At 39.8% G+C, this 230,686-nt stretch carries 212 protein-coding genes, 1 riboswitch and 1 other annotated feature (1 of these 214 cut by a window edge); of the genes, 68 read left to right on the top strand and 144 right to left on the bottom strand.

Annotated features, from left to right (window positions below; all coding sequences use genetic code 11):
- From AC1Z3S_RS01060 to AC1Z3S_RS01040, 5 genes are all read right to left on the bottom strand, one after another.
- Positions 1-943, bottom strand: the 5' end (the start) of a protein-coding gene (locus AC1Z3S_RS01060) for a pectate lyase-like adhesive domain-containing protein (RefSeq protein WP_461738796.1). Its footprint begins 2,984 nt before the window's first position; the window shows 943 of its 3,927 coding nt (coding positions 1-943); the start codon lies at positions 941-943; its stop codon lies beyond the left edge, outside the window.
- A 401-nt stretch (positions 944-1,344) separates the two neighbouring features.
- Complete coding sequence (locus AC1Z3S_RS01055; protein ID WP_461738795.1) at positions 1,345-2,073, bottom strand: winged helix-turn-helix domain-containing protein; 729 nt, start codon at positions 2,071-2,073, stop codon at positions 1,345-1,347.
- Between the two features lie 1,339 nt (positions 2,074-3,412).
- Positions 3,413-5,563, bottom strand: a complete 2,151-nt coding sequence (locus tag AC1Z3S_RS01050) for a hypothetical protein (protein WP_461738794.1) — start codon at positions 5,561-5,563, stop codon at positions 3,413-3,415.
- A complete protein-coding gene (locus AC1Z3S_RS01045; RefSeq protein WP_461738793.1) occupies positions 5,556-6,266 on the bottom strand; it encodes a hypothetical protein in 711 nt (236 codons plus the stop codon). The genes AC1Z3S_RS01050 and AC1Z3S_RS01045 overlap by 8 nt, the downstream gene beginning before the upstream one ends.
- 70 nt (positions 6,267-6,336) lie before the next feature.
- Positions 6,337-9,066, bottom strand: a complete 2,730-nt coding sequence (locus AC1Z3S_RS01040) for a hypothetical protein (protein WP_461738792.1) — start codon at positions 9,064-9,066, stop codon at positions 6,337-6,339.
- 745 nt (positions 9,067-9,811) lie between these two features.
- Between AC1Z3S_RS01040 and AC1Z3S_RS01035 the strand changes: the two genes are divergently transcribed.
- Positions 9,812-10,663: a MurR/RpiR family transcriptional regulator gene (locus AC1Z3S_RS01035; RefSeq protein WP_461738791.1), complete on the top strand. Its 852-nt coding sequence runs from the start codon at positions 9,812-9,814 to the stop codon at positions 10,661-10,663.
- Between the two features lie 44 nt (positions 10,664-10,707).
- Here the strand turns inward: AC1Z3S_RS01035 and AC1Z3S_RS01030 are convergent, their stop codons facing one another.
- From AC1Z3S_RS01030 to AC1Z3S_RS01010, 5 genes are all read right to left on the bottom strand, one after another.
- Positions 10,708-11,571: an ROK family protein gene (locus tag AC1Z3S_RS01030; protein WP_461738790.1), complete on the bottom strand. Its 864-nt coding sequence runs from the start codon at positions 11,569-11,571 to the stop codon at positions 10,708-10,710.
- A gap of 95 nt (positions 11,572-11,666) precedes the next feature.
- Entirely contained in the window at positions 11,667-12,314 is a 648-nt protein-coding gene (locus tag AC1Z3S_RS01025) for a hypothetical protein (protein ID WP_461738789.1), read from the bottom strand.
- A 14-nt stretch (positions 12,315-12,328) separates the two neighbouring features.
- Complete coding sequence (locus AC1Z3S_RS01020) at positions 12,329-14,461, bottom strand: hydantoinase/oxoprolinase family protein (protein WP_461738788.1); 2,133 nt, start codon at positions 14,459-14,461, stop codon at positions 12,329-12,331.
- A 23-nt stretch (positions 14,462-14,484) separates the two neighbouring features.
- Positions 14,485-15,765 (bottom strand): citrate transporter, encoded by a 1,281-nt coding sequence (locus tag AC1Z3S_RS01015; RefSeq protein WP_461738787.1) that lies wholly within the window; start codon positions 15,763-15,765, stop codon positions 14,485-14,487.
- Positions 15,766-15,778: 13 nt separating this feature from the next.
- A complete protein-coding gene (locus AC1Z3S_RS01010; protein ID WP_461738786.1) occupies positions 15,779-17,182 on the bottom strand; it encodes an FAD-dependent oxidoreductase in 1,404 nt (467 codons plus the stop codon).
- Positions 17,183-17,300: 118 nt separating this feature from the next.
- On the opposite strand from AC1Z3S_RS01010, the gene AC1Z3S_RS01005 reads away from it, so the two are divergent.
- The gene (locus tag AC1Z3S_RS01005; RefSeq protein WP_461738785.1) at positions 17,301-18,260 is read left to right on the top strand and encodes an aldose epimerase family protein; all 960 of its coding nucleotides are present in this window, start codon (positions 17,301-17,303) and stop codon (positions 18,258-18,260) included.
- Between the two features lie 445 nt (positions 18,261-18,705).
- Here AC1Z3S_RS01005 and AC1Z3S_RS01000 read toward each other — a convergent pair whose 3' ends face one another.
- Both AC1Z3S_RS01000 and rlmH read right to left on the bottom strand, forming a co-directional pair.
- Entirely contained in the window at positions 18,706-19,320 is a 615-nt protein-coding gene (locus AC1Z3S_RS01000) for a hypothetical protein (RefSeq protein WP_461738784.1), read from the bottom strand.
- Positions 19,321-19,534: 214 nt separating this feature from the next.
- Positions 19,535-20,014: a 23S rRNA (pseudouridine(1915)-N(3))-methyltransferase RlmH gene (gene rlmH / locus AC1Z3S_RS00995; protein WP_461738783.1), complete on the bottom strand. Its 480-nt coding sequence runs from the start codon at positions 20,012-20,014 to the stop codon at positions 19,535-19,537.
- 448 nt (positions 20,015-20,462) lie between these two features.
- Here rlmH and AC1Z3S_RS00990 point away from each other — a divergent pair, with 448 nt between their 5' ends.
- Entirely contained in the window at positions 20,463-21,770 is a 1,308-nt protein-coding gene (locus AC1Z3S_RS00990; RefSeq protein WP_461738782.1) for a S1C family serine protease, read from the top strand.
- A 142-nt stretch (positions 21,771-21,912) separates the two neighbouring features.
- Here the strand turns inward: AC1Z3S_RS00990 and AC1Z3S_RS00985 are convergent, their stop codons facing one another.
- The gene (locus tag AC1Z3S_RS00985; protein ID WP_461735847.1) at positions 21,913-22,569 is read right to left on the bottom strand and encodes a Crp/Fnr family transcriptional regulator; all 657 of its coding nucleotides are present in this window, start codon (positions 22,567-22,569) and stop codon (positions 21,913-21,915) included.
- Positions 22,570-22,791: 222 nt separating this feature from the next.
- Here AC1Z3S_RS00985 and AC1Z3S_RS00980 point away from each other — a divergent pair, with 222 nt between their 5' ends.
- Both AC1Z3S_RS00980 and AC1Z3S_RS00975 read left to right on the top strand, forming a co-directional pair.
- Positions 22,792-24,018, top strand: a complete 1,227-nt coding sequence (locus tag AC1Z3S_RS00980; protein WP_461738781.1) for an MFS transporter — start codon at positions 22,792-22,794, stop codon at positions 24,016-24,018.
- A 15-nt stretch (positions 24,019-24,033) separates the two neighbouring features.
- Positions 24,034-24,210 carry a hypothetical protein gene (locus AC1Z3S_RS00975; RefSeq protein ID WP_461738780.1) on the top strand — a complete coding sequence of 59 codons (177 nt, stop codon included), beginning with the start codon at positions 24,034-24,036 and terminating at the stop codon, positions 24,208-24,210.
- A gap of 35 nt (positions 24,211-24,245) precedes the next feature.
- Here the strand turns inward: AC1Z3S_RS00975 and AC1Z3S_RS00970 are convergent, their stop codons facing one another.
- From AC1Z3S_RS00970 to pepA, 5 genes are all read right to left on the bottom strand, one after another.
- The gene (locus tag AC1Z3S_RS00970; protein WP_461738779.1) at positions 24,246-24,755 is read right to left on the bottom strand and encodes a helix-turn-helix transcriptional regulator; all 510 of its coding nucleotides are present in this window, start codon (positions 24,753-24,755) and stop codon (positions 24,246-24,248) included.
- A gap of 205 nt (positions 24,756-24,960) precedes the next feature.
- On the bottom strand, positions 24,961-25,572 hold the full coding sequence (gene ytpR, locus AC1Z3S_RS00965) for a YtpR family tRNA-binding protein (RefSeq protein ID WP_461738778.1): 612 nt from the start codon (positions 25,570-25,572) through the stop codon (positions 24,961-24,963).
- Positions 25,573-25,665: 93 nt separating this feature from the next.
- Positions 25,666-26,133 carry a universal stress protein gene (locus AC1Z3S_RS00960; RefSeq protein WP_461738777.1) on the bottom strand — a complete coding sequence of 156 codons (468 nt, stop codon included), beginning with the start codon at positions 26,131-26,133 and terminating at the stop codon, positions 25,666-25,668.
- A gap of 29 nt (positions 26,134-26,162) precedes the next feature.
- A complete protein-coding gene (locus tag AC1Z3S_RS00955) occupies positions 26,163-26,480 on the bottom strand; it encodes a thioredoxin family protein (RefSeq protein WP_461735853.1) in 318 nt (105 codons plus the stop codon).
- Positions 26,481-26,588: 108 nt separating this feature from the next.
- Positions 26,589-27,665 carry a glutamyl aminopeptidase gene (pepA, locus tag AC1Z3S_RS00950; RefSeq protein WP_461738776.1) on the bottom strand — a complete coding sequence of 359 codons (1,077 nt, stop codon included), beginning with the start codon at positions 27,663-27,665 and terminating at the stop codon, positions 26,589-26,591.
- 414 nt (positions 27,666-28,079) lie between these two features.
- Here pepA and AC1Z3S_RS00945 point away from each other — a divergent pair, with 414 nt between their 5' ends.
- The gene (locus tag AC1Z3S_RS00945) at positions 28,080-28,421 is read left to right on the top strand and encodes a PepSY domain-containing protein (protein ID WP_461738775.1); all 342 of its coding nucleotides are present in this window, start codon (positions 28,080-28,082) and stop codon (positions 28,419-28,421) included.
- 315 nt (positions 28,422-28,736) lie between these two features.
- Here the strand turns inward: AC1Z3S_RS00945 and AC1Z3S_RS00940 are convergent, their stop codons facing one another.
- Both AC1Z3S_RS00940 and pepV read right to left on the bottom strand, forming a co-directional pair.
- Positions 28,737-29,954, bottom strand: a complete 1,218-nt coding sequence (locus AC1Z3S_RS00940) for a polysaccharide deacetylase family protein (protein WP_461738774.1) — start codon at positions 29,952-29,954, stop codon at positions 28,737-28,739.
- Positions 29,955-30,250: 296 nt separating this feature from the next.
- Positions 30,251-31,660: a dipeptidase PepV gene (pepV, locus tag AC1Z3S_RS00935; protein ID WP_461738773.1), complete on the bottom strand. Its 1,410-nt coding sequence runs from the start codon at positions 31,658-31,660 to the stop codon at positions 30,251-30,253.
- A 193-nt stretch (positions 31,661-31,853) separates the two neighbouring features.
- Here pepV and AC1Z3S_RS00930 point away from each other — a divergent pair, with 193 nt between their 5' ends.
- Positions 31,854-32,678 carry an NAD(P)H-hydrate dehydratase gene (locus tag AC1Z3S_RS00930; RefSeq protein WP_461738772.1) on the top strand — a complete coding sequence of 275 codons (825 nt, stop codon included), beginning with the start codon at positions 31,854-31,856 and terminating at the stop codon, positions 32,676-32,678.
- 51 nt (positions 32,679-32,729) lie between these two features.
- Here AC1Z3S_RS00930 and AC1Z3S_RS00925 read toward each other — a convergent pair whose 3' ends face one another.
- The 3 genes from AC1Z3S_RS00925 to mreC form a co-directional block, all read right to left on the bottom strand.
- Positions 32,730-33,986 (bottom strand): C40 family peptidase, encoded by a 1,257-nt coding sequence (locus AC1Z3S_RS00925; RefSeq protein WP_461738771.1) that lies wholly within the window; start codon positions 33,984-33,986, stop codon positions 32,730-32,732.
- Between the two features lie 162 nt (positions 33,987-34,148).
- A complete protein-coding gene (gene mreD, locus AC1Z3S_RS00920) occupies positions 34,149-34,649 on the bottom strand; it encodes a rod shape-determining protein MreD (RefSeq protein ID WP_461735869.1) in 501 nt (166 codons plus the stop codon).
- Positions 34,650-34,652: 3 nt separating this feature from the next.
- Positions 34,653-35,519 (bottom strand): rod shape-determining protein MreC, encoded by an 867-nt coding sequence (mreC, locus tag AC1Z3S_RS00915; protein WP_461735870.1) that lies wholly within the window; start codon positions 35,517-35,519, stop codon positions 34,653-34,655.
- A 171-nt stretch (positions 35,520-35,690) separates the two neighbouring features.
- On the opposite strand from mreC, the gene AC1Z3S_RS00910 reads away from it, so the two are divergent.
- Complete coding sequence (locus tag AC1Z3S_RS00910) at positions 35,691-36,341, top strand: DUF3885 domain-containing protein (RefSeq protein ID WP_461738770.1); 651 nt, start codon at positions 35,691-35,693, stop codon at positions 36,339-36,341.
- A gap of 177 nt (positions 36,342-36,518) precedes the next feature.
- Here the strand turns inward: AC1Z3S_RS00910 and AC1Z3S_RS00905 are convergent, their stop codons facing one another.
- The 16 genes from AC1Z3S_RS00905 to AC1Z3S_RS00830 form a co-directional block, all read right to left on the bottom strand.
- Positions 36,519-37,154: a thiamine diphosphokinase gene (locus AC1Z3S_RS00905; protein ID WP_461738769.1), complete on the bottom strand. Its 636-nt coding sequence runs from the start codon at positions 37,152-37,154 to the stop codon at positions 36,519-36,521.
- Positions 37,155-37,805: a ribulose-phosphate 3-epimerase gene (gene rpe / locus AC1Z3S_RS00900; protein WP_461739409.1), complete on the bottom strand. Its 651-nt coding sequence runs from the start codon at positions 37,803-37,805 to the stop codon at positions 37,155-37,157.
- Positions 37,806-37,821: 16 nt separating this feature from the next.
- The gene (rsgA, locus tag AC1Z3S_RS00895) at positions 37,822-38,715 is read right to left on the bottom strand and encodes a ribosome small subunit-dependent GTPase A (protein WP_461738768.1); all 894 of its coding nucleotides are present in this window, start codon (positions 38,713-38,715) and stop codon (positions 37,822-37,824) included.
- Positions 38,716-38,879: 164 nt separating this feature from the next.
- On the bottom strand, positions 38,880-41,042 hold the full coding sequence (pknB, locus tag AC1Z3S_RS00890; protein ID WP_461738767.1) for a Stk1 family PASTA domain-containing Ser/Thr kinase: 2,163 nt from the start codon (positions 41,040-41,042) through the stop codon (positions 38,880-38,882).
- Complete coding sequence (locus AC1Z3S_RS00885) at positions 41,039-41,779, bottom strand: Stp1/IreP family PP2C-type Ser/Thr phosphatase (RefSeq protein ID WP_461738766.1); 741 nt, start codon at positions 41,777-41,779, stop codon at positions 41,039-41,041. Before AC1Z3S_RS00885 ends, pknB begins: the two co-directional genes overlap by 4 nt.
- A 36-nt stretch (positions 41,780-41,815) precedes the next feature.
- The gene (gene rsmB, locus AC1Z3S_RS00880; RefSeq protein ID WP_461738765.1) at positions 41,816-43,177 is read right to left on the bottom strand and encodes a 16S rRNA (cytosine(967)-C(5))-methyltransferase RsmB; all 1,362 of its coding nucleotides are present in this window, start codon (positions 43,175-43,177) and stop codon (positions 41,816-41,818) included.
- Entirely contained in the window at positions 43,177-44,121 is a 945-nt protein-coding gene (gene fmt, locus AC1Z3S_RS00875) for a methionyl-tRNA formyltransferase (RefSeq protein WP_461738764.1), read from the bottom strand. The genes rsmB and fmt overlap by 1 nt, the downstream gene beginning before the upstream one ends.
- Entirely contained in the window at positions 44,114-44,605 is a 492-nt protein-coding gene (gene def / locus AC1Z3S_RS00870; RefSeq protein ID WP_461738763.1) for a peptide deformylase, read from the bottom strand. Before def ends, fmt begins: the two co-directional genes overlap by 8 nt.
- 17 nt (positions 44,606-44,622) lie before the next feature.
- Positions 44,623-47,031, bottom strand: coding sequence for a primosomal protein N' (gene priA / locus AC1Z3S_RS00865; RefSeq protein ID WP_461738762.1), 2,409 nt, complete (start codon positions 47,029-47,031; stop codon positions 44,623-44,625).
- Between the two features lie 316 nt (positions 47,032-47,347).
- Positions 47,348-47,650 (bottom strand): DNA-directed RNA polymerase subunit omega, encoded by a 303-nt coding sequence (gene rpoZ / locus AC1Z3S_RS00860; protein WP_265459977.1) that lies wholly within the window; start codon positions 47,648-47,650, stop codon positions 47,348-47,350.
- 5 nt (positions 47,651-47,655) lie between these two features.
- Positions 47,656-48,270 carry a guanylate kinase gene (gmk, locus tag AC1Z3S_RS00855; protein WP_265459978.1) on the bottom strand — a complete coding sequence of 205 codons (615 nt, stop codon included), beginning with the start codon at positions 48,268-48,270 and terminating at the stop codon, positions 47,656-47,658.
- Positions 48,271-48,378: 108 nt separating this feature from the next.
- Positions 48,379-48,663 carry a hypothetical protein gene (locus tag AC1Z3S_RS00850; RefSeq protein ID WP_265459979.1) on the bottom strand — a complete coding sequence of 95 codons (285 nt, stop codon included), beginning with the start codon at positions 48,661-48,663 and terminating at the stop codon, positions 48,379-48,381.
- 26 nt (positions 48,664-48,689) lie between these two features.
- Entirely contained in the window at positions 48,690-49,571 is an 882-nt protein-coding gene (locus AC1Z3S_RS00845) for a YicC/YloC family endoribonuclease (protein ID WP_461738761.1), read from the bottom strand.
- An 18-nt stretch (positions 49,572-49,589) separates the two neighbouring features.
- Entirely contained in the window at positions 49,590-49,811 is a 222-nt protein-coding gene (locus AC1Z3S_RS00840; protein ID WP_265459981.1) for a YdbC family protein, read from the bottom strand.
- Positions 49,781-51,475 (bottom strand): patatin-like phospholipase family protein, encoded by a 1,695-nt coding sequence (locus AC1Z3S_RS00835; protein ID WP_461738760.1) that lies wholly within the window; start codon positions 51,473-51,475, stop codon positions 49,781-49,783. Before AC1Z3S_RS00835 ends, AC1Z3S_RS00840 begins: the two co-directional genes overlap by 31 nt.
- 45 nt (positions 51,476-51,520) lie before the next feature.
- Positions 51,521-52,285, bottom strand: a complete 765-nt coding sequence (locus AC1Z3S_RS00830) for a class A sortase (protein WP_461738759.1) — start codon at positions 52,283-52,285, stop codon at positions 51,521-51,523.
- A 339-nt stretch (positions 52,286-52,624) separates the two neighbouring features.
- Here AC1Z3S_RS00830 and AC1Z3S_RS00825 point away from each other — a divergent pair, with 339 nt between their 5' ends.
- Positions 52,625-53,407, top strand: a complete 783-nt coding sequence (locus AC1Z3S_RS00825) for a hypothetical protein (protein WP_461738758.1) — start codon at positions 52,625-52,627, stop codon at positions 53,405-53,407.
- Between the two features lie 51 nt (positions 53,408-53,458).
- A riboswitch (TPP riboswitch) is annotated at positions 53,459-53,559 on the top strand.
- Between the two features lie 44 nt (positions 53,560-53,603).
- Positions 53,604-54,206, top strand: coding sequence for an energy-coupled thiamine transporter ThiT (thiT, locus tag AC1Z3S_RS00820; RefSeq protein WP_461735884.1), 603 nt, complete (start codon positions 53,604-53,606; stop codon positions 54,204-54,206).
- 386 nt (positions 54,207-54,592) lie between these two features.
- Here thiT and AC1Z3S_RS00815 read toward each other — a convergent pair whose 3' ends face one another.
- Together AC1Z3S_RS00815 and AC1Z3S_RS00810 are read right to left on the bottom strand one after the other, a co-directional pair.
- Positions 54,593-55,270, bottom strand: coding sequence for a helix-turn-helix domain-containing protein (locus tag AC1Z3S_RS00815; protein ID WP_461738757.1), 678 nt, complete (start codon positions 55,268-55,270; stop codon positions 54,593-54,595).
- A 585-nt stretch (positions 55,271-55,855) separates the two neighbouring features.
- Positions 55,856-56,647: a helix-turn-helix transcriptional regulator gene (locus tag AC1Z3S_RS00810; RefSeq protein WP_461738756.1), complete on the bottom strand. Its 792-nt coding sequence runs from the start codon at positions 56,645-56,647 to the stop codon at positions 55,856-55,858.
- Positions 56,648-57,010: 363 nt separating this feature from the next.
- Here AC1Z3S_RS00810 and AC1Z3S_RS00805 point away from each other — a divergent pair, with 363 nt between their 5' ends.
- The 6 genes from AC1Z3S_RS00805 to AC1Z3S_RS00780 all read left to right on the top strand — a co-directional run bounded on the left by AC1Z3S_RS00805 (position 57,011) and on the right by AC1Z3S_RS00780 (position 62,566).
- Positions 57,011-57,328: a PTS cellobiose transporter subunit IIB gene (locus AC1Z3S_RS00805; protein ID WP_461735888.1), complete on the top strand. Its 318-nt coding sequence runs from the start codon at positions 57,011-57,013 to the stop codon at positions 57,326-57,328.
- A gap of 12 nt (positions 57,329-57,340) precedes the next feature.
- Positions 57,341-59,350, top strand: a complete 2,010-nt coding sequence (locus AC1Z3S_RS00800) for a BglG family transcription antiterminator (RefSeq protein ID WP_461738755.1) — start codon at positions 57,341-57,343, stop codon at positions 59,348-59,350.
- Positions 59,351-59,366: 16 nt separating this feature from the next.
- The gene (locus AC1Z3S_RS00795; protein ID WP_461735890.1) at positions 59,367-59,693 is read left to right on the top strand and encodes a PTS cellobiose transporter subunit IIA; all 327 of its coding nucleotides are present in this window, start codon (positions 59,367-59,369) and stop codon (positions 59,691-59,693) included.
- Complete coding sequence (locus tag AC1Z3S_RS00790; RefSeq protein ID WP_461738754.1) at positions 59,686-60,189, top strand: hypothetical protein; 504 nt, start codon at positions 59,686-59,688, stop codon at positions 60,187-60,189. The genes AC1Z3S_RS00795 and AC1Z3S_RS00790 overlap by 8 nt, the downstream gene beginning before the upstream one ends.
- An 18-nt stretch (positions 60,190-60,207) precedes the next feature.
- Entirely contained in the window at positions 60,208-61,575 is a 1,368-nt protein-coding gene (celB, locus tag AC1Z3S_RS00785; RefSeq protein WP_461735892.1) for a PTS cellobiose transporter subunit IIC, read from the top strand.
- Positions 61,576-61,747: 172 nt separating this feature from the next.
- A complete protein-coding gene (locus AC1Z3S_RS00780; RefSeq protein WP_461738753.1) occupies positions 61,748-62,566 on the top strand; it encodes a helix-turn-helix domain-containing protein in 819 nt (272 codons plus the stop codon).
- 134 nt (positions 62,567-62,700) lie between these two features.
- Here AC1Z3S_RS00780 and AC1Z3S_RS00775 read toward each other — a convergent pair whose 3' ends face one another.
- The 5 genes from AC1Z3S_RS00775 to purR all read right to left on the bottom strand — a co-directional run bounded on the left by AC1Z3S_RS00775 (position 62,701) and on the right by purR (position 69,692).
- On the bottom strand, positions 62,701-63,489 hold the full coding sequence (locus tag AC1Z3S_RS00775; protein WP_461738752.1) for a helix-turn-helix transcriptional regulator: 789 nt from the start codon (positions 63,487-63,489) through the stop codon (positions 62,701-62,703).
- A gap of 214 nt (positions 63,490-63,703) precedes the next feature.
- Entirely contained in the window at positions 63,704-64,672 is a 969-nt protein-coding gene (locus AC1Z3S_RS00770; protein WP_461735894.1) for a ribose-phosphate diphosphokinase, read from the bottom strand.
- A gap of 85 nt (positions 64,673-64,757) precedes the next feature.
- On the bottom strand, positions 64,758-66,146 hold the full coding sequence (gene glmU / locus AC1Z3S_RS00765) for a bifunctional UDP-N-acetylglucosamine diphosphorylase/glucosamine-1-phosphate N-acetyltransferase GlmU (protein ID WP_461738751.1): 1,389 nt from the start codon (positions 66,144-66,146) through the stop codon (positions 64,758-64,760).
- A 278-nt stretch (positions 66,147-66,424) separates the two neighbouring features.
- On the bottom strand, positions 66,425-68,488 hold the full coding sequence (locus AC1Z3S_RS00760; RefSeq protein ID WP_461738750.1) for an LPXTG cell wall anchor domain-containing protein: 2,064 nt from the start codon (positions 68,486-68,488) through the stop codon (positions 66,425-66,427).
- 385 nt (positions 68,489-68,873) lie between these two features.
- Positions 68,874-69,692 (bottom strand): pur operon repressor, encoded by an 819-nt coding sequence (gene purR / locus AC1Z3S_RS00755; protein WP_461738749.1) that lies wholly within the window; start codon positions 69,690-69,692, stop codon positions 68,874-68,876.
- A 237-nt stretch (positions 69,693-69,929) separates the two neighbouring features.
- On the opposite strand from purR, the gene AC1Z3S_RS00750 reads away from it, so the two are divergent.
- On the top strand, positions 69,930-70,451 hold the full coding sequence (locus AC1Z3S_RS00750; protein WP_461738748.1) for a methyltransferase family protein: 522 nt from the start codon (positions 69,930-69,932) through the stop codon (positions 70,449-70,451).
- 110 nt (positions 70,452-70,561) lie between these two features.
- Here AC1Z3S_RS00750 and AC1Z3S_RS00745 read toward each other — a convergent pair whose 3' ends face one another.
- Positions 70,562-70,969: a hypothetical protein gene (locus AC1Z3S_RS00745; RefSeq protein ID WP_461738747.1), complete on the bottom strand. Its 408-nt coding sequence runs from the start codon at positions 70,967-70,969 to the stop codon at positions 70,562-70,564.
- A gap of 25 nt (positions 70,970-70,994) precedes the next feature.
- A complete protein-coding gene (locus AC1Z3S_RS00740) occupies positions 70,995-71,450 on the bottom strand; it encodes a LytTR family DNA-binding domain-containing protein (RefSeq protein WP_461735899.1) in 456 nt (151 codons plus the stop codon).
- Positions 71,451-71,705: 255 nt separating this feature from the next.
- Here AC1Z3S_RS00740 and AC1Z3S_RS00735 point away from each other — a divergent pair, with 255 nt between their 5' ends.
- From AC1Z3S_RS00735 to AC1Z3S_RS00725, 3 genes are all read left to right on the top strand, one after another.
- Positions 71,706-72,344: a GntR family transcriptional regulator gene (locus AC1Z3S_RS00735; RefSeq protein ID WP_461738746.1), complete on the top strand. Its 639-nt coding sequence runs from the start codon at positions 71,706-71,708 to the stop codon at positions 72,342-72,344.
- A 140-nt stretch (positions 72,345-72,484) separates the two neighbouring features.
- Positions 72,485-73,741, top strand: coding sequence for a quaternary amine ABC transporter ATP-binding protein (locus tag AC1Z3S_RS00730; protein WP_461738745.1), 1,257 nt, complete (start codon positions 72,485-72,487; stop codon positions 73,739-73,741).
- Positions 73,734-75,461 carry an ABC transporter permease/substrate binding protein gene (locus AC1Z3S_RS00725; protein ID WP_461738744.1) on the top strand — a complete coding sequence of 576 codons (1,728 nt, stop codon included), beginning with the start codon at positions 73,734-73,736 and terminating at the stop codon, positions 75,459-75,461. Before AC1Z3S_RS00730 ends, AC1Z3S_RS00725 begins: the two co-directional genes overlap by 8 nt.
- 131 nt (positions 75,462-75,592) lie before the next feature.
- Here AC1Z3S_RS00725 and AC1Z3S_RS00720 read toward each other — a convergent pair whose 3' ends face one another.
- The 5 genes from AC1Z3S_RS00720 to mprF form a co-directional block, all read right to left on the bottom strand.
- On the bottom strand, positions 75,593-76,426 hold the full coding sequence (locus AC1Z3S_RS00720) for a metal ABC transporter permease (protein WP_461738743.1): 834 nt from the start codon (positions 76,424-76,426) through the stop codon (positions 75,593-75,595).
- Positions 76,399-77,079, bottom strand: a complete 681-nt coding sequence (locus AC1Z3S_RS00715) for a metal ABC transporter ATP-binding protein (RefSeq protein WP_461735904.1) — start codon at positions 77,077-77,079, stop codon at positions 76,399-76,401. Before AC1Z3S_RS00715 ends, AC1Z3S_RS00720 begins: the two co-directional genes overlap by 28 nt.
- Before the next feature lie 93 nt (positions 77,080-77,172).
- A complete protein-coding gene (locus AC1Z3S_RS00710) occupies positions 77,173-78,150 on the bottom strand; it encodes a metal ABC transporter substrate-binding protein (RefSeq protein ID WP_461738742.1) in 978 nt (325 codons plus the stop codon).
- Between the two features lie 176 nt (positions 78,151-78,326).
- Positions 78,327-79,184 carry a 4-(cytidine 5'-diphospho)-2-C-methyl-D-erythritol kinase gene (ispE, locus tag AC1Z3S_RS00705; RefSeq protein ID WP_461738741.1) on the bottom strand — a complete coding sequence of 286 codons (858 nt, stop codon included), beginning with the start codon at positions 79,182-79,184 and terminating at the stop codon, positions 78,327-78,329.
- A gap of 254 nt (positions 79,185-79,438) precedes the next feature.
- Positions 79,439-82,015: a bifunctional lysylphosphatidylglycerol flippase/synthetase MprF gene (gene mprF / locus AC1Z3S_RS00700; protein ID WP_461738740.1), complete on the bottom strand. Its 2,577-nt coding sequence runs from the start codon at positions 82,013-82,015 to the stop codon at positions 79,439-79,441.
- 187 nt (positions 82,016-82,202) lie between these two features.
- Between mprF and proC the strand changes: the two genes are divergently transcribed.
- Positions 82,203-83,003 carry a pyrroline-5-carboxylate reductase gene (gene proC / locus AC1Z3S_RS00695; RefSeq protein ID WP_461738739.1) on the top strand — a complete coding sequence of 267 codons (801 nt, stop codon included), beginning with the start codon at positions 82,203-82,205 and terminating at the stop codon, positions 83,001-83,003.
- A gap of 70 nt (positions 83,004-83,073) precedes the next feature.
- On the opposite strand, the gene AC1Z3S_RS00690 is transcribed toward proC, so the two are convergent.
- From AC1Z3S_RS00690 to AC1Z3S_RS00680, 3 genes are all read right to left on the bottom strand, one after another.
- Positions 83,074-83,712: a YczE/YyaS/YitT family protein gene (locus AC1Z3S_RS00690; protein WP_461738738.1), complete on the bottom strand. Its 639-nt coding sequence runs from the start codon at positions 83,710-83,712 to the stop codon at positions 83,074-83,076.
- Between the two features lie 241 nt (positions 83,713-83,953).
- A complete protein-coding gene (locus AC1Z3S_RS00685; protein WP_461738737.1) occupies positions 83,954-84,571 on the bottom strand; it encodes a helix-turn-helix domain-containing protein in 618 nt (205 codons plus the stop codon).
- A gap of 294 nt (positions 84,572-84,865) precedes the next feature.
- Positions 84,866-85,807 (bottom strand): 2-dehydropantoate 2-reductase, encoded by a 942-nt coding sequence (locus AC1Z3S_RS00680; protein WP_461738736.1) that lies wholly within the window; start codon positions 85,805-85,807, stop codon positions 84,866-84,868.
- Between the two features lie 146 nt (positions 85,808-85,953).
- Here AC1Z3S_RS00680 and AC1Z3S_RS00675 point away from each other — a divergent pair, with 146 nt between their 5' ends.
- Positions 85,954-86,850: a LysR family transcriptional regulator gene (locus tag AC1Z3S_RS00675; RefSeq protein WP_461738735.1), complete on the top strand. Its 897-nt coding sequence runs from the start codon at positions 85,954-85,956 to the stop codon at positions 86,848-86,850.
- A gap of 50 nt (positions 86,851-86,900) precedes the next feature.
- Here AC1Z3S_RS00675 and AC1Z3S_RS00670 read toward each other — a convergent pair whose 3' ends face one another.
- The 7 genes from AC1Z3S_RS00670 to AC1Z3S_RS00640 form a co-directional block, all read right to left on the bottom strand.
- The gene (locus AC1Z3S_RS00670; protein WP_461738734.1) at positions 86,901-87,953 is read right to left on the bottom strand and encodes a PTS sugar transporter subunit IIC; all 1,053 of its coding nucleotides are present in this window, start codon (positions 87,951-87,953) and stop codon (positions 86,901-86,903) included.
- A 155-nt stretch (positions 87,954-88,108) separates the two neighbouring features.
- Positions 88,109-89,386: a dihydrolipoamide acetyltransferase family protein gene (locus tag AC1Z3S_RS00665; RefSeq protein WP_461738733.1), complete on the bottom strand. Its 1,278-nt coding sequence runs from the start codon at positions 89,384-89,386 to the stop codon at positions 88,109-88,111.
- Between the two features lie 25 nt (positions 89,387-89,411).
- On the bottom strand, positions 89,412-90,398 hold the full coding sequence (locus AC1Z3S_RS00660; RefSeq protein ID WP_461738732.1) for an alpha-ketoacid dehydrogenase subunit beta: 987 nt from the start codon (positions 90,396-90,398) through the stop codon (positions 89,412-89,414).
- A 28-nt stretch (positions 90,399-90,426) separates the two neighbouring features.
- Entirely contained in the window at positions 90,427-91,413 is a 987-nt protein-coding gene (locus AC1Z3S_RS00655) for a thiamine pyrophosphate-dependent dehydrogenase E1 component subunit alpha (RefSeq protein WP_461738731.1), read from the bottom strand.
- Positions 91,414-91,430: 17 nt separating this feature from the next.
- Positions 91,431-92,843, bottom strand: a complete 1,413-nt coding sequence (gene lpdA / locus AC1Z3S_RS00650; RefSeq protein WP_461738730.1) for a dihydrolipoyl dehydrogenase — start codon at positions 92,841-92,843, stop codon at positions 91,431-91,433.
- Positions 92,844-92,866: 23 nt separating this feature from the next.
- Complete coding sequence (gene buk, locus AC1Z3S_RS00645; protein ID WP_461738729.1) at positions 92,867-93,937, bottom strand: butyrate kinase; 1,071 nt, start codon at positions 93,935-93,937, stop codon at positions 92,867-92,869.
- 125 nt (positions 93,938-94,062) lie between these two features.
- Complete coding sequence (locus AC1Z3S_RS00640) at positions 94,063-94,893, bottom strand: phosphate acyltransferase (protein WP_461738728.1); 831 nt, start codon at positions 94,891-94,893, stop codon at positions 94,063-94,065.
- Between the two features lie 488 nt (positions 94,894-95,381).
- Between AC1Z3S_RS00640 and AC1Z3S_RS00635 the strand changes: the two genes are divergently transcribed.
- Positions 95,382-95,753, top strand: a complete 372-nt coding sequence (locus tag AC1Z3S_RS00635) for a hypothetical protein (protein ID WP_461735917.1) — start codon at positions 95,382-95,384, stop codon at positions 95,751-95,753.
- Between the two features lie 263 nt (positions 95,754-96,016).
- On the opposite strand, the gene AC1Z3S_RS00630 is transcribed toward AC1Z3S_RS00635, so the two are convergent.
- The 10 genes from AC1Z3S_RS00630 to AC1Z3S_RS00585 form a co-directional block, all read right to left on the bottom strand.
- On the bottom strand, positions 96,017-96,910 hold the full coding sequence (locus tag AC1Z3S_RS00630) for a LysR family transcriptional regulator (RefSeq protein ID WP_461738727.1): 894 nt from the start codon (positions 96,908-96,910) through the stop codon (positions 96,017-96,019).
- A gap of 108 nt (positions 96,911-97,018) precedes the next feature.
- Entirely contained in the window at positions 97,019-98,128 is a 1,110-nt protein-coding gene (locus AC1Z3S_RS00625) for an alpha/beta fold hydrolase (protein ID WP_461738726.1), read from the bottom strand.
- A 16-nt stretch (positions 98,129-98,144) separates the two neighbouring features.
- Positions 98,145-99,341 carry an MFS transporter gene (locus tag AC1Z3S_RS00620; protein ID WP_461738725.1) on the bottom strand — a complete coding sequence of 399 codons (1,197 nt, stop codon included), beginning with the start codon at positions 99,339-99,341 and terminating at the stop codon, positions 98,145-98,147.
- A 1-nt stretch (position 99,342) separates the two neighbouring features.
- Complete coding sequence (locus tag AC1Z3S_RS00615; protein WP_461739408.1) at positions 99,343-100,941, bottom strand: acyl CoA:acetate/3-ketoacid CoA transferase; 1,599 nt, start codon at positions 100,939-100,941, stop codon at positions 99,343-99,345.
- Between the two features lie 87 nt (positions 100,942-101,028).
- Positions 101,029-101,754, bottom strand: coding sequence for an SDR family oxidoreductase (locus tag AC1Z3S_RS00610; protein WP_461738724.1), 726 nt, complete (start codon positions 101,752-101,754; stop codon positions 101,029-101,031).
- Between the two features lie 168 nt (positions 101,755-101,922).
- Positions 101,923-103,482: a ribonuclease Y gene (rny, locus tag AC1Z3S_RS00605; protein WP_461735923.1), complete on the bottom strand. Its 1,560-nt coding sequence runs from the start codon at positions 103,480-103,482 to the stop codon at positions 101,923-101,925.
- 322 nt (positions 103,483-103,804) lie between these two features.
- Entirely contained in the window at positions 103,805-105,238 is a 1,434-nt protein-coding gene (locus AC1Z3S_RS00600) for a hypothetical protein (protein WP_461738723.1), read from the bottom strand.
- Between the two features lie 3 nt (positions 105,239-105,241).
- Positions 105,242-105,796 carry a sigma-70 family RNA polymerase sigma factor gene (locus tag AC1Z3S_RS00595; RefSeq protein ID WP_461738722.1) on the bottom strand — a complete coding sequence of 185 codons (555 nt, stop codon included), beginning with the start codon at positions 105,794-105,796 and terminating at the stop codon, positions 105,242-105,244.
- A 260-nt stretch (positions 105,797-106,056) separates the two neighbouring features.
- Complete coding sequence (gene recA, locus AC1Z3S_RS00590) at positions 106,057-107,103, bottom strand: recombinase RecA (RefSeq protein ID WP_461735926.1); 1,047 nt, start codon at positions 107,101-107,103, stop codon at positions 106,057-106,059.
- A gap of 126 nt (positions 107,104-107,229) precedes the next feature.
- Positions 107,230-108,468 (bottom strand): competence/damage-inducible protein A, encoded by a 1,239-nt coding sequence (locus tag AC1Z3S_RS00585; protein ID WP_461738721.1) that lies wholly within the window; start codon positions 108,466-108,468, stop codon positions 107,230-107,232.
- A gap of 174 nt (positions 108,469-108,642) precedes the next feature.
- Here AC1Z3S_RS00585 and AC1Z3S_RS00580 point away from each other — a divergent pair, with 174 nt between their 5' ends.
- Positions 108,643-109,188 (top strand): DUF2179 domain-containing protein, encoded by a 546-nt coding sequence (locus tag AC1Z3S_RS00580; RefSeq protein ID WP_265459295.1) that lies wholly within the window; start codon positions 108,643-108,645, stop codon positions 109,186-109,188.
- Positions 109,189-109,648: 460 nt separating this feature from the next.
- Complete coding sequence (locus AC1Z3S_RS00575) at positions 109,649-111,106, top strand: NAD-dependent succinate-semialdehyde dehydrogenase (protein ID WP_461738720.1); 1,458 nt, start codon at positions 109,649-109,651, stop codon at positions 111,104-111,106.
- 194 nt (positions 111,107-111,300) lie between these two features.
- Here AC1Z3S_RS00575 and lacD read toward each other — a convergent pair whose 3' ends face one another.
- Genes lacD through pfkB form a run of 4 tightly spaced genes read right to left on the bottom strand, consistent with a single transcriptional unit; the run spans position 111,301 to position 115,112 of the window.
- Positions 111,301-112,263 (bottom strand): tagatose-bisphosphate aldolase, encoded by a 963-nt coding sequence (lacD, locus tag AC1Z3S_RS00570; RefSeq protein WP_461738719.1) that lies wholly within the window; start codon positions 112,261-112,263, stop codon positions 111,301-111,303.
- Positions 112,264-112,265: 2 nt separating this feature from the next.
- Positions 112,266-112,724, bottom strand: coding sequence for a PTS sugar transporter subunit IIA (locus AC1Z3S_RS00565; protein ID WP_461738718.1), 459 nt, complete (start codon positions 112,722-112,724; stop codon positions 112,266-112,268).
- 22 nt (positions 112,725-112,746) lie between these two features.
- A complete protein-coding gene (locus AC1Z3S_RS00560; protein ID WP_461738717.1) occupies positions 112,747-114,177 on the bottom strand; it encodes a PTS fructose transporter subunit IIC in 1,431 nt (476 codons plus the stop codon).
- Complete coding sequence (gene pfkB, locus AC1Z3S_RS00555; protein WP_461738716.1) at positions 114,156-115,112, bottom strand: 1-phosphofructokinase; 957 nt, start codon at positions 115,110-115,112, stop codon at positions 114,156-114,158. Before pfkB ends, AC1Z3S_RS00560 begins: the two co-directional genes overlap by 22 nt.
- A 147-nt stretch (positions 115,113-115,259) precedes the next feature.
- Between pfkB and AC1Z3S_RS00550 the strand changes: the two genes are divergently transcribed.
- Positions 115,260-116,003 carry a MurR/RpiR family transcriptional regulator gene (locus AC1Z3S_RS00550; RefSeq protein ID WP_265459300.1) on the top strand — a complete coding sequence of 248 codons (744 nt, stop codon included), beginning with the start codon at positions 115,260-115,262 and terminating at the stop codon, positions 116,001-116,003.
- A gap of 84 nt (positions 116,004-116,087) precedes the next feature.
- Here AC1Z3S_RS00550 and pgsA read toward each other — a convergent pair whose 3' ends face one another.
- The 4 genes from pgsA to yfmF form a co-directional block, all read right to left on the bottom strand.
- Complete coding sequence (gene pgsA / locus AC1Z3S_RS00545; protein ID WP_461738715.1) at positions 116,088-116,666, bottom strand: CDP-diacylglycerol--glycerol-3-phosphate 3-phosphatidyltransferase; 579 nt, start codon at positions 116,664-116,666, stop codon at positions 116,088-116,090.
- 69 nt (positions 116,667-116,735) lie between these two features.
- Complete coding sequence (locus AC1Z3S_RS00540) at positions 116,736-117,629, bottom strand: helix-turn-helix domain-containing protein (RefSeq protein WP_461738714.1); 894 nt, start codon at positions 117,627-117,629, stop codon at positions 116,736-116,738.
- A gap of 357 nt (positions 117,630-117,986) precedes the next feature.
- Positions 117,987-119,276, bottom strand: a complete 1,290-nt coding sequence (gene yfmH, locus AC1Z3S_RS00535; RefSeq protein WP_461738713.1) for an EF-P 5-aminopentanol modification-associated protein YfmH — start codon at positions 119,274-119,276, stop codon at positions 117,987-117,989.
- Positions 119,269-120,537 carry an EF-P 5-aminopentanol modification-associated protein YfmF gene (gene yfmF / locus AC1Z3S_RS00530; RefSeq protein WP_461735936.1) on the bottom strand — a complete coding sequence of 423 codons (1,269 nt, stop codon included), beginning with the start codon at positions 120,535-120,537 and terminating at the stop codon, positions 119,269-119,271. Before yfmF ends, yfmH begins: the two co-directional genes overlap by 8 nt.
- Positions 120,538-121,040: 503 nt before the next feature.
- Between yfmF and mscL the strand changes: the two genes are divergently transcribed.
- The gene (gene mscL / locus AC1Z3S_RS00525) at positions 121,041-121,478 is read left to right on the top strand and encodes a large conductance mechanosensitive channel protein MscL (protein WP_461738712.1); all 438 of its coding nucleotides are present in this window, start codon (positions 121,041-121,043) and stop codon (positions 121,476-121,478) included.
- A 163-nt stretch (positions 121,479-121,641) separates the two neighbouring features.
- Here mscL and AC1Z3S_RS00520 read toward each other — a convergent pair whose 3' ends face one another.
- From AC1Z3S_RS00520 to AC1Z3S_RS00500, 5 genes are all read right to left on the bottom strand, one after another.
- Positions 121,642-122,070 (bottom strand): GNAT family N-acetyltransferase, encoded by a 429-nt coding sequence (locus tag AC1Z3S_RS00520; protein ID WP_461738711.1) that lies wholly within the window; start codon positions 122,068-122,070, stop codon positions 121,642-121,644.
- Between the two features lie 156 nt (positions 122,071-122,226).
- Positions 122,227-124,323, bottom strand: coding sequence for a glycoside hydrolase family 36 protein (locus tag AC1Z3S_RS00515; protein WP_461738710.1), 2,097 nt, complete (start codon positions 124,321-124,323; stop codon positions 122,227-122,229).
- 3 nt (positions 124,324-124,326) lie between these two features.
- Positions 124,327-125,172 (bottom strand): carbohydrate ABC transporter permease, encoded by an 846-nt coding sequence (locus AC1Z3S_RS00510; RefSeq protein WP_461738709.1) that lies wholly within the window; start codon positions 125,170-125,172, stop codon positions 124,327-124,329.
- Positions 125,165-126,097: a carbohydrate ABC transporter permease gene (locus AC1Z3S_RS00505; protein ID WP_461738708.1), complete on the bottom strand. Its 933-nt coding sequence runs from the start codon at positions 126,095-126,097 to the stop codon at positions 125,165-125,167. The genes AC1Z3S_RS00510 and AC1Z3S_RS00505 overlap by 8 nt, the downstream gene beginning before the upstream one ends.
- A gap of 100 nt (positions 126,098-126,197) precedes the next feature.
- Positions 126,198-127,499 (bottom strand): ABC transporter substrate-binding protein, encoded by a 1,302-nt coding sequence (locus AC1Z3S_RS00500; RefSeq protein ID WP_461738707.1) that lies wholly within the window; start codon positions 127,497-127,499, stop codon positions 126,198-126,200.
- A 172-nt stretch (positions 127,500-127,671) separates the two neighbouring features.
- On the opposite strand from AC1Z3S_RS00500, the gene AC1Z3S_RS00495 reads away from it, so the two are divergent.
- Positions 127,672-128,511: an AraC family transcriptional regulator gene (locus AC1Z3S_RS00495; protein WP_461738706.1), complete on the top strand. Its 840-nt coding sequence runs from the start codon at positions 127,672-127,674 to the stop codon at positions 128,509-128,511.
- A gap of 867 nt (positions 128,512-129,378) precedes the next feature.
- Here the strand turns inward: AC1Z3S_RS00495 and AC1Z3S_RS00490 are convergent.
- From AC1Z3S_RS00490 to AC1Z3S_RS00475, 4 genes are all read right to left on the bottom strand, one after another.
- The gene (locus tag AC1Z3S_RS00490) at positions 129,379-129,624 is read right to left on the bottom strand and encodes a Veg family protein (protein WP_265459308.1); all 246 of its coding nucleotides are present in this window, start codon (positions 129,622-129,624) and stop codon (positions 129,379-129,381) included.
- A gap of 107 nt (positions 129,625-129,731) precedes the next feature.
- Positions 129,732-130,316 (bottom strand): sigma-70 family RNA polymerase sigma factor, encoded by a 585-nt coding sequence (locus tag AC1Z3S_RS00485; protein ID WP_461738705.1) that lies wholly within the window; start codon positions 130,314-130,316, stop codon positions 129,732-129,734.
- Positions 130,317-130,703: 387 nt separating this feature from the next.
- Positions 130,704-131,555, bottom strand: a complete 852-nt coding sequence (locus AC1Z3S_RS00480) for a DNA/RNA non-specific endonuclease (RefSeq protein WP_461738704.1) — start codon at positions 131,553-131,555, stop codon at positions 130,704-130,706.
- 109 nt (positions 131,556-131,664) lie between these two features.
- Complete coding sequence (locus tag AC1Z3S_RS00475) at positions 131,665-133,605, bottom strand: BglG family transcription antiterminator (protein WP_461738703.1); 1,941 nt, start codon at positions 133,603-133,605, stop codon at positions 131,665-131,667.
- 300 nt (positions 133,606-133,905) lie between these two features.
- On the opposite strand from AC1Z3S_RS00475, the gene AC1Z3S_RS00470 reads away from it, so the two are divergent.
- The 4 genes from AC1Z3S_RS00470 to AC1Z3S_RS00455 are packed head-to-tail and all read left to right on the top strand — an operon-like array spanning position 133,906 to position 136,782.
- Positions 133,906-134,373, top strand: a complete 468-nt coding sequence (locus tag AC1Z3S_RS00470) for a PTS sugar transporter subunit IIA (protein ID WP_461738702.1) — start codon at positions 133,906-133,908, stop codon at positions 134,371-134,373.
- A complete protein-coding gene (locus AC1Z3S_RS00465) occupies positions 134,367-134,657 on the top strand; it encodes a PTS sugar transporter subunit IIB (protein WP_461738701.1) in 291 nt (96 codons plus the stop codon). The genes AC1Z3S_RS00470 and AC1Z3S_RS00465 overlap by 7 nt, the downstream gene beginning before the upstream one ends.
- Positions 134,658-134,695: 38 nt before the next feature.
- Positions 134,696-136,066, top strand: a complete 1,371-nt coding sequence (locus AC1Z3S_RS00460) for a PTS ascorbate transporter subunit IIC (RefSeq protein ID WP_461738700.1) — start codon at positions 134,696-134,698, stop codon at positions 136,064-136,066.
- The gene (locus AC1Z3S_RS00455) at positions 136,066-136,782 is read left to right on the top strand and encodes a transaldolase (protein ID WP_461738699.1); all 717 of its coding nucleotides are present in this window, start codon (positions 136,066-136,068) and stop codon (positions 136,780-136,782) included. The genes AC1Z3S_RS00460 and AC1Z3S_RS00455 overlap by 1 nt, the downstream gene beginning before the upstream one ends.
- Before the next feature lie 86 nt (positions 136,783-136,868).
- Here the strand turns inward: AC1Z3S_RS00455 and AC1Z3S_RS00450 are convergent, their stop codons facing one another.
- The 7 genes from AC1Z3S_RS00450 to AC1Z3S_RS00420 form a co-directional block, all read right to left on the bottom strand.
- Positions 136,869-137,807 carry an NADP-dependent oxidoreductase gene (locus AC1Z3S_RS00450; protein WP_461738698.1) on the bottom strand — a complete coding sequence of 313 codons (939 nt, stop codon included), beginning with the start codon at positions 137,805-137,807 and terminating at the stop codon, positions 136,869-136,871.
- A gap of 706 nt (positions 137,808-138,513) precedes the next feature.
- The gene (locus AC1Z3S_RS00445; protein ID WP_461738697.1) at positions 138,514-139,950 is read right to left on the bottom strand and encodes a 6-phospho-beta-glucosidase; all 1,437 of its coding nucleotides are present in this window, start codon (positions 139,948-139,950) and stop codon (positions 138,514-138,516) included.
- 15 nt (positions 139,951-139,965) lie between these two features.
- Positions 139,966-141,282, bottom strand: coding sequence for a PTS sugar transporter subunit IIC (locus AC1Z3S_RS00440; protein ID WP_461735946.1), 1,317 nt, complete (start codon positions 141,280-141,282; stop codon positions 139,966-139,968).
- A 242-nt stretch (positions 141,283-141,524) separates the two neighbouring features.
- Positions 141,525-142,262 (bottom strand): MurR/RpiR family transcriptional regulator, encoded by a 738-nt coding sequence (locus tag AC1Z3S_RS00435; RefSeq protein WP_461738696.1) that lies wholly within the window; start codon positions 142,260-142,262, stop codon positions 141,525-141,527.
- 152 nt (positions 142,263-142,414) lie between these two features.
- A complete protein-coding gene (locus tag AC1Z3S_RS00430; protein ID WP_461738695.1) occupies positions 142,415-142,804 on the bottom strand; it encodes a hypothetical protein in 390 nt (129 codons plus the stop codon).
- Between the two features lie 213 nt (positions 142,805-143,017).
- Entirely contained in the window at positions 143,018-144,238 is a 1,221-nt protein-coding gene (gene pepT, locus AC1Z3S_RS00425; RefSeq protein ID WP_461738694.1) for a peptidase T, read from the bottom strand.
- 9 nt (positions 144,239-144,247) lie between these two features.
- Positions 144,248-145,912 (bottom strand): peptide ABC transporter substrate-binding protein, encoded by a 1,665-nt coding sequence (locus AC1Z3S_RS00420; protein ID WP_461738693.1) that lies wholly within the window; start codon positions 145,910-145,912, stop codon positions 144,248-144,250.
- Positions 145,913-146,600: 688 nt separating this feature from the next.
- Between AC1Z3S_RS00420 and AC1Z3S_RS00415 the strand changes: the two genes are divergently transcribed.
- Entirely contained in the window at positions 146,601-146,786 is a 186-nt protein-coding gene (locus AC1Z3S_RS00415; protein WP_461738692.1) for a hypothetical protein, read from the top strand.
- 100 nt (positions 146,787-146,886) lie between these two features.
- On the opposite strand, the gene AC1Z3S_RS00410 is transcribed toward AC1Z3S_RS00415, so the two are convergent.
- The 6 genes from AC1Z3S_RS00410 to acpS all read right to left on the bottom strand — a co-directional run bounded on the left by AC1Z3S_RS00410 (position 146,887) and on the right by acpS (position 153,227).
- Positions 146,887-148,770 (bottom strand): ABC transporter ATP-binding protein, encoded by a 1,884-nt coding sequence (locus tag AC1Z3S_RS00410; protein ID WP_461735952.1) that lies wholly within the window; start codon positions 148,768-148,770, stop codon positions 146,887-146,889.
- Entirely contained in the window at positions 148,760-150,499 is a 1,740-nt protein-coding gene (locus tag AC1Z3S_RS00405; protein ID WP_461738691.1) for an ABC transporter ATP-binding protein, read from the bottom strand. The genes AC1Z3S_RS00410 and AC1Z3S_RS00405 overlap by 11 nt, the downstream gene beginning before the upstream one ends.
- A 378-nt stretch (positions 150,500-150,877) precedes the next feature.
- Positions 150,878-151,162, bottom strand: a complete 285-nt coding sequence (locus AC1Z3S_RS00400) for a hypothetical protein (RefSeq protein WP_461738690.1) — start codon at positions 151,160-151,162, stop codon at positions 150,878-150,880.
- A gap of 210 nt (positions 151,163-151,372) precedes the next feature.
- On the bottom strand, positions 151,373-151,732 hold the full coding sequence (locus AC1Z3S_RS00395; protein WP_265459322.1) for a type II toxin-antitoxin system PemK/MazF family toxin: 360 nt from the start codon (positions 151,730-151,732) through the stop codon (positions 151,373-151,375).
- A 12-nt stretch (positions 151,733-151,744) separates the two neighbouring features.
- Positions 151,745-152,866, bottom strand: a complete 1,122-nt coding sequence (alr, locus tag AC1Z3S_RS00390) for an alanine racemase (protein WP_461738689.1) — start codon at positions 152,864-152,866, stop codon at positions 151,745-151,747.
- Between the two features lies 1 nt (position 152,867).
- Positions 152,868-153,227, bottom strand: a complete 360-nt coding sequence (gene acpS, locus AC1Z3S_RS00385) for a holo-ACP synthase (RefSeq protein ID WP_461738688.1) — start codon at positions 153,225-153,227, stop codon at positions 152,868-152,870.
- A gap of 259 nt (positions 153,228-153,486) precedes the next feature.
- On the opposite strand from acpS, the gene AC1Z3S_RS00380 reads away from it, so the two are divergent.
- The 5 genes from AC1Z3S_RS00380 (at position 153,487) to AC1Z3S_RS00360 (ending at position 159,083) form a co-directional block, all read left to right on the top strand.
- Complete coding sequence (locus AC1Z3S_RS00380; protein WP_461738687.1) at positions 153,487-154,284, top strand: DUF2785 domain-containing protein; 798 nt, start codon at positions 153,487-153,489, stop codon at positions 154,282-154,284.
- 260 nt (positions 154,285-154,544) lie between these two features.
- Positions 154,545-155,510: a S66 family peptidase gene (locus AC1Z3S_RS00375; protein ID WP_461738686.1), complete on the top strand. Its 966-nt coding sequence runs from the start codon at positions 154,545-154,547 to the stop codon at positions 155,508-155,510.
- A gap of 165 nt (positions 155,511-155,675) precedes the next feature.
- Entirely contained in the window at positions 155,676-157,025 is a 1,350-nt protein-coding gene (locus AC1Z3S_RS00370; RefSeq protein WP_461738685.1) for a dihydrolipoyl dehydrogenase family protein, read from the top strand.
- A gap of 41 nt (positions 157,026-157,066) precedes the next feature.
- A complete protein-coding gene (locus AC1Z3S_RS00365; RefSeq protein ID WP_265459329.1) occupies positions 157,067-158,320 on the top strand; it encodes a cupin domain-containing protein in 1,254 nt (417 codons plus the stop codon).
- A gap of 82 nt (positions 158,321-158,402) precedes the next feature.
- Positions 158,403-159,083, top strand: a complete 681-nt coding sequence (locus AC1Z3S_RS00360) for a YoaK family protein (RefSeq protein WP_461738684.1) — start codon at positions 158,403-158,405, stop codon at positions 159,081-159,083.
- Positions 159,084-159,213: 130 nt separating this feature from the next.
- Here AC1Z3S_RS00360 and AC1Z3S_RS00355 read toward each other — a convergent pair whose 3' ends face one another.
- Entirely contained in the window at positions 159,214-159,756 is a 543-nt protein-coding gene (locus AC1Z3S_RS00355) for a hypothetical protein (protein ID WP_461738683.1), read from the bottom strand.
- A 357-nt stretch (positions 159,757-160,113) separates the two neighbouring features.
- Here AC1Z3S_RS00355 and AC1Z3S_RS00350 point away from each other — a divergent pair, with 357 nt between their 5' ends.
- Positions 160,114-161,214 (top strand): threonine aldolase family protein, encoded by a 1,101-nt coding sequence (locus tag AC1Z3S_RS00350; RefSeq protein WP_461738682.1) that lies wholly within the window; start codon positions 160,114-160,116, stop codon positions 161,212-161,214.
- Positions 161,201-161,998 carry an alpha/beta fold hydrolase gene (locus AC1Z3S_RS00345; RefSeq protein ID WP_461738681.1) on the top strand — a complete coding sequence of 266 codons (798 nt, stop codon included), beginning with the start codon at positions 161,201-161,203 and terminating at the stop codon, positions 161,996-161,998. The genes AC1Z3S_RS00350 and AC1Z3S_RS00345 overlap by 14 nt, the downstream gene beginning before the upstream one ends.
- A 74-nt stretch (positions 161,999-162,072) precedes the next feature.
- Here AC1Z3S_RS00345 and cshA read toward each other — a convergent pair whose 3' ends face one another.
- The 9 genes from cshA to AC1Z3S_RS00300 all read right to left on the bottom strand — a co-directional run bounded on the left by cshA (position 162,073) and on the right by AC1Z3S_RS00300 (position 171,552).
- A complete protein-coding gene (cshA, locus tag AC1Z3S_RS00340) occupies positions 162,073-163,635 on the bottom strand; it encodes a degradosome RNA helicase CshA (protein WP_461738680.1) in 1,563 nt (520 codons plus the stop codon).
- Between the two features lie 394 nt (positions 163,636-164,029).
- A complete protein-coding gene (locus AC1Z3S_RS00335) occupies positions 164,030-165,406 on the bottom strand; it encodes a UDP-N-acetylmuramoyl-tripeptide--D-alanyl-D-alanine ligase (protein ID WP_461738679.1) in 1,377 nt (458 codons plus the stop codon).
- 408 nt (positions 165,407-165,814) lie between these two features.
- On the bottom strand, positions 165,815-166,858 hold the full coding sequence (locus AC1Z3S_RS00330; protein WP_461738678.1) for a D-alanine--D-alanine ligase: 1,044 nt from the start codon (positions 166,856-166,858) through the stop codon (positions 165,815-165,817).
- 95 nt (positions 166,859-166,953) lie between these two features.
- Positions 166,954-167,400, bottom strand: a complete 447-nt coding sequence (locus tag AC1Z3S_RS00325; RefSeq protein WP_461738677.1) for a YaiI/YqxD family protein — start codon at positions 167,398-167,400, stop codon at positions 166,954-166,956.
- Between the two features lie 529 nt (positions 167,401-167,929).
- Positions 167,930-168,424, bottom strand: coding sequence for a GNAT family N-acetyltransferase (locus AC1Z3S_RS00320; protein WP_461738676.1), 495 nt, complete (start codon positions 168,422-168,424; stop codon positions 167,930-167,932).
- 11 nt (positions 168,425-168,435) lie between these two features.
- A complete protein-coding gene (locus AC1Z3S_RS00315) occupies positions 168,436-169,392 on the bottom strand; it encodes a Gfo/Idh/MocA family protein (RefSeq protein ID WP_461738675.1) in 957 nt (318 codons plus the stop codon).
- The gene (udk, locus tag AC1Z3S_RS00310) at positions 169,393-170,040 is read right to left on the bottom strand and encodes a uridine kinase (RefSeq protein ID WP_461735972.1); all 648 of its coding nucleotides are present in this window, start codon (positions 170,038-170,040) and stop codon (positions 169,393-169,395) included.
- Between the two features lie 80 nt (positions 170,041-170,120).
- Positions 170,121-170,807 carry a YjjG family noncanonical pyrimidine nucleotidase gene (locus tag AC1Z3S_RS00305; RefSeq protein WP_461735973.1) on the bottom strand — a complete coding sequence of 229 codons (687 nt, stop codon included), beginning with the start codon at positions 170,805-170,807 and terminating at the stop codon, positions 170,121-170,123.
- 31 nt (positions 170,808-170,838) lie between these two features.
- A complete protein-coding gene (locus AC1Z3S_RS00300) occupies positions 170,839-171,552 on the bottom strand; it encodes a 16S rRNA pseudouridine(516) synthase (protein WP_461735974.1) in 714 nt (237 codons plus the stop codon).
- 296 nt (positions 171,553-171,848) lie between these two features.
- On the opposite strand from AC1Z3S_RS00300, the gene AC1Z3S_RS00295 reads away from it, so the two are divergent.
- From AC1Z3S_RS00295 to AC1Z3S_RS00285, 3 genes are all read left to right on the top strand, one after another.
- Entirely contained in the window at positions 171,849-172,463 is a 615-nt protein-coding gene (locus tag AC1Z3S_RS00295) for a 50S ribosomal protein L25/general stress protein Ctc (RefSeq protein WP_461738674.1), read from the top strand.
- A 176-nt stretch (positions 172,464-172,639) separates the two neighbouring features.
- Entirely contained in the window at positions 172,640-172,963 is a 324-nt protein-coding gene (locus tag AC1Z3S_RS00290) for a DUF960 domain-containing protein (RefSeq protein WP_265459344.1), read from the top strand.
- A 230-nt stretch (positions 172,964-173,193) separates the two neighbouring features.
- Positions 173,194-174,561 (top strand): MATE family efflux transporter, encoded by a 1,368-nt coding sequence (locus AC1Z3S_RS00285; protein ID WP_461738673.1) that lies wholly within the window; start codon positions 173,194-173,196, stop codon positions 174,559-174,561.
- Positions 174,562-174,644: 83 nt separating this feature from the next.
- On the opposite strand, the gene AC1Z3S_RS00280 is transcribed toward AC1Z3S_RS00285, so the two are convergent.
- From AC1Z3S_RS00280 to AC1Z3S_RS00270, 3 genes are all read right to left on the bottom strand, one after another.
- Positions 174,645-176,603, bottom strand: a complete 1,959-nt coding sequence (locus AC1Z3S_RS00280) for a KUP/HAK/KT family potassium transporter (protein ID WP_461736166.1) — start codon at positions 176,601-176,603, stop codon at positions 174,645-174,647.
- A 341-nt stretch (positions 176,604-176,944) separates the two neighbouring features.
- Positions 176,945-178,186: a hypothetical protein gene (locus AC1Z3S_RS00275; RefSeq protein ID WP_461738672.1), complete on the bottom strand. Its 1,242-nt coding sequence runs from the start codon at positions 178,184-178,186 to the stop codon at positions 176,945-176,947.
- Positions 178,187-178,423: 237 nt separating this feature from the next.
- The gene (locus AC1Z3S_RS00270) at positions 178,424-179,152 is read right to left on the bottom strand and encodes a pseudouridine synthase (RefSeq protein ID WP_461738671.1); all 729 of its coding nucleotides are present in this window, start codon (positions 179,150-179,152) and stop codon (positions 178,424-178,426) included.
- A gap of 215 nt (positions 179,153-179,367) precedes the next feature.
- On the opposite strand from AC1Z3S_RS00270, the gene AC1Z3S_RS00265 reads away from it, so the two are divergent.
- Entirely contained in the window at positions 179,368-179,949 is a 582-nt protein-coding gene (locus AC1Z3S_RS00265) for a GNAT family N-acetyltransferase (RefSeq protein WP_461738670.1), read from the top strand.
- Positions 179,950-180,059: 110 nt separating this feature from the next.
- On the opposite strand, the gene AC1Z3S_RS00260 is transcribed toward AC1Z3S_RS00265, so the two are convergent.
- On the bottom strand, positions 180,060-180,278 hold the full coding sequence (locus AC1Z3S_RS00260; RefSeq protein WP_461738669.1) for a hypothetical protein: 219 nt from the start codon (positions 180,276-180,278) through the stop codon (positions 180,060-180,062).
- 167 nt (positions 180,279-180,445) lie between these two features.
- Entirely contained in the window at positions 180,446-182,083 is a 1,638-nt protein-coding gene (locus tag AC1Z3S_RS00255; RefSeq protein ID WP_461735982.1) for a putative polysaccharide biosynthesis protein, read from the bottom strand.
- Between the two features lie 375 nt (positions 182,084-182,458).
- Between AC1Z3S_RS00255 and AC1Z3S_RS00250 the strand changes: the two genes are divergently transcribed.
- Positions 182,459-183,412, top strand: a complete 954-nt coding sequence (locus AC1Z3S_RS00250) for a hypothetical protein (protein WP_461738668.1) — start codon at positions 182,459-182,461, stop codon at positions 183,410-183,412.
- A 111-nt stretch (positions 183,413-183,523) separates the two neighbouring features.
- On the opposite strand, the gene leuS is transcribed toward AC1Z3S_RS00250, so the two are convergent.
- Both leuS and AC1Z3S_RS00240 read right to left on the bottom strand, forming a co-directional pair.
- A complete protein-coding gene (gene leuS, locus AC1Z3S_RS00245; protein ID WP_461738667.1) occupies positions 183,524-186,037 on the bottom strand; it encodes a leucine--tRNA ligase in 2,514 nt (837 codons plus the stop codon).
- Between the two features lie 444 nt (positions 186,038-186,481).
- Positions 186,482-186,697: a binding site (T-box leader), on the bottom strand.
- Positions 186,698-186,751: 54 nt separating this feature from the next.
- Complete coding sequence (locus tag AC1Z3S_RS00240; protein WP_461738666.1) at positions 186,752-188,743, bottom strand: LysM peptidoglycan-binding domain-containing protein; 1,992 nt, start codon at positions 188,741-188,743, stop codon at positions 186,752-186,754.
- Positions 188,744-188,948: 205 nt separating this feature from the next.
- Between AC1Z3S_RS00240 and AC1Z3S_RS00235 the strand changes: the two genes are divergently transcribed.
- The 4 genes from AC1Z3S_RS00235 (at position 188,949) to AC1Z3S_RS00220 (ending at position 192,756) form a co-directional block, all read left to right on the top strand.
- Positions 188,949-189,599: a phosphatase PAP2 family protein gene (locus AC1Z3S_RS00235; protein ID WP_461738665.1), complete on the top strand. Its 651-nt coding sequence runs from the start codon at positions 188,949-188,951 to the stop codon at positions 189,597-189,599.
- Positions 189,600-189,611: 12 nt separating this feature from the next.
- Positions 189,612-190,553, top strand: a complete 942-nt coding sequence (gene mnmL / locus AC1Z3S_RS00230; protein ID WP_461738664.1) for a tRNA modification radical SAM protein MnmL/YtqA — start codon at positions 189,612-189,614, stop codon at positions 190,551-190,553.
- Between the two features lie 13 nt (positions 190,554-190,566).
- On the top strand, positions 190,567-191,130 hold the full coding sequence (gene mnmM, locus AC1Z3S_RS00225; RefSeq protein ID WP_461738663.1) for a tRNA 5-(aminomethyl)-2-thiouridylate-methyltransferase MnmM: 564 nt from the start codon (positions 190,567-190,569) through the stop codon (positions 191,128-191,130).
- Positions 191,131-191,439: 309 nt separating this feature from the next.
- Positions 191,440-192,756 carry a CitMHS family transporter gene (locus AC1Z3S_RS00220; protein WP_461738662.1) on the top strand — a complete coding sequence of 439 codons (1,317 nt, stop codon included), beginning with the start codon at positions 191,440-191,442 and terminating at the stop codon, positions 192,754-192,756.
- An 86-nt stretch (positions 192,757-192,842) separates the two neighbouring features.
- Here AC1Z3S_RS00220 and icd read toward each other — a convergent pair whose 3' ends face one another.
- Positions 192,843-194,111 (bottom strand): NADP-dependent isocitrate dehydrogenase, encoded by a 1,269-nt coding sequence (gene icd, locus AC1Z3S_RS00215; RefSeq protein WP_461738661.1) that lies wholly within the window; start codon positions 194,109-194,111, stop codon positions 192,843-192,845.
- Between the two features lie 224 nt (positions 194,112-194,335).
- Positions 194,336-195,331, bottom strand: coding sequence for a zinc-dependent alcohol dehydrogenase family protein (locus AC1Z3S_RS00210; protein WP_461738660.1), 996 nt, complete (start codon positions 195,329-195,331; stop codon positions 194,336-194,338).
- A 260-nt stretch (positions 195,332-195,591) separates the two neighbouring features.
- On the opposite strand from AC1Z3S_RS00210, the gene AC1Z3S_RS00205 reads away from it, so the two are divergent.
- A complete protein-coding gene (locus AC1Z3S_RS00205) occupies positions 195,592-196,032 on the top strand; it encodes a hypothetical protein (RefSeq protein WP_461738659.1) in 441 nt (146 codons plus the stop codon).
- 100 nt (positions 196,033-196,132) lie between these two features.
- Here the strand turns inward: AC1Z3S_RS00205 and AC1Z3S_RS00200 are convergent, their stop codons facing one another.
- Positions 196,133-197,020 carry a hypothetical protein gene (locus tag AC1Z3S_RS00200; RefSeq protein WP_461738658.1) on the bottom strand — a complete coding sequence of 296 codons (888 nt, stop codon included), beginning with the start codon at positions 197,018-197,020 and terminating at the stop codon, positions 196,133-196,135.
- Positions 197,021-197,281: 261 nt separating this feature from the next.
- Here AC1Z3S_RS00200 and AC1Z3S_RS00195 point away from each other — a divergent pair, with 261 nt between their 5' ends.
- Entirely contained in the window at positions 197,282-197,854 is a 573-nt protein-coding gene (locus AC1Z3S_RS00195) for a dTDP-4-dehydrorhamnose 3,5-epimerase family protein (protein WP_461738657.1), read from the top strand.
- A gap of 354 nt (positions 197,855-198,208) precedes the next feature.
- On the opposite strand, the gene AC1Z3S_RS00190 is transcribed toward AC1Z3S_RS00195, so the two are convergent.
- Complete coding sequence (locus AC1Z3S_RS00190) at positions 198,209-198,628, bottom strand: GNAT family N-acetyltransferase (protein ID WP_461738656.1); 420 nt, start codon at positions 198,626-198,628, stop codon at positions 198,209-198,211.
- Between the two features lie 358 nt (positions 198,629-198,986).
- On the opposite strand from AC1Z3S_RS00190, the gene AC1Z3S_RS00185 reads away from it, so the two are divergent.
- Positions 198,987-200,303 carry an MATE family efflux transporter gene (locus AC1Z3S_RS00185; RefSeq protein WP_461738655.1) on the top strand — a complete coding sequence of 439 codons (1,317 nt, stop codon included), beginning with the start codon at positions 198,987-198,989 and terminating at the stop codon, positions 200,301-200,303.
- A gap of 209 nt (positions 200,304-200,512) precedes the next feature.
- On the opposite strand, the gene AC1Z3S_RS00180 is transcribed toward AC1Z3S_RS00185, so the two are convergent.
- Both AC1Z3S_RS00180 and AC1Z3S_RS00175 read right to left on the bottom strand, forming a co-directional pair.
- On the bottom strand, positions 200,513-201,031 hold the full coding sequence (locus AC1Z3S_RS00180) for a 2'-5' RNA ligase family protein (RefSeq protein WP_461738654.1): 519 nt from the start codon (positions 201,029-201,031) through the stop codon (positions 200,513-200,515).
- Between the two features lie 130 nt (positions 201,032-201,161).
- Complete coding sequence (locus AC1Z3S_RS00175; RefSeq protein ID WP_461738653.1) at positions 201,162-201,788, bottom strand: TetR/AcrR family transcriptional regulator; 627 nt, start codon at positions 201,786-201,788, stop codon at positions 201,162-201,164.
- Positions 201,789-201,990: 202 nt separating this feature from the next.
- Here AC1Z3S_RS00175 and AC1Z3S_RS00170 point away from each other — a divergent pair, with 202 nt between their 5' ends.
- A complete protein-coding gene (locus AC1Z3S_RS00170; protein ID WP_461738652.1) occupies positions 201,991-203,379 on the top strand; it encodes an MFS transporter in 1,389 nt (462 codons plus the stop codon).
- Between the two features lie 78 nt (positions 203,380-203,457).
- Here AC1Z3S_RS00170 and AC1Z3S_RS00165 read toward each other — a convergent pair whose 3' ends face one another.
- A complete protein-coding gene (locus AC1Z3S_RS00165; protein ID WP_461738651.1) occupies positions 203,458-204,300 on the bottom strand; it encodes an aldo/keto reductase in 843 nt (280 codons plus the stop codon).
- An 87-nt stretch (positions 204,301-204,387) separates the two neighbouring features.
- Here AC1Z3S_RS00165 and AC1Z3S_RS00160 point away from each other — a divergent pair, with 87 nt between their 5' ends.
- Positions 204,388-204,789: a MerR family transcriptional regulator gene (locus tag AC1Z3S_RS00160; RefSeq protein ID WP_461738650.1), complete on the top strand. Its 402-nt coding sequence runs from the start codon at positions 204,388-204,390 to the stop codon at positions 204,787-204,789.
- Positions 204,790-204,863: 74 nt separating this feature from the next.
- Here the strand turns inward: AC1Z3S_RS00160 and AC1Z3S_RS00155 are convergent, their stop codons facing one another.
- Positions 204,864-205,712, bottom strand: a complete 849-nt coding sequence (locus AC1Z3S_RS00155) for an aldo/keto reductase (RefSeq protein ID WP_461738649.1) — start codon at positions 205,710-205,712, stop codon at positions 204,864-204,866.
- A gap of 229 nt (positions 205,713-205,941) precedes the next feature.
- Between AC1Z3S_RS00155 and AC1Z3S_RS00150 the strand changes: the two genes are divergently transcribed.
- The 3 genes from AC1Z3S_RS00150 (at position 205,942) to AC1Z3S_RS00140 (ending at position 206,876) form a co-directional block, all read left to right on the top strand.
- The gene (locus tag AC1Z3S_RS00150; protein ID WP_265459368.1) at positions 205,942-206,202 is read left to right on the top strand and encodes a heavy metal-binding domain-containing protein; all 261 of its coding nucleotides are present in this window, start codon (positions 205,942-205,944) and stop codon (positions 206,200-206,202) included.
- Between the two features lie 135 nt (positions 206,203-206,337).
- On the top strand, positions 206,338-206,670 hold the full coding sequence (locus AC1Z3S_RS00145; protein ID WP_461738648.1) for a DUF6442 family protein: 333 nt from the start codon (positions 206,338-206,340) through the stop codon (positions 206,668-206,670).
- A complete protein-coding gene (locus tag AC1Z3S_RS00140) occupies positions 206,667-206,876 on the top strand; it encodes a helix-turn-helix transcriptional regulator (protein ID WP_265459370.1) in 210 nt (69 codons plus the stop codon). Before AC1Z3S_RS00145 ends, AC1Z3S_RS00140 begins: the two co-directional genes overlap by 4 nt.
- A gap of 82 nt (positions 206,877-206,958) precedes the next feature.
- On the opposite strand, the gene AC1Z3S_RS00135 is transcribed toward AC1Z3S_RS00140, so the two are convergent.
- The gene (locus tag AC1Z3S_RS00135; protein ID WP_461738647.1) at positions 206,959-207,324 is read right to left on the bottom strand and encodes a rhodanese-like domain-containing protein; all 366 of its coding nucleotides are present in this window, start codon (positions 207,322-207,324) and stop codon (positions 206,959-206,961) included.
- The gene (locus AC1Z3S_RS00130; protein WP_461738646.1) at positions 207,305-207,853 is read right to left on the bottom strand and encodes a MarR family winged helix-turn-helix transcriptional regulator; all 549 of its coding nucleotides are present in this window, start codon (positions 207,851-207,853) and stop codon (positions 207,305-207,307) included. Before AC1Z3S_RS00130 ends, AC1Z3S_RS00135 begins: the two co-directional genes overlap by 20 nt.
- Positions 207,854-208,079: 226 nt before the next feature.
- On the opposite strand from AC1Z3S_RS00130, the gene AC1Z3S_RS00125 reads away from it, so the two are divergent.
- Both AC1Z3S_RS00125 and AC1Z3S_RS00120 read left to right on the top strand, forming a co-directional pair.
- Positions 208,080-209,099: a saccharopine dehydrogenase NADP-binding domain-containing protein gene (locus tag AC1Z3S_RS00125; protein ID WP_461738645.1), complete on the top strand. Its 1,020-nt coding sequence runs from the start codon at positions 208,080-208,082 to the stop codon at positions 209,097-209,099.
- 163 nt (positions 209,100-209,262) lie between these two features.
- Entirely contained in the window at positions 209,263-209,658 is a 396-nt protein-coding gene (locus tag AC1Z3S_RS00120; RefSeq protein WP_461738644.1) for a GNAT family N-acetyltransferase, read from the top strand.
- A 202-nt stretch (positions 209,659-209,860) separates the two neighbouring features.
- Here AC1Z3S_RS00120 and fosX read toward each other — a convergent pair whose 3' ends face one another.
- From fosX to AC1Z3S_RS00105, 3 genes are all read right to left on the bottom strand, one after another.
- A complete protein-coding gene (fosX, locus tag AC1Z3S_RS00115; protein ID WP_461738643.1) occupies positions 209,861-210,280 on the bottom strand; it encodes a FosX/FosE/FosI family fosfomycin resistance hydrolase in 420 nt (139 codons plus the stop codon).
- A gap of 69 nt (positions 210,281-210,349) precedes the next feature.
- Positions 210,350-210,886 carry a hypothetical protein gene (locus AC1Z3S_RS00110; protein WP_461738642.1) on the bottom strand — a complete coding sequence of 179 codons (537 nt, stop codon included), beginning with the start codon at positions 210,884-210,886 and terminating at the stop codon, positions 210,350-210,352.
- 55 nt (positions 210,887-210,941) lie between these two features.
- A complete protein-coding gene (locus AC1Z3S_RS00105; RefSeq protein ID WP_461738641.1) occupies positions 210,942-211,352 on the bottom strand; it encodes a hypothetical protein in 411 nt (136 codons plus the stop codon).
- Between the two features lie 215 nt (positions 211,353-211,567).
- Between AC1Z3S_RS00105 and AC1Z3S_RS00100 the strand changes: the two genes are divergently transcribed.
- The 3 genes from AC1Z3S_RS00100 (at position 211,568) to AC1Z3S_RS00090 (ending at position 213,213) form a co-directional block, all read left to right on the top strand.
- Positions 211,568-211,717, top strand: coding sequence for a hypothetical protein (locus AC1Z3S_RS00100; protein WP_461736005.1), 150 nt, complete (start codon positions 211,568-211,570; stop codon positions 211,715-211,717).
- A 346-nt stretch (positions 211,718-212,063) separates the two neighbouring features.
- Positions 212,064-212,291 carry a DUF3784 domain-containing protein gene (locus AC1Z3S_RS00095; RefSeq protein ID WP_461738640.1) on the top strand — a complete coding sequence of 76 codons (228 nt, stop codon included), beginning with the start codon at positions 212,064-212,066 and terminating at the stop codon, positions 212,289-212,291.
- Between the two features lie 175 nt (positions 212,292-212,466).
- Positions 212,467-213,213, top strand: a complete 747-nt coding sequence (locus AC1Z3S_RS00090) for a helix-turn-helix domain-containing protein (RefSeq protein ID WP_461738639.1) — start codon at positions 212,467-212,469, stop codon at positions 213,211-213,213.
- Positions 213,214-213,398: 185 nt separating this feature from the next.
- Here AC1Z3S_RS00090 and tkt read toward each other — a convergent pair whose 3' ends face one another.
- The 4 genes from tkt to AC1Z3S_RS00070 are packed head-to-tail and all read right to left on the bottom strand — an operon-like array spanning position 213,399 to position 219,057.
- Positions 213,399-215,378 carry a transketolase gene (gene tkt, locus AC1Z3S_RS00085; protein WP_461738638.1) on the bottom strand — a complete coding sequence of 660 codons (1,980 nt, stop codon included), beginning with the start codon at positions 215,376-215,378 and terminating at the stop codon, positions 213,399-213,401.
- 32 nt (positions 215,379-215,410) lie between these two features.
- A complete protein-coding gene (locus AC1Z3S_RS00080; protein WP_461738637.1) occupies positions 215,411-216,685 on the bottom strand; it encodes a PTS ascorbate transporter subunit IIC in 1,275 nt (424 codons plus the stop codon).
- Positions 216,686-216,702: 17 nt separating this feature from the next.
- Positions 216,703-216,981, bottom strand: a complete 279-nt coding sequence (locus tag AC1Z3S_RS00075; protein ID WP_461739407.1) for a PTS sugar transporter subunit IIB — start codon at positions 216,979-216,981, stop codon at positions 216,703-216,705.
- 12 nt (positions 216,982-216,993) lie between these two features.
- Entirely contained in the window at positions 216,994-219,057 is a 2,064-nt protein-coding gene (locus AC1Z3S_RS00070; RefSeq protein ID WP_461738636.1) for a BglG family transcription antiterminator, read from the bottom strand.
- 828 nt (positions 219,058-219,885) lie between these two features.
- Here AC1Z3S_RS00070 and AC1Z3S_RS00065 point away from each other — a divergent pair.
- Positions 219,886-220,245, top strand: a complete 360-nt coding sequence (locus AC1Z3S_RS00065) for a hypothetical protein (protein ID WP_461738635.1) — start codon at positions 219,886-219,888, stop codon at positions 220,243-220,245.
- 445 nt (positions 220,246-220,690) lie between these two features.
- Here AC1Z3S_RS00065 and AC1Z3S_RS00060 read toward each other — a convergent pair whose 3' ends face one another.
- Positions 220,691-221,473 carry a helix-turn-helix domain-containing protein gene (locus AC1Z3S_RS00060; RefSeq protein WP_461738634.1) on the bottom strand — a complete coding sequence of 261 codons (783 nt, stop codon included), beginning with the start codon at positions 221,471-221,473 and terminating at the stop codon, positions 220,691-220,693.
- A gap of 289 nt (positions 221,474-221,762) precedes the next feature.
- On the opposite strand from AC1Z3S_RS00060, the gene AC1Z3S_RS00055 reads away from it, so the two are divergent.
- Positions 221,763-221,981, top strand: coding sequence for a hypothetical protein (locus tag AC1Z3S_RS00055; RefSeq protein WP_461738633.1), 219 nt, complete (start codon positions 221,763-221,765; stop codon positions 221,979-221,981).
- A gap of 101 nt (positions 221,982-222,082) precedes the next feature.
- Here AC1Z3S_RS00055 and AC1Z3S_RS00050 read toward each other — a convergent pair whose 3' ends face one another.
- Entirely contained in the window at positions 222,083-222,553 is a 471-nt protein-coding gene (locus tag AC1Z3S_RS00050) for a GNAT family N-acetyltransferase (protein WP_461738632.1), read from the bottom strand.
- Positions 222,554-223,146: 593 nt separating this feature from the next.
- Between AC1Z3S_RS00050 and AC1Z3S_RS00045 the strand changes: the two genes are divergently transcribed.
- The gene (locus tag AC1Z3S_RS00045; protein ID WP_461738631.1) at positions 223,147-223,371 is read left to right on the top strand and encodes a hypothetical protein; all 225 of its coding nucleotides are present in this window, start codon (positions 223,147-223,149) and stop codon (positions 223,369-223,371) included.
- A gap of 77 nt (positions 223,372-223,448) precedes the next feature.
- Here AC1Z3S_RS00045 and AC1Z3S_RS00040 read toward each other — a convergent pair whose 3' ends face one another.
- Positions 223,449-224,351 (bottom strand): hypothetical protein, encoded by a 903-nt coding sequence (locus tag AC1Z3S_RS00040; RefSeq protein WP_461738630.1) that lies wholly within the window; start codon positions 224,349-224,351, stop codon positions 223,449-223,451.
- Between the two features lie 290 nt (positions 224,352-224,641).
- Here AC1Z3S_RS00040 and AC1Z3S_RS00035 point away from each other — a divergent pair, with 290 nt between their 5' ends.
- Both AC1Z3S_RS00035 and AC1Z3S_RS00030 read left to right on the top strand, forming a co-directional pair.
- Complete coding sequence (locus AC1Z3S_RS00035; RefSeq protein ID WP_461738629.1) at positions 224,642-225,265, top strand: alpha/beta fold hydrolase; 624 nt, start codon at positions 224,642-224,644, stop codon at positions 225,263-225,265.
- Complete coding sequence (locus AC1Z3S_RS00030; protein ID WP_461738628.1) at positions 225,266-225,652, top strand: CPBP family intramembrane glutamic endopeptidase; 387 nt, start codon at positions 225,266-225,268, stop codon at positions 225,650-225,652. It begins immediately after the preceding gene.
- Positions 225,653-225,747: 95 nt separating this feature from the next.
- Here the strand turns inward: AC1Z3S_RS00030 and AC1Z3S_RS00025 are convergent, their stop codons facing one another.
- Entirely contained in the window at positions 225,748-226,164 is a 417-nt protein-coding gene (locus AC1Z3S_RS00025; RefSeq protein ID WP_461736013.1) for a MarR family winged helix-turn-helix transcriptional regulator, read from the bottom strand.
- A gap of 69 nt (positions 226,165-226,233) precedes the next feature.
- Between AC1Z3S_RS00025 and AC1Z3S_RS00020 the strand changes: the two genes are divergently transcribed.
- Complete coding sequence (locus AC1Z3S_RS00020; protein WP_461738627.1) at positions 226,234-226,686, top strand: GNAT family N-acetyltransferase; 453 nt, start codon at positions 226,234-226,236, stop codon at positions 226,684-226,686.
- A 110-nt stretch (positions 226,687-226,796) separates the two neighbouring features.
- On the opposite strand, the gene AC1Z3S_RS00015 is transcribed toward AC1Z3S_RS00020, so the two are convergent.
- From AC1Z3S_RS00015 to AC1Z3S_RS00005, 3 genes are all read right to left on the bottom strand, one after another.
- On the bottom strand, positions 226,797-228,065 hold the full coding sequence (locus tag AC1Z3S_RS00015) for an ABC transporter permease (RefSeq protein WP_461738626.1): 1,269 nt from the start codon (positions 228,063-228,065) through the stop codon (positions 226,797-226,799).
- A 1-nt stretch (position 228,066) separates the two neighbouring features.
- Positions 228,067-228,744 (bottom strand): ABC transporter ATP-binding protein, encoded by a 678-nt coding sequence (locus AC1Z3S_RS00010; protein ID WP_265459392.1) that lies wholly within the window; start codon positions 228,742-228,744, stop codon positions 228,067-228,069.
- 406 nt (positions 228,745-229,150) lie between these two features.
- Complete coding sequence (locus tag AC1Z3S_RS00005; RefSeq protein WP_461738625.1) at positions 229,151-229,639, bottom strand: DUF4362 domain-containing protein; 489 nt, start codon at positions 229,637-229,639, stop codon at positions 229,151-229,153.
- Positions 229,640-230,686 lie beyond the last annotated feature (1,047 nt).

Here is a 230,686-nt window from a genome sequence, read left to right as displayed (position 1 = left end):
AAACAAAATCCTCAAAATTAACCGACCAAAGTCCGTTAGTTTCAGCTGAGTAAATCAAAGCATTGCCTGTTCTATTGTCGGTATCACGATTTCCAATTCCTCTAAACTCGACATTTTTAAAACTAAGAGAAGTAGCCGTTGTGATACTACTGCTCAAAACAATACCAGCTCCAGCTGTTCTGTATGAATCACCAAAATTAATTACCCGATTAGCTGGTTGGCCTGTATCGTCCACTCCAACAATTTCTAAGTTTTTGGATAGCGTTGCCACGTATGGATTGGCCGTTGGCGTAGGATTCGCAATATCTGCGGTTAATTGAATTACCGTTGTTGTTGCATCAGAAATAGCTGCTGTAAACTCTGCCCAAGTTGCTACCGGTGTAATAATCTGTGTCCCAATAGCTCGTGCATTTCTTGTAGTAGTAGTTTGAGTTGTTGGAATTTCTAAGTCTGCGTAAGTTGAGGCTTCTGCTTGCTGATACAATTGGAAATTTTTTTCTGTAATAAGATTTCCCGCAACACTCAGAGAAACTTGTCCTTGAGTATCCCTGTCGGTCACCTTCTCTTTTTTAAAGTTGCCTAGAATTTTCAATGGCTCACCTGACGGTTGTGTCTTAATAGTGAGCTGTTGCGTTTCAATATCAATTGACACATCAATATCTTGATTACTTCCCGCTACCAACTCGCTAGCATCTTCTTCTCCGATAACCAATCCACTTGTATCCAAAGTTATCGTTTCTTCACTTGGATTGGCAACTGTGAGTTCAAATGATAAGCCTCCTGCAGACTCTGATATCTCCGATAACTCCAATTGATAATTAGAAGACTCAGCTCTAGTTACCTCAGTATTTGCAAGTTCTTTCCCTAAAACCGAAATTAGCATGGTCATCAGTACGGCTAGCAGCAACACACTAAATCTGTATTGCTTTTTCCCAAATTTCATTTTTTTATCAACCCCTTTCTTGTCCCTTTTTGTGTACTAGGTAGGAATAGACACATTGACAAATTAGTCACTCCCTGTAGTCTAAGGCAGGAAGGCAAAGAACCTTTTTTAAGGTTCTTTTCACCAACAAAACACCACCTCCTTTAAATTTCAACTCCTAAAAATTGTCAATCCAATGCTAGTTAGGTAACCGACCTACTACTCAAAAGAAATTTTTCCTTTTCCGTTGATAATTAACTCAAGCCTTATATCCCTTCAGGCTTTTTAAGAATATAGGCAGCAAGTAATGCCTTTGAAAGATTGACAACATACTGCAGGTATAATGCTGGTATCTTCACAAAGCTACTTAAACTTATTTCTTGTTCTAATGTTTAACTTCCTGACACAATAGAATAAATTAATTACGTTACTTTCTCCGCTAAATATGTAGGAATACTGGCACACATTTTTTCTTGCAGCGCATATCCTTTGTTCCAATGAGTCTCAATTAGATTTTCATCTAAACCTGCCTTAACCATTTTTTTCTTTAAACGACCAATAATTTGTGATAACTGTGCTAAAGAAGAATTTGAGACCCCTTGCCCCCAAATTGCATCACTTAACTCCACACGACTGACAAACTCTCCGTTGTTCTCTAACAAGATATTAAAAAGTTCCTTTTCTTTTTTGGACATCGTTGACATAAACGAAGCTACTAAATGAATTGGAATTTCAGCCATGTTAGCCTCTTCACTACCTTTAGGAAACACCGTCGCAAAAATTTTAACTGCACGAGCATCCATCAAAGTTTCTCGTAATTCTGTCAGTGTCATACTCGAATGCAAAAGTTTAATCTCATCCAATTGATCAGCTTCATCATGGTTCGTTTCAAAATCCACTTGTTCATCAATCCGAAACAAACGAACTTTGTTGGGTTTGGCCAGTTCACTAATTTTTTCTGCCTCATCATTAGCAATGCTTTCACTTAGAACAACTGTTTTGAACAATCTGAACATGCTTGTGTCACGATTACAAAGTATTCGCTCCAACAATTGATTTGAACAAAAAACCTCATAACCTAATTGTTGAATTCTAGATTGCCATTCTCTATCCATATAGATGTTTTTTGTTAAAAACAGAACCTGTTTCATAATAATCACCTCTATTTATTTAATTCACAGCTAGGTTTTAAAATGAGTGAATACAAAAAATCCAACTAAGTTTCTGTGCTTGGTTTAAAGCCAATTTGAGAAATTTAACAAGCTTAGTTGTTAATCTTTCCAAAAATTAAGAAGGTACATTAACTTCCTATAACTATATATTGTACGAAGCTATTAACTATTAGCTTTATTATCAAGGTAAGACTTCTTTTTGACGGTCAAATCGACGGTCAATAGATATTAATTAAAATTAGTAGTTTTCGAAATAAAAATTTACGTTCTCTATTTTTCAAATAGCTATCTAAAATAATAGCTTCCAAATGAATATTATTTCGTGACGAAGTTCTCTTTATAATGTTGAGAAAACAAATATTACTCCAAAATTTTTTCTGTCAGTATCTTGGCTGTCAATTCATAAAAAGAGGTTTACATATATTTCTTGCTGTGTATTCTCTTGAATACCTTTCCTTTTGCACCAAAAAGTTAACCTGCTTCACAGCTGTATCATTCCGAAAGACACTAAAGAGCGCCTCCTCTCATTTCTAGCTTATTATTTTAGTCGCTGTGATTTTATTTGTGCTAAATAACGGTAGAACTACATCTGAGCTATTTACTTCCCTCAAAGAAATAATTCTTGATAAAAAATTTAAATATCAAATCATTGACTGTTTTAATGACGGCGTAAAAAAAAACAATACAAATCTTAAAAAAGAACACTGTCAACTTGGCGTTTTTCGATTATCCATCCGTTTATCCTCTGTATCAAAAAAATCAGAAACCTATTCGATAAAAAAACTAAATTACGAAAAAACCTCATTTTTTTATCACATTTCCTATTTTTTTATTTAAAATAGGATTGACATTGAAATTAATTACATTTAAAATTTAATTATCACGAAATATATGACGAATAATATCAATTATTTCGCATAATATATAGTTATAAGAAGCCATCTCAACACACAATCGTTTTTTTACTCAAAAAAAATAAAAAAGGAATTCTAAAATCAGTTTTTATGCTGATTTTTAGAATTCCTTTTCTTTCTATATTTAATTAATAATTTGAAAAATAAGCCAGTTTTTTTTCAACAAGGAACAACAAGTAGCTTAAGTTACATAAAAATCAGTTACATCAACAAGTTAATAGTTTTCCTTATTTTCTATCAAGCTATAGGGATAAGATATTGTGATAGATTAAATATTATATTGACGGCTAAAGAAATAAGTCTGAGCTTTTTGTTTACTTGTAATACTCATATATAAAACAAATTTTTCAATAGCTAGACTTAGTAATTATAATTATCTTCTAGTCCCATCAATACCACACCACCTACTTCCCCTTCCCAACTCTTAGTTTATGACTTTCATTGCTGATATATTCCCGCAACAACTTGAATGGAAAAGGGTAGACCGTTAGTGAACCATTTTTGACAATATCAATATCAAAAAGGTCCCGAATCTCATTAAAGCTTATCGCAGACTCTTTATTTGAAACAAGTTCCCTTATTTTAGTTGTCCTAACAATTGGTGCATTTTTAATCCCTTTTTTTGGGATACCTACAAAATAGTAGCTTTTCCCTCGTTCCTCGAAGTAATTAATATCCAGAAAGTTAGCATAGCTGTCTTGATATTCCTTTGTTCTGAGTGGTGACCATAGGAAATAGCCTAATTGCTTGTAAACTTCATCATTTATTTCTTTCATGATGGACGGCTTTCCTCTTAGATCAAATCCTTGTTTGATGACTTGCACGTTCTCCGTATATCCATAGTTACTTAATGAGGCATAAAAATTTTGACCAGTTTCAAAATTAGGATGATTTTTGTTTTCCGACAAAAACGCTGCTACTACGCGTTGTAAATTTCCAACAATAACATCGGCGTTATCTTCCTTGATGTTGCTTAATATTTCTTGGATTCTTTCAAAATCAGAAATAGTAAACCGGTTTGTCTCGTAAATCATACCAATGGCGTCTGGATTCTTGATTACAAATCCTGAAACTTTACTGTGGTTTGTATACTTTGATGAAGTTTGACTTTCTCTAGACAAACGCATCTCTTCCAATGTAGTTAGTAAAGGGTCCGTTCTTTGAGCAATATTCTCCGGTGAAAAATACTTATAAGCTAGCTTCCCATCGGATGAGATTTCTAGAAGATACAATCCATAGCATCCTTCACTTTCTTCATAGTATTTTGCAAAACTTAACGGACCATATTTTTGAAAATAGTCCTGCATCGTCAATTTGTTTAGCTGCAACTTACAATTGACCTCTTTTAAAATCAACTCTTGTAAAATCTTGATGATTGGCTCCTTTATAATCTCACCAGTTTTAGTAGAATAAATAAAGTCTTCAATAGTGATATGCTGAATGATTTGGTCCTTCTCCGAAGCTAAATGAGGATCTTTTTCACCCGCTTCAATCGCTTCCTCTGATTCATAGTAATCAAAATTATGGAGCACCGCCAAATTAAAGCCAGCCATAGGTTTGTCTGAAACTTGAAAATTGATTTCATTATAGTCTGATTCGCTTTCGACAAAAGTTTGAAAATCAGCGAGAAACTCCTGAGACTCCTCTGACTTAATTAAATCAATTAAGTGAATTGTCTGATTCGCAAAATGGCCAATATACTCCTCGCGATGATCTTTATGGGCATATTGGGCCGATTTGTAGTCGATATTATCCATCGAATTTACTCTTAATGTAATATATGCCCCTAGATATTGTTGAACATCCTTCATAAAATTGTAAAATATTCCGGTCTTAGTCTTTTCAAATCCTTTAATTGAAGAGAGGTCAAGCTGGGGTATTGACGCCTTAGACTTGGGTACAGCCTTGTTTGAATAATAACTACCTACATTGTCTCTAGGTACTATTGGAATTTGTTTTAAAGTACCTTGCTGCTCATCCCGAACAAAAAATTGTCTGGTTTTTTCACGATTAAACTCGTTTAGCTTAGCGAAGGTGCGAGCCTTGATTTTAAATCGCTGATTTTGAAACTCGGGTTCAATTCCAACTCCATAGATGCGATCTTTTTTATGCCACGAGGATTCCGTAGTAGGCATAAAAAAGTACGTATGTCCATCAATTTGGGCCCAGCCATCCCGGATAGAATACACAGGTAATAAGCCCAAAATCAGACACGTCAAAAAAAAGTAATTTTCTCCGTTTATATAACGGACAGCCTGGCTGGGGATTTTATCAATTTTGACTTCAACTGAACTATAATAAGCCGCTAAACGTTTGAGGTCCTCCTCATTAACCTGTGATTTTTCAGTGACAACAATATAAGTAGTACCCTTTTTTAATTGCTTAGCATTCAGCACTTGAGGAAAGCTAAATTGAATAGCGGCACTGAGTGTTGAAAAAGCCTCAAAATTATCAGAAAGATTTTCGATTCGGTAAAAATCGAAATCCTCATTTAGCTTATCGAAATGGTGGTCGATTTCCCATTGATTTTGATAAAGTGTAATTGGTTTACTCATTCATTTCCCTCCAAATTTCCCTTGCCCACTCACCTAATTTGCTATTGCCCTTGGAATCAATCAACCATGGGACTTCAACAATTTTTCTATCCTGGCTTATTCCGAAACTTAGGTCTTCCCGTCGTGGTTTAATTAAATTGATAATCCAAGCTCTTTTTCCTCCAACAATAGTTAACTTATTGTGATTTTTTGCTCTGGCCTCCTCGACTGGCAGCCGAGAAGTTTCCTGCCAGTTTTTAAAATCATAATAATTTCCTTGATCATCGCGGTAGTCAAATAACTCAAATGCTCTGTCCGTTCTAATTTCTTTCAACTGATTACCCAATTCAGTCTCAATAATATATTTTCCAGCGTATTCGCCATAGGCTCCCTTCAAAATCTGCTGATAATAAATGGGGTTTACCATGTAGCGCTTTTCTGCAAACTTTGTGGCAAATTCCATTTCTGAAAAATAATCTTTCATCCCCAGATAGAGCAGCAACTGTGGTAATCTGGCCCCTTCTTCAGAAATCTCATAAATTGTTTTTGTGTCCGCTGCAACTGCAATCTGCGCCTGCACTTCAGCCTTTGTTTTACCAAAATAATAATCATTCGTTGTAGTAGCTATCCCATAGAAATATTGGCTACCTTGACCACCGGGAACTTCAATATAGGCATCTGCCAACTCGCCTTCAGGCAGTTGGTCGACTGTGGGATTTCTCAACAGTTGAATTCTCAGACTCCGCCAATCCTCCCGAGCTTTTTCACTTTTTCCGATACTACTCAGCAAGCGGTCAAGGTATTTTTTTGCTAGCGTTTAAAGCCAAATTATTCCTTCTGTTTCGTAACACTTCCGTCTCTTTTTCCCCATGATCTGTGATTTTTTTCTGTTGCTTATACTCTAAAAGGGCAATCATTTCTGAAGTTAAGGTGTTGAAATTTAATCCAGCATCAGTAATTTTCTCTAATAATTTTAGAGACACTAACATCATTATATTTTTATTTTTGTTTTGCGTCCGTGTTATACGACCGACTGCTTGAATAACGAGTTTGGTTGCTTTTAATCTAGCACTTAAAGTATCATCTAGTTTGATATCACCCAAACTTTGCGGTTGCTTAGTCACATAAATCTTAAGAAGATTATGAATAATTTCATCTTTTTTGTGCTTTTCTATCTCTCCATTTGCAAAGAGATATTCAATTTCCACTAAAAAATTGATGATTTGCTTATTCAAGACCTCTTCTTCTACATTAAAGTTCAGGTAAGATAACAAATAGGTGATATTCCCCAGGTACACACCGTCAATATCTTTCATCATTGCATTGAAATTTTTTTCACTTAGCGCTGAGGTAATATTGACGGTATCAGTGGCTTCGTTGATCTCATACTGAAGATTTTGGCCAGCCCCAGTAGTCGCATAGGAAGTCAGAATATAGATTTTTTCCCCCTTCGCTAAACGCCTCAGCAGCCTTTTTTTGTTGTTATCAAATTCTTCACCCCTTAAAATAAAAATATCAGCTTCGATTCCGTAATAATTTGTTAATTCGTTGAAGGTCGTACAAATAAATTTTTCTTCAAACTCCCACTTATTTAGTTTTGGTAAGGCTTTCGTCAAAGCTAAAATCGAATGGTGTTCAGAAGTGATAAAAATACAAAAGGACTCGAGCAATTCCACATAGCGATTGCAATAATAGCTAACATCGTATTTCTCGATGTTTTTCAACGCGTTGTTTATTGCGACCGTAACATCGTTCGCTATTGTCTCCAATGATTCTTGATTATTACTCTTAGCATAATGAGCTATTATCTTTTGGATTTTCCCCTCTGAAAAAGTCAGATCAAAAAATTTTTCAAAGCTTGCTATTGTAAATCCGATACCTTTTTCCTGATACATTTTATTCAAGCCCTGATATTCTTTTTTAGTCGCCTCGCTAAACAGCTGCTTTTCTTCAAACGCAATATGGTAATTACTCCCAAGCTGACTTTGAATTCTTCTCAAATCGTAATTTCCTAAAACGGTCGGCGTTAACGCTGTTGCTGATAGACCAACTACTCTTGACCGTTTGGCTAGAGAAATAATTGCTGTTTCAGGTAAATCATCGATTCGTAACAGCTGAATGATTGTTTTAAAGTAATTACTATCTGAATCAACATACTCATACCATTGCATAGTGATAGCCGTCTCATCCAACACTCTTTTCCTTAGGCGCCGATCAACTTTCCGATTGATCAAGCTTTTGATCACCTCATCTGTAAAATCGATTAAATTAAACATCGACTCAATCGATTGTTGCCTAGTCATCCGATTATCATTCATTTCTCGATGATCATTGGTCTCCGTCCGCAGCTGATAAGCCCATTGTTCCACCGCATATTGAAATTTTTCAATGAACCTATAAACCTCAGAAATCATATCCAGAGGTTTCATTTGTGTCCCGCTGTCGATAGTTTTTTTATACTCTAGCTTTGAGATAAAAAAGAGCTCAACTCGGTTTTCTTCTACATTGACAATACCGGAGGTGCGATTATCCTTAGTATCGTAAGAAAAATGATAAGCACCATCGAAAAAAACGACTTTAGAAGACTGTGAGATTGTACCAACTGTCTTATAAAATAAATCTAAACGAAATTTTGAATAAAGCTGTTCCGCCTCTTCAATCAGACTAGGAAATTTTTCACCGCGATTTTCTAGAAAGCCACGCTCTAACCTCTTATCATATTTACGCAAAATTTTGGTATATCTCTCCTCAGTCAATGCGCTATAAATCCGCTGAAACGTACTCAAAAGATCTATTTTTGATTTAAGCGCTGAATCAATAATATCTTCCAAGAGCACTTGTTTCGTTTCATCAAATTCATCAATCACAACCGTGGCATCCTCTGTGAAGTCAGAATTTAGAAAAATGAAATTTTTATCAATAAGCGGATCTACAACTTGGATAAATTTTTTCACTGTCATGATAAATATCTTATAATTCCAGACTTTAACTGTTGGGTATAATTGAGCCAACCACTCCCATTTCTTATCTTCATTGATCACTTGTTGACGCTCTTCTAATTTTTTCGGCAGCGCAATGCGAATAAGCTTTTTCAACTCCATACGAAATTCCGGCTCTAATTCGTTCCTTAAATATTCTTTCAACTCTATTTTTATTTGTCCTTCTTCATTGCGGTATTCCTCAATCTTTGATCGTATTTTTTTGTATAATTCTGTTTGATAGTCTTCAAGATAATCAATTATTTCCGGTAAACTATCGATGACAAAGTCGACGTTTGCTTTAATATGCAATACGTCTTGATTGAACATCTCACCTCTGCCGTCATCTTGAAAAAGCTCCTGCCACTCTTTAACTGACAAATTTTTAATATTGTTTGTTATAAATATTTGCTTGCCAAGTCCCTGCTTGCTATTTTGATATAACAGCTGACGAGCCACATGACTTTTCCCCCGACCAGTTGCTGGATCATACAAAAAAAGTCCGGAACCATACTTCATCACACCTCTAATATCTCTATATTTCATGTTGCCCCCTCTTTTTTGTAATCGTTTTCACTTTATAAGTTATTTTAGCAGAATATTAAATCCTTTTAAATACTTTTTTATTTTCTAAATGTTCTGAATATTTTATCGTTATTTTTAAACTTTCTCTTAAATTGCAGTCTATTAATGTTGGGTTTATTTATCTTTCTTTTCAATTGATCATTTTTGCTTGAGTAGGCTATTAAATTGATAGATATTTACTGTGAAATAAGATTTTCAGTTAGATAGTTTCTACAGTTTATTTGACAACTCCAACTACCGACAAATGACTAATGACTAATTACAAATACAATTTCCTTGTGCCTTTTACTGAATTGTCAAGCGCATACAAATATTGTATACATTTTTTTATCTAATTTATGAGAGTGCTCCTCGTATCGCAATTCACTGATATTCACAGCCCCCATGGTATTAATGAATACGCCTCAATTACTTATAACTTAAAAATCTAAGCCGTTTATTCCTTCAAATTCTTCACTTTAAATAATCATTGCTTAAATGTTTATTAATCATCATGGCTTCAAGTTATTCACTAAACCTACCAAACAGGAATGTAGCCTACACTCTATATTTTAATGTAGCCTACACTCTATATTTTATTGATTATTATATATACGGATTTAGTCTAGCTTGAAGATATACTCTTAAAACAAAGGAGTTTATCGCCTTAAAAGCTACTCATAACACTACTTTCTTGCTATAATGTCCCTAGAAGCGAGGAGATACTATGCAATCTGCAGTATTATTAAAAATTAAATCCCTAGAAAATACTTTCACTTCTAGCGAACATGACATAAGTAAATTTGTCGTGGAAAATCCTGACTATGTTATATCTAACTCAATAACAAATCTAGCTAAAAAAACTAATACCTCTGAAGCAAGTATTAATCGGTTTAGTAAAAAAATTGGCTATAAAGGATTTAATAAATTTAAAATTGCTTTAGCCCAAAGCATAACCCAAATTGAAGACAAAAATAAAGTAGTCGACGATACCAATCTAATTGAATACGTGACATTCGATTATCAAAAACTAATTACAAATACATGCGCAATGGTAGAAAATCGAGATATTGAAGAAATTTCCTCTTTAATTACTCTTGCTCGTAAAATTTACATTCTATCAATTTATAATACCTCTTTTGTAAGTAAGGAATTTGCCTTCAAATTACGACAATTAGGCATGGAAGTAACTTCTTTAAATGAAAATCTAGAAACACAACTAGCTATTGAAAATATGAGTAGTGACTCTGTCTTAATTGCAGTTGTCCCTTCTGTGGTAACAAAAGATATAATTCCCTTTCTTTCAAAAATTAAAAGAAAAGATGTCAAGGTTGTATTGATCTCTAGTAACGATAATCCCAAGGTAAACGATATGGTTGATATTAAAGTCATCATACCGGATCATATGTCAGCTGGAAACTCTCTAGTTTTAACAAACTCCCCAATGATCTCATTAGTGTTTGACATTATTTTTGCGACAATACTACGAGATAACAAGGGTCTACGGCAAAGAAAATTAAGTAGTGATACAATTATCAACTCCTTCCAATCAGCCGATTCTGCAATTTATGAATGGTAAAAAGCAGTTACGATGAAATATTCGTAACTGCTTTTTTCATGTTTTCAATTCAATTTATCAAGCATCATTTTCGCCAGATTAAAATTATCTATTGTTGCACTATCATTTTCCGTAAATTTACTTTTCACAATAGATGGTTGTTCAATATAGCCTTGATTAATTTCGGAAAACTCTTTATTGATACTCATAACTAATTCATCATCAATAACACCGCCGCCAAAAATAATTTTTTCCGGTGCAAAGCTTACGCTTAAGTTATATGCCAATTGAGCCAAGTAATAAGCCTCAATCTTCCATACACTGTTGGCTCTTGATAATTCTTCTCCTCGGATACCTGTTCGTCGTTCTATACTTGGCCCTGAAGCAACTCCCTCAAAACAAGAGGCACCATGATAGGGGCACACACCTTCAAAGTTTTCATCTTCTAAATGTGTTTTTGCGAAGCTGTGACCAACTTCCAGATGTCCCGTCCCTCCCGCAAAAAATCCATTTTGTATAACACCTGCTCCAATCCCTGTACCTACAGTAACATAGACACAAGATTGACACCCTTTAGCGCCACCACTACTGTATTCCCCATATGCACTGGAGTTAACATCCGTTGTCAAAAAGATTGGCTGCTTATACCAGCTCTTTATTTCATCAACTAAATTTACATTCTGCCATTCTCTTTTGGGAGTAGCTAAAATTTTGCCATAATCAGGTGAATTTTTGTTTAGATTTATGGGACCAAAACTCCCTACACTTAAAGCATCTGGTTGATTATGTTCGAAATAACTTTTAACTTTATCTAGAGTAGTGGTAGGATTACTAGTCTCGAAAATCTTTTTATCTAATATAGTAAAATTTTCATCACCAATCGCACAAACAAACTTTGTCCCACCTGCTTCGATACTCCCTAAACGCATCCATAATCCCTCCAAAATAGACTTTCTGATAAAAAATGAACTACATCCATTACCTTCAATCCAAGTTTGCTAAAATGTTTCAAATTGATTGTTTGCTAATTCTCTTTTTTATTCAAAGTGTCTTTTGTGTCACTCAATATGTTTTGAAATCTCTGGAAATCTTCTTCTAAATCAGAATCAGATATCTCTTGTTTTTTTAGAAGGTGTTGGTAATCAAAATAATTAGGTAAATATCTTAGTTTTAAAAAAGATTTTGTAAAAGCATTCGCAGCAATTTCACTAGTACGCCGGATTTTTGCTTTGCGTGAGATTCCTAATAATCGGGCAGTCTCAACAGATGGTAGCTCCTCAAAGACCTCTCCATTTTTGGATTCAATAAAGTGGAAAAATTCATGAGTTAAAATGATTTTTTTCATCTGATTGTAGGTGAGATTATTACTTTGAGCTAATTCTTGGATTGAAGCTTTATACAGATACACTACATTGTTGCCCTTTTTATCAGTTTCAAATTGTGCTCTCATCTGCACCTTGAAAAACACCCCATCATGTTGTTCTTCCTTTAAAGTAATTTTGTTCTCTTTATACAATTCCACAATGTCTTTTGACTGTTGCTGTGCGTATGAATTCCCAGTTTCCAAAGATTTTTTGATATAGGGCATGATTCTATCCTTTGGAATTTTTTGAAATAACATATCCTGTTCTAACTCCAAAAAGGCTAAGAACTCATCAGAAAACATGTCCATTATCTTTCTCCCCTTTACTTATAAGCTACAGCAATGATTTTTTCATTCAAATCTAAATTTTCGGTCTCTACGTCCATAATAGACGTTAATTGTTCAAGGGTTTGCATACCAGTTAAATCTAACATTTTTTCTCTGAAAAATAAAAACACTTTTGGGATAGTTGCATTTGCGTCAGAATAGATTGTGTGATCATCAATAAAACTAAGGAATTCTTTACTTGATTGATTTTTCTCAAACAAGAAGTAATCAGCATTGCTATGTTTAAAACGAACGACTCCTTCTCTATCAACAATAGAAATGCTCACTTGTTTAGTTTTAAAGAAGAATTTCTTCTTGACTACTTCAGCATTCAACAAATTCCATCTGCCAACATTGCCAATAAATTTTACATTTGCAGAATCCACACCTAAAGCTTCAGAAGAAATCTTTTTTAAACCTTCTTCTGTTACTTCTGTTGCACCAAGGCTCTTTTGCCTTAGTTCCGTTGCTCCAGTTGCAACAGCTCTTAGTATGTTTCTTTGTGAATCAATCTCAATGTTTACTTCCACTGTTTCTTCATTGGCTCCTGATTGAACAATTTTTTCAATAACATCTGCGCGAATTTTCTTAATATCATTTTCGCTTGGATTAGATATGGAACGTTCTATTTGTTCCCTAACCATGGCTAATGCAACGCCAATTGTTGAAATATATGGGGCATTCTTTGCTAGTTTCCATTTATACTCAAAGAACTTAGCTAATGCTGGCACTACGATTGCTCCAGAGCCACCGCCGCCAACTAAAGTTATAAAATTTCTATCCATTTCATATTCTTCAATTAGTTCATTTATAACAGGCTCAAGCTTTTTAACTGCTAACTCCATGACTTCTTCTGCGGCTTCTTGAGCAGTAATTCCCAGGTAGGAACCTAAAGCAGTCCATGCAGCAAGATTGGCTTCCATGTTTCCTTCAGCATAATCACCTTTTGGAACATAGCCCAACAGATTTGCAGCACCTGCAAGAGTATATGAAAATCTATGATTACTGGCGCTTTTAGCCACTACATATTCACTTGGATCTCCTTCCCTTGGGGATACAAACTCAATTGCTATATCTTCTAAATTTTTCGGATCTGTAAAACATTCGTATTCTAAACCAGCTATGTGAGCACTTCTTGGCCCAACATCAACTATTTTATTTCCTTGAACACGTATCATACTTCCGCCTGCTACAGCAAGAGTTCTAACGTCCAATGATCTTAAATAGGTCTTATGCCCACCAACTTGCGCATATTTAATCATTACTTTACCATTTTTTATTACAGAAATATCTACACTAGTTCCACCAACTTCAAAGAAAATACCATCACTGACTTTTTCATACATAAGCGCACCCGCTACGCCAGCTGCCAGTCCGGATAGCATCGTAAGTATGGGACGTTGCCGAACCTCGTTGATACTCATAACCCCACCATCACAACGCATTATCATCAAATTGGATTGGATTTTTGTATCTAACACAGCTGACTCTGTCATATTAGCCGTCTGCATCATTTTAGGAATTAGTGACGCATTCACAACTGCTGTTCTAGTACGCATTTTTAACCCATATAGCTGGGATATTTCGTGTCCACCTGTCGCAAAAAGATTTTCATCACGAGCAGTATTAATAACCCTCAACTCATTTTCTGGATTATCTACCGAATAGGCCTCACTGGCTACTACTACCTGACAGTTTTTACCGACCAAGTCATGAATATTTTGTTCTATAATCTCATCTGTTAACTTGGCCGAGTCAATAAACTCATGTTCGGATTGTAAAAATTTATTTGGGGCTAACTCAATATGTTCTATAGATGTTTCTCTTTTAGCAGTTCTCGCATCTATCCCGGTTCCCATACCGATAATCCCAACTTTTGCCACATCACCTTCAAGCAATGCATTCGTTGCCTGCGTGGTTCCATGAGCAGTAAAAACTACATCTTCCGGAGAAATACTATTTTCAGTTAGTAGTTTTTGAATAATGATAACAATCCCTTTTGCAACACCTTCTTCATGTGTGGTAGGAATTTTAAGTTTTGCAATTACTTCGTAGCTTTCATTATCAATTGCTACAGCGTCTGTAAAGGTACCGCCAACATCTATGCCTATTCTTACTTTTTTTCCCATCTGTTTTACCTTCTCATTCTAAATTAATATAGGAAGAAAGAAGCTACAATCAATCCAACAAACGTCGAAATTGCTACCCATCCAATAGTTTTTTGTAGTACTTCGTTAACATCCGTTTTTGTAAAATCAGAAACCCATACATTATGCGAATTAGTTGGGTCACATACGGCCTGCACATTACTGTCTAAGCGTAAAGCAACCATCGCAGCTACAGGATTCATACCACCTGCAACTAGTAAAGAAATAATCCCACTTCCTAGACCCCATACATTTAATGGACCTCTGTAAATAGCTAATGGAGATAACAAACCGAATACTAGGATAAACATAATTTGGTTTTTCGGAATTAGCATTGAAATTGCTGGTTGCAAAATTGTAGAAACTTCTGCAGACATTACAGCATTTAATAGCATTCCTATCCCAATCATCAGCCCGGCAGCCCCTGCAACGTCTTGGATGCCTTCTACAAATGCACTACTAACAACATGAATAGGGTTCTTAGGTGTGCTTAAAATTAAAGTGATAATAATCCCTGCGATAATCGCTGCAACCAAAGGTACCTGAAATGCAAAAACTAAAATTACAGGAATAATCGGAGATATCAAAGCGATAGTTCTAACTTGGCCATTCCTACCATTTTTATTTGGCATAGCCCAAGCTTGTCTTTTTTTACCACTAAATTTAACATAGTAAACTATCATTAACACCGCAACAATAATTAATGGTAGTCCTACCATCCAAGAATAAGAAGTTACTTCATTAAGTGGTAATCCTAAAACATCGATATAAACTGCTAAAGTTGACACTGAGAAAGTTACACCAATACCGTTTGCTAAAAGCAAGATGATACCACTAATCATTGGTGAAAGTCCCGCAGAAATCATAATCGGAATAATAATCGTTCCTACTAAAATTACCATTCCCAATCCGTTGCTTGCTGCAAAGATAATTGAACAGACTGCTAAAAAAGAAAGTGAGATGGGCAGCGCTTTGTCCCCCGCCATTTCAGCTGCTTTTTTTATAATTGCTTCTGTTATGCCAACCTTGGATAGAACTTTCCCAAAAAGAGACCCGAAAATCAATCCTGATATGGCAGTCGACATCCTCATTGATCCTGCTTCTAAAACATCCTTAACTATAGTAAATTGCTCGGCATCCTTCGAAATGATGGTAATTCCAGCAATGAGAGAAATTGCAATTGCCATAATAGGTAGAGCCAAAATTGTCGGAATTTTCCTCGTCATCATAAGTCCAACTAAAATGAAAAATACTAATAAAATCCCTATTAACTGTAGAGTTGCCATTTTTTTATCCTCCTTAAATTTCGATATAACTTCCTTGATGAATCAATGTTTTTTGCAGCTCTTTTATATCTATTTTATCAACACTAGTATGTTGTTTAACAGTTTGTGCTGCTGCTGCGCCAGCTGCTTGCCCAATAGCAGTCATAGTAGGAGTTGTTCGAATTGCAGCCTGTGCTTCAAATGATGCAGATACACATCGTCCAGTTACGATTAAATTAGATACTTCGTTGGTAATCATAATTTCATAGGGGATTCGATAATAACTATCAAATACAGATTTATCAAACTTTTCATGAGCAACTTCTTCTGCTTGATTTGTGTGAACAGACAATGTTCCTTCGCCTTTTGGATTATGAATATCAATTGGATAACCTGAATGAGCTATCGTTGAAGGAAAGTATTTATTACTTAAAACATCATCATTTGTTAACGTATACTTCCCAACAATTTGACGAGTTCCTCTTACCCCAACACTGGGACCGGTATAGGCAATTTTAGCATTCTCAAATCCCGGAATCGAGCTCACAAGAAATTGATATAGTTCTTCACACTGTTTTCTTCCAATCATTTCGGCTTTCGTTAATCCTTCTGCAGAAACACCACTTTCATTTATAATTCGTGAAGTATTCATGATGAATTCGCCAGGAACATTAGTTTCAAAGAATAAAATATCTTCTCTAGGTATATTTAGCCTGCCTTCTTTTTTGGCCTTATCAAACTCATCATTAAACCCAATAAAAGAGAGAATTTCAGTATTTTTCATCACTTCTATATCTCTATTTAGTCGAGGGAATTTCTCTGGATTTTCTATAACTGTTTGTTTTAATGCGTTTGTATCTACACCATAAACTTTCAAATTCATGGTCATTGGTTGCATTGCGTTGTCTTCAATTCTTCCTAATTGAAAAGGTACGTCAGAAAGCACTGCTAAGTCGGCATCCCCAGTTGCGTCAATAAATACTTTACTGGATATTTTAGTAATCCCATTTTTATTCGCTATCGTGATATTATCAATTGTATCGCCACTCTTTTCTAAACCTATCAAGTAAGAATGGAATAATGTTGATACACCAGCTTCTGTCGCCATCTCATCCAACACAATTTTCAAACCTTCCGCGGAAAATGGAGTAACATGAGATATATAGTTCGTTGAATCCAATACATGACCTGGTGAATAATTCCTTGCAATTAACCTTTCAACCATTTCTTGTCCCAACCCTTGAATAACCTGTTTTTCTCCAGCGAAAAATGTCATCATAGGTCCTACACCGTTAGCCGTTAAAGTCCCTCCAAAATAGCCATTCTGGTCAAATACCAAAGTTTTAGCACCATTTCTAGCTGCTGAAATAGCAGCAAACACGCCCGACATCCCTCCTCCTGCTACAACTACATCATATTGCTCACTCTTTTGATTCATTTTATTACCTCCCGTTGGTTGCGCTTACAATAAAATAATACAATATTTTCAATAAATGTCAATAGTTATGGAAAAAATTTTCATAAGAAGTTATACTGAATAAAAAGGAGTGTTTGATATGTTCGATATTCAATATGAAAACTATAAGGATAACGTTGTTTTTACTAAAGTTAATGTCAATAGTACACTGCAGGTAACTTTTGCTAATTTAGGTGCTTCTGTCTTTGAAATAAAACTTTCATCAAAATCAAATTGTTTGGAAAACATCCTTGTCACTCCGCCAAAATCGATTTGGTTAGAGAATAGAACATATGCTGGAAGCATCATAGGTCCACTTGCTGGACGATATGAGACAGGCACTACCTCTTTGGAGCAGAATAGACCACCTTTGCATTTCCATGGTGGAAGTTCTGGTTGGGATACCCAAATTTGGCAACAAACAGTGGAAGTGACAGAAAAAACTGCAACAATTACTTTTTTCTATGAGGATAGCAATTATGCTGCTCATATCGTTTATGAACTAGATTGCTACGCTAAACTAACCATGAAGATAAATGTTCAGTGCATTAAAAAAATGTTCATCAACCCAACAAATCACATGTATTTCAATCTTAACGGAACACCCCATGAACCAGTATCAAATCATTTTTTCCAGCTATCTTCTGACGGAATATATGATGAAGAAAATGGTCTGATTTTATCAAGTCAAACCTTTCCTATTCCAACAGAGCTGAATTTCGTTAGCCCGTCTTCTTTAAACCGATTAAAAAAAATAAATGGAATTAATACAACATACCATTTAGGAGAAGAAAGAATCGGAAGTATTAGTCATCCTTCAAATGGACGTAAAATAACTATAAGAACTTCATTACCAAGTGTTGTGATTTATACTTTCAATGTTCAACAACCCATTTTTACAGACGAGCTAAAACAGTTTCCTTTATACAGTGGGATAACCTTTGAATGTCAGTATCCAGCTAACAACTTAAACCTCATTACATTTGATCAGAATAATCCTTATTATTCTGAAACAAGTTATGAATTTTTTTCTCAGATAGACTTACTGCAAGATTCCTGAACCATTTAAAAAATGCGTGAATTAGTTTACATCTAGTTAAATTGATAGACAATAGTCTCAGATATCTCTGAAAAAAGCGTCTCTCCAGAATTAGCTTTTCATTCTAACTCTAGAGAGACGCTTTTAAATAATTTTTTTGATTCCTACTTACTGTTTAGTTAATCTCACCTTCAAAACCACTGTTGAATTCCAAAATTAAAGATTTTTAAGATGCTTTGATGAGATAGAATATTAATTAGGATAGATACTTTCTTAATTATATTTCACCGTTACTCTCAAAATTTTACTAGCAAAGAGTTTCCAGCTACAATACAATAATTGAACACTCACAGTAACTTCCACCACACCCCAAATTAGACAAAGGTGATTAATAACTTAATAATCAAAGTGTTTTTTTTTAACTGCATTTAAAAAAATTCAAAATATTTTTGCATAAATTGCTAATCTAAATTGACCTCTCACCTATCCAAATCTGGTCTATTAACATCACATAGGACGTATCCTTTTCTTGCCGTTCAATCGCATAAGCCCCATCCCGAATTGCTTGTGCCTCCTCTTCGGTACTAAAGCCGATTTGAATATCTTCTAATAATTCATTTTCCGTTTGTTGCCCAAGATTTAGCCCTTGCTGCCACGAAAACTGGTCCGTCTCCTTGATGGCTAACTCACTTGGCAGTGTACTCGGCTCGATTTCAGCGAAGGTCTTATCATAATAATGTAGCATATCTCTATAGCTGACAACCACCTGTGAATGCAAAAAATCCTTTTTAAAAACCCAAATTTTTAAATAGTGCGGTTCATCCAGCTGTTCCAAACTTTTACGCCATGAATCATAAACTTCTACTAGCGCTTTTAGAATCCTGCGTTTATACCAATTAGGTATTGTGTATTCCCTTAGCGAATAAAAAGAAAGATTCAACAGCTTCACGTAATCTCTAGAATATTTTTCTAATTGATTTTTATCGAGTTTGATACAATAATATTTCCAGCGTTCAATTTCCTCTAACCGCCTTTTCCAGCCTCTAATTTTACGTTTTCTAAAATCTGTTCTAATAGCCATGGGTACCTACCTTCCGTTTTGATTATTGACTGATATTAATTGTTTCATTGTATCTTCATCAATTTTTCATTACTTTTGCTTGAAAGTTTTTTCTCTGGATTTAACATTTATTTACATCTTTAAAAAATTTAATAATTAAGAGTATACCAAACTTAGTTTAGTTTTATCTATCCACCGTTATAGCAGCAAGTTTGACCGTTGAAGATTGTTTCCATTATTTATGATACGGCTCCCCCTTCATAATCCGAAATCCGCGGTAAATCTGTTCTATTAAGATTAAGCGCATCAATTGGTGGGGATAGGTCATTTTGCCAAATGAAATTTGGCTGTTGCTTCTATTGAGAACTTCAGCGCTGAGGCCGAGGGAGCCGCCGATGATAAAAGTTAGCTGACTTTTGCCTTGGATGCCGAGGTTTTCGATTTGTTTGGCGAAGGCTTCGCTGGTAAGATTTTGGCCATTGATAGCGAGGGCAAAGACGTATTCGTTGTCTTTGACTTTGGCTAGGATGCGCTGGCCTTCTTTTTCTTTGACTTGGAGCATTTCAGCGGCACTGAGGTTTTCCGGTGCTTTCTCATCGGGGACTTCAAGGATTTCAATTTTGCTGTATTTACTGAGGCGCTTGGTATATTCTTTGATTCCTTCTATTAAATATTTTTCTTTTAATTTTCCGACTGTGACGATTTTGATTTGCATGGGAGGGCTCCTCGTTTTAGATTTCCTCAATTTTAACATGAAATACTGTCTTTTGAAGCAATCAGTTGATTGGTTATGTTTGAACTAGAAAATTTATCTAAATGTGGACAAAATTGAAAGATTTCCACATTTTTTGGGGATAACTTATTATTTTCTGGGGATATCTCTGTTAGAAAAAAGTTTTATTTTTCCTGTTTTGTGAAAACTTATCCACTTATCAACAAACTTGTGGATAAGTTCGTTGGGTATATCCCCAGTTATTTGGCTAGTTATCCACAAAAAGTGGGGATAACTTATTATTCAAATAAATCTAACTTTTTTCATCAATTGTAGCAAAAATTCCACGGCTTCTTCATTGAAAATTCAAATACTCTCAGTAGACTAGAAGTATAGATTACGGGTATACTGAATGGACTACCCGATAAAGAAAATGGAGGATTAGGTTACTATGAGTGAAAACAATAATTACCAAAATTTTGATGATAATAATCAAACACCCAATCCAGGGAAAAAGAAGAAAAAATCTGGCGCTTCTGAAACATTGAAACGCTTTGGAATTGGTTTGGCGGGCGGACTTTTAGGGGCAGCTTTAATCGTTGGCGGCTACGCAGCGTTTACCAGTGGTTCAAATAATACCACGACAAATTCAAATACAACATCCAACACATCTGGCACGACACAAGTCAGCAATGTCTCTGTTAATGTTAATTCTGATATTACCGATGCCGTCAGCAAAGTTCAAGATGCGATTGTTTCAGTTATTAATTACCAAGCTAGCACTTCAATGGATATGTTTGGCAACACGCAAACAGATAGTTCTGAATTGACTGAATACAGTGAAGGCTCCGGCGTTATCTATAATATTGATGGGGATACGGCTTATATCGTTACCAACAATCACGTTATCTCTGGTGCTGATAGTTTAAGCGTCTTATTATCTGATGGAACTTCTGTCGATGCTGAATTAGTCGGTACTGATGAATATTCCGATATCGCTGTTTTAAAAGTCAGCTCTGAAGGAATTAGCACCACTGCCGAATTTGGCGATTCTGATGCATTAACAGTCGGCGAACCAGCAATTGCCATTGGTTCTCCATTGGGAACAAAATATGCGAATTCCGTGACTTCAGGAATTGTCTCTTCACTAAATCGTGAAGTTCAAATCTCTACTGAAAATTCTAATGTTGTAACAAGCTACGCAATTCAAACAGATGCAGCAATCAACCCAGGGAACTCTGGTGGGGCTTTAGTCAATATTGAAGGCCAAGTAATCGGGATTAACTCCAGTAAAATTACTTCCACTTCAAGCGGCGAAAGCGTTGAAGGGATTGGTTTTGCGATTCCAAGTAATGATGTCGTTAAAATTATCAATCAATTAGTTGAAAACGGCGAAGTCACTCGTCCAGGACTAGGTGTAACGATGTACGACTTGTCGATCTTCAGCTCACAACAAAGGGAACAATATCTTTCTAATCTCCCTGAAGATGTGACTTCTGGTGCGGTTGTCTCAGCCGTTGTCAGCGGCTCACCTGCTGATGAAGCTGGCTTGCAACAATACGATGTCATCACAGCTATTGATGGCGAAGAAATTACTTCAAGCAGCGACTTGAAGAGCAAATTATATGATAAGAGCGTCGGTGATTCGATTACCGTGACCTACTACCGAGATGGTGAAGAACAAACTGTCACAGTCAATTTGACAATGACGACCTCAGATTTAAATACCAATAGTGGCACCACAACAAATAGCAATTAATAACCAACAGGAAAAAAGGGGCAATCAGTTGATTTCAGCTGATTACTCCTTTTTTTGTGCTTAATTTCCGTTGATCAGCCTTTTTATTGGCTAAGGCTTTGCTGATTGGATGGATTTTGCGATTTACCAGCAGCAAAATTAATTAGATAATAATATTTTCTTGAATCTGCTCCAAATCAGTGATAATTATTTTGTGATTTTGTAGCTCGATTGCCCCTAAGTCCTTCAGTTGCTGCAGCATTCGGCTGACACTGCTGGCAGAGGTGATTCCGCAAAAGTGGGCAATTTCCTCATTGGTCACGACAAAATCAATTAAGTAGCCGGCGGGAGTCTCAACGCCAAAGGTTTCATACAGCTCATTAATTTGGGCGCAGACAGCCCCAAATTTACCATTCATCAGCATCTGCTGCATTTTTTTCATGGAAAATAAGAGCCGCTCCCGATAATAGTCCTTCACATAATTTTGCAGTTCAAAACTTTGGTTAACATCCTGCCAAAAACGCACCCGGTCAATGCGATAAAGTTCCGCCTGTGGTGACTCGATACGAATGTTAAAAGGCGCATCGGTAAACTGGGAATATTCATCCCGCAGTAGTGAAACAATCTCGACGGTATTGATGTAGCGCCAATTAAATTCCCGCCCATCACGGGAAATAACACTGGTTTTGATGACGCCGTTTTTCAAAATATAAACAAAACGATCCTGCAATCCTTCATAGGTTAAATATTTTTTGCGATCCTTTATGACCACTGGAAATTCTTGGCTGCTTAAATAATTTTTCAAGATGTGATTGTCCATCTGCTGACACGCTCCAATTAGGCAATAATTCTCCATTAATTTACCACTATTTAAGCGAAAGACCTAGCAAAAAACAACAACAAATGTTAACGCTTTTTGTTATAGTATTTTATTTGCAACAAAGAACCGCAGCAAATCAGCTTTTTTTCTCCGTGGAAATTGCGTACGCTTAGCTCGTAAAATATTTATTTACAGAAAATTTTCATTTGAGGAGCAGGATTGATGGAGGAAAAATTATTTAACAAAGGCTTTATCAGCATCACCGTTATTAACTTTATTGTCTACCTTGTTTATTATTTATTGATGGTGATTATCGCCGTCATCGCCCAAGATAATTTGAATGCCAGCTTAGGTCAAGCTGGTTTAGCTTCTGGTATTTATATTATTGGAACATTATTGGCCCGCTTATTTATGGGAAAAAAATTGGAGCAATACGGCCGCAAAGCCGTCCTGCGTTATGGCGCCATTTTTTATCTGCTGACCACCATCGCTTATCTTTACATGCCAACTATCGGAATTTTATATCTTGTGCGTTTTTTAAACGGCTTTGGCTACGGAACGGTTTCAACAGCCACTAACGCCATTGTGACAGCCTATATCCCCATGAAAAAACGTGGCGAAGGGATTAATTACTACGGATTGAGCACTAGTTTGGCCGCCGCCATTGGACCATTTCTGGGAATGATTTCATTAAACACTACCAGCTTTTATACAATCATCCTCACTTCGATTGTGATGATTGCCGCTACTACGCTAGCCTGCTTTTTCTTCCCGGTAAAAAATATCAGCTTGTCAGCGTCTCAAAAAAAAGCTGCAGCCTCATGGAAGCTGGAGAGCTTTATTGAGAAGAAAGCCTTATTTATTTCTTTTGTTGCTTTCTTTATGGGCTTGGCCTATTCAAGCGTACTTTCCTTTCTCTCTTCTTATGCGCAAACGATTCATCTGGTGACCGCTAGCTCGTTTTTCTTTGTCGTCTACGCCTTAGTTATCACCGCCACTAGACCAATGTCTGGAAAAATTTTTGATGCCCACGGAGAAAATGCAGTGATTTACCCCAGCTATTTATTTTTGACAGCTGGTTTAGTGGTTTTGAGCCTCACTAGCTCTGCTTGGATGCTGTTAGTAGCCGGCGTCTTAGTGGGCTTAGGTTATGGCACCTTTATGTCAAACGGGCAGGCCATTTGTTTAAAAATGGCCGATAGCCAAAGAATCGGGATTGCCTTGTCGACTTATTTTGTCGGCTTGGATTTAGGTCTAGGTGTTGGCCCCTACTTATTTGGTGAGTTACGCAGTCTACTGTCCTTTCAAGGCATGTACCTCAGCGCCGCCGTTTTACCGCTTTTTTGTACCGTCCTTTATAAACTTTTTTACAAACCGGCTCCAGCTGCCGCAAACTCTGTGGAAGCTGCGCCCCTTGAAGATTTAATCGAAGTCGATGAAGAAATATAAATTGGAGTGAGAAAAATGAATGAAACCTACTTAGATAGTTTCCAAAAAGCCATCGAAAAACTAGATGAAATTTGCCAACGCCTCGAACATATTGAAGAAAATACCCACCTTTTGGATAATCGCCAAAAGGAATTGGACTCAGCTGTCATCCAACTGCGACAGGTTGTTGGCAATGATAATATTATTGGGTGAAGGTGAATGCCAACAAAAAAAGAGGCTTTCCTTTTCTAATCAAAAATACCAAATACAAAACCCGCAAATCCACCTAACACAAATAGCACTGCCAAAACTATAAGTAGTTTTTTACTCAGCAAAGGAACTGAAACCCGTTGAACTTTATTCAGTTGAAATTTTAGGAAAACAACTTGTCCAAGTAAGAGTATTAGCACACCACTCAGCCCTAACAAACTAAAGATATCTTGTTTGAGGGCCGCGTGATAGACTAATAAACTTGTTAAAATGAAAATCCCGCAAGGAATCCCCAACCAGCGATATTCTTGGACAAGTTGCTCCTGCCTTTTGATACTTTCAACAACAGCCGAATCATTTAAAAATATCTCGTCTAATGACAATTGATAAAACTCTGCTAGGCCAATTAAACTTTCAATATCCGGCAAAGTTTTGTCCCTTTCCCAATTGGCAATCGTCTGGCGACTGACAAAGAGTGACTCAGCCACCTCAGTTTGGGTTAAATTACGTTCTTTTCTTTTTTCCAAGATGGTATCCCCTAATGTCATATGATTTCCCCCAGGCACTTTCTTTTCATTATCCTCAAAGTTGTTACATCCCGCCAGCAAAATTCTTTAACAAAACCATTTATTTGATGTTAAAGACCTTTAACATCTTAGAAACAGGCCTTTTCCCGCTAATTCTTTTCATCCTCTTAAACAAAAAACAGCTCTCCGTCAACTAACACGGAAGAACTGTTTATTTCTGTTTATTCTATTTTCCAACCGCAAAGGCTTCGCCAACCACCGCATCAAAAGGCAATTCTAAAATGCCTTTTTTCTCTGGGGCATCTGGCAGATGCAATTCTTTGGCGGAGCAAATCATACCGAAGCTTTCGACGCCTCGCAAGACACCCGGCCAAATTAATAGGCCATCCGGCATCATTGCGCCGGGTTTGGCAACGACTACTTTTTGACCGGCTTTGACGTTGGGAGCGCCGCAGACAATTTGTAAAACTTCACCATCTCCGACCTCGGTTTGTGTGATGGATAAGTGGTCTGAGTCAGGATGTTTTTTACTACTCTTAACAAAACCAACGACAATTTTTGGCTCGTCATCTGCTGTCAAAGTTTCCGTAAAGCCCGCTGCCATCAATAAGCTATTGAGTTTCATAATATCTTCATCCGTCAGAGAAACTTGGCCGTTTCCTTGAATATCTAGATAATTTGAGATATTAAAAAAGTTCCAAGCTACAACTGTATCGTCCGCTAATGTCACCCGAGCAACATCACCTTTTCTGATAACAAAATTTTCTTGGGCGTGGTCATCATTGACAATCACCAACAGCGTATCGCCAACATTTTCTTTATTGTATGCAAAAATCACAGGTTATTCCTCCAGTTAATTCAAAATTCCATAGGTCAACATGCCCTATCATAACAAAAAACCCCAAGGAAGTCATGGGGTTTTCACAGTCCTCTAAGAATTCGCTTTTTCCTGATGAGTCGGTCTAACAACTAAAACATCACAGGGGGCTTCGCGAATAATATAACTGGAAACACTGCCCAGCATAAAACGCTCTACCGCATTTAAACCGGATTGGCCGACCATAATCAAATCAATTTGGTATTTATTCGGTAATTGATGGGCCATCGCTTCTTTAGCTGAACCATAGGCTAAAATTCCTTCAACTTCTGTAACACCTGCTTTTTGAGCATAAGTTTTCGCTGCATCAATCAAGGACTTGGACTGATCAATTTCCATCTCGACAACCGTTTCGCTGATAGGCGCAAAGCCCATAAAGCTATAAGCTTTTTGGTCTAAAACATTGGCCACAAACAAAGCTGAGTGATTACGTTTGGCAACCTCAACGGCTTTTTCAAAGGCTTCCTGCGCCTGTTGACTGCCGTCAATTCCGACTAAAATGCGTTGATATTCTTGTTCCATGCGGGCACCTCATTTCCATTAATTTCAAACTAATTTTCGATGCTGGTTAAAAAGGTTTCAATTTCAGCTTTGGTTTTACGGGCCTTATTGACTAAACGGCCCTGCTCTTTGCCATCTTTAATCACCACAAAGCTGGGAATCCCAAAAATATTCCACTCTGCCGCGACATCAATATACTGGTCCCGGTCAACTTCAATAAAATTTAATTGGGGAAAATCCGCCTCAATTTCTGGCAGCTGCGGTTTAATAAAATGACAATCGCCACACCAACCGGCGGTAAAAAAGAAAACATTATGGCCTTTTTCAACATAGCCAGCCAATTCCTCTAGAGATTTGGGAATAATCATATGCTCCATCCTTCCTCGTTTTGCTAATTTTATTATACACCTTTTAAATAACAAAGGAAAAGAAGACTCCTCCAGCAAAAATTGCTTGAGAACTCTTCTTTAAGTTAGCTATTTACCATAAACAATGGTATTGACTGTTGATTTGTCTAAGCCCTTCAAGGTTTGAATCAACATTTCCCGAGCTGCATCAAAATCGGCAATGCTGAACATCGTTTGGTGGGTGTGAATGTAACGACCCACAACTCCGATGACCGTGCTTGGAATGCCTTCATTGGCAGTATGCGCTGCGCCAGCATCGGTGCCACCTTTTGAAACAAAATATTGATACGGAATCTTGTTGGTTTCTGCTGTATCCAAAAGATATTCCCGCAAACGAGGTAATTGAATCAAGCCGGGATCATAAATCCGCATCAAGGTACCTTCGCCCAAATGACCGAATGTGCCATTTTTCGTCATGATATCATCAGCCGCTGAGCAATCAACTGCAAAGAATAAATCAGGATTAAATTTCGTCACGGAAGGTTTTGAACCCCGCAAGCCAACTTCTTCTTGAACATTGGCGCCGGCAATTAAGGTGTGACCCAATTTTTCATCCTTCAAAGCTTCTAAAGCTTCTAAGACGACTGTGCAGCCATAACGATTGTCCCACGATTTGGAAATAATATTTTTGCCATTAGCCGTTTTGATTGTTTCCACCTGTGGCACGATAGAGTCGCCAGGTAAAACACCATAGCTCAAGGCTTCTTCCCTTGAAGAAAAGCCAGCGTCAAACAATACATCAGCGACTTCCAATGATTTTTGACCGCCTGTTCCCCGTAATAAATGTGGCGGAATGGAAGAAGAAATGACTGGATAGTTGCCTTTGCGGGTTTTCAAAGTGAAGCGTTGTGCCGAAACAACGTAAGGATTCCAGCCGCCTAGAGGCACCACTTTAAATAATCCATTGTCTTTGATTTCCGTCAACATAAAGCCAACTTCGTCCATGTGGGCCGCAACCATGACCCGTGGCGCATCTTTTTCTTCATGACGGCGAATACCAAACAGACCACCTAAACCGTCCTGTTGAATTTCGTCCACCAAACCTTCCATGTGTCCCCGCAAATAGTCACGGATATCATCTTCAAAGCCTGAAGTTCCTTGTAATTCTGTTAATTCTTTGATTCTTTGATAAGTTTTTTCTTCCATAATTTGTTGACTGAAAATAAGTGAGTTGCCCAAACCGCACTGTTCTTTTGTTGGCGGCTAATGCAATTTCAGTTCAGTTAATTTCCAGTCTCAAAGCCTCCTTAGAAAATTTCGTCAAATCGATACGTGTCTATTATAGCGCAAGCAGCGCTAAAAATTGGCAACGATTAAGCAGATTTAATACCCTCCTAAAAAACTTCATTTATTTCTCATCTTTATTAGGCGGATTGACAATTTTTAATAAAAATTTTTCCTGCAAATTAGCATTTAGTTCTTTTCTGGGAAAGTCTATGGTAGAATAATGGTGAAGCTCTGGATTCCCAAGCTTACATTTTAATCACTCAGAATGTATCAGAGAATGAAATCAAACACAGCAAACTATCCTGATTCCTGACGTTGAGAGGAGGAATTCCCTTGAATGAAGAAAATCAATTGAATTATTTTAAAGGCGGTTTGGCAGTTGGTGTCGGCTTCGGTCTAGTCAGCGGTGTCGCCTCAGCATTATGGTACAACAAAAAAAGAAGCATCACCCCCGACCAAGTTTTAGACAATGTAAAACAGGCCTTTTTACAAGAAGGCCCGATTGAAGGCTCTTGGATTTCCTTTGAAAAACAACCCTCCAGAAAATTTGCCATCCGCTCAAAAAGCTACCACGGCGGAATTTCTCGCATTGAAGACGATCAGCTGGTCATCTACGAATTTATTGCCGATGCCTACACCGGCACTGTTTTGGATATTAAGCGGACGATGGAATAATTTTATTTTGAGCACTCTCTTAAGGGAACGTTTCGACGTTTCCTTTTTATTTTGATTTTCCAAAAAAATCTAGACTGATAGTAGCACAGACGGCTATTTTCCTTTGCTTAATTAGTGAGAGGCTTTATTTCCACACTATTTACTATAATCAAAACAAATTATCGGTAAAAATATTAATTTTTTTTAGTATTTTTAAGTAATCTGACTTATTCACAACGCATATAGAAGTAATTCCTTTGCCCTTTATTTTGTGAATGAAGTAAATACACAGCAAAACCCCAGAGAGTTTCGATTTATCTCGAAACTCTCTAGGGTTTAATTTGTCACTCCATGATGGGCAGGAAAACTATCCAGCTCTAATTTTTCAAAGGCAAAACCGTTTGCTTTACCATATTCAATAATCTTTCTTAGCGCATCTGCTGAAGTCTGTTTAGTATCGTGCATCAACACAACATTGTCTACTGTTTCTTTTAGATTTGTCGTGACATTTTGATACGGAATTTCAGCTGAGGCTTGATTGCTACCATCACCACTAGACACATTCCAATCAAAATATTGATAACCTTTAGCCGTGACATCTTTTACTAAAGCCGTCATGATTCCCTGAGCATAATTCCCGCTAATACCGTTTGAACTCCCTCCAGGAAATCGCATAATTTTTGACTCTTCACCCGTAATCCTCTGAACCCTTTGGGAAATTTGATTTAAATCGTCAAAATAATTTTTCTCAGAAGCATAAATCACCCCGTAGTCATGGGTATTTGTATGAAGACCAATCGTATGACCTTCATCATAAGCCTGTTTGATTAACTCATCAGGCCCCCCTCCAACAACAAAGAAAGTCCCTTGTACATTTTCTTCCTTTAAAATTTGTAAAAATTGCGGGGTAATTTCAGCATTGGGTCCGTCATCAAACGTCAAATAGATGCGTTTATTGACAATATTGACAACACGTTGAACTTCATGAACACCGCCAATAGCATCCGTTACTTGGTAGGTTAATTGATAACGCCCCGGTGTTTGACTATCGACGTGACCACTGATGATTAACGTTTCCTGGATATTAGCGTCATCCCCACCACTTACCTCTACACCCAACTCCTGATATTCGCGGCCAACATACAAATTCATTTCATCAGATCCTTGAAGGGTCATCACAACTGGCGCAACTGTCTTCGGTTGTGTCACGGAGACTTTTCGACTAACAGTGCTTTCTAAACCAAAATACGGTATTGTATATTCTAGATAATAATCCCCAATTTGATTTGTATCGACCTGTCCTTTAATTAGATAGTCAGCCAATGCTAGTTTTTCTTGATGATTTTTCAAGCGGATTCCCTCATCAACAAAATCTTGCTTTAGAGGAATCTCAACGGCTGCCTCCCCGACCAATTCTAATCGTGGATAGTTCATATAAAAAAGCCCAGCCAACCCAATCAACGCCACCAAGAGCAAGCTTCCTAAAAATCGACGCCAAAACTGGTGATTTCCTTTACGCTTACGTTGTTTGGCCCGCAGTTCACTGCGTTTCATCAGTTCAACTCCTTTTCCAATCCTCTTTCTAATTTTCGAATTATACCTGAAAACAGTTTAAAAGGTCAACCAAAAACAAATACATAAGTGTCATAAATTGACGACGCAAGATTATTCTTTTAATTATCCGGTTCGTCAGCGATTGACAGATTTTAGCTGGCAGATATCATATTTCCCTTCTCAAAATATGTAAATAAATTTTCTAGGTACTCCTCTGATTCCTATAAACAAAAATGATAGGCTCTTCTATAACATTATAAAAGAGCCTATCATTCTATTTTTTAAATTTTTTCTCTTTACTTCGCCAACCGATAAATTGCATCTGCATAAATCGCAGTTGCTCTAAATAAATCGTCCAAAGCCATAAATTCGTTAGCTTGATGCATGGTATCTGTATAACCAGGGAACATAGCGCCATAAGCAACGCCCCGTTTTAGTAAACGGCCATAAGTTCCGCCGCCAATCACTTGTTCGAAGCCTTTTTGACCTGTGTGATCTTCATACACCTGCAGCAAAGTTGCCACCAAAGGATCATCCATTGGCACGTAATGAGGTGCCATGTCATGCGGGCGTTTTTCAATTTTAGTAATGGCTGCACCGAATTTTTTAGTTAAGGCAGCTAACAAGCCGTCTGATGTTTGCCCTTGAGGATAACGGAAGTTCATATTGATAAAGTTTTCTTCTGCGCCAGCAGTGAAGGCAAAAAGGCCAGCATTCATAGTCAGCTTACCCATTTTAGCATCATCCATAGCCACACCTAATTTTTCACCATAAAAATCTTCATGTAATGTTTCACCGGCTGCTTTTAAGAAGGCAGCGGCACCGGCTTCGAAATTATATCTGACTAAGAATTTAGCTAAGAAAGTTGCCGCATTAATCCCGCTTTGAGGGCTCGCACCGTGAGCGCCTTTCCCTGTTACATTCAACGTGATTTCAGTTCCTGAAACTACCGCTTCACCAGAAACTGGTTCTGCTTCTAAGTAGGCAGCAAAAGCAGCCGCAATTGCTTCCTCAGAGCCTTTAGGAACCGTAATTTCAGCCGTGGCTGCACCAGCAACCATGTTTTCCCGCAGACCTGATTGAAATGAATTTAAGACATATTCTGAGCCATTCGTTCCAGCAAAATAGGCACGAATAGACACGTTGCCTTTTTCACCATTGATAATCGGGAATTCCGCATCCGGAGAGAAGCCGAAATCAGGTGCTGTTTCCTGTTCGAAATAATAATCCATATCGCCCCAGCCGCTTTCTTCATCAGAACCGACTACGAAGCGAACTTTTTTAGACAATGGCAATTCTAGGTCTTTGATAATTTTTAGCGCATAATAAGCTGCCATACTTGGGCCTTTATCATCGCTAGAGCCACGTGCAAAAATTTTATCCTCTTTAATAACTGGTTCATAAGGGTCTGTGTCCCAGCCATCTCCAGCCGGCACCACATCCATGTGACCAAAGATGCCTAATGTTTCTGCACCTTCGCCGTATTCAATATGGCCAGCGTAATTGTCAACATTTTTGACAACAAAGCCATCCCGTTCACCATAAGCCAGCATATGTTTCAAAGCATCCCGGGGTCCAGGTCCAAAAGGTGCATCCGCTGTTGCCTGGCTGTCATCTCGCTCACTGTTAATTCTTAAAAGGTTTTGCAAATCTTCAAGAAGGGCCTCTTTGCGGGCTTCCACTTCTTTTTTCCAATCAATTGTCATGATTTTTGCCTCCTAAAATTTAATTGTTTACCGATTGCCCAGTAATTTCACCGGCAATCTGCAAAGCTCTCGCCTTTCATCTTACCATTATTCAAAGGAAAAGAAAAAGAAATCTCTTTCGTCGCAGCAAGATTTTTCAGGAAACATTTTTTAAAGGTATAATAAAGAAAAACAAATTTTAAAAGGAGTCTTTATGCAAATTCAATCTGAAATTTTAGCAGAAGTCATCAAAAAAAGACCCACTGATTCCCATAAAGGAACCTTTGGCCGCAGTGTCTTGATTGGCGGCAGCCATCATTACGGCGGCGCCATTATCATGGCTGCCGCAGCCTGTATCAATAGCGGTAGCGGTCTGACTACCGTGATGACGGATGAGAAAAACCACGCTCCTCTGCATGCCCGCTTGCCAGAAGCAATGGTGGTGAGTTTTACTGAAGAAGAGTTACTTAAAGAAACTTTGCAGACAGCCGACGTGATTTTAATTGGTCCGGGGCTAGGCTTATCCGCCAAGAGTTTATCCTTGTTGACCTTAGTTTTAACGCAACAGCAGGAAAATCAATGGCTGATTATTGACGGATCCGCCATCACTTTATTTGCTGAAGAACACTTAACCTTGCCTTATCCAGAGAAAACCGTATTTACTCCCCACCAAATGGAGTGGCAACGGTTGAGTGGTCTTACTATCAACCAACAAAATTTAGAAAGTAGCCAGCAAGCTCGTGACCATTTAGGAGCTATCATTGTGGCTAAAAGTCACCGGACAACCGTTTTTTCTGATAACCCGCCGCTGGAAAATCCGCTGGGTACTCCCGCCATGGCTACCGGTGGTACTGGCGATACCCTGGCCGGCATCATCGCTGGCTTTTTAGCCCAATTTCCGAGAAACCCGCGGACAATTGCTGCTGCAGTTTATCTCCATAGCATGATTGCTGATGATTTGGCCGCAGATGCCTACGTCGTACTGCCGACACGCATCAGCGAGGAATTGCCAAAATATCTCAAGCGCTTTGAAAATTAACCGCAAAAAAGCCTTCACGAAAATCGTGAAGGCTTTAAAATTCATTTTAAATTATAATACACGAACTGCAAAGCTTGGTGCGTAATAAGCAGTGCTAGTAATTTTCACAACATCACCAGTTGATGGTGCATGGATAAATTGGCCACCGCCAAGGTAAATCCCAACGTGATGAGTGCTACCACGAGAACCGAAGAAAACTAAATCTCCTGGTTGTGCTTCTGAGACAGAAATCACTGTTCCAGCATATTCTTGAGAGGTTGTTACCCGACCGATACTGATACCAGCTGCATTAGAGTACACATAAGAAGTTAGACCTGAACAGTCAAAACCACTTGGAGTTGTGCCACCCCAGACATATGGTGTACCTAAGAATTGTTGTGCATAGCTGACAATCGCACTTCTAACTGAAGAAGTATCGCCAGTTGATGGAGCAGGAGTTGGAACTGGTGTCGGTGTCGGCGTTACTGTACCGCCAGAGTTTCCACCACCATTATTATTAGGTGTGCTTCCGTTACCATTGCTGCCGCCGTTAGTGTTACCAGCAGGAGTATCATTTTGAGTTTCTTCTTGTTGTTGCGCTTCTAATGCTGCCGCTGCAACACGTTCTTGTTCAGCAATCAAAGCCGCTGCTTCCGCTTCAGCTTGCGCTTTTTGTTCTTCCAAGGCTGCTTTATCACTTTCAGCAGTTGCTTGTTGTGCTGCTAAAGTTGTTGTTAATACATTTAATTCAGCTTGTTTGTTGATTAAGTCGCCTTTTTGCGCTTCTAATTCAACTTGAGTAGCGTTAACTTCTTCTTGCTTTTCAGCAACTTCAGTTTGCTTTTGCTCAACCGCTGCTTTATCTTCTTTTTGTTGGTTGACTAACTCGTTGTTCGCATTGACGATTGTCGTCATCGCTGTCACGCGAGAAATCGCATCTGTTAATGATTCAGAGTTGATCACAGCATCGATGAAGTTTGTGCTGCTGCCGTTAACTTGTACGTCACGGGCTTGATCTTGAATCGTAGCTTCACGTTTTTCAATTCTTTCTTGTAAAGAAACAATTTCGTTTTGTAATTGTTCAGCTTCTTCAGCTAAAGTTTTTTGTTGAGCCAATAACTCTTCAGCTTGACTGTTAATACTGTCAACATCCGCTTGTACGCTGCTGATTTGTGTTTGCAAATCTGATTGTTGGCTTTGTAATGAGTTGATTAAATCTTGCTGACTTTGGATTTGAGCATCGTAATCATCTGCTGATGCTGCGATTGGTGCAACAACTGATAATGCAATAGCACTTATTAATAGCCCTGATAAAACTTTCTTTTTCAAGTTGGTTCCCCCCGAGATGCTTTGTTCTGATTTTTTAATATAGTTAAAATTCTTTTAAATTATTTGCTAAATTTAAGCACAAGGGCATTGTATCATAGCTATATGTCAGCGATATAAATATTATATTACAAAAATGTTTCATTAAAACAAAAAAGAAATTGCTTAACGACTAAGCAATTTCTTAAACGGCCAATTAAATAGAATGAAAATCAAGATGTTTAATAATAACGTTGGACCCAAATATCTAGTGATAAAAAAGAGACTACCGACAGTGGAAAATTGGAAAATCCACTGCACTAAAATTGAATATACTTCAAAAATTGTAATCAGTATTACCCAACCGAAAAATAACGTAAATATATTCGTATGGATAATATCTCCCAACGAATACATCAGGTATACCACTAGTGGAAAAGCGACTGCGTAAACACCAATCACTCCTATATAATAACTGTCATAAACTAGCCCTAAAACCGTCATCGTAATCAACATATACCGCTTGGGAAAATAGTTACTGGCAATCAACGCTGCCAAGAAAATAAAATGACTGTTAGCTAAGTAAATCCCCTGACTAAGGGCAGTAATAAAAGTGGTAATATGACTGTCAAGCAGCATCAAAATAAAGAGTAGAATGGGTAAGTAATACACCGCATATTTTTTCACTGGCTACTCCCCTCCAACCGCCCGTTCGACAACTGTCACAACGGAAATATTGTAGAGGTCAGCACTCGGTGTAACATAAATCTGACTCGTTAAACCATCACTGTCCGCCACAATTTCAGCGACAGTTCCGATGACTAAATTAGCCGGCGAGTTGCCGCCAAGCCCTGAGGTTTGGACTAAATCACCAACAGCAATATCCGCCGTACCGGTTACTTGAGAAATTACCAGCTGGTTTTTTTCATTGTCATATGAACCTAAGACACCATAAGAAATTCCGGCAGTTTCACCAGTTGCTGTAATTTTAACAGGATAGTGGTTTGTCGTTTCATTATCAGTGGTCAACAATTCAACTTTTGATGTGTTGTCACTAACCTCAACGACGCGACCGACGATGCCGTGTTGTGACATCACGGCCATATTTTTGGCAATGCCGTCGTTGGAACCAACATCAATCACCAGATTGTCCTGCCACGCGTCAGGCGAGCGGGAAATCACATTGGCGTTGACCGTATCATAATCAGATAAAGTATTCGTCAACTCTAGCTGCTGCTGCAAATCAGTAATTTGCTGCTCATAGTCAGAATTTTGCTGGACGACAGATTCATAGCTATCTAATGTAGATTTTAAATTTTGATTTTCTTCATAGGTATTAAATAAGTCCTGTAATGAAGCCACCCCATCTGTAATCCAGTTGACAGGTGCTGTTACAATACTATCAGCAAAGCCGACTACATCATTCACCACAGATTGTGGGAAACTTGCTTCACTGTCTTCATCACGACTGGCAGCAGTCACACTAATCACCACGACCACCACAATCACAATAATTAAAATGATGATAATATTTTTATTGGGATTAAACTTCTTCACAAGGACACCTCGTACTTTTTTAAACTCGTAAGCCCAATTCTACCACTCTTTTTAGCCAAAAAAAAGCCGGACTAGCGGTCTTAAGTTAATTTTTATTTTTACTTGGGCTTTACTATTGCCTTTAGAAAAGCTATGCTGAGCTTAGTTCCAAAAAGGAGGCGCTTACTGGAAATGACTGCTTTGAACGAGCAGCTAATGTCTCAGCTGCAAACAGTTTATCTCTCTGATTATGCAAACGGTCCAGCTACTTTATACTTTGATCAACAACCTGCCTATCATTTTCGGATGAATCTTTCCTATTATTTTCCCGGCGAAATCACAACAACTATTTTAAATAGAAGTACACTGATAGCACAAGAATTAATCAGCGAAATTTTTGGTGCTTCGACAGAAATTTTTACCTTTGAATATCTCTATCAGAAAAAGTCGCTGCGTAAATGGCTGCCCAAAACAAAATTAAGTACTGAAATCTTTCGGCCGTTACAATTTGAGCCTGGAACATTGCGAGCTACTAGCTTTTTCCTAACGACTCCACCAGCGCTACTTTTCAAACTAGCCAGAGCTTTAATCTATCAAGATTTTAAGGCTTTTGATGCAACCATTTTACATTTAGAGCAGCCGCTAATCTTTTTTGAACCTAAGAGAAAAATCCTTCTGCACATTTATGATGACCGTGGCTGTGATGTCTTTTGCCAAAATCAAAAAGATTATCAAACGCTACTTTCTAAATTCGGCAAGTATGTGGACAGCTATACTAGCACAATGCGAACTGGTGGTTTTATGGTTGAGGAAACAAAGTTTGGCTTGCGGTTTAAAAAATAAATGAAGGCTCTGAAGATTAAACAATTAAATCTGAAGATCAAACTATTAAGCAGAGATTTTTCTCTTGGCAAGTCATAGTCTAGAAGTCTAGAGATGTGGCAACATTTCTAGTAATCAAATAAAAACCAAGGGACAATCGGCAGTCGCTGATTGTCCCTTGCTGGTTAACTCAATTTTTTAATCCCGACTTTGAATCACTGCAATCAAGCCGAAATCAAATTCGCATTCGGCCGTGTCGCTGATAAATTCATTGCTGGCATAAGAGGTCGGCACGGAAACCTCGACATGATCTAAGAGATATTTACTATTTCTCAGAGTTAAATTGCTGACTGGCGTCAGACAACAATAAGCTAGATAGTCAAAGCCGTCCTGCCGATGAATCTCATGTCTTCCCGGCAGCAAATAGCTGAGGGAATTCTGCTGATTTTTTAAGCAAATCTGCTGAGCATATTGTTGAAAGCGGGGCTCTGCTGCTAGCCAGAGATTCGCTAAAAAATGGTCTAGTCGCCCACCGATGGCTCCTAAAATTGTCACTTGGGCAGTCGGCCAGCGGTTAAAAGTTTCTACTAGAGCCAGTTGGGTATCTGTATCATCTTTTTCGGCTTTGGCGGTCACCACTTCACCAGCTTCAGCAAAAATCCGCTGACGCTCCGCTTCCGTTGAAGAATCAAAATCCCCCACGGCTAAGCTGAGGGGCCAGCCTAGCTCTAGAATCGTTAAGGCCCCGTGATCGACCCCCACATAAATATCTGCTTGCGGCAAATTTTCCGGCCAGTCCGTCAAGTCGCCACCGGCAATCATCAAAACCTCCATTTAGGCTAACGCTTCCTGTAAAGCTTTTAAGCGATCTGTCGGCACTTCGGCATCATAGATAAATGAGCCCGCCACGAAAACATTCGCCCCAGCTTCTTTACAGCGCTGAGCCGTTTCGGTATTGATGCCGCCATCCACTTCAATATCAAAATGCCAGTTGAAATTTTCACGAATTTCGACTAGTGCAGCAATTTTATTCAAGCTATCCTCAATAAAACTCTGTCCACCGAAGCCAGGATTTACAGTCATAATCAAGACTTGATCCACCATATCTAGCACATGTTGGATAGCAGAAATCGGCGTGCCAGGGTTTATGACCACACCAGCCTTCACACCAAAACTTTTAATCATCTGAACTGCTCGATGGATGTGGGGCGTAGATTCAGCGTGCACGGTAATAATATCGGAGCCGGCTTTTGCAAAAGCCTCAATGAAATTTTCCGGTTGCACAATCATCAAATGAACATCTAAAGGCAGCTTGGTCACCGGGCGAATGGCAGAAACAATATTTGGCCCTAAAGTTATATTGGGCACAAATTGGCCATCCATCACATCGACATGAATGTAATCAGCGCCGGCCCGTTCCACTAATTCAATATCCCGCTGCAAATTGGCAAAATCAGCACTTAAAATTGAAGGAGCAATTTTCATCATCATTAATAAATCCTCATTTCTTCTTTTTATAAACTGGGCGGCGGTTTTCAATCTCCGCCATAAACTGCAGATAATTCTGGTAGCGGCTCTCAGCAATTTCCCCGCTTTCGACTTCTCGTTTGACTTCACAGCCAGGCTCTTGGCTGTGGCGGCACTCGCGAAAACGACAATGGGGCGCAGCCTTCACGAATTCAGGAAAATAGCGGGGCAGCTCTTGCACGGTCATTTCCAAAAAATCAATCGAGCTAAAGCCCGGCGTGTCTGCAACAAGACCATCATACAAGGGCAACAATTCCACATGACGGGTCGTGTGCTTTCCACGACCTAAGCTTTCCGAAATCTCAGCCGTCGCCAGTTGTAAATCTGGCGAAATCCGATTAAGCAATGTCGATTTCCCAGCACCAGATTGCCCCATGAAAACAGTCAGCATTTCCGGAAAAAGCCGCTCTAGCTCATTTAAATTATCCGGTTGGGCAGCGATAACTGTATAACCGATACTTTCATACAAAGCTTGCACCGTTTTAACTAAAGTTAGGTCCGTTAATAAATCGGTCTTCGTCAAATAAATAATCGGTTCAATATCTTTATTTTCCAGTGTGACTAAAAAGCGATCGACAAGATTATAAGAAAAATCCGGCTCCACCATGCTGGTGACAATCACGCCTTGGTCGACATTGGCCACCGGCGGCCGCACAAGCTCATTGTGTCGCGGCAAAATTTCCAAGAGATAGCCGTCTGTCAGATTTTCACTCTCAAAGACCACTTGATCACCCACCAGCGGCGTAATTTTGCGATTGCGAAAATTTCCCCGGCCCCGTGTTTGATAAGTTTGTCCATCGGCATAAACATAATAAAAACCACTTAACGCTTTTCTGATTTGTCCTTTAATTCTTTTCCCCTCCTTCAATTTAATTAACTTTGCTGTTCAGGCGTCTATTCCGTTTTATTTTAGCATACTTCAAAAGGCTTGGGCAGTGAAAGAGCACTCGTCGCATTGCACAAAAAATCGGCTAGTCCAAAAACTAACCGATTAGTTAGAGAGCTTAAAAATCGACTCCCTAAAATATTTTACTAATTATTATCAGAAGAACTCGTGGTTGAACCGGTTGAGACCACTATCTGAACGGTTGAACCGACTTCAACGGCTGTTCTAGCGCTTGGACTCATGCTAATCACTAAGCCGGCCTCAACGGTTGTCGAGCTGGCAGTGGTTGTTGAGACAGTTAAACCGGCCCCCCGTAGATAGCCTTCTGCATAGCTTTGAGTTTGCCCCACTAAGTCTTGCAGAGTAACCGTTTCAGCGGGTTCAGGTCCTTGACTGACCGTTAGTGTAACAGACGAACCACTGCGAACAGTGCTGCCAGAGTTTGGATTTTGACTGATTACATTGCCGGAAGCAACAGTATCGCTGTAGGTTAGTTCTTCATTGACAGTTAAGCCTAACGCCTCTAATTCGCTTCGCGCCCTAGTTGCTGTCATCCCAGAATAATCTTCTAAAGTAATTTCTTCTGGTCCTGAGCTAACGTTTAGCGTAATCGTGTCAGCAGTTCCAATGTTTACTTCCGTTCCGCTAGTTGGTGTTTGACTGATAACTGTGCCTTCTGCTACCGTGCTGCTTGGCATATTGTTGCGGCTAATTTGCGATGAAGAAAAGCCTAATTCCTCCAAGGCTGCGACGGCATCGTCATAGGTCATCCCTGCATAATTGCCAACCCTTGCCGTTTCAGGACCAGTGCTGACTGTCAGTGTAACCGTTACGGATTCATCAGACGGATCAACTTCAGTTCCAGCATCCGGGGTTTGGGAAATCACATCCCCTTCCTCCACAGTGGCACTAGTGTCCTCTTCCCGCTCAATTTGAGCAGATGTGAAGCCTAATTCTTCTAATGCGGCGACGGCTTCTTCGTAAGTCATGCCGGAATAATCGGCTAAGGTTTTCGTTGCACCCGTGCTCACATAGAGGGTGACCTCTCGACCCGTTCGCACTTGGGCATCGGCTTCAGGGTCTGTTCGCACCACTGAGCCAGCTTCGACTTCATCACTGGTGACTTCTTTGGTTTCTGAAGCGACTTCCAAGCCTAAATCTTCTAAAGTTGTGGTGGCTTCTGCGACCGTCTGTCCACTTACATCTGGTATAGTTACCGTTTCACCGCCAGAACCTAAGAAGAATAAAACCGCGCCAATCACAACTGCTAAAGCTAAAATTGAACCAATGATCATCGCTTTGCGTTTATTTTTTTTAGGTGGCGGCGTTGGTTCTTTTTTACTCGGCTGATCGGTATCCTCTGGGAAAGTCGGCATCGGCTGTGTAGCTGTCTGACCAATTGGTGTGTCTGATGCTATAGGCACCGCCATTGCAATCGTTGCTTGGTCGTGAACTGCTGGCACCCAGCGAGGCTCGTTTAAGCGTTCTGGATTTAAGGCCGTCCGTAAATCATCTTGCATTTCTTCTGCCGTTTGGTAACGATTCAACGGATCTTTAGCGGTCGCATGGAGCACGACATTCTCTAAAGACTGCGGCGTGTTGGAATTAAAATCACGAATTTCCGGCAGCTCTTCTTGAAAATGTTTTAAGGCAATCGTGACTGCTGATTCGCCGTCAAAAGGTACTTGTCCTGTCAGCATTTCATATAAAATAATACCCATTGCATAGATATCTGACTGTTTGGTGGCCATGCTGCCTCGGGCTTGTTCTGGTGACAGATAATGGACTGAGCCTAGCATGGTATTTGTCTGGGTAATAGACGTTTCAGATAAGGCTATCGCAATCCCGAAGTCGGTGATTTTGACAACCCCGTCTTCATCAATCAAAACATTTTGCGGTTTTAAATCCCGGTGAATAATGCGGTGCTCATGGGCCAAAGCCACCGCCGATAAAATTTGGTCCATAATATCGACGACTTTGCCGAAGGGAATTGGGAAATGGGTTTGAATATAACGTTTCAAATCCATCCCCCGCACAAATTCCATGACCAAATATTGCAGGCCGTTATCCTCACCAACATCATAGACGCTGACAATATTCGGATGCACCAGCTCAGTTGCAGCTAAGGCCTCCCGCTGAAAGCGACGAATCGCCGTTTGATCATTTTGAAAATCAAAACGCAAAACTTTGACAGCAACTTCACGATCTAAAATTAAATCTCTGGCTAAAAAAACATGCGCCATGCCACCACTACCAATGTTACCAATTATTTCATAGCGGCCGTTTAATTTACTGCCAATCTCAATCATTGGTTATCCTCCTTTAACTGAATAATCAATACCGTAATATTGTCCGCTCCGCCGGCTTCATTTGCCGCGGCGACTAGTTGTTCTACTTTATCTGCTAAACTTTTTTCTTGAAAGACAATTGCGGCAATCTCAGCTTCTGAAACCATATTGGTCAAGCCATCTGAACAGAGCAGTAGATAATCGTCTGTCCGCCATTGATCAACAAAAATATCCACAGCAATCTGATTGGGCATGCCCACAGTGCGGGTCAAAATATTTTTATTAGGATGCTTTTCCGCCATCTCAGGTGTAATTTCACCTGATTTGACCAGCTCGTTGACCAGAGAATGGTCATCAGAAATTTGCGAAATCTCTTGATTCCGCAATAAATAAGCGCGGGAATCCCCGACGTTGGCGATGATGTATTGTTCCTCTAAAATGACCGCCATCACAGCTGTGCTGCCCATGCCATCATATTCAGGCTGCAATTCGCCGATGTCATAAATTTTGTGATTGACCGCCTGAATGTTTTCTGTCAGCCATTCAGTAATCTCTTTGACCGTCAGGCTGGCATTTTCCTGCCAGGCGCTGCCGACTTCAGTCACAATCATTTGGCTGGCAACATCACCGGCTAAATGACCGCCCATCCCGTCCGCTAAAATTGCTAACGGCAGGCCGACTTGATTTTCAAAGACATTTGCGGCATCTTGATTCATCTTTCTGCGCTTACCTACATCAGATTGAAAACGAATTTCCATCAAACTTTCCTCCATTGTCATTTCCCGCTAAAACACTTACCCCTTTTGCATGACGCAGATGAAAAAGCCATCTGTCATGGCATCCTGCGGATAAAGCTGGATACACTGGTTGACGATAAATTGTTGCATAAAGGGATTGGCGACTGGTTCAATTATTTTAAAATCCGGATGGTCCTCTAAAAACTTGGCAATTACCTGCTGATTTTCCTCTTGGGTAATCGTGCAAGTGCTATAAGTTAGTATACCTGATTTCTTTAATGTTGGGGCAACACTGGCTAATATTTCTTGCTGAATGGCCGCCAATTTAAGAAAATCTTCCGGTTTTTTAGTGTATTTGATATCTGGTTTCCGGCGCATCAAACCTAAGCCGGAACAAGGGGCATCAACTAAAATCCGGTCGAAGCTTTCTGCCGGAAAAGCTTCCTGCACTTTTCGGGCATCCAACTCTTTTGTAGTGATAACATCCTCCACCCGCAAACGGCGAGCATTATCTTCTACTAATTTTAATTTATGCTGGTGAATGTCTAGGGCGATAATTTCGCCGCCAGCCTTCGCCTCTAAATAGGTTGCCATATGCGTAGTCTTGCCGCCAGGCGCGGCGCAGGCATCCAAAATTTTATGCTGCGGGGCAATTTTTAAAGTCGGCGCTACTAGCATCGAACTTTCATCTTGAATCGCCAATAAGCCATCATTAAATAATCCGCTAGCTGCTAAGCGTCCTTTTTGGCCAACTACACCAAAGGGCGAAACTTGGCTGGCGCTCACCTCTAGGCCATCTTCTTCAAGGGATTGAATCGCTTCTTCTCTACTCAACACCCGCAAATCAACCCGTCCGCTGGCTTTACTTGGAACTAAAAGGGATTCCCCAAGTTCCCGCGTTTTTGCTTCCCCTAGTTGCTCTGTCAATTTTTCCACGAGCCAAAGAGGCATACTGATTTCAATTGATAAGCGGTCAAGGGGATTTTGAATCGTTTGAGTGTCCCGCAAGTCTTTGCGCAGATAATTACGCAAAACACCATTAACAAACTTCGCAATGCCGTCATTGCCACGGGCCTTTGCGATTTCCACCGCTTCATTTAAGACAGCATGGTCTGGCACTTTATCTAAAAAGGTCAGCTGATACGCCGATAACAATAATAAATTTTGGACCCATGGATCGATTTTTTTGGCCTTTTTAGTAAAAGGCTCAAGGTAAAATTCCAGTAAAAGTTTGCGGCTAATCGTGCCGTAAACAATTTCTGTTAAAAGACCGCTGTCTTTGGGACCTAAATTCGCCTGCTTCATCACATCAGCTAAAAGCAGGTTTGAATAAGCCCCGCCGGCAAATACTTTTTCTAAAGCTGTCAATGCTAGATAACGAACCGAATATTTTATTTTATTGGGAATTTTTTTTGCCATTAGCCTAATAAATCTCCCTCTTGAACTTTTTGGCCACTGCCGTTGAGAAATTCTTGGATTTTCTGCTTGCCTTTACCAGCTGGCTGCAGCTCATCTAAAGCTAAAACGGTGCCGTCACCACAGGCCACCCAAAGATTTTTTTTATCTTTTTTGATGATGGTGCCAGGCGTCGCATCCGTGGCTTCCGCTGTTAAAACAGTCGTCTGCCACAATTTCCAGCGGCTAGCGCCATCCATCGTAAAGGCGATGGGCCACGGCCGTAGTCCCCGCACTTTTTGGTCAACAGCTGTTGCGCTTAACTGCCAGTCAATCGCTTCTTGCTCTCGCGTGATGTTTGGTGAGAAGGTTACTTCGGCTTCCTTCTGTGGTGTTGGCGTAATATTTCCCGCCAAAATCTCAGGTAACGTTGTCAACAGCAGCTCTTTACCTAATAGGCTCAGCTTATCAAACATCGTGCCGACATCATCTTGCTGAGTAATAGGGATTTTTCCTTGGGCAAAAATTCCGCCGGCATCCATTTTTTTAATCATTTCCATAATGGTCACACCAGTTTCTGAGTCGCCATTCATCACAGCGTAATGAACCGGCGCCCCACCACGATATTTCGGCAGTAAAGAAGCGTGGACATTAATTGCTCCGTGAAGAGGCGCTTGTAAAATCGCCTCTGGTAAAAATTGACCGAAAGCAGCCGTCACAATCACATCTGGTTTTAAGGCAATAATTTCTGCCATCTCCGGTGAGCCGGAAATTTTTTCCGGTTGCAAAATCTTCAAGTCATGGACTAAAGCCGCCGCTTTAATCGGTGGCGGTGTGATAGTTTTTTTACGGCCAACAGGACGGTCCGGTTGGGTCACCACCGCTTTAATCTCATAGCCAGCCTCAAGCAAGCCCTCTAAAATCGGCACCGAAAATGCCGGTGTCCCCATAAATACCACTTTAGTCATGCTGGTGTTCCTCCATATACTTTTCTAATTCAGCTTCGGGAATCGCTTCAATCTGCTTATCGATAAAAACTTTCCCCTGTAGATGGTCAACTTCATGCAGAATGATGCGGGCCAGGTAATCAAAGGCCTCCATCTCCAACTCATCGCCTTCTCTGTCAAAATAAATCACAGTAATCTCTGTACTGCGTTTAACGGTGCCGTATTTTCCCGGCAAACTAAGACAGCCTTCAACATCAATATCTTCACCGCTACGCTTGACAATTTTCGGGTTAATCAATTCAATGACTTCCCCTTCGTCTGCCTCAACGATGGCTATCTGCAGGTTCACCCCGATTTGCGGTGCTGAAAGACCGACGCCATCGTGGGCCACCATTGTTTCCTGCATATTATCTAATAATTCCACCAGCTCATCTGTGATGACTTTGACTGGCTCGGCCATTCTTTTCAAACGATAATCCGGATATAAAATAATCGGTAACCGCATGTCTCACCTTCCTTTTTCTACATAAAACTAAGGGGTTCATTGTCGATTGATAAATACAAGCCCCGCTGCTGTTCCTTCTGCGATTCACTGAGGATTTTTTCCAAAGCCTCAGCCAAATGCGGTTCTTGTTTGTATTTGATAATCAGTTGATAATAGTAACGATTTTTAATTCGGGCAATGGCTCCGGGTGTTGGCCCCAAGAAAATGCTATTAGGACCAAGAGCCGCTTGCAGCTGACGCGCCACTTGGAAAATTTTGCGAGCAGCGACTTCCTCTTCAGGATGATTAGCGGTAATTTTCACCGTGAAATAATACGGCGGGTAACCGCCGTGATGCCGCACCTTCATCTCTTGTTGATAAAAGGCTTCGAAATTTTGCTGTTCCGCCAGCTGAATACTGTAGTGCTCTGGATTAAAGGTTTGAATCACTACTTCACCGGCTTTATGGCCCCGACCAGCCCGGCCGCTGACCTGAGTCAACAGCTGAAACGTGCGCTCACTGGCCCGAAAATCCGGTAAATTTAAGGCCGTGTCGGCATTTAACACGCCGACTAAGGTCACATCTGGAAAATCCAATCCCTTGGCAATCATCTGCGTGCCTAATAAAATATCTGCTTTGTGGCTGCCGAACTGCTGCAGAATTTTTTCATGGGCACCTTTGCGTCTAGTCGTGTCGACATCCATCCGCAAAATCCTGGCAGCTGGCAAAAGAGTTTGCAGCTCTTCTTCTACCTTTTGCGTGCCAGTCCCGTAATAACGAATTTTATCTTCGCCGCAATTAGGACAGCGGTGGGGAATCCGTTCCTCATGACCGCAGTAATGACAGCGCATCGTTTTGGTATCCATATGTAAGGTCAACGAAATTTCACAGTTGGGACAAGGCAAGACATATCCACAATCACGACACATTACAAAGGAAGAATAGCCCCGCCGATTTAACATCAGTACACTTTGCTCGCCTTTGTCTAAGCGATCAACTAATTTTTCCAGCAAAATACTGGAAAAAGAGCTGGTATTTTGTTTTTTAAATTCGTCCCGCATATCGATAATTTCAACAGTTGGCAACGTGGCCTGAGCATTGCCCCGCTTTGTTAAGCGAAGCAGCTGATAAACATTTTTCTGAGCCCGTGCTCGGGATTCTAAAGATGGCGTCGCACTGCCTAAGACCACCGGACACTTGTGATACTCTCCCCGCCAGATTGCTAAATCGCGGGCGTGATATTTTGGCGTCTCTTCTTGTTTGTAGCTGGCTTCATGCTCTTCATCGATGATGATTAAGCCGAGATTGCTTAAAGGAGCAAAGACAGCCGAACGGGCGCCGACTACGACTTGGGCTTCCCCCCGTTCAATCTTGCGCCACTCATCGTATTTTTCCCCTTGGGACAAGCCGCTGTGGAGCACGGCAACTTGTTCACCGAAACGGCCTTTAAAACGTTCCACCATCTGCGGCGTTAAAGAAATTTCCGGCACCAGCATCATGGCGGTTTCTCCCCGCTCTAAAACTTCGGCAATACTTTGCAGATACACTTCGGTTTTACCGCTGCCGGTGATACCTTCTAATAGGAAGACTTGCGCTTGTTTTTGCGCTTTGGCAGCTAAAATTGCATCGACGGCAATCTGCTGTTCAGCATTTAGCGTTAAGGCTGTCGTCTGAGTAAATTCCCGGTCTTTAAAAGGGTCCCGGTAGCTTTCAATTTCTAAAAAACTCAGCCAGCCCTGTTGTGCTCCTTGATTTAAGACAGCAGTCGTCAAGCCTTGTTCTTTATACCATTTGACAGACTGCTGCTCTGTCACAGCCAACAGCTCAATCAGTTGAATCTGCTTTAGCGCATTTTTTCTCAGGCCGGCATGAATTTCTTGTAACTGTTCCAGCGTGGCTTCCCGTTTCACAAAGCGTTCTGTTTTAACTTTATTTTTTTCATTAACATGATAGCGAATATCAACCTTGCCGGCTTTCCGTAAGTCCAGCAATTCTTTTAAAATCCCCCGCTCCTCTGCCTCCTCCCACATGATTTCTGTAAAATTCGGAAAGAGTGCAGCCACTTGAGGGTCTTCTGTCACAGGCACGATACTCTTGTGGTACTCGGCCTTTAACACACTGGGTAGCATCGTTTGCAGGCAAGTAATTTTAAAGGAAAAAGTTTGTTCCTTCATATAATCTGCCAAGGCCAGCTGCTCAGTATTTAAAACGGGCGCTAAGTCCAGCGTCCGCACAATAGATTTCAAGGAAATTGCCGAGGTCTCAGGGGACGAATCTTTGATTGCCACAACAAAGCCCTGCAGATGCCGATTGCCATTTCCAAAGGGCACTTCTACCCGCATGCCCACCTGCAGCGTCTCCGCTAAAAAGGAGGGCAGAGCGTAGGTAAAAGGCTGGTCCGTCTGCATCGTCGGCACATCGACAATCACTTCTGCTACTTTTTTCAATTGTGGGCCACCTCCTCGTTTTCTTTTCATTATACCTTGTCTTAGCTGTGCCGTTAACTAGAAACCTCTGCTTATCAGATGCTCCATCTAGCCTTAAAACGCACAAAAGAGGTTGCGCCACAAGACTTCGCCAGATGAAATTTCAACCCTGATTGCTTTTGTCCAGTGGTCCATAGGGAAACAGACAGGCAATGCCTGTCGCCTAAATCCCAATTGGTCCTTGTCACAAATTTACAATACTTCCCAGTATAACTAGGAACGGTTCGGAAATATCCCTCTGCTTTTGCTTGTGTCACAACCTCATTTATTGCCTGCTTTATCTTTGTTCGTCGCGAATTTTCGCTTCTAATTCTTTTTGTTCCCGATCTTTTTGCGCTTGACGGGCTTCTTGTTCCATCTTCAAGCGTTCCCGTTTTAATTCAGGATTTGGATCGCTGACCACATTGCCGGAATCAATTTCTTCCAAGGCTTGGCCAACGCTTTTAACAGATTCAAAATTGTCGACAGTGGCCTGCGCACCAGCATCTAATTCATGGGCCCGTTTGCTAGCCAAAATCACTAGGGAATACTTTGAGTTGACTTGATCCAAAAGTGAATCAATTGAAGGTTTTAACATCATAATTTTTAAATCTCCTTTAGCATTTTTACATATCGGCCAATTACCCGGTTCACACGGAAATGCTCACTGGCAATAATATCTTTAATTCTGGCAACCGCCAGTTCAACTTGATCGTTGACCACTGCATAGTCGTACAAAGCCATCATCTCAATCTCGGCTTTGGCAACTTCCATCCGTTTTTCAATCACTTCGCTGGCATCGGTGCCACGATTGACAATCCGTGATTTTAATTCGGCTAAATCCGGCGGGGTTAAAAAGATAAAGACACCATCTGGTACTTTTTCCTTCACCTGTGCTGCCCCTTGGACTTCAATTTCTAAAAAGACATCCTTGCCTTCATCTAAAGTTTGATTGACATAAGTTAAAGGCGTGCCGTAATAATTGCCGACATATTCGGCATATTCCAGCATTTGACCGGCTTCAATCATCGCTTCAAATTCTTCACGACTGCGGAAATAGTAATCTACGCCATCGACTTCTCCCTCCCGCATTTGACGCGTAGTCATTGAGATAGAATATTGAAAGTCATTGTCATCACTTTCAAAAATCGCTTTGCGCACTGTTCCTTTGCCGACTCCTGAGGGGCCAGACAATACTATTAATAATCCACGCTCTGTCATGAGGACGTCCTTTCATTGGCTAATCTTTTTTCGTTTTATCTATTTTGCACTTTTTCCAGTGGTTTTTCAAGGTTTTCTTTTCAAATTGAAAAAATCGCTAGAATCCCATTAGAAGCCCATGTTAGAAAGGGCATTCACGACTCCCATAATCTCGTCATGGCGTTTGATATCCTTATCGATTGGGTCAGCCACTTCATCAATGTCAATGCGGACGATAAAATTGCGATTTAAAACAATTTGCGTGCCGTTATTGATTAAGATATGTAGCTCCTTGTCTGTCACTTTGGCACAGGCGTCCTGCCAGGTTTCAAAATCCGGCAGCTCTGAAGGGATACTTCTTTTGACTACACTTTGGCCGTTTGCTTGGTGGAATGTCACATCATAGTATTTCATTTTGGTTCCTCCTGAATTTCTGATTTTTATTCAACATTTTGGACTTGTTCGCGAATTTTTTCCAAAATAGTTTTCATTTGCACCACCCGATTTTTAATTTCAATCGGGCTTGATTTGGAACCAATCGTGTTGACTTCCCGATTCATCTCTTGAATCAGAAAATCTAATTCTCGACCGACTGGCTCTGCCTTGGTCAATAAATCTGATAAGCTTTCCAAATGGATGGTCAAGCGGTCCAACTCCTCATGGATGTCGCCTCTTTCAAGCAGCAGCGCCATTTCAGTCAGAAGCCGGTCTTCGGCTACATGATCCTCCAGCCAAGTTTTCAGCTTTGTTTCAAAACGCTGCCGAAAATCAGCTTCAAATTCGCTGACAAAGCTAGCCAAATCCTCTTTAATCACAGTGAAATCCTGTTGATATTGCTGTAGTACCTTTTGAATACCCACGCCTTCTTTTTGGCGGCTTTGATCCAAGCTGGCAATTGCTGCTTGCACTGTCGCCAACAGCAGTTCTTCCAATTCTGCAGCTTGATTGGTTTCCACAACTTTAATGTAATCCTCTTGGGTGACTAAACTTGGCAATAAGGCTGCCGCCAAATTTTTAGTCTCAATCTGGCGATCCGTTAAGCCGCTGTCTAAGCGGTGCAGCAACTGATCCAACAGCTCCCATTGAACCTGTACTTCTTTGCTGCCAGCCCCAACTTCCCGCAGATTGATATAAATTTCGATGCGCCCTCTTTGAATCTGCTCCTTCACCAATTGGCGAATCGAAAGCTCAAAAGGGTTGACTTGCTTCGGCGAACGAATCTGAACATCTAAAAATCGGTGATTGACACTCTTCATTTCAATATCCAACTGATAATGCTGATCTGCTTGCAGGGCTTTACCAAAACCTGTCATACTTTTCATAAACCATGGACCTCCTTATTAATCCATCGCCTTAATAGCTGCTTGCAACGCCTTAAATTCTTCATTAGATAAGGTGACGCCTTTACCCATCTTTTCATGATCTGGTGCCCAATCCCGCAAATCAAATTTTGCCGGGCGACCATTCCAACTGATTAAATTTAATTCTTTGCGCCAGCCCTTCGGATTTTCCGATAGGACAGCGATTTCTTCTAAGATTTCATAGGAAAACTCTTCTGCCATTGTTGTGATCCTCTCTTTAAATAAATTAAGTAGCAAACAAAAAATGCCATTAAAGGGTTGCGCTGATAGGCTTGCGTCATCAAGGGAATAATCGTCTCATCTGACACTTGCCGGGCCGCCGATAATAACCGGTTTACCTGTTCCTCATCAGAAAAGGCCGCCGCTTGGTAATACTTGGTCAGCCACTCGGTAATCGACAACTCTTGATATAGCTGAACCTTCTGCCCTGCTAAATTATTCAAAATTGCTGCCTTCATTGTAGCATAATCATAAATTTCTGTCGGGGCTACCGCTGTGTAACGGGCCGCCGATTCCAAGAGACAGCGGCCAACTGTTTCCCAGACGACTTTTTGACCGTAAATTTTGCTGAAACGGTCGAGAAATTCTTTGCGCTCCATTTTTTTACCGGGGATAGCTGCCGTAAATTCCTGATAAAACTGCTGCCACTCTTTTTCCAAATCCTCCTCAGGCAAAAAGCTGTACCAAAAGCCCTGCAAATTGCCTAAACATTTGCGGGTCTCTAAATAACCTAACGTTAAATTACTTTGGGATCGCTCCGGTGAAAAAAGTAAAAATGAACCCAAACTCCAAGGCGAATGCAGGGTAAAAAGATTGACGCCTTCTGGTTGGCGCACCGGTTTTGTCAGCCCCGGACCTTTAATGTCCACCACAAAACAATCCGTCGCTCCCTTTTGATAGGCAATGTCAACAGGAATATTGTTGCGATAACCGCCGTCCATATAATAATTGCCGTCAATTTCCTGGAGGGCCATCGCCGGAAAAAATGAAGCCGAGGCCAACAGCCAAGAAACCCAGTCCTTTTGAAACTCTGGCTGATAGCTGATGCGGGTCTCCCGCAGTCCAGCAATCGCCGTCGTTACAAATTGAAAATCAACTGTTGTCTCCCGCATTTTTTCAGCATCGTATAAATCCAGCAAGATGTTCCGCAGCGGCTCCGCCGAAACGCCGCGATTTTTGATCGCCGATGTCGTCAAAGAACCGATTTGACTCAGTAGACTTGGCAAGTTTTCCGACTGCTCGCTAGCTTTCGGAAACACCAGTACATGATCCGTCGACATTCTTTGCCACAGGGTTTTGGCAGCGGCCAAATCCCCCTGTGCAAATAGCGCCCCATTCAAGGCTCCTACTGAAGCTCCCGTCAAAATCTGAATCGGCACATGGCTTTCCGTCAGCGCCATCCAAACACCAACTTGATAGGCGCCGTGGGAACCGCCGCCACCAAAAACTAAGGCATTTTTATAAACGAGTTTTTTGCTCAAACCGTCAGCGGTCTCTTGAAAGCCCGCTTGTTTAAAAATATCGTCTTGGAAAGACACCTGCCGCTGAGAAAAATCTATTATCAAGGTCTTTTTGAAAAAAGAGCGGGCAACTTGTTCTACCACTCTCAGCAATTGTTTTTGCGAGCGGCAGCGGAGCACTAGCAGATTATCAATAATCAAGGACTCTGCTGTTTTTTGATAAGAGAAAAAGAAATGGCAGCTGGCTGTTTCCACAACAGCCGCCAACTTTCCTGACTGGGCTATAAGCTTACGACGTGCTTCGCTGTGGCTGCCAAAAAAAGGCCAAACGAGTTGGCCTTGATTTAAACGATTTTTCCATTGAGTGGCTTCTGATTGATAAAGTGGCGAAAACTTCATGTCCATCTCCTAGCTCTTCATTTGGCAGTTACTTTTTTAATTAATCTGCAACTAATACGTGTTGGCACTAATATCAAAGGCCGCCGTCATATCTGATGTAGCATCTGCAATCGGGGTTACTGATGCCAACTCACCTTGAACGATTAACCGATTGGTGCCGGCGCCATCGCCACAGGTCAATAACGTGACAATCGTTCTTCCGGGAACATCATCTAAGACATAGGAATCGGTCGGCTGCACGATTTCAATATTGTAAATAGTATAGGTATAAATATTTTCTAAGTCAGTCAGATAAATGATTTCACCTTCAGAAACTCTCGTTAAAGGACGGAATAATAAATCAGCATTGGCGGCACGGTGACTGGCCAGCCCGTAATTGCCTTCTCCCATCACTTGATTTTCTTTGGTGGTGCCAGCCCCATAAAAGAGGGCATTGTACTCAACCCCTTTAAAAATCGGCAGGTTAATCCCCACTGAAGGCACTGCTACCGCTCCGATGACCGCAAAATCCGAATCTGAAAATTGGTCTTGGATAACCGCCTCCGTGCTAATGGCGGAAACCTGATCATAATCAAAGGTCGCCTGGGCATCCTGATTTTCAACGATATCGTCCCGCGTATAATTACCAATTGAATATTGCTCGGTATTGCGGGCCATTAAAAAATCTTTAATCTGCTCATTAAAAACTAACGCCAGGCCGGCAACTAGCAACAGCAGCAGAAAAATATTCGACAGCCAGCGGAGCACCGGATTGCGTTTTTTCCTTTTGCGGGTTGGCTGCGGCCGTTTAGCCGAAGCTTTCTTTTTCTTACTCATGACCGTTCCTCCTGTCGATTGCCCTTAAGACAACCAACGTTTTCTTATTGGTATTTTACCACATTTCCTTTAAGATTTCGTAAAACTGCGCTTGTCAGGGAATAGTCTCACAGCCTTGTGAAAAATTTGAAAAACTAAAAAAATTTCCTTCACAAAAACTGAAATTTAATTTTCTTTTTTCATTCGCCGCCAATTCTTCCGCAAAATCGTCAGCTTAATGATAGAATACTGTTGACTTTTGTCTCCTTTGTAACAAAATCTTAAAAGAAAAGAAATACCTAATTTAATGAAAACAAGGTAAAATAGAATTAGCATAATCTAGGATGGGGAGGGGTTTAATTGAACAGCAATATTTGTGTCCACATCGACACATTGAATAACACCGTTTTAACGCGGGGCATCTATGCCAGCGACTTTTTTGCTGCCATCACCCACCAGCCTAAGAATTTATTATTATTAGATACCGCGACAACTATGGGGGAATTTGAATCTCATACCGGTATGAAGATGATTAAAGGGACCGAGGCCGTCATCAATTACGGCCAGCAATGGCAACGGCGGGGACCCAGCAGCCAAAACAAGTGGATTGATTTTAATGATGTGACGATGCTCAAGGAATTAACACCGATTGAAATTTCTGAATTATTGTATCTCGGTCACACACAGCATCCGCTACGTTCGCCGTTTTTTTATAAAATGCAAAATAATTTTGTCTACTTCGATGGTAGCGGCTACTTCAGCAAGACCTATTACCGCTACTTAGATGAATTTTTCCAAGTCTTGGCGAAAAAAATCACGACAATTTTACAGCCGCGGGTCAATGAACGCCGCTCGATTTTTCGCCGCAGCAGCGCTGTTGAGCCGATTCCAACAAGTCAGCTGAAAACCTTGAAGCACCTCTTTCAGGAGGGAATTTCCTTTAGCTTTGATAAGGCGGAATACACCAATCAATTATTTAAAATACCCATTTACGTTGTGGAAGATCGCTTCTGGAAGTCACAATCAGCCCAAGCAAGTGAGCAGCTAGCAGCTTCGATTACTTACAACGCCAATGAAAAAAGCTGGCAAATCGCCATTGAAAATGACGATTTAAATTATTTAATCAACCAAAATGCAAATTAATTACTCGCTAAAGCATATTATCTGTGATAAAGTAAATGCATAATTAAATACAACTTTGCAAAGGGGAGCCCTTGTGGCTGAGATTGAGTAATACTCTAAACCCTCGTACCTGTTTCGGTTATTCGAGCGTAGGAATTGTAATGGTCAGACGACACGTCCAACCTCTTCTTTGCATAGACCAAAGGAGAGGTTTTTTATGTCGAAAAAAATGGATATTCGTGTGTGGGTCGAAGGAACATTGGTGGCGGCCATGGCAATGGCCTTGTCTTTTATTCCGTTGCAATCATTAAACGCTAGTTTAGATTTATCACTGGGAATGGTCCCGTTAGTTTTGTATTCTTATCGCCGCGGCTTAATCCCCGGCCTAACAGCCGGCTTTGTCTGGGGCCTTTTAAGCATCGTCTCCGGCAACGCACTGAAATATATGGTATCAGTACCACAAATTATTTTTGAATATCCCTTCGCCTTTGCTTTTGCCGGCATGGCGGGCATTTTCGCCCGCCAAGTACAGCAGGCTATCAGTGCTGACAAAACAAAAAAAGCCATCACATACGTTGTGATTGGCGGCATTGTCGCAGCCTTTTCCCGCTGGTTCTGGCACTTTTGGGCAGGCGTATTCGTCTGGGGCGCTTACGCACCCGAAGGCATGAGCCCTTACTGGTATTCCTTCACGCTAAACGGCGCCAGCTTTTTAATGAACGCCATCTACATCGCAGTTGTTTTAGGCGTGTTGGTTTCAGTAGCTCCTTCATTGTTTGTGGTGAAGACTGCACCGCAGGTTTTTTCGGCGAAGAAGTAAAAAAATCCTTGCTTTCAATTTGGTGCACTGCCCTCAACAATTTTGATTTCTTGAGGGCAGTGCTTGCCAATAAAAGCAGGGATTTTTTATGTTCGATTGTCATATACTCGGGCTGTTATTCGTGCAGGAATTCCTTCTGGACCTAGCTCAACGGTTAATAGTTGACCAAAATTACCATTTTTAGCAGCCACATCTAAAGTATTATAAATTTCGATTTTTTAGTTGACATACTCCGCAGCAGTGGCCAATTTTTCTAAACCTGCCGTCAATTCTTCCTCGACCTGTTCCCGATCCTTTACGTAGGCATAGTTTTCCGGGATATCCGCATAGGAGACGATATTTTCTCCTTAATAAAATACGGGCTCACTTTCATTTGTCTAAGCTCTCTAAAGCCCACGGGTGGATTGCAACTTGTTGGATATAGCGTACCCTTTTGTCCAGTTCGTACTCAAGCTGTCTTTAGAAAATCCCGCCCCCACCAATTTCTTGCGAATTTTGGCGATTAGCTGTGAAAGTTGGACCAACCGTGAATTTGTCACTTCACCAGGCCAAATTAGCTGACTTAACTGTTCTCGATCAATAAAACTGCCCTGTGCATTAAACAAAATAATAAATACTTTCCGCTCATTTTTGGATAAGCTATCCAAAAATTTCTCTTGGCGAATCTCAATACTTTGCTTTGAGATTCGCTCAGCTAAAGTTGTTTCAGCTTCCGTCATGATATCTTTTAACTCAATTAAAGAAATATTTTTTCTGATTCTTTTTAAAACCCCAAATTCCTCATGTTCAACAGTATTCTTCGCTGTATTTTCCTCAGTTACCTGAAGTAAAACAGCATCTGCAGCCTTTGTCGCAGCAATAATTGGTTGGATTTCTTCTTCCAAAAAAATAGTTTGACTAATTATGATAATGGTGAAAATATCCAAATACTTCTGCCCTCGTCTCTTCAAAATACTCTCAAACATGACTTTCGAGCAAAAAACTTCATATCCCAATAGTTGAAGTTTATTTTGAAAATCTGATTCTGATAAAACATCCTTCGTAAGAATCCCTATATGTGCCACCACAACACCTCCTAAAAATTTACCTTTTTTACTCCTTGCTATTACAAAACTTTAAAAAAAAGCAAACATCTACCGATTTTTATTTATCTATGACTAATTATCAAAAATAAGAAATATCATTTTTGATATGATTCACTAATAATTTTAAAAGCTTTACAATAAAGTGTCAATTTATATTTGGCCGTTTTAAAGTAATATTTTTTTATATTTCTATATTTATAATTAATTGCAATTATTTTCATCCTTAAATATTCTGTGTACCCTCTCAGATTATAGCAACGAAAAACTGCAATAAAAGCAGTTCCTAAGATAACTATTTAAAAAGTTAAAAGTATTTCCTTTTGAGGAAGAAATCCTCTCCCATTGCAAATACTGAAACGTTTAATCAAATTCCCAGTTCTATTAAAACTGCAGCCGCTAATTTTTATTATCTTATGATCGAAAAAATTTTTCTTTTTATGTAACTAGTTGACACACTGTCCTGTTCTAAGTAAAATTTTTTCCTTTCATCTCTTCCGTCAACCAATCAAAATCCTAAAACTTCTATTTATATATAGAAAAAAACTGCTCAGTTACAAGCAGTTTTCAGGTGATATATTTTATGATAGGCTGTTCAGTTAGGACTTTAAAATACTCCCCACCTGAATCCAAACTTGCCATGATCGTTTGAAAATCCTCAGCCTGTTGAGGGTTTTTAATTGGAACAAAATCGTAATTGCCTTGTTTGGTTCGGTAACTATAAGCCCATGGATTGCCGGCTGTCAGTTTAGTGCTGTAGGCTTTCCCGAAGACAAGATATTTCATATCTGTAAATGGAAAGAAATGCAATTTGGCCTCAGCCAGCCATTCCATAATTGAGAAAGAACCGATGCCTTTCTCATTCAGCCAATATATTTGATAATTGTAAACGGGAAATAATTTCAGAAATTGCTGGGCTTCCCCATTGTTTACTGGTACATATGGGCCGAAATAACCGGGGATAATCGCTTCTTGAACAATTTGCAGCCAATACAAATTTTCAAAAAAATCAGGTTCAACGGTTAATTTATCGGTAAAAAACTGTTGGACGAACTGCTCTTTTTCCTCCGTTAGAACGGCATCTTTATTAAATGCCGTCAACAATCTTTGCTGCAAGTCCGTTGCGCTTAATGGTTGTAGCATCCTCTTTCGCTCCTTTGCCACCTCAAGCAAATCATCCACTGAAAATTTGTAAAATGCAGCCAAAATTCTAAGGCTGTGCAAATCTGGTTGGCTTTTATCCAGCTCCCATTTGGAAAGGGTTTGGCGGGAGATTTTTAATTTTTCAGCAACCTCTGCTTGGGTTAAATTGTGTTCGCTGCGAATCTTTTTTAATTGTTCACCAATGGTTACTGTCATCTTAAACTGCCTCCAATCAAGTTTTCAAGGACTATTCGGGCAAAAATTCATTGCAGTCGCTTTTGAGCTGTGCAACAAAACGTTGCTTTCTTGATTTAACTATAAACTAGCACAAAGAACAGCGCAAATTGCTTGTGAAGAAGTAGATTTCTTCCTTTGAAAATCATTTAAAAATTTTGAAGAAGTCTGCTAGTCACTTCTTTCTCTATTTTTTGTACCTTCTAAACAACTTCCGTAATGAAACGGAAAATTTTTACATACTAAAAGAAAACGCTTTCTGATATGCTTTTTCTATCTAATGAGACATTTTTTTAGTCTCGTGCTTTAATAATATTTTACTCATTTATCTTAAGGAGGACCACTATGAAAAAAGCACTAATTATTTGCGCCGGCGGAATGTCTTCATCCGTCATCGCCAAGAAAGCAACTGATTATTTCAAAGAACAAGGGAAAGAGATTGAACTGGATGCGACTTCCGCAACGCAAGGGGCCACAAAGATTGCTCAAGATGAGTATGATTTGTACTTGGTCAGTCCACAAACCAAGATGTATTTTGACAATTTGAAAAAGGCAGCGGACGGCAAAAATAAGCCAATCACTAATATTCCGCCGCAAGCTTATGTTCCCATTCCCATGGCAATTGAAAAACTGGCAGCAGTCGTTGAATCAAACCTCGCTTAAGGACTGATGAGCATGTTAACCAAAAAAGAAGTGCAGGTTTTGAAGCTGATGTATCAAAACCGACATACCTTCCAGACTAGCCAAGATTTAGCAGCACAACTCTTTTTATCCGATCGGACTGTGCGAAAGTATCTGCACAATATCAGCCAGTCGCTAGAAGAAAAAGGCCTTGCTTCAATCCAAGCAAAAAGAAGCCTCGGTTATCAGCTGCTAGTTACGCAGGAGAAGGAATTCGAGGCATTTTACAAACGAATTGTCACTGATTTCCCGACAACAGCAGAGTTGCGGTACAGCAGTGAAAGCCTTGACCGCCAATATTATATTTTGAGTCAGCTTTTCTTTGAAGAAAAAGAAATCTCCTTGGACTCCCTCAGTGAAGAGTTATTTGTCTCCCATTCAACTTTGTCTAATGACTTGGTTGAGATAAAAAAATTGCTGAAACCTTACACAATTCAACTCAAATCTAAGGAAAAGCGCGGGTTCTATTTGGTGGGGCGGGAACAAGATTTCCGGCGCTTTATGATGAATTACTTTTTTATGAAACGCTGGCATGACAATATGTATAATTTTTCCACTTATACAAACCTATTAACTGGCATCAGCGTTGAAGAAATTGTCATCATTGTCTTGGATGAATGTCGGGATGCCCATTTGAAACTGTCAGATTTTATCATTTACAATTTGGTGTTGCATATCGCCTTAGCGCTTAAACGGCTGCAAAATCATTTCAAAATTGAGCAGTTGGCCGAGATGTCGCCAAATCATGGATCAAAGGAGTACCAAACGGCTTTGAAAATTGTCCAGCGTTTGGAAAAAAGTGCCTCCCTCACTATTCCCAAGGAAGAAGCTGAGTATATTGCGCTTCATCTGCAAAATGATTTGAGCTCTAAGAAGGCCTTTCAAAAAATCCCCTTCAGTGAGACTGATGTCAAGGCACAAATTAGTTTAGCTATAGAAGGGATTGAACAAGCGACTGGTTATCAAATCAGCCAGGATAATATTTTGCTGGACGGTCTCTTGATGCATTTTACACCGCTACTCTTGCGGCTAGAGAATCAGAAGTCATTGGAAAATCCATTGCTGCCGGAGATTAAAGAACGCCATGGCAGCTTGCTTAACTTAACAATTCACTACTTTTCAACAATGCCAGTATTACAAGGCTATCAGATTTCTGAAAACGAATGGTCTTATCTTACTATCCATATTTCTGCAGCTGTCGAACGCTTTTTCAACGCACAAAAAACGCATGTCTTAGTGGTTTGTGCCACCGGCTTAGGCAGTTCGCAAATGCTCAAGAGTCGCTTGGAGCACGAATTAGGTTCCAAAATTATCATTGAAAAAGTCTGCAGCTATTATGAAGTCAGCCAAGAGGATGTTGCTAAAGTCGACTTGATTATCTCCTCTATCAATTTACCTAATGTTATCTATAATGTGCCGATTGTCTATGTCAGCGTCTTTCTCGATGCGGCGGATATCGAGAATATCAACCAAAAGCTGGCGAAATCACAACGGCAGCTGTTTACCCAAGAACTCATTGCAACAAGCCCCAATGAACAGCTAGAGAAAACGGCGTTGATTGATAAATATTTCCAAGCGGATTTATTTTTCAGATTTGAGCAGGTACAAACAAAGGATAGCGTATTGGAGGAGTTATTGGCTGGCATTCAAAAACAGGAGAATCAACCGGTCATTGCTTCTTTAACAAAACAATTGGAACTAAGGGAAACTTACAGCTCCGTCGTATTTTCAGAATTTTTAGCGGTGCCCCATCCGATTGAGGCAATCACTGATGATTCGTATGTGGCGATTGCCGTTGCTCCTAAAGGAATTACTTGGTCTGAAAAGGCGCAAAACATTCAACTGGTTTTTCTGCTGTCTCCTGATAAATTAGGCCAAGGCAATTTAGAGCTGATTAGCCAATTGCTGGCTGAAATTATTGAAGATGATCAGCTGCGACAGGCTTTAGTTGCCAGTCAAAATTTCCAAGAATTTAAAGAAGTATTTACTCAAGGGGTTTTATAAAAGGAGGGATATTTAAATGGAGTCAGAAAAAATTCAAGAGGTGGCCTTTGCTATCATCCTTGATAGCGGTCAGGCCCGGACCTTGATTCACGAAAGTTTTCAGCTGATGCGTACCGCTCATTATTTGGAGGCTCAAGAACGCCTAGATCAAGCAAATGATGCTTTGGTTGAAGCCCATAAAGCCCAGACCAATATGCTGCAGGAATATGCTAGCGGAACTAAAATCGAAATGGAAATCATCATGGTTCACGCTCAAGATCATTTAATGACGACGATGACCTTGAAGGAAGTGGCGCTTGAAATGCTATTTTTATATCAGAAAGGAGGGGAAACCGTTGCGTAAATCTACCCACAACAGCCAACGAAAAGCAACTGCTGCTCGTAATTTCCGCTACAATCGCTTTTTAATGCTCCGTTATTTTCTCGCAATTTTATTTTTTGCCAATCTTTATTGGGGCGTTTTCTTGCTTGCGAGCGGAAGTGTCTTTAGTTTCTTACCTATTGTCTTATTGCTTTTGACCATTCCAGCTATCTACGAGCATGTCAGATTGTATGGAGATAAAACTGAAAACATCACGTCAGAATTAAAGTTCAATTTACTCTTTCATTACAGTCAAACCGCCGTCAACTTAGTTTTAATTTTAATTACCTTGACCGGTGTTGGCTACCAACAAGCTTTTATCTTTTTAACAAATTCAGTGGCCGCTAAAGGCTTTATCATTGCAGTTCTGTTGATTGGGCTAGCCTTGTCTTTGAGCTGTATTCGGCGGATTCAAAAAATTCAACACCAGCGGGACACTCATTACCACTATTTACAAGAATTAAAAGAGATGAATTAAAGAAAGCGGGGAAGAATAATGGAAAATTCTAACAACAAGATTTTTAATTTCTTTGAAACAAAATTGATGGGGCCTCTAGGGAAATTTTCCCAGTTTAAATTAGTGCGGGCAATTATGGGAGCCGGGATGGCGACAATTCCCTTTACAATTGTCGGCTCAATGTTTTTAGTATTAAATGTGCTGCCACAGGCTTTTCCAGCGCTAGAAGGCATCTACAATGCCACTCTTTTCAAATTCAGTGAACTTTACATGTTAGCCAATATCACCACTATGGGGATTTTAGCTCTGTATTTCTGTTTAGTTTTAGGCTACGAGTACACTAAAATTATTGCTGCTGATGACGGCCTAGAAATCAATCCTATCAATGGCGCTCTCTTGTCAATGTTTGCCTTCTTTATGACAATCCCACAATTTGTTATCACAGACGGTATTTTCACAAAAATTAATTCTACAGAAGACAGCATCATCAATGGCTGGGCAATCGGTGGTGACGGTGTTGCCCGCTTAGGGACCTCAGGAATTTTCACGGGGATTATTATGGCGATTGTCGCTGTTCAATTGTATCGTCTCTGTGTCGCGAAAAATTGGGTCATCAAAATGCCAGAGGTTGTACCGGCTGGCGTTTCTCGGGCCTTCACTGCCTTGATTCCAACTTTCGTGATTGCTTTTGTTGTGATTATTTTTAACGGCATTATGATTGCCTTAGGAACCGATATTTTCCAAGTCGTTTCGATTCCTTTTGGCTTCGTAACCAACTTGACCAATAGCTGGTTAGGCTTGATGGTGATTTATTTCCTAGTTCATGCTTTATGGTTAGTCGGGATTCACGGTGCGAATATCATCTTCTCCTTGTTGACGCCAATTACTTTAGCAAACTTAGCTGAAAATGCTGCTGGTGCTCATATTCCATTGGCAGGTGAGTTTAACAACGCCTACGTAACAGTCGGTGGTTCTGGAGCAACTTTAGGCTTTGCTCTGTTCTTAGTGTATTTAGCTAAATCTCAACAGTTGCGCGTATTAGGACGGGCAGCAATTGTACCGGTACTCTTTAATATCAATGAACCATTAATCTTTGGGGTGCCGATGATTTACAATCCATATTTAGCAATTCCCTTCTTCTTAGCACCAATGGCTTCTGCTTCTATCGCTTATTTTGCCATTCAATTTGAATTCATCAAACCGATGATTGCTCAAATGCCTTGGCCTTCACCAGTTGGTATCGGTGCCTTTATCGGTAGTGGTGGTGACTGGAAAGCGGCGGTAGTTGCGTTCATCTGTGCGATTGTTGCCTTTTTAATCTACTTCCCGTTCGCTAAAACTTACGATGCGAAATTAGTTAAAGAGGAACAAGCAAAATTAGCTGCCGAAACAAACGGCGAAGCTTAATCCAGCAAAATAGCTAAAGGACCTCAGAGCCAGCACTCGGCTTTGGGGTCCTTTTTAAAATTATAAGAATAAGTAGCGCACTTCCTAGTTGCATTGGACTAAAAGCCTTTAAATCCTAGTCTTTCATGGGTATACTTTTGATAAACAGCAACTTAGTCTGGAGGTTTAGTTGATGAATCTAACTGAACAAAGAAAAAAGAGACACTTAACGCAAAATGATTTAGCCCAAAAATTAAACATCTCCCGTCAATCCATCTCCAAATGGGAAACCGGCGAAGCAACTCCTACGATTGAAAATATCATTCGTTTGAGCCAGCTTTTTGAAATCTCGATAGATGAATTATTGACGGGCTTGCCCTATTTAGAACTCCCCTTTTTTGTCGGTAGAAAAGGTAGTAAACGAATTCTCGTCGGACCAATTATCTGGGGATTGCTGGCCGCCGTTTTTGCTTTAATGACCAGTGAGAACTTAGGTCTAGCTTTACTAGTTTTCCTGATAATCTTCAGCTTTGTTCTATTTTTATGCTACCCGCCAACTTTTAATCAACATTATAATTATTGGCAGTTGGACAAGCAATCCATTACTTATCTCCAAGCAAACAGTTTCTCAGAAAATTGTCGGCACATTCTAGCAATCCTCTTTTCAAAAGAGGCAAAATTAGAAAAAAAGCTTGCCTTAGCTGAAATTCAAGCAGTCACTATCTGCTATCAAAAACGACCACTCCAGCCTGAGCAAACTCTCTATTATGGTTTCGTCGCCTACTTGTTTAAAAGTTTTCAAGAACCATTTTATTTGCAGCTGCTGTTAAACTCTGGTGAAAAGGTTATTTTGGATTTGCGCCTAGATTACACGCTCAGTAAAAATTCTTATAAACACTTGAACAGCTTAATGAACTTTTTTAAACAAAAAGGAATTACCATCAACGACCCTTACCAGCTAATCCATGCAGATAAAAAACAGAGCTTGCAACAGTATTTTTATGCGGATTGATAAATTGAAATGTGGGTAATCGGGTCGGTGTCCCCTGGATTTATTCTATCATTTCTATTTATTGACTAACAATGTATCCTCTTAATCATAACTGTATGTCTAGAAAAAATGCAGTATCTTAAAAATGATAGTATTTACCAAGCACCAAAGTTTTTAAGTACTGACTGATCCGTCAAAACCTCAAAAAAGCGGCCTTCAGGGTCGAGTGTTGTCAAAACTTTTTCAAAAAGCTGGGCCTTTTCTGTACTGGAAATAGTCACAACATCATAATTATCAGTCATCGTTCGGTAACCAAAGGCAAAAGAGTTTTTTTGAATTTTTTTCGAGTTGCTGATGTTGCCGAAGACTACGGATGACATCTTTTTAAAAGGAAAGTAATGAAGTTGTTCCTTTCCCAACCACTCGATAACATTGAAGTAGCCGATTCCCCGTTGATTCACCCAATACACATTGTAATTATAAATAGGGAATAACTTCAAAAATTCCTTAGCCTGTTCAGTATTCACATATCGGCTAAAAAAACCAATTGCTGTGGAGAGACGCTCAACATCTATCCAATAGAGTTCTTCAAATTCTGAGCGTTCCATCAATGGCTCTACAAAGTTTTTTTGAACAAATATATTTTTCTCAGTAGAGAATTCTGCCTGATTTAAGAAAACACGGATTAGTTCTTTTTGGAAATCTTCCTTTTTCAATACTGTCAACATCCTCTTTCGCTCCTTTGCCACCTCAAGCAAATCATCCACTGAAAATTTATAAAATGCAGCCAAAATTCTGAGGCTGTGCAAGTCTGGTTGGCTTTTATCCAGCTCCCATTTGGAAAGGGTTTGGCGGGAGATTTTTAATTTCTCAGCAACCTCTGCTTGGGTTAAATTGTGTTCGCTGCGAATCTTTTTTAATTGTTCACCAATGGTTACTGTCATCTTAAACTGCCTCCACTCAAGTTTTCAAGGACTATTCGGGCAAAAATTCGTTGCAGGGGCTGTTTTATCCCGCAACGAAATGACGCAAACTGATTTTCTCAGCCTTTCCTACAATCAAAATTGTACTTTTCTTTTTACACCTTGTCCAAAGACAAAAAAACAACCTCAAAGGTCTACCAGCTGGTTCGACCTTTGAGGCTTTTTATGTTTCAGCTTATTTTTTTGTTTCAAAAAGTGGGCTGACTGGTTTGTTTTCGTGGATGCGTTTGATAGCATCAGCCATTAATTCGCCCACGCTGATTTCATCGATTTTGTCGATTTTGCGGTCAGCAGGTAAATTGATTGAATCTGTCACAACTAAACGTTCAATAGCGGAGTCTTGAATCCGTTCGATGGCAGGACCAGAAAGAACGGGATGTGTACAAGAAGCATAAACCATTTTAGCGCCAGCTTCTTTTAAAGCATTGGCAGCTAAGGTAATTGTGCCGGCAGTATCAATCATGTCATCGATGATGACACAAATTTTACCGTCAACATTTCCGATAATGTTCATGACTTCAGCGACGTTTGCTTTCGGACGACGTTTGTCGATGATTGCGATTGGTGATTTCAAGTATTCAGCTAGTTTACGGGCACGGGTTACGCCGCCGTGGTCTGGAGAGACAACAACCACTTCATCGCCGCCGATACCTTTCTCCATGAAATAGTTGGCAATCAAAGGAGCACCCATTAAGTGATCCACAGGAATATCAAAGAAACCTTGAATTTGTGATGCGTGTAAATCTAAAGTCAGCATGCGGTTGGCGCCGGCTTTTTCAATCATGTTCGCCACTAATTTAGCGGTAATTGGTTCACGGGCCCGCGCTTTGCGGTCTTGTCGAGCATAGCCATAATAAGGCATGACCACGTTAATTGTTTTTGCACTGGCACGTTTTAAAGCATCAATCATAATCAAAAGTTCCATCAAATTGTCGTTGACTGGACTGCTAGTAGATTGAACGATGTAGACGTGGGAGCCACGAATACTTTCTTCAATGTTGACTTGAATCTCACCATCACTAAATTGGGTGACTGATGATCTTCCTAGTTCGACTCCAACTGCTGCTGCGATTTTTTCAGCTAGGGGTTTGTTAGAGTTTAGTGCAAAAATTTTCAACCGTGGGTCAAAATAATGTTTCGACATGGTTACCTCCACTTTCTATTTTACAAGGGCATTTTTTCATACACCATACATAGTAGTCATTTTCCTACAAGAAATCAAGGGCTTCTTAATCTTTTAGCGAATCATTTAAATAGGGGAACTTTTTAGCAAAATTTTCTTTATTAACTTGGCGGACACGACCAATTCCCATACCATTTGCTGGCACATCATCGGTAATCGTTGAACCGGCAGCCGTAATCGCATGTTCACCAATTGTTAATGGTGCAATTAGATTCGAGGCCGAGCCGATAAAGCTGTTGTCACCGACGATAGTTTGATGTTTATTTTTTCCATCGTAATTGACAAAAACGACACCACAGCCGACATTGATATCTTTTCCGAGAATCGCATCCCCTACATAAGTCAGATGTCCAACTTTAGTATCTGCGCCAATCGTTGCCTTCTTGACTTCAACAAAGTTGCCAATGTGCACCCGCTCGCCAATTTCCGCCTGCGGCCGCAGATGAGCATATGGGCCAATATCCGCTGCGTTTTTCACAATACTTTCTTCAATCACGGAGGCATAAACCTTTACGCCATCACCAATTTGGCTGTCAACAATTCGTGAATGGGCGCCGATTAAACAATCTTCGCCAATTTTCGTGGTACCTTGTAGCTGAACGCCGGCTTCAATCACTGTATCTGAGCCAATTTCAATATCTGCATCCACATAAGTTGAATCAGGATCAATAAAACTTACCCCGTTAACCATGTGTTGGCGATTAATACGAGCCCGCATCAAGCGATTGGCTTCCGCCAGCGCCATCCGGTCATTCACACCTAAGGATTCCTCAAAATCCTTCGTTTGATAAGCTGCGACAATTTCGCCATCCGCTTTTAAAATCTCAATAATGTCGGTTAAATAATATTCACCTTGGGCATTGTCGGTGCCAATTTTTTTCAGCGCTTCAAAGAGTTTTTCATTGTCAAAACAGTAAGTCCCCGTATTGATTTCAGTCACTCGAGCCTCTTCGTCAGTCGCATCCTTTTGTTCCACAATCCGGTCCACAATGCCAACATGGTCACGAATGATTCGGCCATAGCCAGTCGGATTCTCGGCATCAGCGGTTAAAATCGTCGCACTAGCCTGCTTCCCTTGATGATATTCAATCAAATGGTCCAAAGTTTCTGCTGTCAGTAAAGGTGTGTCGCCACTGATTACCAAAGTGGTGCCTTGCTTGCCTTCTAAAAATTGGGCCGCCTGCATCACAGCATGTCCTGTGCCTAATTGCTCCGCCTGTAAAGCATACTGACTACGCTCACCTAATTGCTCTTGAACCATTTCTGCGCCGTGACCGACAATTGTCACAATTTCAGTCGGCTTGGTTTCAATCACACGATTGATAATGTGTTCCACCATCGGTTTGCCTGCCACCGGATGTAAAACTTTATATAACTTTGATTTCATGCGGGTACCTTTTCCCGCTGCCAAAATAATTGCGTAACGATTTTCCAAAATATTCACTCCTGCTTTTTAGTTTGCTGCTATTATTATACATGAATCTGCGGGCCTTGGCTTGCAAAAAGCGGATGAAGTTGCTTAAATTACTTCTATTTAAAAGGAATAGGAGTTGAAAAAATGTTGTTTGAATAGTCTAGCAATCAAACGATTCTTTTATTGTTAAATTGCCGGCGCTATTTTTTTGAAAACTAGTTTTAGAAGCCCCAGTTGAACGCAGCTTGCACCAAAAAAATAGGCAATCACTCCGGCGAGTAATTGCCTATTTACAATTCTTATTTCATGTTAAAGATTTTTTCTTTTTTCCAGACAGCTAGCGCCATCAAGGTTATAGCAATCCCAAAAGCAATGTAGATAGCGTCATTGTTTTCTTCGCCTGTTTGCGGTAATTTGCCGGTGTCGTCTGGCGTTTTGCCAGTGGCAGCAGCAATCGTCATGGTGACAAATGGTTGCTCAGATGTAAGAGTTGGAAGATTCCCAACATAAAACTTATTCAAGTCTGAAATCATTTTTTCACTCGGCTGATAAGCATAGCTGATATTGACGGTTCCTGCTTGCAGAGCAGTCCAAGTCCCACTATCTGAAACATTCAGGTAGGTGGTATCATAACCTAAAACATAAGTTCCATCAAAGGCGACATCGCCTTCGCCGGTAAAATCAACCGCCATAGTAAAGGTGCCAGTATCACCAACTGTTACCAACTCAGGTGCTGTTAGTGTCATTCCTCTTGTTATGGTCCAACCATCAGCAACATCAAGCTTTTCTAGAGAAGTCATCGTCACTGAACTTAAGCTAGCCGTTGAAGCTGGTGGCTCAATGCTATTTGCTGTTAAAGCCGTTAACATTGTCGCATCAGGTCGATAGCCATACTCAACAATAATTTGTCCGGCTTTTAAGGCTTTCCAATTACCATTTGCATCAATCTCAATCATGGTTTCATCATAGACAAATTCATATGAACCGCTAAATTCGACATCCGTCAAATTGAAAGCAAAGTTAAAAGTACCCTCATCACCTATTTCAACAACAGGATTTTCAGAATCAAATACATTAGCCACAGACATAGTCAATCCTTCTGAATAGACAGCTGTACTAGTATCATTCGTGCCATCTCCAACTCGCATCAAATACCCCAACGTCCCCGTTGCCGGCATATTTTCTTCACCGAAATACGTTTGCATACTTGCCAGTGTTGCCTCAGTTGGAATGTAGCCGTAATTGATTTGGAAATTACCGGCTTTTAAAGCCGTCCAATTGCCATCTTCATCAATCGTTAAGGCTGTTTCATCGTAATCCCAAACAAAAGTTCCAGCAAATGTAACTTCTTGATTATTATTGCCTTCTTGCAGCAAGCTAACTTGCGGATTAAACTTACCTGTATCACCAACTACAACATTTTGAAGTGGTGTTTCAATTGTCATGCCATAGCTATAGACCGCATTTTGATCAATTGCTGCTCGAATATTTAATTCCAAAGAAGGTTCTTCTTGTTCTTCTTCGGCAGCTTGTGGGGCAATTTCAGCCGTTCTTTGCGTTGCTTCTTCAACAGAAGAATTAGTGGTTGCTTCTTCACTAGAATCAGTAGTCGCTTCTATCTCTTGCGGAATATAACCGTACGAGACTTTGGCGGCTCCTTTTGCTAAAGCCTCCCAAGTTCCGTCATCCGCAACGGTGATTAATGCTGGATCATAGCTGAAATAATAACTACCATCATTAAAGACACCTTCATCTTCAAAACTGATATCAAATTTGCCGGTGTCGCCAACGGTAATATCACTTACTTCATTGGTCATGGTCATGCCATCAAAAAGCACAGCTTCTTTTTCCACTACTTCGATTGGCAGAGTAGCCGGTGCTTGACCAGCAGTCTCTACATCCGCTAATGCACTCTCCATGCTTTCATTTGGCAGATAGCCATAAGAAATTTCTGTTTGTCCAGCAGCGATGGCTGTCCAATTGCCATCAGAGTCAATCTCTAATAAACCAGCTTCGTCTTCAAAGACATAGCTACCGTCAAATTCCGTTTCACCCAAATCAAAATCAATCGCAAATTTGCCGGTATCACCGACGCGAACCGTTTCAAGTCCTCTTAAGGTCATCCCTTCAGAATAAATTTGCGCTTCTTCTTCATTTAATTCATCCGCTAATCCGTCTTCAACAATTGGACTAATTGCTGTACTTTCCGTGGTACTTGTTGTTTCGGAAGTTGTACTAGTGGACGTTCGAGCAGATCTGGCTGCTTCAACGCCGCTCACCTGGCTGCCCACAACGGCGCCACCAACAATCAACCCTAAACAAGCAAGTGTTGAAAATAGAAAAATCCCTCTATTCTTAGACATTTTTCTCCCCCTTTTTTTCCTTTATAACCTCAACAAAAAATGATTATTTAAATTATGTCATATGTATTATCGTACCATGTTAACGCTTCTACTATCAATAGCAGATTTCATTTATTATAATTTTTTTCGATATTTTAGCCCAAATTAAAGCTGTTAGCGATTTTTATGAAAGAAAAGTTGGCTGCTATTTTTATTTTCTTTCCCTCTGCCACAATTTAATTATTTCTTTCAATTATAATTGTCAGTTTTTTTCATTGGCCCATCATTGCTACACAAAAAAACTCAAACTATCTAAAGTTAAACAACCAGCAGCAAACTGGTGTTTCCTAAAGATAGTTTGAGTATCAGATATCTCTTGCCTAACTTTAACAGCAGAGAGACTATTTTATTCAGTAAAATAATTTCCAGGCACTACGGAGATATTTTTCGTTGTCGTATCGACATCTTCGACAAATAATAAGGAAGTATAGTCGGTGACTGCCCGTGGACCGTTGAACTTCGTTTCTGCAAAAACGGTGATGCCGACGAGGGTCGCTTCAAATTCTTCAATCAAGCTCTTCATCCCGTTGACGGTGCCGCCGCCCTTCATGAAATCATCGACGACTAAAACCCGCGAGCCCCGCTTCAGGCTGCGTTTGGATAATTCCATCTTCTCAATGCGCTCGGATGAGCCGGAAACGTAATTGACGCTGACAGTTGAGCCTTCGGTAATTTTAGAATCTCGTCTGACAATTACAAAAGGAACATTTAAATAAGTAGAAACTGCTTGAGCAATCGGCACGCCTTTAGTCGCTACCGTCATCACCGCATCGATTTCTTGACCTAAATATTTAGTGGCAATGATGCGGCCTACCTGCCGCAATAATTCCGGTTCTCCTAACAAGTCGGATAAATAAACATAGCCCCCTGGCAACAAGCGATCTTGTTCCGATAGGCGATTGGCCAATTGGGTGATGTATTCCCGGGCCTCTGTTTCACTAATCGAGGGGATGAAATAGACTCCGCCCGCAGCTCCCGGAACTGTTTCTAAAATCCCGGTGCCCCGCTCCTTAAAAGTTTTTTTGATAATTGCTAAATCTTCACTGATGGATGATTTAGCCGATTCATATCGCTTTGAAAAAAAGCTCAAAGATACCAAATCATGGGGATGATTCAGTAAATAATTCGTCATATCTATTAAACGTTCACTACGCCGTGTTTTCAAAATCTGGCTCCTCCCTTGTAATCTTTTCTATTATAAGGGTTTAGCGGAAAAATATCGAGTGTTTTTCTGGATTTACGAAAAATAGTTCGTCTATTAATGGTTGATTTGTTTAATTCACGGAAAATCTTTCGTCTATCTAATAAAAATCGCCGTCAATAGATAGCTGACCACGAAAATCGATAGACTTTTTGTTGAGCATTTGCTAATTTTAAAAGAAAACCGTTAAGGAGCTCGCCGATGAATGCTTTTTTTCTACTGATTCCTTTTTTAATCATTCGCTTTTTCCTGATGGGGCGTTTTGCAAAAAACGCCCTGCAGCGAGCAGCTCATTTTGCCCCGCTGGTGGGCTTTGAAAAAACAGCCTATCTTTTGTATCAGCTGACTACCTTGCTACTGATTTTTTATCCGCTTTTTCTCAGCGTCACCATCACAAACGATTGGCTTTTTATCGTAGGAACTGCGCTATATCTGCTCAGCAATCTATTGTGTCTATTGGCAAGTTATGCTTTTGCCAAGCCGTCGGCGAACGGCTTGAATACAGCCGGCTTTTATCGTTTTTCTAGAAATCCTATGTATGTCGCATATTTTTTATTTTTTCTTTCGATTGTCTTGTTGACGCGCTCATTGCCCCTCTTAATAATTCTGGTGCTATTTCAATTGGCTGCCCACTGGATTATCCGCGCTGAAGAGCGTTGGTGCTTTGAACAATTCGGTCAAAGCTACCAAGAATATCAGTCGCAGGTGCGGCGCTATTTTTAAAGGCGCCGCCGACAGATGACTGCTTATTGCATTATTGCAATTAATCAAACGGCCTGATAATAATTTAAAGCCCAATAAATTGCCGACTGCTAGTTTAGCTACAAACTGCCTTATTTGCCTAATTGATTTAATTCAGCAGCAATTTTTTTGTTTTGTTGATTGCGATAAAAGTAAAATGCAATAACGTGCAAAATCAAATTTAATAATAAAATTGCCCACCAGAAGGGTAAAATTAGTTGGAACATTTCGACTGAAAATAGATAGACTGCTGCAAACCCGGCCAAAAAGTTCAGGAGAGTCATCACTAAAATGTTAATTGGCGCCGACCATGTCCCATAATTCCACAAGTAGGGATATGCCACTCCGAATACGCCACCGGCGATAACGGCAATCCCGATAATATGCCAAAAATAGAATAGGTTCAAATTTACATTGCCAAACCCCAAACTCATTAAAGCTGTTAACCAAACAATTGTTAAAAAGGCACCCTGCATAAACTGATTTTTTAATTCTTTCATAATGAACACTCCTTATTTTTTTTTTTTAGCGGCTGCTAAAAGCAGCACTGGCTTCTTTAATTTGCTTTGCATAATGACGGCTGACGGTGAGGGTTTGGCCATTTTTTAGTTGAACTTCCAAGCGGGCATACTGGCCGTTTTTGAAGCTTGCCACCTCTGCCAGATTTAAAATCACAGAATTATTAATTCGAAAAATTCCCGCTGCCTGTAAATATTCAAATTCCTTGAGACGTCCTTTGAGATAAAAGACCTGATCGTCTGTTGTGTAAACCTTTGAAAGCTGATCCATCGCTTCAATCATTAGGACCTGACTTAAAGAAATGTTTTGCCGGCGTTCATTCGCCGGTTGAATCACTTCTAGTTGTTGTTCTTGATGAATTGCCTTGGTCAGTTCAGCTGCCAAGCTCTGATTGACAGGATGTAGCTGAATACCAATTTCGTTTGTTGCATACTCTTGATCCCAAAACCATTTTATTTTCATTGCCTGCCTCCTTCTGTTACTAATTTAGCACGCGCTCTCGCTAAACTCTTGTCTTTTTTGGTTTGTTGCAGAAAATCTGACTTTGTTGCATTTAGTATAATGAAAAACGACTGCTTCCGGCGCAATTTTCTAAAAAATTTCCAAAACTCGACTAGTTTATCTCAGTCTGAACAGTTTTCTCCTGTTGCTTAGAAGCGATATGTTATAATGCAAAAAAATGACCATCTAAATTTTTATTTAAAGGAGTTTTATTGAATGATGGACCAGCCCAAGAAAAAAATCATCCTGCCCCGATACCAACAAATCTCTGTTGCCATTGCCGAACGGATTGCCAAAAAAACCTACCAAGTCGGCGAAAAAATCCAAGCCCGTTCAACCATTGCTACTAATTTTAATGTCTCGCCAGAAACCGCCCGCAAAGCCATCAGTGTCTTGGTGGACCTTGGAATTATGGAGATGCGTCACGGTAGCGGTGCTTATGTAATTTCCCGAGAGAAGGCCCAGCTCTACTATGAACAATACCAAGATGTGCAATCCATTCAAGAAATAAAAAATGAAATTCTGAGCAGTGTCGCCAAACAAAAAACTGAATTGGATAACGTGACTGAGCTGATGAATCAACTGGTTTCGCAGATGAAACAAGTGCATAATTTTACTCCTTTTGTGCCTTATGAGTTAACCTTAAATGCACAGGCGTTGCACTTGGGGGAAACCATACAAGATTTAAATATTTGGCATGAAACCGGCGTGACTATCGTGGCCATCCAAAGTAGCACCGAACTCCTTTTGTCACCGGGGCCTTATGCTAAATTAAATCAAGATGACACGCTGCTTTTTGTCGGCAGTGAGCTCGGTTTGCAGCGGATGCAAAACTTTTTTTACCCAAATAATTAACTAAGAAAAAGCGTTGATATAACACGCTTTATTGAATAAAACTATTCATTTTCTGAAAAGAATCATGATACTTTGCTTTTGACAAAAGTGACCACACGATGTTAACCTAGTGTGGTCACTTTTTATTAGGAGGAAATTTTTTGAAGAAAGTACGGGTTGAACATTTAACCAAAATTTTTGGGAAACGGCAGCAACAAGCCTTAACCATGATGAAAGAAAATAAAAGCAAAACAGAAATTTTAGAAAAAACCGGCGCCACTGTCGGTGTTTATGACGCCAGCTTCGAAGTTAACGAAGGGGAAATTTTTGTGATTATGGGTCTTTCCGGAAGCGGAAAGTCGACTTTGATTCGCCTGCTCAATCGTTTGATTGATCCAACCGCCGGCGAAATTTACATTGACGGGGACGAAATTGCCCAAATGAATAAACAAGAATTGCGGGAAGTCCGCCGCCATAAAATTAATATGGTTTTTCAAAACTTTGCCCTGTTTCCCAATCGGACAATTTTAGAAAATACCGAATACGGCTTGGAAGTCCGTGGTGTGCCTTTGGAGGAGCGACGAGAAAAAGCTGAAAAAGCTTTGGATAATTCTGGCCTTTTGTCCTTTAAAGACCAATATCCGAATCAGCTTTCCGGCGGAATGCAACAACGGGTCGGTTTGGCCCGGGCGCTGGCAAATAATCCGGAAATTTTATTAATGGATGAAGCCTTTTCTGCTTTGGACCCACTGATTCGTCGGGAAATGCAAGATGAATTATTGGACCTGCAAGCCAATGTCCAAAAAACAATTATTTTTATCACCCATGATTTAAACGAAGCTTTGCGAATCGGTGATCGTATCGCCTTGATGAAGGATGGCGAAATTATTCAGATTGGGACCGGCGAAGATTTCTTAACCAATCCTGCCAACCAATATGTTCGTGATTTCGTTGAAGATGTTGACCGCTCGAAGGTCTTAACGGCACAAAATATTATGGTGCCGGCTTTAACCACCAACATTGAAGTTGATGGACCGAACGTTGCTTTAAATCGAATGCGTAAAGAAGAAGTCAGCATGCTGCTAGCTGTTGACCGCAAGCGCAAGTTAAAGGGTAGTCTGACAGCCGAAAGTGCGTCAGAAGCCCGCAAAAAGAATCTGACTTTGAAGGACGTTATTGACAAAAACGTCCAAAAAATTCCTAAAGATATGTTAGTCACGGATATTTTTAATATCATTTTTGATTCACCGACGCCTTTAGCAGTGGTGGATGATGAGCGTCTGATTGGTGTTGTGATTCGCGGCAGTGTTATTGAAGCCTTGGCTGATTCTCAAGACGAGGACACGCTGACAGAAGAAGCTCTCCAACAGGAGCAGACAGAAATGATGGAAAAAAGCGAGGTACTAACTCATGAATAATTTTTTACAACAAAGTTTGCCGGTGGCTGATTGGGTCGAAGGGTTTTCCGATTGGGTGACCACCACTTTTGCTGGATTATTTTCTATTTTACAAGATACCGGCGCCTTTATTATGGAGGGCATGACGAATTTATTATTACTCGTGCCACCATTGCTCTTTATTTTATTGATTACCGTTGTGGCCTTCTTTATTTCCGATAAAAAATGGGGGCTAACTGGTTTTACTTTAATTGGCCTGCTCTTTATTTACAATCAAGGGCTCTGGTCTGATTTGATGAATACTTTGACCTTGGTCATCTTAGCCAGTGTTATTTCCGTTATCATTGGTGTGCCGCTAGGAATTTTAATGGCGAAAAGTGAAATCGCCAAAAATATTATCACGCCTGTCTTAGACTTTATGCAAACCATGCCGGGCTTTGTTTATCTGATTCCCGCAGTTGCTTTCTTTGGAATCGGGATGGTGCCGGGAGTCTTTGCCTCAGTTATTTTTGCTTTACCGCCGACAGTTCGTTTTACTAATTTGGGAATTCGCCAAATCCCCCGTGATTTAGTCGAAGCCTCTGATTCCTTTGGTGGAACCGGCTGGCAAAAATTATTTAAATTAGAATTGCCTTTAGCTAAAAGTACAATTTTAGCCGGCATTAATCAAACGACAATGCTAGCCTTATCGATGGTCGTGATTGCTTCGATGATTGGTGCCCCTGGTTTGGGTCGTGGTGTCTTATCGGCTCTCCAAAGAGCTCAAGTCGGTAACGGCTTTGTCAATGGTCTGGCTTTGGTTATTTTAGCGATTATCATTGACCGATTCACCCAAAAAATGAATCGCCCGAAAGCTCAACAGGCTCAACGGAAAAAATTTAGCAAGAAACAAAAAGTTGGAATTTTAGCTGCCGCTGTTGTCGTGTTAGTTGCGGGTATTGGTGGTTTAACCTATCAAGCCCAAAACACCGAAAGCCGTGGCACCATCGATTTAGCCTATGTCCAATGGGATACTGAGGTCGCTTCAACTAATGTCGTCGCCGAAGTATTAACGGAAATGGGTTACACCGTAAATCTAACGCCTTTAGATAATGCTATCATGTGGGAATCAATTGCCAACGGCGAAGCGGATGCGATGGTCGCTGCCTGGCTGCCCAACACCCATGCAGCTCATTATGAACGCTACAAAAATCAAATTGACGACTTAGGCGAAAACTTAGCCGGCGCCAAAATCGGTTTAGTCGTTCCTAGCTACATGGATGTCGATTCGATTGCCGATTTAACTGACCAAGCCAACAAGAGTATCACCGGGATTGAACCCGGAGCCGGTGTCGTCAGTGCTGCCGAAAACACCTTGGCTGCCTACAGCAATTTAGCTGACTGGAGCATGGAAACAGCTTCAACCGGTGCCATGACCGTTGCCTTAGGTCAAGCGATTGCGAACCAAGAGCCGATTGTGATTACCGGCTGGTCGCCGCATTGGATGTTTGCTGAATATGATTTAAAATATTTGGAAGATCCTGAAGGCACGATGGGGGACGATGAAAGCATTAATACAATGGTCCGTCTTGGCTTAGCCGATGACATGCCGGAAGCTTACACTGTCCTAGATAACTTCCACTGGACCGTGGAGGATATGGAAACTGTTATGAGTGCCATTAACGATGGCGCAAGCCCGTCAGATGCTGCGAAAAGCTGGATTGCTGACAACCGTGAAACAGTCGATAGCTGGATGGCTTAAAATCAGCTGACTTTAAAATAAAAAACCGAACTAGCAATGAAAAATTTCTAAAGCTGAGAGCTCTCGGCCTAGAAGTTTTCCGCTAGTTCGGTTTTTTTGTCTTCCAAGTAGCCGCCCAAAATCAGCGCCATTTATTTTTCCAAATTGCGTTTACGATAATTTAGCACCACTAAGCGTAAAAATAAATTTACGACTAAGAAAATTGCGATGAAGACTAGCGTAATCGTAGCCCCTGGTGGTGTGTCCAGATAAAAGGAGCCAAACAAGCCGCCGAGCATGCCGATAAAACCGACAATCACACTGACTAAAATGACTGTATTGAAACTTTTGCCGACCCGCATGCCGACAGATGCCGGCAAGACCATAATTGCCGAAATCAGCAAAGCACCGGCAATCGGAATCATCACCGCGATGGCAACCCCGGTGACCACATTGAAAAACATCGACATCAAACGTGTCGGTAAGCCATCAACATGGGCCGTGTCCTCGTCAAAGGTCAATACGTACATCGGTCGTTTAAATAGAAAGAATAACACGCCGATTATCGCAAATAAACCACCTAGCACAATCACCTGCTGCCAAGTGATTGTCACAATCGAACCAAATAAATAAGACTGAATGCTGGTGGAGCTACTGCCGCCGTCAATACTCATCAGTACCAGCGCTAAAGCCAAGCCCCCCGCCATCAAAATGGCAATCGAAATTTCTGAATACGAGCGGTAAAGGCCCCGCAAATATTCTAAAATGACAGCGGCCACCACAACGACAAATAAAGTCGTCAAATCAGGGTTTAAATTTAAAAAGAAGCCTAAAGCGACACCGGCTAAAGAGACATGGGACAAGGTGTCCGCCATTAAGGACTGGCGGCGAATAACTAGAAAGACTCCTAGCATGGGAGCGATGCCGGCAATAAAAATTGCGGCAATCAAAGCCCGTCTCATGAATTCATATGAAAGCAGCGCCATTGTGAGTCCTCCTTTCTGACCAAACGGATTTGCCGGTCAGCATATTCTTTAATATCTTCATGGTCATGGGTAATCATTAAAATGCCCTTATTATGCACATGGGCGTTATGTCTTAGCAAACGATAAAACTCTTTGCGGGATTGTTCATCCATCCCGGTGGTCGGTTCATCTAAAATAAATAAATCGGGATCCGTCGCAAAAATTCGAGCCAAGCTGATGCGTTGTTTTTGACCGCCGGATAATTCGCCGATTTTTTTATTGCGCATATTCCACATGTCCACCGATTCTAAAGCCCGCTGCACATGCTGATGATCCTTTTGCGTTAGCCGCTTGAACCAGCGGCCTCTAGAGTAGCGGCCAGACCGCACGAGTTCTAGAACGGTGCTGGGAAAACCGGCGTTAAACGAAGCCACCTGTTGAGGAATATAACCGATGCTGATCTGATTGCCGTCTGCATTTTTATCAGCAATCAACACCTCGCCCTTAGTCGGCTTTAATAAGCCCAAAGTCGCTTTAATCAACGTTGATTTTGCCGCCCCATTTTCTCCGGTTAAAATGACAAACTCGCCGGGATTGACTTCATAGGAAACGTCTTCTAGCACTGGCTCATCGTCATAATAAAAGGTCAAATCCTTGACTTGTATGTAGTGCATCTCACCACTCCTTGTTTCTAGGTAAACTTTTATAACAAACTAATAGCTGTGCCTCTCAAAAGAAAAAGCACAGCGGGACTAGTTGATGATACTTTATTGAATCGTTTTTTGTAAAGCGCTAAGGTTTTCCTGCATCACGGAAATATAATCTTCGCCATTGTCCAACTGTTCGGTGGTCAAGCTTTCTAACGGATTTAAGACCAACGTTTCGACATTGGCTTCACTGGCTAAGGTTTCGGCTACCGTTGAAGAAGCATTTTCTTCAAAATAAATATATTGAATGCCGTTTTCATCCACATAATCCTTCAGCTCAGCTAAGCGGCTGGCACTTGGTTCTTCATCTGGAGAAATGCCGGAAATCGCCACCTGCGTTAAATCATATTGACGGGCTAAATAGCCAAAGGCCGCATGTTGCGTCACAAAGGTTCTTTCTGTCGCATCTGCTAAAGCTGTCGTATATTCTTCATCTAAAGCGTTCAATTCAGCAATATAATTTTCCGCATTTTCCGCAAAGGTATCTGCTAATTCAGGATATTTTTCACTTAAAGCCGCTTGAATATTTTCGACTTCTTGGACCGCCAGCACCGGACTTAACCAAACATGAGGGTCTAACTCATGACTGTGTTCTTCTTCATGGGACTCTTCTGTCTCATGGTCGTGGTCATGCTCCTCCTCTTCAGCCCCCTCCATCAATTCAATTCCGTCAGCAGCTTGAATGACCGCCGTCTGTTGAGTATCAATATTTTCGGAAATATCGCTGACCCAAGTTTCAAACTCGTCACTGTTGTAAACAAATGCATCGGCATCGACGATATTGGCGATGTCCTTAGCGCTTGGTTCGTAATCGTGGGGTTCCGTGCCGGCAGGAATCATCAGCTCAACCTCTGCGCTATCGCCCACCACTTGTTTGGTAAATTCATACATAGGATAAAAAGTCGTAACAATTGTGATGTCACTCTCTGATTCAACCGCTGCTGAATTTGAACTGCTAGTGGTGCTATTGTCACTACCACAGGCTGCCAAAAATAAACCCAAGCCAACGATACTAGTAAACGTAATTAATTTTTTCATCTCTTCTGCCTCTTTTCATTTCTATAGGTAAATTTGCGTTTAAATTTGCAAATCGAAAAATTTCCGATTTAGAACAATGTCTAACTTAGCAAAGAAAAAGTTATTCGTCAATATAAAACGAAAAATTTCCGATTTACCTCGAAAATTTCAAGATAAATCGGAAAACTCATGAATTCCTATTCATTTTTGAGGGTTCGCACGAGATACACTTCATCGCAAAAACCTTTTAAAGCATTGTATACTCGTTGGGCTCGCGAGTATTTGTCGCACAGACCAAACACTGTTGGCCCGCTGCCGGTCATCAAGGAAACATCTGCACCGTATTTTAGCATGCGCTCTTTGATTTGTTGAATCACTGGATGGCGGTTGATGGTCACGGCTTCTAAAGAATTGCCCATCTTTTGGATCATCCCTTGATAATCATCTGTTTGAATCGCGTCAATCAGACCTTCGATATCAGGATGATGCACATCCTCCATCACCAAATCTTTAAAGACTGTCGGTGTCGAGACACTGAAGCGGGGTTTAACTAAAACCACCCAGCACTGAGGCATTGTTGGCAGATGGGTAATTTTTTCACCGACACCAGTTGCTAAAGCCGTATTGCCGTGCAGACAAAATGGAACATCCGTGCCGACTTCTAAGCCGATTTCTGTTAACTCATCTATGCTTAAGCCGAGATTCCAGAGCCGATTAATACCTCTCAATGCTGCGGCACAATCGGTGCTACCACCACCGAGACCTGCTGCCACGGGAATTTCCTTTTTGATAAATACTTTGACGCCCTTTTCAATCTGATAGCGGCGCTTGATTAATGAGATGGCTTGGTAGACATTGTTGCGGCCATCTGTTGGTAAAAAAGCCTTATTGGTTTCGACGATGATTTTATTTTCCGGAATTTCTTCTAATGAAATCCGATCTAATAAATCAATACTCGTCATCACCATGGCTAATTCATGATAATTATCTGCCCGCCGACCCAAGACATCTAGCCCGAGATTAATCTTGGCGGGGGCCTTTTCCATAATTTCCATTGCAGCCACCTTACTTTGGAATAATTGCAATAATTTTATCACACGGGAAAATAATTGTAAAAAAACCCGTGCTGAAATATAAATTATCTCCTTAGCTGCAGCAAAAAAAATGCCCTCCACAGCTTTAACAGATTCAATACGGCAACACTTTCTCTCTGCAGTTGGAGCCTAACAAATCAGGCTTTTTCTACAAAAAATTATGCGTGCTGTGTAATAAATCTGTTATTGCAGTGGAGGGGTAACTCCTTTAAGTATTAATTTTCCCGCAGTACTTCTTCTGCTAAGCCGGCGCCCCGCGCTTTGCCGTAACCAATTAGCATCAGCAATTGGCCAGCTCCTAGGATAAAGCTGCTGTTTGAACGATAGGCAAAGTAACGGGACTGCCATTCATCGACGTAATATTCCTTATTTTGCTGGGAGGTCTGAAACTCGTAGAAAAAGCTGCCGTAGCGATAAATAATATTCATCACCCGTTCCTCCCAGAAGGAAAATTCTGAATCCCCCACCCGAGCCAATGGCGCCATCCCGATATTGGCGTAAGCGAAGCCTTCACTGCGATAGACATCTAACTGCTTAGCAATTAAAAAATTGGCTAAACTAGCCGGCACTTCTTTTTTCAACCGCAAGAGGTCAAAGGAAACGGTCGTTTGGCTGATTGGCTGTTGGGTGATAAAGCCCACCAGCTCGTTGGCTTGATTGAAGACAACGCCGACGCCGCTGGCATTCAAATAGCTGTCTTCAAAGCGCCCCACTGAAAACTGTTTTTCTTTGGCGCCATCCAGCCATTCATCGGAAACATTTTGACAGCTGGCTAATAATTCTGCCGGCAATTCTTGATAAAATTGAAAACGATAGCCTTCGTGGGTGAGCTTTTTAAACTCTAAAGCTTCACCGAAGGGTAGCCGGCCACTCTTTTGCAGACTGACAACTCCCACTTCACCAACCTTGGCAAAATCATAACCCAAGTCATGTAAAATCAACGTATAATCATCGGAAATTTTATAAAAAGCCAGCTGATAGCCCCGCTGATCTGCATAGCGGGTAAAGGCCTGGGTCGCTTGGCGCCATTTCCGCTGGTCGCCGATGGGATTACCCAGCACAAAGCACTTATTGGCCTTCATTTGAAAACCAAAAACGACTTGGTCCTGGCGATTTTCTTGATAATAAAAATAGCGATAGCCCGGCAATGTTAAATAGTGGCTGGCATTAGTGCCGCCATATGCCTGCACCAATTGATTCAAACGGGCTGGGTTTAACTCTTCCCCTAAAGTCAGCGTCGTATCTGCTAAATATTGATACAACAGAGCTAAGGCCATCAAAGATAAGCCAATTCCAACGAGGCCGGAAAACCAGACATCGTCCGAGGGAAAGAAAATAAAGCGATTGGAAATCAGTGCGCCCCCTAAGTTATTACTATTATAATAGCCGGCAATTGCATAGACGATAAACAAAAAGCCAAAGAGGACACTGTCAAAAATAATGGCGCCCCAAGAATAAACGAATTTCTGGCGGTAAAATTCTTTGCGGGAAATCCAGACAAGGCCGATAATAATCAGATAAACTATGATGAGCCGCAGCGAAGTTGTCCGCAAGACTGCATTGATAATTCCGAAGGCCAACAGTAAAATCGTCGGCCAAAATGCCCGCCGAACTTTGAGCCACAGCCCCCGTGCCAAACCCAGTAGCAAAAAGCCCACCATCATATTGATTGTTTGATCTAAGAAATCAAAGGAAAAGGGCAGTAAAAATTCAAAAAGGCGGCTTAAAGTCGACAGATTACTAATCGTTGATAACAGGACCATCATAATGCCGGCAAAATAGACCGCCGCCACTAAAACAAAATGGGCGGTTTTTTGCGTCATGATTTTCGGCAGATTGTCAAAGAAACGATTGACCTTAACCCCTGTTTGACGGACAAATAATAAAATCCCTGTCAAAAACGGCAAGACATAATAAAAGAGCCGATAAAATAAAAGCCAGACCACCACGGTATTTTGGTCGATGCCCTGTTGACTCAAGCCTAAAATAATCAAGACATCAAAGGTGCCGACACCGCCGGGCACCATGGTCAGCATCCCAATCAGGGTCGCAATAATAAACATCGGATAAATGGCCGCTAAAGGCAGGGCGATACCTAAAAGATTCCCGATTGTCAAAAAAGCAATTAGCGCCCCGCACCATTGGCCTAAAGAAGTCAGCACCAAGCCGACGATGCCGCCGGGATACAATTCTTTAAACAGCCGTCTGCGATTTAAGTAAGCAAAGACGATTAAGGCCGGCGCAATCACAGAACCCACCAGCATCCAAATCCAATATTCCTGAAAGAACTGATCGGGATGAATCAAAAAGGTATCAATCAGCGTGAACAAAGAGAGTAAAGATAATCCGCTTAGCATAAAGAGGGCCACCTTTGAAACAGTGGCTAACACTTTTTTACGGTCAAAATCTTTACCATAAAAACTCCCCCGTAAAGCTGCGCCCACCACACCGCCAAAGCCGGCGAGATTGTTAATCGTATTAGTGACCCAAGCGGAAACAAACCATTCCCGCCGCGACATCTTAGGCTTGCCTTGTTTTTCCAGCGTCCGAATCGTCACCCAGTCATAGCCAAGCATCGGCAAAATACAGACCAGACCTGTTGCCGCCATCACCACAAGTGCGAGATTGCCCTGTTCCCCCATCTTGGCGAAGACCTGCTGCCAGCTCATGCCTCGGGTAATGTGCGTCAGCTGATTGGCTACAAAGACCAACACTGAGGCAAAGAAAATTAATTTTAAAATAAAGCTGTGTTGTTTAATCCAACCCCAGCTTGTCTGAATAATTTTTTTCAAAACTAGCGCCACCATTCTCATTCTTAGCTTTATGTTAGCGGAAATCCCTGACTTTTTCCACTTTTGTGTAAAAAAACCAAGTTGAGCCGTTTTGCCAAAAAGCCAGCTTGACGCCAGCTGGCAAATGACAAAAACTTAAGCAACAGGTATCATAAAGAAGAACCATTAACTTAAAGGAGGATGTGCAATGAAAATTGGATTTATCGGTGCCGGCAATATGGCCCAAGCAATTATTCATGGTTTAATTCATAAAAAAGTGGTGGCCCCTGAGGAGCTTTTTATTTCCGCTGGCCACTTTAGCAGCGCTGAGGCAGTAGCGGAAAAAACAGGTGTCATTGCCCTTAAAAAAAATACGGAAGTCGTTGATGCCGCCGATATTATTATTTTGGCAGTCAAGCCAAATTTACTCGCCAAGGTTTTACCGGAAATCGCCTCGACACTTTCCCCAGAAAAAGCCCTCGTATCGATTGCTGCTGGCGTCAGCCTGGCGAGTTTAGCAGAGCTTTTGGAAAATGACAGTCAGCCGCTGATTCGAGTAATGCCGAATGTTAATGTCAGCGTCGAAGCCGGCGTCAGTGCTATTTGCGGCAACGAGCAGGTCCTGGCAACAGTTTTAGCAGCTGTCAAAGATTTATTTGGAGCCGTTGGCGGCGTCTATGACATTGCCGAAAAAGATTTCAGCACCTTTGTTGGGTTAGCCGGCAGCTCCCCAGCCTATGTCTACATGTTTATCGATGCCATCAGCCGGGCCGGTGTTTTAAACGGAATGCCCAAAAAATTGGCCACCGAGATTGCCGCTAAGGCTGTGCTAGGTTCAGCCAAGCGCCTTTTGGAGGGTGAAGAGTCTCCGTGGGATTTAGTCGATCAGGTTTCCTCCCCCGGCGGCACTACCGTTGAAGGGGTCGTCACCTTGGAAAAAGCCGGTTTTATTCCGGCTGTCATTGAAGGCATTGATGCCACCATCAAAAAAGATCAAGCCATGTCATAATTTTCAAAAAAATAAGCACGCTACACGAATTAGGTCAGTTAACCCAATTCGTGTAGCGTGCTTTACTAATTTATTCCTCCAGCTCTGCTACAGCCGGACTTAATTTTTCTTGAATTTTATTGCTGACATTTTCATTAAACCACTGGACTAGCGGACCTGTCAGTAAAACAATCGCCAACGTGCCAATCCCAATGGCACTGCCGGTGAAAAAGGCCACGACCACACAAAAGGCATCCGTCATGATTCGGCAAAGGCGAAAAGGAATGCCGATGCGTTCCGGCAAGAAAATCGCCAACGAATCATAAGGGGCGACTCCTAAATCGCTAGAAATATAAAGAGACAGCGAAAAAGCCATCAACAATAAGCAGGGGATTAATAAAATGAGGCTCACCACCAGACTCGGGCTTGCAAGCTCGCTTGTTTCAATCAGCATCAGGAAAAAGTCTGAGATAAAAGCCAGCAACGCCAAATTCATCAAAGAGCCCCAGCCAATCGTTCTGCGGGCAAAGATAAATTGAAAAATAAACAAAATCAGATTGACACCCAATTGCGCCACGCCATAGCTCAGCTGGCTAACTTGAGCCAGCCCAATATTCATCGCTGAAAAAGGGTCTGTCCCCAGATTAATAAACCGCAGGACTGCTATACAAAAACCTAATAAGATATTCCCTGAAACCATCATAAACAAATTAACTCTAATCATCCGCATCACCAAAATTCTCCTTAGAAAGATTCACTGCTCTAACCATAAAAGAATTTCAGCCATTTGTAAAACGCTTTTTTTACTTTTTTTGATAATTTCGATTTTATCATTAGACGAAGCGTTGAGAAGTATTGAGATTGCTACCTTAGTGATTACCAATACAAACTATATTTAAGAAGCTCAAACTTTTTCCTAATTTTGCTAATTATGATTTCAAGCAGCTAGTCCATTTACAATGCTGAGAAAATCATGTTTGAAGTTTTTTAATTATTACGTAAACTAATCCACCACCTACAAGACATATTAGCAAACGGCCCACTGCTATCTGCCAGCTTACCGTCACAAAGAGTTGTAATAATTCAAAAGCGCCAATAATCACCAACACACCTGTAAAAATTATGGCAATTTTAGCTAAAACAACATTTGCTGTGCTTCTCTTAAGAGCCTCCGTTCGCCGCAAATATCTAACTAATTGAATTAAGAGAGCCAAGCCAACTACAACCAAAATTAGAATATTAATGACGAGATTCTCAATTTTTGGAATTTGCAGCATTGGCAGTATCAGGTACAAAATACCATAGCCTAAGATACATCCGAGATAAATTCCAATTAACTTGCGATTACTTTTTACTACATTGGTATCTTTTTCTAGTTCTTTTAACATTTGATCGTCCCCTTTTAATAAATGATCAAGGGAAACTTGATAAATATCACTCAATAATACGATGCTGATAATATCCGGATAACTGCGACCATTCTCCCAACTAGAAATAGTTTGGCGGCTAACATTAATCTTTTCCGCCAGAGCTTCTTGTGTCAGCCCAGCAGCTTTACGAGCAGCTTTCAATTTTTGATCAATATTCATAATTTCCCTCCGTAATCAAAGTATAAGAAATCACCTGCTAAAAACCAGAAAACATCCTTTACATTTCCCATTTTTCTTTTGTAAAGATTGCTTTACATGTTGATAAATCAAGGTTTATTAGTACAATTTTAGCACTAGTTCATTCCCAATACTGTGGTTGTCTTGATTTTTTTTATATCCTTTAATTCACAACCAAAAACCAGAGTCTTGTATTCTCCAAATTATAAGCATAAAAAAAGCACCAGCAACTTACCTAAGTCACTAGCACTTTCTACTTATTTAATTGAATTCAAATTATTTCGCTTTTAACAATTGTTCCTTGGCGTGAACTAGCTGGGTTAAAAACAGACAATAGGGTGTTGCGATGCCATGCTCCTTGCCTTTTCTGACAATTGTGCCATTGATGTAATCAATCTCCGTCAAACGATGGCTGATAATTAAATCCTGATACATCGAGGGATGATGCAGGCCGATAGTTTCCCGATCATAGCAAGCTTTTACTTGTGCTAAGACCTCCTCTTGATTCAAAGGAATGCCTTGCGCTTGCGCCACTTGATAAAATTCCCCCACAATACTTTCGACAATCGGATCAGCCACGGTTGTGTCCCCAAAATCAGCCATATTGCTGTCTAAAATTGTACATAGGCCGTTCATTGTGCCATTGATGCAGGCTTTTTTATAGATGGAAGCCATAATATTGTGGGAATATTTGGCATTGAGCTGTGCGTCATTCAACACTTGAATCACAGCAGCAGCGCCAGCTTCACCAGCTGTCCCTAAATTGGTCAGCTCTACCCCACCTGCGCCAAATAATTTAACCCTGCCGGGACCCTCAAGCTCCGCCGTCCACATAGTATTGCCTAAAAGAATATTATCTAGCGGGACATATTTTTCAATGATGTCCTCATGACCAATTCCGTTTAGCAAACATAAAACCTTAGTGTGGTCGTGGATGAGCGGTTTAATGCTTTGCAGCATTCCGTCTAATTGCATCACTTTGGTAAAGACAATGACTAAATCAGCGGCGAAATCAACAGCGCCGGCATCCTTTTGATTGTATATCGGAATCTCAGCCCGCACTTGTTCCCCATTTAAATTGGCTTGCAGCCCAGCTTTTTTGATAGCCTCAATATGGTCAGGCCAGCCATCAATCAAGATAACATCGTTTTGGGCTTGGTGCAGCATTAAGGCAAAGCGGCTACCCATGGCTCCTGCACCGGCAATAATAATTTTCATGTTGTCACTCCTCGAAAATACTAATTAAATTTTTAGTTGAAAAAAAAGAATAATTAAAAAAAAAACCTAAATTCTGATAAAATAGTATATATAATCCCCATCAAAGAATTTTTCAATAACAATACTCTAAGAATGGAAGGTACAAGATGAACATCCAACAGTTGAAGTATTTTATAGAAATCGCCGATACTCACAGCATGTCTGCAGCCGCCAAAAATCTTTTTGTTACACAACCAACTCTCTCTCTAGCCTTAAAAAAAATGGAATCAGAGCTTCAAACATCACTATTTACCCACAATAACAATATTTATCAACTGACTAGCAGTGGTGTTTATCTTTATGAAAAAGGTAAAAAAATTGTAACCGACTTTGATCAACTGATTCTCGATGTTCAAAACATGGGTGCCCAAGCAGGTTCAAAAAAAACGCAAATTCGGTTGGGTATCACAACACTATTTGCAGTCCAATTTATGAAAGAGCTTTCTTGCTTCTTAGAAACTCATCCGCAAGTTGACTTGGTTATCAAGCAAGATGGTTCACCTTTCCTTCAGGAAAAAATTGCCCAAGGAGAATTAGATATTGGACTGATTTCCTACCCTAATCTATTTCCAAAAGATATTTCTTTTGAAGCACTGGAAACCACAACTAAAGGGTATCACGTATATGTTGTAGTTCCAGAAACAAATCCACTTTCGACTCACGATGAACTGACTTTCAAAGATTTAAAAGACCAACGTTTTTCTTCCTTAACAACAAATTTCATGTTGGGCCGACTTTTGTTGCAGCGCGCCAACAAGTTTGGCTTTGTACCAAATATTGTTTTGCATAATGATGATTTGCAAGTGCTTCTCCACAGCTTGTACAAAAACGAATCAATTTGCATTTTGCCGATTGAGTATCGTGAAGTGGGAAAAAGCGAAGGCCTTAAATGGATTCCTTTAAAAGATAAATACAATTTTTTCCCAATTGGAATTGCTCTAAGGAAAGAGGCTAATATTCCTAAAGATATTACTGACCTTATTGATATTATCAAACATAATTGATTTTACCAAGTCAAAACTTTTCCCCTGGCTTATTTTATAATAGAGCCTGCTTAGCCTTGATATTTGAAGACGACATTACTGTCATATAATTTCAATACTTTTTCAAAAATTACTTTAGCTAATAACCCTGCTGCAATCGGAATCACAAACCATGATATCAACAGTAATACAACGTTCAATCCAGCATCTAAAGAGGCCAACGGACCCACTAGACCAACTAAGCCAAACCCAGCTGATTGCGGTGTACCAGAAATATTGAACAGCGATACCGATATAGAAGAAATAATCGCTGTAAAGAGTACGGGGATTAAAATAATTGGGTATTTGAAGAGGTTAGGCATCATCATCTTCATCCCACCTAAAGCCACGGCAATCGTCACACCAGATTCGTTAACCTTCCAAGAATTGATTACTAAGACAACTGTTGTTGCTGCAATTCCCATTGCAGCAGCCCCAGAGGAAAGGCCGTTCAATTGAATTGCCAAACCAATCCCAACTGTCGTGATTGGCGAAATAATTAATGTCGCAAATGAACAAGCAATCAGAACGCTCATAATTATTGGTTGGAAATTAGTAAAGTTATTGATTAAATTGCCAATTGCTACCGTAATTTCAGTGATAAATGGATAGATTAACATTCCGATAAAACCAGCACCAATCCCCACAACAATTGGCATGGCAATAATTTCAACTGAGCCAAAACGGTTGCCGATTAACATCACCATAATGACAGCAATTGCAGCAGTTATCATAATATTGATAATATCACCAGTCCCACTGCCTACAAAGCCCCCAGTATCCACATTATATTGAATTACCCCGGAACCGACAAATGCTGCACCGCCGACCGTCATCATTTTCGTTGGTGCCAAGTCAAATTGTTTGGCAATCAGGGCAGCAATAATTAATGGTGTCGCTAATTGGAAAATAAGTCCAGCATTGATAATCATTTGAATCATTGCAACATGAGAAAAATATTTTAAAATTGCCCCTAAAACAGCATTTGGTATTAAAGCAATAATGGTACCTTGCGCAGTCCCCGCCAATAGTTTATTTAAGAAGACCTTCACCGTTAGTTTTGGAGCAGCCTCTTCATTTTTCATAATAGTTCCCCCTATTTACGTTTTACCCAAAAGAAGTAAAAAATGGATTTCCATCCGAGATCAAAATAAAATGGGCCTCCATTTTTTAAGGCTCCTATTTCATTTTAAAGTTAAAATTTGCGAGTAGCTAAGTCTTTAAAAAATCAATTGATTTTTTAATAAACAGCTGAATCATCCGTAAATTTTGCAAGGTTGTCTTTGATGTCTTTTAAGAATTTACCGGCTTGGTTACCGTCCAAAATCCTGTGGTCAATCGACAAGCAGAGATTAATCATGTCAGCAAACCTGATGCCGCCATCTGCTGAAGGCACTACCCGTTTAACAATAGATTCCACTTGCAGAATCGCTGCTTGAGGGTAATTGATAATACCCATTGATTGCATTGAACCGATACTACCGGTGTTGTTGACCGTAAACGTACCACCTTGCATATCTTTTGAAGCCAGTTGATTGCTACGAACGTCAGTCGCCAAGCGATTGATTTCTTTGGCCAAACCTGCCAAAGAATAATTATCGGCTTGATGAATCACCGGCACAAAAAGATTCTCATCCGTAGTTACCGCAATCGATAAATTAACATCTTTGTGGTAAACAATCGTACCGTCTTGCCATGAAGAGTTGATTTTTGGATTATTTTTCAAAGCTTGAATCACAGCTTTAGCAAAGAATGGGAAGTAGCTTAAGGAAATTCCTTCCTGCTCTTTAAATTTATCCTTCAAACTGTTCCGCAATTTCACAATATTGGAAACATCAACTTCCACCATCACCCAAGCATGGGGAATTTCATTGACACTCTTCACCATCTTTTTGGCAATTTCTTTACGAACAGGATCAGCCACAACAACCAGATCTTCTTTCGCTCCCGCAAAATTGATTGGCTCTGATTTTGGTGCTGGTGCTGGCGCAACAGATGCTGCTGGTTTCGCCGGTTCGGCAGTCGGTGGTGCTGGAGCAGCTGAAGGCGTATAAGCCATCACATCTTTTCGAGTCACTCGACCATTAGCCCCGGTGCCGACGATGTCGTCAAGGCTGACACCTTTTTCCTGAGCCAATTGTACAACTGCTGGTGAATAACGATTTTTCCCACCGCTTCTCATCGGTTTTTCTTTTGCTGGAGCAGTAGCAGCCGCTACAGTTTCAGGTTCAGCAGGAGCAACTTTTGCTGCTGGAGTCACATCATCTTCTTCGCCCCCTGCGACTTCGATGGTCATAATCGCTGTCCCGATTGGAATATCGGTATCTAAATCTACGAGAATATCTTTGATTACTCCGTCAAAATCAGAAGGGATTTCCGTTGATACCTTATCTGAAATAACCTCCATTAACGGATCATATCTTTTTACGGTATCGCCAGGTTTTACTAACCACTGAGTAACTGATGCTTCGGTAACACTTTCTCCTAAGCTGGGCATCAGGATTTCTTTTATTGCCATATCTTATTTCCTCCTTACTACCATTTTAGAAATTTGCGAGTTCTCTCATCGCTTCGGTAACTTGTTCTTCATTAACTAAAAATTCTCTTTCTAACGGTAACGCATAGCCCATACTTGGTGCATTTGGTCCAGCCAAGCGTTTGATTGGTGCATCTAATTCAAACAAAGCATCTTCGGCAATCATTGCGCCAATTTCGCCAACGACACTGCCTTCGTTGTTATCTTCTGTCACTAATAAAACTTTACCAGTTTTCTTAGCAGCATTAACTAAAGTTTCCCGATCTAACGGATAAAGGGAACGAACGTCCACCACGTGAGCGCTGATACCTTCTTCTGCTAATTTTTCAGCTGCTGATAAAGCGTATTGCAACATCATGCCATAACTAATTACAGTAATATCATCGCCTTCGCGAACCACGTTAGCTTTATCAATCGGCACAGTGTAATCATCTTCTGGCACTTCGGCTTTTAGTAAACGGTAAAGCCGTTTATGTTCATAGAAAATCACCGGATCGTCTGAACGAATAGCCGCCTTAATCATGCCCTTCGCATCATATGGATTAGAAGGTGTTACCACCCGAATACCAGGTTGGCCAAAGAAAACTTTTTCTGTTGATTGAGAATGATACAAGCCACCGCGAACACCGCCTCCATAAGGTGCTCGGTAAACAATTGGGTTTGTCCAGTCACCTTTAGTCCGATAACGCATCGTTCTAGCTTCTGAAAGAATTTGGTTCGTTGCAGGCAAAATATAATCCGCAAATTGGAATTCTCCAATCGCCCGATAGCCTCTTAAACCAAGACCAACCGCTAAGCCGCCAATCAATCCTTCCGTCAATGGTGTATTAAAACATCTGTCGTCACCAAAGCGAGCTGCTAAACCTTTAGTAACACCGAACACGCCGCCTTTTTCGCCACCGACGTCTTCCCCGAAGATTACGACCTTTTCATCACGGGCCATTTCTTCAGAAATCCCCAGGTTAATCGCTTCTAAATATGTCATGTTAGCCATTTTTATTTCATTCCTTTCTCAGTTTGTCTTATTTATTGGCGTAAACTTCATCTAACAACGTCGATGCTAACGGATCAGGCATTTTTTCTGCTTCATCGGTTGCAGCATTGACTTCATCTTGAATTTCTTTTTCAATTTCTTCAACTAATTCTGGCGTCAAATAGCCTTCATCTAATAATTGTTTTTGGAAGAAATTCAATGGATCATGATTTTTCATATCTTCGATTTCTTCTTTTGAACGATAAACAGTTTGGTCATCGTCAGAGGAATGAGAAGTTAAACGGGCAACTTTCAATTCAATTAATTTAGAGCCTTTGCCGTTGCGGGCATCTGCCACTGCTTCTTTGAAGGCTAAGAAAACTTGCGCAAAATCATTGCCGTCAAGGGTCACGCCAGTAAAGCCGTAGCCCTTCGCCCGATCTGAGAACTTACCAGCATATTGTTCTTCCGTGTGAACTGAGATAGCGTATTCATTATTTTCAATAACGAAAATCATTGGTAATTTTTTAACACCGGCAAAGTTCATGGCTTCTTGAACTTCTCCTTGGTTGGCAGAACCTTCACCTGTAGTAACCAGCGTAACGAAATCAGCTTTTTCTAATTGTGCAGAATAAGCGACGCCGGTTGCGATTGGCATTTGAGTACTTACTGTTGAGGAGAAAGAAACGATATTATGGGCTTTAGAGCCGTAATGGTTTGGCATTTGACGACCATGGGAAGAAGGATCAGCTTCTTTACCAAAAGAGCCTAGTAAAACATCTTTTGAAGTCATACCCCAAACTAAGCAAGCTGTCATATCCCGATAATAAGGTAAGAAATAATCTTTTTTAGGATCAAAGGCCATCGCCATTGCCACCTGCGCTACTTCAGCACCTTGACCGGAAATATTAAAGGAAGTTTTACCAATCCGGGTCAATTGCCAGAGCCGTTCATCTAAACGGCGGCCTCTCACAACATCTTTGTATGCTTGGATAATTTGATCTTTGCTCAAACCTGTTTTTTTCAATGATTCCATTTTTATCAACCTTTCTTCTATTTATGAATTGCTTTTCCGTAAGTATCAAGTGAAGCCTCTTGGATTGCTTCAGAAAGAGTCGGATGGGTATGGACGGCATCACCAATTTCAAATGGCGAAGCATCCAAGTAGATTGCGGTGCTCACCTCTGAAATCAAATCTGTCGCATGAGGTCCGATGATGGACACTCCCAGCAAATCATCCGTATCTAAATCACGAATTACCTCAACGAATCCCTCTTTTTCCCCGTAGACCAAGGATTTACCATTGCCGGAAAAATTAAAACGACCAATCTTAACGTTCTTATCCTCCGGCAGATTATCTTTTACATAACCGACGCTGGCAACTTCCGGACTCGTGTAGACACCCCGCGGAACATTAATGTAATTCAGCAGTTCAGGATTTTGCCGCAATAGATGACTAACCGCCAACTCCCCTTCCTTCATCGCCACATGCGCCAGTTGCATCGTATCAATACAATCACCGATTGCGTAAATATGTCCTTCCGTTGTTTGATAATGCTCGTTGACGACAATTCCTTTTTCATTGTATTTCACAGAAGTATTTTGCAACCCTAAGCCTTCAACATTTGGTGAACGACCAATGGCCACCATCACTTTATCCACTGTCAGTGGATCTTGGCCTTCAATTATCACATTAACCTTGCCGTCTTTGGCTTCGGCTTCAGTCACTTTGCTCTTAAGTAAAACTTTGATGCCCTTTTTCGTGAATACTTTTTTCAACTCGCGGGAAATGGTAGTGCTTCCATTTATCAGCAAGCGATCTAAAAATTCGACAATTGTTACATCGACTCCCAAGCTGTTTAATAATGAAGCCCATTCAACACCAATCACACCGCCGCCGACAATCACGATGGATTCCGGCAGAGTTTCCAACCGCAGCATGCCATCTGACGATAAAATATTTTCTTCATCAAGAGGCAGATTGGGCAAGGTTCTTGGACTAGAGCCAGTTGCGATAATCACATTTTTAGGAACAATAATTTCTTCTTCCTGACTCTTGTCATTGAAGGTCACAGCAATTGCTCCAGAAACCGGCGAGAAAATTGATGGGCCTAAAACAGCGCCTGTTCCCTCCAGTATCCGAATTTTATTTTTCTTACATAGTTCTTGGACGCCCTTGTGGAGCTGATCGACAACGGCTTGTTTTCTAGCTTGAATTTTTTGGAAATTCACTACCCCTTCATGGGAATCTTCAATTCCAAATTCCTCAGACCGCTTTAAAGTGTCATAAACTTCTGCACTTCTCAGTAAAGCCTTTGTTGGAATACAGCCGCGATGCAGACAAGTGCCGCCTAATTTGTCTTTTTCAACGATGACCACATTCAATCCTTCTTGGGCTGCCCGAATGGCGGAGACATAACCACCTGTCCCACCGCCTAAAACTAATAAATCTGTTTGTTCTGCCACTTTACCTCACTCCTATTTTTAATCTACATCTTGCTGTAATCTAACGCCATTTCTTCACCATCTAACACGCGACGAGCTCCTTCGTATAAAGCCTGCATCTCCATTTCCCCCGGAAATTTCAGCACCGGAGCCAGCCAATCAACATATTCGCCAATTGTCCTGCTAACGTAATCCGAATGAATAATTCCTCCAGTTAAAATGATTGCATCAACTTTTCCTCTAAAAACAGCGGCTAACTCGGTAATGCTTTTGCCAACTTGATAACTCATGCCATCCAGATAAAACTTCGCTTCCTCATCGCCAGCATCAATTCGTTTTTGAATCTCCCTTAAATCAGTTTCTCCTAAATAAGACTTCAAACCAGCTTCGCCGGCAATCAGCTTCTTGACTTCTGCCAAACTCATCTGCTTGCTCAGAATAAACTCAGCAAAATTAACTAACGGCAGCTCCCCACTTCTTTCTGGTGTGTAAGGACCTTCACCATCCAAGCCATTGACAACTTCTATCATCTTGCCATTTTGATGGGCACCGATACTAATGCCTCCACCTAAATGAGCCACAATTAAAGAACTTGCTTCATAAGTCTTGCCAATCTTTTTCACCAACTTGCGGGCCACAGCCTTTTGATTGAGGGCGTGGGCTACACTTCGGCGCTCAATTCCTTTCAAGCCTGAAATACGAGCTAACGGCTGCAGCTCGTCCACCACCACTGGGTCGACAATAAAGGCGGGAATTCCCAGAGTTTTGGTAAATTCGTTAGCTAAAATTGCGCCTAGATTTGAAGCGTGGGTATTATATTTTTCTTGCCTTAAATCTTCTAGCATCGCTTCGTCAACCTTGTAAGTGCCACCGGGAATCGGTTTTAATAAACCACCGCGGCCGACAACCGCCACTAAATTTTCCAGCATCTGATGGGCTTTGACAAATTCTAAAATAATTTTGTAACGAAAATCGATTTGATCCATCACGCCGGGATATTTTTCCAGCTCTGCAACACTGTGGCGAATTGTATCTTCGGCAACGAGCTGATCATCAGCATAAATTGCAACCTTCGTCGAAGTCGAGCCTGGATTAATGACTAATATTGCTTCCATAATATCCTCCTTCTTTTGGTACCTATAGAAACATTGGCTTTTTGGTGAGAACTTGTTTGTCCTATTTTTTTGTATTTTTTAAAATAGAATAGGGGTTTCACGATAGCGCTTTTTAAAAAGCCGTCTCACTGCGCCACCTGTCTAACCGCAAATTCCAGTGAAAAAAGCTTAGTGTCGGTTGAATCACTTCTGGAGGTCAACACAATCGGAACTTTGGTGCCGACAATTGTGCCACCAATTTTGGCCCCAGCATACATCGTCAAAGCTTTGTATAAACTATTTCCGACATCGATTGTCGGTACCACGATGGCGTCAGCATCTCCCATAATCGGTCCTTGAAAATGTTTGTGTTGAACAGATTCTTTGGATAAGGCCAAATCAAAGGAGAGAGGCCCATAGATCACCCCATCTGGATCATCTTTAAATTCTTCAGTCACCTCTGTTGCTAAAACAGAGGAGGGCATTTTAGGATTATAATTTTCAGCTGAGCTTAAAAGAGCAATTTTTGGTTGGGCAATTCCAATTCGTTGCGCGACTTGCCGAATATTTTTTACGATTTCAACCATCGTGTCCTTGTCCGGCGCAATATTCATGGCGCTATCGCTCATTAAAAAGGATTGCTGGGCTGTGGGTAGTTCAATCAGTGCCACGTAGGATAAAACTTTCTGGGTTTTTAAATTGTATTTTTTCTGCAAAACTTCTTTTAATAATGTATGGGTCTGCATAATACCTTTAAATAAAATTTGAGCCTTGCCTTCTGCAACAAAATTAACTGCTGCTTCAGCGACAGCCAATTCACTTTCGCAATGGTGATATTCCCAGATGCTCTCATCGGCAATATTTTCATTGGTATCAAATACCACAAATTTCATTTCAGTCGCAAAATATTCACGAGCTTTTTTTACTAATTTTAAGATCTCTGGTTGAGACCCTCCGGCAACGGAGACGACAATCATTTAGGTCACTCCTTCTTTAATTTAGTTCTTCTATCCTTAACTTATACTATATTGTAAGCGTGAACAAATTGTTATTATTTATTCTTTTATTAAAAAAATTTATAACCAAAAAGATTAGATTTTAATAAAAAAAAAACCCTTTAATAACAAGCGTTTTCTTAAATCTCTTTTAAATTGTCAGAATATTTTCAAAAAATAAAACATTTAAATTAGAAAAATTTCACAGATTATTTTAATAAACAGCCATTACATGTGCCTTTAAAAATTTTTCTTGTGAAATTTCACAAAAATTGATTGTAATAATTTACAACTGATTGAAGTGTTGTTATTGTTAAAATACCAATACTAATATATTGATCCCTAACATTTATTTTCTCGAGAAGCTTTATCTTTTTTATGTTGAAATCGAACAAGTCGATTTCTTGTTATTTATAATAAAATAGGAGTAAAGTAAAGGTGGGGATAAACTAAAAGACGAGGGTGATTACATGTTAGATGTACGAGGTTCAATTAATAATTTAAAATGGAATACGGAGCATCATTTTCTGCATATCCAAGCGCAGCATGAATTTATCAGAATCTGGGCGATTCAATTTGAGCTAGGCTACACAGATTTTCGCACCATTCAAATGGCGCTGCAATTAGATGGTAAAATTGATTTATTGAAACGCTTTGCCAAAGCTTATGATGCTGTTTATCGCTATGAATACAGCTTTGTCAAAGGTGGCTTAGAGGGATTTAATCAAGAATTCGGTGATAAACTTGCCGATTACGATCAAGCTCATCAAACATTGCTGCAAATCATCGATGAAATTTCGCAGTTCCAGCCAGCGCCGGATGAGGATAGTAAGTTGATATAGTGCAATTCATATTTGATTTCTTACTTATGTATTGCAAAGTATCGGGGTTGTGTCACAAATTTTATAGATGTAATTTTTAAGATATATTGTATTTTCTTTGTAGTCCATTGAATCCGCAAGAGAACAAGGGCTTGGTCTTGTGGTTCAATGGACTTCGTCGCAAATCTATAATATCTTGTAGCCTTATCAAACAGTTAATTTATAAAAAAACAGTTTTATATTACTGACGTCTCAGCCATTTGTTTTATCTTAAAATAGTGCTTTTACATTTTTTTAAACCAATCTCTGACAAACGTCATAAAAGCTAGTCTGGCAGGGGTCATTTCCATGTTTTTCTTGTGGGTCATAATAATTTTCCAGTCAAAGGTTAATTCTACAGGGATTGAGGTCAGTTCCTCTTTTCCATAAATATCCACAATGGGCGTCGGCAAAATGCTAATTAACTCTGGATTATGAATAATCATGTTGATTAACAAATCCCATTGCTTACTTTTGAAAACTATTTTAGGATTAATTCCATGCTTTTGAAAGGTTTCCATAATAACGTGATAGAGCTGGAAATCTTCATTTAAAAGAATTAAATTTTCATTCACTAAGTCCTCTAAAAGCAACGGTTTTTTTTGGCTAAGAGGGTGCTTTTTGCTGATAACTGCAGAAATTGTGCTTTCTACAAGAATCTCTTTTTCAATCTTGGAGCTTTCAAAAGGCTCAATTAAAACAGCGATATCGACACCGCCTTCTAAAAATTTATTTTTTAGTTTATCACCTCCTAGTTCAACTACTTCAAACTCAACATTTGGATTTTGCATAGGGAAGTTGGAAATCACTTCATAAAAATAGACTGTTAAGATTACCGGCGGAATGCCAACAATGACTTTACCTGAATGACTAGTAGTAATCTCCTTTAACCTATTTTCAAATTCATTCACAGATAGTAATAAAACCGCAATTTCCTTTCTAATCTCCTCTCCTTGCTTGGTGATTTCAAGCGTCCTACCCTTTCGGTGAAACAGAGAGACTTGGTGCTCTGCCTCAAAATCTTGAATACTTTGAGTCATCGCTGGCTGAGAGATAAAGCATTTTTCTGCTGCTTTGCTAACACTTTTCATACTCAAAACAGCATAAATGTAATCTAGTTGTTTAAGATTAATACGCATTTAAACACCACTTTCGTCCTTTGGTTATAAGAATATTGTACCTTAAAAAAACAAAAAAAATCTCAAAAGCCAACAAAATTGTTAGCCTTTGAGAGAAAATATGTCCTATTACGAATGTAAAAAATCGGCAACGTCTTTGGCAAATAATGGGCTTTCAAGAACGCCAGCCATATGACCTTTATTACTGTCGATTTTGACTAGTTGAGCCTCTTTACCTACCTCATTCAAGTAGTCTACCATTCTTTCGTTAAAAACTGTTTGCTGAATCATGTCCTGTACGCAAGATATCATCAGTACTTTAGAAGAAATCCGATCAAAAGCCGTCTCTAAACTTTCGTATCCATGGGCTATATCGTGCATCATTGTCGCTCTGGAAGTGTAGTACCAATGACTTGCATCCATCAACGGCAAATTAACTCCCACAACTTCTGCCAAAGCTTTTTCATAAGAGTTTGGCGTATGGATATTTTTATAAGGTTCATCATCAAAACTATCCCGGGGGTAAGTTTCCTCATAAAAAGTACCCGAAAAAGCGCCAGTGTTCATCATCTGTACTGCCAGCTCTAAACCTTCTAACGGTTGCTGATCGTCTTCATAATTTCCGTCATGCCAATTTTGGTCCATCGCAATCACACGCATCGCATGTTGTAAAACACTAAAGGAAGTCAACACTGGATTTTGTGGATTTGTAATGACACCAATTACCCGTTCCACCATTTCTGGGAATTCAACAGCCCATGATAGAGAAATCATTCCGCCAGCTGAGGCCCCCATAACAGCGTACAATTTCGTAATACCTAACTGATTAACCAAAAATTCTCTTTGAATTCCTGCGATATCTTTAAATGTGTATGCTGGAAAATCTAGCCCCCATCGCTTACCAGTTTCAGGATTGATTGAACGTGGCCCAGTTGTAATGACGTTAGGATTATGGTACTGCACATTCGCAAGATTATCCGTACTGATAACAAAGAATTTATTCGTATCTACAGCCTTCCCTGGCCCAATTAACTCATCCCAGTAGCCGGGAATTGGGTCTTCTTCCTTATATTTACCAGCCGCATGACTGGATGCACTAAAATAATGGGAGACTAAAATGACGTTATCCTTCGCCTCATTTAAAGTCCCATACGTTTCATAGCCCAACGTCACTGGGATTTTAAATCCATTTTCTAAAATATATTCCTCTAAATGAAATTGCTTTTTTTCAACTAACATTTGTTTCCTCCCAAACTTATTTTGTTTTTCCGGTTTCCGGCATTAAAAATGATCCAATAAAGAAAGACAAACTAGCAATTACCGCTAAAAGTAACCCGACTTTAAATCCAGCGCTATCAATGACAACCCCAATAATGTAATAAAAGATTGTCTCAAATATATACGAGAAGGACCAAAAGATTCCCATGATTAAAGTTAATTTTGATGGTGTCATACCTGGTAGCTCTTGTGGGATAGTCATCAAAGCTGTCATTGGTAAAAACATTAGAAAGCCGACTAACGCTGCTGCTATTAAGGCAATGGTGCCAGATTTTGTCAACATCATCAGTAGAGCACAGAGTGTCATAAAAAGACCTGACCATCTGACCACCGGCAACCTTTTGGTAACTTTTTTAACAACACCAATCCCTACAGCTGAACCGGCTACTCCAGAAATTGCAACTACTGTACTCAATAACTTGGCATCCACCGCAGCGCTATTAGAAATTGGAAAGACAGTTAAAATAACAATATATAAGGTCAGCAAACCAGCATAAGTAAAAGGAAAAGCAAAGGTAAATTTTTCTTTTAAAGCCTGACCTAACGTATATTTTTCAGCAGCTTCATTAGCTCCGCCTTTATTCAATTCAAAATCTTCTCCAAAGATTAACCATAAAACCAATAAGACCATGCTGCAGCCGGCAAAAAATAGCATGCTGTTTTGCCAGCTAACAAGCCAGTTGCTAATCGGCACTACAATCGCCATTGCTAAAATGCTCCCAATATTATAAGCAGCCGCATTGACCCCATTCACAACAACCCGTTTTTCTGGTGAGAAATAATTTAAAACAATCGGACCGAAATAAACAACAAACAAGGCACCACCAAATCCCATAATGAAGCGGGCTACTACAAATAGCCAATATTGTGGTGATAAGACTCCTAATACACTACCTCCGACAATTAAAAAGGAGGCTAAAGCAATAGCTTTTTTAGGATATAATTTCACCAAAATCCCTGCTGCCATCAAGTTCCCAATAATTTTTGCAACAGTAATTGCATTTGAAATAAATGTGGCTGATGAAAAAGATTCGAGATTAAAATAAGCCATAATTTGCGGTGTTAAGGTAGTTCCAGCAATCCAATTTACTGCAAAAAATGCATAACTCAAAAACATAATTATTTCAATAATGTACCGCCTAGAAGCCATTCTTTTTTCAGTTGTCTGTTCCATATTACCCTACCTCTCTTTGATTGCCTTTCAAATTTAAGTGCATTAATCCTTGATTGAAAATCGCTGTATCCATAACTTTTAAGTGTGCTGAAACAATCGGTTTAAATGCCATCTGATCCAGAATGTCCTTTTCTAAATCGATTCCCGGAGCTACTTCGATTAACGTCAGTCCTTCTTTTTTTAATTCAAAGACAGCCCGTTCTGTGACATAGTACACTTCTTGCTCCAGTTTACGGGCATAGGATCCGCTGAAAGTAATCTGTTCCACAGCTGATACAAATTTTTGTTTTTCTCCCTCAACTAGGATTTTCAAATGCTGATTTTTTAGTTCGTATTGGACTTTTTTAGCAGTAAAGGTTCCCACAAAAATGACTTTTTTGGCAGTTTGAGTAATATCAATAAAACCACCCGCTCCAGCAATTTTAGGTCCAAATTTTGAAACATTAACATTTCCTTGTTGGTCGGTTTCTGCCATCCCTAAAAATGCTACATCTAAGCCACCACCATTGTAAAAGGCAAACATATCACTTTGCTGAATAATTGCTTGTGGAAAAATGGAGCTGCCAAAATCAAGATTACCTTGAGGCGTGCCCCCAAAAACTCCAGGTTCTACTGTCGGAATAAAATAATCCTCTTGATCCTCTTCACTCAAAACCTCTGCAACCACTTCAGGCATCCCAATACCATAGTTCACAACATAATCGGTATCAGGATTAAGAAATTTTGCCGCCCTCCTAGCAATGACTTTTCTAATAGTTAGTGGTGTTACTGAAACAGTGTCTACCTTTTCTTTAACTCCCGCAGATATAAATTTGGCATTGAAAACTGTGTCAAAGGTTTGCTGATGATTATCAGCCTCTTGAGCTATAACAACATAATCTACACAAACCCCTGGTATTGCAATCGATTTTGGATCCAAGCTTCCCCTCGCACGTCTTTCTTTCACTTGTACAATTACCTTGCCACCATTATTTTTAGTTGCTAAGGCCATTGGCAGTACCTCCAAAAGTAATGGTTCTTCCGCAAAAGAGATATTGCCACTATCATCTGCATAAGTACCTTTAAGTATCGCTACATCAGGAAAAATTGTCTTATAAGCTAAGCAGGTTTCCCCTGCTAAAGAAATTTTTTCAACTAGATTTTCGGTTGTTACATCATTTAACTTACCACCAGAATATTCCGGATCAACAAAAGTTTCCAGGCCAATATGTGAAAGATGCAGCGGCCTCTTAGCTGCAGCATCCCGAAACATTTGTGAGATGACTCCTTGAGGAAAATTATAAGCTTCCACTAGATTCTTCTCGACCAAAGGCTGAAACTTCGGCACTAAGCCCCAATGTCCGCCGATAATTCTTTTTAGCAATCCCGGACTTGCATAATGATTTAGTCCACGGTCCCCCTTATCCCCAATTCCTGCCGCATAGGCTAAAGTCAGATTTTTTGGATGTCCGGTTTCCTGATAATTTTTTTCCACAGCTGCATGAATTTCTTCTGCCACTCCAGTTCCAATAAAACCACCAACGACTAATGTATCTCCATCTTTAATTAAGCCAGCCGCTGTCTGAGCATCAATGAAATTCACTTTTCCTGAAGCTCCCATCACTACTTCACCTCCGTATTTTACTCTCTAAATCGATTTCTATCTCGGCGCCTGAGAAAGAGTCAGATTCTCTAAAAGTTTGTCCCTTTAAATTCGCATGCCACCATCGACAGACAGAACATGTCCATTAACAAAAGATGCTTGATCACTCGCTAAAAATGCAACTGCCTGCGCAATTTCACTTGGTTCAGCTAACCTTTTAAGTGGATTTTGAGCCTTCAATTGCTCCAAAATTTTTTCTGGAACAGTCTGAACCATTTCAGTATTTACATAACCTGGCGCCACCGCATTCGTACGAATATTGGCGCCCTTCCTAGTAAATTCCTTAGCCCAAGTATAAGTTAAGCCAATAACTCCAGATTTCGTAGCGGCGTAATTACTCTGCCCGATATTTCCATATATACCAACGATAGACGATAGGTTGACAATGGCCCCTACCCCTTTTTGTAACATGCCTTCAATTACTTTTTGAGTTACTAAAAAAGTTCCTTTCAAATTAACATCAATTACAAAATCCCAATCTTCTTCGTTTAACTTATTAAGTAATTTATCTCTCGTGACACCAGCGTTATTAATTAGGATATCAATTCCTTCTTCGACATTTAAAATCTCCTGAACCCCTTGATTGACTGATATCTTATCTGTGATATTCACCTTTTTTTGAACAAAATTCGGCAAATCTGGACCAACTTGAACGTCAAAAGAATAAACTCTTTTTGCACCTTCAGTTAAAAATAACTTTGCAATTTCAAAACCAATGCCTGCAGCGCCACCTGTGACTAAAATTACTTTCCCTGTGAATCTTCCCATCATCTTTCGCTCCTTTTTGTATCCGCTTTCATTTATAGTATACGTGACATCCTCTACTTTGATAAATACATATTATCAATTTTAATATAAGTACAGCTTATATTAAAATTAAATTTTTTTCCAAAAAAAAATCACACAGCTTGTAAGCTGTGTGATTTCGATTTGTACAAGTTACTTCGCGTAGTCCGTTGCCCGGGTTTCCCGGATAACGGTAACTTTGATATGGCCTGGGTAATCCAAGTCATCCTCAATTTTCTTGCGGATGTCACGAACCAAGCGGACCGCATCCATATCGGAAATTTCTTCTGGTTTCACCATGACGCGAACTTCTCGTCCTGCTTGAACAGCAAAACTGGATTCGACTCCAGGGAAGCCATTGGAGATATTTTCCAAGTTTTCTAAGCGGCGAATGTAATTTTCTAATGATTCGCTGCGGGCACCTGGCCGCGCTGCGGATAGTGCATCGGCTGCCGCTACCAAAACAGAGATGATTGAAGTGGCTTCAACGTCTCCGTGGTGGGAAGCAATTGCGTTGATGACTACCGGATTTTCTTTGTATTTTGCAGCTAATTCAGCACCGATTTCAACGTGGGAACCTTCAATTTCATGGTCAAGAGCTTTACCAATGTCATGAAGTAAGCCGGCACGTTTGGCTAACTGAATATCTTCTCCCAATTCGGCTGCTAAAACTCCGGAAAGCTTGGCAACTTCAATGGAATGGTTTAAGACGTTTTGTCCGTAACTTGTTCTGAAGCGTAGACGACCTAAAATCTTGATTAAGTCAGGATGCAGGGTGTGGGCGCCGACTTCAAAAGCCGCTTGTTCGCCGTATTCACGAATCCGTTCATCCATTTCTTTACGAGATTTTTCAACCATCTCTTCAATCCGTGCCGGGTGAATCCGGCCGTCTTGAATTAATTTTTCCAAAGTCATCCGGGCAATTTCCCGGCGAATCGGATCAAAACCAGAAAGAACAACTGCTTCAGGAGTATCATCGATAATTAAATCGATACCCGTCAGCGTTTCCAGTGTGCGAATATTCCGACCTTCACGACCAATGATGCGACCTTTCATCTCATCATTTGGTAATGCCACCACGGAAACTGTGGCTTCTGACACTTGGTCAGCGGCAGCCCGTTGAATGGCCAGTGAAAGCAAGTTCTTCGCTTTACGATCTGATTCTTCTTTGGCACGCTGTTCAGCATCCTTCACTCGTACGTTAATCTCATGATTCAACTCTTCTTCCGTTGACTTCATAATCAAACCGCGGGCATCTTCTCTCGATAGAGCAGCTACCTGTTCAAGTTTTTCCTGCTGTTCAGTGATTAAGTTTTCTACTTCTTTTTCTCGCTCGTCAATTAATTGCTGTCTAGCACCAAGTTTCTCTTCTTTGTCTTCAAGTGAGTTTTCTCGTTTTTCAAGAGAGTCGTCTTTACGGTCTAAAGACTGTTCTCTTTGAAGCAAGCGATTTTCTTGTGTTTTTAGCTCTTGTTTGCTCTCCTTCAACTCACTTTCAATTTCTTGTCGATACTTTTGGTTCTCTTCTTTAGCTTCTAACAAAGCTTCTTTTTTCAGGGTTTCTGCTTCTTTTTGGGCTCCCTCAAGGATACCCGTCGCAGAATTTTTCGCTCCAGCGATTTCTTTTTCGTGCTTAGATTTCGCTAGATAGAATCCTAAAGCCAGACCGGCAATTAAACCGATGATAGCGAGGAGAAGGCTAATAAAGTCCATGTACTCCACTCCCAAACTATCTTTTTTTATTCATAAAATCGTGTAGCTTTTTTGATAAATCTCTTCTTATCAATATGCCTACATGCATAAATAGTGCCTACTGACACATAACTTTATTCTAATGTTTGTCTTGGCAAGTGTCAACTCAATTTCCTGCTTTTGCCATAATGCCAATGGCAAAGAACTCGCTAGCTAAAATCTCCAGCATCTTCCAATAGCGGCTACCCTTTAACTGCCTACCCTTAAAATGAAAAAAAGTGCTGACATACAAAAAACTGTTCTGCAAAGGAATGTATTCCCTGCAAAACAGCTTTTTCTTCAACTAATTTACTTGAACTTCAACTCCATTAATGATTAAAGCTTCAACATCATCAATATCTAAATACTCACCAAAAATTTGGACGTCTTCAGTTTTTTGGTAGCTGACTACTGTTAATGAGTCACCATAATAATAAGGATGCTCCTGACCATCCTTCATCTGCACTTGAATGTCCAGCGGTAATTCTTCTGCCGATAAATCTTCCTTCGTTTGCAAATCAGAAACAAAGCTTAGGCTAATACCCGATAATTTTACATCCTTTAAAGCGACTTTGTAGCCGGCAGAAGTAATTTCCACATCACCGAGTTCTACTGTCGGCAAACTTTGCGGTTCTTTTAGCTTAATTGCCCAGTCTCCTGTTTGATAGACTTCATAATCAAGACTTTCAAGTTTTAAATCATATTGACTCAGCTCATCTTGAGGTAAATCAAAAACAAGCTCCTCATAATCACCTCGTCCAGTCTCGTTATTGTGGGTGCCATAATCAATTCCAAAACTAGCAATCTCCTTAACCTCTTTTCCAGTTGTATTATTGACAAAAGAAACAAAGGTATACTGCCGCTGGACAGTGTTTGGTGCTTTAATTTGCAGATGTAACAAATCATCTTTATAGGCAATATTCGATAGACTGACCTGCTTTGCTTCAGAAATCACCGCCGTCTTTTCCTCTGGTAATAGCATTTCTGCTCCCAATTCCTCCAAGGTGAAACCATATTTTTTTTCTAGCTCAGGTATCATGCCGCCACCAAAACCACTTCGTTCTGAATCTTTAGTCCAAGTGGCATCCTTGGTTAAATATTGGGACAAATCAACCTCCACTACCTCATTGTTTTCCACCTGTCGACTAGAAAAACTATTCAGAGCGAAGGCATAATTGTTTGCTCCTCCGTCAAAGGTATCAATCGAATGGACCATGATGGTCGCCGTTTTCGTATCTGGATTGTAATCAACCACCTGAGCGTTACCGCCGCCGTTCATCTGCCAATCATTCAAAATCATATCGGCACTTAGACGGTCCTCCGTCAAATCTGTCAGCTCCGCTAAAAAATGGGTGCTGTTAGTGTCCCGGAAGCTAGCCAAAGCCCGCAGTTCTAGACCTTGGTCACTGACTGTCTCCGTCAATTTATCTGTATTGAGCAACATTTCCTCTGCATGGTTGCCAAATAGCCGATAATAAATGCTAATCAAACGGTCCGCCTGAGTAAAGGCGGTCAAAAGCATCAAGGACGCCGCTGCCGCAATTAGCCAACCAATTTTTTTGCGTTTTTTCTTTTTGTGAAGAACTGGCGGGTCCGCTAGTGTATCCCGCTGCTCCATGAACCGCTGTTGAACATTTTGAAAATTATCCTCAGTAAAAGTCTCCGTATAACTCAAAAAATCATCCAGCTGTTCATCTGTTAAATGTTCTAAAGGAAGCTCATTTTTTTTGTCAGTCATTTTTCACACCTCTTTCAAATATTCACGGTCACCTAAAATTCGCTTGAGCTTTTGTTTGCCACGATATAAAAAGTTGTCCACTTCCTTTGACGAAAGCTTCATCCGTTGCCGAATCTCCTTAGGCTTTTCTTCATAAAAGAATCGGCGAATAATTATTTCCTTGAAAGGTTCTTCTAACAACTGAATCGCACTGTACAATTCCGACCAATCTTCCTCCGCCAGCGCAACAGCCTGCTCCTTGGCTTCCTGATTGTCAATCAACTGCAGTACATTTTTCTTTTGATTTTGACGATATTTATTAATCGCCAGACTTTTCGCCATCACTGCCAGATAGCTTTTCAAGCTACCTTTGCTGGGATTAAATTTCTCTGGATACTGCCACAGACGAATAAAGACATCACTGACGACCTCTTCAATGTCCATCGCCGAAAACCTGTTCTTATCATTTAAAACGCTGGCGGCAATCGCCCACAATAATTTTGTATAATCCTGCATGACTCGTTGATAAGCTCGTTCATCATGCTCGAGTAAACCTAAATAAAGCTCTTCTTCCTTCATCTTTACACCACGCTTCCCTTTTCTAATAATACAAAGAAAAAAGTTAAATTCCTCAACTTTAAGAAAAATTTCTTAGCTGAACATAAAAAAAGAAACAAAAAGCTTTGCGTTACTTCGCTTTCTGTTACTTGATTTTTATCTTATAAAACAAGCAAAAGCCATGGTGTCCTTAGCTTCTAACTTCTTAAAATTTTTAAATCCCATTCAGTAAAAAAAAACTGAGTAAGGTGTCACCATCCTACTCAGATTGTTTGTCATTATTAGTCTAAAGGCAATTCTTCTTGGCCTTCTTCAACTGTTTCTTCGACTTCGACCGGCTCACCGATGCCATAAGCTGCCCGTACTCGTTCAGCAATTTCTTGCATCATTTCTGGATGTTCCATCAAGTAAATCTTAGCATTTTCCCGGCCTTGACCAATCCGATCGTCTTTGTAGCCGTACCAAGCGCCGCTCTTATCGACGATATCTTTTTCAACGGCCATATCTAGCAACTCGCCTTCTTGAGAAATACCCAAGCCATACATAATATCAACTTCCGCCACTTTAAATGGCGGCGCAACCTTGTTTTTCACCACTTTAATTTTCGTGCGGTTTCCGACAATATCGGTTCCTTGTTTTAATTGTTCAGCCCGGCGAACTTCTAAACGAACCGTTGCATAAAATTTCAACGCCCGGCCCCCAGGAGTTGTTTCGGGATTTCCGAACATCACGCCGATTTTTTCACGAATTTGGTTGATGAAAATGGCGATGGTTTTCGTCTTGTTAATTGAGCCGGATAATTTCCGCAAGGCTTGTGACATTAAACGAGCTTGCAAGCCGACATGGGTGTCTCCCATTTCCCCATCGATTTCCGCACGGGGAACCAAAGCAGCTACCGAGTCAATAACCACGATGTCAATTGCACCACTGGAAACCAAAGCGTCAGCAATTTCTAGACCTTGTTCACCAGTATCTGGTTGTGAAAGCAAGAGGTCATCAATATTAACACCAAGTTTTGCAGCGTATTGGGGATCTAAGGCATGCTCTGCATCAATGAAGGCTGCAGTGCCGCCTTGTTTTTGAACTTCGGCAATTGCATGCAAAGCAACCGTCGTTTTACCAGAACTTTCTGGTCCATAAACTTCAATAATCCGGCCGCGGGGATAACCGCCGACACCTAAAGCAACATCCAACGCCAATGAACCGCTGGGAATCGTTGCGATTTGCTGGTCAATTTTTTCCCCCAGCTTCATGATAGAACCTTTACCATAATTTTTTTCAATTCTTTTAAGTGCAGCATCTAAAGCCGCTTTACGATCATCTGCCAATCGAAAATCCTCCTTATATAAATTCAACAAGTAGCTTGTCTATAACTATTTAACTGTATTTATCATAGCTGTTTTACTGCAAAAAAGCAAGAAAAAGGCGAATGTTTGTTCTCTTTTTATTTTTCCTTATAAAGCGGCCCGCCGAATCAAATCCAAGCCCCGCATCACAGCACTATTGCGAACATAGGAGCGGTCTCTCGTGAAGTGATATTTTGTGGCAACAGTGGGCTGATTTTTTTGCGCTAAAGCAATCCAAACTGTTCCCGGCCGTTGATTTTCTAATTCATCAGGCCCGGCCACACCTGTAAAGGAAACTGCAAAATCACTGTCTGCCAATTGCAATGCCGACTCCGCCATGGCGGTCGCACAATACTCGCTGACTGTGCCAACCTCCGCTAATTTTTCAGGATCCAATCCTAAAAATTTGACTTTGGTTTCCGGCGAGTAGGTGACAAAGCCGCCTTTAAAGACCGTTGAGACCCCAGGGATATCTCCCAATGCTGCTTGAAATTCACCCGCTGTCAAACTTTCTGCGGCTGTTACGGTCTTCCCTTTGGCCTTTAATAACTCTACGACAACTTTTGCTAGGGAATTGTCGTCACCATAACCGTAGAAAAATTTTCCGACACGCGCTTGAATCACCTGCTCCATCTCATCTATCAGCTGTAGTGCCTGTGCTTCATCCGCTTCTTTGGCGGTAATTCTCAACGTCACTTCATTGGGTTTAGCATAAGGTGCCAGTGTTGGATTAGTTTGTGCTTCAATTAAATCTGCTAGCTCGGTCACCAGCGCTGACTCACCGATGCCAAAAAAGCGCAGTACTCGGGAATACAATTTTTCTCTTGCTGGAAAAACTTCCCGCAAAACAGGTGCCGCCATCTGTGCAAACATTGGTTTCATTTCACTAGGTGGTCCCGGCAAAAGTAAATAGCTTGTGGAAATCCCCTGATAGAGACAACCAAGAGCTAGGCCAGTTGGATTTTGCAGGGTGACTCCATTTTGAATAGTTAATACCTGCCGCAGATTATTTTCTGTCATCTGGCGCTTACCGGCTGCAAAAAAACTTTCCAAATGCGCTAGTCCTTCTGCATCTTGAACTAAAGGTTCCTGCACATGGGCCGCCACAACATCCTTGGTCAAATCATCATCCGTCGGGCCCAAGCCGCCGCACAAAACAACTAAGTCGCTGCGCTGATCGGCTAGTTGAATCATCTCCTCAAGTCGCTTAGGGTTATCACCGACAACCGTATGGTAATAAATCTCAAAGCCTAATTCTGTCAATGACTCTGAAAGATAAGTCGCATTGGTATTGACGACCTGACCTAATAATAATTCTGTGCCGACAGCAATTATTTCTGCTCTCATAAGTTACTTCCTCTTCTCTATAAACTACGCATTTGCCTCGTAAATATTTTAGCACAGTTTCAATTATGCCGAGAAAAATTAACCCGAGAATCAAAAATTTTTTTAAGAAAATCAGATTTTTTTCGAATTGCAGCATTTTCTGGTAATCTAGGGGAAATGCTTGGGGGTTGGAAAATGGATTTTAAAATGTTAGCCATGATTTTCCTAATAAATTTTGCTTACATCACCTTAAATACACTACGTTTTATGCTGGCAATGAAGGGTTATCGCGTCATTGCTCCGCTGATTAGTATGGTGGAAATAGTGATTTATGTTTTAGGTTTATCCATGGTCTTGGATCGATTAGACAATCCAATTAATTTAATCGTTTACGCTTTAGGGTACGGAATCGGCGTCAGCGTCGGTATCAAAATCGAAGACAAATTAGCTTTAGGCTATACGATGGTCACCGCCATTTTACCTAGCAACACGGAAGAGATCAGTGTCTTGCCGCAACGTTTACGGGAAGCCGGCTTTGGTGTAACCGAAAGCTTAGGCGAGGGCTTGAATGGTCCCCGACTAATTTTAGAAATTTTATCCCCCCGCAAAGATGAAAAACAGCTCTACCAGCTGATAAAAGAAATCGAAGAACGGGCCTTTATCATCAGTTACGAACCGAAATATATCTCCGGCGGTTTTTGGACTAAAAAAATCAAAAAACGGCGGCAGAAGTTGGGCTAGCTTGAGTAAAACAATCCCTATAAAAACTAAATAAAGAACGCAAAGCTTGTCTGAAAATTAATTTTGGGACAAGCTTTTTTGCACTCGTGGCAAGCAACAAATTTATTCAATTGAAAAAAGTGAACGCTTGCCAATATCTCAAAATAATTGGCCCACTTTTGATTTTTAAAATGAAAAAAATGAAGGATTATTTGTTTTTTCTCTCTAGACCAAAAGCTTTGATTGCTGAATTCACTTGAGAAATCACCATTCATCGTTCCTGTTTGCTATTCCTCTTTGAGAAGCAATTTTTATCACCTGATAAAAATAACAGGCGCCATTTTTGAGACCACTTTCAAATCATGTTAGGTTAACTGTGTCACAGCCACTTGAGAGAATTCATTTAAAGCAAATTTTTTAATAGAAATTTGTATACAGTGGTGGGCAACATTACTTGAAGACTATTAGGAGGAATCGAAACATGGCAAAACACGAATTACCGGAAGTCGAAACTCGTCTTTTTATTGATGGAAACTGGCGGGAAGGCTCGCAGGATAAACATCCTGTAATCAATCCCGCAACAGAGGAAGTTTTAGCGGAGGTCCACTGGGGCGGTGCAGCAGAAGCTGAGACAGCGATTGCGGCAGCTGAAGCGGCTTTACCGGATTGGTCAACAATGGCGCCAGCTGAACGGGGCAGTATTTTAACTAAATTAGCTGACTTAATTGAAGCAGATGCTACTCGTTTGGCGACAATTATGACCATGGAGCAGGGAAAACCCCTTGCCCAAGCGAAAAGTGAAATTACATCAAACGTTGAAAATCTGCGATGGAATGCCGCAGAAGGCCAACGGGTGTTAGGAGATATTATTCCTTCACCAGATACGAATAAGTGGTTAGTGCAAAAACAACCGATTGGTGTCGTCGGAGCAATTACACCTTGGAACTTCCCTTCAAATATGATTATCCGTAAAATTTCACCGGCGCTTGCTGCTGGCTGCACGGTTATTTTAAAACCGGCAGAGGATACACCACTATCTGCTTTGGCTTTAGCCGAATTGTTTGAAAAAGCCGGCTTACCAAAGGGTGTTGTAAATATTATTGTCGGGGATGCTGAGGCTATCGGTGAAACCTTAACCAAATCTGATGTGGTGAAAAAAATTACCTTCACCGGCTCAACTGAAGTTGGCAAAACTTTATACGAACAAGCAGCACCAACTTTAAAAAAAGTTTCAATGGAATTGGGAGGACATGCACCGTATATTATTTTCCCTGATGCTGATTTAGAGCTGGCGGTAACCACTCTGATTGAAACTAAATTTATCAATAACGGGCAAGTATGCACTTCGCCAAACCGCATCTTTTTACACAAGGATATCAAAAAAGAAGCGACTAAATTAATTTTAGAAAAAATGGCTGAGGTAACTTTTGGCAATGGCTTAGATGATCCAACAACTGGTCCTTTAATCAATGAAGAGGGTCGTAAAAAAGTTGAAGAGCAATTAAAAGATGCCCAAGATAAAGGCGCTAAAATTTTGTTTGGTGGGCAACGTTTAACCGAAGGCGACTATCAGCAGGGCTTTTTCTTTGAACCAACTGTGCTGGATTTAGTTACGACTGATATGGATATTTTCTACCAAGAAACCTTTGGACCTGTGATTCCTTTGATTGAATTTGAGGATGAAGAAGCAGTTATTCAGGCCGCTAACGATTCAGAATTCGGCTTGGCTTCATACTTCTTTGCCACCAATATCCACACGATTGACAATGTCAGCAAAAAATTGGCCTATGGTATGGTGGGCGTCAATAATACTGACCTTGAGAGTTCCGCCACACCTTTTGGCGGCATTAAGCACTCTGGTTTTGGTCGTGAGAACGGCACTTACGGCGTGGAAGAATATCTTGTAGAAAAATTCGTCAACATTCGGACGGCTCGTTAAATAATAGACAGCAGCTGCAAATATTCCCGATTATCTAAGGGGATACTTGTAGCTGCTATTTTTTTGAGAAAATCCGAAATACCCCGACCATAAAAATTGTTTTCAGCTCCAATCGCCGTTTGAAAAACAGGCAATTAGCTAGAACAATCCACAGTCGGGGTATCGTAGTTTAACTTATTTTCACACTACTGCTTTTATAATTCAATCGCAGTTGCGGTTTCTTTTAAGACTTCATTTAATTCTTCAATATTTTGGCGGCCTTGATTTTCCATCCAGGTCTTGGCAGCATCAGCCCCATTGGTAATAAAAGGTTCTACGCCGTTAGCCCAAGTTGCCCGACCGCAGAGGACACCGTTGAAGGTTGAACCAGCTGCCTTGGCAAAGCGCAACGTTTCTTGGAAGAGTTCGGCGGAAACACCGGCACTCAAAAAGATAAATGGTAATGCGCTGGCAGCACTTTGCTCTTTAAAATATTCTTGGGCCTCAGCTTTTGAGTAAACTACCTCTGCGCCGTAGCCTTCGACAAAGCTCATGTTGACGGGAACTTCGACCTTTAAGACATCCACGCCATAGCGGGGCTTAGCAAATTCCTTCATCCCTTCAATCACTTTGCGGGGTTTCACTGCGGCATATTCTTTTGAGCTGGCATCGGTGATACTTGCATCATAAGAGACAACCTCTAAGAAGAATGGAAGTCCTTCGGCTGTACATTCTGAACCAATGCGTTCCATATAAGCTTTTTTGTGGTCGTTGATTGCTGCGGGTTCATCGACATCATAATACAGGAGGAATTTGCAGGCATCTGCGCCAGCTTCCTTCAAGCGTTTAACCGACCAGATGTCTAAAATATCCGGCAGGCGGCCTGGTGTTGCGGCATCGTAGCCGGTTTTTTCGTAGGCTAACAATAGGCCGGCTGTTTTGGCCCGGACTTCAGCAGCCGGCAAGCCATATTCTGGGTCTAGTAAAATTGAAGAAGCATAAGGCGTTAATTCAGCCGAAACGATTTTCTTAAACTCAATAATATCCTGATCTGCGGCACCTGCTGTTTTGTATTTGCCAATCATTTTTTTCAAAGCGCCCCGTTGGTCAATCGCCAAGGCGCTGATAATGCCATCCTCATTTAGGATATTTTTCAAAAAAGTCTGCTTATTCGTCACGACTATTGCTCCTCACTTAAATTTTTATTTAGTAATGCGACAATTTCTGCTTTGGTTTGTGCCTGTTTTAATTCATCTTTGAATTCACTGCGCATCAACATGCGGGCAATGGTTGACAATAATTTCAAATGGGTGGCACCAACCTCTGCTTCTGGAATAAACAAAGCAATGATAAAATCTGTTGGCTGGCCGTCCATACTTTCCCAGTTAATTCCTTGGGTCAGCTGCAAAATTAAAATACTCGCTTGCTCGACAGCGGCGGTTTTCGCATGGGGAATCGCAAATCCGTCCATCATCCCGGTGGTCCCTTCTGATTCCCGTAATTTTAAGCTGTCATACACAGCGACAGCGTCATTCGCAATTCCTAACGCAACTGTTTGGTCCGCTAAAAATTTGAAAATGGTATCTTGGTCGCTAAATTCTTGGTTCAAATAAATTTGCTCTTCTTGAATCACACTCATCTTACATTCTCCTCTAGTTTGCTTATCCTTCGGTGACTGGCGCAACGGACTCTTCTTTGACTTCCTTTTGAACACGATTCTTTTGGATGAAGCCAAGAATCACACCGCCGACAATTGAACCGGCTAAAATTGCTAAGACCCAGAGTAAGCCATGGGTCACAACTGGCAGAACTAAAAAGCCACCGTGGGGCGCTGGGACTTGGACGCCGAACATATAAGTCAAGACGGCTGCAATAGAAGAACCTAACATCATCGTGGGCAACACACGCAATGGATCTTTAGCAGCAAATGGAATTGCGCCTTCAGTGATATGGGTTGAGCCTAAAATAAAGTTAACTAAACCAGCGTTGCGGTCATTGGTGTCAAAATATTTTCCAAACAGTAAGACTGCAAACCCAGTAATTAATGGTGGTGCAATACATGCGGCTGAAACTCCCGCCATAAAGCTAGTATTCCCCTGAGCCAAGAGGGCTGTCCCGGTGACATAAGCAGCTTTATTGATTGGTCCTCCCATATCAAAGGCTGACATACAGCCAACAATAATGCCTAAAACAATCGGGCTAGAATTTTCAAAGCCGGCTAAAAAGGACATCATGCCTTCATTAACGGCCGACATTGGACCGGATAATAAACTCATCACAACGCCGGTCACTGCCACACCTAATACCGGATATAAGAAAATCGCCTTCAAGCCATCCAATGATTTAGGTAGTGGGCTCAGTAATTTACTAAATCCAAGAATTACAAAACCACCTAGAAAACCAGAAAGAATCCCACCGAGGAAACCAGTCCCACCATTTGCGGCTATTAGGCCGCCGACAAAACCAACAACCAAGCCTGGACGTTTAGCAATACTTTCTGCGATGTATGCTGATAGAATCGGCACCATCAAGCCCATAGCTGTACTGCCGATAGTATTCAATAAGGCGGCTGTTTCATTGTACTGAGCATTAGCTGGATCAGCAGAATAAATGCCCCATAAAAATGAAATTGCTACTAAGACACCGCCGCTGACGACAAACGGCAACATGTGGGAAACGCCATTCATCAAGTGTTTGTAAATCGTGTGACCAATGCCTTTTAACTCAAAACTTTTTTCTTCGACTTCACCGACGGCTTCGGCTTCAGCGGTAATCGAGCCTTTGCCGGCTAAAGCATCAGCGACTAATTTATCCGCTTCTTTAATGCCCTTTGCAACCGGCACTTCGATAATTCTTTTTCCAGCAAAACGTTCGGCATGAGCATCTTTATCAGAAGCAATAATCACGGCCTCAGCGTTGGCGATTTCTTCTGGCGACAATTGATTTTCCACACCAACTTGTCCGTGGGTTTCGACTTTAATCGTCACCCCTTGCCGCTTGGCCGCTTGTTCCAAAGCTTCTTGGGCCATATAAGTATGAGCAATCCCCGTCGGACAGCCAGTCGCTGCAATTAATTGATATTTTTTTTCCATAGCTCAATTTCTTCCTCTCTGTTAATCTGGATTTGTTTTTCTAAAAACGCTACATCGGAAAAATCGGTTAAGCCTTTGCGAAATGCCGTTGAACTTCCAGCAGCGATACTTTTTCTTAAACCGGCCCCAGTGGCCTCATTTAAAATTAATTCTCCTAAAAAGGTACCCAATAAAGTGTCGCCGGCACAAGCTGTATTGACAACTTTGCCGTGGGGAGCATTCCCCGCTAAAATTTCTTTTTGATTGATAAAGACGGCGCCTTGTCCCCCTAAGGAAAGTAGCACATTCTGGGCACCAGCCTGAATTAGCTTTTCGGCTGCCTGCAAGTAGTCATCCGTTTGAGGATTCTCTAGTTGGTACCACTCTGCCAGCTCTTCTTCATTCGGCTTAAGTAAAAAAGGTTGATAAGGCAAGCAATCTAAAATTTCTCGATAGCTACTATCAAGAATTAAGTGAACTTTTTTCTCGTAACAAATTCGACTAATTTCAATCAGAATGTCTGGTTGAACACCACGGGGCAAACTCCCTGAAACACAAAGATAATCACCCGCTTGTAACTTTTTGATTTGATCGACTAATGCGGCAACTTTTTCAGGCGGTATTTCCGGCCCTCTGTTTACCAATTTAAATTCTTCATCCGTTTGATCCACTTGTGTAAAAACGTTGATGCGGGTCATGCCGGGTACTTTTACAAAATCCGTCGCAATTCCCTGCTCCTGCAAAAAATCATCAATATAATCTCCAGTAAAACCGGCCTTAAATCCTAAGGCGGTATTATCAATCCCTAACATTTTTAAAACTAAGGAAACATTGACCCCTTTGCCGTTGGCTTGAATATCATCATCGATTGTGCGATTAACCGTATGAGGCAAAAGATTTTCAGTTTCAATAAAAAGATCAATGGCTAAATTCATCGTACAGGTATAAACTGTCATGTTTTTACCTCCTCTCTGCTTATCCTTATTATGCCTGACAAATTGATGTAAATGTTTTCAGCTTTGGCAATTTTTACTGTTAAGGTTTTCATCTTTAGCTTTATTTGAGTATAATGAAGCCAGAATAAACGAAAAGGCGGTCAAGCTATGGAAACCAAACTCAGCGATTCAGAAGCGTATCTCTGGAGTTTTATAGAAAAAAACATTCACCGGATTCCCGATTACTCCATCACAAAACTCAGTGAAGAGGCTAGCGTCTCAACGGCTACTATTGTGCGAACGATGAAGAAAAAAGGCTATGACGGCTTCACCTCCTTTAAGCATCACCTAAAGGATAATCACAACACCAATCTGAATTTTGCCGCCATTGACAAAATTGACGACCGCATCAAACAAGTGATTTTGAAAAATGAACAAGAAGTAATCCGCACCTTAAACATGCTGGATACGTGGAATATTGAAGATGCCATTCAAAAAATTAAAGCGGCTCAGCGGGTCTTGATTTTTGCCCGTGGTTTTTCGGAGCTGATTGCCGAAGAGATGACCGTCAAATTTCAATTGACAGGGAAATACTGCGAATTTCATAAAGATCCGGAAATTATCAAAAATATCAGCAAAAAAATTCACCATGACGATACGGTGATTTTCGTGTCCTTAAATGGTGAAACCAAGGAACTGGTGACGGCCGCCAAAAACTGCTACCAAAATGAAATTGGTACCATCGCCATTACCGCCTCCAATAGTTCAAGCTTGATGCAATATATCGACATTCCCTTAGTCGGCTATAAAGCGGAGGGCTCTTTGTTTCCTGATTACGAAGTGCGTTCCCGTCTGCCTTTATCAATTATCGGCCGAATTTTATTGGATGCTTATGCGATTCGAACTATGTAACTGTGAGACATAAAAATCGACAAGATAGCTTGTGTGCATGCAAAAGGCCCCTCGGAAAAAATCCGAGGGGCCTAATTATTTTTATTACATTGAACCTTTGAAGACGTCCAAGTTTTTCAAGAAGTAGTCAACACCTGAGTAGATGGTGAAAATCAAGCAGACATAAAGTAAAATTTGGTCTAGTGGAAAACCGATGGCACTAAAAGGAATATTGTTGATAGATAAGAAAATAATCGCAAACATTTGGGTTGCCGTTTTGATTTTACCAGGCCAAGCTGCTGCCATAACTTCCCCGTGTTCTACTAATAATAAACGGAGACCTGTCACTGCTAATTCACGACAGACAATAATTGCTACCACCCAAGCTGGCGCTTTATCTAAGCCAACTAGAATGATAAAAGCTGTCATAACTAACATTTTATCCGCCAATGGATCAGCAAATTTGCCAAAGTTGGTGATTAAATTATTGGCCCGCGCAATTTTTCCATCCAGCCAGTCCGTTAAGCTGGCTAGCGCAAAAATAATTGCACCTACGAGATGGGTGACCTCCAAACTTGTTCCCGCAAGATTGACCGTGCCCCAGTCCCAATTAACTGTCACAATCACAATAAAGAGCGGAATCATGCAAATCCGCAACACCGTTAATTTATTAGGTAAATTCATTTTTGATAAGCTCCTCTTTCCTCTTCAGGTTAGCCGCAAAATGTCTGCCGGCTGGCTAAAATTTTCAAACTAAGCTGTTAAGTAGTTCAAAGTCAAACTAATGTCTCTGCGTTGCGTCGTAGTGCTATTAGGATTAAAGTTTAAGGCTTCATTATTCAATTGAATTGAAACATTTAAAGAGGCGCCTAAAACAATCGTCGCTGCTTGTGCTCCGCTTGGCAGGACGGTCGATTGAGTGTCGCCGGCTGCTAACGTGTATTGATAAACATACTCGCCGTTGACTTGAACTCCTACCCAACAAGCTCCTGTTGCGGTAAAGGAAATCGTGGCAGGATCGGTCACATTATTGGCGGTCATCGCCACCGTGCGACCGGATTCGCTGTCAAAAGCGATTTCCATCGCTGGTGCTTCGCTGCTGGATTCAGTTGTTGAACTTTCGGTAGTAGAGCTAGCCGTTTCTTCTGTAGAGGAACTGGATTCGGTAGTTGAACTACTGGAACGATCCACCACCACTGAGCTTGAAGGTGTCGTGATTAAGCGATCTCTTTGAAAATTTTCCATCATCATATAACCGACAACGAAAATAATCGCAAAGGCCACCACACCTAAAGTAATCATCGGTAGATAGCTCCAAAAATCTCGCGGCACTTCCTCTTGGTGCCGACTGCGGCTCAGTTCTTCCTCTGGCTCGGCTTTTTCCGGAGCTGGCGGCAGCGGTTCTTCTATCGCTTTTTTGCCGTCAAAAATATCGACTAACTCATCGCCGTCTTCGCCGACGGCATCGGCATATTGGCGGATAAAAGCCCGCACATAAAAAGTGCCGGGGATGGCATCAAAATCATCATCTTCTAAAGCAATTAAATAGCGTCTTTGAATTTTAGTTCTCTGTTGTAATTCTTCTATTGTTAAACCCTGCTGCTGCCGGGCGTTATGTAGTCTAGTACCAACTGTTCTCTGCTGCACGTTTTCTCATCCTTCTCCATTTAATAATCAATCATCTAGTATAATTTAGGAGATTTTTGCACCCGCTATTAAAGGAAAAAATAAAAGCCCCAAAGTATTTGGTTGTTTGGCCATTCACTGTTCATTTATTTATACATAGCATCCTCAGCTAAGTCAAAAATCTATCTCGGTAAAATTAAAAATATCCGACGCCTTTCGATGTTCATCGCCTAAATATGACGACCAGCGTTTTTTCAGATATCACCTCTAAGCATACCACAAAAAAATCCCCTTGAGGATAGAGAAAAGCCCTCTGATTGAGAATTTTAATTTTTCTCAATCATTTTAAGCGGCTGACTTCTCCTCAAGGGAATCTTACTAGTCATTAGGATAAATATAAAAGCGGCTGGCTGCGCCTTTTTCAAGCAACGCTTTACCGACTGCTAGCACATCTGCCAAGGTAATTTCTTGAATGACCTCCGGCACATCAAAGAGGGTGATGCCTTCAAAAAGATTTTGACTGAACTGATTGGCAATATATTCCAAAGAGTTTAAAGATTGGAAATATTTGCCGAGCATTTTCTTTTTCAATAAAGCAAGATTTTCTTCGGTCATTTCGCCATCTGTAGCGAAATTCTCAAAAATTTCCGTCACCCGGTTCAATAGTTCTTCTGGGTGGTCCGTATCGCTGCTGACATCAAGAAAATGAAAGCCCCGATCCAAGTTAAACTCATAGCCAAAGCTATCATCCAGCAGTCCTTCATTATACAACTGCAAATAATTTTGCGAGGTGTTGCCTAAAAGCAGTTGTAAAAAGAAATTGGCAGCATTGCGGTATTTTAATAAGGCCCGCCCATCAGTTGGCAACTGATCCAAACCCTTGATGCCCATGACCGCTTTTGGTCGAGACACGGCCATTTGAATTCTGCCTTCTTTAATGACAGCACCGTCCTCTTCAGGAAAATGGCGGGCAATTTCTTTGGCCGGCGCAAATTCTTTGCTGTCTTGATTGTTGCGGATAAATGCCATCAAAGTTTCCGGTTCAAAATTACCAACGACAAACAAAGTCATATTACTCGGATGATAAAACGTGTGGTAGCAGGTATATAAATCTTCTGCTGTAATTTCAGCAATACTATCCACTGTACCGGCAATGTCGATATGCAGCGGATGATTGGGATATAAATTGCCCAAAATTCCAAAGAACAAGCGCCAGTTCGGATCATCGTCATACATCTGAATTTCTTGGCCGATGATGCCCTTTTCTTTTTCAACAGTCGCTTCGGTAAAATAAGGCGCCTGCACAAAATCCAGCAGTGTACCTAAGTTTAATTCCAGTTTATCTGTTGTGGAAAATAGATAACTCGTTTTGGTAAAGCTGGTAAAGGCATTGGCGGAAGCCCCCTGCTGACCAAATTTTTGAAAGACATCGCCGTCTTCTTTTTCAAACATTTTATGCTCTAAAAAGTGGGCAATGCCGTCAGGTACATGGACAAAATCTTCTTGACCCAAAGGCACAAACTCATTGTCAATGGAACCATAATTTGTAGTAAACAGGCCGTAAATTTTGTGGTAATCATTTTTCGGCAAAAGGAAAACCTTCAAGCCGTTCGCCAGCGTTTCTTCATACAATGTTTCGTTGATTTGTTGATAATATTGTTTATTCATGTGCACCTACCCCATCTAAGAAGAAAATTGCCTGCAATTTGATTTTCGCTGCTATCCGCTGCACATCTTTGACAGTCACATCTTCAATTTGGCGCAACCATTCTTCATCGGATATTTCTGTCTGTGGCAACCAGAAATTTAAATAATCCGTTTCAACCGCCGCCTGTGAATTATCTAAAGAAAGCAGATATTGATTGACGAGCATCGCTTTTGTCTGTTCCATCTCCAACTCGCTAATTTCGCCTTTTTTCAGACTTTCCAGCTGCTGATTAATTAAATGCAGCACCCGCTGGCGATTTTTACTTTCAATCCCCGTCTGAACACTCATAAAGCCTCTAAAGGTATCGACACTACTGGAGGCATAATAAGCCAAGCTTTCTTTTTCCCGCACATTCATAAATAATTTTGAATGGGGGAAGCCGCCAAATAATCCGTTGAAAACAATCAAGGCAAAACGATCATTTTGGCCATAATAAATGTCAGTGCTGTAGCCTAAATTCAATTTTCCTTGCACAACCGGCTCTTGTACTTGCCGTTCTTTCACAATGTTATCCACAGGCTGTGTGTAAAATATTTCTGGCCGTTGAACATCTCTCGCAGCAAAAGGCAACTGCTCCATCAGCGTCACAACCTCCGCTTCCGTCACATCTCCCACCACAAAAATATCAATTTGGTCTTCTGCCATCATCACTTGATAATAATCAGCTAAATCCTTTGCTGTTAAGCTTTCCAAGTCTTCAATCGTTCCCACGCTAGGTGTTTTTTGATTCTCATCGCCATCGAAATATAAGTCCTGCAAAGACAATGAGGCATAGGTTTGTTTGTCTTCTTTTAAGCTTTCTAAATAGCTTTTCAGATTGTCTTTTTCAATTTGGAAGGTCTGTTCCTCCCACTTATCCCCAAGCACATGTGGATAAAATAAAATTTCCCGCAGAAAATCCACAGAGTCCGCTAACAGATTAGCATCCTCCACATATTTGCCGTTAACCAGGCTCATACTTAAATTGACCCAATGGAAATTTCCTTTGCGACCGACATTCATGCCAAAGCTAGCGCCATATAAATCCGCCAACTTCCCACTCAATTGAGTTTGATCAGGAAAATGTAAACTATTGGTTTCCATTAAACTGGTTAGTAAAGCCCGTTTGGTCATCGTCTTTTTATCTAAACGATTGGTAAAGCGCATAAAAAAACGGACTGTTTTATATTTTTGCGTTTCAATCACATGGAGATTAACTCCTGGTTGCAGTGTATAAACCATTTCTTTTGCTCCTTTGATTTTCTGATTTAAGTTTCCGTGAAGAGCTGCGGCATTGAAGTTGTTTAACAGTTAGCAAATGATTTTTAGATGGTGCCGGTCACAAAATTACCGGTAAACGTTTAAAAAAAATTCACCAAACGTGTCTAAACAAACCTGTAGGCCTGCTCTTTTAAAATGACTTCTGTTGTTCATTATAGCACAGGCAAGAGCTTTCCCCGCGGAATATGACTAAGGCGCAGGACCCGTAAGCTTCTCATTCACTTTTTAAATTATTTCAGAAAAATTTGAGGGGCTTAAAAAAATCTTGTGCTAATTTCGGCAAACTAGCGGATGTTTTAGAAAGTAAACTCAATTTATCAACAATTTTGTTGAAATTCCTGATTATTTGCAGAAGGGAGATTTTGTCAAAAATTGAACAAGCGGGCCGCTTTTTAAGCCAAATATTTCAAATCTCTGAAGTCATTCGCTATACTAATAATGAAAAATAAATGGAGGTTACTACTGTGATTAAAGAATTTAAAGAATTTATCTTACGAGGAAATGTCGTTGATTTAGCCGTTGGGGTTGTCATTGGTTCGGCATTCACCGCAATTGTCAAAGATGTTGTTGACGGAGTGATTACACCTTTAATTGGTGCAGTTATCTATGGCATTACCGGTGGCGGTTCGATTGAAGATACGACCAACAGTCTAAATGTTACCCTTTGGAATCAAGAATTCCAATTCGGCGCTGTCGTCACCGCAATCATTACCTTTTTAATTACCGGACTTGTGCTTTTCTTGGTTGTCAAAGCAATCAATAAAGCCCGCGACATGAAAAAACAACCAGAAGAAACTGTCGAAGCTGCACCAACCGCTGAAGACTACTTGAAGGAAATTCGCGATTTATTAGCTAGCGAACAAACTTCTGTGGATAAAGAAGATATGCGACCGAAGATGTAACTACTTGTTGTTCAAATTAATTAAATAAATAAATCAAAAACACTATTTAGTTACGGTTAAATAGTGTTTTTGATTTGCACAAAGCTTCATATCTAAAATTTAATAGTTAAAAACTCTTTAATCAGTTTGTGTATCCTGCATTTTCCGCTACCGTTATGCTTGCTTACTTCAACCGCATCTGCACATGGGGAATATTATCCTCCAAATATTCTTCAGAAACCGTGACAAAGCCGACTCGGCCATAAAATTTTTGTAGATGGGCCTGCGCAGAAATCTCAACTGGTTTTCCCGGAAAATTTTCTTCAATAAAAGCTAGTGCTGCCCGCATTAATTCAACCCCCAGCTGTGTCCCCCGCCAGTCTTTTTTGACAATCACCCGACCGATATGAATTACCTCTTCACCGTAAATGCGATTATAGGCGATAAGCTCACCGTCTTCACTAAAATAATTGTGGAAGGCCACCAAATCAACCTCATCCACCTCTTGATAAGGACAGTCCTGCTCCACCACAAAAATAGCAATCCGCTCTTTGACAATCTGATAAAACTCAAACGTATTAAGCTCTGAAAAATTTTTAATGTTATGCTCCATGGTTGCTCCTGACCTTATAAAAGTTTTATTTAGTAGTATAAAAGAATCCTCTACATTGAGCAACTAAAGAAAATTACAGTAAAAACTAAAAAGTAGACAACATTGAATAAAAATAGCTGTTCAACATTGTCTACTTACTTTATAAAGTTAATAAGCCTAATTAATTTTAAATAACCTTGCCATTTTATTTTTTGGGAAATCAACTAGCAATCGACTTGTTGAAAATGAAAAACTTACTTCCATATCTTGCTTGGGATACACTTGCTCAACTGATTTGATAGTCATTGGCAATTGGATACTAAATTGTTTTTTTGTGCTCTCTGTTCGCCAAACTGCAAGATAGTTGCCCTCGTCAGTTTTTATACCAAAGCTAAACCAATCATCATCAATATGAGGGATTCCTGAAGGCCAAAAAGGAATTCCTGTCGCTATTTTTTTCCTAAAACTTTTATAAGTCTCAAGCCCTTCTTTAACTAGTGCAAGATTTTCTGGATTCAGTTCAGCTAGATGACCACTCTGATGAACTCTAAACAATAAAGTATTTACCATGTTAAAAATGACTTCTTCAGAATCTGCATTCTGTAAAGGATAAGACCAGATTGCACTTTGTTCAGGTGTAACAGCAGAAGCACAGACGGCAGCAATTGCCCCATTTCGTAAATAATTCGTTTGATCTGTTATTGATTGAATACTATGGCGTCGAAGCATTTGATAATCATGACGCATACCACCGCTACCACAATTTTCAATAATTAAATCCGGGTATGTTGTAAAAATTTCATCAATCCAAGTGAGATAGCATCTATTGTGTTCTAGGAGCGCGTTGCTAAAGCTATCCGTTTGAAAGTCACTGCCAATCCCTGCTGTAATATTATAGTCCATTTTAATGTAGCCGATACCATAGTCATGTATTAATCGTTGAATGATACTACTTGCATAATTTCGAACAGCGGGATTTCGAAAATCAAGATGATAGCGACTATGGTCTCGAACTCTTTTCCCGTGTCGACAAAAAAACCAATCGTCAGGTAAGCCGTTTGCTAGCTGGCTATTAATCCCCATTACTTCTATTTCTAACCAAAGTCCTGGAATCATTCCTTTTTCTCGTATCAAATTTGTCAGCTCAATAATACCGTTAGGGAACCTTTTTCTCGATTCCTTCCATTCGCCAACATTATCCCACCAGTAGCCGTCAGAGTACCAGCCACAATCAATCACATAGTACTCACAGCCTATCTCAGCTGCACGATTAATTAAAGGGATTTCCTTTTCCGTGGTGGGATCCCCCATTAAACAGTTCATATAATCGTTAAATATAACTGGACAATTTTCATTGTCAGGACTTTTTTTTCGGATTTTCCTTCGATAGTTTGTCATTTTTTCAACGACTTCTTCAAAGCCACCGCTAGTATTTCCACAGAGAACTTCAACAGTAGCAAAAGAAGCATGGGGCTTTAGTTCTACCCACCAATGATTTGTCGGTTCAGTAGGTCCGAAAATTCTTAATGCTAAATATTTACCTAAACCGCAGTCTGTCAACTCCCAATGCCACTCGCCATTAGTATTTATCTGCCAGAAAGTACTCATCCCTAAATCTCGATTAATTAAAAGACCACTTGGGTTATATTGTGCACAAGACCAAGAAGAGTTATTAGTAATAGAAATCGTTTTAGTCGAATCCTGTAATTTTTCCCCGTCTAATTGGAAATCCAATCCAAAATCTTTTAAAGTAGCTGTTTGCCATTGCAACTCGCCCGTCCAGGCATTGTGAGGAAGGTAGAGTTCTTGTCTTTCATAACTTTGAAACAACGGACCGGCATTTACAGCCGTTACATTTACTGAAGAAATATATTCAATACCAAAATTATTTTTTCCTGTATTAAAAATTTCTGTTTGCCATGTGACTGCATCGGATTCATTATTTAAGATTAAAGTAGTAATCGTTTTAAGCTGGATTTTCCTATCAAGATAGCTTTGCGTAATAATCAGCTTATCCTTTTCCTCAACTAGACTCACAAACTCCAGCTCTCTCCCTACATAAGTATTAGCTAACTTATTTCCTTTATGAAGAGGTTGATTATATCCTGTAATTTGTAATTCGACCAAGTGACTAGCGGCTAATAACTCTACTTCCTTCTCCTGACTAGAGTCGTATGGTAGGACTGAGTAGTGCAAGAGTCGTATTTTATTTTCTTCAGTAATTCCTAAAGCTAAATTTAATTTCCCAACTGAATATTCGTATATTTTTTTCATAACTTATCCCTTCACCGCCCCTGACATTAACCCTGAAATCAAATATCTTTGGAAGAAAACAAAAATTATTGTAACAGGAATGACTGCTAAAACACTTGCTGCCATCAGGTTTCCCCAGTCTGTTGTGAATTGACCTCTGAATAGAGTAATTCCTGGTGTTAATGTTCTATGAGCCACATCGTTAATTAAAACATAGCCAAACATATATTCATTCCAGGCGGTCACAAAGGTATACAACCCTGTTGAAACTAAACTTGGTATAGAGACGGGAAGAATAATTTGAACCAAAGTACGGAATCTTGAAGCACCATCTAATTCTGCCGACTCTTCTAGTGAAATCGGAACAGTATCAAAAAAACCTTTCATCATAAAAGTGCTTAACGGCACCACAAAAGTTGAGTAGGCTAAAATTAAAGCCGCATAGGTATTGATTAAGTTAAATTGTTTAAAAATCATATATATTGGAATCAGCAGTAATACGCCCGGAACCATTTGACTCAAAGTTAACGAAACACCTGACCCGCGAATAATTTTGTATTTCCCAAATCGGCTAAGCGAATAACCCGCTAAAACCGCAATTACTAACCCGATAATCGTTGTGATTCCAGATACTATAAAGCTATTTTTGAAAAAAATTAGAAAATCAGATTCTTGCAAAACCTCTTGGAAATTTGTTAAAGAAAAATTACTTGAAAAAAATGAGGGGGTTGTTGAATAGATTTCAGTATCTGGTTTTAAGGCTGTTGAAACCATCCATAAAAAAGGAAAGAATGAAAAAATTGCGCAGAGAGTCAACACAATATAGGTACTCGCCTTAGAAAAAATTTTCTCCTGTTTGCTTCTAATCACTGTGATGACCACCCTTCATTTTTCTAAATATAACCTTGCAGATTGGAACTAATGCGAAAATAGTTAATAGAATAACAATCATAATAACTGATAGAGCCGATGATTTCCCAATATCATAATTCTTCATAGCATAGCGATAAATCATGATCGGCAAAGTTTCAGAAGCGTAATTTGGTCCACCTTCTGTCGTAATCCAGATAAAATCAAAATTTACTGAAGTCCAAATAATATGCATGAAAATCAAGGTACTTAAGACACTTTTGATACCTGGTAAAGTGACATTGAAAAAACGTTTGAAAATAGATGCACCATCAATAGCAGCTGCTTCATATAAATCATCAGGAATTGTTTGAAGTCCGGCTAAAATACTAATGACCCAGTAAGGAAAGGTTCGCCAAATATTAATGAAAGTAACGGTTAATAATGCGGTATTCTTACTTCCTAACCAATAGATTCCTTGATCAATTAAGCCTGTTTGTTGTAATAAATAGTTAATAATTCCATAATCAGGATTTAACATCCAAGTCCAAGTCAAACCGGCCACTGCTATCGGCACAATCCATGGAACAATGATTGCACTCCTAAATAGTATGCGGCCTTTTATTTTCTGATTTAAGGCCACACCAACCACTAGACCTAAAATTAATTCCCCTATAACTGAAACACAAGTCCAGACAACCGTATTTTTTAAACTACCAGTGAACAGTTCATCAGCAAAAACTTTTTGATAGTTTTCTAAGCCAACAAAGCCTTCTAAATTTGGATTCGTTAAACTTTTAGCATGAAAGCTATCCCAAACTACCTGAACTAAAGGAATGCCAATCAAAGCAACCATAAAAATAATAGCCGGAGCCATGTATAGCAATGCATTGGTTTTATTTATTCCTTCTTTGGACAATAATTTTTTTGAAGCTAAAATATTCATATACAGCCTCCTGTTGAAATTAGAGTTTTTCTTTAAGAGATTCAAGGCTATCTCACTGTAATGACAGCCTTGAAATCCGAATCATTTGAAAAACAAGTAATTATTCACTATAAGCATCTTGGTTTTTTAAAGCCTCATTCACTTTATCTGATAAATAGATTGCAGCATCTTTCGCTGAATCATCATTTTGTAGGACCATTGCTAAAGCATCTTGCATAGGTTGTGTAATTTCTGCTAAAGAAATCGGCGGTAGCGGTTGTGCCTGCTCAATCAGCTCTGGGTTTCCAAAACCAGCTGCCCATTTATTTGTAGAATCAATTTCCATGTCTGTTCTCGGGGAGCCTTCGGGACGACCAGCTTGTTGATTTTCTTGATTTAATAAATAAGTTGCTAATTTAAAAGTTTCCTCAATTTCTTTTTCACTGTTGTTGTAAATGTAATAAGTATTTATTTCTAAGAAAGTCGCCGGAGTCGTATTATAAGGTGGCAGTCCAATAGTCGCATCTGCCATTTCATCAGGATTATTTTCTTCATAATTTTGCATCCAAGAACCATTGTTCATCATAGCGTATTTATCTAGTGCAAAATTGGTATCCAATTCTTCCCAGCCACCAACTGCGGCATTTTGGTCAATGACACCTTCAGCTAACATATCTTTATAGAATTGAAAAACCTCTGTTGCTTTAGCTAAATTGTCTTCACTGTCCTGCCAAGTATTTTTGTATGTTCCGCTGCCTTGTTCATCTGCAATTGAAAGACCATTTTGAAATAAAAATGTAGCTAATTCTTGTGGAGCCCTTGCCCCGGTTCCAGCGATTCCAAACGCAGTTTGACCTGTCTTCTCTTTAACGGTTTTGGCCATCTCTAATAAGTCATCCCAAGTTTCCGGCGGTGTATCATAACCTGCTTCAGTCAACATCTCTTGATGGTAAACTAAAGCCCTTGGCGCAATATAATTAGGTAACGCTTGCAATTTTCCATCAGTGCTCAAGGCATCTGTAACATTGCTATAAAATAAATCTTTATCGGAATAGCCATCCCATAAGTTTGATAAATCAGCTAAAGCTCCCATATTACTAAATTCTCCGTACCACTCCCCTAATCCCCAAGTAATTGAAGGTGCATCATCAGCGGAATAAGAGGTAACAATTTTGTCTTTTAATTGATCCCAGTTAAATAGCTGATAATCAATTTCAATATTATTTTCTTCTGCATAGGTTTCAATTAATTCCTGCTCATGGACTTGATCTGCATTCCCTTTTGTTGCCCCTGACCAAAAGACTAGTTTAACTTCCTCATCATTACTACTTGAATTAGTATCAGAAGAACTACCATAACCAAACAAAAAACCGACACAAGCAGTTAACATCGCAGCCACAGAAAATATACTTTTTTTCTTCATTTTTCCATTCCTCCAAAAACAAATTATTTTGTCATCGCTTACAAACTTATTTTATAAGCTCTATTTACTTTTTGGAATAACCGCATTATTATAAAGGTATACATTTTTCGATATTTCCAAAAACAACAGATTCTAATAAAACCATACTCTATTTGGATTGGAGGAAATAATTTTGTTTTTAGAGAGCAAAGATCGCATTGAATATTTCTTTAATGACTATCTGCTAGACAACATTTCAATAGTTAACTTTGGTCACGAACGATGTCTGCCCAACCACAGTTTTGGTCCACAAGTCCGGGACTATTTTGTTTTACATTATGTTTTAAACGGTCAAGGAATTTTTAAGCTAGGGGATACCGTTTATAATTTGAAACAAGGTTGTTTTTTCTTAATCTCACCTAAAGATGCGGACCCTGTCTATCAAGCAAGTGAGCAAGATCCATGGGAGTATGCCTGGTTTGGTATTGAAGGAGATAAAGTAGAGGAAATTTTAGACGAGTTGGGTTATTCAAATATCAATAGAGTAGGTTTTTTAAAGGACAGTCAAAAATTGGATGCTATGATTTATGACCTAATTGAAGGAGATTTTTTATCAAAGGGCAATGCCTTGCAAATTCAGGGAACTTTAATGTCTGTGCTAGCTTGCCTGAGCATTGACGGAAACAATCCCTCTTTGAATCAAAATATCTCAAGTTTGCAAAAATATGCGGAACAATTTGTCCATTTTGTACAGCAAAATTATTGGCAAGAAAGTCTTTCAATCCAGCAAATTTCAGAATACTTGCAGATAGACAACTCGTATTTATCTAAAATAATTAATAAGGCTTTTCAACAAACACCAATTGAATATCTGATTAAATACCGTATGACCAAAGCCCGTTTTCTGATTGAAAACACTGATCATACGGTTGCATCGATTTCAAAAGCCGTTGGCTACTCAAATCCTTTGTCTTTTTCACGAGCCTACAAAAAGACATTTGGTTTTTCACCAAGAAATTCAAAAAAGGGTTAAATGACGTATTGACTTGGGATTGTAGTTTATTGCGGTGCAGTAGATGGGAGCGAAAAAATTTATGAAGATACCACCCTCAATCTCGACAACTGAATTGCCGAAAAAAGCAATTCGCTAATTTACGGAAGTAGTGAAGCCGGCCTGATGGGAGTCGTTGCTGGTGTTGTGCTTGCAGCAAGCCGGCAAACAATTGGTGTCATCACAACTTTTTTACAGGAAAGAGAACTAGCCCATCCTCGCTTAACAAAACTCTAAGTCGTTGACTCTTTGTCTGCAAGAAAACCAATAATGGCTACCCTTGCATAAGACTTCATCACTTTATCCGGCAATCTTGAAACATTGGAAGGAATTAGTGAGGTAGTCTCTTGGATCCGCGTCGGTCAAAATCCCACCCTGTATTTTTCAATGTGGCTAACTATTACGCTCCGTTAGAAAAATGTTTGACGAAATGATTCAAAAGCGCTTTTATGAGTTGGAGACCGCAGTCAAATTTTTTTCTGAATCTCTGACAGATATTGCGAAATTTATCAAAACCTACAAACCGCTTGAATAGACAAATACTCGCTACTAGCAGAGAAGCGTGATTCTCAAAAGCATTGCTTAGCAAATATTTCAAAAGCCAGCTTGCTACAGTTCAGATTCTTTCTTCAGCAGTAAGCTAGCAGCAGACAAGGCTGAAATCTGTCAGTTTTGCGTCAAAACTGCTTTTTTTCACTAAAACTTTTTCCTAACTTTTTTAAAAGAAAACTGGAAAAAATTTCTTTTGCTGTAGTTGCAGCTGACCTAATATTTAAGTGTTGATAGAGGTCTTCCTTAAAAAAGATCAAATAAAAAAGGACTAGCGCTAGGGCTGGTCCTTTGATTTATTTACACTGCTTCACCAAGAAATTCAATTTCAACGGTTCTGGTCAATACATCTGAGTAGCTGTAAGACACCCGTTCAAAAGAGTTTTCTTCTGGATCTAGATCGACAACAAAAACGGATGGATAAGTTTCTGTTAAAATACCTTTACGTTCCGTTTGACGCTTTCTCCCTGTCTGTGCCACCAACATGATTCTGCTGCCGATGCGACATTCAAGGTCTTGCTTAATCGTAGCTAAAGTAGTTGCCATACAATTCACCTCGAATACCATTTTAACTCATTTTCACAAAAAATTCAAGTTTATCATAGGATTTTTTGAAAATCAACTGATTTTTTTCATCAAGTTAAGATTCACATCTATTCTTCACCATTATCACTTAATAAGTGTTGGCATAATTTCTTTTTTCCACGGTCAAAGGCGCCCCGAATACAATTTTGCGAAACATTTAATAGCTCTGGTAATTGTTTTAAATCAAATCCCTGCAAAAAATAACCCATCACCTGCTCCTCCAGCGGTGAAAATAAATGCTCATACCCACTGAGTTTCTCTCGCAGCAATAAATAATTCTCTGCTCCCGGTGTCGTATCATAACGCTCCGCTATTCGATAACGCAGCTCATCAGCATCAAGGGACAGACTTTCATATTGACCTCGCCGCTTATAGGCCTGTTGTTTTCGTAGCAAAGAGCGGATGCGATTGCTCATGGCCACTTTAAAATACTGACCGATGGTGGTTCCGCGATTGTCATCAAAATGAAAAATTGTTTGAAAAAAAATCATGCGTCCCTCTTGTAGCCAATCATCGTGATCTAAATCCCGTAAATAATACTGCTGCTCCAAATTTAAAACGACTGGCCGGTACTGATCAAAAAGTTTTCCAAAAGCCTCAGAGTCGCCTGCTTTTGCCAAACGCAACCATTCAACTAATTCCTCTTCACTCATTTTGTCGCCCCCTTTGAGTTTTACAAGGCTATCATAACAGGTCTTCGGAAATATTTTTGGGAGCTAAACGGGGCTGTGTGCAGATTTGCACTCGTTTTTACAAAATTCGCCTCTCTGCGACAATTTTTACTATCTTGATTAAATTTTGCTACGAACTGGCAGCAAAAAAAGCTATGACATCCGTTATAACAGAATCAAAATTCCTAAATCAAAACTAGCAAATACTGCTTAATTCAATCCTGCTGAATCTTCTCAGCCTGTGTCTTCTCTGGTCGCAAACAAATTGGACCACAGAAACAACCAGAATTTGATTTAGAATTTCGTCTGTTAATCAGAATAGTGTCACAGCCTTTTGGACTGATATTTTTCAAATAAAATTTTAGAAATTTACTCGGCAACCGTCATGCTTCGGTCAATTTTACTAGACCCGTCGCTGTAATCAAAAATCACATTTGGCTGCACATTGTATTCATATACATTGAAATCCAATGTCCCCACACTGTCCACTGCCTGCAGCCAATATCCCCGGGGCATTAATTCATCGCCACGAAACACCGTGACAATTTGATAAAGCACCCGATTACCGGAAACTTTTTGAGCCTCTCGAATCTTAGCTTCGAATTTTGTTTGAACCTGCTGATTGGAATAGGCACTTTGAGTCGCCAAATTTTTTGGATTGTCTTCGCTGCCTTCAGCACCTTCTAAATAATTGCCATCCTCATCTAAATTAAATGAGCTTGTATAAGCCAATAAATGACCGCGATTATAAATCGGCTGCCCGTCAACTTCCTTTTGGTGCCATCCCGTTGGCTGCCAGACCTGACTGCCACGATTTTCGGAAGAGCCTAAATTCGTTTCATCAATATAGGCTGTGACAAATGTTGTTCTATTTAATTCATCTAAATTTCCATAAACGGCGTGATTCGTTTGCCAATCTGCAATATTCAGACTCGCTTGATTGTCATTGACCGTCACCACAGCCTCACCGCCACTGACAAAATCCAAAGCCGCTAGCTCATCATAGGTCGCCTGATTGTAAGGCAAGGTCCCCGTGTTGCCACCACTATCGGTGATCTGGCTATTTCCCGCAGTTAAATTACCTAGAATAGTTGTGGCATCATCACCATTCAGCCAACTCTCCGCCAATTCAGGTAGCGTCTGACTACCGCCAAAAATCAATCCGAGAACAACCACGACACCAGCGATAATTTTTTTATTCGTATTCTTTTTTTTACTCATCCAAGTCCCTCATTCATAAAAATTTCTTCCTTTGAAATCATACCAATTTTAAATTTTTTTGCAAATGGGGCCAGGTAACTTTTATAAATTAATTACCTGCATGTCAATATCATTTTTCTGAAATCGAATATCCGATTTTGCTTGCCTTCAAGACTCTAATAAATTGATCAAAATTTTCAACTGCAGCTAATTCCTTTTGCAGCATATTATCATCAATAATTTCAGATAAATACTCAAAAAATAATTGTAGTTTATCCTTGTCATTTTCGGAAACGGCCAATAGAAAAACTATTTTCACTTCATCTTCTACCGACCATTTAATTGGAATCTTTGATATCCCAACAATAATTTTAGATTTGGAAATCTCTGATGAAATTGCATGAGGGATAGCCATAAAAGAGGTGATATTTGTTGGAAGCATCTCTTCTCTAGACATGACTTTGTTTTTAAAATCCGTTGTTATATATTCATTTTCCTCTAACGACAAACACAGTTGATCAATGAACGGCTCTTTATCAATAGTTGTGGTTTGAAAAATAAAGCTTTCTCTTTCAAACAAATCATAAAGATTACTTTTTTTCTTTCCCAAGGTTATATACTTTTGAATTTCGTTTAAGCTATCTTTAATTCGCGAAAAATCAACTAAGATTACTGGTATACTAGCATTTATAAGCGGTACAGTTGAAACAATAAAATTTACATCCATCTCCTTCATTAACTTATAACTTGCAAAAGATAGAATATCAACAATTTCTATTTCATCTGGAAAACGCTGTTTTATCAGCGCCTCTAGGAGTCGACTAGTTGCAACCCCTTGTCCACACACAATTGCTACACGAATTTCCGTTCTTTTAGCTTTTCTCTTCCTCTCTAAAGCGGCCGCAATATGGAGAGCTACGTATCCGATATCATCTTCAGAAAAATGATATGTGTTCGCTAGTTCTGTATTTTTTGTAGCAAATGTGGCTAATTCAAAAGCGTAAGAATAATTTGTTTTTATCGTCGCTAGTAAAGGATTTTTTTCTGTAATCAGAATCTGTTTTAGCAATAGATAACTTGAGAAATGTGTATACAGATCATTTTTCAAGATAGTATCTTCTGTTAAGTCTTCACCAAAAGTTTTGTTGATTTTCACTAATATTTGGTCGATTAATGTATAAATTTGCTTGCTAGTATCCATTGAATTGCTCTTATATAACAATTCTGAGAAAAAATGTTTATAAATCCATTTTTTCTCACTTGTTTGGAATTCTATTTGATAATTTATTTGAACCCATTCGAGAAGCTCTTCTAAAGCGGCTTGAACTTTTGCATCAAATAACGTAATTGTTGGAATCTCTTCAACAATATGATTTTTCTTCACCCTCAGAATTGCTATTGCCAAATGAATGATAAAATTCTTGCGGTTATAATCCGAAATCTTGTAGACCCTTGGAGAAAAAATTTCTAATACTTCCTCTGACAGCTTTGTCAAATTAACTTCTCTAAAAAGTTTTTTTTCAATAGAGGAAAATTGAATAATATAAGTTCCAAAATTTTTTTCGATTAATTGTTCCATTATACATTGTCTTATATTAATTTCTTCACCAACTAACTTATAACCAACATTCGCTTTTGAGACAACTTTTAGTTCATATGGAATAATTTGTTGGCGAATAATTCTAATATAGCTTAATAGTGTTGTACGTCCCACAAAAATTTCTTCACCGATCTCGTCAAGAGTTAGATAATCCTCATTAACAACCAACAAAAGCAGCAATTGCTTAATGCGATCTTCGGAAGATTCTAGCATATTGTCATCTTGATTAATATTCATTTTCAACTCTTCATACAGCTTCGCTAACTCCTTTTTATTACTCAAGACGTATCCTTTCCCCCTCAGATTAACAATTTGGGCATTATGAGGTCTCAATAAATCGTTTAATTCATTAATATCATTTCGAATAGTCCTTTCAGAAACAGAAAAACTAATTGCAATATTTTCTTTAGATTGAAATTCTTCTTCATATAATTTTATAAAGATATCCTCCAGCCGTTTATATGAGAACATCACAACTCACCCCTCTCACTAGTTAACAAACTTCATAATAATTGGTTTGAAAAATAAAAGCTACCCTTTCTCAACCTCAGAATAAAAGCGCTTACTATGATATTTTAAATAAGCTCTTCTAAACCGTGATATGTCAACTTATTTCAAACGACCTATTTCAAAATCATTTGTTTTCCATTTTGAATTGGCAAAGATTGGATAAAAATGTTCAACAATTTCCAATTCATTATGGAAATTAATGTGATATAAAATGTAAACGTTTTTTTGTATAGTTGAGCCATAGATGAAGGAGGTTGCCAAATGGACGACACAGAAACTAGTCATATAAGAGAAGAGTATATTCAGTTTATTCAAAATGTTGACAATTGGGAAACAGCAATTCAAGTCGCAGCAAAACCACTTTTAGAAGCAAAAATAATTGAGCCCAGATATGTACAAGCAATGATGAACAATGTCGCTGAGATGGGGGATTATATGGTATTGGTTCCCAAAGTAGCTATGCCACATGCTAGACCTGAACAAGGAGCAATTGGCACAGGCATTAGCATTCTAAATATTAGGGAAGCTGTTCTATTTGGGAAAAGCAGCTACGTCAATTTACTAATTTGCTTAGCTACTAAAGATAGCCAAAGTCACCTCGCTTTATTACAACAAGTTTCATCCCTGATTGATGAAGAAAGCAAAGTTCAACAATTGATTAATGCAAAAAATAAAAATGAATTTTTAGAATTATTGAATAAGTTTAGTACGGAGGAAGAGACATGTTAAAAATTATTACAGTATGTGGAAATGGAATTGGCAGTAGCAATCTATTAGCTATGAAGATTAGTCAAATTGCCAAAAACAATCAGATTGAAGTCGAAACACGTCCTAGCGATTTCAATGCAGCTCTAGGAGAAAATCCTGATCTCTTTGTAACAGTCGATGAATTTGCAAAACAATTCCCAGAAAATAAGCGGGTAGCAGTCGTTAGAAGTTACGCGGATAAAAAGAAAATTACAGAAGATATTTTGGATACTTTAAAACAATTGGATCAAGAAAAAAGAAAATAAATTTTGATGTATTGATTTCAAAATAAGGAGGAAGCAAGATGATATTTTTAGAGTTTTTACGGGATATGTTTAGTGAGCCGGCAATCTTAATGGGGCTAGTCGCATTCGTTGGACTAATTGCAATGAAGGCACCAGCTCATAAAGTTCTAACAGGTACTTTAGGTCCGATTTTAGGCTATTTAATGCTGTCGGCAGGTGCCAACGTTATCAGTGCAAATCTAGACCCTTTGTCTCAAATGATTGAAGAAGGATTTCATATCACTGGCGTTGTACCAAATAACGAAGCTGTAGTCGCAGTTGCTCAAGATATTCTGGGTGTCGAAACAATGACAATCCTAGTTGTAGGCTTAGTTATTAACCTAATAATTGCTCGTTTTACTAGATATAAATACGTCTTCTTAACTGGTCATCATTCATTCTTTATGGCGTGTTTATTATCAGCTGTCTTAGGAGCTGTAGGTTTTGAGGGAACACCATTAATTCTAATCGGCGGCTTTTTCTTAGGAGCTTGGAGCGCAATGTCACCAGCAATTGGACAAAAATTTACCTTGCAAGTTACTGGTGGTGATGAAATTGCAATGGGGCACTTTGGGTCTGTCGGTTATTACTTAAGTGCACTGATAGGTAAATGGATTGGTAAGGGATCAAAATCAACCGAAGATATTGCTGTACCAGAGTCATTTGGATTTTTAAGAAATACTACTATATCAACTGCTTTAACAATGATTATTTTTTATTTGGTGTCAGCTATTGCAGCTGGACCTGAGTTTGTTTCAACCCTATCAGATGGACAATCACCTTATCTGTTTGCAATATTGGCAGGTTTAAAATTTGCTGTTGGTGTAACAATTGTTTATTCTGGAGTCCGCATGATTTTAGCAGACCTACTGCCAGCCTTTCAAGGGATTGCCGACAAAGTTATTCCTAATGCAGTTCCAGCAGTAGATTGTGCCGTATTTTTCCCTTATGCTCAAACCGCTGTAATAATTGGCTTCATTTCTAGTTTTATTGGCGGATTGATTGGTATGTTTGTGTTAGGTGCTTTAGGTGGTGTCTTAATTATCCCAGGACTAGTCCCACACTTTTTCTGTGGTGCAACTGCCGGTGTTTATGGTAATGCAACTGGTGGCCGACGTGGTGCTGTGGTTGGATCTTTTGTAAATGGTTTAATGCTTGCATTTTTACCTGCACTATTACTACCAGTTTTAGGACAGCTGGGCTTTGCTAACGCTACTTTTGGTGATTTTGACTTTGGTTGGATTGGTATCCTGTTAGGAAAAGTCGGTGGTCAATTTAGTGAAATAGGGATTTATGCAATTATCGTAGTTGTATTGGTAGCCTTAATTTTACCTAGTATTATTAGACCATCAAAAACAGCAATTAATAATGAAGGGATGGAAACAGATTAATGAATTTTAAAATTGAAATTTACTCAGATGGTGCGATTATTAGTGACATGCTTAGAATGAAGGAAAAAGGAATTGTTAGCGGATTTACTACCAATCCAACCTTGATGAAGAAGGCCGGGATTACAGATTATGTTTCGTTTGCTAAAGAGGTATTGAGTAAAGTTGATGGGATGCCCATTAGTTTTGAAGTTTTTTCGGATGATTTTGACACAATGGAAAAAGAAGCGTTAAAACTTTCTGAACTAGGTGAAAATGTGTATGTTAAAATCCCTATATCAAACACTAAAGGAGAATCCTCGGCCCCATTGATAAAGAAACTCTCGGAAAAGGGACTTCATCTGAATGTAACAGCGATTATGACTGAAGCACAAGTCGAGGAGACTGTCGACGCCTTTGCCAAAGGAACTGAAAACATTGTTTCGGTTTTTGCCGGACGAGTTGCCGACACAGGCGTTAATCCGGAGCCATTGATGAAGAAATCATTGACTATTTGCAAAAGAAAAGAGGGTACCAAACTCTTATGGGCAAGCACCCGTGAAGTTTTTAATATTATTCAAGCAGAAAACTTGGAAGTAGACATCATTACTGTTCCCCCAGAATTATTAAACAAGTTATCCATGTACAATATGGATCTAAACCAACTATCTTTAGACACTGTAAAAATGTTTAGTAATGATGTTGCTGAACTTGGCTTTACAATTTTAGAAGAGAAATAGATTTAAGCCCTGATAAACTCTATTATAGAATTTATCAGGGCTTATTTTTTCAAATTTCTAACAACATTCTAAAGCTCATATCCGTTTTATTTCTCAACAATCAATTTCCCAGCTGAAGGGTGCCCTTCAATTCGCTCATGAGCTTCAATTACTGATGCCAAGGCAAAAGGAAATACTTCAGCAATATTAATTTTCAGCTGTTCCTTTTCGAAATTTTTAACTAGCGTTGCGAAAGCTTCTTGGTCACTATAATCTCGATTAGGACCGTAGTGGTGATATTCTACATTTGGTTTGCGAAACTCTACAGGTGGCAGCACATTTAAAACGACATAATCCGCCCCGTACTTAGCAATGTCCATCCCCGCTTCGTAGTCCCGACTGCCTTTAGTCGCATCAATCACGACGTCTCCTTGATTTTCAAAAATCTGACCAACATTTTCCTTGTCATAGGCAGCAAAACTATCTGCCCCCAAGCTGCGAACATAGTTCTCATTCTTACTTGAAGCTGAAGCCAGCACACGATTGCCATTTGCCTTAGCTAATTGAACTAATAAGGAGCCTACGCCACCAGATGCCCCCAGAACAACAATCGTTTGGTCAGGAGTAATGGATAATAGGCTAAATAGTAAATGATAAGCAGTTATCCCGGTCGTTGGCAGCCCAGCCGCTTCGCTCCAGCTCATATTTTCAGGTTTGCGATACACTTTGTTGCCCGGAACCACAATTTCTTCACCGTAAGTCCCACCGACTGCATGAACAATTACTTCATCTCCAACTGTGACGTTGGTAACGTCACTGCCGACTTCAATCACCGTTCCAGCACCGTCATTGCCGAGAACATAAGGAAATTTCACAGGTCGAGCGTCTTTCATTTTTCCCTGACGAAGACCAACATCATAAGGATTGATTCCAAAAGCTTGTAACGTTACCCGCACATGTTTGGGAGACATTTCTCGTGGCTCAGCAGCTAGTTCGATAAAAACTTTTTCTGGATCACCATAATCCTTGATAGCAAAACGTTTCATAAACAATCACCTTCCTCAAAATAAGTGTACTCTTTAATAAAAAGTTTGCCAAATAAGTTAGTTTTTTAGTTGTTATGTGGTATTGCTGAAGCTTGGTTAACATTATTAGAAATTTATTCTTTCTGAAGACAAAAAGGTAGCCCATCGGCGGGGATCAATGGGCTAGGATGCTAGTTCAACTTTCATCAACTCTTATACCATTTTCAGCTTCACTCCTAGTTGAACTGTATACGACCCGTTGCTCTTCAGAAAAGGCTTCTTTTTCTGAAGACAAAAAGGGAACCCGCCAGCGGGGACTGGCGGGTTTAGGATGCTAGTTCAACTTTCATCAACTCTTATACCATTTTCAGCTTCACTCCCAGTTGAACTGTATGCGACCCGTTGCTCTTCAGAAAAAGCTCTTTTTCTGAAGAGAAAAAGGGAACCCGCCAGCGGGGACTGGCGGGTTTAGGAGTAAAAAATGAAAAAGTGTTTTATTGGGTTTGTTTTATTGGGATGAGTTCATAATAACCGGAAATTGTGAAGATTTTATGTTTGCTGCTTAGACTTTCTAAGAAGATTTTGTAAGAAAGTCTAAACTTGCATCCTATTAGTCTAAATGGATAGGGAATTTTTTTAATCCATGATTAAGCAATCTGAACAAACTTAAAAAACAATCCTTCAGCCGTGTGACTAAAGGATTGCTTTTAACTAGCATTTCAATTGTTTATCCTAAATCTTCGCCGTTACTTTCAATGACTTGATGATACCAGTCGAAGGATTTTTTCTTGCTACGGGCTAAGGTGCCATTTCCCTCATTATCTTTATCCACATAGATAAAGCCATAACGTTTTTTCATTTCGCCGGTGCCGGCAGAAACTAAATCAATAAAGCCCCACGGCGTATAACCCATCAAGTCAATACCATCATACTCTACAGCATCCTTCATCGCGGCAATGTGGGCCCGCAAGTAATCAATTCGATAATCGTCTTCTACACGATGAGAAGCTGCATCAATTTCATCGATGGCGCCAAATCCATTTTCAACAATAAATAATGGTTTTTCGTAGCGTTCGTTAAACCAATTCATGGAATAGCGCAAGCCCAGCGGATCAATTTGCCAACCCCAATCAGAAGCCTCCACAAACGGATTGCGAACTAAATCTTTGGCTTCGTCGTAATCGAAGGCCGGTGCACCATCTTGGTCGGCAACTGCAAAGGACATGTAATAGCTAAAACCGATATAATCGACTGTACCCGCTTTTAACAACTCAAAATCTTCTTTTGTGCGGTCTAATTGGAAATTTTTCCGTTCAAAATATTTTTCAATAAAACTTGGATAAGCACCTTTACAATGCACATCCGTGAACCAGTAGCGCCGTTGCATCGCCACAGTTGCCGCCATCATATCAGCAGGCTTGCTAGAGGCCGGATAAATCGGCACCATCGCAATCATACAGCCAATTTGAAAATCAGGGTTAATCTGATGACCGATTGCCACCGCTTGAGCACTGGCCACTAGCTCGTAATGGGCCGCTTGGTACATGATTTTTTCCCGGTCTTCCCCGGCTTCATATTTCAAACCAGAATTGGTAAACGGAGCAAAATCTTCATTGAAGTTTGCTTGATTATTAATTTCGTTAAAAGTCATCCAGAATTTCACTTTGTCTTTATAACGGGTGAAAACTGTTTCGGCAAATTTTACGAAGAAGTCAACAACTTTACGATTGCGCCAGCCGCCATATTCTGTCACCAAATAATAAGGCATTTCAAAATGCGACAAGGTAATCACTGGTTCAATACCATATTTCAGGCATTCATCAAATAAATCATCGTAAAACTGCAAGCCGGCTTCATTAGGTTCCGCTTCATCCCCCTTTGGAAAAATCCGTGTCCAAGCGATGGAAGTCCGGAAACATTTCAAGCCTAATTCGGCAAATAATTTCACATCATCTTTGTAGTGATGATAAAAATCAATCGCTTCATGATTGGGATAATTTTCTCCCGGCAGCACGCCATCCGTAATTTTACGGGGAATGCCATGGGCTCCGGCCGTCATCACATCGGCAACACTAACTCCTTTGCCGCCTGCTTGCCAACCGCCCTCCAATTGATGGGCAGCAACTGCGCCGCCCCATAGAAAATCTTTTTTTAAAATTGTCATTCTTATAACCACTTTCTAGCCTTGTTCGACTGCTGCTAATTCGTCCAAACCGTTTTCTTGAGCATAATTCATAGAATCTACTTTTCTGATAAATGGCAGGTAGATAAAGAAACCAAGCGTTAATACAAAAGCTTGCAATAATGCTGCTTGCCAGCCGCCGATTAAGAAACCAGAAATAATTGGCGGAGTTGTCCATGGTACTTGTACGGCCGTAAACAGCGGCACAAGTCCAGTATAAAGAGCAAAATATGTGACAACTCCAGAAACAACTGGCGTCAAGATAAACGGAATAGCCATAATAGGATTCATTACAATTGGTGTTGCAAAAATAATTGGTTCATTGATGTTAAAGAAAGCCGGGCCGATTGATAGACGGCCTAATTGCTTAAATTGTGCGGAACGTGCTAGGAATACCATGTAAACAACAATTCCGATTGTCATACCAGCACCCGTCACCGTCATAAATTGATCTAAAAATTGTTGCGTTACAATATGACCGCCGTTAGCAACTGTTAATTCAAGTCCAGATTCTTTGATTGCGGTATTTTCTAAGGAGTTCGCTTGTAAAATTGGGCCCATAATTCCGCCGACAATCGTTGAGCCATGGACTCCAAAGAACCATAAGAATGGCACCAAGAAACCTAACATCAATGCGCCACCTAAACTATCAGTCACACCTTGCATTGGACTTTGAATCACATCGTAAATCCATTGCACCATCGTAGTATCCATCAAAGCATCAAATAAAATATAAACAAACATCGCAAAAGTAATTAAAACTGCTGCTGGAATCAAAGCAGTAAATGAGTTCGCAACATTTTCAGGAACTTGTTCAGGTAATTTAATTCGTACATCGCGTTTCAAGAACCAAGAATAGCCCCAACCAACAAATAGACCAACTAAGATGGCACTAATCATTCCTTGACCGCCAGTCCAAGTTTTATCAATAACGTTGGCAATCGTCACGCCTGATTCTGCATCTGTCACGCTTGAACGCATGGTCAAAAGGAAAATAACCAAACCAATCATCCCAGCGGGCAGTCCTTCAAAACCTTCCGTCTTCACATAGGAATAGGCAATTCCCATTACAGCAAACAATGCCATAATTGCAAAAGATGCGCCATATGCTTGATTGAAATAATCCGCCCAACCTTGATTAGTTATAAATTCAGAAACAGCCGGCACGGGAAAATTGGCCAATAGTAAAAAGACAGACCCGACAATCGTAAATGGCATTGTGTAAAGCATCCCGTTACGCAAAGCTGTAATCGCTTTCGTATTAACGAATTTTAAAACCGGTGGTAATATTTTTTCATTAATAAAAGTATTCATCGTTTTTGCTCCTTAAAAATATTTTCTAAAAAATAAGTGCTTACCTCTCAAGTAAAACTAATCTTACGTCCCACCTTCCCAGTCAATATTTAAGTTTAAAATAAGTAAAAAATATTATCTGATTGCATTTAATCATAATAAACCACAGCATGTAACCCTTTTCATACATTAAAGAACCGAATACGGTAACAATAAAAAAAATCCCTCTATGGAACAACTTGTTCCATAGAGGGCGAAGAAGCTTATAAGTGATCTGTTAACAATTCTGCGATAAACATAGCTGGTAGCTGTGTAGAAAAATCAATATGTAGAACATTACGCTTAGCATCTTGAATAGTATAGTCAATTACATAATCACAAAGTTTTGCGACTGGACTATTACGATTTTTAGTTATGCAGCAGATAAAAACCTCCTGCCGTAACTCAATACTGGCAATTCGTTCTAGAATTTCTTGGGTTTCACCAGAAGAAGTAAATACTAGCAATACATTTTTTTGATTGCGGTGAAAATGGCTGTTAATCGGATAAATAAAATCTTTAATGCCAATCGCATTAAAACCTTGGTTCAGCATTTTCCGGGCAGTATATTCCGCAATGCTGCCAGATTGACCAATTCCAAAACACAGGGTAATATCTGCTTGTCTTAAAATAATGGTGACTTTTTCAATTTGATAAGCTAAATCCTGATTAAAATTATCCCGCTTTAGTATCTGGAAATGGTGGTCAATATTGTCATTGATTCCTTCTTGCGCCTCCGCTAATTTCAATTTTTGCTTATAGGACAAGCGGAATTCAGTAAATGATTCGTAGCCAATTTTATTAATAAACCGAAAGACAGAGGTCGCCGACGTATGGGAGTTCTCTGCAATATCCCGCACCCGCATATAGGGAATCTTTTCAGGGTTGTTGACAATATACCGATAGATCTCCTGTTCAACATTGGAAAGATCTGATATATCCAGGTTTTCAAAATAGCTCATCCACTTCACCTCTAAACTTATTTCTAGCCTAATTTTAGCATATTGTGGAGAACTTTATAAAAATTGACGGGGACTTGCGCAGAAATTTTCCTGTGATTGACAGGAAAATAAAAAGGCTTAGCACAAATTAGCTGCCAAAGCCTCAATATTTTTTAAATATCAATGAAACGGGAATCGAGTTTTGTCCCAGAAACAAGAAAATCCTCTGAAGTTAAGGAAAATTCCTCTGCCACCGCCTGAAAAAGCTCTTGCTTTGAAATAAGCGTTTTGACACGATACAACATGCTGCCATAATCGGTCCAACGGGCTAATTCCAAAAGTTTTGGATGGTCGGCTACTTCTGGTTTCTTTTCATTAAAGACTACCATAAAGTCGTGGAAGTATTTTCCTTTTGGCGCTGGCTCAAAAGATAGTGCCAGAGTCGCTGCAGAAAAAAATTTCAGCGGTTCATTTTCAAATTCCGAATAGGTTCGGCCATAGACAAAATACAGCGTTGAATCATCTTCACTATAATTGACAAACTCATCAAACAACTCACACATGATATACTCCTCCTTTGCTAACCTTTAGCCCTTCAAGACAAACTATTTAGTTAGTATAAAATTATTATATCACCAACTCTTATCCATGTCACACAAACCAAAACAGCTAAAGGACATGTTCCACCCCAAAAGTTAGACCAAAAATCTAACTTCTTTGTGGGCACTATAGCAACCTTCAGCCGTTTTTCTTTTATCATCTCAAATTTTTTTCTCTTACTCCAACCCCGCCAACCGCACAATCTCAATCAGCGTGTCCCGAGCTTTTTCCATAGCCTCCAAAGTGATAAATTCGTATTGTCCGTGGAAGTTTTCGCCGCCGGTAAAAATATTCGGCGTAGGGATGCCCTTCATAGAAATTTTTGAGCCATCTGTGCCACCACGAAATGGGGTAATCTTTGGTTCGATGCCGAGATTTTTCATGGCGGCAATCGGTAGCTCTTTTGAAAGCGGCGCTTGGTCGATGACTTGGCGCATATTGTAATATTGGTCAAACAGATGGTACGTAATCCGCGGGCGTTCAAAGCGTTGATTGATTGTAGCGATAATTGTTTCAATCCTTGCTTTTCGTTCGTTAAATTTGTCCATATCGTGGTCTCTGATGATATAGCTCAGCTTGGCTTCGCTGATGGTGCCTGATAACTCATGGAGCAAATAAAATCCTTCGTAGCCACGAGTTTCCTCTGGTACTTCATCGGGTGGTAGAGCATTGTCAATTTCTTTGGCCAATCTTAAAGCATTGACCATCATGTGATAGGCCGTGCCGGGATGGACGCTCGTCCCGGCTATGGTGATTTCAATTTTGGCAGCGTTAAACGTTTCGTATTCAAAATGTCCCACTCGGCCACTATCAATCGTGTAGGCGAAGGCCACCGGAAAATCTTCAGCAATAAAACGATCCGCTCCACGCCCGATTTCTTCATCGGGACCAAAAGCCACCCAGATGTCGCCTCTTTCAATCTCCGGATGCGCCAGATAATAGCGGAGCAAAGCTAAAATTTCTGCGATGCCAGCTTTATCATCGGCGCCTAATAAGGTCAAGCCGTTGGTGGTAATCAGGGTTTCGCCAATATAATCTTTTAAATTGGGAAATTCAGCGACCTCCATCACCAGCTGCTCTTTAGCATTTAACAAAATATCTTGGCCGTCATAATTTTCAAAAATTTGCGGCTGATTATTTTCAGCATTGTAATCGGCGGTGTCGACGTGAGCGATAAATCCGATAGCCAGTTTTTCGCTGTTGCCGGCAAGTTTGCCGATAACAAAACTGTTCGCTTCGTTGTAAGTAACATTTTCTAAACCCATTACATTGAGGCGCTCTTCTAGCAATTTTGCTAAGACAATTTGACCACTGGTTGTCGGAATGGTTGTGGAGCTTTCATCCGAACGGGTATTGATTTTGACAAATTCGATAAAATCATTTAGTAACTCACTCATATTTTCACCTTACTCCGTTAAATATGCTTCACGGAAATTGTAGTAGTCGCCATAGCTGTGATAAATCACGTTTTGCAGATTAGGATTAACTAAGTAATTGGCAGCACTTTGGTACAACGGCACCTGTGCAGCATCTTCAGCTAATAAAATTTCCTCGGCTGCCTGATAGTCGGTAAACATGGCATCAATGTCATTGGCGTCTGTCGTGTTGGCTTGTTCAACTAAATCTGAATACTCTTCATTTTCATAACCACCATAATTATAAGATGAGCCGCTACGGTATAAGTTGAAATAAGAATTCAAATCATTGCTGCCGGCAATCCAGCCAGATAAAGACATTTCATAATTGCCGTCTCTGCGGGACTGATTTAAATTATTTGAAGGCTGCTGATCAATCGTCACCGTTAATCCTTCTAAATTGTCCTGCAATTGCGCTTGAATATATTCCGCAATTCGTTTGCCGTTATCAGAATCATTGGCTAACAGTGATAGGGAAATGCTGTCGCCTAGTTCGTTGGTGGCCAGCTCCCACTCTTCAGCCGCTGCATCAAGATTATACACATTGTACTCGCCGCTGTAAGCTCGGAAATCTTCGCCAGTATTTTCATTGGTGTATAAATTGGCTGGAATCAAGCCATTTAAAGCAGTGGACCCATCGGCCAAGACATTGTTGACTAAGCCTTCTTTATCAATCGCCAAAGCAATCGCTTTACGCAAATGGGCATTAGCTAAGGCCTCATTAGCGGTTTTATTAAAATCTAGGAAATAATTTGAAATTTCCTGTTGGTTGACCAAGGCTTCGCTGTCTTGGAATTGTTGAACGAATTGACCGCTAATGCGGGTTAAATCCAACTCGCCGGTATCAAACATATTGATGCCGGTATTTTCTTCAACAATCGTGGAGCCTTCGACTGTTTCCAGTTGGACTACATCAGCATCATAATACTCTGGATTTTTTGTCAACGTCCACGTATTAGAAACTTGACTCCAGTTTTCTAAAATAAACGGTCCACTGTAAATCATATTCTCGCTGGAAGAAGCATAATCGTCCCCTAAAGCTTCCACATACTCTTCATTTTGCGGGGCTAACCAAGCAATCGAAATCACTGAAAGAAATGACGACTGTGGATTGGCTAGCGTCACTTCAAACGTTTGGTCATCCGGTGCAGCTAGGCCGATTGAATCGACATCAGCATTTCCTTGTCTAGCATCCGCACTGTTCACCACGCTATCCAACCAATAAGCATTTGGTGCCGCTGTTTCCGGTGTGACTAATTTTTTCCATGCGTACATAAAATCATTGGAAGTAATCGGCGTCCCATCGCTCCAATGAATATCATCCCGCAGATGGAAGGTGTAGACTAAACCGTCATCGCTAATATCAACCGATTCTGCCAAACCAGGCACTGGCGTACTGGTTTCATCTAGACGATACAAGCCTTCGAAAACTTGTTGGGCCACGGTGAATGTTACTTTATCAGTTGTCTGAGTGGTGTCCAACGTTGATAATTGAGCCGGCAAGCTAACATCAATAGCTTGTTCTGTAGCCATTTGTGTGCTGGACGATGACGCAGCCTGCGAAGAATCATTCGTTGCATTACTGTCGCCAGAACAACCTGCCAAAAACAGTGCTGTTAAGCCAATTATTCCCGTTACTTTAAAAAACTTATTCATTCTTTTTCCCCCTGATTACTATAATAAAAATAAAAAATCCCTTCGCTAGCTTTGAGTAGCGAAAGGACGTATTAACTAAACGTGGTACCACCTTAATTCAAAAGCTTAAAAGCTTTCCTCACCAAATGAAATTGGTTTTTGATAACGGAAAAATTTCCGAAACTGTCTGAAACAATTTTCTTCCAAGCCCATCCTTCATCCTTTCCGTAGGGCTGACTTTCACCCTCACCAGACCTCGCTATACTACTTCCCAGATTACTTCTGCTCTTCAATAGAATTTTATTAATTTTTAATGAGTGTACTTTAATAATTATCCCTTGTCAATGAAATTATTTTAATTTTCAGAAATTAATCTCTTTGAGCGAAGAAGGAGCCTGATTAAAAAAGTTCAGATAATTTTGATGGCCTTGAATGTATTTGTTGTACGTGAATAGGGCAATAGTTTGAAATCATTTTGAACTCTGGAAAACAAAAACTAGGCTAGTCGCTAAAAATTTTAATCAAGACAAACGATTTATTCTGTGGAAATTGCTGGCGCATATTCTCTGTGCCACTAATTTCATTTCCCACTATCACCAAAACTCATTTTTAGACTTTACATGGCTGCTTTTAACCAGCGCTTTTGTCCTCTATGCTTGTTATGATACAATCATAAGCGTCTGAACTATATAGAAGAAGGAAACTGCCCATGAATAAAAAAAATTGGTTAAACATTATCACCTTGATTGTCTGCTTAATTTATCTGGCAAATATCTTTTTAGGTTTTATCAGCGACCCAAGATTGCGGATGGCTTTATTGGTAGTCGCTTTGTTATTATTTCTATTAAGACGCCGAGATTTTGCGGAATTATTTCAAAACTCGAAAAATAAATAGCAAAAAAATCCCTGAGAACCCAGCGGCATGTAACGACACCCAAAATAGTTTTTGATGTCGTTACAGCAAACAGTGCTGTGGTCCTCAGGGATTATTTTATTTAATCTAGCTCAACCTTACCGGTGTAAAGTTGATAATACATACCTTTTTCAGCTAATAGGGAGTCGTGGTCGCCCCGTTCAATAATGCGACCGTGATCCATCACCATAATAACGCTGGAATTTTGAATCGTTGACAAGCGGTGGGCGATAACAAAAACGGTCCGCCCCTCCATTAACTTATCCATCCCTTCTTGAACAATGCGTTCAGTCCGAGTATCGATACTAGAAGTCGCTTCATCTAAAATCATCACCGGCGGATCAGCAATCGCCGCCCGGGCAATCGCCAATAATTGCCGCTGCCCTTGCGACAGTCCTTCACCGTCACCAGTAATCACTGTTTCATAACCGTTTGGCAGATGCCGGATGAACCAATCGGCATTGGCTAATTTCGCCGCCTCCACCACTTCATCATCGGTGGCATTTAATTTTCCGTAGCGAATATTTTCATGGATGGTCCCCGTAAATAAATGCGTGTCCTGCAATACAATTCCTAGCGAACGCCGCAGGGAATGCTTTTTAATTTTTTGAATATTGATGCCATCGTAACGAATTTTACCCTCTTGAATATCATAAAAGCGATTGATTAAGTTGGTAATCGTCGTTTTACCGGCACCAGTTGCGCCAACAAAGGCGACTTTTTGACCGGGTTCGGCGTAGAGGTTGATGTCATGGAGCACCATTTTATTAGGCTCATAACCAAAGTCAACATCTTCAAAGACAACATCGCCGGTTAATTTAGTGTAGGTCACATTGCCGTCATCATGGGGATGTTTCCACGCCCAGATGCCTGTCCGGTCGATGGACTCACTTAAAACGCCATTGGTCTCAGTGGCGTTGACTAAAGTCACATAGCCTTCATCAGATTCCGGTTCTTCATCTAATAATTCAAAAATCCGTTCCGCACCGGCTAAAGCCATAATTACAAAATTAATTTGTTGCGAAATTTGTGAGATTGGGCCGTTTAGTGAGCGGCTCAACTGTAAGAATGAAGCAATCATCCCGACTGATAATATGGAGACGCCATAAACTGATAACAAACCACCAATAATCGCCACTAAAACATATTGAATGTTCAATAAGTTCATCATAATTGGCATCAGCTGATTGGCATTGGCGTTAGCTTTGGTCGCACTACTTTGCAGATCATCATTCAAGACATCAAAATCAGCAATCACTTTTTCTTCATGATTAAAAATTTTCACGACCTTTTGACCGTGCATCATTTCTTCAATGTAGCCATTAACCTGACCTAAATCCCGCTGTTGTGCTCCGAAATATTTACCGCTGCGGTTTGCCACAAAGCGAATCACAAAAAACATCAGGCTAACAGAAAAGATCACGAAAATTGTCAGGGGAATACTCAGGCTGAGCATCGCAATAAAGACCGCCACAAAGGTGACCATCGCTAAAAGCAGGCTGGGGATACTTTGGGAAATCATTTGGCGCAGGGTATCGGTATCATTCGTAAAATGACTCATGATATTGCCGTCAGAATTAGTATCAAAATAGCGAATCGGCAAACTTTCCAGATGTTCAAACATCTGGTCGCGGATTTTTTTCTGAGTCCCTTCACTGATGGTCACCATCATCAGGTTATAAATCAACCCGGCGACAATCCCTATCACATAAATGCCCGCCATCATCAAAACAGCCTTCAACAAGCCGCTGAAGTCAGGATTGCTGCTACCAAGCATTGGCGTGATATATTGGTCAATGACGGTTTGCAAAAACAAGGAACCCCGCACGTTGGCAAAGGCGCTAAGCAAAATTAAAATTAAGACGAAAAGCAAACGAAAACGATAGAGACGGAACATGGTTAATAGTAAACGACCCAAAGTTTTTCCAGGATTGTGGCCGGTTGGACGTTGATTTTTATTCTTCATTTTGACCAAATCCTTTCGTTTGAGATTCGTTGACTTCTTGATAAATTTGATTGCTTTGCAGCAATTCATCATGGGTGCCGATGCCGTTGATTTCACCATTTTCCATGACGATAATCCGGTCGGCATCTTGAATGGAAGAAATCCGTTGACCGATAATAAACGTTGTCGTGCCTGGAATTTCTTTTTTCAAGCCTTCCCGAATGCTGCGGTCGGTTTTAGTATCCACCGCACTGGTTGAATCATCCATAATTAAAATCTTTGGTTTTTTCAACAAGGCTCTGGCAATACACAGGCGCTGGCGCTGACCACCGGACACGTTCGTTCCCCCTTGGGAAATCATCGTGTCGTACTTGTCAGGGAACTCGTCGATAAAACTATCGGCTTGAGCGATTTGACAGACGCGAATAATGTCTTCATCCGTTGCGTTGGGATCTCCCCAGCGCAGATTGTCTTTGATTGTGCCAGAGAAGAGCACATTATTTTGTAGAACCATACTCACTTCATCCCGCAAAGTTTCCAAATCGTAATTGCGGACGTCAACGCCACCGACTTCAACTTCTCCTTCGGTGACGTCATATAAACGGGGAATCAGTTGCACCAAAGTCGACTTGGCACTCCCGGTACCACCGATAATGCCGATAAATTCACCGGATTTCACCGATAAGCTGGTTGGTTCTAGCGCCAATTTATTTTTGTCGTCGGTATAGCTGAAGGCGACATTTTTAAAGGTCACACTACCATCAGGAACAGTGGTAATCGGGTTGGCGATATTTTTCAAATCACTTTCTTCATTTAAAACTTCGACGACCCGACCGGCAGAAGTCCGAGCGGTAATCACCATTACAAACACCATTGACAACATATTCAAGCTCATCAAAATTTGCATCGTGTAGGTGAACATACTGACTAATTCACCAGTAGTTAAAGAAGTTTGTTCAACAATTAAGCGAGCACCTAGCCACGAAAGCAAAAGCATACAAGCGTATACACAAGTTTGCAGCAATGGCATATTGAAGGCGACAATTCGCTGAGCCTTGGAGAAGGTTTTGAAAATATCCGTCGACACTCGGCCGAATTTCCCTTCTTCGTAATCCTCCCGCACATAAGATTTTACAACGCGAATGCCCTGCAGATTTTCCTGCACGACATTGTTCAACCGGTCATAAATTTTGAAGACCCGTTGAAAAACGGGGAAAGCGAAGTGGATGATAATCCCTAATCCAATTGCCAACACAGGCACCACGCCTAAGAAAATCATTGAGAGCTGGCTGTTGATTGAAAAGGCCATAATCAATGAAAAGATTAACATCAAAGGACTGCGAACTAAAATACGGATAATCATTTGATAGGCATTTTGTACGTTGGTGATGTCGGTAGTCAGACGTGTGACTAGACTTGAGCTGGAGAAGCGGTCAATGTTTGAAAAAGAGAAGGTCTGAATGCGGGCGAACATGTTGCGGCGCAGGTTGCGGGCAAAGCCGGCTGAGGCCACTGCCGCATAGCGACCAGACATGGCGCCAAAGAATAATGACACAAGGGCACAGAGAAATAAAGCAATTCCCAAACGAATAATTTCTTGACTGTCTTGACCTTCAATTCCCCGGTCAATTAAGCGAGCCATTAACAATGGAATAATAATATCCAAGATGACTTCGCCGGTTACAAATAATGGCGTGATAATACTTTGCTTTTTATACTCGCCAATATTTTCCATGAGCTTTTTAATCATTAATTTTTTTCCTTTCCTAATATTGTCGTGGCACAACTCGCAAAAATCGCTGAATTTTTCAGAATAGTCAGTTATTTCTGCCAGTCATGGGGAGAGTTCTTTAAACATCTTAGCGGAATTTGAAAGAAAAATCTAACATTTCCCACTAGTTTTCAAAAAAAGGTGGCTGTGGTATTAGAGGATACTGAAATAAAATTCCTTCAATAATATTCAGCAAAAGTTGCTAAATTTTTGAGAAGTGCGGCAAGCCTTGCCAGACCGCAGAGGCACAGGTATTTTCTAGCTCGCCGACCGACTGAACCACAGTGACAAAACCAAGATGATTCAGATATTATTACATCTGTAAAAAACATTATGTTGCAGAATCAAAATCTCCTTTTACAAAGGATCAAAGGTAATCACCTTGCCATCTGCCACCGTCAGCGTTACCCGCATGGGCGGTTGGACACTAGGAAATAAATTAGGTGAAATTTCATAATGGGTTTCCTGATCGCGGATTTGAAAAACAATCCGATATTTCCCTTGGGAGTCGCTGTATTTTTCAATAATTAAGCCATTTAAAACTTGCCGTGGATGCTTCACATTGCGGACGACCCGCCTGACAGCTCGAACGACAAAAAATAAAAAAATAATTAATACAACAATCAAAAAAAGATAATTCATGCTTTCTTCACCTCCATTATGACCAGCACTGCTGTGAAAAGAAAAAGACTGCCACACAAGTTTCAAAATAAAAGTCCCTCTAATAAGTCTCACAAGCAGTCTTCGTTTTAAAACCGTCTGCTTTGGCCTGCGCCAAACAACTTTTTTGGTTCTTTTATTTTGATAATCCTTGTATCACAATCTCCTATGTACGAAACAAACTATGTATTCTTAACCGGATTTCGTTAACGCCTCGACACCGACACTCACCAATAAGGCTTGGTTAACATCCTCCATCGCCCGCCGATCCAATCGGCAAACTTTTTCCCGCAGCCGGCTTTTATCAATCGTGCGGATTTGTTCCAGCAAAATAATCGAATTTTTTTCGATACCGCTGATTTTCGCATCAATTTGAATATGGGTCGGCAGCTTGGGCTTGGCCAGCTTGGCGGTGATGGCCGCCACGATAATCGTCGGACTGAAATAATTACCTAAATTATTTTGAATCACTAACACCGGGCGAATGCCACCTTGCTCTGAACCCACCACAGGCGAGAGATCGGCATAAAAAATATCCCCTCTTTTAACCATTATTTTTCCCCCTTATTTTCGGTACTCCCTCGGAACCCGATCAGAAATTGTACAAGCAACTTCATAATGAATGGTTCCTAAATAATCGGCCACCTCTTGCATCGTAATGGTTTCCCCGCCATTTTTACCAATCAATGTCACCTTTGTCCCCACTGAAAATTCTTGGGGCAAACGTATCATCAACTGATCCATGCAAATTCGACCTACTATTTCACAATATGACCCTTCAACCAAAAGGGTAAAGCCTTGCATTTTTCTTAACCAGCCATCGGCATAACCAATCGGTACCGTGCCGATCCATTCTGCCTGCTGGCTCGTATAAGTTGCGCCGTAACTGATATGTGTTCCAGCTGGCACTCGTTTCACCTGTACCAATTCAGAAACTAATTCAAAAGCTGGTTGTAATTTTTCTTCAAGAGCCAATTCGCCTCCTGAAGGATTTAAGCCGTACATGGCCACGCCATAGCGGACTAAATTACCAATTTGATTCGGATGCCATAGCGTTGTTGCGCTGTTGTTGATATGTATGTAACGCGGCAGCTTAGTTAAGCTTGCCAAAAATGCACTGAAAATATCCCGCTGCTCCAACCAGTATGTATCATCTTGGGTATCGGCCTTGGCAAAATGAGTAAAAATACCTTCCCATTCCATATTAACACGGGTTGATATTTTTTCAACTGCCATCTGCAAATCAGTAGTGTTCAAAAAACCAATGCGCCCCATGCCAGTATCAATTTTTAAATGAATTTTCAATTTCCCCGAGGTGACAATCGTCGCTAACTCTCGTTCAAATTTCGCCAAATCAGCCAGAGTTGTGATAGTTATAGATAAATCATATTCTAAAATTAATTTAGTATAGCGGGCATCAGTAACGCCTAAAACCAAAATCGGCTGGGTAAAACCCGCCTGCCGCAAGTCAATTCCTTCATCAATCGTTGCCACACAAAAACCCGTTGCACCGCCGGCAATCGCTGCATGGGCAACAGCGGTGGCCCCATGACCGTAACCGTCGGCCTTAACAACGGCGAACAATTCACTTGTCCCGTTTAATTTTTTGATTGCGCCAGCGACATTTGCAGTAATCGCTGCTGTATCAATCACTGCCTTCGTGGGGCGATGGTAAGACGTAATCACATCAATTTCCTTCTTCCTCTAACAAAATCTGGGCAATCGCCACAGTATCTGTATGGGTAATCGTCACAAAAGTTTTACCCTGATGAGGAGATTGTGTGACTACAGGTGCACCTAATTCATTGGAAAGCACTTCGATTTCTTGGATGGCCACTTTGCCAATGCCTGTTCCCCACGCTTTTGCAAAGGCTTCTTTACAAGCAAAACGCCCCGCTAAATATTCAACCTGGCGATGAGAGCTCAGCCCATCATATTGCTCCCGCTCTTTTTCGGTTAACACTTTAGCAGCAAACCGTGGTTTATTGGCAATAATTTCCTCCATGCGGCGCAACTCCACCGCATCTATACCAATCCCTTTAATCATAACTTCAATCTCTTTTCCTATCAGAATGCATTCATTTTATCAAAAACTTAGCAAAAAGCCTATCGCCAAGCGCTTGATTAAGCATTTCTTTAGATAACATTTTTGTTAGCTTGACCAAAAATTGTCTGCTGAAAAAATTTACCCTTTCAAATCAAATTTGTCTATAATAGCAGTATACCTGATATTTTCCTCAAAAATAAATTATTTTTTGAGAATTTTGCAAAATGTTATTCAATAAAAGAAAAGAGTTGATAAATAAATGGATACAATTTTAAAAGAAAAGCTGCACCAGCCGACACTTACCTTTTCCAATCAAGAAACTACTTGGCTCATGGAAAATATTGGCCATCCTGATGGTCAAATTCGTGATGGCCTGGTCTACTTGCTATTGGCCCGTGGCTTAGGGGAAAATGCTTTTACAAAAGAACAGTTTCGTTTTCTAACTCAGCAGACGATGGAACAAGACTTAATTTTTTACCACATAAACGAAGGATTACCAACGACGGTCACCCGCACTTTTGCTGCCTTGTTGAATGGCATGCTATTAGACTCTGACAATCGAGAAGATTCCCGCTATCATCGGCTTTTAACAAATAACGAACGAGCTTATTTTTTCCAACGGGCGCTAGCCTATTTAAAAGCGGAACAGGATTTTACCGGCTATTCAGAGTCCTACGGTTGGATCCATGGATTAGCCCACGGCGCTGATTTTTTACTTTATGCTCTCTTGCATCAAGATTTCCCAGAGGAATTAAAACCAGAAGTATTTTCAACCATTGCCCAAGTTTTCCTCAGGCTCCCTAAAGCCTTTATCGCTGGAGAAGAGCGGCGCTTAGCAACTGTCATCTATCAAGCTATTCAAAATGATGTTCTGAGTGCTGAAGCGACAGCTGCTTGGATTGACCAATTAGAATTTCCTTTAGTTGAATTGGTGGATTTTCAACGGCTGGCAGCCTTTGAAAATTTTTTAGCAGCCATTTATTTTCATCTGACAGCTTCCCAGCAATTAACTGAAGGCCTGCAAGACAGCCTGATGAATTATTTGAAAGATTATTAAGAAAGCATTGGGTTTTGGCGGAAGAACTTCCTTAGTTAAAAGAACGACAGGCGGAAAAACAAATTCACTACCAAACCACTGGCAAAGTTATCAGCGGGTCAGAAGTCCTCTTTGGTGTGACTCTTTTTGAAGTTCTAGTTTCACTCGTTGTCGGCATTTTGACTTTAGTCTAGTAAATCAAAAAAAAACATGGCTGACAGCTGATTTTTTGCTATACTGGAACAGGACTTTGCAAATGAAGAAGAAACGGGGACCTCCACTTGAATATCGGTTTTTACTCGCCTGCGACACCCATCACTGCTCTTGCGCCTCAGCGCTTTGAACGAGCGCAAGCCTTTTTTGCTTCTAAAGGTCATACTTTGGTGGCGGGCCGTTTGACCGGCCAGCAGGATTTTTATCGCTCCGGCAGCATTAAAGAGCGGGCCGCAGAATTAAACGAGCTGATTCACAATGATGACTTAGATATGATTATTTCGACGATTGGCGGAACAAATTCAAATTCTCTGCTGCCTTATCTTGATTTTAAATACTTAAAAAATCATCCGAAAATTATCGTCGGCTATTCCGATGCAACAGCTTTTTTGTTAGCTGTTCGCAGCTTGGCGCCGACCTGCCGAGTTTTATATGGTCCAGCTCTAGTCGCTTCCTTCGGTGAGTTTCCACCGTTGGCAGAGGAGACGTGGGATTATTTAGAAAAAATAATTTTTACTGGAAAAAATGCCGCCATCACGCTGACTGCTCCGGAGTTGTGGACCGATGACCAAAAAAATTGGGAAACTTATCAAGCACCGTTAACCATGCAGAAAAATCAGTGGGGCTATACTGAAACTCCCAAGCTAGAGGGGCGAATTGTCGGTGGCAATTTAAATACCATGTACGGCTTTCTCGCTTCCAAATTTTTTCCGAAAATTACTCCGAATAGTTTACTGTTTATTGAGGATGCGGAAAAAGACGCGGCCACAGTCGAGAAAAATTTTGCCATGCTGAAGGCGGCCGGTGTTTTTGAAATGGTCAAAGGCATTATCTTAGGCAAGCATGCCAACTATGACGACTTAGGCAGCGGTAGACAACCGATTGATATTTTGCTGGAGGTTTTGAATGGCAATCCTTTGCCGGTCATCTATGAGTACGACAGCTGTCATACCCGCCCGATGATGACCACCCCGATTGGTGCCTATGCCCATTTTGACGCGGAAGCCATGACGGTGAGTTTCTCCGATTTTTAAATTTAAAAATAATAATTCTGTCAATTTAAGTGAGCCTGACTGCCTTAAATTGACAGTTTTTTATTGATTTTTGGCTTTTTTTAAAGTCGTTTTATTTAGGAAAATCTGGCGGAAGGGTTATACTGAAATTATTCAAGCATTTCAAATTTCTGTTGGAGGTGTGTTATGGAAACCAATTTTGACGTTATCATTGTCGGCGGCGGCATCGCCGGCTTAACCGCTGCCAAAAGATTGCGACAAGCAAATTTGACAGTTGCCATTATCGAGTCCTATCAATGGGGCGGTACAACAGCTAATCATGGCAGCACACCTAAAAAATATTTGCTGGCGGCAGTTGAAGCCAAGCAAGCTATCCAAAGCCACCTCGGTAAAGGTTTTGATCAAGTGCCAAAAATTAATTGGCCAGACTTGATGACCTTTAAAAACAAACAAATTGCCGCAACCTCAGCTGTTTTACAGGCCAGCTTAGAGGAGGCTGGCATCACCACTATTTTCGGTTCCGCAAAATTTAAAAATTCCCATACCCTTACTGTCGACGGCGTTGACTACCAAGGTAAAAAAATTATTTTGGCAACAGGAGCCAGACCTCGGGTATTGGATTTTGAAGGAAACGAGCATGTCCATTACAGTTCGCATTTTCTCAATGCTGAAAGTTTACCTCCATCTATCACCATTATCGGCGCGGGTATCATCGCCTTTGCGATTACCAATATCGCCAGTGCCATCGGCGATCACGTCCATGTTTTGCAACATAATCAGCGGGCTTTAGGAGCTTTTGATCCTGAATTAGTCGGCGATTTAGTCGCTTTATTAAAGGAACGGGGCGTTGACTACCATTTTGATAATACCGTCGCAAAAATTATTCAACTGAAAGCTGATTTGTATCAAGTTACAACGGAGGAAGGCCTCGTTTTTGAAACAAATGTCGTTTATTCGGTAGCTGGCCGCATTCCCAATGTTGAAAATTTAGGCTTGGAAGAGACGGGTATCACCTTTTCAAGTAAAGGTGTGGCAGTCAATTCCTACCTGCAAACTAGCAATGCCGATATTTATGCCATTGGTGATTGCAATGATGCACCAGCACCAAAATTAACTAACTACGCAGAATTTCAAGCAAATTATCTGGCGGATTTTTTAACCACAGCAACTTTAAAGCCCATCGACTATCCGATTCCTTCGATGTCAGTCTTTAGCAATCCGAAAATTGCTCAGACGGGAATCTTTGTTAATGACGCCGTTAAGCAGCCAGAACTTTATGAAATTGTTGAAATCAACATGGCCCATTGGCTGAATTATCATCGGGGCAATGAACCAATTGCCCGCACAAAATTAGTAATTCGTAAAGCCGACCAGCAAATCGTCGGCATCACCAGTCTCAGCAATGAAGCTGATTTATTAATTAATTATTTTACGCTTCTATTAAAGATGAAGATTACACTCACGCAATTGCGGGAAATGGTTTTCGCTTATCCTTCCCTCGCTAGTGATTTTTCAAAATTTTTTGATGTTCATTAATTTGGTACCAAATCTAACCTATGGAAAAGGAGATTTTTAATATGAATCATGAAGAAAAAGAACCACAACCCATTCGCAAATCTGACGGCAAAGGCTATTACAACCGAGGTCCTCATGATCCATTAAGAGATATTGAAGGTCCCGATTTTTTAGTTCCGCCAGCAACTGACCACGGTACTTTACCAAATATGCGTTTCAGCTATGATGACGTCCGCAATCGTTTAGAAGAAGGCGGCTGGGCTCGGGAAGTTACCAACCGAGAAATTCCGGCTTCTGACCAAGTCGCAGGTGTCGATATGAACTTAGGACCTGGCGTGTATCGGGAAATGCATTGGCACAAAGAAGCTGAGTGGGGCTTGATGCTTTACGGCAACGCCCGTGTTACAGCGATTGATGAAAATGGCAAATCTTTTATCGATGATGTCAAAGCCGGAGACATTTGGAATTTTGAAGCAGGTGTCGCCCACTCCATCCAAGGTTTAGATCAAGGCTGTGAATTTTTACTTATCTTCAGCGAACCTGATTTCTCTGAAAATAATACGATGTTGATTACTGATTGGTTAGCTCATACACCACCAGAAATCGTGGCTGCCAACTTTAAAAAGAAAGTTTCTGAGCTACAAAGTTTACCAACAAAAGAAAAATACATTTTTAAAGCGGCTGTGCCAGAAGCCATCGATGTGGTCAAACGCCCTAACAGTAATGGCGAAACTCCACTACCATTGACCTTCCACATGGATTCTTTAAAACCAATTGAGTCTGAAGCTGGTCGTGTTTGGATTATTGATCAAAAAGTTTTCCCAGCTGCTAAGACGATTTCAGCAGCCATTGTTGAAGTTGAGCCCGGCGGTATGCGGGAATTGCATTGGCATCCAAAAGGCGCTGAATGGCAGTATTACATTCAAGGCCAAGCTCGCATGACTGTTTTTAACTCGAATGGTTTAGCTAGAACCTTTGATTATCGTGCAGGTGATGTCGGCTATGTGCCAACAGTTGCTGGTCATTATGTCCAAAATACCGGGACGGAAAAATTAATTTTTGTCGAAGTCTTCAAAAATCCTGATTACTCAGATATTTCTTTGAACAAATGGATGGCAACCACACCGTCACAAATTGTTGCTGACCATTTGAACTTAACCAAAGAATTTGTTGAAAGCCTGCCTCAAGAAGAAGCGGCTTCACCAGTTATTTGGTTTGACCAAGATAAAATCAATCAAGCTGCTGCCAAACACATTAGCAGTAACCCCTTCGACCAAGAAGAAAGTGATGGCTTGAACGCCAAGGATGTTTTTTAATTAAATAAACAGCTGCAGAGGTGCAAATTTTAGGAATCTGCCTAAATTTTGACCTCTGTTTTTGCTAGAAAAGAGGAAGCCTATGGAACAGGCCAAACAAAAAATCAATTCCCTCAGCTCCTTGACCGTCTTAACCTTATTTGCAACTTTTTTGATGGGCTTCATTGATGCGTATACCTTTATGGAAAAGGGTGGCGTCTTTGTCAGCGCCCAAACCGGCAACATGGTGGCCTTCAGCAGTAAATTATTTACCGGCCAATTCAGTCAAGCCTTCGGTCATATTGCCGTCTTTGCTGGTTTTGCCTTAGGAGCTTTTGGTGGAGAGTGGCTGGTGGAAAAAGTCAGCGGTACCACCCGCAAAAAATATCAAATCATGCTTTTATTACAAAGTCTGGTACTCTTAGTATTTGCTTTATTTCAACAACAAATTTTTGATGCGCTGATGGTCTTTTTACTAGGTGGTCTAGCTGGTTTTGAGCTGACTATTTTCAGAAAGGTCGGCATCGCCACTGTTAATGATGGCATCATGACCGGCAATACTAAAAATCTGATGAACAATCTTTATAAATGGCTGATTGATAAAGATCGAACCGCCCGTAAAGAATTTTCCGAAATCGGTTTTGCCATTTTAATTTTTATTCTCGGCGTCGGTGTCGGTAGTTTAATTAATTTACTGCAGGCTTCACTGACACTGTGGCTCAGCTTTATTTTGACACTGCTCTTTTTTATCTGGGTGACCATTACCAAAGTCGAAATGGATTGAAACTAAAACAATCGCTGAAATTCCCTTGCAGCAGAAACTGTGAAGCTAATCTTTAAACTAGCTTTCAGAGTTTGCATCATCTGCAGGAATCTCAGCGATTGTTTTTATATTTTCTAATCTTCTCTGTCGCTTAATCATCGTAACCAAAAATATCTTTGCTGATAATCATGCCATCTTCTTCAAGATAGGTGATATCAATCGAGATATATTCATTGCCGGAACTATATTCCCAAGTGGCCGTGATGGTATCAAAGCCTGTCCAATCGTCCCGATAGGTGGAGCGGGGGCGACCGACTTGCTCTTCTAATGCTTCAAAGTCATCACCACCGTAATAACTCTCTACTTCATAATCCTCATCGTATCTGGTAGTTGCAATTTCAACGTCATCATAAATTTCCCGTGTCCAATTTCCAACTGAATCGATATTTTCCAAAGCAAATGCTTCATAGTCATAATCATAATCTTCATCATAATCATAGTCGTCTGAGTAGTAGCCACTATCGCCGGCTAAAGCCGTGAAAACATTATGGTCCCACCCATATCCCGGATAAATTAACCAGACAAAGGTTAACAAGACCAAGGCGACCAACCAGCCAAGTTGCGCCTTATTCAATGGCAGGAAATGTTTATCTGGCAATTCTTCTTGCGGCTCACGTTTTTTTTCTTTTTTCATCCTCACTCCCCCTTTAGCTAATCCCAACTTAATTATAGCAAATTCCTCGGTATTTTAGCTGAGAATCAGCAAATTTTAAACTATTTCAATAATATTAGCGAAAAGCTTAAGCTGCTGATACGCTAACTTTCTACTGAAAACTGGTCATGCATAAACAAACTTTTCATTATATCCATTGGGAAGTCTTTTTAAGGCACTACATTATTTTGCGGTTACCTTTATAATTTAAAAATAGTTGCTATAATATTTTTAAGCGAAATTTTCTATGCTTACTAGAATCCAATTAAGTATCTATATTTTTGTCAGCCACTTTACGATAGATAACACACGTTTTTATAACAGGAAAGGAAGAATTAAATGACATTTACTTTATCTGAAAGCTATCAACAAACCGCCTATAAAATTCGCGGCAGCGGTGAGCGAACGGTCGGCTTATTGAAGGAGGCATTAGCAAAAATTCCTGATGATACTCCCAGTGATATTTATGGCACGGGAACAGTTATCGAAGATTTTCAAACAAAAATGGCTCAAGTCTTAGGCAAGCCTGCTGCGGTATTCTTTCCTAGCGGCACGATGGCCCAGCAAATCGGCCTGCGCTATTGGTGCGATCAAAAGCAAATTAAAAAAGTTGCTTATCATCCACTAGCTCACTTAGAAATCCATGAGCAAGATGGCATTAAAGAGTTGATGGGGATTGAAACAATTCTATTAGGAGAAAAAGATCGACTCTTTACGCTAGCTGATTTAAAGGCGCTTAATCAAGAATTCGCTTGTCTCTTGATTGAATTGCCCCAAAGAGAAATTGGCGGTCAATTACCAAGTTTTTCTCAGCTTAAGGAAATCACCGATTACTGTCATGAAAAAGGTATCTATGTTCACTTAGACGGCGCTCGTTTGTGGGAATGCCTGCCCTATTATCAAAAAACAGCTGCTGAAATTTGCGATTTATTTGACAGTGTCTATGTCTCTTTTTATAAAGGATTAAACGGGATTGCCGGCGCAATTTTAGCGGGACCGACAGAACTGACGGAGGCCAGCAAAATTTGGAAGCGCCGGTATGGTGGAGATTTAATCAGTCTCTATCCTTATATTCTTTCAGCCGATTATTTTTATGAGAAACATATTCAGCGTATGCCCCATTACTATCAGCAGGCCAAGCATTTAGCAGAAAAATTTAATGCCACAGCTAAAATTTCCACGCTACCGCAACTCCCAGTGACCAATATGTTCCATCTGCATTTTGCAAAAAACTCTGATGAAACAGCAGCTTTTCTGGCAAAATTGCAAAATGAAACTGGCATTGGCATCACTGGAAATTTGACAGTTATCAGCGAAAGCGAATGCGCCTGTGAAATTTCAATTGGCGAAGCTTTGGACTTGATTCCGGCGGCGACCTTAGCAGAAATGTTTAAGCTATTACAAGACTTTCCAGGAGACCAAACAAATGCCAAAATTTGAAAATTTTCTGCATTATGAAATCATCGGCAGCGGTCCGACCATTTATTTTCTTCACGGCTTAGGTGTCGACTTAACTAGCATGAAGGCGATTTATGAGCCTTTTTTCAAGGAGCGGACCTTTCGGCGGGTGTACTTGGATTTACCGGGTATGGGCCAATCTGAAATGCCAGCCGATCTTGAATCCTCTGATGATGTGTTGGCCTTACTATTGGCCTTCATTAAACAAGACAGTTCACAGGAAAAATTCCAGCTCTGCGGCCATTCTTATGGCGGCTATCTCTGTTTGGCAATTTCCCAAGTAATGTCACAACAGGTTGATCAGCTTTTCTTGACGGCACCAGTTGTTGTCGCTAATAATCACAACCGACAGACGGCACCAATCAAAACGATTTTATTGGACAATTATATCGATCCCCATCCAGCTTGGGAAAACTTTGCGGCAATGAATGTTAACATCAGCCAGCAGCATTGGCTCACCTATCAACAAGCAATTTTACCGGGAGTCAGCCGCTTTAAAAGTGCGGCCTGGCATCAGATTCAATTTTCACCGGAAAACAAATACACTTTAAGCATTGAAGCCGCCATCCAAAAAAATTCGGAGGATTACCGTGGCACAATCCTCTTAGGAAAAAATGATGACGTCGTCGGTTTTCAACAGCAGCTGGCTTTAATCACTCCTACTAATCAATTAGAGGTGGCTGTTCTCAATGACACCGGCCATAATGTTTTTATTGATAGCCCTGAAATGATTGCCTTATATTTTGAACGATTTTTAACGCTGTGAAAATAAAAAAGCTCTAGCAAGCTCTTGACTTCAGTAATGAAATCTAAGCTTGCTGGAGCTTTTTATCTTGTTAATTAATCGTTGTTTTTACGAATGGTGAAGCCAGAATTTTTCTTTTCGCCACGGGGAGCATTACTACGGCGTTGTCCGCCCTTGTAATTATCCTTGTTGCCTTTATAGCCATCTTTGCTCTTGCCGCCGCCACGATAATTATTTTCCCGACGATCGCCGCCTCCGCCGCTGCGACGATTGCGATTGTTCTTGCCGCCATAATTACCGGAGCGTTTACCACCTCCGCCGCCACCACGTTTTTGTGAAGGCAATGGGCGTTCTGGAGTAATTTTAACCGGTACAGCATCGCTTGGATCCTTCGCTAAGGTTTTAATCAGCAAAGCAGCTAAATCCTGTGCAGAATATTTTTCTAATAAACTATCTGCTGCAGGCAAGTAACGATCCAATCCGTTTTCGTCAAGCTTGGTTTCAATCGTTTCTAAGGCATTGCCTAATTGACCTTTGAAGGCTTCTTTTTCGGTTGGCGGACGCATTGGTGACATCCGTTTTTTCGTTAATTCTTCAATCACATGCAAGTAGCCCATTTCGTTTGGTGTCACAAACGTCACGGAGATACCATCTTTACCGGCACGACCTGTCCGACCAATCCGGTGAACATAGCTTTCAGGGTCTTGAGGGATATCGTAGTTATACACATGAGTTACGCCAGAAATATCCAAACCACGAGCTGCCACATCTGTTGCAACTAAGATATCTAAATTGCCACTCTTAAATGAACGCAACACGCTCATCCGTTTTTGTTGTGACAAGTCGCCGTGAATTCCTTCGGCTTTAAAGCCTCGTGCTTCTAAACCACGAGCTAACTCGTCCACCCGACGTTTTGTCCGACCAAAGACAATTGTTAACTCAGGTGATTGGAAATCCAACAAGCGAGTCATAATATCAAATTTTTCATAATCTTTAGCCCGCACATAGTATTGGTCAATCAAATCAGCAGTCATTTCTTTGGCTTTGATTTGAACGTGCTCAGGGTTTTTCATGAATTTAACGCCGATGTTTTTAATTGCTGGCGGCATTGTTGCTGAGAACAGCAATGTTTGGCGCTCAGTCGGTACTTTCGAGATAATTTTTTCAATATCTTCTAAAAAGCCCATGTTCAACATTTCATCTGCTTCATCTAAAACTAAGGTTTGGACAGTATCCAATTTTAAAGTGTGGCGGTTGATGTGATCCAACATCCGGCCAGGTGTTCCCACAACGATATGTGGACGATCCTTCAAGCCGCGGATTTGGCGACCGATATCAGCCCCACCATAAACTGCTTGAACGCGAATTTTTTTATCCCGGCCTAAGCGGAACAATTCTTCTTGGGTTTGAATCGCTAACTCACGAGTTGGTGCAATCACTAAACCTTGTAAGATTTGATTTTTGGCATCGATTTTTTCTAACATTGGCAAACCAAATGCAGCTGTTTTACCAGTACCTGTTTGGGCTTGACCGATAACGTCTTTACCTTCTAATGCTAAGGGAATTGTTGCTTCTTGGATGGGGGTTGCTTCTTCAAAGCCTGAGCGTTCTACTGCGGTTAATAGTTCTGGGGATAAATTTAGATCTTTGAATTTCAAATATAAAGCCTCCTAGTTTTTCTTTGTTCATGGAAATTAAGGCCAACGAAAGCTCGTCTCCACCCCTTAGCTACTGCTAAGCCAGGCGCCTCTTTTCATGATGAATTTTTTCCAGAAAAAGATATAAACAAAGGAAAGGACCTGGAACAAAAGCCAAGGGCCGTTGCATCAGGTCTCTCTTCCGAACAAAGGATGAGCTTAAAAGTAGTTTATGGCAAGAACAGCATCATCTGTCCTCTGTCTCAACTAGCAAATCGACTACTTCGAGCTGTTTGAAGCTTGAGCATGGACTGCTTATCTCAACCTATCATTTATCATTTATCAAAAAGATTTAAACTTTTGCTATCATTTCTTTTTCTGCAATGCCACATTATAACACAGGAAAGCTTGTTTTTCAATCTATTTCCTTTTTATTTTCAGAAACTTTCAATGCATCAACGACTTGATTCAAGTGCATGCCATTGCTAGCCTTCAATAACAGGCTGTCCGTTGGCTGCAAATTCTCCTGCAGCACTTGAATTAATTGCGCCATATCTTCCGCAATATACGTCAGCGTCAAATTAGGATAGACAGCGGTCAATTTTTCCGCCAAGACCTGCATTTCAGGACCAAATAAAAAGACTTCTTTAATTTTTTCTGGGTTAATATGCTCCGCCATTGCTGCATGCATCGCCGGCGAATCTTTGCCTAAAGACAGCATGTCCCCTAGCAAAACTTTTTTGGCGCCCTCCTGAGGTAACTCAGCAAAAGTATCTAAGACTAAGGCCATCGCCGTTGGATTAGCATTGTAGACATCACTCAATAAATCCGCACCATTTTCCGCCTTCAGCCACTGCGTGCGATTTTGCGTCAATTGAAAGTCAGCTAAACCTTGGCGAATCTCTTCATCGCTTAAACCAAACCACTGGCCGGTTCCATAAGCAATCAGTGCATTGGTGACATTGTAAGCTCCCAAAACAGGTATTTCAAAAATTTCCTCATTGATACTAAAAATTGTTTTATGGGCCTGCTCCGCTATAATTTTACCGGCAATCACCCCTTCTTCAATCCCAAAAGTGGTGACCGTCTGCATAATTTTACGGGTCAAAGGCGTCAACAGCGGTTCATTGAATGGAATCAACAGCAAACCATCTTCAGTTAAATTCTCAGCAATTTCCATTTTCGCTTGGGCGATACCTTCCCGGGAGCCGAGATTTTCAATGTGAGCTTCCCCAATCATGGTAATTGCCGCCACGTCTGGCTCAGCAATTTCGGAAAGCAAAGCAATTTCACCTGCATGATCCATGCCCATTTCCAAAATAATTTTTTCCGTTGCTTCCGGCATTTGTAAAATCGTGTAAGGCAGCCCAATATTATTATTATAATTTCCTTGGGTTTTATAGGTTTGATATTTTTTAGCCAGAACAGCTTCAGTCATATCCTTGGTGGTGGTTTTGCCGTTACTGCCGGTAATGGCAATCACGTCAGGATTAATCACCGCTAAATAATAAGTCGCCAAAATTTGCAGTGCTTGGAGAACGTCCGCAACTTGGATAATCCCTAATCCGCTAGGAGCCTCCGTGAGATCACGACTCCAAAAAGTTGCAGTTGCACCATTTGCTTTGGCCATCTCAACAAATTCATGACCGTCCCGTTGACCAGCCAACGGGACAAACAGTCCTCCTGGTTTAATTTTGCGACTGTCAAATTCAAGACTAGTTACGGTAGCTGTTTCCTCATTCACCGCAACGCCATTAACCGCCTGGGCAATTTCCTGAACTGTAAATTTCATGTAACTCGCTCCTTACTCGTATTAAGGTAATAATTTTCTTGCCGAAAATTAGTTTGATTATCGATGCTCGTGCTGTATACGATGCACTAGTTGGTATTCGTCTTAGAAGAACTTTAACCAGCAATTTCAATTTCATATGAGAACATCTGTAGCCAATTCCTCTGTGTTTTGTTAAAGTGTTGGTCTGCTTAACTTAGTTGAAAAATTTCAGCTAACTTAACCCGCCATCAGTTGAACAAAAGACAAGGTTTGCAGCATAAGCCCAGGGCCTTATGTCACAAACCTTGATTGCATCTGAATTGAAAAATTCAGTTACGGTTGGCATTAAGCTCAAGAAAACATTACAGCTCTTTGCTTATAAATGCAAATCTGCTGAGATATTTTTTTGTCTTTTTCGCTTCCCGTTACTTATTCAAAAAAATTCTGCCGCTGTTTAAAACGATTTAAGCCTAATTGAATCAGCTCTTCAATTAAATCGCTGTATTTGATTCCCATATTTTCCCACAGCAAAGGATACATGCTGAATTGGGTGAAGCCGGGCATCGTATTTAATTCATTTAAAAATAATTCGTTTTGGGCCGTTAAGAAAAAGTCGCAGCGGCTTAAACCAGCGCCGCCTAGCATCACATAAGCTTTTTCTGCATATGAGCGGGCTTTAGCAGCAACTTCCGGCGGCACCTGAGCGGGAATCGCCATCTCAATTTTATTATCGATGTATTTTGAATCATAATCATAAAAGGCCACATCTTTTACAATTTCCCCCGGCAAAGTGGTGCGCACATCTTCATTCCCTAAAATAGCTACTTCAATTTCACGGGCTTCAATTCCCTGCTCGACGATAACGCGGGAATCGTATTGATAAGCCGCCAATAAACCTTTTTGTAATTCTTGACGATTTTCCGCCTTTGAAATGCCGACGCTAGAGCCTAGATTGGCTGGCTTAATAAACATTGGGTACAACAAAGCTCCTTCACATTCATCAAATACCTGCTTAGGATTTTCCTTCCATTGAGAAGCCAATACTGAAACATAAGGAACTTGAGGAATTCCCGCCGCCTGCAGAACATATTTGGTCATAATTTTATCCATCGCCGTGGCGCTCGTCATCACACCGGCACCAATATACGGCATGTTCAAGGTTTCCAAAAAGCCTTGAATCGTTCCGTCTTCGCCGTTTGGACCGTGGAGAACTGGAAAGACAATTCCATTCTCATCTTTAATCATACCAGGATTTATTTCTTCGCCTTTATCCAACGTAACCAAGTCCAATTCAGCTGCCGTTTCAGGCGCTTCTGTTAATAAAGGACCCTTCAACCATTGGCCCTGCTTGGTAATCATCACCAGCTGCACTTGATAATAATTAAAATAAATTGCGTTGAGTACTGAAAAAGCGGACATGATTGAGACATCATGCTCGGCACTTTTGCCTCCATATAGTAAATAAATTTTCAAAACGAGATTTCCTCCAGTCTCGATTCAATTTTTAACTTTGAATCTGCTTAAGTTCACCATATTCTACCATAAAAGTTTTTCTGCTTCAGAGAAATTTATTGCTCTGAGAGTAAAATATTTGACAGAGCTTGGCGGAAGTGTTGGCGGTCTTCTTTGCTGTAAGGCTTGGGGCCTTTTGTGCGGCCGCCTGCTTGACGGACCTTTGCACCATAATAGCGGGCCTCTAACATATTTTCAATATTTTGCTGGGTGAATTCCAGACCGGTTTGGTGTAAGACACGAACGCCTTTGCCTAAAACCAGTGAGGCCAAGCCGTAATCTTGAGTGATTAAGAGATCGCCTTTTTGAATCAAGCCGACAATTTTGAAATCCGCTGAATCCAAACCTTTGTCAACATAGACGAACGAGACAAAAGCCGGATATTTTTTTTCAGTATAGTGATCGACGCTGGTGACAATCGTCACTAAAAAGCCTGCCTGCCCCGCCAGCTCAATCACATCATCTTTGACCGGCGATCCATCGCCATCGATAAAAATTTGCATATGTCACCTCTTATAAGTAGTAATTTTCTCAAATAAAAAAACATGTCTTTAATAAATTAAATAACACGATATAATTATTTTTAATTTTTATCCTCAATTTTTTTAATAAAGTTTTGAATATTTTTGATAATCCCAAAACTGATGATTCAATTAAATTTTATTTTTAGGGGATAAAAAATAGTACTAAACAAAAATCATTTTCTGTAAAAAATCAGAAAAAGTCGACAGAGCCATCAAAAATTTTTGCAGTCACTAATTTATCTGAAACAAAAAAACACAACCACCGAAAAAGGCAGTTGTGTTCCCGCAATAAAATTTTCCTGAGATGAATCAGCAAAACTTTAGACAGTTCTTTCTCCACAAAATTCCCTGTCCAGTACGGCTGCAATCCGGCAGCTGTCAAAAGACTTGTACTCCTGCTGTCAATTCGCTATTTTGGGACAAATTAAACAAGACTAATGTCTTACAAAAATTTGCCATAGCTTACTCGACTCGTCGCATAAGATAGACTGTAACACAAATAGCCCTACTAATCTAGGTTTTTTTCGAAAATATAATCTTCCATTACAAAACCGGCGCCAATTTCATCCACCTGCGTCTTGATTAATTGAAAGCCTTTATGCTGATAGACCGCAACAGCTTGCTGGTTGTGCTGATTGACCCGCAAGTATAATTTTTTAATACCGGCTTTTCTAGCCACCTCTTCATACCATGCAAATAATTCAGAGGACAAACCTTGCCCGCGAGAAGCAGCCTTCAAATAAATCTTACTAAGATATAACTGCTCCCCTTGAAAATCAAAAGCTGTGTAGCCGACGACTTTTTCTTGGTTGAATAATAAGTAATATTCAACACCTCTGGCAATTTCAGCTAAAATATTTTCTTCAGACTGATAAGTTTGCAACATATAAGTTACCTGCTCAGCACCGATAATTGGCGTAAAGACTTCTTGCCAAATTTCTTGTAATTCCGGCAGCAACTGCGCTAGCTCCGCCGGTGTTTGAATTCTTTTTTTTACTAGCATAATCCTGCCTCCTACTTAGATAACCACTGATGGTACAAGCTTTCCACCATTTTAACTGTCGTTAAGGTGATGTCTTTGGTCATCAGTGGGCTCGTCAAATAACCTTCTGTCAAACAGTGGTTGACATGGGCCACTTCAAAGGCAAATTCGCTAGTGAAGTCACTGGTGAGCAATGCTGTCTCGCCAGAATTATAAATTATTTTCGCCGTTTTCGTTTTCCAAAAATCACTTATTTCTATCCGGCCTAAATCGCCGTGAATGACCATTTGATTATCTGTCGCAAAATCGACTGTGATAAAAATATTTGCCAGCAGCTGCTCGCCAAAGGTCAGCGTCAAATTAAACTGGCTGTCGGATTGCTCTTTAGGGAAAACGGCGTTGCCGCTAAAGGCCGTAATCGGCTGGTCCATAATATATTGCAAATACTCCAATGGATAAAAACCCGCACCGTGTAAGGCTCCACCACCGGCTGCTAACGAACGAAACCAGCTGACATGGTCGATATTAGGATAGGCGGTTTTGGATTGAATCCAGTGCAGCCTTCCTAATTTTCCAGAGGCGATAAATTCTTTGATTAATTTTGCGGTCGGCAAAAAGACCGCCTTCTGGGCTTCCATTAAAAATAAGTTTTTTTCTTCAGCCAAAACAAAGAGTTCCTCTGCTTCAGCACTTGTCAAAGTAAAAGGCTTCTCTAATAAAACCGGCTTATTATTTTCTAAAGCCAGTTTTGCTGCGGGATAATGCCCTTGATTGTAAGTAGCAATGTAAACGATATCGACTTGCTCGTCTTGGCAAAGAGCTTGATAGCTGCCATAGGCGTGGGGAATCTCTAATTCCTGAGCCATTTTTTCAGCTGGCGCCAAGCTTCTTGAGGCGATGGCGTAGACCTCGCAATCCGGCACCTCTTTGACCCCCGCTACAAAGCGTGGAACCACTTGAGCAGTGCTTAAAATGCCGTAGCGAATCATTTATTTCGCTCCTTCCCGGAGATGTTCATTTAAAACTTTTTCTACTTTGGTATTGATTAAATCAATCGCCACCGCATTTTCGCCGCCTTCGGGCACAATCACGTCAGCGTAGCGCTTGGTTGGCTCAATAAACATGTGATACATCGGCTTCACCACGGAGAGATATTGCTCGATAACCGAGTCTAACGTCCGCCCCCGCTCATCCATATCTCTTTTAATCCGGCGAATAATCCGAATATCATCATCCGTGTCCACGTATAATTTAATATCCATCAAATCCCGCAGGCGTTCATCTTCTAAAATTAAAATACCTTCTAAAATAATAACTTCCTTCGGCTCTTGAATAATTACTTCGTGACTGCGGGTGTGGTTCACATAGTCATAGACCGGCTTTTCAATCGTTTGATAGTTTAGCAGTTTGCTTAAATGCTCTATTAATAAATCTGTATCGAAGGCAAAAGGATGGTCGTAATTGGTTTTCAAACGTTCCTCAAACGCTAAGTGACTCTGATCTTTATAATAGGAATCCTGCTCCAACATCATAATCGAATGGTCGGGAAAATTATTATAAATCGAGCGGCTGACGCTGGTTTTGCCGCTACCTGAGCCGCCGGTGACGCCAATAATAATCGGTTTGGACTTTGCCATTTATTTCAATACCTCTTTCGCTGAATTTTTCGCTAGATTTATTATAGCGAAAATCTTCAGAAATACTACTTGCTACAGCATTAATTTTCTAAAATTCGGTAAATACTTTCAAGCTGGTTAATCGTGTAGGTCGGGTGAATTTCATTGCCGGCCTGTTCGGATTTGCTGTTGAGCCAAATCGTGTCAATGCCCGCCACAATGCCCCCTTTGATATCAGAACTCAAGGAGTCGCCGATAATCACGGTGTCGCTTTTATCTAAATTAGGAATTCGGGCAAAGACGTAATCAAAGTATTCCTTCATGGGTTTTTGATAGCCTGTATCCTCTGAAACAAAAATCTCTTTAAAAAATGGTAATAATTTTGCATCGGTTAAGCGGCGGTACTGGGTTTGTGACACGCCGTTAGTCACCACATAAAGGTCCGCTTTTGTACTCAAATCCGCCACAATTTGATAACTGTTGCCTAATAAATCATGACCTTCTTCTAAAAATTTTCGGTAACGATTTTCTAAATCAATGCTGTCGACTCTTACCCCTAAGGCTTCAAAAAAGATACCGAAGCGTTGATTAACGACTTCATCACGAGTTTTTTCACCCCGTTCAAAGGCCGCCCACAATCCGTGGTTCATAGTTTTATATTGTTCTTCTAAATCCGGAGACAGGGTCAGTCCCTCGGTTGCAAATAATTTTGTCAGTGCTTGCTTTTCAGTTGCTTGGAAATCTAATAAAGTATCATCTACGTCGAATAGTAATGTATTATAGCGCATATTTGGTGGTCTCCTTTAGGAATTCGTAAGTTTAAAAGAAAGACCGCAAATGTTGTAATTCTAGTAAGGTTAGGCTGCGATATTCGCCTGGCGCTAAATTGTTATCTAAGAGTAAAGGGCCTAGTTGAAGCCGCTTCAAATAAGTGACTTTTTTGCCACGGGCTAAAAACATTTTCTTTACTTGATGGTACTTGCCTTCATCAATGGTTAAGCGAATTCGGCTTTCCCCCAAGGCTGCACTTAAAATTTCTAATTGGGCAGGACGACATCTTGTGCCATCTAAAAAAATAATCCCCTCAAAAAAGGCGGTGACATCTGCCTGTGTCACTTCTTCGTTTATTACAGCTTCATAGACTTTAGCTACTTGAAATTTTGCTTGAGCTAAAGCATAGCCTAAAGGACCGTTGTCGGTTAAAAAAACCAATCCTTCAGTATCACGATCTAAGCGTCCTACTGGGAAAATCTCCCGTCGATAATCATCTGGCGCAAGCAAATCTATGACCGTTTTTTTATTTATATCAGAAACTGCCGTGACAATCCCGGCAGGCTTATTCATTAAATAGTAAACATGATTGGTCCACACAGGTTTCCCCGCCACTTCAATTCGATGAAGTTGGCTATCAACATTGCGGTTGCCATTTAGTTCAGGCTTCCCATCGATTAACACCTGACGACTTTTTAGCAGTCGTTTAATCTCGGTGCGGGAAGCTCTCTCAACTATCTCAATTAATTTATCTAAACGCATTAGTAAAACCTATTTCTTTTGAAAATCTTTAATAATTAGCGTATCCCTTGACTGTTTGCTAAATAAGGGGTACGGTTAAATACGTAAAGTGAATATAGTTTCTCAACACAGCGTAATGACCTGGTGGAGAAAAGTTGAACTCAAACTTTCAAGGGGCAGTTGTGTATTTTACACAATTGCCTCTTTGCGTAATTGTACGCCAACCACACTTCACGTGCAAGAGAATAACTGAAACAATTCACTTAAATAAAATCTGTCAAAAACTAGACAGTCAATTTTTAAGGAGGAAGTAAGTTATGTCAGTATCATTGGAAGTTCAAGAAAGAGCAGTTCGTCCCCGTTCAGAAAGAAACAGATTACGTCATGAAGGCCGCATTCCTGCAGTTGTTTATGGCTATCAAATCGAAAGCACACCTATCTCTGTTGACTCAGCAAGCTTAGAAAAATTGTTGCGTCAAAATGGTGCTAATGCCGTTTTTGAAATGAATGTCAAAGGTCAAAAAGTTAATTCACTCGTTCACAGCACACAATTAGATACCTTCAACGGCAAAATCAAACACATTGAATTTTTAGCCGTAAACATGAAAGAAGAAACAGAAGTTGAAGCCGAAGTTTCCTTAATCGGCGAAGCAGCTGGTGTGAAAGCTGGCGGTACTTTAGCTCAAAACTTATACACTGTTGTGGTTTCTGCAACTCCGGATAAATTACCTGAACGTGTTGAAGTCGATGTCACTGCTTTAGAAATCGGCGACTCTATCTCAGTAGCTGATCTACCTAAACACGCTGACTACACTGTTGTCACTCCTGCTGAAGAACAAATTGCAGCAGTCGTGGAAACAATTGTCAACGACGAACCAGAAACAACTGAAGCAGCCGCTGAACCAGAAGTAATTGGTGAAGATGCTGAATAATTTTTAAAGACTAAACAACTTTGCGAAAATGCAAAGTTGTTTTTTTTTGAAATATATTTTTTTGTCAGCGGTTTCGCCAAAGCGCTTTGATTGCAATTTCAAAGGCCATTGATTATGATTAACACAATCAATTGAGGAACTTTCTCAATACTTTTCAAACGAGGGAGGAATTGACTATGTTTGAAGCCTTTGACAATAACCGCAGCCGCTATGCCTCTGTTGGAGTTGTCTCTAGTATGCCCGGAGAACTGATTGATAGTGTCTGGTATATTATTGATTTTAATTTAAAAGGAGTTTTTCCTTTAAACAACTTATTATCCTTTACCATTATGGACAATAAAGGCTCGGTGACAATGGGTTACACCGAAGCAGAAACCGATGTAGATATGACTGTCGACTTACCTTTTAGATATGTAGATGGTTTGCCTTCAGAAGTGCAGGCTTATGACGATGGCACCCGGGAAACAATTCTGCTGCCAAGAGAAATTAAACAGCGCTAAGTCAAAACTAAATAGCAACTGATAAACCAATGAGCGGCGGAAAATATTTCCCCGCTTTTTTTGGTTTTTCCCAATATTTTTATTTTGCTGGGAAATTTTGACAATTTTTATAAAAAAAATTTTTGGTTATTTTTTGAAAATTCTTTCAAAAAGTTTGGACTACTGTCTTGAAATGTTTAGCTATTATGCTAGTATTCTAGTTGCAAAAATAAAAATTACGGGGAAAAAAGATGCGGGACTTAACGACGGGAACACCGATTAAATTAATTTTTCTATTTACAATTCCTTTATTGATAGGAAATATTTTTCAGCAATTTTACAATATGGTGGACATGATTATCGTGGGCCAGACTTTGGGAACCAATTCTTTAGCTGCTGTTGGGGCCACCGGCAGTATCAGTTTTCTGATTATCGGCTTTGCCCAGGGGATGACTTCTGGGCTAGCGATTATTACGGCCCAGCGATACGGCGCCCAAGATTTGCGGGGGGTGAAGCGCAGCTTTGCCACTAGCATTATCATCAGCTTAATTGTCACAATAATTTTGACCGCTTTAAGTCTGATTTTTCTCAGGCCATTATTGATTTTGATGCAAACACCAGCGGAAATTATCGACCAGTCGCAAGAATTTATTCAAGTGATTCTCGGCGGAATTTTTGCAGCGATGGCCTATAATTTACTATCAAATATGTTGCGGGCTTTAGGCGACAGCCGCACGCCCCTGGTTTTCTTGATTGTGGCGGTGATTATCAACGTCGTGCTGGACATCGTCTTTATCACGACTTTTCACATGGGGGTTGCCGGTGCCGGTTACGCGACGGTGATTGCGCAGCTAGCCGCTAGTCTCGGCTGTTTGATTTATATCAAACGAAAAATTCCTAACCTGCAATTGCGACGTAAAGATTTTCAGTTGAGCAAACAGGATTTCCGGGAACATTTAAATGTTGCTTTGCCGATGGGCTTTCAGTCTTCAATTATTGCCATTGGCGCAGTAATTTTGCAAAGTGCGCTTAATAGTTTAGGCACAAAAGAGGTAGCGGCTCAAGCGGCCGCTAGTCGAATTGATCAAATTTCGATGCAACCGATGATGTCCTTCGGGGTAGCCATGGCAACTTTCACTGCCCAAAATTATGGTGCCAAAAAATACGGCCGCATCTTAACCGGCGCCAAACAAACCTTAATTCTCAGCGGCAGTTTCAGTATTTTAGCTGGTGCTTTGATTATTATTTTCGGACGAACCTTAGTTGGACTCTTTGTCCCTCAATCAGATATCGAAGTGTTTGATTTAGCGCAAATTTATTTTATCATCAACGGTTCACTGTATTGGGTATTGGCAACTTTATTTATTGTCCGTTACACACTGCAGGGTTTGGGTCAAAGTGTTGTGCCGACGATTGCCGGCATTATGGAGTTGATTATGCGCTCTTTGGCAGCCTTGGTACTAACTTCTCTCTTTGGTTACGCCGGAGCAGCTGCGGCCTCTCCACTAGCTTGGATTGGCTCCGTAGTCATTTTGCTCTTCTCCTTCTTCAAAGCGATTAAGAAGCTGCGACAATTGGATGCTCAGCAGCAATTGTCATTAGAACAAGAAATAAAATAAAAAAAGGCGCCTCTACCGCTAAACTGATTACTCAGTTTAGCGGTAGAGGCGCCTTTTAGTTTTAAAAAATTGGTTCGAGCAAATTATTCTTTTTCAGATTTACCATCCTTCCGCTCCAATAAAATCGAACGGCGGGTGGTGCCAATGGACAACGGCACAGTTTCATAAGTTACATCGGAATAAACTAAACCAAACCAGCTCTCCGGTGTCATCGTGTGGCGCTTGATAAAGAGTTTTGCTTGGATAATTTGGCGGGACCAAGTGTCGATATTGGTCATGTTGGAGAGTTCCTCTGTAATTAAAATAAAACGGAAATCCCCGACGATGCGCCCCGGCGTGATCGTATATTTTTGCGGCTGCATCGGCAGACGTCCTTGAGCCATTAACTCTGTGATGACTTGTCGTAGATAGAGATTAATATTTTGTGAAATGCGGAAGCCTAAATAGAGTTTCAATTTGACAATATAATCTGTCCCCATCATATCTACAGAATATTCCTTCGTATAAGGCTCGTCTGTTACCTCGACATTCACAAACCAATACACCTTCGCTCGTTTTGGCCGTTTATCTAAAATCGAATACATGTAGCGCTTGTCGATATTATCGCCCTCCAACTGCGGCACTAAAAAGACTACATTGGTTTGATATAAATCCAAATCATGGTCTTCCCGCAGACTTTTAATCTGCGGCAAATAATCTTTAATATCGACTTCATCAACTGCGTTTTGCTGGATAATATTACTGCGTTCCCAAATAAACATGATCGAAAGAATTACCAATGCCATCGCCACCGCCACATAACCACCGTGGAAAAATTTCGTTACGCTGGAAATGAAAAAGACACTCTCAATCAAGCCGAAGAACAAGGTCACCAGATGGGCAAAAATCGGATTGGTGCCCTTTTGAATCAAATAAAAATACAAGAGAATCGTCGTCATTAACATCGTCACGGTAATCGATAGTCCGTATGCCGCTTCCATGTGGGTTGAGGTTCTAAAGGTAATGACAATTAGCGAACAGGCCACCCATAAAATTAAATTGACCGCGGGAATATACATTTGACCGATACTATTGCCGGGATATAAAATTTTCAAACGGGGCAGTAATTTTAATTTAATTGCCTCTGAAACCAATGTAAAGGAACCGGAAATCAGTGCTTGTGATGCGATGATGGCAGCGATTGTCGCAAAGACCACCCCGACGACCCGCAAAGCTCCGGGCATCATTTGGAAAAAAGGATTCAAGCTTTCAATACTTTGCAGGCTGGTATCATTTTGCATATTAATCAGCCACGCCGCTTGCCCAAAATAACTCAACAGCAGACAAATTTTTACATAAGGCCAGCTGATGCGGATATTGGTTTTACCAACGTGCCCCAAATCAGAATAAAGTGCCTCCGCCCCGGTTGTTGCCAAGAAAACATTGCCGAGGATAAAAATGCCCATTTTATTTTCCGGGCTAAAGAGCAAACGAAAGGCGTAATAAGGATTTAGCGCCCGAATCAAGGTGAAGTCTTGGCTGAAATACATCAGCCCCACCACACCGATAAAGGTAAACCACAAAAACATAATCGGCCCAAACGCCTTGCCGACAAATTCTGTCCCGAAACGCTGAATTGAAAATAAAATCAAAATAATAACTAGGGTAATAATCACAATAATATTTTGGTCATAACCAAATTTATCTAGAAATGGCTGCAATCCCCGCAGCCCTTCAATCGCTGTGGTAATCGTTACGGCCGGTGTCAACACACCGTCAGCCAGCAGCGCAGCGCCGCCAATCATCGCAGGAATAATTAAATATTTGCTTTTTTTCCGCACCAAGGTATACAAGGAAAAAATCCCACCCTCGCCGTGATTATCCGCATTTAAGGCAATCATCACATATTTGACGGTAGTCAGCAGGGTCAGTGTCCAAAAAACTAACGACACACAACCGATAATATAATCGGAATCAATATTGGCAATGCCGCCATTGTCCTCCACCAGCGCCTTCATTACATAGAGGGGACTGGTCCCGATATCGCCATAAACAACTCCCATCGCCACCAACAAACCGGCTAGCGATAATTTCTTTTTCACAGTAGACAAGATGTCAACCTCCTAAAATAACTCCTTTTATGTAAGTGTAGCAAATTCTTCCACATTATTGGGAATAATATCCTATTCGCTACAGAAAAACAAAAAAACCTAAGTCGAATCAAATCGGTGATTAGACCTAGGTCTGTTCATTCAGCTTTGGCTATCAAAAATTTCCAATCAACTCAAACTACAAAATGACTTTCTAAACGATGCATTCATTATAGCGAAGGCACATTGAAAGTCAATCAAATCAAAAAAATTTTTGGCTTGCACGAAGGCCACTTAATCACAGCAACTTACTATTAAAACATTCTTGAAAGCAACCGGATAATAATCACAGCCAAAACAATTCCCCATGTCCAATTACTTTTATTTGATGATGTTTCCGCTGCATTATTGGTATTTGCCACAGCATTTTTCGTAGCAACTGGCTTAATAAATTCCCGCTCCCGTGGATTTAAACATAAGCGGTAGGTATTTTCATAGGCGTACCAGCATTTGCGGGCTTCTTCATGATTGGAGAGCAAAAAAGCCACGTAGCCACTCGTTAGGCGGTAAACTGCTAACGGTACTTCCTTTGGCGGTGTTTGATAAAAGAAGTCGGCTTTTTCTAAAAGACTGGCTCGGGCTGCTGTTCCCTGCGAGCGGGCCTCCATCACAAAGAGCAAATAATCTTTCAAATAACGCCATTGATGGTCGTCATTTCCTTTAGAAAGCAATAGTTGCAGTTGATTTAAGTTTGCGCCATTTTGCAGGCGGAAATCATCCAGCACAAAAAGATAAGCTGCTAAAAGATACACCAGCGAGTCACCTTCATAAATATCTAGACAGGACTGAACCCGTGCTGACAAAGCCGCCAACGGCACTTTAGAAGAGATCAATTGAAAAACTTGATCCCGTTGAGAGAAATAAGTTTCTCGATACTCTGGCACAATCTCCTGCCAAAAATCAAAACCAAAATCTGGATACTCTTTGATGAAGGTCAGCATCCCTTGAGGAATCGTTGACAGGCTATTTTGATCCTCCGCTTGACAATAATCAATCAGATAAAGCCGAATTTCATGGGACAGCAGCATAAAATTTTGACCCAAAAAATTTAATAGCAATTCCTGTTTGGCCATCATGTCTTCAATGCTGGCCGCATCGTTTGTCTCTAACAACTCTCTCCAAGCAGCTAAATCTGCAAAATAGGCTTTTTGATTTAACAAAGCTAAGAAGCGCTGGGAAAACGGCGGATGTAATTCTGACTTTTCGCCATAACTCTCATGAGAAATTTCAGGCTCCTCTGTCTCGCTAGTGGTCTCAGAAATCACCAAGTCGTCAAAAAAATTTTCCGCCGTTGATGCCGTCACTTCATCGTCACTAGCGGCTGCCTTTGCCAAGACGAGGGCTTCATCTAACGTTCTTTTTAATTTCTGAAACTCGCTAACCTGACTTTCCAAATCAAGACTTTTCAATAATTTAGCATAAGCTTTTTTTATTGCCCGCTGATTGCTTGTTTCACTGATTCCCAAAACTTCCCAACAACTTACTTCACCACTCATCACGCCACCCCTTTTTTAACTTTTCTTCAGAATTTTTCATTAAATTAATGATAACATAATTTGAAATTCGGAAAAATAGTCCCGTAAGAGAAACAAAATTTTATATTTAGGATTGTCATTGCTGGATACACGTTTTAAAAAAATTATCGAAAAAAGTAGCTAATGGTAACGGCTCTTTTACCAAAAAATCACCACTAGTCAAACAAATTTTTCCTTTTGCTTGGTTCTCAATAAAACCTAGTTTGATTCTTTAGTAAAGTTTTGTAGCTCTGTTAATTCTTTGTCCGTTAATTCACGAAATTCACCGAGAGCTAGGTTCGGGTCCAAAACCAAACTGCCCATTCTGGTTCTCTGTAAATAAGTCACCTCTTTGCCAACGGCGTGAACCATCCGCTTGACCTGATGAAATTTCCCCTCATGTATGACCAAAGAAATTTCGGAAGTGTCCGCCTCTTGATTGACAGCCAAGATTTTTAAATCCGCCGGCTGCAGCTGTCCTTCATTTTTCAGAGTAATTCCCGCTTGAAAACTTGCAACATCCGCCGCTGTCATCTGACCGGCTACCTTAGCAAAATATTCTTTCTCCACATGTTTTTTCGGTGACAAAAGCTCATGGCTCAGTTGACCATCATTGGTAATCAGCAACAGCCCCTCGGTGTCTTTGTCCAGACGCCCAACCGGAAATAAATCCTTGCGCCGCTGACTGCCTAATAAATCCAAAACCGTTTTATGGACCGGGTCCTCCGTGGCCGAAATTACGCCGGCAGGTTTATTCAATAGATAATAATAATATTCTTGGTAATGGACCTGCTCGCCGGAAACAGTAATTTGATTTTCCTCAGAGACCTGCAGCTTGTCGCTGGTCACTACTTTTCCGTCAACGGCTACCTGCTTTTGTTTTATCAGCTGCTTGACTTCTTTACGGCTGCCAAAATTCGCCGCAGCCAAAAATTTATCTAAACGCATCCATCTAAATCCTTTCTTGCTGTGTTTCAGCAGCCAGCATTTACCGGCAAAAGAAACGGTCTGTATAATTTTGCAGTATACCACAATTTAATCTGCTGAAACTTTTTATTCCGTCTAAATTGTTTTCACGTGAAACATTTTGTAAAAAAATTAACCGTCAACACAAGTTTTTTTTGGTAAACTAAAGGAAATTATTTTGAAACGAGGACCAGATTATGTTGGAAACTGAAAGATTAATTCTCCGCAATTTTTCTGCTGATCAAGCCGATTTACAGGCTTTATTACAAATCATGGAAGATCCGGTAGTGAATCGTTTTCTCCCTTGGTTTCCTTTGCAGGATTTGACGGAAGCAGAAAATTTTTATCAAGAAAAAATTTTGCCCCAGATGCAACAGCCTACGGGAATTTATTGGGCCATTTGCTTGAAGGAGAACAATTTACCCATCGGCTATCTCACTTTGAGTGCTGAGGACGCCCACGATTTTGGCTACGGGTTACGCCGCGAGTTTTGGAATCAAGGAATCGTGACTGAGGCTGCGCAAAAGGCCATCGCTTATCTTCAAGAAAGTAAGCTTCCGTTTATTACTGCGACTCATGATGTTGAAAATCCCGCCAGCGGCAAAGTTATGCAAAAGCTGGGTATGAGCTATCAATATTCCTATCAAGAACTGTGTCAGCCTAAAAATACTTTAGTTATATTTCGTCTGTATCAATTGAATTTTTCAGATAGCAGCCAAACTTATCAAGGCTATTGGGAGAAATACCCCACTCATTTTATTGAAGACTTATCGGATTAAATAAAAAACTCGTGGAGCAATTGGCTGATTCCAGTGCTTTGCAAAAGTTAGATTTTCGTCTAATTTTGCAAGGCGCTTTAACTTCCGCCAGATTACCCCACGAGTTTTTATTAATTTTCTTGAACCTTAGCCTTTGGTAGTTGACCGCTGACCATTTTAAATTGGATCATCGCTAAGCCGGATACAATGAGAAATAGAAAGGCTAAAGCAATTTCCGTCATCGCCACAGTCGCTAAGTTTTGTAAAATTCGCCAAAACAATAAAATTGTAAAACCGCCGCAACCAATCCCCGCAATAAAATAAAAACTCATAATCCCTTTTGTATTCATAACTTTCATCCTCCATTTTTTAGCTCCCTTAACCAATTCAAAGGAAACAACTTTTCTTTGTTACAAGAAATAGTATGACAAAGAAAACTGTTGCAGAAAAAAAGCGAAACTATTTGTTCCTTTTTCCGTGAAAAAACCAGCCTTAAATTCAAGGCTGGTTCAAACATTTATTTAATGTGCAGGCGTCGTTTCAAACCAGAAACGGTGTTGCGGCCTAATAATTTTTCTGCTAAACCGCTGGCGAGAGCCATATAACCATATAGGGCGGCACCAACCGCTGCTACGATTAAAATAATGACTAAACTTTGCATCTTGCTGCTTGGGTCGAGCACCAAATATGTCAGGTGTTTAACAATCATCACGGCAATTGTCATGATAGCAGTGAAAATCGTAATCAAGGTCATCCGCCGGAGCGTCAGCAGGCGATTGAAGCGGGTCACTTCATGAATTTTTTTAACAATAAAGTAACAGGTGACAGCAAAGCCGGCAAACGTCGCAATTAGCGGACCGTAAACTTCAAAGAGCCAAATCATTGGAATTTGCAAAATCACTTTGACCAGCAAACCATAGAGTAAATATTTAACCGTCAATTTATTTTCATACAAACCCTGAAGCATTGAAGAAACCATCGTGTACAAACCTAAAACCAAGCCGACGATGCTGGCTTCAATTAAAACATTGCTACCTAACGGGTCTGGTGAATAAAATAATGTATTTAACGGATATGCTAGGGCGATCATTCCTAATGTTGAAGGGAACATCACAAAGGCAAAGAGCTGAAAATTATTACTCACTAATTTGGCCAACTCATGATGACTTTTTAAAGTGAAGGATTCGGTAATCAGCGGCAGACTCGCTAAAGCCAGCGAAGTCGCCAAAGCAATTACCACCATCGTCAGCTTATCAGGATTGGCACTGAAGATAGAAAAAAGACTGATTAATTCCTTTTGACTGTAATCCGTCAGCATCCCCATAAACCGAATAAAGGTCCCTTGGTCCACCAATTTAAAAATTGTAATCCCAGAACCGGCGACAATAAATGGCACCGCCTGTTTAATTGTTTGCACCAACAGTGAGTTCTCAGAAATTGAAAGCTGATTTTCACTGTGTTCAACGTAAACATCCAAAGTAATTTTTTGCCGTTGTAAAAAGTACAGCAGCACAGCAAAGCTCCCAATCATGCCGACAAAAGCGGCAAAGGTTGATTGCGTCACCGCATCTAAATAATTACCATTCATCACCTGCATAATGATGAATGTTGCCAGCAGCATGTAAAACACGCGGGCAATTTGTTCAACAATTTGCGAGAGAGCAAAAGGAAACATATCTTGATTTCCTTGGAAAAAGCCCCGGATAACCGCCATCACCGGAAAAATAATCACGGCTGCACTTAAGGAATGCAGCGCCGGAATTAATTCCTCACCGCCACCAGATAAATCGGCTAGCAAAGGAGAAGCCAGATACATCAAACCACCAGCAACAACTCCGAAAATCGCCATCACCTTCAAGGCTTTATAAAAAAGCCGGCGACTGACTCCGTATTCATTTAGTGAATTATAATGGGCGGTCTGCTTGGCAATCGCCGAAGGAATCCCCGCTGAAGAAATCATTAAAAATAAAGCGTAAAAATTATAACCCATATTGAAAAGGCCATTGGCAGCATTGCCATTTTCCCCCATCATGGCAATCCAAGGGATAATATAAATGGCGCCTAGCAACCGCGAAGTAATATTACTGATGGTCATCCAGGCAGAGCCGCGGGCCATCTTCTCCTGGTTAGTTAGGGGTCGGTTTGAAGTTTCCATAGATTCAGGTACCAACTTTCTTGATTAACTGCAGCATTCGTGTAAAAACTCACACGCTTATCAAGTCTTTACTATACTAAAAATAAAGGAAAAATAAAAGACTTCCTCAACTTTGTTAAAAGTCTTTTATAAAAGCTAGCCTAACCGTTTTATAAAGTAGATTCTCTCCATGAAAACGATAACCAGGCTGTTTCATTCTAGCAAAATAAGATTTTAATCCGGATTTCAACTTTATATCAAGCTTATTTTCAGATGTGATTTTCACAATTAGTAAAAAAATAATTCAAATTCACAAAAAAATTATTACAATTATCTTGCATAAGGATTTTACTTCCGCTAACATTTTAGGCAAAGAATGAAAAAGGGGCGTTTAAAATGAAAAAAAGAGTCATGGTATCAGCAATCGGTTTGTTAGCGGTGGGGGTTTTGACTGCTTGCGAGACGACATCAACGGCCGAAACAACTTCAAAAATCAGTGAGGAGCCATCGACTGTTTTGATTCCCTCAACTGACGAGGGAGGCTTAAACAGTTTTGACAGCACTGGACGGCTGCAATTGGAGTCCTATCAGAAAGCACAAAGGACTAGTGAGTCCGGCGAGCCGGCTCATTTTGGCGAAGTCATTCGTATTGATTTAAAAGATTCGCAAGCAAAAGGCGCAATTGCTTTTCGGGAGGATTATTTAGGAGACGACCTGTCACCGCGGACAACTTTTTGGATGGTCAGTCACGGGGAGGCTAATGACAGCACTGAGGAAAATCCTTCTTGGCACAACCATACTTCCTTTGAAATTCCTGATGAAACTGGTCAGCTGCAAACTGTTTTAGAAATGCCTTACGGAACCTTTAATGAACCGAATGCTTATGGTGTTCCGCTAGACGAAATGTATGTCCGCACAACTGAAAAATTTGTCGCCTCCAACAAAGGCATTTATGTCGAAGGCGAAACCGGCAGCGACCAGACCGTCAAATTCAGCTCCGGAACCCATTCAACAAATGCTGACCGCAGATTTGCGGTGGGCATTGACGGCAGTGAGGAGACCGGTAATGATGCTGGCTCAAATTTCCGGGTAATTAATTATACAGATGCTGGGGAATATAAAAGTACGCCACTATTTGCAGAGCGTTCGACTAGCAATGTCGGCATCAACACTTCTTCCCCGACGAGCCCACTGCACGTCGAAGGCGATACTATTCGTTTGGCCGAAAAAAGAACCATCGCTTCCTCAACTGAAGTTGGTCAACAGGGGGAATTTTGTTGGGATGACAATTATTGGTATGTCTGTATCGCTGAAAATACTTGGAAAAAATTCCCATTAGAAAGCTGGTAAACTTTTTAAAAATAAATAAAAATACCCATGCTATCCACAATCTGAACTGCTGCATTTAAAACACAGCGGCTTTCAGATTCGTTTCGATAGCTGGGTATTTTTAGTTTTACACTAGTTGGCTACAATATTAACTAATTTATTTGGCACAACAATAATTTTGCGCACTGTTTTACCTTCAATATATTCTTGAATCACAGCATCTGCCAAAGCAATTTCTTCGAGGGCCGCCTGCTCCATGTCTCGGGAAACTTCGGCTTTTGAACGAACTTTACCGTTGACTTGGAAGACAACTTCAACTTGATTTTCAACCAGTTCAGCGGGATTGTAAATTGGCCACGGCACATAAGAAATGCCTTCTGTATTGCCTAAGATGGCCCACAATTCTTCACTGATGTGGGGAGCAATCGGCGCTAATAATTGGACGAAGCCTTCGACATATTCAAAAGGCAGGACATCCGTTTTATAGGCTTCATTTACAAAAACCATCAATTGTGAAATCGCAGTGTTAAAATGCAGATTTTCAAAATCTTCAGTAACTTTTTTCACCGTTTGATGATAGACCTTTGTTAATTTTCCATCATTAAAGGTGGTGATGCGGTCCCGCATTTTATTGTTTTCGTCCACCAATAAACGCCAAACCCGGTCCAAGAATTTGCGGCTGCCCTCTAAACCATTTTCACTCCAAGCAATTGAAGCATCCAATGGTCCCATGAACATTTCGTACATCCGCAAAGTATCGGCACCGTATGTTTCAATGACATCATCAGGATTGACAACATTCTTCAATGATTTACTCATTTTGGCGGGCGCTTCCTCCAATGCTTCACCGGTTTCAATATTAACCCAGTCATTGCCACGTTTCTCTACCATATTGGTTGGCACTAACGCTCCACGGCTATCGCGGAAACTTTGACCGAGAATCATTCCTTGATTGTATAATTTTTGGAAGGGCTCATTGGTTGGCACCACACCGATATCATACAAGAATTTATGCCAGAAGCGTACATAAAGCAAATGCAAGACAGCATGTTCAGCCCCACCGATATAAATATCAACTGGCAGCCAGCGTTCTAATTTATCATAGTCAGCCAAAACATATTTATTATGGGGATCGATAAAGCGCAGGTAATACCACGAGCTACCGGCCCATTGCGGCATCGTGTTAGTCTCCCGACGACCTTTTTTACCAGTTTCTGGATCAACCACATTAATCCATTCGCTAATATTGGCTAACGGCGACTCACCTGTACCGCTTGGTTGAATATTATCAGTCTTTGGTAATTTCAACGGCAATTCTTCTTCCGGTAAAGCGGTGGTCGTGCCGTCTTCCCAATGAATAATTGGAATTGGTTCACCCCAATAGCGTTGGCGGGAGAACAACCAGTCCCGCAGACGGTAACTGATTTCTTTTTTGCCGACATTTTTTTCTTCCAGCCATTGATTAATTGTTTCGATGGCATCTTCTTTATTTAAGCCATCTAGAAAATCAGAATTAATATGTGGGCCATCGCCGACAAAAGCTTCCTTCGTTACATCGCCGCCTTCAAGCACTGGCACAATATCCAAACCAAATTCTTTGGCGAATTCATAATCTCGTTCGTCATGGGCAGGTACCGCCATGATGGCCCCTGTTCCATAAGAAGCCAACACATAATCCGCAATCCAAATTGGAATTTCTTTGCCATTAACTGGATTGATAGCATAAGCTCCCGTGAAGACTCCAGTTTTTTCTTTAGCCAAATCAGTACGATTTAAATCTGATTTTTTTGAAGCTTCATCGATATAGGCATCGACAGCCGCTTTTTGTTCTGGTGTGGTAATTTCTTGTACCAAGCTCAGCTCAGGTGCTAACACAGCATAAGTGGCACCAAATAAAGTATCCGGCCTTGTAGTAAATACTGTAAAGTCATGCTCGCTGTTAGCAACTTTAAAAGCCACATTGGCACCGACTGAACGGCCAATCCAATTGCGCTGCATTTCTTTAATACTTTCTGGCCAGTCAACTGTTTCTAAATCATCTAGTAAACGGTCCGCATAAGCCGTAATTTTCAGCATCCATTGGCGCATTGGTTTGCGGATAACATCGTAGCCGCCCCGCTCACTTTTGCCATCAATCACTTCTTCATTGGCAATCACGGTACCTAATTCCGGCACCCAATTCACTGCAACTTCAGCTTCATAGGCCAAGCCTTTTTCATACATTTTGGTAAAAATCCATTGGGTCCATTTATAATATTCTGGATCAGTGGTGTTAATTTCCCGATTCCAATCATAGCTAAAGCCTAAGGAATTAATTTGACGACGGAAAGTTTCAATATTTTTTTTCGTAAACTCAGCGGGATCATTACCTGTATCTAGTGCATATTGCTCCGCCGGCAGACCAAAAGCATCCCACCCCATTGGATGTAAAACACTGTACCCTTGAGCCCGTTTCATCCGTGACAAAATATCTGTCGCTGTGTAGCCCTCTGGATGCCCAACGTGTAACCCTTGCCCAGATGGATAAGGAAACATATCCAATGCATAAAACTTCGGCATATCGCTCTCGTCGTGGGTGTTAAAAACATTGTGCTTCGCCCAATATTTTTGCCATTTCTTTTCAATCTGCTTGTGATCGTAACTCATGAAACTTCCTCCTAATTCGTTTTAATGTAATAAATTTCTTTACAGAAATTTAGTCTTATTTTCATACGTATATCATTCTGCTATACTGCTAGCAGTTAAATTCTGCAAAAAGCAGAACTGACATCCTATTTCGTTTTAATGTAATAAATTTCTCAAGAGAAATTTAGTTTGATTTGCGAGTTCGACTTCACCAAATAAATCCGATTAGTCGAATCGTATGCGTGCTGACAATCTGAGATTTCAAACAAAGTCCACCAAGGAAATCTTTCCTTAATTTTGTCAGTAGCCTCATACGTATATCATTCTGCTATACTGCTAGCAGTTAAATTCTGCAAAAAGCAGAACTGACATCCTAATTCGTTTTGATGTAATAAATTTCTTGGTCTTAGACACAATTCCCAGCGCAAAATAAAAAAATCCTATAAAAAGAGCCACTGACTCTTTTTATAGGACGTAATAGTTTACGTGGTACCACCTAATTTTGATTGAGATTGCTCTCAATTCTCGATGGCATAACGGACCAGACCGTTTTTTCTTACTGAAGAGCTTCGGAAAAAATGCTAAAAGGTGAGTTCAAAAATTCCGTCTGTGCATTTTCACCAGCCATGCACTCTCTAAAAAGTCCGAGATTTTTTACTAATCCTTCATAGATGCGTATCAATTAATTGATAGTATCTTATCAAATAAATTTCTACTTGGCAATTGAAAAATAGTTTAAGCAATTTTCAAAACTTGTCCCACTGTAATGTTCTCGTTGGACAAATTATTCAGCTCTTGTAATTCTGCAACCGATAAATTATTGTTTTTGGCGATGGAATACATCGTGTCGCCGGCTTTGACTGTATAAGTTTCAGCCACAATTAAAGTTTGACCAACAGTGATTGCTTCACTGCTCAAGTCATTCAACTCCATCAGTTTAGCGACGGTTGTTTTATTGTTCAATGCAATCCGGTATAGATTGTCACCAGCTTTAACTGTGTAAGTTGTATCTGTCTTAGTATCATCAGTGCTTGTACTAGCCGCTGTTGTGCTGGAAGCTGTTGCTGCTGCTTTTGTTGTACTTGCACTAGCTGCTGCTGTGCCGGAAACTTTTAAGACCTGACCAACGTAAATATTGTCGCTAGTCAAGTTGTTCAAGCTCTTCAAATTCGCCACCGTCGTGCCATTGTTTAATGCAATCCGGTATAAATTGTCGCCAGCTTTGACTGTATAAGAACCAGTTGCCGCAGCGCTGCCGGAATTGGCTGTACTGGAGCTGCTATTGCTAGAAGAAGCAGAACTTGAATTTGAAGTGGAGCCTGAGCTGTTTGTTGAACCAGAACCACTAGTTGAAACGACTAAGCTTTGGCCAACGTAAATCATATCGCTGGTTAAATTATTCCAACTCTTTAAATTCGCTACCGTCGTATTATTGCTTAAGGCAATCCGATATAAATTATCACCGGATTTTACTGTGTAGGTCGTGCCGGAAACTGTCGAGCTGCCGCCCGTTGACGGTGTGCTTGAAGATGAATCATTTGTCGAGCCAGTTGAACCACTCGAATTATTTGAACTGCCGGAGCTGGTTGTCGAAACAATCAAACTTTGACCGACATAAATCATGTCGCTCGTTAAATTATTCCAGCTCTTCAGATTTGCTACTGTCGTATTATTATTTAAAGCAATGCGGTATAAAGTATCACCAGATTTTACAGAGTAGCTGGTTCCTGTAACTGTCGAGCCGCCGCTGCTGTTATCCGTTTCAGTGCCGATAGCAGAACTATCGTCTGAGTTGTTCGAGCTTGAAGAACCATTGTTTGAAGATGATTCGTTAGACGAGCCGGTGTTGCCGACAACTAAACTTTGCCCGACGTAAATCATATCGCTGCTTAGATTATTCCAACTCTTTAAGTTGGCTACTGTTGTGCCGTAACTCAAGGCGATGCGGTATAAAGTATCGCCAGATTTTACTATATAAGTCGGGCCAGTAACAGTTGAGCCTGATGAAGAACCCGAACCAGAAGAACTTGAACCGCCGGAGCTAGCGCCGCCTCCTAGTGAGCCGCCAGTGCTGCCACCAGAACCGCCCGTATCATATTGAGTTAGATTGTATAACTCAATCAAACGATTTAATTTGCTGGCATAAGTTGGATCAGTTGCGTAACGTCCAGTCAAATAAGCCGTCGCCTCTTGATAAGAAGAAGTATTGCTCTTCCAAGCTCCCGAATAGAAATAAACGCCGGAAGTAAAAGATGTATTCTTCAAGACATAGGCATTGTCTTGGAATGATTCTGCGTAGGATGGATAACGACGAAATTGTGCGTTAATCGTCACCCAAGTATTATTCAAATATTCTGATGTTGACATGGTCACGCTTTGACCATTATAGGAACCTTTGATCCCAAATAAATTGTAATTCGGTGCGCTCGCTAAAGCACTGTTGCCCCAACTGCTCTCCAAAATTGCTTGCGCCATCATAACAGACGCATATAAATCATTTGCCGCGGCAACTGATTTCGCATGAGGTGCGATTGAGTTGATAAAATTTGTTGTGCTAGAAGTTGCTGTAACCCCAGTAGCTTCTGCTGTTTCCGCTGGCATTACTAGCGGTACCGCAACGGAGCAAGAAATGACAGCCGTTCCTAAAATGGCGGCACTTCTTTTAACTGGGCCGAAGCCTTTTTTCTTCGTTGCTACAGATAATGATTTTCTAGATATGTAAGCCAATGTGTCAAACCCCCTTTTAAGTTATATGAATTAAAGTGCTTATAAATAATAAACAGTCTCCATATTCATTATATAAAATTTAGAAATCTTCTAAAACAGTTAGTCGACGAGTAATACAAGTTTAATCTAGGCGTAACATTTGTCATTTTATTTTGAAATCGTCGAGCTGTGCTATAATGATGCGGTAGAAAAGCGAGGGAAAGAAATGAAAAATAAAATGTATTACCAACTGGCAGGCAGTTTTGCGCTGCTGATTTTCGCCTTTTTAGGCTATGTTGTTCGATTTTACCCCACTTGGCTGACTGGCTTTGACAATGCGGTGACGGCCATCGTTCGCAGTAACTATCCCAATCTGAATTCTTTTTTTCTATGGATAACCCAATTTGGGAACGCCATTACCGTCATCATTTTAGCATTGGCAATTGTTTTTGTCCTTGTTCGTGGAAAAAAATATCTGCAGACGCTTTGGCTGGCCGCCAATCTCATTTTAATTTCCGGCATCGCCAACCCGCTGCTGAAATTATTTTTTAACCGCCAACGCCCAACCCTAGAGCATTTGGTAACTGAAACCAGCTTAAGCTTTCCCAGCGGCCATGCTGTAACGAGCGTTATTCTTTATGGCACCATAATTTTCATTTTGCCGACCATTCTTGAAGGAAAAAAAATCACTCGCCTATTGCAGATTCTTTTAGGTATTCTCATTTTGCTAATTGGCGCTAGTCGGATTTATTTAGGGGTTCATTTCCCGAGCGATATTCTTGGTGGTTACATGCTAGGTTTAGCTTGGCTCTTTTTCACCTATCCCCTATATGATCATCAGCGTTTTGTCTGGCAATTTTCTGGCAAACAAAAGTAAGGAAGGAAACTCATGAAGACTGCTAATTTTGTAGAAAATAAACGCTACTACACTTGGAATCATGCTTTGCATCAAGAATTCGGCGGAAAAATTTTTAAAGTCCCTATCGATGCTGGTTTTGATTGCCCGAATCGAGACGGCACCGTAGCTCACGGCGGCTGCACCTTTTGCAGTGTCTCAGGCTCCGGTGATATGATTGTCGCACCGGAAGCACCATTGCCGCTGCAATTTGAAAAAGAAGTGGCACAGATGCATCTAAAATGGCCGGAGGTACAACAGTATATCGTTTATTTTCAAAATTTTACGAATACCCATGCGCCAGTCGCCGTCTTGCGGGAACGCTTTGAACAAGTCGTAAATTTGCCGGGGGTTGTCGGGATTGCCATCGGTACCCGACCTGATTGTCTGCCTGAAGAAACCGTCGAGTACTTGGCGGAATTAAATCAACGCCTTTATCTGTGGGTGGAGCTAGGCCTGCAAACCACTTTTGAACAGACCAGCACTTTAATTAATCGAGCCCATGATTACCAAACTTATTTAGATGGTGTCGCTCGTCTGCGGCAACACAACATCCGAGTCTGCACTCATTTAATTAATGGCTTGCCCGGTGAAACCAAAGAAATGATGGTTGAAAATCTCAAGCGGACTATTTTAGATTCTGATATTCAAGGAATTAAACTGCACTTGATGCATCTAATGAAAAAGACCCGCATGATTCGTGATTATCATGAAGGCCGTCTGCAATTAATGTCAAAGGCCGACTATGTTGAAGTTATTTGCGATCAGCTGGAACTGATTCCCCAAGACATTATCATTCACCGTTTGACCGGTGATGCTCCGTGGGATTCAATCATTGGACCGATGTGGAGTTTAAAAAAATGGGAAGTCCTCAACGCAATTGATGATGAGCTGGAGCGCAGAGATTCTTATCAAGGAAAATTTGCCCTGCGCTAATGGGAGTGAAAAAATGTTATTAACTGCAATGCGTTACAGCCACCTTTTATTGAAGGAAATTTTACAACCGGGCGATTCAGCTTTAGATGCCACGATGGGAAACGGCAATGATACTGCTTTATTGGCTGAGTTAGTCGGCACAAGCGGTCACGTATACGGCTTTGACCTGCAGGCTCTGGCTGTCGAAAATACTAAAAAACGTTTGGCAGAAAAAGAGCTGTTACCTCAAAGTCAATTATATTTAAAAGGTCATGAAACGATTGACCAAACTTTAGCGGAGGATGTCCAGCTGACCGCCGCAATTTTTAACCTCGGCTATTTACCTAAGAGCGATAAAAACATTATCACCCTGCCAAAGACTACTGAAATTGCGTTAACCAGTTGTCTGCGGCGTTTAAAAAGTAAGGGCCGTCTAATTATTGTCGCCTATTACGGCCATCCCGGTGGACCTGAGGAATTAGCCACCGTTGAAAATTTCTGCGAAAATCTGCCGCAGGAACAATTCAATGTTTTAAAATACCAGTTTATCAATCAAAAAAATTCTCCGCCGATTTTGTTTTGTGTGGAAAAAAAATAAAAAGTCAGCTGCTGCTGGCTTTTTTTCTGTCCACAAAAAGCTGTCAGATAAACTGAATGACTACCTTGAAAAAAAATTAGCTTAGTAAGCTAAACATCTTAGCAATTTTAATAAGATTAACTTAATAAGCAAAATTAATAATTTTCCATTCCAACTGCCAAAATTCTTGCTGAAAGCCACTCCTGACATCCTTTGTTAAAAACGAAAAAATATTTTTCTGGCCCTTCCTTTTGCCATTTACCCTCCAATACTTATCATGCTATAATTTTTCTAATTCTTTTCTAATAAAGCGAAAAAGGAGTGTTGCTAATGGTCGCTTTGATGGCCTACGCCCTAGTGGCGGTTTTTTTAATTTTAATTATGACGAAAAAGTTAAGTCCCTTTGCGGCTCTTGCGGTCGTTCCCATCGTTTTTGGCGTGATTGGGCAACTGGTCGGACTGTGGGATGTTAATTTAGGAGAAGCGGCCTTGGAAGGCTTGCAGACAACTAGCACGACTGCGATAATGCTGTTGTTTGCAGTTTTGTTTTTCACGCTGATGATTGATGCGGGATTATTTGATCCTTTATCCAATGCCATGATTCGTTATGCTAAAGGCGATCCTTTAAAGGTGATGATGGCAACTGTTGCCCTTTCAGCGGGAGTTTCATTAAACGGTGACGGCACAACCACCATGATTATTGTCTGTTCCGCCTTTGTCCCCATCTATAAAAAGTTAAACATGAGCATGTTGGACTTGGCCGTCTTAACCATTTTATCCCATTCCATTTTAAATTTATTACCTTGGGGTGGACCGACTGCTCGGGTAATCACCGTTTTAAATTTAAATGAGTCTGAAGTTTTACAGGGCCTAGTCCCGATGATTATTGCGGCAACCATTTATATGCTAGTCGTAGCCTACATCATGGGGCGCAAGGAGCGCAAACGCTTAGGTATTTTAGAATTTACCGATGAGCATCTTTTTGAAATGACGACCATCACTGACCCAGAAATTTTAGCCATGCGCCGGCCGAAATTACTCTGGATTAATTTTATTTTGACAGCTCTGGTGATTATCCTGTTAATTTGGGGCATCATTCCTTCGGCAATTTTATTTATTGCCGGCACCGCTCTTGGTTTGATGATTAATTATCCCGACTTGAAGGATCAGCGGGCTCGGATTGAAGCTAATTTACCTGACGCTGGTCAAGTAGCGATGGTAGTTATTTCAGCGGGAATTTTTATGGGAATTTTATCTGGCACCGGCATGAATTCGGCGATTGCCACCAGCATGACAGCAATTATTCCAGAAAGCCTGAGCCATTATTGGGGATTAATTGTCGCTTTGTTATCTGCTCCAGGGACCTTTTTCCTATCCAACGACGCCTTTTATTACGGCGTCTTACCGGTCTTAGCAGAATCAGGAATTGAATATGGTTTTACGCCATTGCAACTAGGTTTTGCTTCTTTAATGGGCCAAGCCTTCCATTTATTAAGTCCACTCGTTCCATTCATTTATGTCCTATTACGAATGACCAACGTTGACATGGGGCAATGGCAGCGAAAAAGCGCCGTGATTGCCATCGGAATTTTCGTCGTCTATGTTCTGATTGGCATTGTTTTCGGCTTAATGCCACTGTCTGTTTAAATGCTTCAATAAAAAAACCAAACCGCTAAGATTTTCCCTTCTCAATTAGAGGCGAATTCTCAAAAGCGGTTTGGTTTTTTATTATTTTAAGAGTCCATGGCTGCGATAATTCTTGCGCCAAACTCAGCGGTACTAACTTCATGGGCATCAGCCATCAAGTCAGCAAAATCCTTCGTCACATATTTTTCAGCGATTGTTTGTTCCAGCGCTACTTCAATCAGCTGGGCTGCTTCCCGCCAGCCAATATATTCCAACAATAGAACTCCGGAAAGAATCACAGAAGAAGGATTCGCTTCATTTAAGCCGGCAATATTAGGGGCAGTTCCATGAGTGGCCTCAAAGATGGCATGACCATTTTGGTAATTAATATTGCCGCCAGGGGAAATTCCGATACCCCCTACTGTGGCAGCTAAAGCATCCGAGATATAATCGCCATTTAAATTCAAAGTGGCGACCACTTGATAATCCTGCGGTGCCAACAGCATCTGCTGTAAAAAATTATCGGTAATAATGTCATTGATTAAAATCTTGCCACTCTTTAAAGCCGCTGCTTTTTCTTTCTCAGCCTCCGCTTTGCCAGCCGCTTTTTTGATTTTTTCGTACTCCCGCATGGAAAAAGTTTTATCGCCGTATTCTGCCGCAATTAATTCATAGCCCCATTTACGAAAGCCGCCTTCGGTAAACTTCATGATATTGCCTTTGTGGACGAGGGTCACCACTTTTTTATTGTGACTGACAGCATACTCCATCGCACTTCTAACTAAACGCTGCGTGCCTTCAATCGACACTGGCTTGATGCCTATTGCGCTCGTTTCAGGAAAGCGAATTTTATCGACAGCAAAATTTTCTTTTAAAAAGGCAATCAACTCATTAGCTTCCGGAGATTCAGCAGCAAATTCAATACCGGCGTAAATATCTTCCGTATTTTCCCGAAAAACCGTCACAGCAACCCGTTCTGGGTGGCGCAAAGGCGAAGGAACTCCCGGGAAATAACGGACCGGCCGCACACAGGCATATAAATCCAATGCCTGTCTCAACGCAACATTTAATGAACGAATCCCTTCACCAATCGGCGTTGCCAACGGACCTTTGATGGCCACTAAACAGTCGTCAATGATTTCAACCGTTTCTGGTGGCAACCACTGACCGGTTTCAACAAAGGCTGCTTCTCCAGCTAATAATTTTTGCCAGCTGATTTTTCTTTCTCCTTGGTAAGCAACGGCTACCGCTTGATCTAAAACCTTTTGGGCCTGTTGCCAAATTTCTGGCCCGACACCATCACCTTCAATGTAGGGAATAATTGGTTCTTGGGGAGTCACTAGCTGCCCCGCCACCATTTGAATTTTCTCTGCCATATGCCCCTCCTTGAATTTTTATAAATAAGTATACCTCGTTTAATTCTCACTGTAAATTTAATTTTCTAATTTTATTCTCATATAGAAAAATCAAACAGGCCACCTTGATTCAGGTGGCCTAGCAAATAAATTATTTTAATTGCCAACAGGGCTGTAACTGTTAGCTTAACCTGCCCTCGAAAATAGAACAAGTAACGCAACGCTCTCCATAAAGCTCAGTTTTTTTATAAACGGATAATCGCTTTAGTCACACCGTACTTTCCGTAGTCCGCCAGTAAATCCGGTACTTCCGCTAGCGTCAGTTGATGAGACAGCAGCGATTTTACATCAATCGCGCCACTGTTTAATAAATCAACCGCCTCATTCAATGTGAAAGGATTGATAAAGGATCCAACAATTTTTAATTCTTTTTGGAAAATTGCGTGGGCAGAGATTTCAATTTTTGTTCCCGGAGACGGCACGCCGAAGAATAATAATTCTGCGCCTTTATTCGCCAGCTCAACAGCCTTTTCACAGGTTTGCTTTTTACCGACGCATTCGATAATCAAATCATAGCTGTCTGTAATATCTCCTAGGTCCGCAAAAATATTTTTCACGCCCATCTCAGTTAACAATTGATGCTTTTGCTGATTCGGTTCACAGGCATCCACCCAGATAGCACCTTTTTGCTGTACCATCTGTAAAAACAGAGAGCCGATGAAGCCGGCCCCAATCACTAATACTTTTTTGTCCGCAGTGATAGGTGCAATCTGATCAAATCCATGCAGCACACAGCTTAAAGGTTCAACCATTGCCCCGATTTCAAATGGTAGTTCTTGGGAAATTTTCAAACAAGCAGTCTCCGGCACATTACAAAATTCCGCCATCCCGCCGTTTCTCGTCACGCCGACAGCCGATAAATTTTCACACAATTGTACGCGGCCATCCCGACAATAACGACATTTTCCGCAATAAATATTCGGATCAACCGCCACATGGTCCCCCACTGCCAAGGTGGTAACTTCGGCCCCAACTTCAATGACTTCGCCAGAAAATTCATGTCCCAAAACAATCGGCGGTGTGACCTCAGCTGACCCCGGCTCCCCGTGGAAAATATGCACGTCCGTTCCACAGACACCACAATATTTTACTTTTAGCAGTACCTCTTGATTAGTAATTGTTGGAGTTGGTAATTCTTGAAGGCTCATGTTTTCTTTTGCTGTTAAAACTAATGCTTTCATGTGTTAGACTCCTTTTATTTTTCTTTTAATTATAATCAAACTTCAAAGAAATAGAAACGCTTTCCTGAAAAAGAGCGAAAACTTTCCAGATTTCAACTTTCTTACTATTTTATCTTAACAAAACCAACAGCAGCTATACCAATCTCACATTAATGTCAGATAAATCCATCAAAGATGCAAGAAAATCGTTAGCAGAATCGATTTTATTTCTGATTAGGTCCCAGTAAACTGAAATTAAGCAGTAGAAGGGAAGACACCTGATGATAAATATTCAAATAAAACCTTCAACTAACACTTTTGTTGCAAAAGAAATCTGCAATTTTGTTGATTGGCTGGAAGCTAATTATGATTTTCCTAGAGTGATTCACCTCAATGTGACTGGAGCAAATTATATCAGAAGCAAAGCAGACGGCACCAAAAATGCCGCAACTATTTTTCTGCCATTTTCCCCCTTTGAACATGCTCAAATGAACATTTCCACCGGAGATTTCTTTTCATTAGTAAAAGAGCAGGGCAAAGACAATGCAATTTATACTACTTTAGAAAGCATTAGTCATGAAGTGCAGCATTATTATCAGTGGCTAGACAACCTAAAACTTGATGAAACAGAAGCTGAGGAGGGCGCAGAAGAATTGACTTATGTGTACGTCAATGAACGCGGCTTTATTTTCCCCATTAAAAAGAGACGCTGGCATAATTAAAAAAGTGCAGCTGCCCCATCAGCAACTGCACAAAATTTCCAACTTTATTCTGCCCTTTCCTGCAGCTTATTTCGGGAAAAGTCACTTGAACTCAGCAGTTTCATTTTTCAAACGGCTGGGCCCCTAACCAGCTTTTAAACAAGTTCGTAAGCCACTCAGAATCTTTTCGTTTAGTATCAAAGGGCACGTAGCCTGCATAAGTATAACTATAATCAATTTTCCAGCCGCCAGTTTTCGTTTGTTTTTCCATTAATAATTGTCTGACTGGCAAAACATCAGGCCGGTGCCAACTGTTGGTTTTGCCAAGAATATAAATAATATCTGTAAATGATAGCACATAGCTTTGGGGAAACATTAAGTCTGTGATATGGCTGCTAATCGGCTTTTGATTACTTAAACGCTGAAACATGTGATGCTCCAACATGTAAGCTAATCCCTGCTGAATCAATTGAGTGACCTCTGCCTCTTCTCCAGCAAAATTTTGATAAGTGATTAAGGCCCGCACAGTTTTACCGATGCCGATAAAACACGGCACCTTTTTCATGCAACCGCCATGTTTGCAAATTCCATCGTAAGGCCAAGTCGTTTTACTGCTGCGGTCAAACACTTGATATTTTTTAATCCATTGAAAAGCTGCCTGGGCTTCTTTTGTTTGAGCCAAGCCTAGACGACAATAGGCTTCAAAAAGCAGAGCATTGTAACAAGGAACAATGTTAGCGACTTTTCCTGTATAGGAAAACCCCGCTTCCGTGGCTATCTGTTTATTGATAAAATGAAGCAACCCCTTCGTATAATCCAGTTCAAAGGCGCCGGGAATTTCAGCTAAACCAAGCAGTGTCCAAATGCGACTCAAAAAATTTTTCTGCTTAATGGCAGTCAACTTCGCAACTAACTTAGATTCATTTAATAAATCCATGATTTCTGATTGAGAAAAATTTTTTAAGCTGTCATTTTCTTCAGCCAAACGTAATCTCAATGCACTGTCCATCTTCAACACCTGCCTTCAAGGCTATTATAGCAGGTTTTTAATTGCTAAAGTTTAACAATCAAAACTGCTGGGCTGGCTCTTCAGTTATCAAAAATCTTGCAGCTGACTTTCTGACATCCCATCAAAAAGAAAATTTTGGTACAATATTTTTAAGGGCCTGTCAGCTTGGGGTATCACAAGAGAATTTCCAGTCAGAATTATTCAATAAAAGCTTACAGGTTGTCCTAACGACTTATCAAAATGAAAAATAGAGGTGTCTAAATGGTATTTCACATTGAGGAATTAGCAAACTCAGGTTCTCAAATCGAGGGTCTACAAATTATTAACGCAAAAATGGTGACAGATGACCGCGGTACTGTCCGAGAGTTATACCGCCAAAGCAGCTACTCAGCCTTCTTACCAGATTCTGTCGCTGCTTGGAAACAAGTAAATTTAACCCGAACAAAACGTGGTGCTGTCCGCGGTCTCCACGGCGAAGCAATGGCGAAATTGGTAACTGTCGCCCACGGTTCAGCCTTTGGGGTCTATGTGGACACTCGTCCCAATAGCAAAACCCTCGGCGCTGTCGTCACCGTTCAATTAACACCCGGCGTGCAAGTTTTTGTTCCTCAAGGAGTTTGCAATGGTTTCCAAGCTCTTGATGAGGATACTGAATACTTATATTTCTTTGACAATGAATGGCAACCGGGAATGGCCGGTGTTGCCTTAACGCCGTTAGATCCAGAGCTAGGAATTGATTGGCCAATTCCTCTTAATCCAAATGATCTTAATCAAGTCTCCGAAAAAGATGGTAAAGCCCCAACACTACGTGAGATTCTTGAAGGGCTAGCTTAAAAGTTGCGGAATTTTTGATGTCGGTTGTCTGTAAAAAAACTTTTTTACTGAAGTGAGTTGATAACAATGAGTATCTGCCAAGTTACTAAATAAAACGACCTCCAAAAGTTAGATTTTTAGTCTAGCTCTTGGAGGTCGCTATTTTTATGGTAAATATAATTTTGATAGATTTTTTGATAAACAACTAGCTGGCTGTCATCAAAAGACAGCCAGTCCTTGTGATAAACTTTAGAAAAATTCATTTCTTTGGAAAAAATCGGGAGTGCTTCTAAAACTATCACGAAATAAATGAAGCAAGATTTTAATTTAATCCTTCCCTCCTCATGTTTCCCCTGAATCCAATTTCCCCGCTAACTAACGCTTATAATACATCCCCGAACTTTGTGGCTTGGTTTCGATAAAACCGAATTGTTCATAAAGTTTGCTGGCTTTTCCGTCTGCGATTAATGAAATGTAGGCTTGGTCATCCGCTTTTTCTGTGATATACACCATTAGATGTTTCATGATGAGTTTCCCGAGACCTTGCTGTTGAAACAGCGGGTCGACAACAATATCGACGATTTGATAGCTGGTGCCGCCGTCTCCAATAATCCGCCCCATGCCAATCAAATTATCCGTTTCAGCCTCCCGTAAGCAGACGCTGTAAAGACTATTGGCTAGCCCAATTTCTGCCCCAGCTAGAGATCTTGCTGACAAGCCGCCGGATTTTCTTAAGGCCAAGTATTCATCCCTTTGTGGAACTTCAATTTTCAATTTAACTTTAGCATTTTCCAATTAATTCACTCCAATCATGTTCAACAAACTTCGATTTGTTTTTAATTTAGCTGAACCAGTCTCCGCTACAAATTTTTCCAGCAATAAAAACTATCCCGCAAATTAATAATTCATTTTTCAATAAAACTTCTTGCAGTCGGCTGAATTATTATTCCCTTAAACTTACAGTTTTTTAATTGCCTTAAATTATATCATATTGAAAGTTTGTTTTTCTCCATGTTTAGTAGCACACAAATCCCCCATCATCTCAAAACTACTAAATACCGGTCACAATTTTTTCTCAACAAACTGAAAAGAAATTCCTGTTTAAGGTATAATATTTTAAACATGATAATTTACAGAAAAAGTTGGAAGTGAAATGAAAAAGATTATTATTGAGTTAAACAAGTTTGCCCTGCCTTTGTTGGCGGGCAATATTATGCAAGTGGTAATTGGTCAATTGGCTCTAGCTTTTGCCGGAAATCTTTCCTATGAAAATATCCCGGCAATCACAACGATGACCAATTTTTTGTTTTCAGTCACCGGAATTTTAGGGGTTATCGCCGTTGCCTTTAATATGATTAGTTCAAAAGCCTTAGGCGAGAAAAACACTGAGAAATTCCAGCACCTTGTTTCATCCATCATTTGTCTCAGTCTGCTGATTGGTGGGGCGGCTATCGGCATTCTGTTGTTAGGCAGTAGTTTTATCCTTAAAACGCTCTATCATTTTGAGGGGGAATTATTTTCAATTGCCCAAGCTTATCTCTTTAGTGTCTCTCCATATATCTTGTTGGTGTTGCTGAGTTTTGCCCTGACAAATTTGATAAAAGTAGAACGCAAAACGAATTATATTTTAATTGTTTCCATCATTTCTTCAATTGTACAAGCCTTTTTATCCTATGTCTTAATCAACGGCGCCTTCTTCTTCCCGAACCTCGGCATTGTCGGAGCGGGTTTGTCAGAAATGATTGCCTTATTAATTTCAGTTATCTTGTATCTTCTTTTAGTTCGGAAAATGCTTTTTGCAGCCCTGAAAACTAAGCCGACTGAAATCAAAAATATTCTTAAGCGGGCAACGCCGTTAATGTTTCAGGAAATCTTAGAAGGCGTCTTGTTCATCATTGTTTTTGAGGCGCTTATCTCAAGAATCGGCGTGTTGGCCCTCACAACCTATTCTTTGCTGATGCAAGGAATCAATTATGCGAAAATGCCTACTTTTATGTACAGTAACAGCCTGTTTGTCTTTGTCAGTGAGGCACATGGTGAGAAAAATAATAAAAAAGTCCAGCAAAATATGCTCGGCGCTTTAAGTCTTTCCGTATTTTTCTATGTGCTTATAGCAGGACTATTGATTGCCGGCTATCAACCATTCGGCTCGTTATTTACTACAGATGCCAAAGTTGTCGAAAACTTTGGCCGCTATGTTTTCTTAGGCTGCTTGGCAATCTTTACAACCGTTTTTTACGAAAACATCAAGGCAACACTCGTGTCACTGGAAAAAGAAAAGCTCGTGCTATTAGCAACAACTATCGTAAATGGAATTGCCATCATTGCCTTAATTCTACTGAGTTATTTAGGTTTGTTGAGCTTTTCGCAGGCACTTATCATTTATGGTGTAAATTATTTTATATTAGATGGGTTGTTCCTTTTATTTTATCGAAGAGAAATCACTCGAGATAAATCTCTGTCTGCCTAATCAAAAAACGTTCAAGCGTTAGCAATTTTTGTTGGCAACCATAGTGACTAGTTTAACAACATTTATAGCCTTGCTTGATTTAACTTTTGCATCCTACCGCCTCGAAAAAGATCCTGTTTAAATTTTCGCAAACTTACTTCTACTATGCAACCGAAACACCCCGCCAAACTAATATTTGGCGGGGTGTTTTTGTATTAAGGAGCAAATAACTACCCAAGTGTCAGCTTCGCTTCAACAATTGAGTTTTGATTTTTATCAATCGTTTCAATGTAGAGAGTATCTATCAGGCAAGTAAATTCTTCCGTCTTAAATTGTTCATTCAACTCTTTGACAACACTTGAAAATTTCTCTAAATCTTTCATCTGCCCCACCGTTATATGCGGGAAATAAGGGGTCTCATTATAAAGCTCATCAGCTAAAATACCTGTATAAAGTCTGTCGTGAAAATTAATAATTTCATCATTGCCCAGTACGCAATCCAAAAAGATGAAGCCATCTGCAGCAGAGCCACTAAATGATTTAAATTTAGTCTTGAACGTAGTTGTTCCCCCGATGCTTTCAGTAATGTGCGCCACTAATTCCTCAGTTGTTAAGTCTGAATCAAAAGGAAATACCAGGGAAATATGCGGGGCAATCTCTTGAAACAAAGGATCATATTTACTCCGAATCTGGTTAATAATTGCTTGATTTTCAAATCTTGGAAAAAATATAATTGAGCGTTTTGTCATCCGATTAACCCCTCATCGTAAATTTAATTGAAGTAGCAGCAGTAGTTTTGGTAGCTTTATTTCGTTGCCACTGATAAAACCAATCCTCTTCATGTGGTCTTTTAAGCGGAGGCATCTCCATTGACGGAGACTAGACGATATACTGCTTAATCAATAAATCAATAGCTTGAATTCCCTGTTCTCTAAGTTTGTCCTGCTCTTTTTCAGAATGCTCCGTATATAAAATTTCGTCCACCAAGGCAGAGATGAAATCAAACAAGATAACTGCTAAAACCTTCATCGTTTCTGTGTCCGTCTGATTAGCATAATACAAAAAATGTTCATAGGTTAAGTGCTGCATTTTTTCTTTGTGATCTTTGACCACTGAACGAACCTCTGGAATTGAGGCCGCAAGCATTTCAATCTGTAAATGAAATTCTTTGTCCTCCACCTCTGTCAGTTGAACCAACAGTTCCCGTAACCAAGTGATAGTGTCTTGCTTGAATTGTTCAAATGATTCAGATGTATTGATTCTATCGAAAATAGCGTAGAAAGAGTCATTGTACTCCTTCACTAAATCCGTAAGAATTTCTTCTTTACTCGCATAATAGGAGTACAACGTGCCAATAGAGATACCCGCTTCCTTCGCTATTTCGTTTGTTGAGACAACGAAATAGTTTTTTTCTGAGAATAAATGTTTAGCAGTTTTGAGAATTTTACTTTTCTTCTCTAACGCTCTTTTTTGGATTGGCTTTCGGGTCACCTTATCGTTTTGCATAAGTCTCCTCCTGTTTCTTATCCTATTCTATACTTATCATTTGAAATTATCAATTATTTGTGAGTTAACACTCATTTTATTTATTTTCTGTTTTTGATTGACATTAATTATCAAGAGGAATATATTTAATTCCGTTAACAAAACATGAGTTTTTACTCGTTTTGCAAAATGAGATTACAAAACAAACCATTGGAGGAAGATTATGAATAAAAAATTGATAACGACAGTAGCAATGTCTCTGGGGATTTTTTTAGTGATGCTAGATACAACTATCATGAATATCGCTTTGCCAGCCATTCAAAAAGGTCTGGCGGTTGAGTTTACACAATTATCTTGGGCTCTGAACATTTACACCATCATTTTTGCGACTCTCACCATCCCTTTAAGTAAATTGGGGGATATTTTTGGAAAGAATAAGGTTTATCTTCTGGGATTAATTTTTTTCGCTAGCGGCAGCTTCTTGTCTGGCATGGCCTCTGCGTTTTCTTTATTAATCATTGGTAGAATTATTTCAAGTATTGGAGCGGCAATTATTTTGCCATTAGGAAATACGATTGGCATATCCGCTTGGAAAATGAGTGATCGCTTCAAAATTATTGCCATTTTAGGATTGACTCAAGGTGGCGCTGCCGCTGTTGGACCAACTTTAGGTGGAATCTTAACCGACATGTTGAGCTGGCACTGGATTTTTCTAATCAATATTCCCATTGTTTTAATCGCCATATTATTATCCGTGACAGCTTTGGCTTTTAAAGAAGACACCGAGAAAACAAAAATTGATTTTTTAGGGAGTAGCATTTCAATGCTCGCTTTATTTTCTCTCACGTTAGCACTAATCAAAGTACGCGACTGGGGCATTTTAGATTTTAAGTCTGTCATTTGCTTTACCGCTAGCTTACTTTTTGGGATTCTATTTATCCAAATTGAAAGGAAAGTTAAGTCACCGATGATTGATTTGACACTATTTAAAATTCGCAGTTTTACAACTTCAGTTATTGTCGCTCTGGTGGCACAATTTTTCTATATTGGTGTGGTTGTTATTTTGCCAACTTATTTAACCGATGCCCTTCAAGATACCGAATTACAGGCCGCACTTATCTTATTGCCAATGTCACTGACTGTTTTTGCCTTTGGTGGTTTAGGTAGTTTGGCAATTAATAAATTAGGACCTCGATTGCTAATTTTTATTGGATTACTAAGTATCTTACTTTCATATGTTCTTTTAGTGCTGACCGGTACAATAGGAACTTTTTATTTATCATTGTCCATGTTGGCTTTGGGAATTGGATTTGGAATTATCGCGGGGCCCATCAATATATTAGCGGCTTCAAATTTAAACGGTACACTCTTGACCTCTTCACAAAGCGTCATCAGCGTTGTGCGCCAGATTGGTTCTGTATTAGGCGTTTCAATTTTTGCCTCATTGATGAGCGCCAATTTAAATCAGGCAAGTATCAACAATTCTTTTAGTCTCAACCAAGCATACTTGTCTATTTACAGTGGATGGATTCCAGTTTTAGTGGTCCTGCTGCTGTTAACTTTCGCTTACCCTACCAAACAAAATTATCAAAGAGGGCTGCAAGGTTATTGAGCAAAAAAGTTTCGGGACTTTATCCCCACAAAACAAAAAAAGTCGTCCCCGCAGGAACAACTTTTAAAAACAAAATGATTACCACGTCATCGCTGCCGTTACCTTTTCAGGGTCTTGCGGATTTCCAATTAGAGGGCGGTTTTTATCGAGGGAAGCTATCAGTGTGATTTCATTTTCTGTTAAAGAGAAATCGAAAATCGCAATGTTTTCCGCCATCCGTTCTTTGTGGGTGGACTTAGGCAAAACTGAAATCCCTAGTTGAGTAAAATATCTCAGCACTACTTGTCGAGGAGATTTTTGGTATTTTTCCGCAATTTCGATTAAAGCGGGTTCGTCAAACATTGAATTTTCCAAGTTTTGTCCAAAAGGAGCGTAGCCTTGGTGAGCGACTTGATATTTTTTCATCAATTGATTGGCTGCTAGTTGCTGCGAATATAAATTAGTTTCGACTTGATTTACTGCCGGCACAATTTCATTAAAATGAATCAGGTCAATCAGTTGGCTCTCTGCGTAATTAGAAACGCCAATTGCTTTGATTTTACCGGCTTGATAAAATTTTTCCAAAACGCGATATGCAGCGTAGGTATTGCCGAAGGGCCAATGCAATAAAACTAAATCCAGATAATCTGTTTGCAGATTTTTTAACGATTCGTTTAATTTTTCTTCCGCGGCTGTTGTTTCATAATTTTGAAACCATAATTTCGTTGTGATAAATAGCTCCTCACGACTTACCGGACTTTTCGCTAGCGCATTGCCTACTGCGACTTCATTGCCATAAGCCTGCGCAGTATCGATTAAGCGATAACCGGTATCGATGGCGTTCAAGACAGCTGTTTCACACTCCTGAGGGTCAGTAATTTGATACGTACCAAACCCGATAATGGGCATTGTTAAGCCATTGTTTAATTGAATAGATTGCATGTTCTTCCTCCTAAAAAATTTGGTACAATAACGGTAACATCCTCGGGTAACCCGAGGTCAAGTGATTTATTGAAAAGGGTGAAAAAAATGTATTCAATGAAAGAAGTTTGCCAATTGTTGCATGTCACAGAGTATACATTGCGCTATTATACCGACGAAGGACTGGTGCCAAGTGCCGCGCGAGATAAAAATAATCGGCGCATTTTTGATGAGGAGGCCATCGATTGGCTGCGGGGAATTATTTATTTACGAGGGCTGGATATGTCGATTGAAGCCATTAAGGAATATGTCACCTTGTGTCTGATGCCCGGCAGAGAAGCCATCGAAAAGCGTTTGAAAATTGTCGAGGAGCAGGAAGTCCTCGCTGAAAAAAATCTGCAAGAAGCCCAAAAACGCTTGGCCTATCTGCGACAAAAAATTGAACATGAAAAATCAATTCTAAATCATGAAATCCCGGATAATCATAATCCTCGAAAAAAACATCCTTAAAAATAATGCCCCAAAGTGACCAAAATTAGTCTAAGGAACTGACTTTTATCTGGCCATCAATGGGGCATTTATTTTTAGATAAATTTACTTTGAATACGAATTCTGTCATCAATTTCAGCAAGGGCAGTTGTTTGGGTCTGATCTTGTTGATCCAGCTGAGCAATTGCTGACAGCTCTTCTGGAGTTAATTGAAAATCCCAGACAGAAAAATTCTCTTGCATTCGTTTTGGCTGAACGGTTTTAGGGATAACGATAGTTCCTCGTTGCAGGTGCCAACGCAAGATGACCTGAGCCACTGACTTTTGATGACGGCTAGCGATAGTTACTAAAACTGGATGACTGAAAATATTATCGCGACCCACAGCAAAAGGTGACCAAGCCTCTAAAGAAATCTGCTTCTCCTGCAAAAATTTTCTTTCATACTTCCGCTGTAAAAATGGATGAGTCTGTAATTGATTAACTGCGGGAATGACTTCACTATTTACTAGCAGATCAAACAGCCGGTCGTTAGGAAAATTGGACACGCCAATCGCCCGAATTCTTCCTTGCCGATACAGATCGGTTAAAGCTTTCCAAGAACCAAAAATATCGCCGAAAGGATAATGCAGAAGATACAAATCCAAATAATCAGTCTGCAACTTGGCTAGCGTTTCATCAAAAGCCCGCAAAGTCTCTTGATAACCAAAATCTTCAATCCAGAGCTTTGAGGTGAGAAAAAGTTTTTCTCGGGCTACGCCAGATTGCTTCATCGCCTGACCAACAGCAGATTCATTTTGATAGATGGCCGCCGTGTCAATCAGTCGATAGCCGGTTTCAATTGCCTTTTCAACAACTTGTTGACACTCACGTAAATCAGGAATTCGGCAGACACCAAAGCCAAGCTGAGGAATCTCAAGGCCATTATTTAATTTTACAAAATTCATTTCATCACGTCCTTTCTTAAAGCATACCTGCCTCGGGTTACTGGAGGTCAAGAATTTTTTTGTTTTAGAGATTCAAGAACTGCGGGCAGGCATTTAGCCAAAACTAATCAACTCTGCTCATGAATCTTTTTTAGTTCACTATGCTACAACAATTTATTTTCTTGCAGCGATACTATGACAACCTTTTTTATTTGGTATACTTGATACATCAAAGTTCACAGGAGGCTTTATGATTTCATCTACGTTAACATCCTATCCAGGAAAAAAAGTTGTCAAAGACTTGGGCATTGTTTACGGCTACGACGATAAGCTGCGGCCATTGCGGGGCATCACCGCAATTTCTGAATATCTCGATCAAGCGATTTTAGATTTAGAAAAAAACGCCGAAAAATTAGGCGCTAACGCAGTATTAGGAATTTCCTTTTCAATGATGGACAAAGCGTTGCCCGCAGTAATCGGGACAGCTGTCTATTTAGAGGATGAGGAATAAAAGCTTTACAGATCAGTCCGTCAAATTAATTTTTGGCGGCTTTTTTGTTTAGTCAAATAAATTACCAAACTATCTTTGATAAGTTTTCTTTACATTTTGTAAAACTAATTTATAATTAATTTAGAGGTGAGACGAATGGATAAAGAAAAAATTTTGAAAAAAGCACAACATGACAAACAAGACGAAAGAAAAAATCAGCTGAATGATTTTTCAATTGGAACTACCGGGGCCTTTTTACTGATTTCAATTGCTATCATAACTCTGCTCAAAATTATTTTTAGCCAAAATTATTTGGATATGCTGGGGCTCTTGGTAGCTGGCATAGGTGCTTATATTTTTGGCTATGCCGCTTCCGGTTTTCAAAAAAGCAACTTTTTCTCTAAACAAGGGGCGCTGTACGTTGTTTCAGGATTTTTGATGATGGCTGGCATCGCTTTGCTTAATGCTTATTTTCAGGGGCTCTTATGAAAAAAGATGAGCTTCTTTTACATAACCGTCTCAAGGTCGCCCGCGCAGAAAAGAACTTCAATCAATCTGACCTAGCGCAATTAGTCGGCGTCTCCCGTCAGACAATCAGCAATATTGAAAAAGAAGAATTTTATCCCTCGGCAAAACTCGCCTTACTATTATGCATCGCCTTAGATAAAAAGTTTGAAGAGCTTTTCTTTTTTTGAAATCTCGCAGTTTCTTAGCTTGAATAAGCCAAACAACCCGCCAATTTTTATTAGCGGGTTGTTTGTATAAAGAAGTGGTGTCTTATTGCAGAGGTTCTATCGGCAAATTCATGCCTTTCCAACCTTCTAATGCTCCTGCAAGCTCATAGGCCTTGAAACCAGCTTTTAGAAGGATTAGTAAAGCTTGTTTACCTAAAATAGTGCCAGCTGTCCAATCATAAACCACATAAATTTTCTCTTTATCTAACTCTTCTAAATGGGCAGCTAAGTCTTTCGCAGGCAAAGCGAGCGCCCCTTTTATCTGATCTTGCTTTACTTCTTTAGGTGCATTTCGCACATCTAAAACAACGTAAGGTGAATTTTCTTTGTCCAAATTATTTAACACTTCAAAATGATTGATATAAAGACTCAAATAGGTTTCTAGTAAGTCAATTTTTGCTGTTTCCATCGATTGTATCCTCCAGGGTTTGAATTTTATTTTTACCACTTGCCAATTTTTTTAACAAAGCAGAGAACAACTCTCTTTCTGCTGCTGTAAAATCTTCAAAAAGGTCATCCACTGCCTGATAATTATAAGGCAAAAATTTATGCAGCAGCTGTTTGCCCTCTGCAGTTAACTTAATGAAGCTGGTTCTTTTGTCTTCTGACGCTTGGTGAACCGTAACTAATCCTTGTTTATTCATTCCCTTGATTAATTTACTAGCAGTTGGTCTGGTAACATTTAGTTTCTGAGCAATTTCAGAAGGCAGCAATTGTTCATTTTCTGCATAGGATAAAAACATCAGTATGCTGAATCTTGATTCACTTAAATCAAATTTTTCTAAGATGTGGTTGTAACTTCGCTCCACTTCGCGAAAAGTCTGTTGAAAATCCAAATATAAATGCACGGAATCGGGATTGATTGCCAAATTGAATTGTTTTGCTATCGTCTGAATTCTTTCGATACTAGGTCTATCAGAAAAATTAAAATACGACAATTGTTGTCCTCCTTTTTTATAAGTAGTTAGCCGGCTAATCACATTCTATGCTATTTTAATTTTTAATGCAAGATTAGTGATTGTTAACTTGTATCTTTAACAATCTTGCCCTTCTCGCTTAATTTTGGCGACTTGTAAAATCTCAGCCAGCGTGCTTAGATAAAGTAGAGTAATTCAAATTACTGAAAATAATTGGGAGGAAAAACACATTAAAAATAAAAAAAGAGTGCTGGTTGTTGGGGCATCAGGCAGCTTAGGTTATAAGATTTGCGAGGCGGTCCAAAAATTTTTCGCTGACACAATTGAATTGTGTATCAGTGATTATCAAGCGGTTAGAGGACAGAAAACAGCTGAAAAACTCGCAATTGAGAAAAACAATTTCATGGCGATCGATATCAATGATGCAACTAGTATTAACGCTGCTCTTTCGCAAAATTTAAATGCTGTGATTGTGGCGGTCCCTCAAAAGGACGTGCTAGTTCAGAAAATTTGTAATAACCGGAAAATCCCTTGTGTGGATGTCACCGCCTTTAAAAGTTTCTCTGAAAAACTTAGACAGGAAATTCCAAATCCTGAAACAGCTCTCATTGTGATGGCCGGCTTTTTCCCAGGTTTTTGCGGAGTTTTGGTTAAATCCTTTAAAGCTGATTTTCCAGAAGTTGATCAGGTTGATGCCTTCTTATTGCAAAATAAAAATGCCAATGTGGGAATAACTGGCATCCATGACATGCTAACAATTATTTCAAAGCCGCTTGTTGACGGCAGCAGAGGCTTCAATAATCTATCTGTAGAAACTTTTGCGAATCAGAGCTTCAAATTAAGAGAAATTAATCATGATGAGGCGCAGCTATTGCAGGAGAAATTGCCCCTTGAAAGGGTGACTTACCATACGGCGTGGAACAGTGCCCCATTCAATTCAATAATTCATTTTGTAATCAAGCACAATCTCACCAATTTCCTGATTGGCTGCTTTAGAAAGCTTAAGATAAATTTGGATAATCAACAGCCTGATGAAACCATCTATCTCAAATTACGAGGAACTAAGGGTAAAAATTCGCAAAATAATCTGCATGAAATGGTGCTGAAGTTTCATTCTGATTATGAAATGACAGCCTATTGTGCTGCTTTTATGGCAAATTATTTAACCAATGAAAATAATCTACAAGGCATCTTTTTCCCATTTGAAATTTTGGATGCAGCTGATTTTCACTTTCTAGAGATCAATCAAGAAAATGCAATTCTATAGGGGCGTTCCGACAATTTTTCATTCTGTAAAAGCTAGTAATTTTGTCTAGCTTTTGACGCATGGAAATTGCAGACTCCTAGAAAAATCTTTTACATTTCCAACCAGAAAAAGTTTTAACATCACTGTTACGATAATACTTTCCACCAGAAAAGGAGTGTCCAATATGATAACTTATGGAAAACGCAGTACGCTGAACGAGGCGGATGTGATTGAGCTTTTCGCCGCTTCCGGGATTGTCCGCCCAATCAATCAGCCTGCTAGAATTAAAGAGATGATTTTAAATTCGGACTTGATTTATACTGCTTGGGATGCGGATAAATTGGTAGGCATCGCCCGCTGCGTGACCGATTTTAGCTATTGTTGCTACTTGTCAGACTTAGCCGTTCATAAAGACTATCAGAATGAAAAAATCGGCGCTACTCTGATTACCTGTGTCGAAAAAGCAATTGGTGATGAAGTCTCCCTCATTTTGCTCGCTTCTGAATCTGCGATGGCTTATTATCCAAAGGTCGGGTTTGATCAAGCGCCGAATGCCTATATCAAAAAAAGAAAATACTAAATTAGTTTTCTATTTGCTACAAATAAAAAGAAGTAACCGGCTCGCTCTACTTAGCCGGCTACCTCAAAAACTTTAAAAGTCCATTCAAGTTGGATTTAAACAGCCTAGTAATCTGAAGCAGTCTCCAGAAGTTAGACCAAAAATCTAACTTTTGGGAGTCAGTACATTACTTGGCTGCTTTTTAATTTCTCAAATAGTGAAATTATTCTGTCTGCGGGGCTGTGGATTGATATCTTTTTAGACGTTCCTCCAAGGTGCCCGTGTGCAACTCAAACAAATGATTGTCGTAATCATAAAAATAAATAGAAGCACCCTCGCCTTTAACCCGCGAACGCCCTTGTTCAATTTTTAAGCCTGCATTTTCAATCCGTATAAGGTAGCCATCTATCTCAGAAGCCGCTATTTGAAAAGCAATATGATTGTAGCTTTTTGGCAAAGCTGCCTGAGAATCCTCCATCAATGCAATCCACAAGGAATCAATTAAGAAAAATTTTCCCGGATAGAGGGAAAACTGTTGCGGGCCGCTGTCGTAAACTTCAGTTGCCTTAAAAATGTCGCTTAACATTTTTGCAGAACGCTTTAAATCTTTAACAATAAAGGTAATGTGACTGATTGGCGCCATGGTATTCTCCGTTTCTTAAATTCATTTTCAAACAATTCTTTTTGAGCAAAATAAGAATATTTTAGACGGTCAACTAATTTCTTCTTGATGGTGCCAATACTGCGAAAGGAAAAAATTTTCAATACTAAGTATGTCAATCACCGAAGTATCTTTTTCAGCTATCGTGATTGGCGAATCCTTTTCTAAAGAATAATCCATTGGTTGAAGAGTTAGCTGAGATTCGCTGTGCTCGATAATTCGTCCAATAAAACTGGTATCTATCGTGTCGGTTAGGACGGTTACAACAAGTTTCTCTTGCAAAGCAAAGTCATAAACATTGTCATACATTACCAAGCTATCTATACTGCTCTTGAGTAAATATGGATCATAGACGCCATTTTTCTGGTTGAGGCGCGTCACAAATTTGAAATAATTCAGATACCTAGATTCACTGACAGTTTCTGTGATTAGACTTTTACCCACAGCTGCAATTGAATCCAATGTACCATACTCTGACACCATTTCAAAGACGATAAAATCAGGCAGCTCCAATAACTTCTTACCCAAATTAAAAGACTCATCTGGGGAAAGAGTCGTATAAATCTCACTTAAATTTTGTTTGTGCATATTGAATTCCTCCTTTTTATTTTTCACGGTTAACATAAGCTGCCTGGCTATTTTTTTAAAGATAGCCCCTAAATTCCTCATATTTTTCAGTTATCATTAGGGCCTCAGCCATTGACTCCTGTCGATTCAATTCTTTTTCTTTAACAACTTGAAAATAATAAGCTAATTGTTGAGCGATGGATAGCATTGTTATATATACCGCGTCATCTTTTCCGTCAGACGCTACCAATGAATAGAAATCACCCGTGGCAATGTTTATTTCTATCGGCTGCTCTTCATCATACGGAAAAAACGAGGACGCTACAAAAATGCCGTTTGAATAGCGTGTTCTTATCTGAGTTGTGCCGGTAATATTAATGTGTAGTTGTAACGGAAAGTGGTAGTTATTCTCTACCCAGCGAACAAAGCGACTGATTTCGATTTTGACAAATCTGTTGGTTGATGGTTGCATTTGTAATTTAAGCATCAACATTCCGCCTCCTACTGTCTTTTTCATAGACGTTCATAGTTTTCTATTGCTACATTTATCTTACAAAAAATAACTTCCATACCAAATAGGTTTCCCTAACGATTTTCTTTCATTTTCGTGGGATTAATCTGACAATGACAGATTAAAAAGATTATTTACACTAGTTTGTGTCAAGAAACTTTGGTATCTTTATAAAAAAGGAGGTAAAAGAGATGAAATTTAAACATATTGTCATTTTTTCAGTCAAAGATTTTAACGCAAACACCGAAAAAGAGGGCTATTTTCCACAAGACGGTGTCGTTATCAACGTCTTTGTCAGAAGCTCTGGAACAAACGCTGTCGCTGTTGGTTTTGCAAGATAGCCTTAATTTTTAGATATAAAGAAGCCCGCCAAATATCCCAATTGGCGGGTCGTTTTGTGTGAGTAGGTTAGTAGGAGGGCCTTTGTTGTGCGGGAGCTCTCATTTCCATAGAAAGGTTGAAATAACTTTATGCTAGTCATTTTCTATATTTATTCAGCTTTTAACTGGATAATTTTTTTGATATCTGGTTATAAGAATCTTCTTTGGGCTGGCTTAATTTTAAGCTTTATAAAAGTTTAAGCAAATGAAATAAAAAATCTTATGGAAACTACCTTTAAAATGAGTCTATTTCATTCTTCAAATGATACACTAGAAAGAGATATAAAACACCTTAGGGAGGAAAAAAATGATGATTCTCATTACGCTTTTTTTACTGATTCTTGCCGGCTTATTCGCTTTAATCGGGTTTAAATTTAGAAATAAAAAATGGCTGAGATTGATTGCTGGTAATAACTTTAAAGAGCATACTAAAGAAGCTGCGGATATTGCTCCTTTCGTGGGGATTGTAATGTTTGTCCTTTGCGCTTTTATTTTAGCTACAGCTTTTTTTACCACATACTTGTATTTGAAGTAACTTTTTCTTGTATTTTTGCATTATAGAATTGGTTTATTATAGAAAATTAAATGAGTGAATACCTGTCTTTTTTAAGACTTATTCTAGTTTAAAGCCTTTCAAATAAGGATTCTACAATACATAGGTAGGCATTTTTGCGTCTTCCTTATACGATTACTTCAAGGAGGGATTAAAAATGTCTATCGGAAATAATATCGCGCACCAAAGAAAAAACATGACTTGGACACAAAAAGACTTAGCAACTTTGATGCATGTCTCTGACAAGACTATTTCGAGTTGGGAAAATGAACGAACCTATCCAGATATTGGCTCATTGATTTTATTAAGTGATATTTTGGAACTCTCCTTAGATGAATTAATTAAGGAGGATTTGATTATGGTTAAAAAAATGGACAAAGATTTAAAGGAAGGGCAAAAATGGAAAAAATGGAAATGGTTAGTTATTAGCACCTCCGTTTTAATTTTGGGATTCATTTTGTTGAATGTTGCATGGGTTTTACGGACGAATCATAGGCAATCTGAAATAGATAACTACTCGTGGGAAACAGAGGAAGTTGAACTGCCAGAACTTTTGAGTAATGTAGCAGGTTATTATGTGAAATCAGGCCAATTATATGTCTATTTATCTTCATATCAGACGAAGTATTCAACTCCTTATCTAGATTTTGATATAGCTCCAAGAGGAGTAACAGTCAGTGACGGTCAAAAAAAATCACTCGTAATTAAAGAGCCTGATAAAATTATTTTTTATAATGGGGAAGGTAGCTATATCAATTTGGATAGTAATTTAGAGCCATTAAACGGCAAGGTTTCTTCAGACGAAATGACTAAAAATGAAGTAGAAATTTTTTATACAACCTATCAAGAGTATATTACTTCATTTTATGAAGCAGGCATTACAGTCTTTTCTGATTTAAATTAAACTTTATGCTCAAATCGGCAAATCCTTGGAATATAATCTGGCCAAAAGAAAAGGCCGCTATCACAGTGACTAGCGGCCTGAGGAGAGTAAAGGATGAAATCAACCAATGAACTATTTAATAATTTTTAAAGGATACACACAAATAATTTTTATATTTAATTAATTGTATGTATCCTATCTACTTTCTATTTGTTTTTTTTTATTAATTTTTGGGCTTCTTCCACAATTTTTTCAACTGTAAAGCCATATTCTTGTAATAAATCTCCTGCAGGACCTGATTTACCAAATTGCTCTACACCTAATGAGAAGCCTTTTGCCCCCACATATTTGGACCAGCCCATTGTTGATCCTAATTCAACAGATAATTTATTTACAACTTTTTCTGGTAATACAGATTCTTTATACTCTTCACTTTGTGCATCAAAGAGCTCCCAACTAGGGAAAGATACCACATTTACTTTATGTTGCCCCAACTGCTCTTTCGCTTTTAGAGCCATTTCAACTTCTGATCCACTAGCAATTAAGATTAAATCAGGTGTATCTGAATCTTTTGATAAAATATAGCCACCCTTTTCTGCATCTTCAAAATTCACATTTTCAATTACGGGAACATCATGTCGCCCTAAAGCAATTAAATATGGACGATTTTTAGATTCTGCTGCTAATTTCCAAGCAACAATGGTTTCGTTCGCTTCAGCAGGTCTGAAGACCACTAAATTCGGCATTGCTCTCAAGGAAGCCAAGTGCTCAACTGGCTGATGGGTTGGGCCATCTTGACCTACTTGTAGACTGTCGTGCGTCATAATATACGTAACGGGAACTCCCATCAGTGCAGAATGTCGAATTGCAGAACGCATATAATCAGAAAATACTAAGAAAGTTCCACAATATCCTCTTAACCCACCGTGTAAAGTTAGACCATTACAAATGGACGCCATAGCAAATTCACGTACTCCAAAATAAATATTCGGGCCTTCATGATTTTCTTCATCCATAAAAGGAAGTCCTTCAATTGTTGTCTTATTGGAAGAAGCCAAATCGGCTGAACCACCAACTAAAATTGGTAAATCTTTATAGATTCTATTTAACATTTTTCCACTCGCAGTACGTGTTGCCATTTTTTCTTCAGTGAAAGGTTGTAAAGAATTCTCAGTAACCGTAAACTCTTCAGAAATAATTTTCTCCAGCTCAGCACTTAATTCTGGATACTCATGTTTATACTCCTTAACTAAAGAGTTCCACGCCATTTCAGACTTTTCACCTTCAACAACAATCTCATTGAAATTCATTTTTACATCTTCAGGAACAAAAAAATCTTCATATTCCCAACCAATTGCAGCTTTGATTTTTTTAGCTTCTTCTACGCCAACAGGATTACTATGAATCTTTTCTGTCCCTTGCAGTGTTGACCCGAAGCCAATAATATTTTTTACTTCAATCAACGTTGGTTTTTGTGTTTCATTTTGCGCTTCCACAATTGCTTTTGAAATTTTTTCTAAATCATTTCCATCGTCTACAAATAGTGTTTGCCAATTCATAGCTGTGAACTTTGCTAGAATATCTTCATGGGCAGATTGTCTTAAAGGACCATCTGAGGTAACATCATTCGAATCATATAATACAATAAGCTTCCCAAGTCCTAATTTCCCAGCAATTGCAGCAGCCTCCATAGCAACGCCTTCTTCTAAATCCCCATCTCCGCAGATAGTGTAGGTAAAATGATTAACAATGTTATATTCATTTCTATTAAATCTGTCTCTTAGATGGGCCTCCGCGATAGCCAGTCCAACAGTCATTGAAAACCCTTGACCTAAAGGACCAGTTGTCGCTTCAACACCAGGTGTGTGAAAGACTTCTGGATGACCTGGCGTTTTACTATTCAATTTTCTGAATTGTTTGAGGTCATCCATAGACAATTCATATCCAGACAAATGTAATAGCGAATAAAGAAGCATTGATCCATGACCTGAGGTTAAGACAAAGCGATCACGGTTAAACCATTTAGGATTTCTTGGATTGTGCTTCATATGATACCTAAACAACTCATAACCCATTGGTGCAGCTCCCAATGGGGCACCTAAATGACCATGGTTTGCGTTTTCAACGCTATCCACAACTAAGCTTCTCATTGTTGAAACAGATTTATTATCAATTGTATTCATCATATTTCCTCCAATAAATTTGATTCCTTTGAATTTTAGAATATGTTTTGTAAGAATTGTCCGATATAATAAACTAGTAGACCAACAATATTAAAGTCGGTCTCAGGGAAAGATGTACCCGTTAGGCCAATGTTCTCCATAATTGGATAAATTAATGCTGGGCCAACAGCAATTAATATTCCGACAATGAATGAGCCTGCGATACAGCCCTTCCAACCTCCAGTAGCGTTACCAAATACACCAGCTGTAGCTCCGATAAAGAAGTATGGGACTGCAACAGGAATAATAACGATCGTTCCCATTATGCCCATTATCACCATAGTCACGAGACCTCCAGCGTAGGCTGCTAGAAAACCTATCACAGTGGCTGTAGGGGCGAATGGGAACACTACTGGACAATCTAGTGCAGGTTTTGCATTAGGAATTAGTTTCTCAGAAATCCCCACAAAGGCACTTACAATTTCACCCAAAAATAGTCGAACTCCTGTAATGATGACATACAAAGCAGCCGCAAAACTTAAACCTTGGAATAACGGATATACTAACCAATTTACCCCTCCAGATAATTCTTCAACAGCCACTTTTCCTGCAGCGATAGCAGCAACATAGAAAAAGATGACCATCGTGATTGAAACGCCAACTACATAATCTTTAAACATTGTTAGCCAAGCAGGTAGTTTAAGATTTTCTGTACTATCTTCGGGTTTACCTACTTTTGAACCAATCCAGCCTGATAACGCATAGCCAACAGTCACATAATGCCCCATAGCCAATTCATCATCACCTGTAACTTTTCGCATGTATGGCTGTGCGATAGCTGGAAATAGCCCAGCGCAGATTCCTAACATCAATCCCCCAAGTCCCACGGTTACAGCATTGCTAACTCCTAAAGCTTTCAACATGATTGTTAGTAACGCCGCAAGATACAAATTATGTTGTCCTGTCAGGAAAATGTACTTTAATGGTGTAAATTTTGCGACCAACAAGTTACAGACAAAACCTATCAACATCACCATTGAAACTGTAGTACCAAACTTCTCTTGAGCTAATGCAGTCACAGCTTCTGCTAGAGGTAAAACACCTTTTAAACCAAAACCTTCCGCAAACAAGACTTGAAAACTATCTAATGCAGTAACTGCCGCCGCCGAACCGACACCAAAAACTAGAAATCCTACAATTGTTTTAAGTGTTCCTGAAATAACTTTGTCGGCCGATTGCCTTTGCAGTATTAATCCTGTTAAAGCAATCACTCCAACCAAAATTGGTGCAGAAGACAATAAATCAAATACAATAACACGAATAATTTCCATCTCTCTTCCTCCTTTTGTTATTCTTGACTAGCAAAAAAACTTTTCAATTTGTCCTCAATCTCCTTTTTATCCATTAAATTATTTATTCCAATAATATACGGTACCTGCCCTTTCACCTCATCAGCAACATCTGTCATAGTAATCAACAAATCTCCCTTAAAGCTTTTCACATCATCTAATGTGCTATGCTGTACTTCAAGGGGAAATTTATTGGCTCTCACCACTTGATCCACTTTAATTTTTAACATCATGCTGGAACCCATACCTGTGCGACAGGCAATTAATGCTTGCTTCATTTCGCTCATTTCTCATTCCTCACTTTCAAATTTTAGAATATAAGCAATTATCTCTTCTGGAGATTTCGCTGTATCTAACACATCATAAAACTTTTTCTGGTCCAATAATTCTGCTAATTCTGCCATAGCAGTCAAATGAGTCTTATTGTCAAGTGCGCTAAGACCAAAAACATACTTCACAGGATCATTTTCTTTATTCCCAAACACAACTGGATGTTCCAATGTAGCAATACTAATCGCAATCTCCTTTGCTCCTGATTCGGGTCGTGCATGGGGGAGAGCAACATGCTTTGTGATTACAATATAAGGGCCACTTTCCCTTGTCGTTTGAATCATGCCATCAATATAACTTGGTAATACTTTACCTTCTTTCACTAACACATCTGTTGAATTGCGAATAGCTTCTTCCCAATTTGATGCTGGTACATTCAACTTTACTAACTTTTTACTTGTAACTTCACTTAGCAATGGGTAATCACCTCCATCTTCTATAATTACATGAGAATTAATTTCATCCGATTGCATCAATACATCGTTTTCAATTTTAAAATATTGTTCTTCATTCACATGTTTTTTTACTATATTCAAAACATCTCTTACTTGGGGATTAATTAGTGGCTCCTTATTGATTATCTCGTAGACTCTACCGATTAATTCAAATTTCTCTTTAGGATTCATAATTGGATTAACAACAATAAAAGGAATATTGCTATTAAATAGAAACTGGGTAATTATTGTAGTAAAAATAATATCAAAATTTGAAATATCAGTTTTTTCATGAGAACTTTCTGTTACGAATTCAATACTTGGAAACAGTGCTTCTAGCTCCTTAACAAGAATGAGAGAAGTTCCTATTCCGCTAGGACACAATACTAATCCGCGATTACGTTTTATTCTTTTTTCTTGCTCTTCATAAGTTGAGGCTGCAAAATGAACTGTTAAAAATGCAATCTCATCAGAAGGAAGTTCACTTTCAAATAGAGCTTGCAGTGGCTTGAGAGATTCTTTAACTAATGAATACATTTCTGCATACTCTTTTTGAATTTTCTCTGTTAATGGATTAAAGATAGGCAACTGATATAAAATCCGATAATATGCTGGTCTAACGTGTTCGTACAGACGCTTTACTACAACATTCGTGTCTAAAAAGCGGATTCCGGCAAGACTTTCGAATCTTGAGATTAAGCGCCTTACAATTTGTTCAATCATCTCCTTATCATTCGTTGATTTAGTAATATCACCCGAGGAAACTCCTGCAATCCAAGCACTGACATAGCTAATGTTCTGCTTATCTGTAATTTCAAAGTAATTGCAGATTAATTCACTGAATTTGTACTCGTTTGTTTCTATATGGAAGGCCTCTTTTGTATAATCAGAGTTCATTGTATAGCTCTTAAGCCGTTGATTTAATAAAATAAAACAGTAAGTAAATTCTTTAAGTTTGTTTTCAAAAAAATGAATATGATAAATTTGTGACGCTTCGAGTATTTTCTCTTCAAAATCCAAACTATTTATTTCTAAATACTTGAAAATGAAATTCTCAAGAAACAATTCACCATGATCCTCATTTAAGCATTTTAAAACTATTTGCATTAAGGCATACCTTATATTTTCCTCATTGCCTAATAAGTAATAACCTCGTTTTCGTGAATAGGTAACTTCTAAATTATTTTCAGCCAACAAAATTTTTATATCCTTCAGATCGTTTAATACTGTCGAACGACTAGCATCCAGCATTATTATCAAGTGATCCAAAGACAAAAATTCAAGAGAGCAGGATAAGATTAATAAAATCATCAACTGTCGGTTTTTTTTTGAATGATAAATTTCTTCAAAAATACTTGATTTTAACAGATAGTTCTGTAGAAAATTTTCGGATGCTGTCGATATTAAAAGTTTACTTCCGGAAGTACAGATTTCTTTTTGGGAATTTTCGTTAAGCAATTCATTAACTTTTTTTAGTGCATACGTTATTTGTCTTTTTGACATAGCCAACTTTGTTTCTAAATTTTCTATAGTTCTTTCGTTTCTAAATGTAATCTCATGAAGAATTACTAAATCTTGATTATCCATCATTACCCTCAGCTCCTATATCCAATATAATGGCTACGCTTTCAACCCACAATAATATTTGGGTATATCTTTTGTTCTAATCGAAAACAAGTATTAAACTCAAAACAAATCAACTTCAAAATTCGCTTTGAATAAAGCAATATTCTGAAGTTGATTTCGTCAATTTTAGTATGATTATACAGTAAACATTTTCTCTAAAACTTAATTTCATTATCAAAGCTCAGTTATGGATAATAGATTAACCCTTGTATTAAGTAACTTTTTTTTTCATCTATTGAACATAAAAAATCACTACCAGCTACTCCAAATTAGTAGTGACAAAACTCTAAGATATATTGAAGTCCATAAAACCTATCAGCATCAATCTAAACTCAAAAATTCTTCCACCATTAAAGCAAACTCCTAGCTTCCAATTTTTTAATAAGAATTAAACATGGATTTCGTTCATCCCAAAGGGTAGAGAAAACTTCGAGTTTATAAAAGCTGCAGGGAAGGTAATATTGAATGGTTTTATCATATTCAGGTGTCGTGTCTTATAATTGTATTTAAAGTAATTTTTTCTTGTGTTTTTGCCTCATAGAGCTGGTTTATTATGGGGAATTAAATGAGTGACTACCTGCCTTTTTTAAGACCTATTCTAATTTAGAGCTTTTTAAATAAGGATCCTAAAATACTTTTTTGAGTGTATAAAAGGTCTCATTAATAGACTTAAAACAGAGGTATACCTTACTTAAAAAATTTTGTTATACTTCTTTAGAAAGGTTTTGATGCAAAAATGAAATCTAGAAATTTGAAAAGCTTTTTTTCATATTTACTGTAATAGTATTTGCCATGGTAATTTTCTTTCTTGGTCTTAATAGAACTCAAGATAATAATCAAATAGTAGGAGGCTACGGATCGCACCTTCGTTATCTTGATTGTTCTGTGGCAGATATTACTGAAGATGAGGTTGTCGTCATTGCAAACGAAAATGCCTATTCTCCAGAAACTTTCAAGTCAGGAGATGAGATAATACTAGATTTTAAAAATATGCAAAAGCCGATCAATCCACTTGAATTGGGTCTATCCATTGGTGTCCAGATAAAACTAACTTACCTGAGCATGGATGATGTAAATTTCAATCCTCCGGTAGTGTTTATGGGTCACCCTAGTAACATTGAGCTGAATGGCACTAACTTAATTTACGAGTAATTAGCTTCATCGAAGTTTTTTTAAAAAATTTCTTAGCTCGAAACATATCATTAACATAAAAATGAAGTGATTTAAAATTGATTGCCAGTGTTACTCCTCTTCGTAAAATTTTACATGCCCTAAAGAAAATAGTTTATTTTTATAGAGAACACTACTTCCCTAATCCTTGCTCCAAATAATCAACCGCTGATAAAATCGCTCTATATTTTTAAGGGCAGCTACTCCCTTTGAATTATTGGTCAATAAAATATAAGTTGTTTCATCAATTTTGACAGTAGTAATTTTCTCAATAAATAAATTACGATAAGACTTTGGTCTTCGACTGGGAACTTCCTTATATGCATCCTCCCACACATTTCGACTTAAAAATGCTGTAAATAGAAATTGATTTGTTCCTTCTGGCAATCCTGATATTGAGGGGGGACTTAGTTGCCATACATATGAACTATTCAATAGTTGTTGTGTCTTGATCACGAACATAATCAAATAGATATTTTTTTCTAATAATAGCTTCAACAATGTCGTGGTTATCCATTACTGTAATATTTTTTTTAGTAAGATATGACGTAATCTGAGGCAAAAATTTAACAAAATTATTTTTGACTAACAAACTATATTTTTCTCCTTTATTGGATGTAATCCTAACAAAGAAGTCATCTGCTCGGTAATCAAACGGACTATACCTATCTTTCCTTTGATAGACAATTTCAAATGTCTCTATCTCGTTATAAGGAATAAAGATATTTTCGTTGCTCAGTTTCGTTAAGTTTTGAGCTAATTCTTTTATTTTCCTAGATACAGATTTAGGATAAATCTTAATAGATATTCCTCTGTTCTCCAATATCCAGTAATCCTCAACTGTCATTGGAAAAATAAAGATTGCTCCTAAGAAAAATATTATGGGTACGATTACAAATGATATATCCCAAATTCCTACTAAAAAAATACTTCCAATTATTAAAAGAACAAAAATGATAAAAATCCTAGATACGGAATTTTTTGTTCCCATGATAAAGGGCTTTTTCAAGTAGTTGCCACCTCTAATTAATTCGTCTAAGGAAATATTATATAGATCACTTAACATCAAAAGATTGTCTATACTAGGTGTATTGATACCTTGTTCCCATTTGGATATTGTTTGATGCGATACATGTAATTTTTTTGCAAGCGCTTCTTGCGTCATGTTACTATTTATTCTAAAATTTTTTAGCAACTCGTTTAAGTTCATCTTGATCCACCTTCCTTGTCTTATTTAAGATAATTGTACAATTCACTGGTGTTTTAGTCTTGCACTTAAAAGGTGAATTAACATTTAGAAAACTTAGTCAAACCTGTAACTGCTGAAAAATTATTTTTTCTATCCATACAATAACTTAACAATTAGTCCAAAATATTGTAAATAGCTCAATTTTCAACTAAGGGGAAGCTGGTAAATATCACTCACCTTGCCTTGCCTAAGTAACAACATGAAATACCAGACTTAATGTGATATAGTTTTCAAAAAAGGAGAGCTGCTTATGTCTGATGGAACCCAATACCTGATTCTTCTTTCTTTACTTATAATCCTTTTCATAGTATCTAAAATTTTTGCTAAAAGAAGCAACCGAATTAATAAAAAGAGTGCTTATTATTTTTGGAAAATAATTGCGATAGGTTCTTTGATTTTAATAATTTTATTGTTTGTTGTCCTAATTTATATCCTTTTGACATGGCGACCTGCAGCTATCGACTTATAATCAACTATGGGAGCTTCGCTTGATTAACTGTAGAAAACTTCCATTAATTTATCCAGCGTTATCCAATTTCTGATTGGATATTTTTTTTGTAAAGCAAACCCCTAGCCTCCAATTTTTTTAACAAGAATTAAACATGGATTTCGTTCATCCCACAGGGTAGGAAAAACTTCGAGTTTAGAAAAACCGCAGGAAAGGTAATATTGAATGGTTTTATCATATCCAGGTGTCGTGCCTTCATTCACAGTTTTGACCTGTAAATACGAGTAGTTCTCTTTGGCATAATTTTCTAATGATGAAAAAAGCATTTTTCCAATGCCTTGGCGGTGATGCTGTCTTTTGATTCCCATACAAGATATTTCGGCTGTGTCTTCGCTCGTAGCTTTTAAATCTATAAAACCGATAACTTCGCCTTCCGTTATAGCAGCCCAAAGAGGCAATTGTTCGGCTTCTTTGACATAATTAAGCAGAGCTTCCTCAATTCCAAACCATTCCGGTAAATCATTAAGTACCTCATTCACGATTTTACTTTTTAGTTTTTTATCAGTGATAAAATCAATTCTAACTTTTTCCATATCAAGCCTACTCTCTGTTAACAAAATATCCATCCTAGTTTATATTTTATCATGCGCTTCTTTTCATACTAGATAGTGATTCACTTGTTTTGATTGTTACTCTCGCTTTCGCTTAAAAATTTATAGACTTTCTAGACAATTATTTTTATTTAGTAGATACTTAAAGTAAGTTTATGGACGACAGCATGTGGATATTTCTGAAGTAGCGAACCTGATGGGCAGCTCCGCCACGTCATAACGGTATAGCGAGACACTCAGCATCATTCATCCAATTGAACGAACTTCTGGCGGCAAATAAAATTATACTGAAGAAGATTTAATTTAGATTAGGTATGCTAAACATTTATTGGCAAATAATGTGTTTGCTAAAATGAGTTATGGCCCTGTTAAATTTATCGCCTAATGACCAGTGGCCTGCAGATTATTTTTTTGAACGCTACAATGAGTATAAATAATATTTCCCTTCCAAACTAGAAACTACCTTGCTTAAGTATCTTTGTTATTTCTCATTTTGATTGTTCTCAAAGAAAATCTGTTTTTGTGGAATTTCTATAAATAGTTCAAATTTTAAATTAATAAAGGGGGTAACTTACATGAAAAAGGATTTGTCTCAATATTTTCTAATGTTGGATATGGCTCTGCTGGTTATTGTAATGTTGACCAGTAGAGCTCCTATATCATTAGTATTAAATAAGGGAGTAGCAGTGACTGATCAACTGATTCAAAATTGTATCATTTTTGTAGCCGCAATTTTTTCCCTAATGATTGTTTCTTATTTAAGCAAGATAACAAAATCAACTGGAGATAAATCATCTTAGTCATCTACAAGAAACCGCCAAAAATTCTTTAGGGGGTGCAAGATTTTCAGAGTAGATGGAGTCTGTCATTAGCCGATTCACAATGATACTTTTTTCGTTGTAGCAAAACTTTCCCGTATAAATTCACCGTAAATAGTTAAAAAAGGATTGATCTCTTTTTTATTTGAGAAATGAATAAATTGCTGTCCACGATATTCTTTTTCAAGTTTTACGAATGGGGGAGTTTCTTTTTTTAAAAACCAATTCATCCCGTCCGTAAGTGAAGCTCTATCTGTCAAACCCAAATCTGCTGCAAATAAAAGTAGACGAAAAATGCTGTAAAAGTAACGAAATGGATAAGCTACTTTCCGGTATTCTCGATTCTCTAAAAATAGATTATTCACATAGAAATAGCTTAATCCTCTGTTAATTGCAGCTTCAATTTCCTTACGCCGATAAGGAAGCTGAACATAACGACAAAATGAGGCTAACCCCTCAAGAACACAAATTGTCGAATGAGGATCGCTATTTTTTTGTTGAAGCCAAGTAAAGCCACCATCTTCTTTTTGTTTTTGCAAAACCGAATCTACCAGAAGAAACAACCTCTCATCACTGGCTATAAAGTAACTTGCATAGTTTAGAATCATACCATCAACACAGATATCACTTGGTAACTTGGATTTCGCTAAATTCAACCCACCATCTTTCAATTGGCATTCAGTGAACATTCGCTGGACCATTTCAACACAAATAGAATTGTCCTGAGGTAACCCCAATTCTTTTAACTGCAGTACCGTGTAATGAGTAGAAGTCCACTTGGGTTGATAATAATATTTTCCCCAATGACCATCGGAATTTTGTTGGTCTAAGAAAAATTTCCCATAACCTTCCTCTGATACCAAAGCTTGTTTCTCCAGATTATCATTTTTGAAAAGCATTTTTTCGTAAAGATATTGGATGGAAACATCTTGATTACTTAACCAAACAAAAAAGTCATTCATTGATAGCCCCCCTAGAAAACTTTTACCTTAATTATACTGACTGCTAGTTTTATTTGCTATATTCCTTGAGAATTATGAATCTACTATACCCTGACTTAGTTAACAATCCTCTCCGCAGTCGTCCTAACACGCAATTATCCTTCAAAAAATTTTTCACTCTCTATTAGTGCTCATTTACTGTGCCTCAAAATTAATATTTCAAAACTGAGATTCCATTACTCAGCTGCCAAAATCAATTCTGCTATGATAGTATTGAGATAAACAAGATAGAGATTATGAGGAGGCCTACATTGAAAAAAATTTTGATTCACGGCTCAGGACATCAAGCTACTAGTTGGAATGAGACAATTACATTTATGGAAAATAAGCACGATATATTGTCCCCTAACCTATCTGAAATTCTTAATGAAAAAGAAGCAACCTTTACTAATCTTTATACTTCATTTGCAAATTACTGTAACGAGATGGATGAAGGACTCGACTTATGCGGTATCTCATTAGGTGGTATTTTGGCACTAAATTATGCTTTGGATTACCCGGGAAAAGTGAGAACGCTTGTGCTAATAGGTACACCACATAAAGTACCACGAGTTATGTTTAGTATTCAAAATAAGATTTTTAAGTTCTTACCAAAATCGGTATTTCAAAACATGGCGTTTAATAAAAAACAAACGTTTATTTTGGGAAATTCTATGAAGGAACTGGACTTTAGCAGTGAAGTAAAAACTATTAAATGCCCAACTTTAATTATATGTGGGAAAAAAGATCGTGCTAATCTGAAATCTGCGTACTATTTCGAGGAGAATATTAAACAGGCAAAACTAGAAATCATGGAATCCGTTGGACATGTTGCCAATGAAGAAAATCCAAAAGACTTGGCTGAAATATTGAAGCAATATTACAAGGAGAATTAATTGTACTCGCAGTATTTGAATTTGCGAAAAAAATGTAGCCGTAAGGACAACAAAAAAGTTTACATTGTATTCTCTAGTATCGTGTTTGGTCTCTTGCATGCAGCAAGTGGTATTAATCCAGAATTTCCGTTAGTTTTAGTCCTGCTGCAAATCGTTAATGCTCTTTTGTTAGGAATTATTTTTGCTCTTTTATACCTTAAGACTCACTCCATTTACACGACGATACTTCTCCACACATTATTTAATCTATTTGCGTCTATCAGTAATGAGGACTCACTAGAACGAACTTTCCTTGCGGTTGGAGTGCTACTGATTGTCTACATTGTCTTTGGCTTCTATTTAATCAAATCGAATATGAAATTTTTACAAATTATCAAACAAGGATAGTCTGTTTATTGCACCTTTATTCTAGAAAGAAGAATATTATTGATATTTGAAATTTCTTTTAGTTGCAAATGCAACCGTAATAAAGTACAATCTTGTTAGGTCATTGATGATTGAATTTTTTCAAGAATTCGATATAAATCGGCTCGATCTAATGGCGACACTTCTGAAAAAGCTTGCGCAATATAGTTTCTTTCAAGAGAAAAAATCTGATTATACAATCCTTTTGCTTTCTCCGTAGGAAAGAGTTCGTTAAATTTTTTATTTGACTGGCTAGCTTTTTTAGTAATGTACCCTTGTTTTTCTAATTTTGCTAGCGCACGGCTTAAAGTCGTTTTATCCACCTTAACTTTTTCCGCTAGTTCTTGCTGCGTGAGCCCTTCAGTTTCTATGATTCTGAGTAAATATAAAAATAGATTATTATCAAGACCTAATTGTTTCACTTTTTGATTAATTGCAGTTGTGGCTTGTCTTGATATGGCACCAATAAGACGAAAAATTTCAATTTCATTCATAAAAGCATCTCCTAATAGTTGAATTTACAACTATAATTATATCTCTTTTTTCGAAAGAAGGCATCTTAAATGTGGAAAATTAAAAAACTTGCTGATTTATCCAGCACTGAATTTTTTGAAATAATGAAGCTGAGGATTGATACATTTGTGGTGGCACAAGAAAGAATTTACCATGAAGCAGATATGTATGATAAATCAGCCTACCATATTTTTTATCAAGCACCGGATGAAGGGGAAGTCGCTGCCTATGCCAGAGTTTTTCTAAAACCAGACTATCTAACATTTGGTCGCTTCGTTGTTTCTGAAAATCACAGGGGACAAGGCTTAGCCAATCGCCTAATTGAACAGATTTTGCTTTTGCAAAAGCAAAAATGGCCGGAGCTCCTTATCGAGATGGAAGCTCAGATTCAAGTCGCACCATTTTATTTACGACATGGATTTGAAAAAATAGGCACTCAATTTATCTTTGAAGGAACGCCACATATCGAAATGAGACTGTCCGACGGTAATAAACACCTCTAAGATAACTTTTCTGATAAGTGAGCCCTAGGGTAATTTCAACACTAGCAATTTAAAAGGCCAGCAGAAATCATCGCTGATTCTGCTGGCTTTCATTTTCATATCTATTTTATTTACTCATACCGTAATGCTTCTATCGGATCTAGACGGGCTGCGCGGTTAGCTGGGAAAGTCCCTGCTAAGAAAGCAATTAGCATGATCACCACGATAATCATCACAATTGAGGCTGGATTATACTGCAATAAAGTTAAACCATCTAAGCCTGACAAGAAGGAAGCTTGCGCCCAATTATTAATTAATCCGCTGATTCCTATCGCCCCAAAAATTCCTAACACGGAACCCCAGAAACCAATCAATAAAGCTTCCACACTAAAGGTTAAGAAAATTTTCCCATTGCTTAAGCCCGTCGCCTTCATTAAACCAATTTCACGAGTCCGATCTTGAACGGACATATACAGCGTATTAATAATGCCAAAGCTGGCTGCTAACAAAGCAATGCCACCAAACATCGTCAAGACAGCCGTAATCGCGTTGATGACGTTGCGAATGGAACCAATTTCTTCTTCGACGGTCATTCCCATCATGCCCGTATCGGTTAATGCTGATTCAATGTCCGCTACTTCTTCATCGCTTAGACCGTCTTTCATAGTAGCAGTGGCGCCATAATATCTACCAGTTAAAGTATTGGGTAAACCATCTTCATTAATTGCCAATAAATCTTCCGCTAAAGACTCATTGATAATTGATTGTCCGCCATTAATCAAACTAGCTGCACGCACTCCTACAATAGTGGCTTCAACGGTTTCCTGTTCACCAGTCCCTTGATCAGTGGCCGCTAAAGTAACTGTTTTGCCAACTGCATCTTCAGCAGAGGAAAAGCCTAAGCTATCTAAATATTCTGGTGCTAATAAAATTTGGTAAGCTGAATCATTCCTATCAATCGCCGCTCCAGCTTCTAACTCAATCGATAAATCCATATCCATCATGCTGTTAAGAACATATTTTTTATCCGTGTTTCCTTGAATGTAATCGATGCTTGGCAAAAGCATAGGCTCAACGCTTTCGATATTTTTAATCTCAGCAATTTTATCCAAATCACTTTGAGTAAGATAATCCGCTTCAGCAGTCCCTTGTTCGCCTTCTTCATATTCGCTTGGGCCATCGCTGTTACCAGATTCATAAGCCGGTTGCACCATAATCTGATTTTCTCCACCAACACCGGCGACCTGCTGATCGATGTAAGTGTTCACCCCAACATTAATTCCTCTTGTTAAAGCAATCGTAAAGGCACCAATAAAAATGGCAATAATGGTTAAAATTGTCCGCCCTTTATTCCGCCATAAATTTGAACTTCCTGATTTTAAAATATCCAATAATTTCATTTTATTCTCCCTCCACAACTAAGCCGTCTTTGATATGAATTTGACGATCACATCGAGCAGCTAAATCTGGATCATGGGTGACAATAATCAAGGTGATGCCCTTTTCTTTATTCAAATTGAATAACATCTCCTCAATTTTATCTCCAGTAGTAGAATCTAAATTTCCTGTAGGCTCGTCCGCAAAAATAATTTCAGGATTATTGACAATTGCTCTTGCAATACAGACCCTTTGTTTTTGTCCACCAGATAAATCATTCGCTTTATTTTTGGCTTTATCGTCTAATTCAACGGCCTCCAAAGCCGCCAACGCCATTTCTCTACGCTGCTTACCAGAAATCCCAGCAATTTTTAATGGCAGCATCACATTTTCTAAGACGGTATCTTTAGTATTCATGAAAAATTGTTGAAAAACGAACCCAAATGTTTGATTCCGCAGATGATTCATTTGTTTTTTACTGGTTTTCGTCGCATCGTTTCCTAATAATAAAATTTCTCCAGAAGTGGGCTTGTCCAATAAGGCTAAAATATGCATCAAAGTGGATTTACCAGAACCACTTTTACCAACAATGGCGACAGACTCACCTTTTTCTACTGAAATATTGACTCCTCGTAAAGCTTGAAAAGCTGATTGGCCTGAGCCATAAACTTTTTTCAGCTCTGTTGCAGTTAATACTGACATCTTTTTATCTCCTTTATCCTTTTAGTTTCTCATTACTCTTTCATTTTCCCATAATCAAAATGAAAAACTATGGTACTTTAGTCTTATTTTTCAGAAAATATTCGAAATCACAACTTTCATTTTTAGAAAATGAATTAAGATTGGTTGAATTGGCTTTGAAGAATTAAAAAAATACAGGAAAAAAAAATTAAAGTTAGGGGGATAGAGCAAAATAAGAAATGAAATCAGTGAGTAATTCCTTAATAGCATGGAAGATTATTCATGTTAGATGAGCTATTCATATTCAGTGTGTGGAAATTTTCTAAAAAAAAAGGATATAAATACCCGCTAAATAATCTTTAGCGGGCTGGATAACTTAATGCAGATTAGATAAACTGATATTTTTAACTAGAGAAATTAGACTTGCTTATTCTAAGGTGTCCGTTGTTTCTTCAGCTAATTGAATAAGCAGAAACTCTGCTTCATTATCTGTGTCTTGTAATATATACTGACCATTTCTGAAAATAATTCGATTATAGTATTTGGATGTAAGCTCAGGTTGATTTTGGTAACTATCGTAAGAATAATCTTCTATCAATTCTATTTGTGTCCCATCATAAACGAGTGTTTGAAAGATAGGATCGCCTTCGATCGTGTAACTTTCGATAATAATCTTATCCGCAGTATTTTGCTCAAAATTGTCGATAAATTGAGTCAGTCGTTCTTCGTTCGTTATCACTCCCCAATCAGATATAATTTTGTTATTATCTGAGCTATTTGAATCAAAGTCACTAGTAGCATTGTTCATTGAGCTGTTAGTTGAAGTGTCAGTATTATAGTCTGCTTGCGAACTATCAATTGACTTGCATCCTGAGAAAAGAAGCAGAGAAGCCGTTAGCAAAATAAGCTTTATCATATAAACCCTCCACACACATGAGTTTAAATCAAGTATTCAACAAAAATTTAATTGATTCAAGTTATCTTCATTTTATTTGAATATTTTTAACCAAAAAAATAAAATTCGTTTTGAATAGTGCTTAAAAATTCACAACATGTGTTTTCGAGTTGCCCAAGAAAATGAAATAGGTCCACCAATTGAAATGAGATTCTCACTACTGTCAATCTGGTATAATCAGACTGAGGTGAGCGAAAATAATTATCTTAAGAGAATCTGTAATCATTGAGTTAAAAAAATTACATGGTCAAGCGAATATGCTTCCTTGCTACGCTGAAGCAAGGGGTCTATCTGCCATCACAGAGCAGGCTGTTCTTTTGTTAAGCCCTGAGCAATTGTCGATTTTATTCTTCAGTAAAATTTCTAATCAACTAATTCAAAAAATAGAATTCAACTTCTCAGAGATAACAAATAGTACCTTGAAGGAAAATTTGTTTGCTGCAGCAACTTGGCAATTCAATGCCCGAGGACAGAAATGGAAATTTAGAATTCCAACAGTCCTCCCCTTAAGAAAAATGAAAAGCAACTTCATTGAAGGCCTTTATTCATATAATTATGTTTAGATTTCTAATGGGAAATTGGTAGAAACCTAGTTGAATTGTATGCATCCCTTTTGTCTTCAGAAAAAGTTCCTTTTTTTCTGAAGACAAAAGGGAACCCGTCAGCGGGGACTGACGGGTTTAGGAGTAAAAAATGAAAAAGTGTTTTATTTGGGTTTGTTTTATTGGGATGAGTTCATAATAACCTGTAAGTGTGAATTTTATGTGTACTTAGTTTTGTGAAATTAGGAAGTGTTTGTAGTGAATTCATGAAATCCGTCATTAGTGGACACAGGAGACTAAAAAATTCAATCGATACAGCTAAATTAGCCAGAATCATTCATAAATTTTTTTCTAATACGAATTGTTAGGTAACACTACCAATTTCTATTAAGTTACCTTCAGGATCTGCTACATAAAAATTACGTATGCCAAATGGATAAGTGATTGGAGCACCAGTTGGAAAGTT

Source organism: Enterococcus sp. LJL90 (assembly GCF_056924355.1).
The sequence above is the reverse complement of the archived record's forward strand: the minus strand, read 5'-3'. Positions and strand labels throughout refer to the sequence as shown.

What these genes read in the sequence shown, in the direction of transcription:
- AC1Z3S_RS00050 (WP_461738632.1), bottom strand. Translation starts at nt 222,553, where the DNA reads ATGGAAAAAGTTAGAATTGATTTTATCACTGATAAAAAACTAAAAAGT.
- AC1Z3S_RS00145 (WP_461738648.1), top strand. Translation starts at nt 206,338, where the DNA reads ATGGATAAAGAAAAAATTTTGAAAAAAGCACAACATGACAAACAAGAC.
- AC1Z3S_RS01035 (WP_461738791.1), top strand. Translation starts at nt 9,812, where the DNA reads ATGCAATCTGCAGTATTATTAAAAATTAAATCCCTAGAAAATACTTTC.
- AC1Z3S_RS00720 (WP_461738743.1), bottom strand. Translation starts at nt 76,426, where the DNA reads ATGGCGCTGCTTTCATATGAATTCATGAGACGGGCTTTGATTGCCGCA.
- AC1Z3S_RS01015 (WP_461738787.1), bottom strand. Translation starts at nt 15,765, where the DNA reads ATGGCAACTCTACAGTTAATAGGGATTTTATTAGTATTTTTCATTTTA.
- AC1Z3S_RS00990 (WP_461738782.1), top strand. Translation starts at nt 20,463, where the DNA reads ATGAGTGAAAACAATAATTACCAAAATTTTGATGATAATAATCAAACA.
- AC1Z3S_RS00300 (WP_461735974.1), bottom strand. Translation starts at nt 171,552, where the DNA reads ATGCGTTTAGATAAATTAATTGAGATAGTTGAGAGAGCTTCCCGCACC.
- AC1Z3S_RS00910 (WP_461738770.1), top strand. Translation starts at nt 35,691, where the DNA reads ATGACTGCTTTGAACGAGCAGCTAATGTCTCAGCTGCAAACAGTTTAT.
- AC1Z3S_RS00505 (WP_461738708.1), bottom strand. Translation starts at nt 126,097, where the DNA reads ATGAATATTTTAGCTTCAAAAAAATTATTGTCCAAAGAAGGAATAAAT.
- AC1Z3S_RS00155 (WP_461738649.1), bottom strand. Translation starts at nt 205,712, where the DNA reads ATGAATTTTGTAAAATTAAATAATGGCCTTGAGATTCCTCAGCTTGGC.
- pepA (WP_461738776.1), bottom strand. Translation starts at nt 27,665, where the DNA reads ATGGAAGAAAAAACTTATCAAAGAATCAAAGAATTAACAGAATTACAA.
- AC1Z3S_RS00175 (WP_461738653.1), bottom strand. Translation starts at nt 201,788, where the DNA reads ATGCAAAACGATAAGGTGACCCGAAAGCCAATCCAAAAAAGAGCGTTA.
- AC1Z3S_RS00405 (WP_461738691.1), bottom strand. Translation starts at nt 150,499, where the DNA reads ATGATTAAAAAGCTCATGGAAAATATTGGCGAGTATAAAAAGCAAAGT.
- AC1Z3S_RS00325 (WP_461738677.1), bottom strand. Translation starts at nt 167,400, where the DNA reads ATGCAAATTTTTATCGATGGCGATGGATCGCCGGTCAAAGATGATGTG.
- AC1Z3S_RS00065 (WP_461738635.1), top strand. Translation starts at nt 219,886, where the DNA reads ATGGTAATTTTCTTTCTTGGTCTTAATAGAACTCAAGATAATAATCAA.
- buk (WP_461738729.1), bottom strand. Translation starts at nt 93,937, where the DNA reads ATGGAAGCAATATTAGTCATTAATCCAGGCTCGACTTCGACGAAGGTT.
- AC1Z3S_RS01055 (WP_461738795.1), bottom strand. Translation starts at nt 2,073, where the DNA reads ATGAAACAGGTTCTGTTTTTAACAAAAAACATCTATATGGATAGAGAA.
- AC1Z3S_RS01030 (WP_461738790.1), bottom strand. Translation starts at nt 11,571, where the DNA reads ATGCGTTTAGGGAGTATCGAAGCAGGTGGGACAAAGTTTGTTTGTGCG.
- AC1Z3S_RS00295 (WP_461738674.1), top strand. Translation starts at nt 171,849, where the DNA reads ATGTCAGTATCATTGGAAGTTCAAGAAAGAGCAGTTCGTCCCCGTTCA.
- AC1Z3S_RS00070 (WP_461738636.1), bottom strand. Translation starts at nt 219,057, where the DNA reads ATGATGGATAATCAAGATTTAGTAATTCTTCATGAGATTACATTTAGA.
- pknB (WP_461738767.1), bottom strand. Translation starts at nt 41,042, where the DNA reads ATGATTGAGATTGGCAGTAAATTAAACGGCCGCTATGAAATAATTGGT.
- celB (WP_461735892.1), top strand. Translation starts at nt 60,208, where the DNA reads ATGGAAAATTCTAACAACAAGATTTTTAATTTCTTTGAAACAAAATTG.
- AC1Z3S_RS00515 (WP_461738710.1), bottom strand. Translation starts at nt 124,323, where the DNA reads ATGAAAAAAATATACGAATATTCAGTTGGGAAATTAAATTTAGCTTTA.
- fmt (WP_461738764.1), bottom strand. Translation starts at nt 44,121, where the DNA reads ATGACTAAAGTGGTATTTATGGGGACACCGGCATTTTCGGTGCCGATT.
- AC1Z3S_RS00015 (WP_461738626.1), bottom strand. Translation starts at nt 228,065, where the DNA reads ATGAAATTATTGGATATTTTAAAATCAGGAAGTTCAAATTTATGGCGG.
- AC1Z3S_RS00560 (WP_461738717.1), bottom strand. Translation starts at nt 114,177, where the DNA reads ATGGAAAAAAAATATCAATTAATTGCAGCGACTGGCTGTCCGACGGGG.
- AC1Z3S_RS00750 (WP_461738748.1), top strand. Translation starts at nt 69,930, where the DNA reads ATGAATGCTTTTTTTCTACTGATTCCTTTTTTAATCATTCGCTTTTTC.
- AC1Z3S_RS01020 (WP_461738788.1), bottom strand. Translation starts at nt 14,461, where the DNA reads ATGGGAAAAAAAGTAAGAATAGGCATAGATGTTGGCGGTACCTTTACA.
- AC1Z3S_RS00185 (WP_461738655.1), top strand. Translation starts at nt 198,987, where the DNA reads ATGAAAAAGATTATTATTGAGTTAAACAAGTTTGCCCTGCCTTTGTTG.
- AC1Z3S_RS00940 (WP_461738774.1), bottom strand. Translation starts at nt 29,954, where the DNA reads ATGAAACGCAGTGAACTGCGGGCCAAACAACGTAAGCGTAAAGGAAAT.
- AC1Z3S_RS00490 (WP_265459308.1), bottom strand. Translation starts at nt 129,624, where the DNA reads ATGGCAACTACTTTAGCTACGATTAAGCAAGACCTTGAATGTCGCATC.
- AC1Z3S_RS00610 (WP_461738724.1), bottom strand. Translation starts at nt 101,754, where the DNA reads ATGATGGGAAGATTCACAGGGAAAGTAATTTTAGTCACAGGTGGCGCT.
- AC1Z3S_RS00280 (WP_461736166.1), bottom strand. Translation starts at nt 176,603, where the DNA reads ATGGGAGTTGTTTATGGCGATATCGGGACCAGTCCCCTCTATGTAATG.
- AC1Z3S_RS00360 (WP_461738684.1), top strand. Translation starts at nt 158,403, where the DNA reads ATGGAACAGGCCAAACAAAAAATCAATTCCCTCAGCTCCTTGACCGTC.
- AC1Z3S_RS00845 (WP_461738761.1), bottom strand. Translation starts at nt 49,571, where the DNA reads ATGAAAAGTATGACAGGTTTTGGTAAAGCCCTGCAAGCAGATCAGCAT.
- AC1Z3S_RS00640 (WP_461738728.1), bottom strand. Translation starts at nt 94,893, where the DNA reads ATGATTGTCGTCTCCGTTGCCGGAGGGTCTCAACCAGAGATCTTAAAA.
- AC1Z3S_RS00780 (WP_461738753.1), top strand. Translation starts at nt 61,748, where the DNA reads ATGAATCTAACTGAACAAAGAAAAAAGAGACACTTAACGCAAAATGAT.
- AC1Z3S_RS00165 (WP_461738651.1), bottom strand. Translation starts at nt 204,300, where the DNA reads ATGCAATCTATTCAATTAAACAATGGCTTAACAATGCCCATTATCGGG.
- AC1Z3S_RS00305 (WP_461735973.1), bottom strand. Translation starts at nt 170,807, where the DNA reads ATGCGCTATAATACATTACTATTCGACGTAGATGATACTTTATTAGAT.
- AC1Z3S_RS00760 (WP_461738750.1), bottom strand. Translation starts at nt 68,488, where the DNA reads ATGTCTAAGAATAGAGGGATTTTTCTATTTTCAACACTTGCTTGTTTA.
- AC1Z3S_RS00025 (WP_461736013.1), bottom strand. Translation starts at nt 226,164, where the DNA reads ATGAATGAAATTGAAATTTTTCGTCTTATTGGTGCCATATCAAGACAA.
- AC1Z3S_RS00100 (WP_461736005.1), top strand. Translation starts at nt 211,568, where the DNA reads ATGAAATTTAAACATATTGTCATTTTTTCAGTCAAAGATTTTAACGCA.
- AC1Z3S_RS00265 (WP_461738670.1), top strand. Translation starts at nt 179,368, where the DNA reads ATGTTGGAAACTGAAAGATTAATTCTCCGCAATTTTTCTGCTGATCAA.
- AC1Z3S_RS00290 (WP_265459344.1), top strand. Translation starts at nt 172,640, where the DNA reads ATGTTTGAAGCCTTTGACAATAACCGCAGCCGCTATGCCTCTGTTGGA.
- AC1Z3S_RS00685 (WP_461738737.1), bottom strand. Translation starts at nt 84,571, where the DNA reads ATGAATATTGATCAAAAATTGAAAGCTGCTCGTAAAGCTGCTGGGCTG.
- AC1Z3S_RS00850 (WP_265459979.1), bottom strand. Translation starts at nt 48,663, where the DNA reads ATGAAATACTATGATGTGACATTCCACCAAGCAAACGGCCAAAGTGTA.
- yfmF (WP_461735936.1), bottom strand. Translation starts at nt 120,537, where the DNA reads ATGGTTTATACACTGCAACCAGGAGTTAATCTCCATGTGATTGAAACG.
- AC1Z3S_RS00715 (WP_461735904.1), bottom strand. Translation starts at nt 77,079, where the DNA reads ATGCACTACATACAAGTCAAGGATTTGACCTTTTATTATGACGATGAG.
- AC1Z3S_RS00440 (WP_461735946.1), bottom strand. Translation starts at nt 141,282, where the DNA reads ATGAATACTTTTATTAATGAAAAAATATTACCACCGGTTTTAAAATTC.
- AC1Z3S_RS00485 (WP_461738705.1), bottom strand. Translation starts at nt 130,316, where the DNA reads ATGAGTGAAGAGGAATTAGTTGAATGGTTGCGTTTGGCAAAAGCAGGC.
- AC1Z3S_RS00675 (WP_461738735.1), top strand. Translation starts at nt 85,954, where the DNA reads ATGAACATCCAACAGTTGAAGTATTTTATAGAAATCGCCGATACTCAC.
- AC1Z3S_RS00835 (WP_461738760.1), bottom strand. Translation starts at nt 51,475, where the DNA reads ATGGACATGAAGTTTTCGCCACTTTATCAATCAGAAGCCACTCAATGG.
- AC1Z3S_RS00080 (WP_461738637.1), bottom strand. Translation starts at nt 216,685, where the DNA reads ATGGAAATTATTCGTGTTATTGTATTTGATTTATTGTCTTCTGCACCA.
- AC1Z3S_RS00960 (WP_461738777.1), bottom strand. Translation starts at nt 26,133, where the DNA reads ATGGAACAAGAATATCAACGCATTTTAGTCGGAATTGACGGCAGTCAA.
- rpoZ (WP_265459977.1), bottom strand. Translation starts at nt 47,650, where the DNA reads ATGATGTTAAAACCTTCAATTGATTCACTTTTGGATCAAGTCAACTCA.
- AC1Z3S_RS00010 (WP_265459392.1), bottom strand. Translation starts at nt 228,744, where the DNA reads ATGTCAGTATTAACTGCAACAGAGCTGAAAAAAGTTTATGGCTCAGGC.
- AC1Z3S_RS00040 (WP_461738630.1), bottom strand. Translation starts at nt 224,351, where the DNA reads ATGAATGACTTTTTTGTTTGGTTAAGTAATCAAGATGTTTCCATCCAA.
- AC1Z3S_RS00520 (WP_461738711.1), bottom strand. Translation starts at nt 122,070, where the DNA reads ATGGAGCATAACATTAAAAATTTTTCAGAGCTTAATACGTTTGAGTTT.
- AC1Z3S_RS00110 (WP_461738642.1), bottom strand. Translation starts at nt 210,886, where the DNA reads ATGCACAAACAAAATTTAAGTGAGATTTATACGACTCTTTCCCCAGAT.
- AC1Z3S_RS00120 (WP_461738644.1), top strand. Translation starts at nt 209,263, where the DNA reads ATGATAACTTATGGAAAACGCAGTACGCTGAACGAGGCGGATGTGATT.
- pepT (WP_461738694.1), bottom strand. Translation starts at nt 144,238, where the DNA reads ATGAGTGAGTTACTAAATGATTTTATCGAATTTGTCAAAATCAATACC.
- AC1Z3S_RS00620 (WP_461738725.1), bottom strand. Translation starts at nt 99,341, where the DNA reads ATGGAACAGACAACTGAAAAAAGAATGGCTTCTAGGCGGTACATTATT.
- AC1Z3S_RS00740 (WP_461735899.1), bottom strand. Translation starts at nt 71,450, where the DNA reads ATGAAAATAAAATGGTTTTGGGATCAAGAGTATGCAACAAACGAAATT.
- pgsA (WP_461738715.1), bottom strand. Translation starts at nt 116,666, where the DNA reads ATGAATTTACCTAATAAATTAACGGTGTTGCGGATTTGCATGATTCCG.
- AC1Z3S_RS00980 (WP_461738781.1), top strand. Translation starts at nt 22,792, where the DNA reads ATGGAGGAAAAATTATTTAACAAAGGCTTTATCAGCATCACCGTTATT.
- acpS (WP_461738688.1), bottom strand. Translation starts at nt 153,227, where the DNA reads ATGATTAAAGGGATTGGTATAGATGCGGTGGAGTTGCGCCGCATGGAG.
- AC1Z3S_RS01040 (WP_461738792.1), bottom strand. Translation starts at nt 9,066, where the DNA reads ATGAAATATAGAGATATTAGAGGTGTGATGAAGTATGGTTCCGGACTT.
- AC1Z3S_RS00690 (WP_461738738.1), bottom strand. Translation starts at nt 83,712, where the DNA reads ATGCGGATGATTAGAGTTAATTTGTTTATGATGGTTTCAGGGAATATC.
- AC1Z3S_RS00205 (WP_461738659.1), top strand. Translation starts at nt 195,592, where the DNA reads ATGATAAATATTCAAATAAAACCTTCAACTAACACTTTTGTTGCAAAA.
- AC1Z3S_RS00320 (WP_461738676.1), bottom strand. Translation starts at nt 168,424, where the DNA reads ATGCTAGTAAAAAAAAGAATTCAAACACCGGCGGAGCTAGCGCAGTTG.
- AC1Z3S_RS00635 (WP_461735917.1), top strand. Translation starts at nt 95,382, where the DNA reads ATGTTAGATGTACGAGGTTCAATTAATAATTTAAAATGGAATACGGAG.
- AC1Z3S_RS01025 (WP_461738789.1), bottom strand. Translation starts at nt 12,314, where the DNA reads ATGGACATGTTTTCTGATGAGTTCTTAGCCTTTTTGGAGTTAGAACAG.
- AC1Z3S_RS00680 (WP_461738736.1), bottom strand. Translation starts at nt 85,807, where the DNA reads ATGAAAATTATTATTGCCGGTGCAGGAGCCATGGGTAGCCGCTTTGCC.
- AC1Z3S_RS00045 (WP_461738631.1), top strand. Translation starts at nt 223,147, where the DNA reads ATGAAAAAGGATTTGTCTCAATATTTTCTAATGTTGGATATGGCTCTG.
- AC1Z3S_RS00615 (WP_461739408.1), bottom strand. Translation starts at nt 100,941, where the DNA reads ATGGGAGCTTCAGGAAAAGTGAATTTCATTGATGCTCAGACAGCGGCT.
- gmk (WP_265459978.1), bottom strand. Translation starts at nt 48,270, where the DNA reads ATGACAGAGCGTGGATTATTAATAGTATTGTCTGGCCCCTCAGGAGTC.
- AC1Z3S_RS00830 (WP_461738759.1), bottom strand. Translation starts at nt 52,285, where the DNA reads ATGAGTAAGAAAAAGAAAGCTTCGGCTAAACGGCCGCAGCCAACCCGC.
- AC1Z3S_RS00285 (WP_461738673.1), top strand. Translation starts at nt 173,194, where the DNA reads ATGCGGGACTTAACGACGGGAACACCGATTAAATTAATTTTTCTATTT.
- pepV (WP_461738773.1), bottom strand. Translation starts at nt 31,660, where the DNA reads ATGACAATTGATTGGAAAAAAGAAGTGGAAGCCCGCAAAGAGGCCCTT.
- AC1Z3S_RS01000 (WP_461738784.1), bottom strand. Translation starts at nt 19,320, where the DNA reads ATGGCTATTAGAACAGATTTTAGAAAACGTAAAATTAGAGGCTGGAAA.
- AC1Z3S_RS00985 (WP_461735847.1), bottom strand. Translation starts at nt 22,569, where the DNA reads ATGGACAATCACATCTTGAAAAATTATTTAAGCAGCCAAGAATTTCCA.
- AC1Z3S_RS00580 (WP_265459295.1), top strand. Translation starts at nt 108,643, where the DNA reads ATGGATTTTAAAATGTTAGCCATGATTTTCCTAATAAATTTTGCTTAC.
- AC1Z3S_RS00055 (WP_461738633.1), top strand. Translation starts at nt 221,763, where the DNA reads ATGTCTGATGGAACCCAATACCTGATTCTTCTTTCTTTACTTATAATC.
- AC1Z3S_RS00460 (WP_461738700.1), top strand. Translation starts at nt 134,696, where the DNA reads ATGATATTTTTAGAGTTTTTACGGGATATGTTTAGTGAGCCGGCAATC.
- AC1Z3S_RS00135 (WP_461738647.1), bottom strand. Translation starts at nt 207,324, where the DNA reads ATGGAAACAGCAAAAATTGACTTACTAGAAACCTATTTGAGTCTTTAT.
- AC1Z3S_RS01005 (WP_461738785.1), top strand. Translation starts at nt 17,301, where the DNA reads ATGTTCGATATTCAATATGAAAACTATAAGGATAACGTTGTTTTTACT.
- AC1Z3S_RS00430 (WP_461738695.1), bottom strand. Translation starts at nt 142,804, where the DNA reads ATGTGTGAGTTGTTTGATGAGTTTGTCAATTATAGTGAAGATGATTCA.
- AC1Z3S_RS00970 (WP_461738779.1), bottom strand. Translation starts at nt 24,755, where the DNA reads ATGACATTAGGGGATACCATCTTGGAAAAAAGAAAAGAACGTAATTTA.
- AC1Z3S_RS00195 (WP_461738657.1), top strand. Translation starts at nt 197,282, where the DNA reads ATGGTATTTCACATTGAGGAATTAGCAAACTCAGGTTCTCAAATCGAG.
- AC1Z3S_RS00885 (WP_461738766.1), bottom strand. Translation starts at nt 41,779, where the DNA reads ATGGAAATTCGTTTTCAATCTGATGTAGGTAAGCGCAGAAAGATGAAT.
- AC1Z3S_RS00170 (WP_461738652.1), top strand. Translation starts at nt 201,991, where the DNA reads ATGAATAAAAAATTGATAACGACAGTAGCAATGTCTCTGGGGATTTTT.
- AC1Z3S_RS00470 (WP_461738702.1), top strand. Translation starts at nt 133,906, where the DNA reads ATGGACGACACAGAAACTAGTCATATAAGAGAAGAGTATATTCAGTTT.
- AC1Z3S_RS00670 (WP_461738734.1), bottom strand. Translation starts at nt 87,953, where the DNA reads ATGAAAAATGAAGAGGCTGCTCCAAAACTAACGGTGAAGGTCTTCTTA.
- AC1Z3S_RS00350 (WP_461738682.1), top strand. Translation starts at nt 160,114, where the DNA reads ATGACATTTACTTTATCTGAAAGCTATCAACAAACCGCCTATAAAATT.
- AC1Z3S_RS00235 (WP_461738665.1), top strand. Translation starts at nt 188,949, where the DNA reads ATGAAAAATAAAATGTATTACCAACTGGCAGGCAGTTTTGCGCTGCTG.
- AC1Z3S_RS00260 (WP_461738669.1), bottom strand. Translation starts at nt 180,278, where the DNA reads ATGAATACAAAAGGGATTATGAGTTTTTATTTTATTGCGGGGATTGGT.
- def (WP_461738763.1), bottom strand. Translation starts at nt 44,605, where the DNA reads ATGCGGTTACCGATTATTTTATATCCGGATTATCGTTTGAAAAGAATG.
- AC1Z3S_RS00745 (WP_461738747.1), bottom strand. Translation starts at nt 70,969, where the DNA reads ATGAAAGAATTAAAAAATCAGTTTATGCAGGGTGCCTTTTTAACAATT.
- AC1Z3S_RS00315 (WP_461738675.1), bottom strand. Translation starts at nt 169,392, where the DNA reads ATGATTCGCTACGGCATTTTAAGCACTGCTCAAGTGGTTCCACGCTTT.
- AC1Z3S_RS00150 (WP_265459368.1), top strand. Translation starts at nt 205,942, where the DNA reads ATGATTTCATCTACGTTAACATCCTATCCAGGAAAAAAAGTTGTCAAA.
- AC1Z3S_RS00665 (WP_461738733.1), bottom strand. Translation starts at nt 89,386, where the DNA reads ATGGCAATAAAAGAAATCCTGATGCCCAGCTTAGGAGAAAGTGTTACC.
- AC1Z3S_RS00435 (WP_461738696.1), bottom strand. Translation starts at nt 142,262, where the DNA reads ATGAGCTATTTTGAAAACCTGGATATATCAGATCTTTCCAATGTTGAA.
- AC1Z3S_RS00445 (WP_461738697.1), bottom strand. Translation starts at nt 139,950, where the DNA reads ATGACAATTTTAAAAAAAGATTTTCTATGGGGCGGCGCAGTTGCTGCC.
- AC1Z3S_RS00625 (WP_461738726.1), bottom strand. Translation starts at nt 98,128, where the DNA reads ATGTTAGTTGAAAAAAAGCAATTTCATTTAGAGGAATATATTTTAGAA.
- ispE (WP_461738741.1), bottom strand. Translation starts at nt 79,184, where the DNA reads ATGGAAATTATGGAAAAGGCCCCCGCCAAGATTAATCTCGGGCTAGAT.
- yfmH (WP_461738713.1), bottom strand. Translation starts at nt 119,276, where the DNA reads ATGAATAAACAATATTATCAACAAATCAACGAAACATTGTATGAAGAA.
- AC1Z3S_RS00770 (WP_461735894.1), bottom strand. Translation starts at nt 64,672, where the DNA reads ATGTCGAAACATTATTTTGACCCACGGTTGAAAATTTTTGCACTAAAC.
- AC1Z3S_RS00355 (WP_461738683.1), bottom strand. Translation starts at nt 159,756, where the DNA reads ATGAAAAAAGAAAAAAAACGTGAGCCGCAAGAAGAATTGCCAGATAAA.
- tkt (WP_461738638.1), bottom strand. Translation starts at nt 215,378, where the DNA reads ATGATGAATACAATTGATAATAAATCTGTTTCAACAATGAGAAGCTTA.
- AC1Z3S_RS00380 (WP_461738687.1), top strand. Translation starts at nt 153,487, where the DNA reads ATGGATACAATTTTAAAAGAAAAGCTGCACCAGCCGACACTTACCTTT.
- AC1Z3S_RS00415 (WP_461738692.1), top strand. Translation starts at nt 146,601, where the DNA reads ATGAATAAAAAAAATTGGTTAAACATTATCACCTTGATTGTCTGCTTA.
- proC (WP_461738739.1), top strand. Translation starts at nt 82,203, where the DNA reads ATGAAAATTGGATTTATCGGTGCCGGCAATATGGCCCAAGCAATTATT.
- AC1Z3S_RS00095 (WP_461738640.1), top strand. Translation starts at nt 212,064, where the DNA reads ATGATGATTCTCATTACGCTTTTTTTACTGATTCTTGCCGGCTTATTC.
- AC1Z3S_RS00660 (WP_461738732.1), bottom strand. Translation starts at nt 90,398, where the DNA reads ATGGCTAACATGACATATTTAGAAGCGATTAACCTGGGGATTTCTGAA.
- AC1Z3S_RS00955 (WP_461735853.1), bottom strand. Translation starts at nt 26,480, where the DNA reads ATGATTATTCCCAAATCTCTAGAGGAATTGGCTGGCTATGTTGAAAAA.
- AC1Z3S_RS00270 (WP_461738671.1), bottom strand. Translation starts at nt 179,152, where the DNA reads ATGCGTTTAGATAAATTTTTGGCTGCGGCGAATTTTGGCAGCCGTAAA.
- AC1Z3S_RS00160 (WP_461738650.1), top strand. Translation starts at nt 204,388, where the DNA reads ATGTATTCAATGAAAGAAGTTTGCCAATTGTTGCATGTCACAGAGTAT.
- AC1Z3S_RS00475 (WP_461738703.1), bottom strand. Translation starts at nt 133,605, where the DNA reads ATGTTCTCATATAAACGGCTGGAGGATATCTTTATAAAATTATATGAA.
- AC1Z3S_RS00250 (WP_461738668.1), top strand. Translation starts at nt 182,459, where the DNA reads ATGAAAAAAAGAGTCATGGTATCAGCAATCGGTTTGTTAGCGGTGGGG.
- AC1Z3S_RS00005 (WP_461738625.1), bottom strand. Translation starts at nt 229,639, where the DNA reads ATGATAAAGCTTATTTTGCTAACGGCTTCTCTGCTTCTTTTCTCAGGA.
- AC1Z3S_RS00930 (WP_461738772.1), top strand. Translation starts at nt 31,854, where the DNA reads ATGCAAATTCAATCTGAAATTTTAGCAGAAGTCATCAAAAAAAGACCC.
- AC1Z3S_RS00335 (WP_461738679.1), bottom strand. Translation starts at nt 165,406, where the DNA reads ATGAAATTTACAGTTCAGGAAATTGCCCAGGCGGTTAATGGCGTTGCG.
- AC1Z3S_RS00480 (WP_461738704.1), bottom strand. Translation starts at nt 131,555, where the DNA reads ATGAGTAAAAAAAAGAATACGAATAAAAAAATTATCGCTGGTGTCGTG.
- AC1Z3S_RS00575 (WP_461738720.1), top strand. Translation starts at nt 109,649, where the DNA reads ATGGCAAAACACGAATTACCGGAAGTCGAAACTCGTCTTTTTATTGAT.
- AC1Z3S_RS00800 (WP_461738755.1), top strand. Translation starts at nt 57,341, where the DNA reads ATGTTAACCAAAAAAGAAGTGCAGGTTTTGAAGCTGATGTATCAAAAC.
- AC1Z3S_RS00060 (WP_461738634.1), bottom strand. Translation starts at nt 221,473, where the DNA reads ATGAACTTAAACGAGTTGCTAAAAAATTTTAGAATAAATAGTAACATG.
- AC1Z3S_RS00565 (WP_461738718.1), bottom strand. Translation starts at nt 112,724, where the DNA reads ATGAGTGTGATTCAAGAAGAGCAAATTTATTTGAACCAAGAATTTAGC.
- AC1Z3S_RS00420 (WP_461738693.1), bottom strand. Translation starts at nt 145,912, where the DNA reads ATGAATAAGTTTTTTAAAGTAACGGGAATAATTGGCTTAACAGCACTG.
- AC1Z3S_RS00840 (WP_265459981.1), bottom strand. Translation starts at nt 49,811, where the DNA reads ATGGCAGAAGAGTTTTCCTATGAAATCTTAGAAGAAATCGCTGTCCTA.
- AC1Z3S_RS00450 (WP_461738698.1), bottom strand. Translation starts at nt 137,807, where the DNA reads ATGAAACGTTTTGCTATCAAGGATTATGGTGATCCAGAAAAAGTTTTT.
- AC1Z3S_RS00255 (WP_461735982.1), bottom strand. Translation starts at nt 182,083, where the DNA reads ATGGAAACTTCAAACCGACCCCTAACTAACCAGGAGAAGATGGCCCGC.
- AC1Z3S_RS01010 (WP_461738786.1), bottom strand. Translation starts at nt 17,182, where the DNA reads ATGAATCAAAAGAGTGAGCAATATGATGTAGTTGTAGCAGGAGGAGGG.
- AC1Z3S_RS00180 (WP_461738654.1), bottom strand. Translation starts at nt 201,031, where the DNA reads ATGACAAAACGCTCAATTATATTTTTTCCAAGATTTGAAAATCAAGCA.
- pfkB (WP_461738716.1), bottom strand. Translation starts at nt 115,112, where the DNA reads ATGACAGTTTATACCTGTACGATGAATTTAGCCATTGATCTTTTTATT.
- fosX (WP_461738643.1), bottom strand. Translation starts at nt 210,280, where the DNA reads ATGGCGCCAATCAGTCACATTACCTTTATTGTTAAAGATTTAAAGCGT.
- AC1Z3S_RS00655 (WP_461738731.1), bottom strand. Translation starts at nt 91,413, where the DNA reads ATGGAATCATTGAAAAAAACAGGTTTGAGCAAAGATCAAATTATCCAA.
- AC1Z3S_RS00975 (WP_461738780.1), top strand. Translation starts at nt 24,034, where the DNA reads ATGAATGAAACCTACTTAGATAGTTTCCAAAAAGCCATCGAAAAACTA.
- AC1Z3S_RS00400 (WP_461738690.1), bottom strand. Translation starts at nt 151,162, where the DNA reads ATGAATTATCTTTTTTTGATTGTTGTATTAATTATTTTTTTATTTTTT.
- mnmM (WP_461738663.1), top strand. Translation starts at nt 190,567, where the DNA reads ATGTTATTAACTGCAATGCGTTACAGCCACCTTTTATTGAAGGAAATT.
- AC1Z3S_RS00735 (WP_461738746.1), top strand. Translation starts at nt 71,706, where the DNA reads ATGATGGACCAGCCCAAGAAAAAAATCATCCTGCCCCGATACCAACAA.
- AC1Z3S_RS00200 (WP_461738658.1), bottom strand. Translation starts at nt 197,020, where the DNA reads ATGGACAGTGCATTGAGATTACGTTTGGCTGAAGAAAATGACAGCTTA.
- AC1Z3S_RS00345 (WP_461738681.1), top strand. Translation starts at nt 161,201, where the DNA reads ATGCCAAAATTTGAAAATTTTCTGCATTATGAAATCATCGGCAGCGGT.
- AC1Z3S_RS00585 (WP_461738721.1), bottom strand. Translation starts at nt 108,468, where the DNA reads ATGAGAGCAGAAATAATTGCTGTCGGCACAGAATTATTATTAGGTCAG.
- AC1Z3S_RS00075 (WP_461739407.1), bottom strand. Translation starts at nt 216,981, where the DNA reads ATGAAGCAAGCATTAATTGCCTGTCGCACAGGTATGGGTTCCAGCATG.
- leuS (WP_461738667.1), bottom strand. Translation starts at nt 186,037, where the DNA reads ATGAGTTACGATCACAAGCAGATTGAAAAGAAATGGCAAAAATATTGG.
- AC1Z3S_RS00775 (WP_461738752.1), bottom strand. Translation starts at nt 63,489, where the DNA reads ATGACAGTAACCATTGGTGAACAATTAAAAAAGATTCGCAGCGAACAC.
- AC1Z3S_RS00805 (WP_461735888.1), top strand. Translation starts at nt 57,011, where the DNA reads ATGAAAAAAGCACTAATTATTTGCGCCGGCGGAATGTCTTCATCCGTC.
- AC1Z3S_RS00600 (WP_461738723.1), bottom strand. Translation starts at nt 105,238, where the DNA reads ATGACTGACAAAAAAAATGAGCTTCCTTTAGAACATTTAACAGATGAA.
- AC1Z3S_RS00410 (WP_461735952.1), bottom strand. Translation starts at nt 148,770, where the DNA reads ATGAAGAATAAAAATCAACGTCCAACCGGCCACAATCCTGGAAAAACT.
- AC1Z3S_RS00140 (WP_265459370.1), top strand. Translation starts at nt 206,667, where the DNA reads ATGAAAAAAGATGAGCTTCTTTTACATAACCGTCTCAAGGTCGCCCGC.
- icd (WP_461738661.1), bottom strand. Translation starts at nt 194,111, where the DNA reads ATGGCAGAGAAAATTCAAATGGTGGCGGGGCAGCTAGTGACTCCCCAA.
- mnmL (WP_461738664.1), top strand. Translation starts at nt 189,612, where the DNA reads ATGAAGACTGCTAATTTTGTAGAAAATAAACGCTACTACACTTGGAAT.
- AC1Z3S_RS00090 (WP_461738639.1), top strand. Translation starts at nt 212,467, where the DNA reads ATGTCTATCGGAAATAATATCGCGCACCAAAGAAAAAACATGACTTGG.
- AC1Z3S_RS00795 (WP_461735890.1), top strand. Translation starts at nt 59,367, where the DNA reads ATGGAGTCAGAAAAAATTCAAGAGGTGGCCTTTGCTATCATCCTTGAT.
- AC1Z3S_RS00500 (WP_461738707.1), bottom strand. Translation starts at nt 127,499, where the DNA reads ATGAAGAAAAAAAGTATATTTTCTGTGGCTGCGATGTTAACTGCTTGT.
- AC1Z3S_RS00455 (WP_461738699.1), top strand. Translation starts at nt 136,066, where the DNA reads ATGAATTTTAAAATTGAAATTTACTCAGATGGTGCGATTATTAGTGAC.
- AC1Z3S_RS00465 (WP_461738701.1), top strand. Translation starts at nt 134,367, where the DNA reads ATGTTAAAAATTATTACAGTATGTGGAAATGGAATTGGCAGTAGCAAT.
- AC1Z3S_RS00630 (WP_461738727.1), bottom strand. Translation starts at nt 96,910, where the DNA reads ATGCGTATTAATCTTAAACAACTAGATTACATTTATGCTGTTTTGAGT.
- rpe (WP_461739409.1), bottom strand. Translation starts at nt 37,805, where the DNA reads ATGAAAATTGCTCCTTCAATTTTAAGTGCTGATTTTGCCAATTTGCAG.
- AC1Z3S_RS00725 (WP_461738744.1), top strand. Translation starts at nt 73,734, where the DNA reads ATGAATAATTTTTTACAACAAAGTTTGCCGGTGGCTGATTGGGTCGAA.
- AC1Z3S_RS00550 (WP_265459300.1), top strand. Translation starts at nt 115,260, where the DNA reads ATGGAAACCAAACTCAGCGATTCAGAAGCGTATCTCTGGAGTTTTATA.
- AC1Z3S_RS00395 (WP_265459322.1), bottom strand. Translation starts at nt 151,732, where the DNA reads ATGGTTAAAAGAGGGGATATTTTTTATGCCGATCTCTCGCCTGTGGTG.
- AC1Z3S_RS01050 (WP_461738794.1), bottom strand. Translation starts at nt 5,563, where the DNA reads ATGAGTAAACCAATTACACTTTATCAAAATCAATGGGAAATCGACCAC.
- AC1Z3S_RS00210 (WP_461738660.1), bottom strand. Translation starts at nt 195,331, where the DNA reads ATGAAAGCATTAGTTTTAACAGCAAAAGAAAACATGAGCCTTCAAGAA.
- AC1Z3S_RS00810 (WP_461738756.1), bottom strand. Translation starts at nt 56,647, where the DNA reads ATGACAGTAACCATTGGTGAACAATTAAAAAAGATTCGCAGCGAACAC.
- rny (WP_461735923.1), bottom strand. Translation starts at nt 103,482, where the DNA reads ATGGACTTTATTAGCCTTCTCCTCGCTATCATCGGTTTAATTGCCGGT.
- AC1Z3S_RS00365 (WP_265459329.1), top strand. Translation starts at nt 157,067, where the DNA reads ATGAATCATGAAGAAAAAGAACCACAACCCATTCGCAAATCTGACGGC.
- AC1Z3S_RS00105 (WP_461738641.1), bottom strand. Translation starts at nt 211,352, where the DNA reads ATGCTTAAATTACAAATGCAACCATCAACCAACAGATTTGTCAAAATC.
- udk (WP_461735972.1), bottom strand. Translation starts at nt 170,040, where the DNA reads ATGGCAAAGTCCAAACCGATTATTATTGGCGTCACCGGCGGCTCAGGT.
- rsmB (WP_461738765.1), bottom strand. Translation starts at nt 43,177, where the DNA reads ATGGCAAAAAAAATTCCCAATAAAATAAAATATTCGGTTCGTTATCTA.
- rlmH (WP_461738783.1), bottom strand. Translation starts at nt 20,014, where the DNA reads ATGCAAATCAAAATCGTCACAGTCGGAAAATTAAAAGAAAAATATTTA.
- AC1Z3S_RS00020 (WP_461738627.1), top strand. Translation starts at nt 226,234, where the DNA reads ATGTGGAAAATTAAAAAACTTGCTGATTTATCCAGCACTGAATTTTTT.
- AC1Z3S_RS00710 (WP_461738742.1), bottom strand. Translation starts at nt 78,150, where the DNA reads ATGAAAAAATTAATTACGTTTACTAGTATCGTTGGCTTGGGTTTATTT.
- AC1Z3S_RS00220 (WP_461738662.1), top strand. Translation starts at nt 191,440, where the DNA reads ATGGTCGCTTTGATGGCCTACGCCCTAGTGGCGGTTTTTTTAATTTTA.
- AC1Z3S_RS00370 (WP_461738685.1), top strand. Translation starts at nt 155,676, where the DNA reads ATGGAAACCAATTTTGACGTTATCATTGTCGGCGGCGGCATCGCCGGC.
- AC1Z3S_RS00275 (WP_461738672.1), bottom strand. Translation starts at nt 178,186, where the DNA reads ATGAGTGGTGAAGTAAGTTGTTGGGAAGTTTTGGGAATCAGTGAAACA.
- AC1Z3S_RS00595 (WP_461738722.1), bottom strand. Translation starts at nt 105,796, where the DNA reads ATGAAGGAAGAAGAGCTTTATTTAGGTTTACTCGAGCATGATGAACGA.
- thiT (WP_461735884.1), top strand. Translation starts at nt 53,604, where the DNA reads ATGTCGAAAAAAATGGATATTCGTGTGTGGGTCGAAGGAACATTGGTG.
- AC1Z3S_RS00905 (WP_461738769.1), bottom strand. Translation starts at nt 37,154, where the DNA reads ATGGAGGTTTTGATGATTGCCGGTGGCGACTTGACGGACTGGCCGGAA.